The organism is Verrucomicrobiota bacterium, from assembly GCA_039192515.1.
In the GTDB taxonomy this organism is placed as follows: Bacteria; Verrucomicrobiota; Verrucomicrobiia; order Methylacidiphilales; family JBCCWR01; genus JBCCWR01.
This window is the reverse complement of record JBCCXA010000001.1, coordinates 115,344-310,953: the sequence shown is the minus strand read 5'-3', so window position 1 is coordinate 310,953 and position 195,610 is coordinate 115,344. Positions and strand designations below refer to the sequence as shown.

Annotated in this window: 185 protein-coding genes and 2 tRNA genes (1 of these 187 running past the window's edge); 74 read left to right on the top strand and 113 right to left on the bottom strand. The window is 42.7% G+C overall.

What is annotated here, in order from left to right; translation table 11 throughout:
* Both AAGA18_01420 and AAGA18_01415 read left to right on the top strand, forming a co-directional pair.
* A partial coding sequence (locus AAGA18_01420) for an outer membrane beta-barrel protein (GenBank protein ID MEM9443987.1) occupies positions 1 to 321 on the top strand: 321 nt, incomplete at its 5' end.
* Between the two features lie 71 nt (positions 322 to 392).
* The gene (locus tag AAGA18_01415) at positions 393 to 1,310 is read left to right on the top strand and encodes a metal ABC transporter substrate-binding protein (GenBank protein ID MEM9443986.1); all 918 of its coding nucleotides are present in this window, start codon (positions 393 to 395) and stop codon (positions 1,308 to 1,310) included.
* A 62-nt stretch (positions 1,311 to 1,372) separates the two neighbouring features.
* Here the strand turns inward: AAGA18_01415 and AAGA18_01410 are convergent, their stop codons facing one another.
* The gene (locus AAGA18_01410; GenBank protein ID MEM9443985.1) at positions 1,373 to 1,951 is read right to left on the bottom strand and encodes a HupE/UreJ family protein; all 579 of its coding nucleotides are present in this window, start codon (positions 1,949 to 1,951) and stop codon (positions 1,373 to 1,375) included.
* A 145-nt stretch (positions 1,952 to 2,096) separates the two neighbouring features.
* On the bottom strand, positions 2,097 to 2,987 hold the full coding sequence (locus AAGA18_01405; GenBank protein MEM9443984.1) for an EfeM/EfeO family lipoprotein: 891 nt from the start codon (positions 2,985 to 2,987) through the stop codon (positions 2,097 to 2,099).
* 405 nt (positions 2,988 to 3,392) lie between these two features.
* Here AAGA18_01405 and AAGA18_01400 point away from each other — a divergent pair, with 405 nt between their 5' ends.
* Positions 3,393 to 3,707 carry a DUF3817 domain-containing protein gene (locus tag AAGA18_01400; GenBank protein MEM9443983.1) on the top strand — a complete coding sequence of 105 codons (315 nt, stop codon included), beginning with the start codon at positions 3,393 to 3,395 and terminating at the stop codon, positions 3,705 to 3,707.
* 183 nt (positions 3,708 to 3,890) lie between these two features.
* Positions 3,891 to 5,174, top strand: coding sequence for an MFS transporter (locus AAGA18_01395; protein ID MEM9443982.1), 1,284 nt, complete (start codon positions 3,891 to 3,893; stop codon positions 5,172 to 5,174).
* Positions 5,175 to 5,228: 54 nt separating this feature from the next.
* Here AAGA18_01395 and AAGA18_01390 read toward each other — a convergent pair whose 3' ends face one another.
* Positions 5,229 to 5,600, bottom strand: a complete 372-nt coding sequence (locus tag AAGA18_01390) for a tetratricopeptide repeat protein (protein ID MEM9443981.1) — start codon at positions 5,598 to 5,600, stop codon at positions 5,229 to 5,231.
* Between the two features lie 240 nt (positions 5,601 to 5,840).
* Between AAGA18_01390 and AAGA18_01385 the strand changes: the two genes are divergently transcribed.
* The 4 genes from AAGA18_01385 (at position 5,841) to AAGA18_01370 (ending at position 12,545) form a co-directional block, all read left to right on the top strand.
* A complete protein-coding gene (locus AAGA18_01385) occupies positions 5,841 to 6,755 on the top strand; it encodes a DUF58 domain-containing protein (GenBank protein MEM9443980.1) in 915 nt (304 codons plus the stop codon).
* Positions 6,756 to 6,778: 23 nt separating this feature from the next.
* Positions 6,779 to 7,825 carry a VWA domain-containing protein gene (locus tag AAGA18_01380; GenBank protein MEM9443979.1) on the top strand — a complete coding sequence of 349 codons (1,047 nt, stop codon included), beginning with the start codon at positions 6,779 to 6,781 and terminating at the stop codon, positions 7,823 to 7,825.
* The gene (locus AAGA18_01375; protein ID MEM9443978.1) at positions 7,815 to 9,755 is read left to right on the top strand and encodes a VWA domain-containing protein; all 1,941 of its coding nucleotides are present in this window, start codon (positions 7,815 to 7,817) and stop codon (positions 9,753 to 9,755) included. The genes AAGA18_01380 and AAGA18_01375 overlap by 11 nt, the downstream gene beginning before the upstream one ends.
* A gap of 75 nt (positions 9,756 to 9,830) precedes the next feature.
* Positions 9,831 to 12,545 carry a BatD family protein gene (locus AAGA18_01370; protein MEM9443977.1) on the top strand — a complete coding sequence of 905 codons (2,715 nt, stop codon included), beginning with the start codon at positions 9,831 to 9,833 and terminating at the stop codon, positions 12,543 to 12,545.
* On the opposite strand, the gene AAGA18_01365 is transcribed toward AAGA18_01370, so the two are convergent.
* The 4 genes from AAGA18_01365 to rpsU all read right to left on the bottom strand — a co-directional run bounded on the left by AAGA18_01365 (position 12,511) and on the right by rpsU (position 16,413).
* Complete coding sequence (locus tag AAGA18_01365; protein ID MEM9443976.1) at positions 12,511 to 13,923, bottom strand: CCA tRNA nucleotidyltransferase; 1,413 nt, start codon at positions 13,921 to 13,923, stop codon at positions 12,511 to 12,513. The two genes, AAGA18_01370 and AAGA18_01365, sit on opposite strands and share 35 nt — an antisense overlap.
* Positions 13,923 to 14,999, bottom strand: a complete 1,077-nt coding sequence (locus tag AAGA18_01360; GenBank protein ID MEM9443975.1) for a lysylphosphatidylglycerol synthase transmembrane domain-containing protein — start codon at positions 14,997 to 14,999, stop codon at positions 13,923 to 13,925. The genes AAGA18_01365 and AAGA18_01360 overlap by 1 nt, the downstream gene beginning before the upstream one ends.
* A complete protein-coding gene (locus AAGA18_01355) occupies positions 14,939 to 15,889 on the bottom strand; it encodes a sugar phosphate isomerase/epimerase (GenBank protein MEM9443974.1) in 951 nt (316 codons plus the stop codon). The genes AAGA18_01360 and AAGA18_01355 overlap by 61 nt, the downstream gene beginning before the upstream one ends.
* 287 nt (positions 15,890 to 16,176) lie before the next feature.
* On the bottom strand, positions 16,177 to 16,413 hold the full coding sequence (gene rpsU / locus AAGA18_01350) for a 30S ribosomal protein S21 (GenBank protein MEM9443973.1): 237 nt from the start codon (positions 16,411 to 16,413) through the stop codon (positions 16,177 to 16,179).
* A gap of 269 nt (positions 16,414 to 16,682) precedes the next feature.
* On the opposite strand from rpsU, the gene dnaE reads away from it, so the two are divergent.
* A complete protein-coding gene (gene dnaE / locus AAGA18_01345) occupies positions 16,683 to 20,234 on the top strand; it encodes a DNA polymerase III subunit alpha (protein ID MEM9443972.1) in 3,552 nt (1,183 codons plus the stop codon).
* A 248-nt stretch (positions 20,235 to 20,482) separates the two neighbouring features.
* Positions 20,483 to 21,736, top strand: a complete 1,254-nt coding sequence (locus tag AAGA18_01340; protein MEM9443971.1) for a hypothetical protein — start codon at positions 20,483 to 20,485, stop codon at positions 21,734 to 21,736.
* A 20-nt stretch (positions 21,737 to 21,756) separates the two neighbouring features.
* Here the strand turns inward: AAGA18_01340 and AAGA18_01335 are convergent, their stop codons facing one another.
* The 8 genes from AAGA18_01335 to AAGA18_01300 all read right to left on the bottom strand — a co-directional run bounded on the left by AAGA18_01335 (position 21,757) and on the right by AAGA18_01300 (position 29,962).
* Positions 21,757 to 22,155, bottom strand: a complete 399-nt coding sequence (locus AAGA18_01335) for a phnA protein (GenBank protein MEM9443970.1) — start codon at positions 22,153 to 22,155, stop codon at positions 21,757 to 21,759.
* An 11-nt stretch (positions 22,156 to 22,166) separates the two neighbouring features.
* Positions 22,167 to 22,955 (bottom strand): hypothetical protein, encoded by a 789-nt coding sequence (locus AAGA18_01330; protein MEM9443969.1) that lies wholly within the window; start codon positions 22,953 to 22,955, stop codon positions 22,167 to 22,169.
* Positions 22,956 to 23,015: 60 nt separating this feature from the next.
* Entirely contained in the window at positions 23,016 to 24,092 is a 1,077-nt protein-coding gene (locus AAGA18_01325; protein MEM9443968.1) for a PilT/PilU family type 4a pilus ATPase, read from the bottom strand.
* Positions 24,093 to 25,460: a PilT/PilU family type 4a pilus ATPase gene (locus AAGA18_01320; protein ID MEM9443967.1), complete on the bottom strand. Its 1,368-nt coding sequence runs from the start codon at positions 25,458 to 25,460 to the stop codon at positions 24,093 to 24,095.
* Between the two features lie 11 nt (positions 25,461 to 25,471).
* Positions 25,472 to 26,836: an ABC transporter permease gene (locus AAGA18_01315; GenBank protein MEM9443966.1), complete on the bottom strand. Its 1,365-nt coding sequence runs from the start codon at positions 26,834 to 26,836 to the stop codon at positions 25,472 to 25,474.
* Positions 26,837 to 26,847: 11 nt separating this feature from the next.
* Positions 26,848 to 28,092: an ABC transporter permease gene (locus AAGA18_01310; GenBank protein ID MEM9443965.1), complete on the bottom strand. Its 1,245-nt coding sequence runs from the start codon at positions 28,090 to 28,092 to the stop codon at positions 26,848 to 26,850.
* The gene (locus AAGA18_01305; GenBank protein ID MEM9443964.1) at positions 28,089 to 28,769 is read right to left on the bottom strand and encodes an ABC transporter ATP-binding protein; all 681 of its coding nucleotides are present in this window, start codon (positions 28,767 to 28,769) and stop codon (positions 28,089 to 28,091) included. The genes AAGA18_01310 and AAGA18_01305 overlap by 4 nt, the downstream gene beginning before the upstream one ends.
* Before the next feature lie 83 nt (positions 28,770 to 28,852).
* Positions 28,853 to 29,962 (bottom strand): efflux RND transporter periplasmic adaptor subunit, encoded by a 1,110-nt coding sequence (locus AAGA18_01300; protein ID MEM9443963.1) that lies wholly within the window; start codon positions 29,960 to 29,962, stop codon positions 28,853 to 28,855.
* A gap of 63 nt (positions 29,963 to 30,025) precedes the next feature.
* Between AAGA18_01300 and polX the strand changes: the two genes are divergently transcribed.
* Complete coding sequence (gene polX / locus AAGA18_01295) at positions 30,026 to 31,768, top strand: DNA polymerase/3'-5' exonuclease PolX (protein MEM9443962.1); 1,743 nt, start codon at positions 30,026 to 30,028, stop codon at positions 31,766 to 31,768.
* A gap of 6 nt (positions 31,769 to 31,774) precedes the next feature.
* On the opposite strand, the gene AAGA18_01290 is transcribed toward polX, so the two are convergent.
* The 6 genes from AAGA18_01290 to AAGA18_01265 form a co-directional block, all read right to left on the bottom strand.
* Positions 31,775 to 32,149, bottom strand: a complete 375-nt coding sequence (locus AAGA18_01290) for a hypothetical protein (protein ID MEM9443961.1) — start codon at positions 32,147 to 32,149, stop codon at positions 31,775 to 31,777.
* 218 nt (positions 32,150 to 32,367) lie between these two features.
* Positions 32,368 to 32,793, bottom strand: coding sequence for a response regulator (locus AAGA18_01285; GenBank protein ID MEM9443960.1), 426 nt, complete (start codon positions 32,791 to 32,793; stop codon positions 32,368 to 32,370).
* Positions 32,794 to 32,838: 45 nt separating this feature from the next.
* Entirely contained in the window at positions 32,839 to 34,947 is a 2,109-nt protein-coding gene (locus tag AAGA18_01280; GenBank protein ID MEM9443959.1) for a PAS domain S-box protein, read from the bottom strand.
* Positions 34,948 to 35,055: 108 nt separating this feature from the next.
* Entirely contained in the window at positions 35,056 to 36,054 is a 999-nt protein-coding gene (locus AAGA18_01275) for an ABC transporter substrate-binding protein (GenBank protein ID MEM9443958.1), read from the bottom strand.
* Between the two features lie 331 nt (positions 36,055 to 36,385).
* Positions 36,386 to 37,303, bottom strand: coding sequence for an MBL fold metallo-hydrolase (locus AAGA18_01270; protein MEM9443957.1), 918 nt, complete (start codon positions 37,301 to 37,303; stop codon positions 36,386 to 36,388).
* Positions 37,304 to 37,342: 39 nt separating this feature from the next.
* On the bottom strand, positions 37,343 to 38,881 hold the full coding sequence (locus tag AAGA18_01265; protein ID MEM9443956.1) for a putative Na+/H+ antiporter: 1,539 nt from the start codon (positions 38,879 to 38,881) through the stop codon (positions 37,343 to 37,345).
* Between the two features lie 142 nt (positions 38,882 to 39,023).
* Between AAGA18_01265 and AAGA18_01260 the strand changes: the two genes are divergently transcribed.
* Positions 39,024 to 40,433, top strand: coding sequence for a TonB-dependent receptor (locus tag AAGA18_01260; GenBank protein ID MEM9443955.1), 1,410 nt, complete (start codon positions 39,024 to 39,026; stop codon positions 40,431 to 40,433).
* Positions 40,434 to 40,501: 68 nt separating this feature from the next.
* On the opposite strand, the gene AAGA18_01255 is transcribed toward AAGA18_01260, so the two are convergent.
* The gene (locus AAGA18_01255) at positions 40,502 to 40,891 is read right to left on the bottom strand and encodes a nuclear transport factor 2 family protein (GenBank protein MEM9443954.1); all 390 of its coding nucleotides are present in this window, start codon (positions 40,889 to 40,891) and stop codon (positions 40,502 to 40,504) included.
* A gap of 211 nt (positions 40,892 to 41,102) precedes the next feature.
* Here AAGA18_01255 and AAGA18_01250 point away from each other — a divergent pair, with 211 nt between their 5' ends.
* On the top strand, positions 41,103 to 41,264 hold the full coding sequence (locus AAGA18_01250; GenBank protein MEM9443953.1) for a hypothetical protein: 162 nt from the start codon (positions 41,103 to 41,105) through the stop codon (positions 41,262 to 41,264).
* A 179-nt stretch (positions 41,265 to 41,443) separates the two neighbouring features.
* On the opposite strand, the gene AAGA18_01245 is transcribed toward AAGA18_01250, so the two are convergent.
* The 18 genes from AAGA18_01245 to AAGA18_01160 all read right to left on the bottom strand — a co-directional run bounded on the left by AAGA18_01245 (position 41,444) and on the right by AAGA18_01160 (position 56,318).
* A complete protein-coding gene (locus tag AAGA18_01245) occupies positions 41,444 to 41,782 on the bottom strand; it encodes a hypothetical protein (protein MEM9443952.1) in 339 nt (112 codons plus the stop codon).
* Positions 41,783 to 41,833: 51 nt separating this feature from the next.
* Positions 41,834 to 42,286, bottom strand: coding sequence for a hypothetical protein (locus AAGA18_01240; GenBank protein ID MEM9443951.1), 453 nt, complete (start codon positions 42,284 to 42,286; stop codon positions 41,834 to 41,836).
* A gap of 559 nt (positions 42,287 to 42,845) precedes the next feature.
* Complete coding sequence (locus AAGA18_01235; protein MEM9443950.1) at positions 42,846 to 43,244, bottom strand: hypothetical protein; 399 nt, start codon at positions 43,242 to 43,244, stop codon at positions 42,846 to 42,848.
* Between the two features lie 147 nt (positions 43,245 to 43,391).
* The gene (locus AAGA18_01230) at positions 43,392 to 44,231 is read right to left on the bottom strand and encodes a hypothetical protein (protein MEM9443949.1); all 840 of its coding nucleotides are present in this window, start codon (positions 44,229 to 44,231) and stop codon (positions 43,392 to 43,394) included.
* A 251-nt stretch (positions 44,232 to 44,482) separates the two neighbouring features.
* Positions 44,483 to 46,981 carry a DEAD/DEAH box helicase gene (locus AAGA18_01225; protein MEM9443948.1) on the bottom strand — a complete coding sequence of 833 codons (2,499 nt, stop codon included), beginning with the start codon at positions 46,979 to 46,981 and terminating at the stop codon, positions 44,483 to 44,485.
* Between the two features lie 1,004 nt (positions 46,982 to 47,985).
* Positions 47,986 to 48,231 (bottom strand): hypothetical protein, encoded by a 246-nt coding sequence (locus AAGA18_01220; GenBank protein MEM9443947.1) that lies wholly within the window; start codon positions 48,229 to 48,231, stop codon positions 47,986 to 47,988.
* Positions 48,232 to 48,239: 8 nt separating this feature from the next.
* Positions 48,240 to 48,518 carry a hypothetical protein gene (locus tag AAGA18_01215; GenBank protein ID MEM9443946.1) on the bottom strand — a complete coding sequence of 93 codons (279 nt, stop codon included), beginning with the start codon at positions 48,516 to 48,518 and terminating at the stop codon, positions 48,240 to 48,242.
* A gap of 187 nt (positions 48,519 to 48,705) precedes the next feature.
* Positions 48,706 to 48,852, bottom strand: coding sequence for a hypothetical protein (locus AAGA18_01210; protein MEM9443945.1), 147 nt, complete (start codon positions 48,850 to 48,852; stop codon positions 48,706 to 48,708).
* A 135-nt stretch (positions 48,853 to 48,987) separates the two neighbouring features.
* Positions 48,988 to 49,566, bottom strand: coding sequence for a hypothetical protein (locus AAGA18_01205; protein ID MEM9443944.1), 579 nt, complete (start codon positions 49,564 to 49,566; stop codon positions 48,988 to 48,990).
* A 32-nt stretch (positions 49,567 to 49,598) separates the two neighbouring features.
* Positions 49,599 to 50,069 carry an OsmC family protein gene (locus tag AAGA18_01200; GenBank protein ID MEM9443943.1) on the bottom strand — a complete coding sequence of 157 codons (471 nt, stop codon included), beginning with the start codon at positions 50,067 to 50,069 and terminating at the stop codon, positions 49,599 to 49,601.
* 100 nt (positions 50,070 to 50,169) lie between these two features.
* Positions 50,170 to 50,937, bottom strand: a complete 768-nt coding sequence (locus AAGA18_01195) for a tRNA(His) guanylyltransferase Thg1 family protein (GenBank protein MEM9443942.1) — start codon at positions 50,935 to 50,937, stop codon at positions 50,170 to 50,172.
* The gene (locus AAGA18_01190; protein MEM9443941.1) at positions 50,927 to 51,373 is read right to left on the bottom strand and encodes an AAA family ATPase; all 447 of its coding nucleotides are present in this window, start codon (positions 51,371 to 51,373) and stop codon (positions 50,927 to 50,929) included. The genes AAGA18_01195 and AAGA18_01190 overlap by 11 nt, the downstream gene beginning before the upstream one ends.
* Positions 51,374 to 51,524: 151 nt before the next feature.
* Complete coding sequence (locus AAGA18_01185) at positions 51,525 to 51,788, bottom strand: hypothetical protein (protein MEM9443940.1); 264 nt, start codon at positions 51,786 to 51,788, stop codon at positions 51,525 to 51,527.
* Positions 51,789 to 51,911: 123 nt separating this feature from the next.
* Complete coding sequence (locus tag AAGA18_01180) at positions 51,912 to 52,445, bottom strand: hypothetical protein (protein MEM9443939.1); 534 nt, start codon at positions 52,443 to 52,445, stop codon at positions 51,912 to 51,914.
* Positions 52,446 to 52,547: 102 nt separating this feature from the next.
* Positions 52,548 to 52,742: a hypothetical protein gene (locus AAGA18_01175; GenBank protein MEM9443938.1), complete on the bottom strand. Its 195-nt coding sequence runs from the start codon at positions 52,740 to 52,742 to the stop codon at positions 52,548 to 52,550.
* A gap of 763 nt (positions 52,743 to 53,505) precedes the next feature.
* Entirely contained in the window at positions 53,506 to 53,898 is a 393-nt protein-coding gene (locus AAGA18_01170; protein ID MEM9443937.1) for a hypothetical protein, read from the bottom strand.
* Positions 53,899 to 54,023: 125 nt separating this feature from the next.
* Positions 54,024 to 54,428 (bottom strand): VOC family protein, encoded by a 405-nt coding sequence (locus tag AAGA18_01165; GenBank protein MEM9443936.1) that lies wholly within the window; start codon positions 54,426 to 54,428, stop codon positions 54,024 to 54,026.
* 606 nt (positions 54,429 to 55,034) lie between these two features.
* A complete protein-coding gene (locus AAGA18_01160) occupies positions 55,035 to 56,318 on the bottom strand; it encodes a hemolysin family protein (GenBank protein MEM9443935.1) in 1,284 nt (427 codons plus the stop codon).
* Positions 56,319 to 56,656: 338 nt separating this feature from the next.
* On the opposite strand from AAGA18_01160, the gene AAGA18_01155 reads away from it, so the two are divergent.
* The 12 genes from AAGA18_01155 (at position 56,657) to AAGA18_01100 (ending at position 67,139) form a co-directional block, all read left to right on the top strand.
* On the top strand, positions 56,657 to 57,391 hold the full coding sequence (locus AAGA18_01155) for a flagellar hook-basal body complex protein (protein ID MEM9443934.1): 735 nt from the start codon (positions 56,657 to 56,659) through the stop codon (positions 57,389 to 57,391).
* 19 nt (positions 57,392 to 57,410) lie between these two features.
* The gene (flgG, locus tag AAGA18_01150; GenBank protein ID MEM9443933.1) at positions 57,411 to 58,196 is read left to right on the top strand and encodes a flagellar basal-body rod protein FlgG; all 786 of its coding nucleotides are present in this window, start codon (positions 57,411 to 57,413) and stop codon (positions 58,194 to 58,196) included.
* Positions 58,196 to 59,293: a flagellar basal body P-ring formation chaperone FlgA gene (gene flgA / locus AAGA18_01145; protein ID MEM9443932.1), complete on the top strand. Its 1,098-nt coding sequence runs from the start codon at positions 58,196 to 58,198 to the stop codon at positions 59,291 to 59,293. Before flgG ends, flgA begins: the two co-directional genes overlap by 1 nt.
* Positions 59,283 to 59,951, top strand: a complete 669-nt coding sequence (locus AAGA18_01140) for a flagellar basal body L-ring protein FlgH (GenBank protein MEM9443931.1) — start codon at positions 59,283 to 59,285, stop codon at positions 59,949 to 59,951. Before flgA ends, AAGA18_01140 begins: the two co-directional genes overlap by 11 nt.
* 7 nt (positions 59,952 to 59,958) lie before the next feature.
* Positions 59,959 to 61,335, top strand: a complete 1,377-nt coding sequence (locus AAGA18_01135) for a flagellar basal body P-ring protein FlgI (GenBank protein MEM9443930.1) — start codon at positions 59,959 to 59,961, stop codon at positions 61,333 to 61,335.
* On the top strand, positions 61,332 to 61,742 hold the full coding sequence (locus AAGA18_01130) for a hypothetical protein (GenBank protein MEM9443929.1): 411 nt from the start codon (positions 61,332 to 61,334) through the stop codon (positions 61,740 to 61,742). Before AAGA18_01135 ends, AAGA18_01130 begins: the two co-directional genes overlap by 4 nt.
* A complete protein-coding gene (locus AAGA18_01125) occupies positions 61,739 to 62,188 on the top strand; it encodes a hypothetical protein (protein MEM9443928.1) in 450 nt (149 codons plus the stop codon). Before AAGA18_01130 ends, AAGA18_01125 begins: the two co-directional genes overlap by 4 nt.
* A 32-nt stretch (positions 62,189 to 62,220) precedes the next feature.
* Positions 62,221 to 63,747, top strand: a complete 1,527-nt coding sequence (gene flgK, locus AAGA18_01120; protein MEM9443927.1) for a flagellar hook-associated protein FlgK — start codon at positions 62,221 to 62,223, stop codon at positions 63,745 to 63,747.
* A gap of 56 nt (positions 63,748 to 63,803) precedes the next feature.
* On the top strand, positions 63,804 to 64,730 hold the full coding sequence (locus tag AAGA18_01115; protein MEM9443926.1) for a hypothetical protein: 927 nt from the start codon (positions 63,804 to 63,806) through the stop codon (positions 64,728 to 64,730).
* Positions 64,730 to 65,188: a flagellar assembly protein FliW gene (locus AAGA18_01110; GenBank protein ID MEM9443925.1), complete on the top strand. Its 459-nt coding sequence runs from the start codon at positions 64,730 to 64,732 to the stop codon at positions 65,186 to 65,188. The genes AAGA18_01115 and AAGA18_01110 overlap by 1 nt, the downstream gene beginning before the upstream one ends.
* Before the next feature lie 25 nt (positions 65,189 to 65,213).
* Positions 65,214 to 65,459 carry a carbon storage regulator CsrA gene (gene csrA, locus AAGA18_01105; protein ID MEM9443924.1) on the top strand — a complete coding sequence of 82 codons (246 nt, stop codon included), beginning with the start codon at positions 65,214 to 65,216 and terminating at the stop codon, positions 65,457 to 65,459.
* 384 nt (positions 65,460 to 65,843) lie between these two features.
* A complete protein-coding gene (locus AAGA18_01100; protein ID MEM9443923.1) occupies positions 65,844 to 67,139 on the top strand; it encodes a diguanylate cyclase in 1,296 nt (431 codons plus the stop codon).
* 49 nt (positions 67,140 to 67,188) lie between these two features.
* Here the strand turns inward: AAGA18_01100 and infA are convergent, their stop codons facing one another.
* The 3 genes from infA to AAGA18_01085 all read right to left on the bottom strand — a co-directional run bounded on the left by infA (position 67,189) and on the right by AAGA18_01085 (position 69,764).
* The gene (infA, locus tag AAGA18_01095; protein ID MEM9443922.1) at positions 67,189 to 67,446 is read right to left on the bottom strand and encodes a translation initiation factor IF-1; all 258 of its coding nucleotides are present in this window, start codon (positions 67,444 to 67,446) and stop codon (positions 67,189 to 67,191) included.
* A 78-nt stretch (positions 67,447 to 67,524) separates the two neighbouring features.
* Complete coding sequence (locus AAGA18_01090; protein MEM9443921.1) at positions 67,525 to 69,018, bottom strand: NAD(P)H-hydrate dehydratase; 1,494 nt, start codon at positions 69,016 to 69,018, stop codon at positions 67,525 to 67,527.
* Positions 69,019 to 69,026: 8 nt separating this feature from the next.
* A complete protein-coding gene (locus AAGA18_01085) occupies positions 69,027 to 69,764 on the bottom strand; it encodes a pyridoxine 5'-phosphate synthase (GenBank protein MEM9443920.1) in 738 nt (245 codons plus the stop codon).
* Between the two features lie 128 nt (positions 69,765 to 69,892).
* Between AAGA18_01085 and glnD the strand changes: the two genes are divergently transcribed.
* A complete protein-coding gene (gene glnD / locus AAGA18_01080; protein MEM9443919.1) occupies positions 69,893 to 72,688 on the top strand; it encodes a [protein-PII] uridylyltransferase in 2,796 nt (931 codons plus the stop codon).
* The gene (locus tag AAGA18_01075; GenBank protein ID MEM9443918.1) at positions 72,681 to 74,402 is read left to right on the top strand and encodes a GAF domain-containing protein; all 1,722 of its coding nucleotides are present in this window, start codon (positions 72,681 to 72,683) and stop codon (positions 74,400 to 74,402) included. The genes glnD and AAGA18_01075 overlap by 8 nt, the downstream gene beginning before the upstream one ends.
* Before the next feature lie 332 nt (positions 74,403 to 74,734).
* On the opposite strand, the gene moeB is transcribed toward AAGA18_01075, so the two are convergent.
* From moeB to AAGA18_01050, 5 genes are all read right to left on the bottom strand, one after another.
* Positions 74,735 to 75,922: a molybdopterin-synthase adenylyltransferase MoeB gene (gene moeB / locus AAGA18_01070; protein ID MEM9443917.1), complete on the bottom strand. Its 1,188-nt coding sequence runs from the start codon at positions 75,920 to 75,922 to the stop codon at positions 74,735 to 74,737.
* 78 nt (positions 75,923 to 76,000) lie between these two features.
* Positions 76,001 to 76,459: an NfeD family protein gene (locus tag AAGA18_01065; protein MEM9443916.1), complete on the bottom strand. Its 459-nt coding sequence runs from the start codon at positions 76,457 to 76,459 to the stop codon at positions 76,001 to 76,003.
* 24 nt (positions 76,460 to 76,483) lie between these two features.
* On the bottom strand, positions 76,484 to 77,926 hold the full coding sequence (locus tag AAGA18_01060; GenBank protein MEM9443915.1) for an NfeD family protein: 1,443 nt from the start codon (positions 77,924 to 77,926) through the stop codon (positions 76,484 to 76,486).
* Between the two features lie 55 nt (positions 77,927 to 77,981).
* Positions 77,982 to 78,056: transfer RNA gene (locus AAGA18_01055), tRNA-Val, on the bottom strand.
* 70 nt (positions 78,057 to 78,126) lie between these two features.
* Positions 78,127 to 78,594 carry an FKBP-type peptidyl-prolyl cis-trans isomerase gene (locus AAGA18_01050; protein ID MEM9443914.1) on the bottom strand — a complete coding sequence of 156 codons (468 nt, stop codon included), beginning with the start codon at positions 78,592 to 78,594 and terminating at the stop codon, positions 78,127 to 78,129.
* Positions 78,595 to 79,101: 507 nt separating this feature from the next.
* Here AAGA18_01050 and AAGA18_01045 point away from each other — a divergent pair.
* Positions 79,102 to 79,830 carry a flagellar hook basal-body protein gene (locus AAGA18_01045; GenBank protein ID MEM9443913.1) on the top strand — a complete coding sequence of 243 codons (729 nt, stop codon included), beginning with the start codon at positions 79,102 to 79,104 and terminating at the stop codon, positions 79,828 to 79,830.
* A 139-nt stretch (positions 79,831 to 79,969) separates the two neighbouring features.
* On the opposite strand, the gene AAGA18_01040 is transcribed toward AAGA18_01045, so the two are convergent.
* From AAGA18_01040 to AAGA18_01000, 9 genes are all read right to left on the bottom strand, one after another.
* Positions 79,970 to 81,328: a hypothetical protein gene (locus AAGA18_01040; GenBank protein ID MEM9443912.1), complete on the bottom strand. Its 1,359-nt coding sequence runs from the start codon at positions 81,326 to 81,328 to the stop codon at positions 79,970 to 79,972.
* Between the two features lie 64 nt (positions 81,329 to 81,392).
* The gene (locus tag AAGA18_01035; protein MEM9443911.1) at positions 81,393 to 82,379 is read right to left on the bottom strand and encodes a serine/threonine-protein kinase; all 987 of its coding nucleotides are present in this window, start codon (positions 82,377 to 82,379) and stop codon (positions 81,393 to 81,395) included.
* Positions 82,380 to 82,391: 12 nt separating this feature from the next.
* Positions 82,392 to 82,781, bottom strand: a complete 390-nt coding sequence (locus AAGA18_01030) for a Dabb family protein (GenBank protein MEM9443910.1) — start codon at positions 82,779 to 82,781, stop codon at positions 82,392 to 82,394.
* Positions 82,782 to 82,828: 47 nt separating this feature from the next.
* A tRNA-Leu gene (locus AAGA18_01025) sits at positions 82,829 to 82,912 on the bottom strand.
* 373 nt (positions 82,913 to 83,285) lie between these two features.
* The gene (locus tag AAGA18_01020) at positions 83,286 to 85,253 is read right to left on the bottom strand and encodes an SUMF1/EgtB/PvdO family nonheme iron enzyme (protein MEM9443909.1); all 1,968 of its coding nucleotides are present in this window, start codon (positions 85,251 to 85,253) and stop codon (positions 83,286 to 83,288) included.
* Between the two features lie 172 nt (positions 85,254 to 85,425).
* Entirely contained in the window at positions 85,426 to 86,499 is a 1,074-nt protein-coding gene (locus AAGA18_01015; protein ID MEM9443908.1) for a sugar phosphate nucleotidyltransferase, read from the bottom strand.
* A 43-nt stretch (positions 86,500 to 86,542) separates the two neighbouring features.
* Entirely contained in the window at positions 86,543 to 87,268 is a 726-nt protein-coding gene (gene larB / locus AAGA18_01010) for a nickel pincer cofactor biosynthesis protein LarB (protein ID MEM9443907.1), read from the bottom strand.
* A 14-nt stretch (positions 87,269 to 87,282) separates the two neighbouring features.
* Entirely contained in the window at positions 87,283 to 87,681 is a 399-nt protein-coding gene (locus tag AAGA18_01005) for a hypothetical protein (protein ID MEM9443906.1), read from the bottom strand.
* A 12-nt stretch (positions 87,682 to 87,693) separates the two neighbouring features.
* Entirely contained in the window at positions 87,694 to 89,244 is a 1,551-nt protein-coding gene (locus AAGA18_01000; GenBank protein MEM9443905.1) for a glycine--tRNA ligase, read from the bottom strand.
* Positions 89,245 to 89,386: 142 nt separating this feature from the next.
* Between AAGA18_01000 and AAGA18_00995 the strand changes: the two genes are divergently transcribed.
* On the top strand, positions 89,387 to 91,729 hold the full coding sequence (locus tag AAGA18_00995; protein ID MEM9443904.1) for an AsmA-like C-terminal region-containing protein: 2,343 nt from the start codon (positions 89,387 to 89,389) through the stop codon (positions 91,727 to 91,729).
* 175 nt (positions 91,730 to 91,904) lie between these two features.
* Here the strand turns inward: AAGA18_00995 and AAGA18_00990 are convergent, their stop codons facing one another.
* The 3 genes from AAGA18_00990 to AAGA18_00980 all read right to left on the bottom strand — a co-directional run bounded on the left by AAGA18_00990 (position 91,905) and on the right by AAGA18_00980 (position 95,523).
* Positions 91,905 to 93,983, bottom strand: coding sequence for a PHP domain-containing protein (locus AAGA18_00990; GenBank protein ID MEM9443903.1), 2,079 nt, complete (start codon positions 93,981 to 93,983; stop codon positions 91,905 to 91,907).
* A gap of 63 nt (positions 93,984 to 94,046) precedes the next feature.
* On the bottom strand, positions 94,047 to 94,439 hold the full coding sequence (locus AAGA18_00985) for a hypothetical protein (GenBank protein ID MEM9443902.1): 393 nt from the start codon (positions 94,437 to 94,439) through the stop codon (positions 94,047 to 94,049).
* Between the two features lie 28 nt (positions 94,440 to 94,467).
* Positions 94,468 to 95,523: an aldo/keto reductase gene (locus tag AAGA18_00980; GenBank protein ID MEM9443901.1), complete on the bottom strand. Its 1,056-nt coding sequence runs from the start codon at positions 95,521 to 95,523 to the stop codon at positions 94,468 to 94,470.
* Positions 95,524 to 95,588: 65 nt separating this feature from the next.
* Here AAGA18_00980 and AAGA18_00975 point away from each other — a divergent pair, with 65 nt between their 5' ends.
* The 4 genes from AAGA18_00975 to AAGA18_00960 all read left to right on the top strand — a co-directional run bounded on the left by AAGA18_00975 (position 95,589) and on the right by AAGA18_00960 (position 99,658).
* Positions 95,589 to 96,347: an RluA family pseudouridine synthase gene (locus AAGA18_00975; GenBank protein ID MEM9443900.1), complete on the top strand. Its 759-nt coding sequence runs from the start codon at positions 95,589 to 95,591 to the stop codon at positions 96,345 to 96,347.
* Between the two features lie 57 nt (positions 96,348 to 96,404).
* Entirely contained in the window at positions 96,405 to 97,181 is a 777-nt protein-coding gene (locus tag AAGA18_00970; GenBank protein MEM9443899.1) for an enoyl-ACP reductase, read from the top strand.
* A 71-nt stretch (positions 97,182 to 97,252) separates the two neighbouring features.
* Complete coding sequence (locus AAGA18_00965) at positions 97,253 to 97,657, top strand: hypothetical protein (GenBank protein MEM9443898.1); 405 nt, start codon at positions 97,253 to 97,255, stop codon at positions 97,655 to 97,657.
* A 36-nt stretch (positions 97,658 to 97,693) separates the two neighbouring features.
* The gene (locus AAGA18_00960) at positions 97,694 to 99,658 is read left to right on the top strand and encodes a hypothetical protein (GenBank protein ID MEM9443897.1); all 1,965 of its coding nucleotides are present in this window, start codon (positions 97,694 to 97,696) and stop codon (positions 99,656 to 99,658) included.
* On the opposite strand, the gene AAGA18_00955 is transcribed toward AAGA18_00960, so the two are convergent.
* Complete coding sequence (locus tag AAGA18_00955) at positions 99,647 to 99,913, bottom strand: hypothetical protein (GenBank protein MEM9443896.1); 267 nt, start codon at positions 99,911 to 99,913, stop codon at positions 99,647 to 99,649. The genes AAGA18_00960 and AAGA18_00955 overlap by 12 nt on opposite strands.
* Positions 99,914 to 99,988: 75 nt before the next feature.
* Here AAGA18_00955 and AAGA18_00950 point away from each other — a divergent pair, with 75 nt between their 5' ends.
* On the top strand, positions 99,989 to 100,795 hold the full coding sequence (locus AAGA18_00950) for an SDR family oxidoreductase (GenBank protein MEM9443895.1): 807 nt from the start codon (positions 99,989 to 99,991) through the stop codon (positions 100,793 to 100,795).
* Between the two features lie 7 nt (positions 100,796 to 100,802).
* On the opposite strand, the gene AAGA18_00945 is transcribed toward AAGA18_00950, so the two are convergent.
* A complete protein-coding gene (locus tag AAGA18_00945) occupies positions 100,803 to 101,654 on the bottom strand; it encodes an NAD-dependent epimerase/dehydratase family protein (protein ID MEM9443894.1) in 852 nt (283 codons plus the stop codon).
* Positions 101,655 to 101,881: 227 nt separating this feature from the next.
* On the opposite strand from AAGA18_00945, the gene AAGA18_00940 reads away from it, so the two are divergent.
* Complete coding sequence (locus AAGA18_00940) at positions 101,882 to 102,379, top strand: chemotaxis protein CheD (protein ID MEM9443893.1); 498 nt, start codon at positions 101,882 to 101,884, stop codon at positions 102,377 to 102,379.
* Positions 102,380 to 102,394: 15 nt separating this feature from the next.
* Complete coding sequence (locus AAGA18_00935; protein MEM9443892.1) at positions 102,395 to 103,255, top strand: HDOD domain-containing protein; 861 nt, start codon at positions 102,395 to 102,397, stop codon at positions 103,253 to 103,255.
* Positions 103,256 to 103,293: 38 nt separating this feature from the next.
* Here the strand turns inward: AAGA18_00935 and AAGA18_00930 are convergent, their stop codons facing one another.
* On the bottom strand, positions 103,294 to 103,974 hold the full coding sequence (locus tag AAGA18_00930) for an FkbM family methyltransferase (GenBank protein MEM9443891.1): 681 nt from the start codon (positions 103,972 to 103,974) through the stop codon (positions 103,294 to 103,296).
* Between the two features lie 11 nt (positions 103,975 to 103,985).
* Positions 103,986 to 104,483, bottom strand: coding sequence for a hypothetical protein (locus AAGA18_00925; protein MEM9443890.1), 498 nt, complete (start codon positions 104,481 to 104,483; stop codon positions 103,986 to 103,988).
* A gap of 163 nt (positions 104,484 to 104,646) precedes the next feature.
* Here AAGA18_00925 and AAGA18_00920 point away from each other — a divergent pair, with 163 nt between their 5' ends.
* Complete coding sequence (locus AAGA18_00920; protein MEM9443889.1) at positions 104,647 to 104,826, top strand: hypothetical protein; 180 nt, start codon at positions 104,647 to 104,649, stop codon at positions 104,824 to 104,826.
* 19 nt (positions 104,827 to 104,845) lie between these two features.
* Here the strand turns inward: AAGA18_00920 and trpD are convergent, their stop codons facing one another.
* Positions 104,846 to 105,880, bottom strand: coding sequence for an anthranilate phosphoribosyltransferase (trpD, locus tag AAGA18_00915; GenBank protein MEM9443888.1), 1,035 nt, complete (start codon positions 105,878 to 105,880; stop codon positions 104,846 to 104,848).
* A gap of 88 nt (positions 105,881 to 105,968) precedes the next feature.
* Between trpD and AAGA18_00910 the strand changes: the two genes are divergently transcribed.
* Positions 105,969 to 107,006 (top strand): hypothetical protein, encoded by a 1,038-nt coding sequence (locus AAGA18_00910; GenBank protein ID MEM9443887.1) that lies wholly within the window; start codon positions 105,969 to 105,971, stop codon positions 107,004 to 107,006.
* A 2-nt stretch (positions 107,007 to 107,008) separates the two neighbouring features.
* On the opposite strand, the gene AAGA18_00905 is transcribed toward AAGA18_00910, so the two are convergent.
* The gene (locus tag AAGA18_00905; protein MEM9443886.1) at positions 107,009 to 107,848 is read right to left on the bottom strand and encodes a hypothetical protein; all 840 of its coding nucleotides are present in this window, start codon (positions 107,846 to 107,848) and stop codon (positions 107,009 to 107,011) included.
* 189 nt (positions 107,849 to 108,037) lie between these two features.
* On the opposite strand from AAGA18_00905, the gene AAGA18_00900 reads away from it, so the two are divergent.
* Entirely contained in the window at positions 108,038 to 109,087 is a 1,050-nt protein-coding gene (locus tag AAGA18_00900) for an FAD-dependent oxidoreductase (GenBank protein MEM9443885.1), read from the top strand.
* 189 nt (positions 109,088 to 109,276) lie between these two features.
* A complete protein-coding gene (locus AAGA18_00895) occupies positions 109,277 to 111,334 on the top strand; it encodes an ATP-binding protein (protein MEM9443884.1) in 2,058 nt (685 codons plus the stop codon).
* Positions 111,335 to 111,393: 59 nt separating this feature from the next.
* Here AAGA18_00895 and AAGA18_00890 read toward each other — a convergent pair whose 3' ends face one another.
* Positions 111,394 to 112,446 (bottom strand): glutamine synthetase beta-grasp domain-containing protein, encoded by a 1,053-nt coding sequence (locus AAGA18_00890; protein ID MEM9443883.1) that lies wholly within the window; start codon positions 112,444 to 112,446, stop codon positions 111,394 to 111,396.
* Positions 112,447 to 112,667: 221 nt separating this feature from the next.
* Between AAGA18_00890 and AAGA18_00885 the strand changes: the two genes are divergently transcribed.
* From AAGA18_00885 to AAGA18_00875, 3 genes are all read left to right on the top strand, one after another.
* Entirely contained in the window at positions 112,668 to 113,093 is a 426-nt protein-coding gene (locus tag AAGA18_00885; GenBank protein MEM9443882.1) for a serine/threonine protein phosphatase, read from the top strand.
* Entirely contained in the window at positions 113,090 to 113,950 is an 861-nt protein-coding gene (locus tag AAGA18_00880; GenBank protein ID MEM9443881.1) for a protein phosphatase 2C domain-containing protein, read from the top strand. Before AAGA18_00885 ends, AAGA18_00880 begins: the two co-directional genes overlap by 4 nt.
* Before the next feature lie 485 nt (positions 113,951 to 114,435).
* Positions 114,436 to 115,896: a PhoH family protein gene (locus AAGA18_00875; protein ID MEM9443880.1), complete on the top strand. Its 1,461-nt coding sequence runs from the start codon at positions 114,436 to 114,438 to the stop codon at positions 115,894 to 115,896.
* A 25-nt stretch (positions 115,897 to 115,921) separates the two neighbouring features.
* Here the strand turns inward: AAGA18_00875 and rpoD are convergent, their stop codons facing one another.
* Both rpoD and dnaG read right to left on the bottom strand, forming a co-directional pair.
* Positions 115,922 to 117,874 (bottom strand): RNA polymerase sigma factor RpoD, encoded by a 1,953-nt coding sequence (gene rpoD / locus AAGA18_00870; GenBank protein ID MEM9443879.1) that lies wholly within the window; start codon positions 117,872 to 117,874, stop codon positions 115,922 to 115,924.
* A gap of 108 nt (positions 117,875 to 117,982) precedes the next feature.
* Positions 117,983 to 119,860, bottom strand: coding sequence for a DNA primase (gene dnaG, locus AAGA18_00865; GenBank protein ID MEM9443878.1), 1,878 nt, complete (start codon positions 119,858 to 119,860; stop codon positions 117,983 to 117,985).
* Positions 119,861 to 119,963: 103 nt separating this feature from the next.
* Between dnaG and waaF the strand changes: the two genes are divergently transcribed.
* Both waaF and murJ read left to right on the top strand, forming a co-directional pair.
* Positions 119,964 to 120,974: a lipopolysaccharide heptosyltransferase II gene (waaF, locus tag AAGA18_00860; GenBank protein MEM9443877.1), complete on the top strand. Its 1,011-nt coding sequence runs from the start codon at positions 119,964 to 119,966 to the stop codon at positions 120,972 to 120,974.
* Positions 120,975 to 121,025: 51 nt separating this feature from the next.
* Positions 121,026 to 122,639 carry a murein biosynthesis integral membrane protein MurJ gene (gene murJ / locus AAGA18_00855; protein MEM9443876.1) on the top strand — a complete coding sequence of 538 codons (1,614 nt, stop codon included), beginning with the start codon at positions 121,026 to 121,028 and terminating at the stop codon, positions 122,637 to 122,639.
* Here murJ and AAGA18_00850 read toward each other — a convergent pair whose 3' ends face one another.
* From AAGA18_00850 to AAGA18_00840, 3 genes are all read right to left on the bottom strand, one after another.
* Positions 122,640 to 123,044 (bottom strand): hypothetical protein, encoded by a 405-nt coding sequence (locus tag AAGA18_00850; protein MEM9443875.1) that lies wholly within the window; start codon positions 123,042 to 123,044, stop codon positions 122,640 to 122,642.
* Between the two features lie 91 nt (positions 123,045 to 123,135).
* Positions 123,136 to 123,894, bottom strand: coding sequence for a Nif3-like dinuclear metal center hexameric protein (locus AAGA18_00845; GenBank protein ID MEM9443874.1), 759 nt, complete (start codon positions 123,892 to 123,894; stop codon positions 123,136 to 123,138).
* Between the two features lie 6 nt (positions 123,895 to 123,900).
* On the bottom strand, positions 123,901 to 124,440 hold the full coding sequence (locus AAGA18_00840) for a hypothetical protein (GenBank protein ID MEM9443873.1): 540 nt from the start codon (positions 124,438 to 124,440) through the stop codon (positions 123,901 to 123,903).
* A gap of 132 nt (positions 124,441 to 124,572) precedes the next feature.
* Between AAGA18_00840 and AAGA18_00835 the strand changes: the two genes are divergently transcribed.
* The 7 genes from AAGA18_00835 to AAGA18_00805 all read left to right on the top strand — a co-directional run bounded on the left by AAGA18_00835 (position 124,573) and on the right by AAGA18_00805 (position 130,224).
* The gene (locus tag AAGA18_00835) at positions 124,573 to 124,845 is read left to right on the top strand and encodes an acylphosphatase (GenBank protein ID MEM9443872.1); all 273 of its coding nucleotides are present in this window, start codon (positions 124,573 to 124,575) and stop codon (positions 124,843 to 124,845) included.
* A gap of 11 nt (positions 124,846 to 124,856) precedes the next feature.
* On the top strand, positions 124,857 to 125,756 hold the full coding sequence (locus AAGA18_00830; GenBank protein MEM9443871.1) for an ABC transporter ATP-binding protein: 900 nt from the start codon (positions 124,857 to 124,859) through the stop codon (positions 125,754 to 125,756).
* Complete coding sequence (locus tag AAGA18_00825; protein ID MEM9443870.1) at positions 125,753 to 126,652, top strand: ABC transporter permease subunit; 900 nt, start codon at positions 125,753 to 125,755, stop codon at positions 126,650 to 126,652. The genes AAGA18_00830 and AAGA18_00825 overlap by 4 nt, the downstream gene beginning before the upstream one ends.
* Complete coding sequence (locus tag AAGA18_00820; protein MEM9443869.1) at positions 126,649 to 127,404, top strand: hypothetical protein; 756 nt, start codon at positions 126,649 to 126,651, stop codon at positions 127,402 to 127,404. The genes AAGA18_00825 and AAGA18_00820 overlap by 4 nt, the downstream gene beginning before the upstream one ends.
* A 60-nt stretch (positions 127,405 to 127,464) precedes the next feature.
* Positions 127,465 to 128,187 (top strand): metallophosphoesterase family protein, encoded by a 723-nt coding sequence (locus AAGA18_00815; protein MEM9443868.1) that lies wholly within the window; start codon positions 127,465 to 127,467, stop codon positions 128,185 to 128,187.
* Positions 128,188 to 128,216: 29 nt separating this feature from the next.
* Entirely contained in the window at positions 128,217 to 129,215 is a 999-nt protein-coding gene (locus tag AAGA18_00810; protein ID MEM9443867.1) for a glycosyltransferase family 9 protein, read from the top strand.
* 181 nt (positions 129,216 to 129,396) lie between these two features.
* A complete protein-coding gene (locus AAGA18_00805; GenBank protein MEM9443866.1) occupies positions 129,397 to 130,224 on the top strand; it encodes a hypothetical protein in 828 nt (275 codons plus the stop codon).
* 112 nt (positions 130,225 to 130,336) lie between these two features.
* On the opposite strand, the gene AAGA18_00800 is transcribed toward AAGA18_00805, so the two are convergent.
* On the bottom strand, positions 130,337 to 130,564 hold the full coding sequence (locus AAGA18_00800; protein MEM9443865.1) for a ferredoxin: 228 nt from the start codon (positions 130,562 to 130,564) through the stop codon (positions 130,337 to 130,339).
* Positions 130,551 to 131,813, bottom strand: a complete 1,263-nt coding sequence (locus AAGA18_00795) for a peptidase U32 family protein (protein MEM9443864.1) — start codon at positions 131,811 to 131,813, stop codon at positions 130,551 to 130,553. The genes AAGA18_00800 and AAGA18_00795 overlap by 14 nt, the downstream gene beginning before the upstream one ends.
* Positions 131,814 to 131,911: 98 nt before the next feature.
* Here AAGA18_00795 and AAGA18_00790 point away from each other — a divergent pair, with 98 nt between their 5' ends.
* From AAGA18_00790 to AAGA18_00775, 4 genes are all read left to right on the top strand, one after another.
* Positions 131,912 to 132,985, top strand: a complete 1,074-nt coding sequence (locus tag AAGA18_00790; GenBank protein MEM9443863.1) for a peptidylprolyl isomerase — start codon at positions 131,912 to 131,914, stop codon at positions 132,983 to 132,985.
* Positions 132,986 to 133,390: 405 nt separating this feature from the next.
* Positions 133,391 to 135,829, top strand: coding sequence for a sulfatase-like hydrolase/transferase (locus AAGA18_00785; GenBank protein ID MEM9443862.1), 2,439 nt, complete (start codon positions 133,391 to 133,393; stop codon positions 135,827 to 135,829).
* Positions 135,830 to 135,847: 18 nt separating this feature from the next.
* On the top strand, positions 135,848 to 136,447 hold the full coding sequence (locus AAGA18_00780) for a hypothetical protein (protein MEM9443861.1): 600 nt from the start codon (positions 135,848 to 135,850) through the stop codon (positions 136,445 to 136,447).
* Positions 136,448 to 136,587: 140 nt separating this feature from the next.
* The gene (locus AAGA18_00775; GenBank protein ID MEM9443860.1) at positions 136,588 to 137,133 is read left to right on the top strand and encodes an SCO family protein; all 546 of its coding nucleotides are present in this window, start codon (positions 136,588 to 136,590) and stop codon (positions 137,131 to 137,133) included.
* 742 nt (positions 137,134 to 137,875) lie between these two features.
* On the opposite strand, the gene AAGA18_00770 is transcribed toward AAGA18_00775, so the two are convergent.
* From AAGA18_00770 to AAGA18_00730, 9 genes are all read right to left on the bottom strand, one after another.
* Positions 137,876 to 138,433 carry an ankyrin repeat domain-containing protein gene (locus AAGA18_00770; protein MEM9443859.1) on the bottom strand — a complete coding sequence of 186 codons (558 nt, stop codon included), beginning with the start codon at positions 138,431 to 138,433 and terminating at the stop codon, positions 137,876 to 137,878.
* 222 nt (positions 138,434 to 138,655) lie between these two features.
* A complete protein-coding gene (locus AAGA18_00765; GenBank protein MEM9443858.1) occupies positions 138,656 to 140,062 on the bottom strand; it encodes a sulfatase in 1,407 nt (468 codons plus the stop codon).
* An 821-nt stretch (positions 140,063 to 140,883) separates the two neighbouring features.
* Positions 140,884 to 141,138, bottom strand: a complete 255-nt coding sequence (locus AAGA18_00760; GenBank protein ID MEM9443857.1) for a hypothetical protein — start codon at positions 141,136 to 141,138, stop codon at positions 140,884 to 140,886.
* 57 nt (positions 141,139 to 141,195) lie between these two features.
* Positions 141,196 to 141,654 carry a hypothetical protein gene (locus AAGA18_00755; protein MEM9443856.1) on the bottom strand — a complete coding sequence of 153 codons (459 nt, stop codon included), beginning with the start codon at positions 141,652 to 141,654 and terminating at the stop codon, positions 141,196 to 141,198.
* A 34-nt stretch (positions 141,655 to 141,688) separates the two neighbouring features.
* Positions 141,689 to 142,468, bottom strand: coding sequence for an abortive infection family protein (locus AAGA18_00750; GenBank protein MEM9443855.1), 780 nt, complete (start codon positions 142,466 to 142,468; stop codon positions 141,689 to 141,691).
* A 191-nt stretch (positions 142,469 to 142,659) separates the two neighbouring features.
* Positions 142,660 to 143,007 (bottom strand): DUF423 domain-containing protein, encoded by a 348-nt coding sequence (locus AAGA18_00745; GenBank protein MEM9443854.1) that lies wholly within the window; start codon positions 143,005 to 143,007, stop codon positions 142,660 to 142,662.
* Positions 143,008 to 143,144: 137 nt separating this feature from the next.
* The gene (locus AAGA18_00740; protein ID MEM9443853.1) at positions 143,145 to 143,432 is read right to left on the bottom strand and encodes a hypothetical protein; all 288 of its coding nucleotides are present in this window, start codon (positions 143,430 to 143,432) and stop codon (positions 143,145 to 143,147) included.
* A gap of 25 nt (positions 143,433 to 143,457) precedes the next feature.
* Positions 143,458 to 146,586 (bottom strand): SNF2-related protein, encoded by a 3,129-nt coding sequence (locus AAGA18_00735; protein MEM9443852.1) that lies wholly within the window; start codon positions 146,584 to 146,586, stop codon positions 143,458 to 143,460.
* 310 nt (positions 146,587 to 146,896) lie between these two features.
* Positions 146,897 to 147,376, bottom strand: coding sequence for an Rrf2 family transcriptional regulator (locus AAGA18_00730; GenBank protein ID MEM9443851.1), 480 nt, complete (start codon positions 147,374 to 147,376; stop codon positions 146,897 to 146,899).
* 202 nt (positions 147,377 to 147,578) lie between these two features.
* Between AAGA18_00730 and AAGA18_00725 the strand changes: the two genes are divergently transcribed.
* Positions 147,579 to 148,658 (top strand): protein arginine kinase, encoded by a 1,080-nt coding sequence (locus AAGA18_00725; GenBank protein MEM9443850.1) that lies wholly within the window; start codon positions 147,579 to 147,581, stop codon positions 148,656 to 148,658.
* 27 nt (positions 148,659 to 148,685) lie between these two features.
* Positions 148,686 to 151,202: an ATP-dependent Clp protease ATP-binding subunit gene (locus AAGA18_00720; GenBank protein ID MEM9443849.1), complete on the top strand. Its 2,517-nt coding sequence runs from the start codon at positions 148,686 to 148,688 to the stop codon at positions 151,200 to 151,202.
* On the opposite strand, the gene AAGA18_00715 is transcribed toward AAGA18_00720, so the two are convergent.
* The 7 genes from AAGA18_00715 to metF are packed head-to-tail and all read right to left on the bottom strand — an operon-like array spanning position 151,199 to position 155,938.
* Positions 151,199 to 151,537, bottom strand: a complete 339-nt coding sequence (locus AAGA18_00715; protein MEM9443848.1) for an MGMT family protein — start codon at positions 151,535 to 151,537, stop codon at positions 151,199 to 151,201. The two genes, AAGA18_00720 and AAGA18_00715, sit on opposite strands and share 4 nt — an antisense overlap.
* Before the next feature lie 4 nt (positions 151,538 to 151,541).
* Complete coding sequence (locus tag AAGA18_00710) at positions 151,542 to 152,015, bottom strand: cyclic nucleotide-binding domain-containing protein (protein MEM9443847.1); 474 nt, start codon at positions 152,013 to 152,015, stop codon at positions 151,542 to 151,544.
* Between the two features lie 47 nt (positions 152,016 to 152,062).
* Positions 152,063 to 152,416 carry a dihydroneopterin aldolase gene (folB, locus tag AAGA18_00705; GenBank protein ID MEM9443846.1) on the bottom strand — a complete coding sequence of 118 codons (354 nt, stop codon included), beginning with the start codon at positions 152,414 to 152,416 and terminating at the stop codon, positions 152,063 to 152,065.
* The gene (locus AAGA18_00700; GenBank protein ID MEM9443845.1) at positions 152,413 to 153,462 is read right to left on the bottom strand and encodes an HAD hydrolase-like protein; all 1,050 of its coding nucleotides are present in this window, start codon (positions 153,460 to 153,462) and stop codon (positions 152,413 to 152,415) included. The genes folB and AAGA18_00700 overlap by 4 nt, the downstream gene beginning before the upstream one ends.
* Positions 153,463 to 153,513: 51 nt before the next feature.
* Positions 153,514 to 153,972, bottom strand: coding sequence for a L,D-transpeptidase (locus AAGA18_00695; protein MEM9443844.1), 459 nt, complete (start codon positions 153,970 to 153,972; stop codon positions 153,514 to 153,516).
* A 25-nt stretch (positions 153,973 to 153,997) separates the two neighbouring features.
* On the bottom strand, positions 153,998 to 155,041 hold the full coding sequence (locus AAGA18_00690) for a TIGR00730 family Rossman fold protein (GenBank protein MEM9443843.1): 1,044 nt from the start codon (positions 155,039 to 155,041) through the stop codon (positions 153,998 to 154,000).
* Between the two features lie 21 nt (positions 155,042 to 155,062).
* Entirely contained in the window at positions 155,063 to 155,938 is an 876-nt protein-coding gene (metF, locus tag AAGA18_00685; GenBank protein ID MEM9443842.1) for a methylenetetrahydrofolate reductase [NAD(P)H], read from the bottom strand.
* An 86-nt stretch (positions 155,939 to 156,024) separates the two neighbouring features.
* Between metF and AAGA18_00680 the strand changes: the two genes are divergently transcribed.
* Positions 156,025 to 156,792: a sulfite exporter TauE/SafE family protein gene (locus tag AAGA18_00680; protein MEM9443841.1), complete on the top strand. Its 768-nt coding sequence runs from the start codon at positions 156,025 to 156,027 to the stop codon at positions 156,790 to 156,792.
* A gap of 17 nt (positions 156,793 to 156,809) precedes the next feature.
* On the opposite strand, the gene AAGA18_00675 is transcribed toward AAGA18_00680, so the two are convergent.
* Positions 156,810 to 157,493: a zinc metallopeptidase gene (locus AAGA18_00675; GenBank protein ID MEM9443840.1), complete on the bottom strand. Its 684-nt coding sequence runs from the start codon at positions 157,491 to 157,493 to the stop codon at positions 156,810 to 156,812.
* A gap of 72 nt (positions 157,494 to 157,565) precedes the next feature.
* On the bottom strand, positions 157,566 to 159,167 hold the full coding sequence (locus AAGA18_00670; protein MEM9443839.1) for a SulP family inorganic anion transporter: 1,602 nt from the start codon (positions 159,165 to 159,167) through the stop codon (positions 157,566 to 157,568).
* Positions 159,168 to 159,394: 227 nt separating this feature from the next.
* Here AAGA18_00670 and AAGA18_00665 point away from each other — a divergent pair, with 227 nt between their 5' ends.
* A complete protein-coding gene (locus AAGA18_00665; GenBank protein MEM9443838.1) occupies positions 159,395 to 161,158 on the top strand; it encodes an ABC transporter ATP-binding protein in 1,764 nt (587 codons plus the stop codon).
* Positions 161,159 to 161,299: 141 nt separating this feature from the next.
* Here the strand turns inward: AAGA18_00665 and polA are convergent, their stop codons facing one another.
* Positions 161,300 to 164,107, bottom strand: coding sequence for a DNA polymerase I (gene polA, locus AAGA18_00660; protein ID MEM9443837.1), 2,808 nt, complete (start codon positions 164,105 to 164,107; stop codon positions 161,300 to 161,302).
* Between the two features lie 88 nt (positions 164,108 to 164,195).
* Between polA and AAGA18_00655 the strand changes: the two genes are divergently transcribed.
* Both AAGA18_00655 and AAGA18_00650 read left to right on the top strand, forming a co-directional pair.
* Positions 164,196 to 165,038: an ion transporter gene (locus tag AAGA18_00655; GenBank protein MEM9443836.1), complete on the top strand. Its 843-nt coding sequence runs from the start codon at positions 164,196 to 164,198 to the stop codon at positions 165,036 to 165,038.
* Complete coding sequence (locus AAGA18_00650) at positions 165,035 to 165,724, top strand: SDR family oxidoreductase (protein ID MEM9443835.1); 690 nt, start codon at positions 165,035 to 165,037, stop codon at positions 165,722 to 165,724. The genes AAGA18_00655 and AAGA18_00650 overlap by 4 nt, the downstream gene beginning before the upstream one ends.
* Here the strand turns inward: AAGA18_00650 and AAGA18_00645 are convergent.
* The 3 genes from AAGA18_00645 to AAGA18_00635 all read right to left on the bottom strand — a co-directional run bounded on the left by AAGA18_00645 (position 165,721) and on the right by AAGA18_00635 (position 167,592).
* Positions 165,721 to 166,011, bottom strand: coding sequence for a 4a-hydroxytetrahydrobiopterin dehydratase (locus AAGA18_00645; GenBank protein MEM9443834.1), 291 nt, complete (start codon positions 166,009 to 166,011; stop codon positions 165,721 to 165,723). The genes AAGA18_00650 and AAGA18_00645 overlap by 4 nt on opposite strands.
* Positions 166,012 to 166,014: 3 nt before the next feature.
* Positions 166,015 to 167,085, bottom strand: a complete 1,071-nt coding sequence (locus AAGA18_00640) for a glycoside hydrolase family 3 N-terminal domain-containing protein (protein MEM9443833.1) — start codon at positions 167,083 to 167,085, stop codon at positions 166,015 to 166,017.
* A gap of 63 nt (positions 167,086 to 167,148) precedes the next feature.
* Positions 167,149 to 167,592, bottom strand: coding sequence for a hypothetical protein (locus tag AAGA18_00635; protein ID MEM9443832.1), 444 nt, complete (start codon positions 167,590 to 167,592; stop codon positions 167,149 to 167,151).
* A gap of 57 nt (positions 167,593 to 167,649) precedes the next feature.
* Between AAGA18_00635 and AAGA18_00630 the strand changes: the two genes are divergently transcribed.
* The 5 genes from AAGA18_00630 to AAGA18_00610 all read left to right on the top strand — a co-directional run bounded on the left by AAGA18_00630 (position 167,650) and on the right by AAGA18_00610 (position 171,569).
* Complete coding sequence (locus AAGA18_00630; GenBank protein ID MEM9443831.1) at positions 167,650 to 168,219, top strand: NUDIX hydrolase; 570 nt, start codon at positions 167,650 to 167,652, stop codon at positions 168,217 to 168,219.
* A gap of 397 nt (positions 168,220 to 168,616) precedes the next feature.
* Entirely contained in the window at positions 168,617 to 169,435 is an 819-nt protein-coding gene (locus AAGA18_00625) for an HAD family hydrolase (protein MEM9443830.1), read from the top strand.
* A 47-nt stretch (positions 169,436 to 169,482) separates the two neighbouring features.
* On the top strand, positions 169,483 to 170,682 hold the full coding sequence (gene lpxK, locus AAGA18_00620) for a tetraacyldisaccharide 4'-kinase (GenBank protein MEM9443829.1): 1,200 nt from the start codon (positions 169,483 to 169,485) through the stop codon (positions 170,680 to 170,682).
* A 100-nt stretch (positions 170,683 to 170,782) separates the two neighbouring features.
* A complete protein-coding gene (locus tag AAGA18_00615) occupies positions 170,783 to 170,977 on the top strand; it encodes a MarC family protein (protein MEM9443828.1) in 195 nt (64 codons plus the stop codon).
* 289 nt (positions 170,978 to 171,266) lie between these two features.
* A complete protein-coding gene (locus tag AAGA18_00610) occupies positions 171,267 to 171,569 on the top strand; it encodes a hypothetical protein (GenBank protein ID MEM9443827.1) in 303 nt (100 codons plus the stop codon).
* Here AAGA18_00610 and AAGA18_00605 read toward each other — a convergent pair.
* Both AAGA18_00605 and AAGA18_00600 read right to left on the bottom strand, forming a co-directional pair.
* Complete coding sequence (locus AAGA18_00605) at positions 171,553 to 171,798, bottom strand: hypothetical protein (GenBank protein ID MEM9443826.1); 246 nt, start codon at positions 171,796 to 171,798, stop codon at positions 171,553 to 171,555. The two genes, AAGA18_00610 and AAGA18_00605, sit on opposite strands and share 17 nt — an antisense overlap.
* A gap of 612 nt (positions 171,799 to 172,410) precedes the next feature.
* Positions 172,411 to 173,289: an MnmC family methyltransferase gene (locus AAGA18_00600; GenBank protein MEM9443825.1), complete on the bottom strand. Its 879-nt coding sequence runs from the start codon at positions 173,287 to 173,289 to the stop codon at positions 172,411 to 172,413.
* Positions 173,290 to 173,395: 106 nt separating this feature from the next.
* On the opposite strand from AAGA18_00600, the gene AAGA18_00595 reads away from it, so the two are divergent.
* On the top strand, positions 173,396 to 173,842 hold the full coding sequence (locus tag AAGA18_00595) for a hypothetical protein (protein ID MEM9443824.1): 447 nt from the start codon (positions 173,396 to 173,398) through the stop codon (positions 173,840 to 173,842).
* A 22-nt stretch (positions 173,843 to 173,864) separates the two neighbouring features.
* On the top strand, positions 173,865 to 174,377 hold the full coding sequence (locus tag AAGA18_00590) for a DUF5069 domain-containing protein (protein MEM9443823.1): 513 nt from the start codon (positions 173,865 to 173,867) through the stop codon (positions 174,375 to 174,377).
* Here the strand turns inward: AAGA18_00590 and AAGA18_00585 are convergent.
* The gene (locus AAGA18_00585; GenBank protein MEM9443822.1) at positions 174,374 to 175,783 is read right to left on the bottom strand and encodes an ATP-binding protein; all 1,410 of its coding nucleotides are present in this window, start codon (positions 175,781 to 175,783) and stop codon (positions 174,374 to 174,376) included. The genes AAGA18_00590 and AAGA18_00585 overlap by 4 nt on opposite strands.
* Positions 175,784 to 176,162: 379 nt before the next feature.
* On the opposite strand from AAGA18_00585, the gene AAGA18_00580 reads away from it, so the two are divergent.
* The 3 genes from AAGA18_00580 to AAGA18_00570 all read left to right on the top strand — a co-directional run bounded on the left by AAGA18_00580 (position 176,163) and on the right by AAGA18_00570 (position 178,323).
* Positions 176,163 to 176,744, top strand: a complete 582-nt coding sequence (locus AAGA18_00580) for an alpha/beta fold hydrolase (protein MEM9443821.1) — start codon at positions 176,163 to 176,165, stop codon at positions 176,742 to 176,744.
* 5 nt (positions 176,745 to 176,749) lie between these two features.
* Positions 176,750 to 177,727 carry a WYL domain-containing protein gene (locus tag AAGA18_00575; protein MEM9443820.1) on the top strand — a complete coding sequence of 326 codons (978 nt, stop codon included), beginning with the start codon at positions 176,750 to 176,752 and terminating at the stop codon, positions 177,725 to 177,727.
* A 197-nt stretch (positions 177,728 to 177,924) separates the two neighbouring features.
* Positions 177,925 to 178,323: a response regulator gene (locus AAGA18_00570; protein MEM9443819.1), complete on the top strand. Its 399-nt coding sequence runs from the start codon at positions 177,925 to 177,927 to the stop codon at positions 178,321 to 178,323.
* 24 nt (positions 178,324 to 178,347) lie between these two features.
* On the opposite strand, the gene AAGA18_00565 is transcribed toward AAGA18_00570, so the two are convergent.
* Together AAGA18_00565 and AAGA18_00560 are read right to left on the bottom strand one after the other, a co-directional pair.
* Entirely contained in the window at positions 178,348 to 178,695 is a 348-nt protein-coding gene (locus tag AAGA18_00565; protein MEM9443818.1) for a ribonuclease III domain-containing protein, read from the bottom strand.
* A gap of 75 nt (positions 178,696 to 178,770) precedes the next feature.
* A complete protein-coding gene (locus AAGA18_00560) occupies positions 178,771 to 179,154 on the bottom strand; it encodes a response regulator (protein ID MEM9443817.1) in 384 nt (127 codons plus the stop codon).
* A 317-nt stretch (positions 179,155 to 179,471) separates the two neighbouring features.
* Here AAGA18_00560 and AAGA18_00555 point away from each other — a divergent pair, with 317 nt between their 5' ends.
* Positions 179,472 to 179,798, top strand: coding sequence for a hypothetical protein (locus AAGA18_00555; protein MEM9443816.1), 327 nt, complete (start codon positions 179,472 to 179,474; stop codon positions 179,796 to 179,798).
* Between the two features lie 15 nt (positions 179,799 to 179,813).
* A complete protein-coding gene (locus AAGA18_00550) occupies positions 179,814 to 180,659 on the top strand; it encodes an HDOD domain-containing protein (GenBank protein ID MEM9443815.1) in 846 nt (281 codons plus the stop codon).
* A gap of 16 nt (positions 180,660 to 180,675) precedes the next feature.
* Here AAGA18_00550 and AAGA18_00545 read toward each other — a convergent pair whose 3' ends face one another.
* The 12 genes from AAGA18_00545 to AAGA18_00490 form a co-directional block, all read right to left on the bottom strand.
* Positions 180,676 to 183,231, bottom strand: coding sequence for a VWA domain-containing protein (locus AAGA18_00545; protein MEM9443814.1), 2,556 nt, complete (start codon positions 183,229 to 183,231; stop codon positions 180,676 to 180,678).
* On the bottom strand, positions 183,228 to 185,024 hold the full coding sequence (locus tag AAGA18_00540) for a VWA domain-containing protein (protein MEM9443813.1): 1,797 nt from the start codon (positions 185,022 to 185,024) through the stop codon (positions 183,228 to 183,230). Before AAGA18_00540 ends, AAGA18_00545 begins: the two co-directional genes overlap by 4 nt.
* A gap of 19 nt (positions 185,025 to 185,043) precedes the next feature.
* A complete protein-coding gene (locus AAGA18_00535; protein MEM9443812.1) occupies positions 185,044 to 185,928 on the bottom strand; it encodes a DUF58 domain-containing protein in 885 nt (294 codons plus the stop codon).
* 15 nt (positions 185,929 to 185,943) lie between these two features.
* Entirely contained in the window at positions 185,944 to 187,383 is a 1,440-nt protein-coding gene (locus tag AAGA18_00530) for a hypothetical protein (protein MEM9443811.1), read from the bottom strand.
* The gene (locus AAGA18_00525; protein ID MEM9443810.1) at positions 187,380 to 188,357 is read right to left on the bottom strand and encodes an ABC transporter ATP-binding protein; all 978 of its coding nucleotides are present in this window, start codon (positions 188,355 to 188,357) and stop codon (positions 187,380 to 187,382) included. The genes AAGA18_00530 and AAGA18_00525 overlap by 4 nt, the downstream gene beginning before the upstream one ends.
* Positions 188,347 to 190,152, bottom strand: a complete 1,806-nt coding sequence (locus tag AAGA18_00520) for a hypothetical protein (protein ID MEM9443809.1) — start codon at positions 190,150 to 190,152, stop codon at positions 188,347 to 188,349. Before AAGA18_00520 ends, AAGA18_00525 begins: the two co-directional genes overlap by 11 nt.
* Positions 190,152 to 191,174 (bottom strand): AAA family ATPase, encoded by a 1,023-nt coding sequence (locus AAGA18_00515; GenBank protein ID MEM9443808.1) that lies wholly within the window; start codon positions 191,172 to 191,174, stop codon positions 190,152 to 190,154. The genes AAGA18_00520 and AAGA18_00515 overlap by 1 nt, the downstream gene beginning before the upstream one ends.
* Positions 191,175 to 191,177: 3 nt before the next feature.
* Positions 191,178 to 192,299 (bottom strand): hypothetical protein, encoded by a 1,122-nt coding sequence (locus tag AAGA18_00510; GenBank protein ID MEM9443807.1) that lies wholly within the window; start codon positions 192,297 to 192,299, stop codon positions 191,178 to 191,180.
* A 1,161-nt stretch (positions 192,300 to 193,460) separates the two neighbouring features.
* A complete protein-coding gene (locus AAGA18_00505) occupies positions 193,461 to 193,658 on the bottom strand; it encodes a Flp family type IVb pilin (GenBank protein ID MEM9443806.1) in 198 nt (65 codons plus the stop codon).
* Between the two features lie 421 nt (positions 193,659 to 194,079).
* Positions 194,080 to 194,649 carry a hypothetical protein gene (locus AAGA18_00500; GenBank protein ID MEM9443805.1) on the bottom strand — a complete coding sequence of 190 codons (570 nt, stop codon included), beginning with the start codon at positions 194,647 to 194,649 and terminating at the stop codon, positions 194,080 to 194,082.
* Positions 194,650 to 194,691: 42 nt separating this feature from the next.
* Entirely contained in the window at positions 194,692 to 195,291 is a 600-nt protein-coding gene (locus tag AAGA18_00495; protein ID MEM9443804.1) for an SIS domain-containing protein, read from the bottom strand.
* A 72-nt stretch (positions 195,292 to 195,363) separates the two neighbouring features.
* On the bottom strand, positions 195,364 to 195,610 hold the 3' end of the coding sequence (locus tag AAGA18_00490; GenBank protein MEM9443803.1) for a tetratricopeptide repeat protein. It continues 1,577 nt past the right edge of the window; 247 of the gene's 1,824 nt are visible here — the last part of the coding sequence; its start codon lies beyond the right edge, outside the window; its stop codon occupies positions 195,364 to 195,366.

Sequence of the window (195,610 nt, the reverse complement as noted above, 5' to 3'; positions counted from 1 at the left end):
GATTTCAATGCAGGTAGAAGCAACGATTCTGAATACTTTGGGACAGGCCTTTATACCAAATACCTCTTAACGGACATCATCAGCATTGCTGGTCGCGCAGAATACATGCACACCGATGACCAGAACATCGTTGGCTTAACATCCAACCCCAGCGCTAATAATCTGTGGAGCCTGACCGGAACTCTGGGCTTTAATTTACTTGATAATCTTCTGCTACGTGCTGAATACCGTGTAGACATTGGAAATGACGTTGCCGTGAGCGGAACCGCATCTGATGATGTCGTGCACACCATTGCCACACAAGCCGTCTACAGCTTTTAAAATCAGTGGAGATAGATAAGCGTCTATTGGGTAATCAAAAAATTTTTACAACGAAAGGTTAGGACCAAGAAATGATCAAAAGTGCATCTAGAGAATACTGGTGGTTATCTATCCTGCTAATAGTAGGGCTGTGCTTTACATCGAGCAAGTCCATAGCGGAAAAACCGCTAAGTGTATATGTTGTCAATTACCCCTTACAATACTTTGCAGAGCGTGTAGGCGGCGACTATGTAAAAGTAACATTCCCAGCACCTGAAGATGGAGATCCAGCCTTCTGGCAGCCTGAAGCTGAAGATGTTATTGCCTACCAAAAGGCTGATATCATATTACTAAACGGTGCAACTTATGCTAAATGGATAGCTACGGCTACTTTGCCTAAAAGTAAAGTTTCTGATACGTCGGAGTCCTTTAAGGATCAGTTCATTGAGATCAAGGATAAGACTACACATAGTCACGGACCTGAAGGCGAGCATTCTCACGCAGGAATAGCTTTCACAACTTGGTTAGACTTCACTCAAGCAGTCCAACAGGCGAAGGCCATTCACAAAGCATTTACCCAAGCCTTCCCGGAAAAAGGCGGCGAGTTCGATGAAAATTTTCAAGCCCTAGAAAGAGATCTCATGGATCTCGATAAAAAGATGGCAAAGATAGCATCCGTTAGTAAAGAAGTGTCTCTAGTCGCCTCCCACCCAGTTTACCAATACTTCAAAAGACGTTATGGACTTAATTTGGTAGAGGTATTATGGGAGCCTGAGACTTATCCTGAGGAAGAGAGTTGGGAGGCATTCAAAAAATTACATGATCAAAATAAGTTTAAGTACATGATTTGGGAGGGAGAGCCTCTGAAAAAATCTGTGTCTAAGCTAGATGAAATGGGTATAAAAAGTTTAGTCTTTGATCCCTGTGGGAATAGGCCAGGAAAAGGCAAAGACTTCTTAACTGTCATGAAAGAAAATATGGCCAATCTTCAGATGATTACGGAGTCATAACTTTTCTTACAGGTGTCTTTTTTATGGAACCTTGTATTAGAGATAGTAGCTTTGCTTAGGTTTTACGCCACTATGATATGAAACCCAATTCCCGCAATTGCCGCACCCATATAGCGCAAAAGTTGAGGTCCTGCAGAAAATCTCTTTGAGACGATTCCAATAACAACGCCTGCTACGTGTATTAATGCTGTGCCGGTAATAAATCCTGAGGCATAGGGTAAAGGTGTGGCTATTTCAGGCATTTCGGTTCCATGTGCATGACCGTGGAACAGTGCGAAAAAACCAACTGCAATAATCGCCAATAAGGTGGGAAGCTTCTTCTCCGCCGCAATAGCTATGCCGAGCACTAGCACCGACACAGCGATACCCAATTCCACGGAAAATAGTGAAATGTAATTCATACCCATCACACCACCTACAAGCATAAGAACGACAAAGGCGGAAGGAACTATCCAAATGGCTTTCCCCCCCATCTGTGCACTGAGGATTCCTACGGAGATCATCGCTAGTAAATGGTCGAGTCCCAGAACAGGGTGAGTTAACCCCGGCAAGAAACCAACGCTGACACCCTCATCATGGGCTTGAGCCATGCAAGGAATTAGCAAAACCATTAAGACTATCAATTGTTTTATTTTCATCATTCTCTGCTTCATTTTATCTGAATCATTTTATTTTTCTAGAGTTTCCATACGTTATCTTAGCATCATCAGGATGAGGCTCTTTTTACTCTATATTCGAAGACTAATTTGCTGGCAGCCACCCTCGCTTTCTCTATGTCATTCGATGTTACATTATTCCAAGTTTGTCGCCTGCTGCTATGATAGAATCTCTGACAGCATTGCTTCCCGCAACAATTTCGGCTCGTTTGCTCATAGAAACCTTGCTGTAAGGAGTAAAAATACCTGACTTATAAAATTCTTCGATGCTAGAAAAGCATTTTTTGAAAGCTGACTCGATATTATCCTGCAACTTTGTATCCTTTTGCGACAGCACACCATAATAAGGTTTGATCTGGCTTTGAATACCTAACCAGTTATTCCAAAATATAAGCAGTGACTGATCGGACCAGGTTTCTTCTTCACTGGAAATTTTTTTACAAGCCACTTCATTGGAAAGTCCGATCATTCCTTCAAAGTTTTTGGCAGCCCAAAATTCCCCGCGGTTTTCGAGATCTTTTTGCAGTTGAGTACATGCTTCAATCAATTTGGTTGCATAAGGTAAGGCAGCCTCTAGGTCGCCTTCTCCGAAAATCAGCATTTCTATGCGGTGGACGCTGCGAAATTCATCCGAAGTTGTGCCCTCGTCAAATGCGTATGGGCGAGCGTCGATGTTCGCATCGGTTTCTTCAAAGGAACCAGCATAAGTTTCAATCTGTTCGTAGGGAGGGCGGCAATCGACATAGGCCTTTTTTGCTTTATCAAGGTCTCCGCTAGCAATTGCATCCTTGAGCCCTATAATTAGAGGCATCTGATCCTTGGCCAACTTTTTGAAGTAGGCGAGCCCCTCATCAATCTCTTTGGAGTAGATTTTTTTATCAGCTTGATCTGCAGCGGAGACTGTTTGGATGCCACTCGTTAAGCTGAGCCCAACAATTCCTACGCCGGCAACCGATCCTGTTTTTAAAAAATCGCGACGAGAAGTTTTGATACCGATCTGGGTTTTGGTTGATTCCATCATATGTGTTTCCTAGTGATTTGATTTTGCCTAATTGTGAAGATACCTAGAACTAGAATGATGATGAGAAACTTTTTTTAAATCAAGAGTTTGTTTTGATTTGATCTTTAGACAGGTCGCCTTTCGAGCTTCCATGCCAAGCAAAAACGCGACCGAGCCAATGAAGAAGTTTTCTTTGAAACATCCTTTAGATTCGTCGACGGGACATTCGGCATCCCCTAAGCACTTAAACTCCTAAGAAAAGTATTTTGGGTTAGATGTTTTGAAAAGGATCTAACAGCAAGCTGTATATACCCACTCGGATTTTAAGAATAGGGCACAGGTCATTAAAGAGGCTTTACGCAGATGTATCCTAAGATTAATCTCCGATACCTAACCGCTAACAAAGGCCAAAGGGATACAAATGATATGCATGAGACTAAAAGCAAGATTCAAAATGCAAAATTCCTCAAGACTCTAAGAGTGGTTGGTTTTATTGAAGGTTGTTCCACCCTGGTTCTTTTTTTTATTGCGATGCCACTCAAGTATATCTGGGGGATGCCAGATGCTGTTAGTTGGCCCGGCCGCATTCACGGTGGACTTTTTGTTTTATTGGTATTGCTAGCCTTGATTGCCATCAAGCAGGTACCCATTACATATAAATTGTCCTTTAAGATTATGGTAGCCGCGGTGATTCCCTTTGGACCATTTGTAGTCGACAAAGAACTTAAGGCGCTTTCTTGATGCACTAAGCCGCTAGTTAAAGAGAATACTCAAGAGTGGAGAAGGCACGTAGTAGGGATTGGAAAGAAGATCTCTAGTGTCTTGAGCATCTAGCCTTCTTGGTCGTGTAGATCAGACAACTGCCAGTGAATTGATTTGATGAAGAGGCTTTACCCTCTGATGCACTGAGATTATTCTGCATGCTTGAGTGCTGCCACAGAACCAGAGCAATCTCCGCATAAATCTTTTGCAAAGGTAAAAAAGTCGGAGCTTTTTGGCTGGTGTTGCTTTGATTTTGCGAACTCCGCATTTACCACAATCATTATTACCGTGGCGTTTGCCCCGTATTTTGTGGGAGTTGTGTGTAAGGGAAATGAGTTTGCCAATACTCTATGGGCGACAGCACTTATTCTATCCCAGGTTTTGGTCGTTTTGCTTTCTCCTTGGCTAGGGACGGTAGCAGACCTAACTGCTCAGAAAAAGAGGTTCCTATTATTTTCTGCTATCATCTGCTGCTTTTTTACAGCCCTTCTTGCTACCTCAGTGGAAGGGCGCATTTTATGGGTGATGTGTTTGGTTATTGGAGCCAATTTTGGTTTCTCGATGGGTGAGAATTTTTGTGCAAGTTTTTTGCCTGAAATCAGTCACAAAGGGAATGTGGGGAAAATTTCAGGTTATGGATGGAGCTTTGGATATTGTGGTGGGTTATTTAGTCTGGTTATGGGAATTATTATTCTAAATTTCTATAGTGGGCGAGAGTCTGAGGCAGTTCCTTATCTATGTGTCTTAACAGCATGTTTTTTTGCCGCTTCCTCCCTACCAACTTTTTTACTATTGAAAGAAAGGAAACTACCAGCAAAAGGTGTGACTTTAACAAGGGCGTGGAATGCTGCTTGGAGAGAGATCATACACACGTCTCGGCAGTTAGAGAAGCACAGGGAATTAAGCTACTTTCTATCCTGTTATGCCATTTATATGTCTGGCTTGTCAGCCATCTTTGCCTTCGCTGCAGTTTTTGCCACCCAAGTCCTAGGCTTCAATACTGAAGAAAACCTTATGTTATTCGCAAGTTTACAACTCAGTAGCGCATTAGGTGCTTTTGCCTTTGGTTTTTTTCAGGACCAATTTGGCTCAAAAACCATGTTGATGATTTCCTTGTTGATATGGGTAGGTGTTTGTTTTGGAGCTTTCGCAAGTATAGAGAAGTGGCATTTTTTTGTGGTAGGAAACTTTGCTGGCTTCGTTGTGGGCTCAACTCAAGCGGGTAGCCGCGCGGTTGTCTCTTTGATGAGTCCAAAAGGTGATGAAGGACAGGTGTTTGGATATTGGGGCCTGTTTGGAAAACTCGCAGCAATCATTGGGTATCTTTCTATGGGAGCCTTGGCTGATTTTATAGGTTTTCGTTGGGCGGTTTTCTGGAACTCATTATTTTTTATCATGGGCTTTCTTCTGCTTTCAAAACTCAAACTAAAGACTATAGAATCATAATACGTTTGCATGAAACTCAGATGTTTCCCATGACACCCAGTGATTTTTGACAGGTCAGTTCGTGCTCCAAGTCCAGATTACATCGAGATCGGGGTGATTTAGGATCTGTGCGGAAGGCTCATTATCAAGCATGATAGCCTTCATCAGATGGCGATTTGCCTCTGGAAAATTCGATGAACGGGCAAAGAACCTCGCTCTCAGATATTGCCATTCAGGGTCTCTTTTGCAGGTGTCAGATATTGCCGAAAGGAGTGTATCTGCCTGATCCAGAACGCCTTGCGCCAAAAGAAGCTCAATCTCTAGCTTGATAAAGGAGAGGTTTTTTCTTTCCTCTACCGGAATTTCATAGAGCTCTTCGCTAGCTTCTTGAAGCATTCCCAACCCGATATAGCCTCGAGCAGCTTCAAAAGATCTGTATCTCTGCATATTCATAACAATCCAATTTGTTAAATATTAAATCGATCCCATTTTGATTGGAAAAAGTATTGGGAAACTCTTGCATCGCAGAAGAGGAAGGAAAGACCGCGAACTGTAAGCATTGACCATTTGCATCAAAAGGAAGAGCTTTTTAGAGGTATTTAATTCCTCTTGATAAGAGCTCTAAAGCCAAAATCGGGTTGATTAAGATGAGGGCTTGATTCGTCTACACAGTTATAGATACCTTAGATGGCTATTTCTATGAGTGAAGATATCGAAAAAAAGCATGACGCGCTTGCTTTATTAAGAAAGTTAGAATGGCGTGTTAGGGACTCTGCTGATTCCGTCTTGGGAGGCGACTATCGCTCTGCATTTAGGGGCAGAGGGCGTGAGTTTGACCAGGTGGTTCGCTATGAGTGGGGCGACGATGTCCGCGATATTGATTGGAACGTAACCGCTCGCTTAGGAGAACCATACCGTAAAAAGTACATCGAAGAGCGAGAGATGACTATGGTCTTGGTAATAGAAGACGCGGTTTCTTTGCAATTTGGCTCAGGGGGTAAGACGAAGCGTGAAGCACTTCTGGAGATTGCGGGATTACTGGGTCTTCTGTGTGCAGCTAATCGTGATAGGCTTGGGATTGTGCATGCCACTCCTGAAGGGTATTCCATGCGCGAGCCCGTTCGGGGGCGAAGAGCTATTATGCATGCAATGGCGGGATTAATGGCTGGAACGAAGCCCAAACTCTTCCACGAATCACCCAGCCTTCAAGTTCCCTGGAAAGAGCTTTCTCATACCCTTCCTAAACATACCCTATTACTCTGGCTCTCGGATTTTACTCCAAAAGGTAACCCAGAAGGCTGGCAGATTCTGAAGCAGCGCTTTCAATTGTTAGGGTTCCGAGTCGATGATCCCTGGGAGAGAGAGTTGCCGCATGTTGGGACTGTAACTGCCTATGATCCCTTGTCTGCTGAACTAGTTTATTTAGATACGGAAGATAATGAGAACCGAGCCGAACACGCCGCTTGGTGCCAACATAGAGAGAATTTTTTCAAAGAATTGTTTCCTGATCCACTTAGCAGATGCGCGGTATTAACCGAAGAGTCTGTACTAGAGGCCATGTTGAATTTTTTCCGAGCTAGGATGAAACTAATTACCCATTAGAATGGATTGTAGGGGGCGCTTAAATGATAAATAACTGGATATTTGGAAACCCTGAGTGGTTTGGATTACTTCTGCTGTTACCTTTGATTTGGTGGCTGAGGTCGCGCGGTGGCTCTGAAGTACTGATCATTCCCAGCTCCGCAGAATGGCATAAACCAAGCTGGATGAAACAAACGCGTCTGCCAGTTGCCTTAATTTATATGGCTATTGTTTTTTGTGTATTGGCCTTAGCACGTCCTCAAAAGGTGGAAGAGAAAGTCGAGGTCAAACAGGAGGGTTATGATATTGTTCTGGCGATTGACCTTTCTCCCAGTATGTTAGCAGAAGATTTTCAAAAGGGAGGGGTTCGACTTAACAGGTTGAATGCCGTCAGGCCGATTATTCAAAAATTTATCCGTGAGCGGAAAGGAGACCGTATCGGTTTGGTAGTATTTGGAGGCAGGGCTTATACTATGGCGCCTCTAACCTTTGATCGTAACTGGCTAAAGAAGCAGGCGGATAGGCTAGAGACAGATCTAGTAGAACAAGGAACTGCCATTGGAGATGGATTGGCACTGGCGCTTAGCAGGCTAGAATTAAGCAGACGAGATGATAGTGCAGAACGTATTGGTGCTTTTGCGGTATTACTTACTGATGGCGCACAGACTATAGGCGCTTTGAAACCCGAGGATTCTGCCAAGGTAGCTAAAGATATGGGGATACCTGTCTATACGATAGGCGTAGGCACCCAAGGAGTGGTTCCTTTTCCTGCCTTTGATCCTAACAGTGGACAGAGAATTGGAACGGAAAGAAGACGTTTCCCTTTGGATGAAAAAACCTTAAAAATGATCGCAAAGGAAACGGGAGGGCAGTATTTTAGAGCGCGAGATACAAATGCTACGGAGCGAGCTTTTGCTGCAATTGATAAATCTCAAAAGATTGAGTTTGAAAAGCAAACACGTTTGAAGAAGCAGGAGCACTATTATTGGTTTGCCGTGCCTGGCGCTATACTAGCACTTATGAGTTTACTGACCTTTACTTCCATCAGTCTCATTTCCAATCATACTAGAAGGGCAATAAATGGAATTTGAGTATCCATGGGCTTTAGTGGGCGTCCCTTTCATTTTATTCTTCTTTGCCATTTTTATATGGTTGGTCAGAGTAAAAGAACAAGTCAAGCGTTGGCAAAATATAGAACATGCGGTAGTAGGATCCGCCAGGAAAAAAGTAGGTAAGCGAAGGTCTCTCCAGCGTTACTATTTTCTGATGTGCCTGGGCCTGATCTTACTTGTGCTGGCTTTGGCCAGGCCCAAGTGGGGCGAGGAAGAGCAAATTTCCTACCAGCCTGCGCGCGATGTCATGATTGCCATGGACTTGTCAAAAAGTATGCTAGCTCAGGATGTCACGCCAAGCCGCTTAGATAGAGCGAAGCTGATGGTTCAGGAACTATTTGGAGCTCTGCAAGGTGAGCGAGTCGGCTTACTCGTTTTTGCTGGAACGGCCTTCGTTCAAAGCCCCCTAAGTGGTGATTATGAAATCCTCAGAGAAATAGTACCCACCCTCTCTCCCAGTTTCTTGCCGGAGGGGGGAACGGATTATGAAGCGATGCTAATGGAAGCAACGCGCGGCTTTAGTGTGGATGTGCCCGCTGATCGCTACCTTATTGTCTTAAGCGATGGTGAAAATCTAAGCGATGACTGGGCCTCAGTGATGGAGACTATCAAATACTACGGCATTCGTATCATTACGTTAGGCATAGGCACATTAAAAGGAGGGGTGATTCATTTGGAAGATGGTGGCGTCCAAAAGGATGAAAGCGGACAAGTCATCTTATCTAAATTAGAGGAAAGGGTATTAATGGATATGGCAGAAGAATCTGGTGGCATTTACAAAAGAGCTGATCGATGGGTGGATATTCATGATGAGGTGAAAGCACTCATCGCTAAAGGAAAAAAATTTGCTGCTGAAGAAAAAAGAACTGCCAGTATGATAGAGAGATTTCAATACTTCCTAGCACCTGGAGTTGTGTTGCTTCTTATGAGCTTGTTGTTCGAGTTTCCCAAGTATCCAAGCAACTCCGAGAAAATGAAACGTAAATTAATGGAGAAAGATTTACAGGTTGTCACTTTAGTCGTGTTGTTGGGGTACTTGCCTGTAATAGGATTTGCTCAATTGAGTGGAGGGGGACAGCCTTTAGAGCAATTGATACCCGCAGCAAATGAGAGGCAAGCCGACCCGCAACAAGCACAAGCCTCAGAGCAATTGCGTCATGCAGTCACCCATCTATTTCAGCAAGATAAGCCATTGGGCAAAGATTGGGCGCACATGGCACAAGCTACTTTAAGCTATGGGCAAGCTATGCAGGGCGGCAACCCTGCCGTGATAGAGGATGGACTTAAAGCAGTTTCGGAAGGTCGTTCTACAGACTCTAAAGCCGCAGATTGGGATACATTAGAAAGTCAATTACGTGATCTGCTTAACCAACAAGAACAAGAGCAACAACAAAAAGACCAAAATTCCGAGCAGCAGGAAGAAAATCAATCAGAAGATAGCTCGAATGATAGTCAGAACCAACAACAAGATCCTCAACAAAACCAAGAGCAAGACCAAAATCAAGAGAGCCAAACCAATGGCGAACAACAGCAAAATCAAAATCCTGAACCGCAGAGGAACCAAGAAAATGGTGAAGAGCCAGATGAACAACAGCCGCAAGAACAAGGCGCCAGAAATGAAGAGCAAAAGCAGGAGCAAAACAAGCAGCGCCAGGCCCAAAATGAAAGTAATTCTGAGCAAAGCAATGAACAAGAGAATCGGCCCCAAATGTCTCAAAGTCAGGATGGGGATGAAACTAACCAGGATAATGAGGCTAAGGAGCAGAGGCCCATTTTGCCTGCTAACATTTCAAGGATATTAAATCGCATTCAGCAGAAAGATAAGCCAGCAGTTTTGTTCCAGAGAATGAATGAGCGCGAGGGTTTAGAGACCAAGTCTCCAGCACAAAAGAAGAAGAAGGACTGGTAGCAAAAAATCAACAGCAGTCTATAAAGCCCGGATGATACCATAGAAGCTGAACGAGATGAAAAGGAGTCATATTGGATGAAATATTTGAGGAGTCAGCAATGCATTCAGGGGGCGCACCCTAAAGCACTTCACAGGGGCACGATTCCTATAGCTCCTCATTGTGCTATGTTGCGTTGGTGTATTGAGATGAAGACGGTTTTATTGCACCAGCTATGTGAGAAACTAACATTAGCCATAACTCAGTCATCCACATTCATCGGGCCGCTTCTAAGCACAAGATTATTATGGGGGGTTAGCTTCATTGCCTGCTTATCGGTAGCAGATGCTCAAACCGTTACCTGGAAAATTCCTGATGCCGGGTTTGTTCGTGGGAATAAAGAAATTCTCCAGTTAGTTTATGATGGGTGTTCTCCCGAAGGAACCCCCACATTGCCCAACGTAGAGCATTTAGTAATTTCTGATACTCCATCTGTTAGTAGACAAACGCAAATCGTTAATTTTTCGACGGTTGTCAACAATGTAACACTTTCCTATGCAGTCATGGCCTCCAAGGCAGGTGAATATGTGTTACCAGATTTAGAAGTGATGACCAATAAGGGAGCTGTAAAGGTTCCTTCCATTAGGTTTACCGTTTCGGAAAGGCAAGCAAGGTCTAGCAAACAACAAAGTTCTATACAAGCAGAACTAGTGGCCTCTCCAGAATCTGTCTATGTGGGACAGGTCTTTGAGTTAAAGTATGAATTAACAGCCGTTCAAAATCTCGTTTCCCGCTACGGATATGTTCAATGGGAAGAAGACCGTGTCATTTCAGATCCCTGGCCGCAAGAGCCCAAAGTACAGGCTGTGGGCAATAGGCGTAGTTTATACACTTTCGGGAAGGAGGCATTATTTCCTGATACAGGAGTTTACCAGCTTCCTTGGGCACAGTTAGATGTTGAAATACGGACTAGCAGGAGAGATTTCTTCAGAAATTTTGTGAAGGATGTTGTAAGTGTTCCCACGGAACCTATCACTATGGAAGTAAGGCCCTTACCTCCTGATGACACAGGCAAGTTCTCTGGAGCTATCGGAGACTTTAGGCTGACATCTAAGGTACTCCCAAAAAATGTGAAGGAAGGAGATCCTGTTACATGGACTCTGGAATTAACAGGGAAGGGCAATTGGCCATTAGAATTTCAAAAGCCAAATCCTGGCTTGCCATCTAATGTTCGTGTGATTCGCCCTGACGACAAGGTAGAGATAGATGATACTAACCAATTTCAGGGAACATGGACTCAGGATTTTGTGATTGTGACTGAAGCAGCCGGGACTATTGAGTTACCTGCTTTGGACTATGTTTACTTTGATCCCACCATGGACCTTTATAAAACTTTAGAAGTTAAACCAGATCAGATTGTTGTAGAGAAAGGCGATTACCAACCACCTGCGACTCCAACAGTTGCCTCCGTGCCTAAGTCCAGCCAAGGAGGTGAGAGTGCCGATATCGATCCAAAAGGATTAAGCATGGAAGAAAAATCATTAGCTCCAGCAGACTTACTTCCAGCACAGCCAGCAATTGGTTCCGGCAAGGTCTTTGGTCCGGTTGATGATCGATTGTTCTATCTTATTGTAGCGCTCCCAATATTAATGCTTTTCTGTGGATGGTTTTATTTAGCGATGCACCGTGTGATTCTTCGCGATGAAAGTAAAACAAGGCGTGAAGCATTCAAGCGACTGAAGGCAAACATTAAGAAATTAAAAGTTTGCTCAGGGCAGGGCGTCAGAGAAGGACTTGTAGCGTGGCAAGAGGATGTTATGCGTTTATGGGCAGGGAAATATGTCGCGCCCTCTTGGTCGGTTCTTAAGGAGGGTTTAGTAAAAGAGGGTTATGAAAGAGAAGTAGATATTTGGTTAGGTCTCTGGCAAGAAGCTGAAAGCGGGTTGTATGCTAGGAATGAATCCGTGTCTCGCGAATGGGGGCGCCGTGCTGATGAAGTTCTTCAACGAGTTAAGCTTCCATGGGTCCCATTCTGGAGAGTTTTTTATCCCAAATATCTGTTACCCCTACTGGTAATGGGTCTTTGTCTTTCCGGGCGAGTAGATGCCTCTGCTTCAGGATTAAAGCTATATGAGAAGGGCAAGTTCGCAGATGCAGCAAGTGAGTTTGAAATATTAGTGGACCAGACACCAAAGGATTGGGTAGCGCGCCAGAACTTAGGACTTAGCCTTTATCAGCAAGACCAGCTGGCAGATGCCACCGGGCACTGGGTATCTGCATTGGTGTTAAATCCCCGCAATGATGATGTCAGATGGAATTTAACATTGGCCAACGAAAAAGAGGCTCGCTTAGACCCTCTAGTTCGAGATGTTTTAAGAGAACAAGGGCTTTGGATGCTATTTGGCAAAGCTTCTCCCTTTGAATGGCAACTAATCGTGTGGATGGGTGTAATTTGCCTCGTGATAGGATGTGCTATCTTGTTGATCCAAAAGTACCAGATTATTCAGAAAGATTTTAGCACTGGAGGTTTTATTTTGGGGCTAATAGGTATCCTAGCAACTGGCCTAGGGGGTTATGCCTTATGGGAGTATGATTTGCTAAAAGAACCTTGGGCAGTGGTGGTAAAGAATGAGAGTGGATTACTCTATTCTATTCCGAGTGATGTAGCTGATGACCAAGAAAAGAGAGAATTGCGTTTGGGCACGGTAGGCGTTGTAACAAGTGATGAACGCATTGGCTGGGTGGCCTTAAAACTATCTTCTGGAGAAAGCGGTTGGGTCAGAGAGAAGGATCTTGTTTATCTCTATCAATAAGTTCTTGGGCTTTCCTTAGCGCTTCCTCCTTAGATTGAAGGGCACCCTCAAGTTGCCCGTCCGAAATGATGCTTAATATTTGGCCAATCTGAGGCCCAGGCTTTAAGCCAAGGGCAAGCAAATCACTTCCAGTGATTAGTGGCGCTGGAGCTATTTCTTCTTGTGATAGTTCGGCTTGTTTCTCTTGGATAAATTGATAGACGCCTAAGTCCCCATGGCTGCTAAGACAGTCGATGCGGTGCAATTTTAATTCATCACTAAAATAGGGCTGCGCCAAAAACCTTTTTAAAGTAGATAATTTCATCTTTGGTGCATCCTTGAATTTCATATGTCCTGCAACTAAAGCACATGTAGCCTGAATGTCTTCATTGGAAAAACGCAATCGCTTCATGACTTTTTCCGTCATGCGGGCTCCGACATGCTCGTGCTCGTTAAAGCGAATTCTGCCGGTTTCATCAACTTTGTAGGTTTTTGGTTTGCCAATATCATGGAACAACGTCCCGAATGCTAAGGCAGTACTTGGCCGCTGATCTGTGAGCATCTCGATCATCATTCGTGTGTGAACATATACATCCCCTTCTGGATGAAATTGTGGCGGTTGCTTCACCCCTTTGAGTGCGTCAATTTCGGGCAACCACAACTTCAAAAGCCCAGACTTGTCTAATAAATCCATGGCTTTAACCGGAGTAGATCCCGTAAACATTTTAGTAATCTCAACTCGCACACGCTCAGGTGGCAGAGCTTCCTTCTTCGGGCTAGCTGTGGCACTCGACATATCCTCAAGTGCATTCCAGGTTTCTTCTTCCACTTCAAAACGAAATTCTGCGGCAAAGCGCAAAGCTCGAAATAAACGCAGCCGATCTTCCCTAAAACGCAACTTGGGGTCACCAATAGCTCGTATAACCCCTGCCTTGAGGTCTGGCAACCCATGGACATAATCGATCACTCTATGGGTGGTTGGGTCAAAAAAGAGTCCATTGATAGTGAAATCTCGTCGGAAAGCGTCTTCCTCTGGACTAGAAAAAATAATTTTCTCTGGGCGTCGACCATCTTTATAGTCCCCATCTGTTCTAAAGGCGGCAACTTCGTAAGAATGCTTATCAACTATGACACGAACAACACCAAATGACTTGCCCTGTAAATCCGTAACACGGGAAAAGAGTTTTTGGACCTGGTTTGGAGTTGCCGCAGTGGCTATATCTATGTCCTTACAAGGCAATCCTAACAAGACATCACGCACAGAACCCCCTGCGAAATAAGTGGTAAATCCAGCGTCAGACAGTTTTTCGACGATACGGAGAGCGTTTTTATAAAGCCGGCTTTTTTGAAATTTTCTTAAGGCTTGGTCTGGTATGGCTATGGTAACCGCTTTGGACATTATTTCTCTGAAGAATTGTTTGAAGAGCTTCTTTCCTTTAAATCTACAGGTACTTGCTTTTTATACAATAAGTAGAAAACACCCCCAATTAAGCTCCAAGATGTGATCACCATGAAATAAAGAAATGAAACAGCTAACGGCAGTTCACTCTCAGATTTGTCAGGAATAAGCCCGAATAGAACAAATAGAAATAAAAGCGCAGCCTCCCGCGTTCCAATACCACCTAAGCTGATTGGCAAGCCCATAACAATTACAGTAATCACAAAAATAAGAGCAACTGTGAGATAGCTGGCATCAACCCCTAGGGCAGTGGTAATAAGATAGGCGCTAGTGAAGTTGCTAGTAATAAGAGCTAAACTCAGAATAATAGCCGTAAAACTATGCTTCCAATGCTTCCCGTGGTCCTTGAAGCCAAAGTATAGTTGCTCGATGATTTCTCTTTTCGGAACTTTTATCCAGAGGCTTTGCAAGGTTTGCGGTATCCATGACAAGGGAAAGAAATAAGCGGCTATCATACCAACTACGCCGCAGGCAAGAAATGCGTAGACTGAATAAGCCATCCAAATAGTTCGTTCATCATGAGAAATGACCTCGATTTGAGTTAGCAACAGAAGGGCACCAACAATTAAAAGTATGATAAAACCAATGACTCGATCCATCAGAATAGACAAAAAGGCTCTGGCTTTTTTGTCAGGAGCATAACGCAGAATATAAACAGCCCTGACAACATCTCCACCTGTAGAACCTAGTAGAAAGGAGTTAAAAAAAATACCAATAAAGCTTAATTGTATGGCAACAAACTGGGACACGTAGATTTCCTGTATTTTTAATAGATAATACCACCTATAGGACACAAAAACCGCTACCAGGCCAAAGCAGCAAAAAGAGCCTAACAACATCCACGGATCTGCTGACGTAATGTGTCCCACCAGCTTTGCAAAGCTAAAATCTGTAAACAGAAATATAAAGGCCAGGATCCCAACGAGAATGAAAATTTTAACAAAGACTTTCCAGTCTAGAGTTTTCCTTTTGCTGTTTGAAGACTCGGGCCGTGTTGATTCCACCAGCTCAGACATTCTTGAACTCTTTCTGTTTTAATTTTAGGGGACAATTCTAGCACCATAACGGGATCTCGTGCTTTATTCAAGTAGGGCCAGAATTTTTCAAAGGGAATCGTTCCACCACCTATCGGTAAATGGTCGCGGTTTGGCGGTAGAAAGTCGTGCACATGACAGCCCAAAAGCCTAGGAGCAAGTTGTTCAAACTGATCGATTTGGTTGGAGTAGCCAAGACAGTCCTTTCGGGCTGCATGTCCGAAGTCATGCCAATAGCCAATCACACCACTATCGAAATGATTGAAAATATTTTGCCACTGGTCATCTAGGGGAATTTCCTCTGCCGATTCGCGGCATTCGATACCTAGCTGAACATTTATTGAAGATGCATAGCTCTCTAATTGACTCAGGCAATTGTGAATATAGGGCCAACGCTTCTGGTACTGCGTTTCGTGCTGCGTAACGGATTCAATCTTAAGCTTGGTATATTTTCTAGAACCGAACTTACCCTTCGCAAACAATTCTTCTAACTGACGGGTAACCGATTTTTGTCGAGTTCTACCAATATGTAAGACAACTTTCTTAGTCCCTAACTCTGCAGCATGCTGGATGGTCTCCATTGAATACTTAATTGCCAGATTACGACTATCGGGATTAAGGTCCGAAAACTCATAACAGTTAGGGTCTGCCCGCGGAACCTCCAGAGGAAGAGGACAGAAATTGTGCAGTGATGAAATTTTAATGATACCTTTGCTTACAGCTTTCAAGATTCCCGGCCACAAGCTAAAGTGAATACCGTAACTTAGCTCAACATATTCAAAGCCCAGTTGAGCAGCATGTGTAAGCATATCATAACCATCTTTATGACGTTTGGATAACCAGCTTGTGGACAATGATAGAGGTAATTTCAAATGGAGTGCCTCTCAAAAATTTAAACCGCATCATGCCATAGAGACTCAGGTGTCTACGTAAAATCTTGAGCCCAAGAAACATAGATTCTCCTAAAGGCATTACTTTTGGATACATCTCCAGCGACACTCTTTTCTTTAAGGCTCAAGGTATTACACATCTCCTTCTAATTCCATGACATCATTCGGACTTATGATTACAGTAGGTTATTTTGTTAAGAAATGCCTACAATAAAAATCCGGCATCCTTTTGGGGATGCCGGATCAAAAAAATAGAAACTTATAAAAACTTAGAGAGAAAAATTGCCCCAGTAGTTAAGCTTGGGCTCCTTCGCTTTGCGTCTTTTTTTGTCACTAGGCTTTTCATGGTTACGGCGCAAGCGTGCTTCACGAAGTGTTCCCTCGCGATCTAACTTCTTTTTCAAACGTCGTAACGCTTTTTCTACCGACTCGCCTTTCTTTAATTTGACTTCAGACACGTTATATTCACCTCGATTCCATCTATTCGTAATAGGACCTAATATCATATGGAGCAGATAGACTCTGTCAAACTCTAGTACGCTGCAAGAGACATAGAATTATAATCAAAACCGTTTAACTACTTGATAATGAACCGGTTAGAAGATTGAGCGACAAAATGACTCTATAGGTTTTTGCTTATATTATGCAAGCGTATTTTATCAAAGGTTTTCAAATGGCAGGGTGCCTCGACTTATTGCCATGCCATGTATATAAAATGTGGACAACTGGTTGTGTTGAACTTGAGCTCTGATCGCATAGGAGTACTTTCAAAAGAATGGTCCAAGATTTTGTTCATCTCCATGTTCACACACACTACTCATTATTGGACGGTGCATCCAAGGTAAAACCATTATTAGAGAGATGTAAGGAGCTGGGAATGAGCTCGCTGGCACTAACTGATCATGGAAACATGTTTGGAGCCATTGAATTTTACCAAACAGCCCATAGCCTTGGCATTAAACCAATCATTGGGTGTGAAGTTTATACAACCCCTGGTAAGATGACTGACAAGGGACTGCAAAATGGCAACAAGAAACCTGACCCGATTCATCACTTCCTCCTACTTGCCAAGAATGAGGAAGGTTATAGGAATTTAGTGAAACTAGTTTCCGCAGGTCATATAGATGGATTTTACAGGAAGCCTCGCATTGATAAGGAGCTTCTATCGCAATACTCCCAAGGACTTATAGGCACGAGCGCCTGTATAGTAAGTGAAATAGCGCGACATATTATTCACGATGAGATGCGTGAGGCCGAGCAAAGCCTAGATGATTATGTCCATATCCTAGGAAGAGATAATTTTTACCTGGAAATACAGAATCACGGGATACCTGAAGAAGCTAAAGTTCGCGAAGTGTATCGCAAATGGTCGAAAGAAAAGTGTATACCCATCATAGCCACCAATGACGTTCATTATATTTTACAGGAACACGCAAGGGCTCATGAAATTTTACTCTGCATAGGCACAGGCGCTACCATGAATGACGAAAAGCGAATACGTTATTCAGGGCCAGAATACTATCTAAAATCCAAAGAGGAAATGACTGCACTTTTTGAAGATCTTCCAGAAGCTCTGACCAATACTGTAGAGCTTGCCGAGAGATGTGACGTGGAGATTGATTTAAAATCCAACAAATACCCTGAATTTGATGCCCCTGAAGGCGGTGATAGAGCAGCTTACTTTCGCGAGCTATGTTTTAGTGGGCTAGAAGATAGGTATGGCGCCGAAAGAGCTAACCAGGACAAAGAACTGAGAAAGCGTTTGGAGTATGAGATAGGCGTCATCGAGAACATGGGCTTTGTCAGTTACTTCTTAATCACTTGGGATTTTGTTGACTATGCCAAGCGCAATGAGATACCAGTAGGGCCTGGAAGAGGTAGTGCTGCCGGTTCTATTGTAGCGTATGTGCTGAAAATTACTGATTTATGCCCACTGAGGTACGGGCTTATCTTTGAGCGATTTCTTAATCCAGAACGTGTTTCCCCCCCGGATGTTGATATTGATTTTTGTCAGAGCAGACGTGGAGAGGTAATTGAATATGTCAGAAAAAAGTATGGGGATAGATCAGTTGCCCAAATAGTAACTTTTGGGACCTTAGCTGCGAAGATGGCAGTGCGTGATACCGCTAGAGTCCTAGGTCTTGGCTTTGGCGAAGCAAGCCGGTTAGCAGATCAAATTCCTACGGAATTAAAAATGACCATTCCCAAAGCGCTTGCGCAGAATCATGAGTTAACGCGTATGATAGAGCAAGATGAGGTTTCTGCTGAGGTCATTGAAAACGCCATCAGCCTTGAGGGGTCTGTTAGGCAAACAGGTATACACGCAGCTGGCGTGGTCATTTCAGATCGCGATTTAACTGATTTTATACCACTTATCCGAGACGAAAAGAGCGGTGGCATCGTCACTCAATACTCCATGGAGCCGTTGACTACAGTAGGTATGCTGAAAATGGATTTTCTGGGCCTTAAAACACTAACCGTTATTCAAGATTGCTTAGATTTTGTAGCACAATCAAAGGGCAAAAAAATCAAGATAGAGGATATTTCTCTAAAGGATCAGAATACCTTCGATCTTCTAAACCGCGCTGAAAATATCGGCATTTTCCAGGTGGAATCTGAAGGAATGCAAAAGATTTGCAGTCAATTCGATATCAAGAGTATTGATGATATTATCGCTCTAATCGCTCTTTACCGTCCCGGACCCATGGACTTGATTCCCGATTACATTGCACGAAAAAAAGGCAAGGCTAGGTTTGAGTATGATCACCCTCTTCTAGAAGAGATTTGCTCTGACACTTACGGAATCATGATTTATCAGGAGCAAGTTATGAAAGCCGCTCAGGTCTTAGCTGGGTATTCCTTGGGAGATGCGGATTTGCTTAGAAGAGCCATGGGTAAGAAGAAAAAGGAGGTGATGGATGAGCAGAAAAAAATCTTCATCAAAGGCTGTGCCACCACGAATGAGATACCAGCGGCACAAGCAGGAAAGATTTTTGATACACTAGCTAAGTTTGCGGGCTATGGCTTTAATAAGTCTCACAGCGCTGCCTATTCGGTAGTTTCCTACCATACTGCCTTTTTAAAGGCTAATTACCCGGTGGAGTTTATGGCAGCTTTGTTATCTAATGAACTAGATAATACAGATAAAATTGCCATCTTTGTCGATGAAGCAAAGCGCATGGGTATAAGAGTCTTGCCACCATGCGTTAATGAAAGTCTTTTTTCCTTCTCAGTTGGACCGCATCAGATACGTTACGGTATGGCTGCCATCAAAAATGTGGGCGAGGCTGTCGTTAAAGCTGTTATAGAGGCTAGAGAGTCTCAGGGACCTTTTAAATCCATGTTTGATTTATGTAAACGAGTAGATTATCACGTTTTGAATAAGAAGGCCTTAGAGAGCTTAGTGAAAGCGGGAGCCTTTGATTCCATATCTGGAAACAGAGCAGAGATATACAATCAGATAGATCAAGCTTTAGCCCAGTCTGCTTCCTTAGCAAGAGATCGCGAGAGTGGCCAAGGAATGATGTTTGATATGGGGAATCTGGACAATCCGCGCAACAAGCCTCTAGGAGGTCAGAGCGAGCACCAGAATAGAATTAAAAACTGGCCCATGGGAGAACGTTTAGGCTATGAGAAGGAGCTGCTAGGCTTCTATGTTACAGGCCACCCTGTCGACGAGTTTGATTCTGATTTGAGGGCTTTCCGCACGCTTCATATAGGTTCTATCAAGAATATGAGCCAGGATACTGTAGTCCGAGTTGCAGGTGTTTTACAAAGTGTAGAGGTAAGATTGTCTCAAAAAACTGGCCGTCCCTGGGCCAGAGTTTCTATTGAAGATCGGACTGGTAAAGTAGAAATAGCACTTTTTAGCGATCAATATGAGCGTTATGGTAGTCTCCTCATCACGGGTAAACCACTTGTCATTAGCGCGAGGGTTGACCTCTCACAAGGTGAACGCGTCCAAATTAGACCTTATGAAATCTGCACACTCCAGGAGGCTTGTTCGAGAGACTTACAAGAGATTCATTTAGAGCTTAGAAGAGACAGATGCCAGCAAGACTTATTTGGCCTGCTCAAAGGTGTCTTTCATGAAAACCCTGGAAACGTCATTGTCTGCTTAATCATACCTGGCGAAAATACTGGTGCTGTCTTGATGGAGACAGGGGAAAAGTTCCGTATAAACGCACCGCTTGAGGTCATTACTCAATTCCGCGAGATCTGTGGACGTGACCAAGTTAAATTATGCGTAAGGGATCCGCAACCAGCACCTAAAAGACAAGGATTTCAAAGAAATGGATCGCGAACCAAGAATCTTCAAAACGTTTAGGCTAAAGCTCATCTAACCCGAATGATGTCATAGAGACGTAAAGATCTCTGCAAGATTTTTAACTCTCTATGCATCTCGCTGAACTTCTCTTACATCGCTCATGTTTAAATTTTTTTATTAGAGCCCGCAACTGACTCTCAAGAGTGCTTTTAGCTGTCCGATTACTCACTATTGACCTAATATACTTCAATAAAGAGTTTTCTTAAGATGATTGCTAGTTATCTTTTTTCTATAACAAGAGGTGTTAAATGTTAGCTTTTGCTACTTACTTTGAAGCCAATTTGGTAATCAGCTTCTGCCTACTGTGCTTTCTAGCGGTGCATATTATATCGCGCAATACCATGTTATTTGTTGCTTTACTAGGCCTTTTGCTTGTCCCACATGTCTTCCCAGTACCTACAGAATACAGGGGCTGGTTTAAAGATAAAATGGCCTTTGAAGTTGAAAAGGAAAAGAGTGGAAAACTAGTCGAAGAAGCTCAATCTAAAGAAAATAGATCTACTGATAGGGATCCAGATGGAGAAGTTTTTTACCAAAGGCTCTCCGAAGTGTTTGGAGTTTCTGAAGAACGGGTTAGAAGTATTCACGGCGAAACACTTGAAGGCGTGGAGATCTCCCTAGACCAAATGATGGGAGGATCCTCCAAGGAACGTATGGAGGCCGTGCTTAACCTCTATGAGAGTATGGGTGCAACTCTAGGAGTCGATGAGAAAAGAATGGAGTTAATTCAGGATTTGGTAGCCAGTAAAGCTGGAAATAACAGCTGGTTTGATCGATCTCTTACTCAAGGAGGCGAAGTTGAAAATGGCAGAACACCTCAAAAAGGAGGCTTGCCGTCCGTTATAGAAAGTATCAAAAAAGGAGAGACACAGACCATCACGATAGATAAAGATTTTAGAAAATCCTTTCTCGGTGGAGGAGAATCCAAGGAGATCAAAGTGACTCGGTTGCTCAAGGACGCCTTTCAAGATCCTGAGGCTATGTGGTTGGTGATTCGCTTTTTTTGGATAGTGGGCGGGTTTTATATTTTCATGCAGAAGCAGTCATGGGGGATTGGATTACTAAGTATGAATTTGATGCCATTTGCTTATCTGACGGAATTCATTCCCTTTGTCATGTATATAGCAGAGGAAAACCCCTCGACCCGGGTTGCTAATTATCTATTTGATAATCCTCAACAGCTCATTGCTGCTGTTATGCGCATGGATGTGAATCCCTGGTCTCTTCCTATGTTGGGGCTGGCGCTTGTTTTTGCTTTCTACATGCTTTGGCGCCTAATTATAAAATCCCAGCGCAGTAAAATGGCAGACTATCTTGACCCCAATCATTTTCAGATAATGATGTATGGAGAACTCAGAGATTTTCAAATTAGTGAGGAACAGATATGGGTAGATGGTGTCCCTATCGAGATCAACAAGATGCGGTATGACCCCAAAAACAAGAAGAAATGGTTCCTAGCTAGTGGCAGTGAAATAGAGTTTATTGAGAGAGATAGCGGCTGAATTTAATGGTGCTATCACCGTTAATCTACTTCGTTGATTGCCTCTAAAATTTCTTCCTCCAGGTAGACTTCCTCTAGGACTTCCGAGGCCCAAGGCGCTAAAGCAGAAAGTCTTTTTAGCATTCTACCTGCCATGATTTGGATAGCTGGCACTTCGCTCCATATGGTTTCGCGCAGACACTTCCAGTAACGCGGGTCAAGTTCTTTAGGCTTCTCGATTTGCCTAAGACATCCTTGGCAAATGAAAATGCATTTCTCGAAATCTGGTTCTGCAGGGACTGGTGGCACCTCATAAACGAAGAGCCGGTCAGCTTTTTGACATAGCTCGCACTTAGAGCGTGAGCGCCTTACCAGATCCTTAGCAAAGATCTGTAAGGATGATTGACTGTGTTGATGTGCTGCCCTTTTCTTAGTCATCATAAGGTTGTTCATCAGGCAATGGAGTCTGAAATAAATTTTTGAAAAGATACCCATTTCGGTTCGTCATCGTTTTCTGCTTGCACCCAATACCGGCTTCGATCTTCGGGATGTTCACCAAGAACTTTAGTGTATGACGGAATCACGACACCAGCTACACGAACTCTCATAGAAATATGGACATGAGGATTAATAAGAGAATCTCTAACAATAACGCCTGCGGCCAGGTAGGTGTATTCTCCTATAATAGACGGGCCTAGAACTTGAGAACCGTTACCAAAAAAAACGTTCTGTCCCACCTTAGGGTGTCTTCGTCCAGATTTGGCTGCCAGGTTAGATGCGCCCAAGGTCACGCTGTGATACATAAAGACTCTTGGCTCAATTTGACTTGTAGCGCCAATGACTGTGCTATGCCCATGATCCATAGCAAACGGGCTCGCAATTTTTGCTAATGGGTGGATCTCTACATTAGTGTCTTTTTGCACATGCTTAGCGATGAGCTCTATTTCATATAAGTGGTTAGGGTCCAATTCAAGAAGAGCTTGAAAGATTCTGTGTGTTGCTATAGCAGCCATACCCCGGCGCACACTGAGAACTTGAAACTCCGTATATTCATTGGAAGCCGGGTCATGCTCAATAAAGAAAGAAAGATCTTTCAGGATATTTTTTGTTATAGACTCTGACACCTCAGGCTGAAAATATCTATAGAGAAAGGAATGAAATTTCTCGGCAGTTACTTCGCCACCATCTAGTCCTAGGACATTGATCAATTCTTGTTCTAATGAAATAAAGTCAATTTTCATGGAGCTCTAATTATATTTGGGAGAGGAGGGGGATATTGGAATCATTACACTTGGTCAGACTTACCTCTGGTCTATAACATGAGCAAAACGGCTCTTGTCAATAGACTTCATATAGGCCTCGTGCCCAGATATGATTCCTTTTTTCAAAAGTTCGTCAATAGCATCGTCCATAAGTTGCATACCTTCTTGCTTTCCCGTCTTGATCGTATCCTGCAGTTTAACGGTCGAGCCCTCTCTAATGATAGCTGAAACTGCGGCATTGGCTTTCATGATTTCATTAACGGCTACTCTTCCTTTCCCATCACGAGTTCTCATAAGAAGCTGGGCGACAACCCCTCGTAATGAAGTGGAAAGCATCGTTCGCACTAGCTCCTGTTCATCTGCGGGATATGCGTCAATGATGCGGTCTATCGTTTTGCGAGCATTATTGGTGTGCAGCGTGGCAAAGACAAGGACACCTGTTTCAGCAGCAGTGAGAGCCAATGATATGGTTTCTAGATCACGCAGCTCACCAACGAGAATAACATCAGCATCTTCCCGTAGAGCTGCCTTCAGGCCATCGAAAAATGTTGTAGTGTCATTGGGCACTTCACGCTGGGTAATGATGCTATTTCTGTTGTGGTGAACAAATTCAATAGGCTCTTCAATAGTGACAATGTGCTTAGCGTAAGTTGTGTTAATGTAGTCCATGATGGCAGCCAACGTAGTTGATTTACCAGATCCTGTAGGTCCTGTCACAAGAACTAAGCCTGAGTGAATATCTCCAAAAGTCTGAATGATACCGGGTAAGTTGAGCTCTCTTAATGTCTTAATGCGGTTGGGAATGAGGCGAAATATGGCTCCGTAGCCATTTAAATGCTTATGGTAGTTACAGCGAAAACGAGAATCTTCATCCATTTCGTATGCAAAGTCTAGATCGCCGGTCTCTAAGAAATGATTCCACCTTTTAGGGAGACAAATCTCTGACAAGAGAGTATCTAACTCACTTCGAGTAAGAGGTTCTTGCCGGATAGCACTGATATCTCCATGTTTACGGATTTTAGGAGGTTGGCCTTCAGATAGATGGAGGTCTGAACCATCGTTTGATACTAAGATGTTAAATAATCCGTCTATTTTATTAGGGGAAGATAACGTCATTTAGTTTATGCCTTCTGCAGCTAAGGCGGCTGCCATGAGTTTTTTATTTTCAGCCCGATTATATGCAGCTTGCCCTGCTATGACCCCTTGCTTCGCAAGCTCTATCAGGGAATCATCCATAAGCATCATACCTTGGTTACGTCCAATTTGCATCATCCCTGGAATTTGAAAGTTTTGACCTTCGCGAATGAGGTTAGAAATTGCTGGAGTGTTCGTCATGATTTCTAAGGCTAGGATGCGTCCGGACCCATCTAGTCTGGGAACGAGTTTTTGACAGATGACCCCGCGGATAGATTCCGAGACCATGGTGCGAATTTGTGCTTGTTGATTTGAGGGAAATACATCTAACAACCTTTGCATGGTGCGTGCTGCGGTTGAGGTGTGCAAGGTAGCTAACACCAAGTGGCCCGTTTCAGATGCTGTGATGGCTAAGGATATAGTCTCTAAGTCTCTCATTTCTCCCACCATGATCACATCTGGGTCTTGCCTCAATGATCCTTTCAGTGCCGTTGCGAAAGATTCGGTGTGTTGACGAATTTCACGCTGAGTAATTTGGCAACCCGCAGGAGGAAACACATACTCTATAGGTTCCTCTAAGGTAATGATATGTTCTTTTCGCTCATGGTTAATTTGGTTTACCATAGCCGCAAGTGTGGTGGTCTTGCCACTTGAGACAGGGCCCGTGACTAAGATCAGACCATTGTGGTAACGAACCATTTCATAGCATACCGGAGGCAGGCCAATCTCTTGCATAGTCAGGATTTTTTCTGCTATAATGCGAAATACGCATTCCCAGCCTCTCCTCTGACGAATAACAGAGGCCCGTAACCTGGCAATGCCATCTGCCGTGTAACAGAAATCTATAGACCCCTCCTCTTCAACGGATTTGATTTGTTTAGGGGTTAAAAACTGTCTAGCTAAGGCTTCTGAATCATCAGGTGTTAGTTTGGAGTAATCCGGACTTAGGGGCTGCAGAGCTCCAAAGCGTCTCATAAATGGAGGGCTGTGGGGACCTATATGAAGGTCCGATGCATGATAAGAAATAGCTTGGCGAATAAACTCTAATAGGGAGTGCGTGGTTTGAGGGGCGGCGGAAGAAGTAAGCGAATGAGAAGTGCTTTCTTGGGCGGTGCCTTTTTTGTCTTCAGATGCACCATTTGACTGACTTTGGTGCTCTTGAATGAGTGTTTTGAGTCTTTCAAGTTTGCTTTTAGGAAGAATTTCTTGTTCTTCCATGAGGTCTAGGACAGGAATATTCCCCCCTAAATGAGCGACTGCTTGTGTCAACCTTTGACCTGCCTCATCGTCAATCCAGCCTGCCTCTAAACAACTGCTAATGATCCATTCGTTATATTCAATCGTACTCAATTTCTCTATTCTTATTCAAAATTCAAAGCTTCTAAGACGTTCAGAGACGAGGCTTTCACGGCTGGGTAGATACCAGCAGCGAGACCTACAATAGCCGACGACGTAAAGCTTATTATAATTGCAGACATTTCAATCATAGGTGTTGCACTGAGTGGAGCCAAGACCATAATCAATTGAAGAAGTCCCCAACCTGTGAAGACGCCTGCAACTCCACCTAATAGAGAGAGCATCGTCGATTCTAGAATAAACTGAATAAAGACATCGCCAGGCTGAGCACCTATTGCTCTGCGGATACCAATCTCGCGAATTCGGTCTACCATAGTCGCAAGCATAATATTGGTAATCCCTAAACCTCCGACCAACAGACCTATACCTGCAATAAACAGCCCATTTACTCTGGTAGAGAAAATCTGCTTCTCAATCTCGGCTACTTCGTCTTCTTTGGTTTCAAGCTCAAAATTTTCCACTCCATTGTGAGTGAATAATAAGGTCTGACGGATTATATCCTTGGCTTCATTAATTTGGTTGAAACTTGGGATGCCGACTTGCAAAGACGAAAGGGTGGGGTCTGGGCCAAGATCCTCCTTAGAGCTCGTATTACTACCTTTCTTATTCACCATGGTCGTGGAACGGAAAGTGCCAATCGCTGTGGTGAGTGGTATGGCTATAGCATTATTTTTTTTATAAAAGGGATCTTGCCATGGTCTCTTTTTTCTTCGTTTCATTCTTTGCTGGCGTTTCTCTTCGATCTTTTTGGAAAATCCGGTTTCGCGTTCACGCTTGGCTTGTTCGGTGAGATACTCCTCAAAAAGTCCTATGATTTTGAAACTCGTGCCGTTGATAAGAATGGTGGATCCTACGCTATCTCTTTCGGGTTGGTTCCATAGCTCTTTGGCAATACGGTATCCAACGACTGCCACACGGTGCTGGTTTATCATGTCAAGGTCGCTAAAAAATCTGCCCTGAGCAACAACGTGTCGATCCATTACTAGAAAATCATAAGTGCAGCCATAGAGTATGGCATTGCTTCTTCTGTCCTGATACCTGGCGTTCACTCCCATCTCAATCAAGGGACAGACCCAAGTGAAGAAGGGGTTTTGTTTTAGTGCCACGGCATCTTCATAAACAAGGCCTATATTCTGATCTGCGAGGTGCTCCTGATGAGCTGGAGGATCTGCCTTGACGACTGTAACTCTCTCCAGAGTCCCCATTTCTCGATAGCCTTCCAACATCTCGAAGGTCATACCGTTGGTGATAGCAAGCATGGCAAATAGGGATGCAACTCCTAGAATCATGCCTAACAAAGTCAAACAGGATCTAAATTTATAGGACCACAGTCCGCGCAATCCCTCCAATAAGCCAATCGAGAAATTCATCCTAGTTGCGACTATTCGTATTTGAGTGCTTCTATTGGGTTAAGCTGTGAAGCTCTAAAAGCAGGATAGATCCCTGAAACCAATCCTACGGTGACTGCGGACGCAAAGCTGAGAAGCAGTGCATAAAATCTAATAATCGACTCAGTGTCTGAGGGAGCAATGATCTGTAAAAAATGAACAGCGCCCCACCCAAGAATTAGCCCTATAGAGCCACCTATACATGAAAGCACCAAAGCTTCTATCATGATTTGAACGAATACATCCCAAGGCCTCGCACCAATAGCAAGTCGAATACCTAATTCTCTAATGCGCTGCTTGATAGATGCTAACATAATGTTGGTAATACCAACACCACCAACGATAAGACTGACCAAGGAAATAATGCCTCCACTCAGCCGTATCCCAAAGATACGATTATCCATCTTGCTAAAATACTCCTCCATCGTCACGAAACCAAAATCTTCAATTCCATGATGAGTTATCATGAGAATCTTTCGCATTTGTTCCAGGGCGTCTTCATAATAAGCTAAATCCCTAATTTCCACGCCTAGAGAATGCAGTCTATTTTGCGGTCCTTCATCTACTTCATTGACAACTTTAGCAGAAGCAAAAGTATCGAGCATGGTGCTAAACGGAATACAGACACGATCATCTTTCCAGAAAAGTCCTGTAGACGCAAAGGTGCCTATGATTTGAAATGAAATCCCATCTATCAAAATTTTCTCTCCCAAAACTTCAGGATCCTCTTGGCCAGGCCAGAGTTCTTCGATTATTCTTGGTCCTATGACTGCTACTCTATGTCGATTAACGTGATCTAAGTGAGCAAAAAAGCGCCCCTTAGCAACTCGAACATTTTCTGTTATTAAGTAGTCATTCTCCACACCCCTTGGGTCTTCGAAAGCGACATGACCTTTATAGCTAATTCGGCCTTCTATATCTGCTTTCAATTCTGGTGAAACTGCGGACAGTAAAGGTAATCCTCTAAGTGCAACTGCGTCCCTGTAGGTTCTTCCCACAGCCAGCTCCTCTAGACTTTTTTTTTCCGGTGGCAGTTCCTGGTTCATAATTCGAACTCGATTGAGCTTACCGTAGCGTAATAAACTGTTTTTGTATTCCGTGGCTATACCTTCGGTGATCGCAAACATAGCGAAAAGGGAAGACACGCCAAGCGAGATACTAAGAGTTGTCAAGAATGAGCGAAACTTATTGGCACTAGCTTCACGAATGCCCTCCATTAAATTCAGAAACAAATTCATGCTACCTGGTCCCTGCCAGAAGAGAACGAACTGCAAACACTTCGTAGATGGTCTTTGACAACTTTACCATCTAGCAGTTCGATTCTCCGAGGAGTTTCTGCAGCTATCTTGGAGTCATGGGTAACGAGAGCTACTGTATTTCCTTGTTCATGGATACTACGGAACAGTTCCAAAATAGCTTCTCCAGTTTTGGAATCCAGAGCCCCTGTAGGTTCATCAGCTAAAATGAGTTTGGGATCATTAACGAGTGCTCTTGCAATGGCTACCCGTTGATTTTGTCCACCTGATAATTGGGTGGGCCGATGCGAAACTCTTTTTTCGAGCTGCACAGCTTTCAGAGCCTCGTGAACTTTCTCACGTCGGATCTTAGCCTTGATTCCGGCATAGACTAAAGGCAACTCCACATTCTCAAAAACATTAAGCTTAGGAAGAAGATTAAAGCTCTGGAAGACAAAGCCCAGTTTTTGGTTGCGAATCTTGGCAAGAGAAGTCGCAGACGCCTTGCTAACGTCAATTCCATCCAAAGTTACAGAGCCTTTACTAGGCGTATCAAGACAGCCTAATAAATGCATCATGGTGGATTTACCTGACCCTGAAGGACCAATGATAGAGACGTATTCTCCTTTCTTTATACTGAGAGAAACATCATCCAGAGCTCGGACTTCATTGTTGCCCATCCGATAGATCCTGCTGACTTGTTTGAGTTCTAGAAGTGTTGACACGAGTTTAATTTACCGACTGCTAAAACACAGTAGGAGGTCTAGCTTCCTTTGACATGATACTCAATTTTAGGTCGAGTAAGGAGCACTGTATCTTGCTCGGAAAGTCCTGATTTAATTTCTGCATAGTTGATATTGGAAAGCCCAACTTCAACTTCTCTCTTTTCAACATGGGGTGGTTCTTGTGTGTCACGGACGTAAGCGACTTTCTTATCGTCTTCATCCTTGAAGACTGCAGCAAGGGGGACCGTTAGGACATCATTTGCAGTTTCAACGGGCACGGACACCATAGCTGTCATGCCAGGTCGGATTCTTGGATCCGGCGTATTGATGGTCATTTCAACCGTGAAGCCTTTGATGTTTCTTTTGATGCTAGCTACCGGGGATATTTCGGAAATTTTTGCATTCATAACTTTCCCAGGCATTGAATCTACGGTGAAGTTAGCTGACATATTGGACTCTAACCAAGTGACATCAACCTGCCCCACATGTGAGATGATGAGCATTTTATCAAGTTGGGCAATTTCCATAAGAACGGTTCCAGAATTGACACTGGCAGCAGCGACAACCACTTGACCCTCAATCACCGGCATGGTCAAAATGCTACCGTCCATGGGTGCGAGTATTTTCGTTTTGACAAATTTGTCTTCTACTAGGCGTAGTCTTGTTTTAGCACTTTCAAATTTATTAATGGCTATGTCTCGCTGGGTTCGAGCATCAAGAAAAATTTGTTCGGCAACTAACTCTTTTTTAAAAAGCTTTTGATTTCGGTCAAAGTCTCTTTCCGCTTTTTGCAACTCAAGTTTTGCTCCTGTGATTTCTTGCTGGCGAGCTTCTTTTTCGGTCAAAAGATCTCGAGCATCTAGCTCAATGAGTAATTCACCTTTTTTAACGGTATCGCCAACATCAAAATGAATCCTTTTGATTTTAGCGGAAACCTCAGCCTTAACTTCTACTTTTTCTGCTGGATCGATATCACCCGCCGTTTCTACGGTTCGAGTGATTGAGCGTCTTTCTACTGAGGCAATGAGATCCGGAAGGTTTTCGGATGCTGCAGAATCCTGCACTTCCTGAAGATACGGCAACCCCCAATAGCCTGCTGCGGCCACGAGTATCATGGCGAATAAAGCAAAAGTAAGTGTTCGTATCATTTCATCTTAAATTAATAATATTTTTCCAAAGACGCAAGCAAGCGTTTAATATTCACTAAAAGTATGGATACGGCAGAAGTTGCAGAAATATTAGAGGAGATTGGTGCTTTGTTGGAAATAAAGGGTGAAAATCCATTTAAATGCAGAGCTTATTATAACGGCGCAAGGATAGTCTCGACTTTGTCAGAAGACCTAAAAACACTTGTTGATGAAAACCGATTAGGTGAGATCAAGGGACTGGGCAAGGCCCTGCAAGAAAAACTGCAAACACTCGTATTAGAAGGAAGACTGGATTATTACGAGAGCCTTAAAGCAAGCATACCTCATGGAGTTATCCAGATGATGCAAGTTCCTGGTATGGGACCAAAGAAAGTGGGACAAATCTACAGAGAATTAGCCATAGCAGATATTGAGACTTTAGAGAGCGCCTGCCGAGATCATAAGCTTGCTGCTCTAAAAGGATTTGGAAAGAAAACAGAAGATAAGATCCTTCAGGGAATCGAGCAATTGCGCAGGTACAAAAATCTGCATCTATACGGTGATGTTATTGAGCTTGCTGGAGAGCTAGTGGATCAATTACGCGCGCACCCTCAAGTCAGTAGAATAAGCCTGGCCGGAAGTTTACGTCGGAAAAAAGAGGTGGTTAAGGATATAGATCTAATAGCCTCTTCTAATCAGCCTGAAACTGTGATGAAGGATTTTGTATCACTTCAGCTGATTGAAACAGTCACTAACCACGGCGTTACAAAGTCTAGTGTGATTTTAGAAGGTGGCATTCAGTGTGATTTACGCGTAGTAAATGACGAACAGTTCCCCTATGCACTTCACCACTTTACGGGCAGTAAAGAGCACAATGTGGTCATGAGACAGCGGGCTATTGAGAGAGGGATGAAACTTAGCGAGTGGGGTTTGTTTCAAAGAGATGAAAAAGGTGCGTTAGTGAGATGCAATGATGAAAAAGAACTCTTTGATCAACTTGACCTAGATGAAATTTCACCAGAGCTACGAGAAAACTTGGGCGAAATTGAAGTTGCTGATCGAGAGAGTGCCGAGACATTACCAAGACTTTTAGAATGGACGGATTTGCAGGGCACTTTTCATAACCATACAACTGCTAGCGATGGGCGAAACTCTCTAGCAGAGATGGCAGAAGCCGCTGCTAGCATGGGCCTATCCTACCTAGGAATATCAGATCATTCGAAAAGTTCTTTCCAAGCAAATGGACTCTCTGAGGAGCAACTCTTACAACAAATAAGAGAAATCCATGACTATAATAACAAGCAAGATGCGATCTATATTTTTTCAGGAGTGGAGTGTGATATTTTAAAGGATGGGTCATTAGATTATGAGGATGATATCTTAAGACAGCTCGATTATGTTATTGGCTCGGTGCATAACTCCTTTTCACTTGCGGAAAATGAAATGACCCGGAGGATCATCAAAGCAATAGAGAATCCCTACATCACCATGTTGGGTCATATGACTGGACGCATCTTGTTAAGGCGTGAAGCCTATCAAGTAAACGTGTCGAAGATCATTGATGCGGCTGCGGAAACAGGAACCTGGATTGAATTGAATGCCAGCCCGCAACGCATGGATTTAGATTGGCGTTGGTGGAAGAAAGCGCGGGACAGCGGCGTCAAATGTGCGATCACTCCAGATGCGCACCGCCGGGAACAGTTGGGTTACATTCGCTTTGGTGCAGAAATAGCGCGCAAAGGATGGCTTAGAAAGCAAGACGTCATCAACACTCTATCATTAGACAAGATAAAGAAGGAGCTAAGGAAGAAGTCTGCCGCGGCGTAATCCCCCTCAGTTAAGATTCTTCATCATACCTAAAACAAAAAACGTGAGTTTGCCAGCCATCATAAAAATAAAGAAAGCAAGCACCCCGGCAAATACTATCTCTATGGTATGGCGTATAGAAAGGAAAGCACGGTGCTTAAGGTAGAATTCGTTGACAGGGATTCTGCGCAGGTTTATTTCCACATAATCACCATTGGTGAGTTCACCGACTTCAAAATTTTTTATGATTTGGTCAATGTAGTAGCTACCAATCGTGCGCGAATTTCGATTTACGTGGTAACTGCGCAAGTGTGCTTTAAAATGCATAGCCACCTCCGTCATTAGATAAAGTAGATTTCGGTAATGCGATGTTATAAAGTGCAAACCTAATAGATTTTTCATAAGCAACCTAACCCGAGAAGGTTATTAACCGGAAAAGCAAGCTATATCATTCCGCACTTTTGGCAACTTTTTTTTGAGAAAATAGGCAATAAAATACTGTATAGAATAACCCGCAAGGTATTGGCCTACACCTTATATAAATAAGATTGAATGTAAGGAGATGCTAGAATTTGTATGTAAATTATAGATTTTACTGATATAAATAAAATAACCGGTAATTAGGGTATCTTGACGGTGCTACACCAGTAATTCTCAAATTTTTCGGTGATACCTTTCATATCAGAAAAGGTATCTGGCTTCCGAATATAGCTGCAAGCTCCTAGCTTGTATGAATTAGTGACATCGTCTTCATTGTCACTTGTTGTCAACATAACAACTGGAAGTGACATAAAATCGTCGTGCTTACTAAGATGTTCTAAAACTTCAAAGCCACCAATGACAGGCATATTGATATCAAGTAAAAGCATGTCAGGACGCTCCGCCTCAGAGTATTCGCCTATTTGTTTGAGATAATTTAACGCCTCTTGCCCATCGTTTACTGCATCAATGATGCTTAGTCTATCGCATTTTTTGAAAGCATTCTTGATCAGCAAGATGTCGTCATCACTGTCATCCACCAACAATATTCTCAGAGGTCTATCCATAACCAATATATTCATCCGATGATGTAATATACAGCTTTATAGAATTTATGATAGTGTAAAAATAAATTTAGATCCACCACCTTCGCGTGGCTCAATCCATATCTTACCCCCGTGACGCTGAATGATTTGGCTAACAATGGCAAGGCCTGCGCCGGTGCCTTCAACATTTCTTCCTACAGCTCTCTGGAATAGTGTAAAGATCTTTGCCCTGGCTATTTCGGGAACACCTATACCTCTATCAAGCACTTGTACGCCTCGCACTGTGACGTGATCTATTTTTTCCTCGTAGGGCATAATCTGAATACGTGGTGGACTATCACCAGAGAACTTTATGGCGTTATGGATTAAATTATTAAAGACCTGTTTCATCCATGTCTTATCACCCTTGAAGGGATGAAACCCATTAGAAATATCAATCTGCGCCTTTGCCCCATGTATACTGGCATCCAATGACTCAAGCGAACTTTCGATGCACTCTCTTATATCCATAGGTTCTAAAGTAAAAGATTTATTCTTTGCCCTAGATAGATCCATGATGGCATCTAGCAGTAGTCTCATACGGTCTACACCCCTACTAATTCGTTTAATATAGTCAGCCGCCTCATCATCGAATGCTTCATAGTATTCTTCTTTAAGCAGGTCAGAAAAGTTGGCGATGGTTCGCAGGGGTTCACGGAGGTCATGAGAAACGACATGAAGCATCATTTCCAAATCTTTATTTTTCGTCCTAATATCGTCTTCTGCTTTTTTGCGGTCGGTTATATCCCGTAAAAAACCGCAATACAATACCTCACCATCTACAGGTAGTTCAGACACCGAAAGCTCTAGCGGGAAAATTTCTCCATTTTTTCTTTGCGCCTCAAGAGTTCGTCCGACCCCTATGATATCTGCTATCCCAGATTTCTGATTCTCAGAAAGATATTTTTTGTATTTCAAACGATGGGATTCGGGAATCAGCCGACTAATATTTACTCCAATCATGTGTTCAGACTGATAACCAAAGATTCTTTCACACGCTGGGTTGAAACTTTGGACATTTCCGTTTTGATCGACAACCGCCAAACCATCGATCATGTTCTCTAAGATGTTCTTTAATTTTTTTTCACGATCACTTAGCGCTGTAGTTGCCATGTGTTGTTCTGTGATGTCCTTAACTAAAGCAATAACTCCTACGATATCTCCTTGATCATTGTAGTATGGTACCTTATCTGTTTCGATCCATCGCCTTCCGCCGGACTTGGGTTCAAAGCACTCTATAATTCCTAATTTAGGTTCCCCTGACTCAATGACTTCTAAATCATCTTTATGATAATCTTCCGCTACAGTTGGAAAGAACTCTCGAGCATTTTTGCCCTCCACCTCTTCAACGGTTAGCCCCATGGCCTCAGCAGCTGGCATGTTCAGTCGAATGATGTTGTTTTCAGCATCCTTATAAAAAATAAGTGCCGGCACACTATTAAGAATAATATTTAATTCTTTTTCAGACTTTTTTTGTTTATTCCAAGCATTACTTAAAGTTTTTGCCAGATCGCCAATCTCATCTTGGCGCAAAGCTGAAAGGCTATGGGATTCACCAGCAGAATGAGTACGAATACTCTCGGCTATAGCACTAAGAGGTTGGAACAGCCTTTTTTCTAAAAGCAAGTAAATGAACCCTGATAACAACAGGATGATAGAGATAAATAAAAAGGCTGTCTGCTTGAGTTGATTTTCAATATCTTTTTCTAGTCTGTGGGTATTTTTTTCAACAATGACCCAAGCCTTATCGAGCTTCCCTGGAGCATCTGGACTGTCGACGAAAAAAGGCGTAAGAAAAAAAAGGCGATGTTCATCCCTGTAATGAAGCCACAAATGTTCCATAAGCTTAGCGTTGCCTAGTTTTTGGACGGCCTCTTTGTGAATATTTGCGCCTGCCACATTCATGATATTTTTGCCCTTCCAAGCGATGCGACTAGAGGACATGACCTGGAGATTTTTCTCTAATATGACAACCACAGAACTAATATCTTGCTCTATCCCAAAGGCCATAACTGCTCGATTAAGCTTGGGTGAGAAGCCGGAGATTTCTGCAACATATTTTGTGGAGTAGGCAATGACCTCTGCCTGGACTTTGGCATCCTGAAGCAACCTGTTATTTAGGTTACGATGTTGCATCCACAAATAGAAAAAAACGGCTAAAAGAAAACTTAAGAGAATAGGTGCGATAAGACTAGTTTTTAGGGATATAAATTTTCTGCTAGAGCGAGTCATGGACTGATGAATTTAATCTGCTAGTTTAATGGCCTTTGAGAATATAAATGCTTCACTAGAGGGAAGCTCTTGGTATTGTCCCGGAGTTAGGATTATTTCTTTGATGAGTCTGATTCCGTTTTCTAACTCCACTTTCTCATCAAATAAACTTTTTTGTCTATCAATATTGAGTAGCCGTATGCCCTCTAAGGACTTCTTGAACTCATGAGGTGTAATGTTTTGACGATCTGCGGCAAATTTGTGAGCTTCCGCAGGAGACTGAGCGGCAAAATCTAGAGCCTTTTCCCAAGCTTTAATGATTTTAAGAAGATCTCCAGGTCGCTCTTTTACAACCTGACTAGTAGCAGAAACCACATCAATAATCTCACCAGGAATTTCGCTGCTATCAAAAATGATTTTGTTTGTATTATCCCGAAGAAGTTTTACCGATACGGGTGGATAGGTCATCACAGCGTCAACTTCAACACTTAGGATAGCTTGATGCATCTCCTCTTGTGCCATGGGCACCATAACTATATCATCCAAACTCAGGTTATGTTTTTGTAGAGCGCGTGCCACCATGAATTGCCCTAAGGAGGCCATTTCCAGGCCAACTCTTTTATCTTTCAAATCTTTTATGCTCTCAATGCCCTCTCTAGCTATAATCACATCAGCACCATTAGAATAATCGGTGATCATAAAAATCTTTGGGATATTGCCTGAATTTGCGGCAGCTTGTACGACCTCGATAAGACTGGTCGCCATCACGTCTACCGTGCCGCGCTCGTAGGCTCTTCTCAGGTCATCGAGACTTGCCGTCTCTACGATCTGCATGTCGACTCCTAGTTCCTTATAGTATCCCATAGACTCAGCGAGAAAGAGATACTCATAGCCTGGCCATATATTAATACCAAGGCGAATGGGGCCTAATTCTTTCTTACCAAAAAAGTAAACCCACATCATCATAATGATGACAATGGGCACCATGAGAATAACAAATTCTTTGCGCAGATTAGATAATTTTGAGTTCATATAGCATGAATAGATGACTGTTGGGCGTGGCCTATTAGATTTTAGATATCGGCAACTATTCTTTCTTACTGAAAAATAAACACTTTGCAGCATATTTTTCACCTATTTGTGCTAAACCCTGCCATGCCTCTCATCTTGAGCGAGATAGGTGTCTAATAGGCAAAAATGGTGATTAGATTAGATAAGCCAAAGCATTTCCTGGATTAAACTCGAATGATGCCACAGAGACTTATAGATCTGTGCAGGATCTTGGCCTTAAGAAACATAGAGTCTCTTGTTCTTTTGGCTCAAGCTTTTTTGCATCTCGGTCTAACTTCTCTACATCATCCAGTTAAAAAACCTGCGGCAACCCTTCGGTAAGAAAAGTTAGGTTTGGAAGAATTCCTTTAGCCGCTGCTGCCTGCATAAGGCGCTGCGGGGGTTCGTGCATGGGCTCATAGCTGAGTCTATAAGTCCCATAATGCATGGGGATCAGTCTCTTGGAATTCAGTTCTTGAAAAGCTTCTACTGCTTGCTCTGGAGTAATGTGGTGGTCTCGAAATGAAGGTGGCTCGTAGGCGCCTATCGGGAGTAAAGCGATTTCAGGAGATTCACGTCTACCAATTTCTTTGAAACCTTCAAAATAAGCAGAGTCTCCACAATGATAGATCTTACGCCCTTGATATTCAATGATGTAACCTCCATAGAGGCGATGACGGTCTAGGACCATGCGTGCACCCCAATGCTTAGCAGGTGTGAATGTAATTTTGAGATCCTCAAATTCCCATTGGTCCCACCAATTCATTTCCTGGGCTAGCTTAAATCCTAGCCTGTGAACGAGATTGCTGACTCCATTGGGAACGATTATGGGTTGTTGGGCCGCTATGGATTTGAGACTAGGTCTGTCCAGATGATCGAAATGGGCGTGTGTAATTAAAACAAGGTCAATATTAGGAAGTTGGTGCTGAAGGGCACCGGCATGCTTCAAGCGCTTAATAATAAAAAGCCACTTAGCCCAGTTGGGATCAATCAAGACATTGCGTTTGGGTGTTTGAATCAGGAAAGAAGCGTGACCTATCCAAGTTATGGCAAGCTGACCTTCTTTAAGCTTTGGGAAAAGAAGTGGTTGAGGAGCTTTCTTACCTCGACGAGGCTGAAGGAGTGAAGGGATAAGAACCTCTGAAATAAAATTGCGCTGTGTCCACTTGGGTTTGCGCGGGAACCGGGGCAAGCGAAAAGAGTGAATGTTCCGAAGGCTTCTTAAAGGCACTGCATTACTTTATCCTTCATACGCAGTGATGTGGCAAACCTAAAAACCTTCAGGAATTGGAATATGAGGCAAGAGCATAAAACAAGCTCCCGCTATAATCGTTGGGATGAGTGCACTTAAGGCTAAGTAAAATGGGCTAACAGATCGATTAGCAAAATGTTTACTGAGAATAGACTGTCCAGCAGGGTTAGGGGCATTGGCAATAACAGTTAATCCTCCTCCAGTCACAGCCCCAGCGACTACTGCATACTTCATTTCATCAGTAAATGAAGGAACCAAAGAAGCAAGGTAAGTAATAGCCGCATTATCGTTGAATGCTGTAAGAGCAGTGGAACCGATCATGAGAGGCCACGCGTTAAGCACAGAGAGCACTGGCTCGATCCACCATGTTTGGCAACCCCCATGTATCTCTAGACCTGCCAGAAAGAAACCAACCAGTAAAGCGGGCTTTAGATTGATAGAATCATTTTGATGATGTTGTGTTGCATAAGTAAAGGCGATGTAGAAAAGGAAGCCTCCAATGCAAAGTGGTGAAAAGTGAGCAAAAGATACGGTGTAGGCCATGAACAAGAGGTGAACAACAACAATCCAAAGAGGAATAGACTTGGCTCTCGCATCTTTTGAACCATCGACCTCAACAGTCTCAACTGCCATGGTTTTGAATTCCTTAGCAAAGACTACAAAATAAAGGGTGTTGGAGATAAGTATAGCGGCCAGGGCTTTCCAACCAAAGTGAGCCGCCATGAATGGAGTGCTCCAATCCCAAGCAGTAGCTACCATAAGCACGGGAGGCGCTGCAAAATTAGTCAGAGTTCCCCCTATAGAAATGTTTACAAAAAGGAGTCCAATGGTTGCGTACTTGAGTTTGTTGCTTGGGTTGAGCTCATAGAATTTCTGACTCAGAAGTAGCGCTCCAATGGAAATTGCAGCAGGCTCGGTAATGAAAGAACCTAGTAGAGGAGCAATGGTTAGAATGCTCAGCCAGTAAGCAAGAGGGGTGCCTTTACCCAGAGCCGCAATAAAGCTGATGCACTTTTCAGCAAAAAACATCACCGGTCTAGAAGCAGCGATGGTCATAATCACCACTACAAATATGGGCTCTCTGTAATTTACAGTTTCACCAATATAATGCTCCATGACACCACCACCATGCATCACAACTATGATCACTGCGAGAGGCACCACCCAGATGCCGAAGATCGCTTCAATCTCCCCTAAAAAGTGAAAAAGCGTGGCCTTGAAAGATACTTTCTCCTTGCCATCTCTATTTTTCTGTTCGGCCAGTTTCTTTTTGTGTTTATGCTCAATCTTATGAGCAATCGCCATAAACTTACTAGCCATGAAAGTGTGAAGAATAGCGCAGAGAAAAATGATGCTAGCAATAAGATTAAAAGGGGCTTTATCGATCCTACCTTTGAGTTTGGTCCAGATATTTTTGACCTCAGAATCTTTGTAGTCGCTAAGCTTGACAGGAAAATCTGCTTCAGCTCCTCTAACTGAAGCCTGGGTTAGATTTGTGAACTGGAATAAGACCAAAAAGGTCAGTGCCAGTAAACTAACATTTCTAAAGATAGCCATAGCTTTATAGTTGCTTTAACAATCGCAAATCATTAGACGAGAATGGTAAGAATTCAATCTTTTCCGAGAAATTTGCGGGAAAGTTTTATGGTATAGAACCGAAAGAGTGTTATACCAATGGACTAGGAAAGAGGATAAGGTGATGAGTCAGGAAGTTCTAACAACCTCGGAGAAGGCACTCCAGGTTAATTTAGATAATGCAAAGTACGGGACCTTTGCGGAAATTGGAGCTGGGCAAGAAACGGCTCGTTGGTTTTTCAGAGTAGGGGGTGCGGCTGGCACTATTGCAAAAAGCATGTCCGCCTATGACATGAAGTTTTCCGATGAGATCTACGGAGTGAGTGAACGCTACGTTTCTCGCAAGCGTTTGCACAAAATGCTGGATCACGAATACGAGCTCATCATGCAAAGGCTATCAGGAGAGAGAGGGGAAACATCACAATTTTTTGCCTTTGCAGATACTGTTTCCGCTCGAAATTTCCGCGGAACTAATGAGTGTCATGGATGGGTTGGCATTCGCTATCAATTGGGTCCCATGCAGGACTCTAATGACATCATTATTCATGTGCGGATGCTAGATGATACAAACTTGGAGCAACAGGAAGCGCTCGGCATCGTGGGGGTTAACTTAGTCCATAGCGCCTTTTACTTACATCATGAACCCGAATCGTTTGTTCGCTCATTATGCCAAAATGTATCCAAAGGGAGGATAGAGGTGGACATGGTGAAATTTTCCGGGCCTTCGTTTGGGCATATCGATAATAGGGTTCTAGCCTTGTATCTTGTAAAGCATGGTTTGACCGAAGCGACTATGTTTGCGCCTGATGGTGAAGTATTGCAACCAGCTGAGATGCTTTATAAACGACCCATCCTAGTTGAAAGAGGAAGGTTTCGTCCTGTAACCAAGCTCAATATTGAGATGTTAGAATCCGCACATTTTCAATTTTTCCAAGAGGACGGCAAAACGGAGCAGAAAGAAGAACTAGTTGAAATCATGGAGATCACCATGAATAACTTGATGACCAAGGGCGAAGGAGGTCTAGACCTAAAGGACTTTATTGCGAGAGTAGAAATATTGGGTGCACTCGGAAAGTCTGTTGTCATTTCTAATTACGCGGAGTTTCACCGTCTAGCAAGCTACCTTTCTCGAGCCTCTAAAGAAAAGATAGGCATTGTCTTGGGAGTACCTCTTCTAAAAGAAATTTTCAAAGAGAAGTATTACGAAGATTTAGCTGGGGGCATTCTAGAATCATTTGGACGACTATTCCGCAACCAAGTACGATTGTATGTTTACCCTGCGAGGAATCCAAAAAACGAACAGATTATTACGGCTCATAACCTTGAAGTAGAGCCTCATTTGCAACATCTGCACCGCTACTTGATAGAAAACCGCTTTATTGAGCCCATCCGTTCTGAAAACCCCGCAATGGTCAACTTCTCTTCTAGCAATGTTATTAAGAAGATAAATCTAGGAGATGCCTCCTGGCAGCAACTTGTTTCACCACGGGTTGCCAAAATCATTAAGGAACGAGGTTTTTTTGGGTTGAAGTAGTTACGCCACATCACAAAGAGACAGGCGTACGGTCTCAGTGAAGGAAAAAGGATTTGGCATCCAGAAGCTCAAGTATGCTGCTCTAATTCATGACTTCCCTTGCTCAAGTGCTCATGAATGACAACCCATGAATCACCTTCCCGCGCCAACACGGTAGTCCCCCGGCCTGAACCTGAGGCAGCTTTGCCACGAACGAGACCGGACCAATCAAAACGATAAATGCATACGGCGAGTTCTCTGGACTCCGCTAAGCATACCAAATGACTAATCTGATAGGTCTCATCCTTGATTATTTCAAAGTTATTCTTGATAGCCGCTTCCACAGCCTGCTTGCCAACATGACTTGAGCCGTCACTGAACCAATAGACCGCATACTTATCGATAAGCTTTACCATATGATCCAGTCCATGAGAACCTGTAGCGGTTTCGTAAGTGCGCATGAACTCTTTAGCTGTCATAAATCCCTAATTGGCATAAGGCAAAAGCTAAACGCTTGCCAGTGTATCACCCACATAGGCACCTTGTGGTTTGTTTACTCAATTGTGTGGTAATACGCAAACTCAATCAATCTTTCTTTCAAGTTTACCACAAATGTCTGGCAGTTCTTGATCTATTTCTTAAAATCTTTTTTTCCATTTGACCCGGATGATGTAACAGAAGTTGAATGAGATGCGTCATAGCTTGAGTGACAAGAAAAAGAGAGTCGACAAAGATATATCAAAAGGTGATGCCCCTAGGAGACTCTATGCTTCTTGCGACCAAGATGTTCCACAAATCTTTAATTCACGAGTGCATCATCCGGGTTTAATAGCCCTCATACGCTCAAGTTAGCGAGAGACTGCTATGGCCACGCTTTAAGAATTTAGCTCTGGCGGTTCTGCTCTAGCCAATTCTTTCTTAACTGCCGCTTCCACATATGTGCTTCAACATAGCACCCCACCCAACCACCGTTCTTTTTATGTCTCTGTATCATATCCGATATACCCATTCTACTATATGACTCAATAAGCTCAGCGTATGTGAACAATTTTCCTAGGATTTCTATAGAGGCCATATGTCTTGTCAAAAGTGCCTAGAAGAGAAAAATAAGCACGCCCCTCTAGAGGATTGCCAAACTTCTCAGTATAGGAACGAACAAGTAAGTCATCGGCCTCTTTGCGCCAGCAAACAAAATTCTCTCCAAGATCGAATCGATTATAACTAACGAGGGCACCTTTCTCTCTTTCGGCGAGTTTCTGAATTTCCGAATCACCTAGATCACACATATTCAGATAGGGACCATATTCGTTTTCGTAATAATGGGTGATGTAATCTAGCAGAACCACTTTGCGGATGTTTACGTTTCGCACAGGCCCCTTAGCCCCTGACCTAAAACCAATTTTATTTTGCAGTTACAAAACCTAGGGCTGCCACAACCCATGTTGAATTTCGTCCTGAATAATGATTGCCCAGGTCCCAGTTTCTCCCTGTTTTGTAGGAGGGTATGCGATTACTGCGCCGGCGGCCTCGGCCTCTTTAACCGCCTTGGTTATGTCTTCGACTGCGAAATAAACTCGAACGATGGGCTGCTCATGTTCCGCCAATGGTGCGCGAACTCCTATGAAGGTTCCGTCGCCTGTTTTCGCGATTTTGGCTCGCCCCAGATCTTCAACCTCTGTACCAAAGGATACCCCATGAACTTGCTCCAAAATGTTGCACTGTTTCTCAACCGAGGCAGAAACGAATTCAACGTAATGAGCTTTCGTTACTGGACTTCCCTTCTCACCGGTGCTTTGTTGAGACTCACAAGCCCAGAGCAGTAGAGGACTTACAGCGACAAGCAGTTTGCTAAGCCAACCCATTAAATGGGGCATCCTTTTTTCCTGTTATTAACTCTCAAATACTCAATGATACATAAAAGACTTAAAGATCTTCGTGAAATAAGTTCCAGAGTATTCTTTTGATTTTTCATTGATGTATTCTTCATTGGAAGCCAAAGCCTCATGTTCTACTTTGATATCTCATGACATATCTCATAAACAGACATATTGAAAACCCGATTGCCATAAGAATAACAATGCCTGTTACCATTGAATGAATAACCAAGAGATTTTCTGGCAAAAAGAATCCCAGTATACCTGATAGGAACAGAGGAAATCCTAACAAAGAGAATAGCATGCCTCCTACCTCGTTTAAATGATACCATGCTTTGTCTGATATAAATGTCTGGGGCAATCTAAATCCATAAATCGAATTCATTGGAATCCTATTATAAACCAGCGGCATTGCACACACTGTAATTAGAATGCCTGCTAGTAGCCACACAATACTCAGTATGATCATTTTTAGCCTTTCTTTGAATGAATCAATTACCTTAACTTTATCTATAAATAACTACAAGTCGCCATGATAATTTTTAACCCTGATGGAAAATTAAAAGACAATACGGCAAACACAAAAGATGCCCAATAGGCACAAGACAACCCCGGCAACTCTAAAACCCTTTTTCCCATAACGCCCTGCCATGGCAAGAGATTTGAGTCCGTATTTAGGAACTAATAAACAAAGGGCCACCTTTGCCATTAATGCATGCCCATAGAGTGTGATAATTATTCCAGGCCATGCCCATTGCTGATGAAAAGTCACTATTATAGCAGCCGGCCAGAGCTCCAATATGCAGGAACGCCAAATCACACCACGCTCTCCCATAGAGTGCAGTGAAACAAAAAACTCTTGCCACATATTTGGTCGCACAAGGTGCGAAAAGCCCATGATAAGAAATGGAATTGCCAGAATCGCTTCTACAGGATGTTCAAGAGTACTAAGCTGCATGCTAACAATAACCTTAAATAAGATAAATGATCATCACATTTTGGCAATAACCTTAGATCAACTAGTATTAGCCCTAAAATTCCCTAACTATTCCCAAATACTATGGGGTGACTAGCAGACTGTGTTGTGGCCCATCCTGAGGATACTTCAATTTGTCTCTATCTGGAGACTAATAAATAAAGAAGCATCCGGGCCCGGATCTATAGCGTATTTTACAGATTCCATTTCATTATCCAACACCTCGGTTTCTGTAATCTCCGCCCCTGTTTCATTCCAAGTGATTAAGTCTGGTGAAGTCAGAACTTTGTAAACGATTCCTTCGCGCTCGGCATTTCTTAGCCTTAAGTGTGAATACTCTAACATTGACCCGTTCCATACACCTAGTGAAGGTAAAAGAGCATGTATACTTTTATTCAAGGGATCACCACCGAGTCCAACCTCTATAAGGTTTGAGAGCCCATCGCCATCGAAATCTTCATCCGCACCCCCAATATCCATACCTACTTGCGACCACCATTGATCAATACCATCGATTATCCACTTTGTAGCCATCTCCTTTTGGGCTAACTCGAATTTTAAGGAAGTAAGGGATTCATCGTACATTTTTAACTCTCCAATCATTCCACTCATGTAACAGGAATTATTGGTGGGGCTTCCCAGGGTCACTGCTTCCGACAATGAAAAATCCGCCGATCTTACACTTGAACTCTCTATTGATTGATTCATGGAATCCCAAAACTCAAACAATTCTGAAGCCGGATTATAGTTAACGGCCAATACAACTGTATTACCAGCGACAAGATTTTGCCCACCCGGCGTAAGTGTCAGTCTCCCAAGGCAAGCCTTTAACTTACCACTTGATTCATACCTTATTCCAAAACCTGATGACGTAAATGCTGAAGTATTCCCAACAATGTCGTTTTTATTATTGAGGATATTCTCTGCTCTCAACGCAATGATCACTGCAAACCCATTACTCGAGCTCATGATCTAACCATGAGTCAGATTCCTCATCATCAAATAAATGGCTTCTCCTCGATCCCCTCGACTCATTACATGATAAATAGCTCCTTCATACTCTACTCGAGGTTGTCTAGGCATATCGTTACCCTAGAAATGATGATCTTGTTGTCAATAACAAGGTCTGACCCCTTTTCGGAGGCCTTCGATTTCTTGGATTTCATTTTTTTCATTCATTCAGATGAATGCTCTACTTCAAAGGTATAGGAAACCTGTTTTCACCGCTTTTTCTTTTTACTTCCAGCAACCGTATAATTATCCAGGAATAGCGAAGGAGTTAGCTTCATGTTGTCAAACAGGTCTCTGGTTTCTTCAAAAGACGGCAATTTGCCTAGCTGTCCCCAAGAGCTTCCCAGGGTATCAATAGCCTTTTTCAACTTTTGGAGGCAATCCCTATTGATAACCCTGGTTCCATCCATGAATGAACAATCATTATCAAATACTTCGCTTGGGTGAACAATTACGGGAGTCATCTTGCATGAAGCATCATACTTGTTTTGGAACCAAACAACGGATCCATTGAGCTGGTCACAATCACGTTTGCAAACCGTCTCCGTCTTTGTTCCGCTTTTGCACTCAATGACGAAATAATTCATTTCGCCGACGGCCCACAGGTTATCAGGACCAGATCCAAATTCCTTCTCAGGGCGTTGTCCTTGATATCCAAGGACAAAAGCAATCTCGCGCATGGCACGTTCGAACGGCTCGGAATCAGATTCAGGAATAAAAACTAAGTCTTCTATTAAAGACCGGAAACGAATCACCATATCATTAGAATTCCGGTAGCTCTCTTGATAGTAGGCTTGGGCGGACTCAGCCTGTGCCTTTCTTGCCGGTGCCAGACGGTGATAGGTGATTCCAGATAAAGGCCTAAGTAGGGACGCATTATGCCTAACAGACTTTTGTTGTATTTTCTGAGCTTCCACAGGATCGAAAAAATCAGTGTAAGAAGCGAGCTCCTGCATTAGTATGCCTTGTTCTTGATCTCTGTTTTCAGAATTAACAGCATTCTGCATTTCTTGAGCTGCCGCGTTGTGCTGTCCAATTTCAGATTCTTCAAAGGCTTTCCTTCTATGAACTGCCGTTTCTAACTCACTTTCCACAGGATATTCTTCAAGGCCTGCGAGAGCATTACGGCTTGCATCTTTCCATTCAGAATTTCTTTCAAGGCAAAGATCCATTAAACCGCGCAACTCAGATAATTCCAGCCCGCGGGCTTGTTTTGCCACTTCGTTCGATAACTCAAATTGTTTTCTAGTTGCCGGAGTAAATTTCTGTGTTGCTCTGGGATCGTTCAAAAAATCAATCAGCCTTGGCCCCATCGGAACCACAACACAATAATCATTATTTGCCCGGATACCCCGCCCCATGCCTTGTTCAATTTTCTGAATACGCCGGGCCATTAATTCTTCGCTGCCGTCCAAAAGCATATCTTCGTAGCGTCCAAGCATGCTTCTGGCTGTCGGCAAGTCATCAAGTACCAAAACGCGGCAGGCATCATGAGGCAGGTCCACCCCGTCGTATTTGTTAACAAGAATATAAAGGCCTGATTGCCTCTCTCTTAATGCTTGAACGCCTTCATAGATATTTTCCGCTCGCAGAATACCGTCTGCAAAAGCCGACCAAAGGCCAGCCCTCCGCTCCGAAGGAACAACCACTATAACAGTTGTGCCTTTAGATATTGCTGAAAGTTCTTGCCTCAGATCTTCATCGCCTATGTTGGGATTTAGGCTTTGGGGTATGATAATTAGCCTTTCGCCAACATCCCCAATCTGTTTTGGAACAATAGGCTTTTGAATTGCACCGGAAGGAACATTAAATGCAGAAACAAGAATACTATCATAAGTGAGAGTTGCAGATAGATAGATTCTTCTTTTTGCTCTGGCAAAACTCCGGATTATGGAGATGGGAACACAAGGCAGAGAAACACTGATTTTACTTCCGCTCACTAGACATCTTCCCAAGCGAAGCCTGTCTTTGACAAGAGGCCAAATGAACTGGCATTTGCCTTCCCAGTTGTGAAGAATGGAGAGAACTTGTTCAAAGTGCTCCCGCCAGCTCCAATAAGGAACAAGCATAATTCTCCGGGCATCTTCAGATTCTATTTCTTCATAGCCAATCTCAGACTGTTCTATAAGCGAGTGTTTAAATATCGATAAAATGGATTTATACACTTTTTGGTGCTCATTCCGCTCGATTACTAACGAAAACTGGCTTTCAACTTTTTCGAGGCATGCGTGAGCATCATCAATTATTACAGATCCCAAGGGAACTTTGATTTCATCAATTCCAAAAACGGACTTGCCGTTTACCAAACTTGCAATGTTGTCAACAAGGATAGAGCGGCCTTGAAGAAAATCAGGATCGTTTGGCTCGCTGCATGTATCAATTCCTAAATGAGCTGCCTCTTTTCTAACCTGGTTGGCGAGATAGATGTCAGGAGCAAAATAAGCTGCTGGCCCTAATTTTTCATTCAAACTGCTTTTGAGAATCATCAAGGCGACAACAGTCTTGCCGCTGCCAGTGTTCATTTTAACAACCAGATCGAATTCGGCCCTTCTCTCAAACCATTGAGACAAAACCTCTCCCTGCACATCGCGCAAATAGTTATATTCGGTCTCATCCGGTTTGGGCAGTAGAGGAAAAAGCTTTTCCGGCTCAGTAATTTGGTCAGACGGCTTTCCCGTTGTGATCTTCGTAAAATCAATTTTGGTCATGCTTTTTTAAACCTCTCTGTTCAATAAATTATCTATTTTAGAAATCTGCCTCTCAAACTTAGCATGGTCCCGGCATTGGCATTCCCATATCACATGCAGCTTCCAGCCAAGTTTTCTTAACTTTCTATCATTCTCCCGGTCCCGCTCTTTGTTTTCCCGCCTTTAAATCCGGCAAATCCTCACAAGGATCAGTTAATAACTTGCCGACCTTATGTAAGTAACTGTCCTGACTACCAGATGATGAGAATTTAGGAAGACTAAAAAAGGGTAACACTCCAAAGATAGGAAAAGGAGTGTTGAATGATTTAATGATCGATTAGAAATCTCAAATTTTACTCTAGAATTGGCTCTTTGTCTTAAATCACCAAAAGTCCTAACAAAATCACAGATTATTTGCCCTGTCCTAACAAATTGGAGAAGGCAACCTGATTTTTTGACGTCAATCGTCTTAAATCGAAAGTTCCGTCCTAATTCTACAGAAGAAAAGTGTCCTAGTTCTTTTTCTTCATGTCCTAACAACAAAACATGAATTTGAGATCAAATGCTGAAACCTACAAAAATTAGCCTCTTATCAGGAAATTGTTTGCCCAATGATTACCTTTAAAAAAGTGAAAAGGTGGGGGGATTGTTGAAAATGGGATGATGTTTCAACGCGAATTTTATGAAACCCTATGTACTATTTCTGGCAGAAATTTTGCTTATCAGATTATTACTTTAAAAAAGTATAAAGTAAGCCCTTCTTTGTTTATTCAATATTCTTTTCCGTTTATGCCTCAATGCAACGCGATGCAAAACAGTGCAAAGAAATTATAGTGTACTAAGGTCATGCCTTAGAATGACTCTAACTCACCAATCAACCTGTAATTATTTTTTAAAGGCATCTTTTTGCACCTTTTTTGAGTGATGAGAAAACGTTTGAAATCGTGAAAATCATTTTCAAGTGGGAAACACCAAGACCTATGTTATATGATTTCTATTCACAGTATCACAGTTACAGTAGTGGACTACTGATAAACAAATGACTTGGTGATATCTTTAGCCTTGTCGTATTCAAGATTTCTTGAGCCATTGGGATTTACATATGACTTTATTCTAATTTTTGAAGTTTTTTTGTTGCTAGGCAGAAAGGTCATTTCCAGTCTCGCAAACAAATCTTCGTTACGACTACGCACATAAAATTTTTGGCTTAGTCCACTAGTCCAATCTGGATCATCAGCTTTTTTCTCCTGACTCCACGTGTGAGGGGTCATGTGAGGGGTCAGACCTTGTTATTGCTAACTCTTTTATTGTATAGCAAATAGTTTACATAATTCCTGGAACCCATATGAACAAGAGTAGCTACTTCATTTATAGCAATGGTAGTCTCACGCCTTAACCTTTCTGCTATATCAATTTTTTGCTTACAGCCTTTAGGCTTCTTCTCAAGCCTTCTGCTAGTCCAACCCAACTTTTTAAGTTCTTCCTTAAGAATTCTTTTCCTTTTAAAGAGTTCTTTCTCTTGCTTGACCGATCCGCATATATTTCCTTGCGAACGCATCTCATCGTAGCGCTCTAGACTTCGTTCCTTAAAATCTTCACCACCATACTGCCAGCCACGTGAGATCTGTTTTTCATCATCTAAAGCTTTGCCCCTATAACTCTCTCATTCCGGTAACCAGATTGGCTTTCGGTGTTTCGATGACTGCATGGAAATGATTATCCATCAAGCAATAAGCATGAACGAGCTAACTACACTTCCCACAGGATTCTCCTAATGTTTTAAGAAAATTCTCTCTATCCTCATCATTCCAATAAATGGCTTCTCCTCGATCACCTCGACTCATTACATGATAAATAGCTCCTTCATACTCTATTCGAGGTTGTCTAGGCATATCGTTATCCTAGAAATGATGATCTTGTTGTCAATAACAAGGTCTGACCCCTTTTTGGTTAAAGAACACTTCGCATGCCGGTGAACCACCGCCAATCCACAGCAGAATTAAGGATTGAGGTCAAACCGCATGTTCTCATAAATTTTTAATACACTCGGTATCATGAGTAATGGCTATCAAATGACCTCCATCAAGCTTAACATCCACATCATATGGACATGGGATGACCAAGTCTTTCACACCATGGATTCTAAATAATCTACATCTATCTAAAAAACCTTTCCAAGTAAATATGGCTTTACACATGTTTCTAATAAACTGCGCGTTGGACACTGAAAACATCTCGGTTAAATCTGAAGACAACTTACCCGACAATCTTTGAATAAATTCTATAGGTGTATAATCAATGATTGGACTAAGAATCTGTAAGAAATCTGAAATCTCACTATTGTCTTTAGCGCTACCTAATAAAACTACTTTATCTAAATCTATAATATTTGAGATCTCGCAAGCAACCATGCCACCTAGAGAAGAACCCAAAACGGAATCTCTTTTATCTATCCTGTGAATGACAATCATCTCTTGAGCTAAATCTGCGATGCTATTTGCGGCGGACTGATTAGGCCAATCTAAAAATTTATAACCATTGAGTCTTTTCCACTCTGATGAATACATCCTGCTAGATGCTCCCATGCCTGGTAAAACATAATTCATTTTATCTTCGCACGTCAAAGTGTGGCGCGGCCTTAGCCGTTGCCACCACTGCCCTGTTCGATGATTGTAGTTATACTTGTGGTGACTGAATTGGCAAGGAAGCATTCGTAGTGAGACTGCTCATGCAATTCTTCAAGCTCTCCGATGGACAAATTTGTTCCTTCTCCAAATTCGACGGCGGGATATAACTCTACTCTTGTGACAACAAACTTCTCTTCATCACTTTTTTCCAGATATCCCACTGCATTATCTCTATAGCTCTCTACTGGAATTCCTTTTTTTGAACAGATCGCTAGGAAAGTAAGCATGTGACAACTTGACAGTGATGCAACAAAGGCTTCTTCAGGGTCTATTTTGTTTTCGTCACCGAGGAATTGTGATGCTGCTGATGCTTCTATCTTCAGTCCGTTCTGAAATGCCCATTCGTGGTTTCTTGAGTAGCTCTTGTAGCTAAAATCACTACCTGAACGCTTCCAAATTACTTCTGCTCTGTGCTGTGACATTTTTATATCGAACGTGGAGTTAAGCGGGGTGCTCTGCCTCTAGGGCAGATCATTACCGTTGCAACGATTTGTTAACTATTTTTTTTCTTAGGTTCAAATTCTAAGAGTGGCTATTCTTAATAATTGTTTCAATATAGTTACTATATTCGTCTTTCATTGGTAGTTCATAGTCAATTGTTATTCGGTTTCTCTCACTGTTAACAGTCTCTCCTGTTTTAGGGTTTAAGCCTTGTTTAAGGTACTTTTCCCAATACAGTCCGACTCCTCTTTTTTGCCAGTTGGGTAGCTCATTGAAGTTTATTCCCTTATTGAAAAGTATCTCGTTCTTTTGTGCAGTAGACTTTTTCTCTAACTTTTGAGTTGCTTCCTTTGAAGAGGAGCCTGCTTTTCTCAAAGCCCAATAACAATGACTTGATAATGCGTTTCTATGAGCATCTTCATTGCGCCATCTAAAGTAATCTATTACATCTGGGATAGTCGGTAGTTGGCTGATACGACAATCAAAGCTAGCTATTCGGCCAACATGATTAGTAAAGTATGCAGAAGCTTCGCCTGCTAAGATTGAATTCAGTTTTCTAAGTTTACGACTGAAGGGATTGTCATCTCTGTGTAATAGCAGAGAAATTTCATCACTCTCGGTAAAACCGTAGACTACTTTGAATCCACAATCCATAAGATGTTTAACAGTTCCGACCATGGCGTCTCTGAATCGAATATCAAATGGTGCTTCATAGTCGCAGACTTCCTTCGTAAATGTGGTGAAGTTCCGACCATCGATACGAGCCACTACATAGATTTTGGGAAGAACTGTCTGATCATAGTTAGTCTCATAAATTCTCATTCGTTTGTCTAAGTCATCAAATTTCATCGTCCCACTCCTTTTCAATGAAGCCATCATCAGTCAATTCAACAAATATCAGCTTGTCGAAACCTTCAGCTACAGTTGGAATCTCAAGTTTCTTATATGTAGATCTTACTCCTATTTCTGGAATTGGTTTTTTAAGGTTTCTTTCTGAATTTCTTTTTATAGCACCAGTGAGTTTCGAGCTAAAATAGTATCCAATTACTTCAAACTTTCCGTCTTTGGCTTTTTGAATATATTTATTCCGTTCTTCCACAGTTGGATTGGTATTGTCTATGACTACTGGTTGTTTTCCTTCGATACAGGCATTGAGTAGAACTTTTTCCCTGTGTCTGGTACGTAGCATATCCATATTTAGCCTTATATGTGTATCTACAAATTTATCTTTGTAGTAAGAAGATTTACCGGCCGCTTGAATTCCTATGAATATGATCATTTCCATAGTAGTTATGATACCATCATTGTTTCGATCATTCTAAGGTAGTGGGAACTATAAGATTGCGTTTTTTCAAATAGCTAACGTCAGCCGTGAGGGGCCGCTGACAGCGGCAAGTATGTATGAATTACCACAAGCCTGCAACCGCTGTAAGCGATTACCTCAACTGCTTGGTTCGCTTTTTGTTATTAAGTTTCTTCTTAAAGTCTATTTCAACAATATTTTCTATGAGATGAATCTGATCAATTTTATTAACAACAATCAATTCAGACTTGTCTTTGTCTAACAAAATCAAATCGCCTTTTCGTAACTCAACACCGGAATCTTGGAAAAACTTAGATAAGTCATATATAGAATCTGACAATTGTATGTTTTTGTTCTCTTCTGACGTAAGGCTGCTAGCTGCTCTGCTATCAAGCATGTAGACATAACAGTACCTAGTGAGATCAGACTCTCTAGCAAAGCTTACGCCCGATAATAATACTAAAAGTATGATTGTTCTTGTTATCATTGTATCTCCGAACCCCAACTGAATTGTTGGGTCCTAATTGTCAACTCCTATTGATATATAATATGAATCATAGGCTAATGGATCTGAAGGAGCAACAACTCTATGGATAGTATCATAATAAACAGAATTGAAATTAGGAATTCTAGAGATATAACAGCCGTATCTGGAGCCAATAAATTCTATTGCACATAACTCGTCATTAGCATCAAAGATTGCAAGGACATTGTCATAACCTGAGCCCCATTCATGTAAGCTAAATTTTCCCTTTAGATTTTTAAGAATAACTTGTTTTGGAATTAACTTAGCCTGCGAGTAGTATGAAAAGTCTGCATAAATAGGATAGTATTCAGACAACTCTGGATTACTTAAACCCTTCTCTTCAAGAGTATCATAAAAATCCTTCAATTGCTCAATTCTCTCGGGAGTGCCGAAGTCACTCATAGCAGATCGATAAAAATCAGGTGCATAGTATCTTATAATTGAATAAATACCCAATAGTATTATTGCTATAAATCCAACCAAGGATAAGAGGTCAGTAACAATTTTTTTATTTAGTTTCCAACGCAAAGCTCTCACGCGGTGGCTTGCCGACGTTGTGAGCAGCGACTTGATATGCGAATGTTCACTTTCATAAGAGTAGGGCTGATTCGCATAGCTCCATCTGTATACTTATTCTTCATACTCGATAAATTCCCATGGGATTTCATCTTTGAAGATCTGGATAAATCCTTCCATTTCTTCGAGGCTAACTTCTTGCTTGGAAATCCATATTTCTCTCGTTCGTTTCATGTCGTCCCTGAAAATTTCACAAACCATCGAATCATCGTTGTAAATCTCGACGCCGATTCCGTCACGACCGCTCACGTTGCTGGCTCTTATGATTTTGTATTTCGATCTATCGAAGCTCACTTTTAGTTCTGCATATCGTCGAAGTGAGGTAGAGTGCACTACTCACATCAAAGGCGTGCAGTAGAAACTATTACCCCTACTGCATCCATGAGAAGGTAGTCAAGAAATAGTTGACTTTCAATTCAGATTATTATTCATGGTTATAAAGATTTATGGATTGAAGTGAGTTTCGGTTCCCTTACTTAGTCTGGCTTCCATCCGCACTCTTGATGGAGTTTAGTCACTCCGGTGCATGTTAAGGTCCGGTTAATCCTCAAGGTTGCTATCTTGTTAGTAACCATACACTTCTTGATTTACAAAGACAGCATTGAACAAAATATCTGAAAAATAATTACTAGCAATATACCACTTACTATTAGTATAAGATATGCAAGACAGAAGTTACGTCTATTAACGTTTCCTGAGCTTAAAAAGATCCAATATATAAACGCAATTATATTTACGATAGGTATTGCTAAAATAATTAATGTAATAAGCCAATCAACTACACTCATATCGAGTGAACTGTGTTCTTCCCTTTTTTCTGTATAGTTATATTGGTCCATAATTTATGCTAAGGTTAGGCGTGAGTGACCGAGTGAGACGAACAGCTCCACGTAGTTGACTCAACGCGCTTGTTCGATTTTGTAGTGTTTAGCAAATTGGTCGAATAACCACTCCCGCTCTATTTCCGAAAGACCATTAGCCCAATCGTGTCTCTTTGATCCCTGATCGATTGTCAATCTGTTACCACTACCGGTTTCACGTAACCGAATAATATTAATTTCTGTGTCCGCTTTTTAAATACTTTGTTCCAGAAGTCCATTTGGTCACGTGGATCAAATGAAAATGTGAATGGAGCTAAGTCAGAATCATATGCTAGTCGAGTAGAATCGAAAATGTATCTTTCTGGCACTGCGGGCCTAAGGATGCGGTAGAGAAAAAACATCGCAAAGACGCCGCCAACCGTCCATCCCACTAACCAAAAAATCAGGAAACCGGATGCTCCGCCTTCGGTATCGAATAGACTTCCGAAGGCTGAAATCCAGCCGAATGCCCAGCCTCCAAGCCACGCAAGGAGGAAAATGGCTATTCCATATCTCATAAAACCGCCATCGCTATACGGTGCCATTATGCAAGTTTTACCAGCATCAAAACTGACCTTCATTTTGGATCCATCTGGCGGTGTCATATTCTTATATCAAACTTCAAAGTGTGGCGACGGCGGCGCTAGCCGACGTTGCCACCACCGTTTTGTTAGCTTTGATTCATTACTTGGCCGAAACCTATGTCATGACCATCTAAATCCTGTGTCCCGAATTCTTTGCATCCGTAAGGCTGTTCACAAATTCCATAGTCTATTTTGACCCCTTTTTCGACAAACTCAGCATGAAGTCTATCAACATCAGAAACCCAAAAGTATATATTCCAGAGTTTATTAGAAACTGTCCAATGCGGAATAACGCGCTTTGGATCTTCAGCCTGGCGGAGCATCACATACATCCCGTCACGATTCAAAATAACGAAATTTGGCGGCTCGCCCCAAAAGCGCTCGTAGCTAAATCCCATTGTATCACGATAGTGATTCGCTGCCGCAATGACATCCTTTACAAGAAGCACGGGCGAAGATGCAGTTAATTTTGCTTTTGGTTCCGTTTTCATTTTTTTTCTAACGTCAGACGTGAGGCAAGAAAGAGCCCAGCGAGAGAATTGCCTCTAGGCCTTTGTTCGATCTGATTTTCTCAAAAAATAGTAACCCATGGCGCCTTGGTTGGAAATTTGCTTGTCTGCCTACTTGAGCTCGCTACCCGAACTTTGAAACACTCGTCTCCAGAACCTCATGCCAGCGGTGTCCCTCCCAGTTTTGATTCTGTACACGTAGCCCAGTAGAAACTGAATCCCAATCAAGAAGACTAGCCCTGCAACTATCATCAACTCTGGTCGCCACAAAAGACCAAGGAAGAACAGACACACTGCGACAAGACAGATTCCGGCCCAAATTCTCATCTTCTTGTAGGCATTCTCAGTATCACTCGTTTTGCAGGGAAAATGGTTCACGAGCAAGCGCTCCGAGAATAACCAGAGAGGAACGGCTACCATAAAGATTGCCGCTATGGCTATGAGAATGGAAACAGCTGTCTCATTCATTTTTTTCTAACATACATTGGGTGGAGGGTTGTATCTTCTAATTCCATGTTATGAGTGAAAAGCGCTTTAAGCAATGAATAATGAGATAGCCCCTCTGGGAGACTCTATGATTTTGTGTGCTCAGTCCATTTCCCAACCACCTTGGGATTGGGTAGTGGGTTGTCTTACTTCGACAAGAACCTGGAAGATGCGTCCGCGTCTCGCTTGTTGCACAACAAATTTTATGCCGTCTTGTTCGTAGGTAACGCCAGGATAGCGGGTGTCGCCAATCTTTGCCTTAAGCCAGTTAGCTAGGGTTAATTCCTTGGCCGATGGAGGAACGTCTATGGAAAGTTGTAAGATCTTTTCTAACCGCTCTATGGAGAGATCCGCCCCGACTCGCCAAAAATTAGGACGGATACGAATGATGATGTCATTACTTTGATCAAATTCATCTTCAATCTCACCTACCAATTCTTCAATGATATCTTCGAGTGTCACGAGGCCGACGACGCGTTTCTTTTTATTGCGAACGAGAGCAATGTGGTGACGTCGAGCTGTAAGTCTTTTGAAAGCAGTATTTAAGTCTAGTTCATCTTCAAGCGCTAGTATGGGGCGTATAAATGCTTCAAGAGAGATTAGGTCATAGTTGGCATCAGGCTCTATCGCGACAAGGTCCTTATAGTTAATGTATCCATTGACATCTTGAATATTGTCGGATGAGCTTACAGGATAACGACTATGGAGGGCGTGGCGGGCGAGCTCGAGGTTATTAGCCACGGTGTCCTTTAAGTTGAGGAAGACGATCCATTCTGCAGGCAGCATCACTTCATTGATTGCGGTCATGCTGAATTTAGTAGCACTGATAATCATCTTTTCTTGTTCAAGAGCGATGACCTTTTTGTTTCTGGCCAACTGCGCCATGACTTCGATATCCAGCGCAGATAATTTGGTATTATCACCGTCCCCCTTAAAGCGACGTGAAAACTTTTCTGTAATGATGACAAGAGGCTGTAAGATGTTGACGATGGAATAGAGTATGGGGCCTAAGGTCGGTGCAAGTTTCTCACAATAGACAGCTCCTAGCACCTTAGGGCCCAACTCGGCGAAGAAGAGAATAGAAAGGGTGAGCAGAATCATAAAAACCCAAAGCCAGTCGCTACCAAAAACTTGATCGAAGAGAAAGCCAGCTAGAGTGGCCCCTCCGGTATTAGAGATGGTGTTTAGAATCAGAACAGCAGAGATGGATTTGTCGAGTTCGTCTTTGAGCTTAAGCCAAATGCTGGCATAGCGTTTACCCTCGCGCTTCAGTGCTTCAAGACGAACAGGGCTTAAGCTGAGTAAGGAAGCTTCTGCCAAAGAACAAAAGGCAGAAATAGCTACCGAAAGCACGCAAGTTAAGATCAGATAGAATAGGAGTGACATGAGAGGCTGACGCTAAGTCAATATCAAATCATAGGACATCAGAAGGGTGCCAGGTGGCTTCTAATGATCTATGGCCTTTCATAAGAGATCGTGTTATTCATATGGGCCAAAAGATACCAAAACATCTAAAATAGCAAAATAAGAATTTCTTTGCTGTGAGGGTTTTGACTATTCCAGAAGATTTTTCCCGAAGGACGGAATTTTCTCCCCTCATATTTTTTCTTTTTACAGTTGTGAACAAGTTTTTCAAGTTTGCTTCATGTTGATTATCAAGCACTTATAAATCCAGCAAATCAACCTGGCACACCGCATGCGTTATAAGGAGCGGTTGGTATTATATGAATGTTGGAATATATCAGGCAATAAATGGCATGCTCAATCAGTGGGAGCATCAAAATACCGTAAGCGCTAATCTTTCTCGCAGCGCTATTCCTGGAGCTCGTGCTGAAATTCAAACCTTTGGTTCCATGTTGAATCATAACAGTCAATTACAGGATCCTGATAAGGGAACATTAGGTCTTCACGAAAAACATTATGATTTTTCTCAGGGTCCATTACAGAAAAGTGATAGCCCTTACCATTTAGCGATCGAAGGTCGCGCATTTTTCAGTGTTCTTGAACCAGAAGGACAAACAAGCTTTACACGTAACGGACAATTCGTGCGAGGGACCGATACCTTATTACGCACAACCGACGGTGCTATGTTGCTTGATGTATTTGGAGCAACTATAAGTATTCCTGACGGCGGGGAATTTGTCGTTTCAAGAGAGGGAATGATCCAGGTAGATGGGCAAAATTACGGGCAAATAGGAACGGCATATTTTCAAGATCCCAGCCAACAACTTGCACTTAGTAAATTTGGCCGGTTCGAGGCTAAAGGAGATCAAGAGCCCGTACCGGGACTCGCCGTAGGCGACACACTTTCACAATACACACTTGAGGGTAGCAACATCAAACCCGTGGAAGAGATGATCCATATGATTCAGCTCACGAGAGCCTTTGAAGCAAATCAAAAGGTTGTGAAGGAAAGCGATAGGTTAACCGAGGAGTTGCTTCGCATAGCAAATCCATAGGTAGAAGAAAGATAAAACTATGATAAGAGCACTTTGGGCCTCAGCAAATGGCATGACAGGACAACAGACCAACGTTGACATCATTGCCAATAACTTAGCTAACGTAAACACCTCTGGCTTTAAAGCCAAGAGTCTTCAATTTGAGGACTTGATGTACCAAACGGAGCGGGCTCCGGGAGGCACTTTAGCAGATGGATCAAACACACCTACGGGGTTACAAGTAGGTTATGGGTCGCGTCCAATCGCATCCGTAACATCATTTAGTCCTGGAGATTTAAAAAGCACGGGTGCTCCTCTTGATGTTGCTATCGAGGGAAAAGGCTTCTTTCGGGTCACCTTACCGGATGGAACATTCGGTTATACACGTGACGGGCAGTTCACCTTAAATGCTGAGGGCCTAATGGTTACTACCACTGGTTATCAGCTAGATGGTGTAGGACAAATCGATACAAACGCGACAGACGTATCCATTGGCAAAAGCGGCAGTCTTTCAGTTGTGGTAGATGGGGCCATTCAAGCGCTTGCTCCTATTACACTTGCCACATTCCCTAACCCAGAAGGGCTACGTTCTGCGGGTAATAATCTGTTCCTCGAGACAGAAGCTTCCGGAGCTGCAACAACAGGCATTACTCCGGGCGAGCAGGGCACTGGCACGATAGCTCAGGGATTCCTAGAGGGGTCAAATGTACGAGTCGTGGAAGAGATGGTGCGACTGATTCAGGCACAGCGAGCCTATGAAATCAATTCCAAATCCATCCAATCCTCGGATGAGATGCTTAGTCTAGTCAACAGCTTGAAACGTTAATGAGAATCGACAACACAAAGAGTAACCAAGCAGTTAAGACCATAGATTTCAGTGTCTATGATCTACCACTACCCAATCCCTTCTGCACGTTGCTCTCGAGTCTCACTCAATTTCTTTCCGTGTGCCAAAAAGCAAAGCGAGTCGACAAGCCCTTCCTGAATATTCTATTCATTTCCATGCTACTGATAAGTCCTTTTAGAGGAACTTTGACGGGCCAAACACTCATTCTGCATGAGAAAGTTTCTGTAAAGGGTGAGGACCTACAGCTGGGCCAACTGCTCCAGCAGGCACGCGGAATAGATCCGAAAATTCTCAAGATGCGCATAGGGGAAACCCCACCAATCGGTAATAAAAGAAAATGGACACGTGGCATGGTAGATAAATTTCTTAAGAAACATTACCACGGCACTATTGCTTGGGACGGAGATGGACCCAAAGCATGCATAGTAGATCGGCCAGGGCGTTGGGTGGAGGAAAAAACGGTGCTATTGATGATTGAGAAATCACTACGTCGCCTCACCAAGGGTGAGGGGAAAGCAAGTGTCGAAGAGTTAAATCAATTCCAGTCTTTTGCTATACCAGCGGGCCCCTCAGATATTGTAGTAGACCTTCCTTCTTCAACACTCTCGAACCCATGGGCAGTAGCAACGATTCATTTTGAAGAAGATGGAGATAGAGTAATTACCAAAAATATTCGCTTTCGCTGGTCCTGGGTCAGACCAGCATGGCGGTCCAATGATTCGGCCAAATCCGGAGCCTATCTAAATGCTTCGAAGTTTGAGGCCATCATGGTAGATGTGCTCAAGGAATCCAGAGATCTTTACTTGGATGGGCAATTCCCCATAGATATGCAACTAACGCGCTCAATATCACCAGGAAGTCTTTTAACCAGGAGCCAGTTCCGCCCGCGTGTTCTTATCCGGCAAGGAGATCCGGTAGTCGTTCACTACCGCGATGGAGGTGTGAAAATCTCGATCTCTGCTGTTGCCATGAGGGATGGAGCGCGGAACGAAATCATTCCTGCCCGAAATAATAAATCCCGGAAATTATTATCTGTCCGGGTGATAGACGAAAGGAACGTTGCCTATGCCAACTAAGCCAATCATACATCACAAGCTCGGTATTGGAACTACCTTAGTCGTTGGTCTCGTGATCGTTGGGTTAACCAGCACAGGAAATGCTTCGGGCGGAATTGGCTCCTTATGGCCTTCTACCAAGACCATGTATCAGTCGATCTATGCGGATGACAAGGCATCCACAGTAGGGGATTTAATCACCATCGTCATTGACTTGAGCACGGTTGCTACCAAAGATCAAAGCACCACCACAGAAAAAGATACTTCGCTTAACGAGGGAATCACGAATCTTCTATTCCCTCCAGGCGGTGATTGGGATTGGTATACTTATGATGGAAATACCCCTACTTTTTCATGGAACTCATCTCGTTCACACGAGGGGTCTGGATCGATCGCCAACAGCGAAACTCTTCAAACAACCATCCAAGCACGCATTATTGAAATAGCCCCGAATGGCACCATGCGAATTGAAGCACGCAGAGGCTATGAGACAGGCAAAGAGCACAGTGAGTTGGTGCTTACAGGCTTTATTCGTCAGTCAGACCTTACTGCAACCAATACGATCTCCTCTGCAAACATTGCAGAAATGCAGATTTTACAAAAAGGCACAGGCACTATTTCAAGACAACAGAAAAAAGGATGGCTTACCAAGTTTTATGAGTTCCTTAGTCCATTTTAAAGGCGCTATGAAGCAAACTGCATCTGTCTCTAGCAAAGCAGTGGCAGTTGCTTTGCTATTGCTACTGCCCTTCTTTGCTTTAGGCCAATCTCGAATTAAGGATTTAGCGCATGTGCAAGGTGCGCGGGAAAATCAATTGATTGGTTATGGGTTGGTCGTTGGTCTGGATGGCAAGGGAGACTCAGACCCATTGCTTACACGCCAGACGGTTTCTAACTTACTCAAAAAATTTGGTATGACCATCACGGCACCAGATATCAAAGCCAAAAATGCTGCAGTGGTCATGATCACCGCCAATGTTTCAGCTTTTGCTCGCAATGGGTCTAAAATAGATGTGCAGGTTTCGTCGTTGGCAGATGCTAAATCTTTACAGGGGGGAACCCTTCTTCAAACACCGCTCATGGGGGCTGATGGAACGGTCTACGCCGTTGCTCAAGGCAGTGTCTCCGTGGGAGGTTTTTTAGAAGGTGTTGGGGGGCCAGGCGGAGCTACTGCTAAGAAGAATCACCCTACAAATGCACGTATACCAGGAGGCGCCATCGTAGAGCGCGAAATACCCGCAGAGCTATTTGTGGAAGGGGTGTTAGAAATCACAGTGCGTGAACCAGATTTCACCACTGCAGTGCGCATGGCCAATGCTATCAATCAGCAGATTGCGAAATTAGCCTATGCGGTGAACAGCAGCACTGTTCGAGTCTATGTGCCAAAACAATTTCAGGCGGAACACAAGCATATTGATTTTGTTGCCCGCATAGAAAACGTGATGTTTCGGCCGGATGCTCCAGCGCGTATTGTCATCAATGAAAAGACCGGAACGATTGTGGCAAACTCTAAGATTCGCATTCATAGCGTAGCGGTAGCACATGGCAATCTCACGGTTTCTATAGCCAGGACTCAAAATGTATCCCAACCCAATGCCTTCACTGGAAATGTTCTAGGTGATATTTCCGCGGGTGCCGGAGGTGCTGGTGGCACTGCCGCGCAAGGGGTTGTAGGGGCTGCTGAAACACCTTTGATTATTAATAACCGAGTTGTTTATGAAAATCAGTTCGGCCAACAGGTTCAGCTTGATCAAAACCAAATACCACCACCAGGCTTTGAAGTCAAAATGGTTCCTGGCACGAGCCAAGAAGGAGTTCCTGCCAATGGAGCAGGAGGAGGCGATGTTAACGTGACAACAGGGGCTCAAACAGTTGTAACGGATAGTACGACCACCAATGTCGTTGAGGAAAAAGCAAACTTTCTCGTCTTTGAGGATTTGCCAACCGTAGAAGAGGTTGCTACTGCACTGAATAGCCTAGGAGTAACTCCAAGAGATATGATGGCCATATTCCAATCCATGAAAACGGCAGGCGCCTTGCAAGCAGAATTAATACTCCAATGAAAATTGATCCTACAATATCTAGCATAGCCATGAATAAATCTCCCGAACAGGAGGCTATTACTCGTGATATCAAGCTAAAAGATGCGACTAAAAAATTAGAAGGTGTCTTTGCTTCTTTTATGCTTCAAGAGTTATCCAATAGCCTGGCAAAGCAAAATGGATCCATGCCAGGCGGAAGTATCTATAGCGACTTTTATAGCCAAATTCTCAGCAAGAAAATTACTGAAGGAAAAGGTTTAGGACTGGCAGAAATTCTCTACCAGTCCATGAGCGATATGAAGCGCGCTGGCGCCGGCGTTTTGCCCATTGAACCGGAAGTTAAGGTCCCATTTAGTCCAACACTCGAATCATCATCTAGAACAAACAAAGAAGAGCCCTCTATGAAGCTTGGAGACAATCTATCATGAATACAGAAACGCAAACAGAAGATCCAATCCTAGACGCATTCAATGCCCTAGAAACAACTATTGATGAACTCATAGGCTGTCAGAAAGAAGAGCAGGAATCTATCCTCTCAAGAAATCCTAATCACTTGCCTATCATTACAAGTCAAATCGACAAGCATTACATGCGTCTTGAACAGTTGCTAAGAGCAATTAACCAAGCATCTCCAGCAACGCCCGAAGCCAAAGACGACCCATATCTCCCACAAAGAAAAGCTTGTCGAAGTAAAATGGAGTTACTTCAAGAAATTGCACTGCAGAACCACCTTCTGTTGGAAAATAGTCTTCAATACTTACAAGCAATCTTTGGGGAAGTTTTAGGAAACAACGACAACATTGTTTATAACCAATTAGGAATCTCACCTTCTGGGTTTGCGCCATCTGGATCGTTACTAAATGTAGAAATTTAATAAGTGCGAAAGAATATTAATCAGGAGTAATTATGTCTGGAATGGGATTAAATGCCTCACTGCAAATGGCTGCAAACTCGCTAAGCGTGTCTCGAGTGAATATGGAAGTAACCGGGCATAACTTGGCAAATGTAAATACACCAAATGCAGCACGCCAACGCGCTCAAGTTCAACAGGATGTTTCCATTCCTTTAGGCAACGGTCAGCAAGGGATGGGCGCTTATGTTGTAGGTATTCAGGCTCTTCGATCCAGTTTTCTTGATGATATGGTAACCCGCCAAAATTCTCTTTTCCATTTATATGAGTCGAGGGAGCAGGGCGCGCTCCTTATTCAAGATGCATTAGGTGAATCGCTTTCAACTTCTGAGACAACTATAACTGAGGGGATTAGCTCTGCTACAGGACTACAGGAAAGCTTGAATAAATTTTGGGATGCTTGGCAAGACTTAGCTACAGACCCTAGTTCGACTATCAAACGCAGTGAAGTTCTTTCAAGAGCCAACAACCTAGCTTTAGATATTCAGTCTACTTACGATAGGGTGCTCGATGTCAAAGCGGGGATGTTTGAACAGGCTTCCAGCGTAACTTCCCAAATTAATAGCTACGCAACCGAAATAGCCGAGTTGAACCAACAAATCTCACGCGTTGAAATCAATACTCTATCTACAGCCAATGATTTGCGTGACCGCAGACAGGAACTTGTCGAGCGGATGGCCGATCTAGTCAATATTGATGTCACCACCAACGGCACCAATAGCGCTATGATTGATATCGAGTTGACCGACGCAAATGGCAGTGGAAACGATATTATTCTAGTTAATGGAACAGATGGGGCGGGAGCTGGCGGCACACATGCATTATCAGTGACAAACGCCTTTAGCAAGGCAACTAATACGGTGTTAGCCATAAGTGCTTTATCTGCAACCGGCACAGATTATACCCCCGTAGGAGCGGCAGAATTGCCAACCGAAGGAGAGTTAGGCGCCCTATTGATTACTGCCAATAGTGACATTGGCTCCCAAACTACGGTTCCTGGCACTCAACCCGCTAGCTCAGCGCCACTCAGCAATAAGCTACATTACCTAGCAGGGCAACTTATTTCTCTAGTTAATGCTCAGCATACAACAGGATATGATCTAGATGGAACTATAGGAGGAAACTTTTTTACGGCTGGAGGGACTGCTGCCAATATCGCCGTTGCCATTACGGATACAGATGACATAGCTGCAGCAGGAGCTTCCGGTGGCGCATCATTAGGCGTTTTAAGTGGAGATGAGGCTCAGGACATTGCGAACTTGAGGGATAATGCCACACTTGGAGAATTCTATAGGTCATCTGTAGGGGATGTCGCCATCATTGCTCAACAAGCTCAAAATAATTATTACTCTCAGGAGCTAATCTCACAACAACTTAATAATCAACGTGAGGCCATCTCAGGTATATCCATAGACGAAGAAATGACCAACCTGATTGCCTACCAGCGTTCCTTCGAAGCATCCGCACGTTTTATGTCCACCATAGATCAGATGATGTTAGCAGTTATAGGAATTGGAGCATAGTAATTAGAAGATGAGTTTAATCTTAGAATATTAAAGGATAGATTGGAGCATATACCATGCGTGTTACAAGTAACTTATACCCGGAAGTTTTTAAGAGTCAGCTAAACAATCTTAAGGAACGTCAGCTTATATTTCAGAATCAAATATCTACGGGTATTCGGGTGTTAAAACCATCGGATGATCCAGTGGATTATAGACTTTCACAGCAAATAGCAGCAGATCAAGCAACCAGGCTAGGGTATCTCAAAACAACGACGGAAGCGCGCGCCTTGGTAAACGCCAATTATCAAGCTATGACAGACTTGCAGCGAGCGCTGAGTCGTTTAAGCGAACTTTCCATTAGGGGTAATGATGCATTAGATTCATCCGCGTTACAATCAATCGGTCAAGAAGCAGCTTCCATCGTTGAGCAGGTGGTCACTATAGCGAATCGCCGACATGATGATAATTATCTATTTGGCGGCACGGGCGATGTCCCGGCAATAGATACTTCAGGTGCTCCCAATTACGTATTTAACGCAGCAGCTACTGCTAATGTAACCCAGGCAAAAATCAGTGACGGCAACCCCGTAAACACTGGGATTGTAGCTGGTGAAGCATCTAATGACAATCCACCCACTACGCTGACAACCTCTGGCTTTTTAGCAAATTCTGCGGTGAATACGATGTTTGTCATTCAGGACATTCGGGACACGCTGACTGCCGGCAACCCGGTGACGAGTGCACAGATATCAAACCTTAATGAAGCTCTTGAACTCACTTCAGAATTTGTAGGCGTGACTGCCGCACAACTCGCTACCTTGGATTTAAATGAAAGCGCTCTAGAAGAAAGTGTCCGGTCTGGAGCGGAAAGGATTAGCGAACATACCAGTGCAAATCTCACTGACGCCGCTACGGAATTAAATAGAACCCAACTTCATTATGAAGCTGCTTTACAATCTGGTGCAAGAATCCTTAATATAACATTACTAGATTTCGTATAATGATTGATGCAGACGCCAAAGCCGCCATTCCTGAGCAGGAGATACTGGATAAACAGATAGAGTTTCCCAACGGACTACCAGGTTTCCCCTCCTCTACCCGTTTCATTTTATCACAAGCGGAAGGTGAAGCACCTTTCGCCTGGATGAGGGATATCGACGATCCTGATCTTGCCTTCGCCGTTATTGAGGCTTATCACCTAGTCCCTGACTATACTATAGAAATCGACGACGAAGAATTGTCGGTGATCAATTCTCCATCAGCCAAACACTGCGCAATTATTTTGATTCTACGAATAGAAATAGATGAACCGAATCATACCCTTATTATCCATGCAAATTTACGTGCTCCGATCTTGATTAATACCATTGACCACAAGGGCTCACAGTTTATGCTACCAGAAGAATCACCTTACTCGGAGAGTACAGTGTTTAAGTTCCAAGTAGGTTCTAAAGAATAAATATTAAAAGGTAAGGAAACCGCCCGTGCTCGTACTATCTCGGAAAGCTGGAGAGTCAGTCAAAGTCGCTGATAACATAGAAATTGTAGTTGTCTCTGTTTATGGGCAACGAGTCAGGTTAGGGATTAAAGCCCCGAAGGAAGTACGCATATTAAGGGCTGAATTTGACCCTTCGACCATTAAGGCTAATAAAGATTCTGCAGTAAAGTCTACCCCGCAAAGCGAAGGTTTGTTAGCCAAAGCCGCACAAGCTACTCGATCCCCTAAATAACCCTCCATTACAGCTTCTTAGAAGAACATCATATAAGGACTACGGGCTTATTATTGGGCCCGTCATTTTTAGATCGAGAGTATGAGGGAAATGAGAATTCTTTGACTCGAATGATGTCATAGAACCTCCTAGACGTATCACCTTGTGGGTCCTGTATCCTCACAATATCAGGATTGGAACCCCGCGCACTCGTTTATATGAGTAACGTTAGGCCATATGATTGATCAGTCTTTGTCGACTCTCATTTTCTTGTAGCTGAAGCTTTTGAGCCTCTTGTTCAACTTGTTTTAGATATTTCGGGTTTTAGGGAAACTGCTTCGATTATTTGCCGATATGAGATAAGCAGAAAGATTCGCTTTGAAGCTGTAACGGTTTAAATGTGGTATGAAGGCCCTAATTATAGAACCCTCTAGTTTATTTCAACAAGTGCTGCAAGCATGCTTTGAGGAAACGAATATCCGAACAGTAGCATGCACGAATGGAAAGTCTGCACTCAATACTTTAAAGAAAGCACACTTTGATCTTATTTGCAGTGCCTATTGTCTTGATGACATGGACGGAGCAGAACTATGCAAAGAACTGCGTGAGAATCGCGTAGAGCAGACCCCCTTAATTCTGCTAACATCAGAGGATAACACTGCTAGGTTGCAAGCTTCTTTGGCTAGGGATACGGCAGAAATATTTGGTAAATCCGACCTCGGGCGTTTAAAGACTTACCTAGAAGCCGTGGCAGGGAAAACCGAAGCGCTATATTGGCAATCAGGTCAAGTACTACTCTTTCGGAAAAGCAATGATACCAAGGGCCTATCAGAAATGTTCCATTTATTAGGTTTGGAGGTTGAGCATGTGTTAGACACAGGATGCGCGCAGGAACTTTTAGAATTGAATCCCGAAAAATATAATCTGTTGATGATAGATCTTGGTTTTGGAGAAAAAGCAAATGGGCTAACGTTGATGCGTAATCTTCGTCAGCATAGGAATGCTCATCTATTTCGGCTTCCCATTCTCACCATAGCATCCCTAGATGATATGGGCTCTGCTATTGAAGCACTCAGAGAAGGAGCTAATGATTATCTACCACAGCCCTTTTATGAACGAGAAGTAATTCTTCGTGTTCGGAACCTCATAGAAAATAAAAATTTGTTGGACAAGGTCCATGCACAACAAAAGAGACTTGAAGAGCTATCCATAGTTGATCCTCTGACACAGCTCTATAATAGACACCATCTGATTTACACACTTCCTTCGATTCTAAATGAAGCACAACGCCATAAAATTCCTGTATCCCTCTTTGTCATGGATTTGGATCACTTTAAAGCAATTAACGATACGCACGGTCACGTGACTGGAGACATGGCGTTAATATCTGCAGCTCAGTTGCTAAAAGATCATATCAGGGACTGTGATATAGCTGCACGTTTTGGAGGCGAAGAATTTGTAGCAGTTCTAAAGCACTGTGAAGGTGACGACGCATTAGAAAAGGTGGAAAAAATCCGCCTATTACTTGAGGCTTTAAGGCCTGAAGACATTCTAGTGACAGCCAGCTTTGGAGTAACTTGTTTGACTCCTGGAGAAAGTGCTACATTTAATGAGCTCTTTGAAGTGGCAGACCAAGCATTATATCAGGCAAAGGAGAGTGGGAGAAACCAGGTCCGCTATTTACCCTTCTCAAGGAAATAAGATCTTCAGAAAAGCCTAAGCCATGTTCTTTTGCAAACCTGTTAGAGCTTTAGCGTCTCCTGTTATGCGGTCCGGGCTTATATGTATTAGGGGTGGTCCGGTAAATGATACGCCCCTTGCTCAAATCATAGGGGGACATTTCCATCTTCACTCGATCACCAACTCCTAAGCGGATAAAGTTTTTGCGCATTTTCCCGGAGATATGAGCTAGAATCTCATGGCCGTTCTCGAGCTCTACTCGAAAAGTTGTTCCCTTCATGACTGCCTTAACAGTACCTTCTACTTCTATCGTTTCTCCTGCCACAATATCTATAATTCCTTAATGCTTGTACTAAAAATGAGGTCGGAGGTTAACAAAAGGATAAATGAAAAGCTAATCCTTTTTTCATACCCAGATACTTTGCCAGGCCTTACCCATAGAGTCTATGACATCACTAGCTAATAAGGTTATCGATCTATTTTTTAACATGGCATGATCAGCAGAGGCTCCATGCCACCAGACACCTAATCTGGCCGCTTTACAAGGGTCATATTTTTGAGCACATAGTCCCCCTATGATCCCTGATAGCGTGTCCCCCATTCCTGCCGTAGCCATGGCAAAGTTGCCAGTCGCGTTGTAAGAAATTTCTCGACGTGGACCAATCACAAGGGTGTTAGGTCCTTTTAAAACAAGGGTTACATCCTTCATTCCTTCTAATAAATGGAGCCACTCTGGTATAGCCTGGCCTCTTTCTGTAAAATTTTTGCCTAAGAGTCGCTGCATTTCCCCCATATGCGGTGTTAAAACGACTGGCGCTTGCGCTTCTTTTAGTAGGTCAACGTTTTCTGCTAGTAAGTTTAAAGCATCCGCATCCAGCAATATGGGGCATTGGGCTTTCTTTAAGACCATCTCGAGCCAGCATAAAGCCTGAGCTGATCTACCCATGCCTGGACCACAAACAATGGCATCCATAGATAAAATACTATCAGGCAATAGTTCCCCCGAAACACCCTGTGTTATAACTTCAGGTGTCTGCACTGCTACTAGGTCTATAATCTCTTCCGGAACAAAGGCATGCACCAAACCGGAACCACTTCTTAATCCTGCTCGAGCAGCTAAAACAATTGCTCCTGACATGCCTAAGCATCCGCCGACAATTGCTAATCGCCCTTGACGGTTTTTGTAGGTGGCGGCGTGCGGAAGACTGATGATTCTACGCGTTTCTTGTTTATCAAAAAAACAGGCTTCCTCTTTCTGTGGACAGGGCGTCTGCAATGAAATGGGAATAGCGTGCAATTGTCCGACCGCCACGCGGGCATTATCCTCGAGCGCACCTTTTTTGATAGCGCCTATCATGCAAGTATGATCTGCCAAGAAGGCGGTAGGATAGACTTTCCCCTCATCAGCATCTAAGCCAGACGGAATATCTACACTGACATGGATATCTGTCGGTTTTTTTCGCTTGCTGGCCCAGCGAATGATTTCGGCGGTCACTCCCCGCGGAGCACCTTTGACTCCTAAGCCTAATAATGCATCAACAACAATCACAGGTCTATCTTGGTAGATAGCCTCCAATCCTCTTTCAGGCCAGACCATTGCCTTAGCAGCCATTGTACCAACAGGCCCTTGTTCCAGTTCAGGGAGTATAGACGAGGAATCGGCTCGAATGGCTGCTACATGCTTACCTTCTTGCTCTAGCAGCCAAGCGAGCCATAAACCATCATTCCCATTATTGCCTTTGCCACATAAAAACAACCAAGGTAAAGCATCAGGCAACCAATGATTCAGGACCTGATGCATGCCTGTAACTGCCTCTTCCATCAAGGAGGAAACCGTTGCCTCTTGAGCAAGCGCTAGCTGCTCCCACTCTTGCATAGACCTGACAGATATTACCTTCATTATAGTTGTTAAATGAGTAGATCGAGCATATCACTAACGGCAGTTTTGAAACCTACGGAAAGCGCCCTTGATACGATAGAGTGGCCAATGTTTAGAGTGTCTAAATCATGCATTGCAACGATTGGAGCGATGTTCTGGTAATTTAAACCATGCCCGGCATTCACTTGCAATCCTAGCGCTTTAGCTTGAACCGTTGCTTCTTTTAGAAGATAAAGCTGTGACTCTCGCTCATCTGCGCCAAGGGCATTTGCATAGGCGCCCGTGTGGAGTTCAATGCATTTGGCTGTTGTCTTCGCCGAGGCTTCTATCTGTGCCTGATCTGGGTCTATAAACAAACTCACTAGCATATCCTGCTCCTGGAGTTTTTTCACCGCGTTAGCGACACGGTTAAATTGCCCAAGCACATCTAACCCTCCCTCGGTTGTAACCTCCTTGCGATTTTCCGGAACTAGGCAAATCTCATGGGGCCTTATTTGGAGGGCAATGTCAACCATCTCATTCGTCACGGCCATTTCAAGGTTTAAAATGCCACTAACCTCTCTGCGTAAGGCCCAAACATCTGCATCTTGAATATGGCGACGATCCTCCCGCAAATGAGCAGTAATACTATGTGCGCCTGCCTCTAGACTTAATTTTGCGGCCTCTACTGGGCTTGGCTCCGGGACAAGACCCTTATGGTTTCCGTCTTTGTAACGCGCCTGTCTTACCGTAGCGACATGATCAATATTTACCCCTAATTTCAACATGGTATATAATTATTCCTTCAGACTTTAAGCCTTCAAGTCTAATTCTTGAAAGATATCCTCGAGAAGCTAAATCCATTTTCCGCTTCTTTCTTTTTGACCCAAAGCTCAGTCTGCTTAAGTTAACAAAAGTGGAAGCACATTTACAGAAGGTTCAAGAACACGCTAGAAAGAAGCTTAAAAAAGCAAAAGACAGCTCTCATGCAGATGCCATCGAAATTTATAAAAAATTCCTAAAAATAGAATCTCACAGGCTTCTGCTTCTACACAAACAAAGCAAGAGCGGTTTAGACGTTGCTAGAAAGCGCTCAAATCTTATGAGCATACTGCTCAAAATTATATTTGAGAACGCTATGGATAAGGCTGCTACTAAATTCGAAGTGCGTTCACAAGATATTCCCATTGCTCTTATAGCAATTGGAGGCTTTGGCCGTGGGGAATTAAATCCCTATAGCGACATCGATATCCATTTTTTATACAACCGTTTTAGGAAAAAAACCCGTATACAAAATTATATCACAGACGTGGTAGAACAAGTTCTGTATCTGCTGTGGGACATTGGTTTGAAAGTTGGTCATGCTAGTCGCACACTAGAAGAATTAGTTAACCAAGCAAATAGCGACATGCAGACGCTTACCTCACTATTAGAAGCACGGTTGTTAGCAGGGTCAGAAGTGCTCTTTCAGGAATTTGAGCGCCGTTATGAGCGCCTATGTCTTAAGGGCAAGGAGAATAAATATCTTCAGTGGAGAATTCAGGATCAAAAGGAGCGCCATGCCAAATTTGATAACACACCATTTCTTCAAGAGCCGAATACTAAAAATGGTTGTGGCGGGCTTCGCGATTATCAAAATCTACTATGGATGGCCCGAGTTAAAACCGGCACTAATTGCTCTGTCAAGGAGCTCCATAAGATGGGTTTTATAACCCTAACCGAACGTAAGACTCTGCAAGCAGCCTATGATTTTGTGATGCGTATCCGCACGCAGATTCATATTATTGAAGGCCGTGCATCGGATGTTCTCACGCTTCCATTGCAGGGTATTGTCGCCAAGAAGCTTCATTATAATGAGCGACATATTCTACGAAAAGTCGAGGCACTAATGCGTGACTACTACCAGCATACGAGAAATCTATTTTATAGTTCAAACCTCTTGGCCAGAAGACTAGCAGGTCAGCCTCCTAAAGGGATCGAGCAGGCGCTTTTATCGCTCATTCCCGGAAGTGTTCGAAAGCTAGAGGACATAGGCCCCTTCTACATAGAACAGCATGAACTCCATGCGAAGTCAGCAGACATCTTTCGTGAAGATCCTTCTAGACTTCTGCAGGCGTTTCAGATCATTCAGCATCACAATTATGAGCTAGGCGCAGAGTTGCAGCAATTGATTACAGAGCAGGCAAAACTCTTCAATCGTCGAATACTATATAAGGCAAGCACTCAAGAAACTTTTCTCAATATCCTCGGCAATAAGGGCAAGGTTGGCAGAATCCTTAAACTCATGCATAGAACTGGCATGCTCGCAAAAGTTGTTCCTGAATTTGCTCCCTTAACGTGCTTAGTTCAACATGAGTTTTACCATCTCTATACAGCTGATGAACACACCTTAGTTGCTATAGAGCAACTAGACAAAGTCATTGGAAGCGCTGACCGCCCCTTTTCAGATTATCAGTCACTTTTTGTTAAGACTGCTTACCCGAACATTCTTTACCTAGCCATTTTATTACATGATACTGGAAAAGCTTCACTTGCAAAAAATCATTCTGAGGCGAGCGCACAAAATGCTATTCGCCTAGCTCGACGCTATAAAATCAATGGCTCAACGCTTAAGACTCTCACCTTTTTAGTAGATCATCACGGAACCTTATCTGAAACAGCTCAACGGAGAAATCTAGATGATCACCAAACTATTTTGGACTTTGCACGCATAGTGCAAACTCAAGAACGACTTGATCTTTTGATGCTCCTCACCTTCTCAGACGGCATGGGTGTCCGTGGAGAGCAGGAGTGGTCGAATTGGAAGGAAACACTCGTTTGGCATTTATACAAACGAACTTCTCAAATGTTAGAGGGTGAAAATGAATTCATTGAAAAGGCTGCTCTGCATCGAGCTAAAGTTAGAACTCGTATAAGAGATCATGTGCCAAAGTCCATTAATGATGGAGAATTACTCTCCCACTTTTATCTTATACCAGATACAGCTTTAAATCACGCGAACCCGAAGACAATCGCGCGGCATATCCAGGGCGTTCACACTTTCATCGAGCGCTTTCTTAATAGTGATAAAGACTTGCTGCGGCCTGAAATTTTATGGACACCACGCCCCCACCAAGGACATACAGAAGTAATTTTGGTTGCCTGGAATACTCCAAGGCTATTTTCAAGAATTTCAGGAGCTTTAGCAATCGCAGGCCTCGATATCCTATCAGCTGATATTCTTACAAGACAGGATGAAGTAGTAATCGACACCTTTAGCGTATGCACCGACCAGAAACAAGCGGTTACGCATGCTATTGACTTTAAAAATTTTGAAGAAACCGTAACGGCTATTCTAGCTAATCCGGAGTACGCTATAGATGAACCTATTCAAAAAGCTCGCAACAAGGCAAGCTATAAGCGCCCGGACGGCTTACTCATTGCAACAAAGATTGATATTGATAACTACACTTCAGAAAAGTATTCCCTCCTAAACATACAAACACCTAACCATGTTGGCTTACTCTATGAGATAACCAAAACACTGGCAGACTATGAGCTGGATATTGAACACGCCCGCGTTATGACATATAAAGGAGCTGCGTTAGACACCTTCTACCTAACTCACAAAGGGACTAGCAAGAAAATTCTAAACTCCAAAATGAAACAAAATATCATCCAAGATTTGACGAGGAATTTAAGCCCAACAAAAGGCCCTACCATTCATGTCTAGCCACGTCGGCCCTTTAGAGCTAAAAGTCTTAGGTCAGCCTCAGAAACTCCTGGAGCTGATCGTTAAAAACGGCGTGCGCATCACAAAGGCCTCCTCTGGATCAATCATGTTGCTAAATCCCAATACAGGTTTGTTAGATATAGAAGCCTCTGTGGGCCTTTCAGAAAAAGCGCAAAGAATGAAGCTACAACAAGGCGAGGGAATAACTGGCTGGGTGGCAAATACAGGTCGTCCTTGCCTTGTCAATGATGTAAGGAAAGATAGACGTTATGTCCAAGTCAACCCCTCAGTTCGTTCGGAATTGGCAGTGCCACTAGAGCTAAGTGGGCAAGTTGTTGGCATTCTAAATATTGATAGCGACAAGCGAGATGCTTTTCATAAGGAAGATAAGAAGCATCTCATTCAATTAGCCAAAGAAGCGGCGGCCTGGCTTCAACATTCCTGGGAAGTCCATCAATTACGCATAAGAGCGCAACAGCTTGAAAGCTTGGTAGACATGAGCCAGACCATCATTTCAGAAGATGCTTTGGAAGAAACCTTAAATCGAATTGCTCAAGATGCCGCCGTATTAATGCGAGCACGACTTGCCTCTATCATGCTTATCGACGAAGATAGCGAAATGCTAGTGCTGAAGGCTTGTCATGGCGCGCCAGCCTCATATCTAGAGCGCCCTAATCTTTCTGTTAGAGATTCGCTAGTAGGCGTTGTGATTCACCACAAGAAACATCTAACTGTTCTGAATGTGCAAGACAATCAACACTATCAACATACCGAATTAGCACGCAGAGAGGGTTTAGTGTCCTTGCTATCTGTTCCCTTAGTTTTTCACGATCAAGCTTTAGGGGTATTGTCTGTCTACACTGACCACTTGCACCGCTTCTCCAACGAAGAAATTCGCCTTCTATCTGCCATGGCTGAGTTATCTGCTATAGCTATAGCAAAAGCTAAACTACTGGAAAAAATCGTAAAAGACGAAGAACAGCTTAAAGCCTCAGAGCGTCTCTCTGCGCTAGGTTGGCTAGCTGCAGAAATAGCTCACGAGATACGAAACCCACTTACGGTAATCCAGATGCTTTTTCACACTATGGTTCATGGCGGAGGTATCAGTGAAGGGTATCAAAGAGATGCTTCATTGATAGAGGGCAAAATGAAGCACATGAACAAAATTTTGGATCAAGTATTAGCTTTTGCTCGTTCATCAGAACCTGATTATGAAGCTCTCAATCCTGTCTCGATGATTGAGGATGTTGCACTCCTCGTTCGGCATAAACTTGGCGGGCAAAAAATAAAAATTAAACTTAAACTTAAGGAGACGAAACAAGATTTCTACGGGGATAGAGCACAGCTTGAGCAGGCCATATTGAATCTTGTTTTAAATGCCGCACATGCTATGCCCAAGGGGGGCACACTAACGCTCGGTGTAAAAGACAAGAAAATTGATAAGCGCCCATACATTGCCATCACTGTTAAGGATACCGGACCTGGCATTCCAAAGGAGATCCAAGAAGATCTCTTCCAACCTTTCCTGAGTCACAGGAAGGGCGGTACTGGACTAGGCCTCGCTCTAGTGCACAAGACTATACAGAATCATGGAGGCAAGATTTCTATATCCAGCAAAAAAGATAAGGGGACCATTTTTGAACTTGTGCTACCGGCAGATGTGGTTCCCGACATGGCTCAAAATCACAACTCTCCATTTAGGCCCCCTAAATAATAAATACCTATGTGAGTCATATTAGTAAGTTTATGTCTAGGTTAATGTTTGTAGCAAATATGAGTAATAAAATTTGTTCGATTGCATGCAGCAATTTATGAAACTTTTTTTGATAACACTAACCATAGTCTAGCAATTCAAGACCGTGCTGGCCTGGCAAATTAGAGCGATGATTGTCTTCTAATATGAAAGTGCACGACACTCAAAGCTCTCTTTAACCCGAATGATACCATAGAGAGTTAAAGATTGTTACATCATGCGGTTTGAACCCGGATAATGGCAACGAAACCCTACTTATTTTGATAACACGTTAGCGCATGAGGAAGACGAACCTAATAAGTAGGCATATTGGGGTCAATATCTTCAGCCCAAGCGTCTATGCCTCCTTCCAAGGCATGCAATTTTTTGAACCCTGCTTGTTGTAAAGTTCTGAATGCTTTTTCAGTACGCTGCTCTCCCTTGCAGTAAATAACTGTTTGATTGGCGGTGTCGAGTTCATGGATACGATTTTGCAACTCGCCGAGTGGAATAAGTGTGCTTTCTGGTATATGAGCAATCTCATATTCGTGTGTTTCACGTACATCTAAAACTACCAGGTTCTTATCTTCATTTTTCATTTCCACAAGTTCTTGCGGAGAAACTTCAGGGACCGCGAGGAGTTTCTGGGCTGGTGCATCTACAGGTGCAGTGCCGCAGAAAATATTGTAGTCAATCAATTCCTTAATCGTTGGATTATCCCCACAAATGGGACACTTAGGATCCTTGCGAAGCTTCATTTCACGAAACTTCATCTTTAGCGCATCAAAAACCATTAGCCTGCCAATCATGGGGTCTCCGATACCCACAATGAGTTTGATTGTTTCAATCGCTTGCAAGACTCCTATAACCCCTGGAAGAACTCCTAGAACTCCTCCTTCTGCGCAAGAAGGGACTAATCCAGGTGGAGGAGGGTCTGGATAAAGACAGCGATAACAGGGACCTTTTTCTCCCCAAAAAACAGTAACTTGTCCATCAAATCGGTAGATAGAACCATAGACATTTGGCTTACCCAGCAAGACACAGGCGTCATTAACTAAATAACGAGTTGCAAAATTATCTGTGCCATCAAGGATGACATCGTAATCCTTACCAATTTCTAACGCATTGTCTGATCTAAATGAGGTTTCATAAGGGGTAATGTTCACGTGAGGGTTGATGTCCTTCATCATTTCGATAGCTGAAGAGACCTTAGATTTCCCTACATTGGATGTTTTGTGAATAATCTGCCTTTGTAGATTGCTAGTGTCTACAACATCAAAATCGCATAAGCCAATATGCCCGACACCAGCGGCTGTGAGATAGGCTAAAAGCGGCGACCCTAGGCCACCAGTCCCAACCACTAAGACTTTAGATGCCTTAAGCTTCTTCTGTCCTTGAAGAGTCACTTCAGGCATGATGAGGTGTCTACTATATCGCTTTACCTCTTCATTAGTCAGACTCGCTTCTGTTGAGCGGGACTCGATATCTGTAATAAAACTCATATGGGGATAGATAGGGTACGGGATTTATTGTGAAGGTCAAATCCGATCTCAGATGTTCAGTATAAGAAGATGGAGAATTTAAACGGGTCGAACGATAATTCGGCTACCTTCTACCTTAATAACTTTAACATCTATGTCCTTGTCGATAAGAGAACCTTCCGTAATAACGTCGCAACGCTTACCATTGATTTGAGCCATTCCGGAGGGATGTAATGGCGTAAGGGTAATGCCGGTTAGCCCTTCTAGTATTTCGGTCTTATTAGGGCTAGCCGTTTTAGGCTGATTAGGGAGGATAAACTTTTTGCCGAAGCTCGTCTTAGGAAAATATTTGGCCCACAAGAAGAAAAAAGCAAAGCCAAAGATGATTTCACCAACCAAGATAACAGTTCCTACGGAAGGCCCATATTCTTTGTACCCTAAAATAGTTGCTATGATGAGGCAGACAACTCCACAAACCCCAGCAATCATTCCAGGCAAGAAAATCTCTACAATAATGAGGCAAACACCACAGATAATCAAGCCAACGATCAGTTCCATATTTAGTAGTCTAATCTAATATTACTAGGCCATTTCAACAACAACTTTGTTGCCCTTAATCGAAGTGATCTTAACTTTTGTTCCCGATGGGATAAAGTCACCTTCGGTAATCACATCCACAGGGCCATCTCCAAAATCCACAGTGCCACTTGGGCGCAAGTAGCTGTTGGCCGTACCTTTATTTCCAATCTCAAGCATGTTAACACTTTTCGTAATCGGCATTTCTGTAGATCCAGATAGAACCAGTGCGTTATACATTGGTGTTTTCGGCAAGATACGGGCAAAAAGCCACATGGCAATAAGTGAAAGAACCATCGATATACTGAGGTTAGTAATCGGCATTTCTAACTGAGGCATAGTAGGTATGACCGGATCACCAGGATAAGAATCAATCATCGCCCTTAACAAGGAGATGATAATAAGTCCCACTCCCGCTAGACCAAAGACTAAGCTGCCAGGAAAAACAAAGATCTCCACGGCGATTAAGGCTAGTCCTAAAGCAAATAGCACGATACCCAGAGAAAAGTCAGCCTCAATTGTGACCCCAGCTATGTAATGCCCAAAGAAAAAGACCAACGCACACAGTATGGCACTAATGCCAAAAATTCCGAAACCAGGGCTCTTAAATTCTATGTATCCTAAAATGAAGGCTGCTGTCATGAGAAACGGGGCGATCATAACAATGAAGCGGGCTACTTGCTCAAATCTTGTTGGTTCAATGGTCACAACGGTTGCCTCTGGGATGCCAATCTTTTCAATCAAAGCATCTAAAGAATCAATCTCTGTAGCAATAAGCGGTTTGCCATCATATAATTTGCTGGCCTCTTTAGTAGTAAGAGTAAGTATATCTCCCTTTGAAACTAGTTCTTCACCATTGATAACCAGTTCTTTTTCTTTATTAACCATGGCATCAAAAACCTCAACCCGATGACCATTTTTCTCTGCCGCCACTCTTACTTGAGCAGCAAAAGCACTCACAAACTTAGAAGGTAATTCTTGTGGACCTTCTTGACCCATAATAACCGGTGCTGCGGCTCCAATAATGGATCCTGGCGTCATGTAAATATGCCGGGTAGATGCAGAGATAAAGGCTCCAGCAGAAAAAGCTTCTTTGTCTACCAGGGTGTATGTTTGAGAGTCAGGATCAAATTTCTCGATAGACTCCATAATTTCCTTCATCGCTTGGCCCTCTCCACCAGGAGTTTCCATGTGTAATATGAGGGCATCTGCTTCAGCCGCTAGAGCCTCTTTGACCGCCCTTTTTACTACATAAGTCATGGCTTTCTGAATTTCATCCCGAATAGGAATTACATAGATAAGCGCAGCCTTTTCCGACACTTCGGGAGTCCCCACTGACTCACTTGGCTCCTCCGAGAAAGCGGGACGATACAAAAAGCTAAAAATGACAACGACGGCAGCAAACTGGACGAGACGTCTTGGATTAAAATAGCGATTAGGCCGATTCATTACATCTAATATCTTATGCCAGATCTCTAAGTCGGCAAGAGGTATTGATCATGAATGGTGCGCGCTGTAGGGTTTGAACCTACGACCCTCTGGGTGTAAACCAGATGCTCTACCGCTGAGCTAAGCGCGCATCTCTACAAGAGCGCAGTACGGTAATAACCTTCATCGACAAGCGCAAGTGCATTTTTTGGGCAGAGCTACTAAGGGTTAATTTTTAGTAATTCTATCTCAAATACTAGGGTAGCATTCGGTCCAATCCGCGGAGGTGAACCTAGCCCACCGTAGCCGAGTTTGTGAGGCACATAGATTTTCCACTTGTCTCCTTCCACCATTCTAGTGAGAGCTTCTTTCCAGCCTTTAATAACACCACTTAGCTTAATAATAGCCGGTCGACCAAGCGTGGTGCGGTCAAAGGTTGTGCCATCCAACAAGGTGCCACGATAGTTAATGGCGACACGATCTGATTTTCTTGGAGACTTAGTACCTTCGCCCCGATTCAGAACTTCGTATTGTAAGCCGCTGGATGTGACCTTTACTTCTTTTCGCTTAACATTTTCTTCTAAAAAATCTCTGCCTGCCATGAGGTTTTTCGTGGCCTCATTTTGAGCAAATAAATTCGAGCTAAAAAGGATGCCTGCGAAAAAGAACGCTACTAAAGATATCTTCATATACAAACGGCATAGTAGAAGATCACTAGCAGGATTCAAGTCGCATGTTTATCTTAATTTCCCGTTATTTTCCAGGTTAACAGGGTCTATTCATCAATGCTTGAAGCAAAAAAGCCGTTTGATGAAAAAATTTCATAGGAGGGGTACGAGGCAGGGCGACATCCGTTTTTCTAGAATTCGACATGCAACAGACCCGAACTTTTTTTATAGCCTTTGTGAGCTTGAAGAGACTTCCTTCCTACCTCATAGCACCTATCGCTTTCCAATTAAAAACTCCACTGGTATGTCTTTGGTTCTGGCTTTACTCCCTATTGCTCTTTTTCAGTACTGATGAATAACCCCTATCTGAGAAAGAATTTCCTTAATTGGTATAGAAATTATAAAAAGCCGCATAAAAATGAAGAGAGCGAGCAATACCTCAAGAAAAAGGGAAAGTTTATCATTTTAAACTGAAAAATGTCTCATGACATTTATCTAAAATGAGATATTACCCGATATCTTAGATGTATGATTGGCGCATTACATTCTGCAGTCAGTGGGATGCAAGTTGAACGCACACGTTTGAACGTGGCCTCCAACAATATCGCCAATGCCACGACCCCTGGCTTTAGGAGCTCTGATGTCGTATCCGGTGAAGCTGCAAGTAGCGGTTTCGGTGCTCGAATCACTGGTACTCAGAGTAACTTTAACCAAGGGCCTATGCAGATGACTGGAGTCCCTACAGACCTTGCCATTAGTGGTAGAGGATTTTTCACTGTAGAAAAAGGCGATGGAAGTGTTGCCTTTACTCGTGATGGATCTTTTAGCCCAGATGCGGAAGGCACTTTAAAAAATCAAAGCGGGGACACTTTGCTATTAGAGGGAAGAGTCGCGGGTAAATTTCCACCTGACTTAGAGGCATTTACCATTGCCTCTAATGGGCAAATCCGCGGGATCAATACTCAAGGGCAAGAAGTTGTCTTGGGCACCGTTACCCTTGCTATGTTTGCCAATGAAGAAGGCTTACAAAGAGAAGGGGAAGGTCGTTTCACAGAAACTGAGGCTTCTGGACCAGCCTCAGAAGGAGCACCATTAGAAAACGGGCGCGGCAGTCTAGTAAGCGGTGCATTGGAGATGTCCAATGTGGATTATGTCAATGAGTTGGTAGAGTCATTTACGGCTCTGAACAGCTTTGAAGCAAACGTGAAGACTGTGCAAACGGCAAGTGATATGTTGGAAAAGGTAACTTCTCTGTAAGAGGAAGTTCGTACTTGCAAACACAGACCTATGCTTTCTGCTAAGAAGCATAGAGAGGAAAGATCTCGCTGTTTTAACAGAGAGCACTATGCTTCTTATTGCACAGCAGCTTTACACAACACGAAACGGCAGAGGCATGCTAGGAACCCGAGCTATATTTGATGGTAGACTCCAGCACTTGTAGTAGTCCTATGAGCTGGCCTTGTGATTCAGAAGGCAAAGGATTCGGCCGATTGAGAATCTCAGGAGAAGATTGAGACCATTGGTTACCAAGAATAGTTTGAGTGTCTATGCCATTTGTAACGTTCATAGTTCCTTTAAGCAGACTAATCTCTACATCATCTTGATTACGAAAGATTGAAAAAATTCCCTGATTTCCAGACGCTAGAAGATCTCGCATAACAAATTTTAGAGAAGTAGCACTGGGGGTTGGGGGCTGATGCGAGGCAACAATCGAGCCTGTTTTAAGAAACAATAAGAGGTCCATGGCTTTGATTACAGAGTCTACCCCAGATTCTTTTACGATCAGTTCAGAGTTTTGCGAAACACGTATACCTGTAAAATTTGAAAATACTAAATAAGCAACGCCAGATGAACCGGTTTTTAAAGTTGCCCCAGTGGGCAGTTTCTGGCCTTCTGAAATCGGCAAAAATTTTGAGCTTCCCTCAGGCGCGATAGAGACTTCACCATGCACAATGGCCATTGTTGGTGGTGAATCCGGGTGTCTATTTTGTATAAGCGAAGAAATGTCTAATTGGGGCAGCGGAGATTTCTGTGGTTTCAGCATGGACCATTCGGGTCCTTGAATAATGTCTAACCCACTATGGGAAGGCCGTGTAGTGCCCATCTGTAGTTGGTCTATTTCCTGGGTTTTTAAAACACTAAGTCGTGGTGGCTGAGTAATCTGATTTGTCGCTAGCGTGGCAGTAGGAATATCGGTCGCGGAGGGTTGTGTTGAGTGCGGCATGGTTTGTATGCCCTGCTTCGTCTCTCCGGGAGTGGTCCTAGTTGTCTTGCGTACAAGTTCCTGCTCTCGTACTTCTTTTGTTTGGGATCTATTTTCTGACTTGTAGTCGACTTGTAATGGCTTATTCGCTAATACCTCTCCATCTATTTTAACCGTGCCTATGACTCCCGGTTTGAAGATAACCGTATGACGAACCGTGTCCAAGGTGATGGTAAGGACCGCGTCGGCAGAAAGAGAAATCTTCTTTTCTAGTAAACTCAGATCAAATGCTTGGGGACTGTTGGTATCTGAATAGAGAATAATTTTTATCCGGTTTTGGATATCTAACCCATAGCTGATCCTGAAGACTTGTCCTTCAAGAGAAACACGTTCTGAGATAGACCCTTGAGAAACAAACCTAAATTCATCCGCATTTTTAGAAATTATTTTAAGCCTAGCGTCTTCTGTTAATTCAAACTTAATTGCCGCCCAAGAGAACAGTGGTAAAAAAAAAAGCATCAAAGAGCTTACTGCGATTATTTTGCGAATCATTGGAACAAAATCAAACTAACTTATTATATCTTTACACCACCCAATGCCACTGATAGCTCTGGATTTATACAGAGCGATCATTAGATAATGTTTTAAATCGATCTTTGATGAAACTTTTTACAGAGTCGAGGCCTTTTTTAGGCGTTTCTAGTTCTTCTGCCTGAGGCATGACATTACTCGGCAAGTTGTATTCTACTTTATGGACTTCAAAGGTAGTAATAATTTTGGTCAATTCGCGCAGTGCATCTTGCGTGGATCGAGGTCGAGAGTCCGTATCTTTTTCCAGAAACCAATGAATCCAGTTACACAAATCTACGGAAACATCAGGGCATAGTTCGGCAAGGTGTTTGGGGTCTTTATGAAGTTGCGCCTGTATGACATCTTCAAAATTCCGATAAGGGAAGGCGACTCGCCCACAGAGTGCATTATAAAAGACATGACCTACTGCATAAATATCCGTTCGCTCAGATAAAGGTTCAGCGTGGAGCTGCTCAGGTGCAATGAAGTAAATAGACCCCATGATGGATCCGTCGTTTGTTCGGATAGGTGCTTGGTTTCTAATTTGAGCAAGCCCAAAGTCCAACAGCTTAACCTTAAATGGTGAGTTGGCTATGGGTTCTAGCATGATGTTTGCAGGTTTGATATCTAGATGCAGAAGCCCTCTTCGATGCGCCGCTCCTACACCCTCCAAAATTTGGGTAGCTAAGGCAATAAACTCACTAAGGGTTAGTGGGCGCTCCTTAACGATGCTAGACAGCGTTTTACCCTCTACCAGTTCCATGACAATGATGATTTTTCCCTGGTCCCAAGCTAAATCATAGATCTTCAAAATATTGGGATGGCGAAGGCTCGCTAATGTTCTGGCCTCATTAACTGTTGTGTCTGAAGAATACCCAAGTTCTTCACCAGATTGGTGAAGTCTTTTTACAGCCACACGTCTATTCTTAGCTATATCAAGGCATTCAAATACCTCACCCAGCCCTCCTGCTCCCAGCTTACGAACAACCTCGTAACGATTAGCAAGCATACTACCTGGTTCGGGTCCACTCATGCTAATGATCTTCTAGGCCCAGTCATATATAACAAAGCGCTTGGCGTAGGGTTGCACATACTCGTTGACAAATTGTATATGAAAGGGATGCGTTTGGTAGGCATCGGCCTCAACCTGATTGGTAAATGACATAGAAACTGCAACTGAGAAGGAATCGTCGACTACCGCTCTGTCGCTGGGCACGGGAGATCCATAGTCTAGGTTTTGGACCTGGGGGATCTTAGCCAATAGCTTATTTACACCCTCAAGAAGCTTTTCTCGGCCTTCAGTATCGGATTTGTTAATCCAAAAAAGTACGACATGAGTAATCATAAAAGACAAAATATAAATCAGTATTTGTAATTTCTCATCACCAAGCCGCTGTTTACACATTAAGTGCTCAGTAATAGAAAGTCTAGTCAAGGTTGTGATAATTTTTTAAGTAAAAAGTGGTTAAAAAATCAGAGTATTGCGCTCGAGAGGAGTCGAACCTCCACGGGAATAATTCCCACAGCCACCTCAAGGCTGCGCGTCTGCCATTTCGCCACGAGCGCTTCACTTGGAAGAATTTCTAAATTATCAAAGGCATGGGCCTTGGCAATGGAAAAGCAAAAGATTGCGGGCAAGAGAAACTCGAAAATCCCTCTAACCCTCGATTTTAGGACGGATTAGGATTATGAATGGAAGTTAAACCAGATTATAAAAGCTTGAGCCACAAGCAAAAGGGAGCCGACGAAGATGTGCTCCATCGCATCATCTGAGCATTCCTTTTATAAGCATGAGAGGACGAAACTAGCCAGTGCGCGAAGAGCCAGACTCTGATAGAGTAGAGGCATAGGTCTGAATTGTTGATACCTCTACTAAACTCAAGTTTCACCGAGCCAAGATCTTGCTTAGATCTTTAAGCAGCTATGTCATCATGCGGGTTCAAGGGTTATCGCTGTTAATATTACGCGCACAGCGGAAACCTAACCAATTTAGTCGATCATAGCTGTTCCTTATTTGCCGAAATTGATTCGCTTTGAGCCTATCGTCATCATAATGCCCTCCTCGCACTCCTTGCATATTATTATCATTGCTTTTTTCAGGGTGTTTGGAACTTAGGATCACCCATTCGGCAACATTGCCGGCCATCCCCTTCACTCCGTAAAAACTAACATCCTCCTGTAACTCTTCTACAGCAGCCGGCCCTCGAAATCCATCAACACCCCTCGCTTTAAACCTGCCTCGTGGATCATCATTTACATCTTTGCCTGTATTTGTTTTAGCGTAGTCATCGAGACTAGGACTGCCTTGAATATTGCGCCATGGAACAGCGTAATTGTTGGGGCCGGAAGCTGCTACTTGCCATTCAAATTCTGTCGGCAAGCGCTTTCCTGCCCATTTGGCATATGCTACAGCATCATAGAAATCAACGTTGAATACGGGAGTATTGCGAGTAATTCGCTCGCTACGGTATTTTTGTGTAGCACTGTTCACACGTCGCTGAATCAATTTCCAATCTTTCGGAACGAAAGAAGCCGTTTTGTTTTCTATACCCGGGATACCTTTTAGGAATTCGGCTGGAGGTGTTTTAGCGTGCTCTGCCAGAAATTTCTCGTACATTCCTATAGTCACCTCGTACTCATCTATGAGAAAAGCCTTAACGGGTATCTTTTCGTTTTTCCTATGAACAATGGCCTCGCCCTCCTCTATTCTCCGCATGTTCTTTGAATAGTCACTTCCAGTAGAAGGCAAGAAGTGATCGAGTAGATGGATGATGATAGCAATGCTTGCGACCGTTAAGACTAAGAGCAGACTCCCGAAGACTATCCAGGCCTTATTCTTTGCTTTTTTCACTGCTATTTGAGCTTGGATTGCTTCTTTTCTTTCAGGGGTATATGTGACAGGGGCCAATTCAACATCAAGCGCCAGTGATTGCTGATAAATACTATCTAAAGATGCATGTGGACTTTGAAGCGCATAGTAAAGCTGTGATAGCTTACTATTATTGTGTGCTTCGGGGCTAAATAACGGATAGGTCATTTCGGCTAAACGCAATAACTGTTCAGGAACACCTTCCTCACCTTGAGCTTCTTCCTCAGGGATTGCTGTATTAGCTACTTTGACTACTCCCTGAGAAGAAAAAGTAACCAGATAAGGTGTAATGGGTTGCGTGTGTATCTGGTTATAGTACAGATGCTGTAGCACTGTAGTGACTACCTTAACAATACGCACAATATAGCGACTATCTAAGGTATTGCCTTGATCTGCTAATTGAGCCAGACTTGGGTCTACTACTGGTTCAGATGCTAAAAACGGCCGACCTTCAATATCACCTTGTTCGTATACACTGTAGACAGCTGGATGACTATTTCTGGCTAGTGTGGCTGCAGTCATTCTAAAAAGCCTATTATGGTCGATATATGTAACTGGGGGTGCTACTGTCACCCATACTTCTCTAGTGATTTCCTTATGATGGGCTATATAGGTTCGTCCAAGATGATTTTGTAAGGCAAAAGCTGCGAGTTGATATTGACCGAAAATTTGTTCTCGCAGGTCTTCACCCAATGTGTACAACAAACTAATCAGTCTTTCTGGGTTGAGAATACCTGTCGCTGCCTGCATGGGGAAAAACGGTGGGAGGTGGCCAGAAATATCGCTCGGACTTATAATACCCCAGCCAAAATTAAAGTAATTGGACTGTAGCGCATGAATGTAACCTGATAGATCATTACCTTCCCATATAATATCTGACAAGACGACGCCTGACTCATGTTCGGAGATGGTGACTTGGATTAAATTAACGTCTGTAATTCTATATATGTTGGCATCAAACTGTGATGCAGCCACGGCAGCTTCCACGAAATTCGCAAAATCGTGATCCGGGGTTGCTATAAATACAGGGATAGACAATGTAAGAAACTACTCCTTTTCCTTAATTGGAAGGCAAGTATTTAGAGCGAGCAGAATAGGCGCCCAAAAATGTAACGATACATCCTCACTTATCATACTCGGTATTACTCTTTGGTTTATATTTTTTTGTAGTTAACAACTAAAAAGAATTAATAGCAACTAAACAGCGCGATCATAACACGCTATCGGGCAAGCTGGGTAGTATTTTTTTTACTTCCTGGGCTCTATCTTTAGGGCATATAAGAACTGCGTCTGGTGTTTCCACAACAATCATATTCTCTATCCCGCAGGCAGCTATAGTCCTTCCAGTAGAAAAAAGAATGTTGCCTTTAGAGTCGTGGGTAGCCGTTAACCCTCTAGAGACGTTTTCATTTTCATCCTTAGGCAAATGAGGTGTAAGTGCATTCCATGCGCCAACGTCATCCCAGTCGAAGTCAGCCTGCCCCATGATAACTTCAGAGGCTTTTTCCATGATAGCATAATCTACAGAGATTTTCGGCAAATTGGAGAAATTCTTATCAAGATAAGAGGCGACATTGTCTTGAGGAAAAGCTTTTATGAAATTTGCTAGTTCCGTTTGGTGTTCCTCTGCTATCTTTAAAAAGGACTGTGCTTTCCAAACAAAAATACCTGCATTCCATTGAAACTTTCCGGAATCAAAATACATCTCCGCTTCGGATTTATTAGGTTTCTCGACAAACCGTGAAACATTAAAGAAGGATGTGCCCTCTGGTCCTATGGGTAGAATCTCCCCTTTCTCTAAATAACCAAAGCCAGTAGACGCAAACGTTGGAGGAATCCCCAGAGTAATGAGTGCTTCTGAATTTTCAGCAATTTTTGCTGCGTCATTAATATTACTCTGAAAAGCACGGATATTTTTAATAAGTTGGTCAGCAGGTAGAAGAACAACGACTGCCTCTTTATTTTGTGCGAATGCTAGTGCCGTGGCTAAGCTGGCTGCTGGGGCTGTATCGCGTTTGGCAGGCTCACAGATGATTTGTTTTTCATCTAAACAGGAAGATAAATCTGAAACCGTATTCTCTCTTTGTGCCTCATTAATGAGAATGAAGGTTTGGTTTTTAGAGACAAGATTTTCTAGCCGAGCAACTGTTTGCTGCAGAAGGCTTTGCTCAGAAAAAAGTTTTAATAAATGCTTGGGAGTTGTTGTACGGGATAGTGGCCAGAAACGCTCTCCAGACCCACCAGCCATCACGAAGACATATAGATTGGAACGTGTTGAAGTCATCCATGCAAAATGGCACGATTTGTTATCTCTGTGAAGGTGAAACCTACTTATTTATAAGAGAGGTAATTTGGTTAGCCGCATAGGCCGCTCCGAAGCCGTTGTCTATGTTTACAACTGTTACCCCAGAGCCACAAGAATTCAGCATGCCCAACAATGCGGCAAGGCCTCCAAAATGAGTACCGTAGCCTATGCTAGTAGGCACTGCGATAACAGGTATTTTTACAAGGCCAGCTATAACGCTGGGGAGAGCACCCTCCATACCCGCAACCGCTATAATAACTTGTGCTGAACTTAGTACATCTTGCTTAGATAAAATCCGGTGAACTCCTGCTATGCCTACATCGTAGACACGCGTTACTTCATTTCCATAAAAAGCTGCAGTCACTGCCGCCTCCTCGGCAACTGGAAGGTCCGAAGTACCAGCAGCAGCAATACAAATAATCGGCTTTAATGAGTTTGATGTGTTCGCTGCTGATTTCTTAGAAGTCTGAATTGTTATGCAACGAGCAGCTTCATGAAACACTGCTTTGGGGCATTTCTTAATGAGAGATTTGTAAGTATCTTTACCTACACGGGTGATCAAGACTGGCTGGTTCGCTTCTAAAAGCTTTTTAGAAATAGCGGCAATATGTTTAGAACTTTTACCTTGCCCAAAAATAACCTCTGGCGAACCACATCTCTTAGCTCTCTCTAAGTCGACTGTGGCAAAGGGAATTTCGTTTGCTGATTTTGGTACAGTCTCTTTATTCTCGGTTCCCTCGGGTTTCATGTAGTGCTAAATGGCTAAGGTGCCTGGCGGATGAAGTACACTTGGTACACTTGGCCACTGGCGGGTTGCGTATAGGAGCCTATCAGACGGTCAGTATCCGCCAGGTATTGTAAGGTATAAGTAGAACCGGGATAACCTCGGTCCTGTAGCACTACCGTAACTGAAAGATTACCAATTTCATTCATAGAGATTTCTGCACTCTCTACATTGATAGGCCCTCCAGGATTGAAATATTTCGCTGTGGTTTTTTTGTCCTTATCGACTTCACCTATTTCAAGGATGTAACCACCATCTGGCCTTAGCCATTTCCCTGTTAAAAGGGTATGGTCTGCGACTTTCTCAGATTTATTGCATGCGGTGATAGAAAAAGCGAAAATAGCTACAAAATAAGTGAGTGGTTTCAGATTAATCATATCCTAAGTCCTTTACTGAAGTTGAGGAAGAAGCTTTTCTACAAGGGCATCTATTGGCAGCCGCTCCTGTTTCATGCTATCACGATGCCTTAAGGTAATGGTATTCTTTGGGCCTTCCAGTTTACCTTCTTCTTCCAAGCCTTCAAGGGTTTCAAAATCGATGGTTACACAAAAAGGAGTGCCTATTTCGTCTTGCCTTCTGTATCTTCTGCCTATTGCCCCACTCTCGTCATAAAAGGTGCTCATATGAGGTCTAAGAAGCTTTTCTACTTCTTTGGCCTTGGCTACTAGTTCGGGTTTATTTTTTAGGAGGGGGAAAACGCCTACTTTAATTGGAGCGATACTTGGAGTGAGTCGAAGAACCGTGCGAACTTCGGTTTTACCTTTTTCGTCGGTTATTTGTTCTTCGGTATAGGCTTCGCAAATAACCGCAAGTGCAGTTCTGTCAACGCCAGCACTTGGCTCTACTACATGAGCAATATACTTTTCTTTGGTTTCTTCGTCGAAATACTCTAGTGGTTTGCCAGAAGATTTTTGGTGACAGGAGAGGTCATAATCTGTGCGATATGCAATACCTTCTAATTCTTGTATACCAAAAGGAAATTCATACTCCAGGTCATAAGTTTTCTTAGAATAAAATGCTCTCTCATTATCAGGCACATCTAATATGTGTATTTTGCTGCGTGGTATGCCAATACTCTCATACCACTTTAAGCGTTCTTCTAGCCAGTGTTCGCACCACTCAAGTCCACTTCCTGGCTTGACAAAGAATTCTATTTCCATCTGTTCGAATTCTCTTGAACGGAAGGTAAAATTGCGCGGATTGATTTCATTGCGAAATGCTTTTCCGATTTGGGCAATACCAAAGGGAAGTTTCTTACGAGAGGTGTCTAGAACATTTTTAAATTGCACAAACATTGACTGAGCCGTTTCAGGGCGCAAGTAAGTGAGGCTAGAATTGTCATCCGTTGGCCCTATAAATGTTTTGAACATGAGATTGAACTCACGAGGCTCCGTCAGCAAACTGCCGTTTTCGGGATTGTATTGAGTGCTGTCCTTAACTTCTTCCTTAGTTTCACCAAGTAGCTCGATAGATTTGAAATTGTTGGGGTCTTTAAGGTCTTTGGCATAGAACTTTTTAGCGGTTTTGCGTGCTTTATTAGCATCTTCACCCGTTTTCACTAGAACAGAGTACTTCATTTTCTTTTCAAGACTAAGTTCATCTGACTTTGCGCCAGTAAAGGAATAGACTGTGCCAGATTGAGGGTCTATCTGGTCAGCACGCATGCGCTGATTGGTCAGCAAGCAGTCCACCATAGGGTCGGAAAAGGTAGATTCGTGACCCGTAGCTTGCCAGACAGCTCGATTCATGAGGATAGAACCATCCATGCCCAGAATATCATCCCTCAGTTGTGTGTGCGTTTTCCACCAATGATCTTTAATGTTCTTCTTGAGCTGCGCGCCAAGAGGGCCATAATCCCAGGCTCCGTTTAGACCCCCATAGATTTCGGAAGATTGAAAGATAAAGCCTCTTCTCTTACAAAGAGCTACAATATTGTCCATGAGTGTGTTATTGGCCATAGTATAAATCAGTGAATTTTGTTATAAGCTATAAAGTGCGAACCATAGCTGGATTAGGCCTGGTTGCCTATTGAAAATTTAAATTTATGAAACTTCTATTCCACAGGCTCACTAGGAGCAGTACATGATAGATATGCGGCGTTTTGGCCTACAGTTGTTGATAGGATCCTCGACCTTGCTGCTTTTAGGAGTCGGAGCAACCTTTATCTGGTTTAGGTTTTTTGGACTTCCAGAAAGGGTTGAGGCCGCTCTACGCGATGAGCTCGCTGCGCGTGGAGTATCTATCAATGCCGAGGAACTTTATCTTACTGTTTTTGGAAACATTGCTGCGGAGGATATCAATATTGAATATGCAGGCGATCAAGCTACACATCAATTAAGCGTTGGCCGCCTATTCTTTGATTTTAACTGGATCTCCTGGTGGAGAGGGGAACCTTTCCTAAATTCTGCGCGTTTATCTGGAGCTAAACTAAAAGTTCCTTTAGAAGAAGGCGCTAGCATAGAAATAGAGGATCTAGATACAAACGTCTATTTGCGAAGCACCTCACTTCTTATAAAAAAGGCTAGTTGGCGCTGCTTGGGAATAAATTTTGAAGTACGGGGTGAGGTCAATTGGGAAGGCTATGAAATTCCAAAATCATCTACTTCGAAAGCCCGAGGCCCGTCATCAGGCTCGGTATGGCGAGCGGTAGAGAAAATTATGGCGCAATTGGAATCAGAGGCTTCTCCTAAGGTAACTATCATGCTTCAGGGCTCTGCAACAGATTTATCCAACCTGAGTGCAGATATTCATATTGAAAGTGAAGAAATAAGATATCAAGGCTTAGCGTTTGATGGCCTAGATATCAAAGCAGATTTATATAATCAGAGAGTTCATGTTTTGGGCACCATGCGTATGTCCCGCGGAGAGATTACATTAGAGGGAGGATGGCGACTCAAGGATACAGAGGCAAAATTAGATTATCGCTCAAATTTAGATCTATCTTTGATGCGTCAAGCCTTCCCTGAGGGAGTGAACGATTTTTTGGAGGAAATAGAATTTCGTGTCCTACCTGTTAACGAAGGTATATTAGAGTTAAAATGGGGAGATGCTCAGGGTTTTAATTTTCTTTTAAGGTCACGATCCTTATGGAGAAATTTTAGCATTAATGGAAGTCAGCTAGATTATCTGGACCTTAATGTTTCGTATGATGGCAAAAGGCTTTTCATACAAGATGCCTTATTGAAAAAAGCATCTACTGAATGTCGCTTTTCATTCTTGTTAGATGGCCAAGGCAAAATCAAAGGCAAATTAGAGAGTGATATAGATCCTACGCAACTTAAAGGCCTCTTTGGTCCAGGTGCACAGCCCTTTTTTAACAGTTTAGATTTTTCAGATGGAACCCTACGACTTAGCTGCACAGCTGAAGGAGACTCATTAAAACTAGAGGACATAAAAGTTGAAGGAGATATAGTGGCTAAGAATTTTTCCTACAAAAAGATTAAGATAAGGAACCTTAAAACTCCCTTCCTTTTTGAAAAAGGAAGCCAACTTAGAGCTGTGTCTTTGTTTATACAAAGGCCTGAGGGTCAAGCCACTGGCGAGGTTTGGCACGATTTTAAGACCAAGCGGGTTCGTATTAGTAACGGGCGCAGCAATTTAAAGGTGCGCGAAGTAGCGCCTATGTTTGGAAATAAGATGGTGGAATATGTAAAACCCTACCGTTTCTATGCTAACCCTTCTCTGAAAATAGAGGGCACATTAGATTTAGGACCCACGAATGAAAAAACGAACTTAGAGATCCTAGTAAAATCTGAGGAAGGCATGGATTATGACTTTCTAGGAAGAACCTTAAGCCTCTCACAAATCGATTCACAAATGCTTTTCAAAGGGAAGAAGCTTTACCTTAAAACACTCCAGCCTACGACTTTATTTCAAGGAACCATAGACGGCACTTTTGAGCTAGATATGAACACTAAAAAGGCTCGGTTTATTAGTAGAGCCAGGTTCGAAAAACAAAATTTTGGCGACCTTATGCTGACATTTTTTGATAACAAGGATGTTTCTGGAACGCTTGATGGAGATTTAACACTCAATGGTGAGCTAGGCGATTTAAGCTCGCTAAACGGGCAGGGTAATATGACGATTCTTGAAGGGATTCTATACCCCATTCCTATTTTTGGCAGCTTTTCAGAAATTCTGAATTCACTTATTCCTAAATTGGGCTATGCCAAAGCCAGTAAAGCCTTCTCTGAATTCAAGATACGTGATGGAGTCTGGGAAACAGAGAAGATTGATATTTCTTCCACTGCGTTTGCTTTAATTGGCAAAGGAAACTACGACTTGGTTAAGGACGATGTAAATCTTTTCATGAGAGTTAATATACGAGGTGTGCTGGGGATACCCCTATTCTTAGTGAGTAAATTTTTTGAATATGAAGGCAACGGCACCTTGCAAGATACCACGTGGAAACCGAAAAACATATAGCGCTCATTCTCATGTAGCAACTCCTAGGATGTTTTAGTTTTTATGCTCAAAGTTTTGCATCAATCTAACTGCCTCGCTTTATCCCAATTACCGATAGCCCAAGAAACCCTCTCTCAACCTCCACTATCAGAGGCATTGTTCCTTCGTTCTTCCAAACTCAGCAAACACTAGACCGTCAGTGTGCAGCTACTTGATTGAGCGAGGCAGTTGCTATAGCGACTTGAGACTTGGCCCAATCGTTTATTTTCATGACCCCTTGATGCATACCTATTCCAGAACTTACGTTGATATCGCCAAATAAATGGTCGCGATAAAGCGTTACCGCAACATCTCTGTTCACTCGTATACACTGCTTAATGGCCTCGGGCTCCTTTTCGCAAAATAGCATGGTCTTCCAAGATCGGATGTGCTTAGGCTTATGAAAATCACTGGATGCAATAAAAGGCATTTTTTTGAGTCCCACTGGATTGAAGAAATCATCACGATTCCCTACCTCCCAAGCGTCAATCAAAGGCATAAATTCCTCCTGATTATCCCATAGGAATAGGGTATCTTTGCCCCATACTGATTTCATTCTATGAGGGTGAGCGGCAATAGCAAGTCCACCCTGTAGGTGTATTTCGGCTATAATCTGCTTAATAGAAAGTGAAGGATCAATAGGCTTCTTCAAATCTACACCTAATAAGTGTGCGGAAGTTTTAGGACGAAGCCCATCTTTGTTGAATTCAAGTCCTGTCATGACAATCATCGAGTATTTTTTCCAAGCACGCTCCTTTTCTTTCGCTATTTTTTCGAAATACTCATCCACTTGTTCATAAGGCAAAACCAAACCTGTCCAATCACAAATCTTGCCAAAAACTTTTTTATAATCACATATGTGGTCTGTTATGGCCATGACATCGAAACCACGTTGACCATAAAAATCAACAACCTCTCTCAATGGAAGCTTCCCATCCGAAAAAGTAGTATGACTATGCAGGTCGCACATTAATAACTGCTTCTGGTTATCATCAATTGAGACATTCTTCTTTACTGGATGTGTAGAGGCAGCCTTACCCTTAGGCTTTTTGTTGGATATGGAAGATGGGGGCAAGTTATCCGGAACAGCCTGCTCGAGGACAAATTCAGCCATTTTTATTTGTGAATCAGGACGACTAATAACGCTTAAATGTCTCTTCCAGGTTCGCCATATTTTCGCATTATCAGCAAACGCCTTTGCGACAATATCAGCAACCTCAGAGGGTTTACTTGCCAATGTACCGCAGTCGTTTCTTCTGAGAAGCTCATAATTACCCTCCTCTTGGCCAGGGACAATCTGGTTAACAATCATTGGACACTCGGCTGCTATAGATTCCTGGACAGTGGCCCCACCGGCTTTGCTAATAACGAGGTGATGAGACATCAAAAGCTCAGGCATTTTATCTGTCCAACCTATGACATTAGCGCGCTCTTCTGCATCTTTACCCATAGAATTAATCAATTTCACAATCTCATGACGCAGCTTTTTGTCGCGTCCGACGCATACAGTCACTTCAATTTTTTTATTTGTCAGAAGTTTTGAAAGTAATTTAGGAGCCTTCTTTTTTGCTGAATTAATAATATAGAGAATTTTTGCGCGAGTCTTTTCACTATTATACTCTTCTTCCTTTATATGATTCGGCTCCGTTATAAACTCTAGCTGCACAGGAAAACCAAATACACGCGTGCGTTGAGAATCTATTCCTTCACTTACCAAAACATCTGCCGTTTCTTGGTTCGGAACTAAGTAATAGTCACTTGGTGTTTTGTACCAGATTGAATTGACGGAGATGGAATCGGTAACAATAGTGATTTGAGAAAAGTTTCTAGGTCTTGCTCCTTCAGGATCTTGATAAATTTCATTAAGCAGATAATTGTAAACCGGGTAGGTAGAGCAAACTGCATCTGGCTCGAGTTCATGAATAAGTGACTTAAGACTTTCTCTCATGCGCGAGAGTGTCATAAGATTACTCTGCATAACATCCGTATTATCTAAGATGTTATAAAAGCCCTGCCACAGCCTCGGACTTTTATTAATAGCCGTGATATACATGGAGCGAAAAAAGTCGTTCACGCGTCCATAGCATTCATCAAATAGATCTAAGACTTCAACATGAGCATCTGCTCCACTAACGTGCTCTATAGCGTCCCTAACATTGCGTGCAGCTGTGTTGTGCCCCTCGCCAAACCCTGCGGTAAAGATTAAGATCTTCTTTTGCACTTCAAAGCCTGTCATTAACTTGTTAGCAAGCTAGAAGCAAGCTTATTCTTACCCCATTTATTGAATTTAAGCTCGCTTCTAAAGAACGAGGCCTTCTCTTTCAAGCTCACCAATACGCTTTTCATCAAATTGATCTACTACCTCATGTAAATCAGGCAGATCCAGCAAGCTCTCTAGAGGCATAACATTATCCTCAACTGGTAGCCCCGATGTTTCTACTACGGGTTTATCCATAGATAGGTAAATCCATGAAAAATCCTCTCCAGCGGTAACTCGGAACTGGGGAGCTTTATCCTCAAGGATATCTTCTGATTTTTTAATATGGATCGTGAGAATGCCTGATTGCTTGCCTGGCACAACCTGTTCAACCTGATCAAACTTATCTAACCAAATCTCGGCGAAAACTTTCAGCCTGCTACGGTCCAGAACGCAATCAAAGATCCCTATATAACCTTTTGAATCTGCTAGCATGAGGTCTATTTAAAGTCATAAGAGAGCGCTACGTAAGCGCTGCTTCTTTTTCAGAATCTAGTTCACCCAAAGTCATGGTACCTTTAAAGTTACAAGGCTCTTCCTCAACGCCGAAATTTGTTTTCCATAATTCTGCAAGTTGAGAGAGTTCACCTTCTGTAATGGTGGGCACCTCAGTAGTAGAAGCAAACTCCTTGATTTGCTCCTCATTGTAAATATTTGGCAAACAACAAGCTATACGATTATCCGTCAACAACCACTGCAGTGCAGCCTGGCCCATAGTCCTGCCTTCGCATTCCATAATAGAACGAATCTTTTCTACTTTCTTTACTCCATTAATCAACCACGATTTGGGGCGATGGCGGCGATGGTCGTTTTCATCAAAGACGGTATCTTCTGTATAGTGACCCTCTAACATACCGGATGAATGCGTGACACGGATTAAGTAGCGGGTAGGGTCCGTTTCCGTGCTAGCGTTCATTATGTCTCGCCCAGGATACTGTTCGAATAAATTATAAATATGCTGCATAACATGAGGTTTATGCTTTTTGACCGCATCATAACCCTCCTTCAACCAGCCGATAGCGGGACCTAACGCTCCTCCATAGGCCAGAATTTTACCCTCCTTCTTTAGATCGCCCATCAGATCCCACAAACTCTGGTCAGCGACTTGCTCCAACTTGATGTTGTGTAGCTGTAAAATATCAATCCGATCTGTCTTTAGCCTCTTTAAGGCCTTGTCCACTGCATCACGTATAAAAGACGCCGAAAAATCCTGGGGAATTTCTCTTTGGCCTTTTCTGCCATCGCCATGATCGTAAAAATTGTAACCCACCTTGGTGGCAATTACGATCTCATCACGCGCATCAAGAAACGCTTTAGCCAATAATTCTTCGCTTCTGCCATTACCATAGGTGTCAGCAGCGTCATAAAGATTTATGCCGTAGTCTCTTGCTTTCCGCATCAATGCTACAGCTTCTTCATCCGTATAAGTGCCCCACCAGCCCGTAGATACTGTCCAAAGACCAAATCCAACAGCACTTACTGGCTGCACCTCTGTTTCCGGTAACTCACGGTATTGCATAAAAGAGAAGCTACACACAATCCTTTCCCTTGGCAACTTTGCGCTCTTATGCATCTATAGAAAAAGTGTCCGAGGAGGTTGAAATTATCCGCGAGCGCCAGGAATGGATGGTTGTCCATAAACCAGTTCCGCTCCTTGTGCATCCCACAAGGCCAGACGGGGCCGACACTTTAATTGGCAGGCTAGAGAGACAATTCCCAGGAAAATTCTTTGCTGCTGCCAACCGTCTAGATAGAGAAACCAGCGGTCTAGTGCTCATAGCAAAGTCCCGCGAGACTGCTTCCTCATTAGGAAAACAAATGATGGCAAGGGGAATGAAAAAGAAGTACCACGCTATCGTTTGGGGTCGCCCCAAGGAGCCCTTGGGCATTATTAATGCCCCTTTGGCTCGGATTTGCTCGATTCGTGACTACCCGATCTATGTCAAACAGGGCATTTTTGCAAAGCATGAGGGAGGACAACCTGCTACCACCCGCTACCAACTGCAGCAAACACGATACGATACAAAAGGCAATCCATACTCCTTACTCAATTTAGAGTTAGATACCGGACGCCTTCACCAAATCAGAGCCCACCTTGGACACATAGGATTGCCCATCGTCGGCGATAAACTCTACGGACCGGATGATCAATGCTATTTAGATTATATTGAGACGGGCTGGACGCCAGAATTAGCCAAGAAACTTATCTTGCCAAGGCAAGCACTACATGCCTCGCATCTCTTTTTCTCATGGGAAGAAGAGGGCATTCATACAGAATGCTCACTACCCCATGACCTAGTGGCCTTCTGGGATTCACTAAACGCCTCACCCCATGAGTCTTGATAAGGAATCTAGAAAGTATTTTACTTTTTCAAATCCTTCTTGCATCTTGCACTGCCTATGAGTGCACAACCTTTAGAAGGGAAAACTGGAGTTGTTTTTGGAGTGGCTAACCGCCGAAGTATTGCCTGGGGAATAGCCCAAGCCTGGGCAGAAGCGGGAGCAAAACTAATCTTTAATTATCAAGGTGAACGTTTAAAAGATAATGTCGAAGACCTTGCTTCTACGTTTGGCGAGGACGTAACCATTGCGCCTTGTGATGTTACAAAGGACGAAGAAATTGATTCCTTTTTTAGCTTTGTCAAAAGTAAAACAGATAAGGTAGATCTCCTACTTCACTCTATCGCTTTTGCTCCTAAAGAAGCGCTCGAGGGTGAGTTTATTAATACGACTCGCGAGGCTTTTTCCACAGCACATGATATTAGCGCGTACTCACTGGTAGCCCTTAGCCGTGCTTGCCTGCCTTTAATGACTGAGGGCGGCAGTATTCTATGCATGAGCTACTACGGATCCGAGAAAGTCATCCCTCATTATAATGTTATGGGCGTCGCAAAAGCCTCTTTAGAGGCTTCGACACGTTATTTAGCCTCTGATCTAGGAGACAAAAATATTAGTGTAAACGCCATAAGTGCTGGCCCAGTAAACACCCTGGCCGCTCGCGGAATCGCTGGTTTTACCAGTATGCTGAAACACTATGAGGCCCATGCTCCGCTAAAACGAAACGTGGAAATCAAAGAACTTGGTTCAACAGGCGTCTTCTTAGCCAGCGACGCTGGTCGAGCGATTACCGGCCAGACCATTTATGTGGATTGTGGATATTCCATTATGGGGATGTAGTGCGGACTCTCCAATAAGAGAAATTTCTTTTTAAGATTGCTAAGCTTTAAGTCGAATTCAATACTTAAAATATGGGCCGCCGTGCTAATTCCAAGCCAACATATCTATGGATACTCCCAGTCGCCATTCTAATAATTGCTGCGCTGGCAGGTGGTTTTTTTGTCTTTCAGAAGTCTGACGACCCTTACAGGACTATACCCGCTCTAGATGTCCAAGCGTATTTAGATAACGCTAATAGCCTCAGAGGTAACGTATATAAAATCGAAGGCAGTATCCAAGAATCTCTTAGATGGACAGCATCTAATGGTCGAATTTTCTCCGTAGAAGTTGGAGAGCCTGGAGGTGCTAAGCCACTAGCGATAGTAGTTCCACCAAAGTTTAATGACATCAATATCCAAAAAGGACAAAAATTTTCTATCAAAATTCAAATAGTAAAGGATGGAGTAATCGAGGTCATCGACCTCAGCAAAAGCTAATAGAACAAGGTACCCATTTATGATACTATAATGTATATGAAGAATCTAATCGCATTACTCTTCACTATTATTTCTGCTCCCTACTTATTGAAAGCGCAAGCTCCGGGGAGCTTATCCCCTCAGAATAATTCAGTTCAAACTCCGACGTTAGATAGAGCACCCACTTCAAAACAAAAACCCTCATCTGCCGAAATGATGGAGGGTAACTCCAATTTTCTAGGCAAAGATATCCCCTTACTTGACTTTGGGACAGATATGGTCACATGGGATGGGAAAACATGGAATGTTAACAATCAAAGAGTCTTTCGAGCGCGCTTTGAAAAGTATCTGAACGCGCCTGAGCAGACATCTGAAGACCAATTATCTTATCAAACCATTTTAAGAAAAATCTATGAGATACTTTCCCCTGGAAATCTTCGCAAGGACAGCGTTAATGAGGCCTTTGAGCTCCTTCCCCAAGCATCTAGTTACCGAACAGACGCCAACTTGTGTGATTCGCTTGCTGGGGCCATTTATAGCGTCTGGGTGGCCAGAAAAAACAACCATAGACTCGAGCTAGCAGATGCTGCTCTTAAAAAAGAAGATGAGCGACTACGCTGGAATGCATCACTGGTTATTAACGAGGGCGGCCTTTCATCTAGACCTAGTGCTAACGATAAGGTTGCCCTAGAGCAGTGGAAAAAGGATAGAGAGATGAAACGAGATCTTAACATGCAGCCCTATTTAAGCCGCCTTTCAGAAATTGAAGCATTGAAAAAAACCAATTTCGCTAAAAGAGAAGCCTCAAAACTTCAGAAGAAAATTGAATTCCAAGGATTACTAGTACAATACTTTATCCAACGCCGTTTTCAGCATGTTCAAATAGGAACGCGTTTTTATCGAACTATTTTCGGAGAAGGAGATACCACTCTTCAGCTCGATCAGAATAGCGCCGCAGCCAAATCATATAATGACTATGTCGGCATGCCCCCCACAATTGATGTGCTTGAGTCCATGGCACATGAAGCGATACGCGACATTGAAGACGGAGTCGATGCATTTAAATTCCTTCTAGAAAAGGAAGAGTTACATAGCGCCACCGAGCGTCTAGGGGAAATCTTTTTGATAGGTGAATTCATGCCACCTGTCCGCCATTTAGCCAGAAACGAGAAAAGGAAAGCGCTTGCTTATGCACAGCTTGGAAACCGTTTGCTTGCTGCTATGGAGGTTAAAGATTATGCAGCAGCCGAAAAGCTTATTGCAGAAATGGAGAATACAGCGAAAGACTTTGATTCATCTAAACCGATGGCCAAAATTGAGACTGCTAGAACACTTAGCCGCATGCACTTAAACAAAGCTAAGACAGCCGCTGTTTCCGGTATGATGGAAGTTGTTGAGGAGGAATTGCGCCAGGCTACTGAGATTTGGCCTCGTAACCCCGAACTGGCTAAGGTTAGCGCCAAGCTATTTGAAGGAGCTGACGTGCAGCAACAAGCTCTCAAGGATCTTGACCGCCTTGTTTCACAAAAGAATTACCGGCAGATCTTTGAAGATAAAGTCAAGTTTATAGCAGCTACAGCGCTTTACCCTGATAAACAGGATGTCTTGAAGGATATCATAGATCGAGTTACCAAGATAGAAGCCGCCATCATTAGAGCCGAAGAAGTAGCCAATCGTGGCGACCATGCAGGTGCTTGGGAAAGTGTAGAACGCGTCTATATTGAAAATAAAGCTGCGGACGTAGCAGACAGTAAACTCAGTGAGGTGCGAGCCAATATGACAACTCATGCACCCGAATTTGTCCAAAGTTTGCGGAAAGCTCAAGCCTTGGAAGAAAAAGACCAAGTAGGCTCTAGCTTGGCATGGTATCTACAGGCAAGGCGCCTCTACCCTATGAGTGATTTTGCTAAAGAGGGGATACGCAAGATGGTAGATAAAATCCTTCCAGATGACGTTGGCATGGAAGAATTTAGCAGCTCTGAGGAAATTAACACTTCAGCAGATACCACTTCATTGAACTGATTTTTTGAGGCTCAAATCTCTATGCTTGCTAGCTAGCTCTACATCCTTAATTGATGCTCTCCTTCTGTTATATCGTGCCTCTATTTTCTTAACTAGATTATCCCAATCTTCTGTAGTAGGTAAGGTATTATAATCCCAATTTAGACTACCTTTGTATTTAAACTGCCATTTGAACTGACGTGCAAATAGGGTAACCCTCACCTCGCGACTTTCACCGTCTTGGGTCTTCTCTTTCCATCGTATCTGACGTTGCATACAGCCATATCTAAGCTAACCTAACTTCTGCTGTCAAAAAGTGATATAACCATGACAGAATATCTCTACTAGATTATGAAGCTATTTGATTTAGATAATGATTTGGCAGTCATCATAGGTGCCACCGGAGTCTTAGGAGGTGCTTTAGCCGAGGGGCTGGCTATGGCTGGCGCTCAAGTCATTATTGCTGGAAGGAATAGCGAAAGGGGATTAGCCCGAGTAAATTCCATCAAAAGCAAAGGCGGCGAAGCCGCATTTATAGAAATGCACGCGAACAGTAAGGAGAGTCTTGAATCAGGGCTCAAGCAAATTCTAAAAGATTATAAGACTCCAACCATTTTAGTTAACGCGGCAGGAGGCAATAGCCCTGATGTTACCGTGACGGATCAACTGGCCTTTGAGGATATTGAAGAATCGGCCTGGCATGCAAATTTTGATATGAATTTAGTTGGTGGCGCACTGCTGCCTTGTCAAGTATTTGGCGGGGCTATGATCAATGCTGGAGAGGGCAGCATAATCAATATTGCCAGCGTCTCAGCACATCTACCTTTATCTAGAGTTGTGAGCTATTCTGCCTCGAAGGCTGCTGTCTTAAACCTAACCACTTTTTTAGCTCGTGAGTGGGCTACTAGAGGAGTTCGGGTTAATTCCATTACTCCAGGCTTTTTCCCGGCAGAACAGAATAAGAAATTGTTATTTAAAGAAGATGGTGCTCCTACTGCAAGGGCTCAGCAAATTCTTGGGCATACCAGTATGCAACGCTTTGGCCAGCCAGAGGAGTTGGTAGGTGCAGCGATTTTTTTAGCTAGTTCCATGGCAAGCAGTTTTGTAACAGGTGCAGACATTCGAGTAGACGGCGGCTTTCTAAGCCAGACTATCTAGACAATCACTAAAGCAGCGTTGGGGCCACCTCGAGATAGCCTGTTCTATAGGAAGGATGCACGGGAATGTATCCCGTATCTAAAAGCTTTCTATTTGATACTCTTTTGTTACTTATGCCCCTTCGCTTTGAGCGCTGCTGGGTTGTCTTTTCTGGCATAGGTTTAGAGAAATTCTCACTAAGCCATTTATAAAGGGTTCCATACTGCACAGGAGTCGAATCCGTAAGATTATAAATTTCACCCTCTGCGGAATTGATTTGAGATAAATGTATCAGGCCATTTGCCACATCTTCACGATGAATTTGATTCACCCATTTTTCACCTCTCGACTCCATGATTGCTTCCCCCTTTAAAAACTTTTTTAAAAGAAATGCTCTGCCGGGACCATAAATCCCTCCTATTCTAGCCACCGTGCCACCTTTAATGAGAATCTCTTGCTCAGCTTCAATTAGAATCTTTGAGGTTTCGCTAGATGGTGCAGATACTGATAATTCATCCACCTCAGTCCCATCATTTTGCCCATAAACAGAAGTCGAAGAACAATAAACCAAACGAATTTTAGGATGTATAAGATGCTCCATGGCCAACCTCAGGGCTTTATTATGTATGCGTCTGTAAGCCTGTGAATCACCTCCTGAGGTAGATAGACAGAAAAAGACGTAGTCATATTTGTCATCTGGAGATGGCCAGCTCGAGGCTAATGAAGCATCAGAGAAGATAACTCGGTTTGCGCTATTTCTCAAAGAGTTGGCCGAGTCTTCATGCAGAGTCCAAGCTGTCGTGTCGTGCTGCCTTCCCTGTAATATTTCAAGAATTCTAGAACCAACGTAGCCCGAACCCAAAACTAGTGACTTCGACATACAAATAACTTATACAGAAGTAGTTACTACTGTAAATCTCCGCAAATAGCAGTCAATTTATGCACTTTATCGGAATACAGTTAAGGAAAAGACATTCAGGTCGATTGAGTATGAGTGGAATAATCACATATGTCATTATCTCGACCGCTCTGTCTGAGCGCCAAGTGTACGGGCAGAAAACAGTGTGTTGTTACGCATAGATATTGAATGAAATTATTTTAGTAGAGATGAGTTCAGCTACAGCGCAACAAAAAGACTTAGTCGTAGGCGTCGCAGACGGCAAGTTTACAAACCAAAAAGATGGCACCATCACTACCTATGCCTTGGGATCTTGTTTAGGCATCACGCTTTATGACCGTGCGAGGTTATTAGGGGGGTTAATCCATATCATGCTACCAACACCAAAAGAAGGAGCATCAACTGCCAAAGTCTTCATGTACCTAGAGAAAGGCCTACCTATAGCATTACAAAAATTTCAATCGGCAGGCTCTAGGGTATCACAATTGGAGTGCAAAGTTTTCGGTGGGGCAAGGGTAATGCAAGCAGACAATTACTTTAGTATAGGTGATAAAAATATCGAAAAATGCCGTCAGATGTCCCAACAAACAGGCTTAAAAGTTAGCGTATGGGAAGTAGGCGGGCAACTCAATCGAACAATCAAATTTCAAATGAGTGATGGAAAAGTAAAAGTGCGCACCCCTGGTAAACCAGAATTTTACATGTAAAGGAGAACTTAGATCATGGAACCATTACCTATAGAAAAGGTTTGTGAATTAGCTCGAACTATCCCATGTGCTCCATCTGTATTGCCATTGGTTCTGGATGTCCTAAACAAAGAAGAGAGTAATGTTCAGGACGTCCAGGAGGTTATAGAGAAAGATCCAGGTTTAGCCGGCAGTATTTTACGCATGGCCAATTCAGCATATTTTTCCGGAGGCAGACCGTGCGATACCCTAGATGCTGCGGTTGTTCGGTTGGGAAGAAAAGAAATATACAGAATTACGGCGAGTTCTATAGCAGGAAAGTGGTTAGTCCAGGAAGTCTCTGGCTACGGCTGGGAACCAGGAGACCTATGTAAGCACTCTCTATGTGTCGGAGTAGCAGCAGAACTTATCTGCAGTCAAAGGCAGAATATTAATCCTGAACTAGCTTATACGGCTGGACTGCTACATGATGTTGGTAAATTGGGATTGGCTTATGCTTGTAGCGATCATTTTAATGAAATATTTGAATACCAAAATGAGCATCAATGCTCATGGCGTCATGCTGAAAAAGAGATGTTGGGATATGATCATTGTGTCGTCGGTGGTGAATTACTTAAAAGTTGGTCATTCCCAGAGAATCTAGTCCAAATAGCAAGCTACTATGCTCAACCTGATTTAGCGGAACCTGAGCACTTAGAGCTGGCATTAGTTGTGCACGCAGCCAAACATCTGGCATTAATATTAGGCTTTGGGGTCGGAGAGGAGGGATTCACAACAGAATTAAACCAAGAGCTCTTGACCGAACACCATTTTGATGCAGAAGAACTACAGCTTCTACTACCGGACTTATTAGAAAAAAGCGAGAAGCTAATCGAAGCATCAGAAGAACTCCCATAGTCTAAAAAACTATACTTATCCTAACAGATCTAGTTTCATTATTTTCCTGGCTTGGCTAAAAGGTATACCGTTTTTTCTTTCTTGGCAGTGTCATAAAAGTTCGCACTTATACTTTTACCATCGTCAAGACGAATCATACGGTAGTTTATTGAGTCAAGCCAAGACACAGCTTCGCGAAATCCAGCATCCCAAGACCATTCCCAAAACTCCATAATAATATATGGTCTGTGTTGAGATATCATTTCTTTCCCTCCAAATATAACCAGAGGCTCTGCGCCCTCTACGTCTATCTTAAGAATTCCAGGAGGGCGATATTTCTTACAATGGCTATCTAGGGAAATAGTAGAAACAAACCTTTTTTTCATTTGCCTCTTTTCGGGGTCAGGTAAGTCAAATAAAGATGAATAGACCCCTGTTACTTGGCCTTTCTCCTCGTGCATATCCACGTAAAAGGGCATTTCATCAAGATCTGTATTTGATACTGCACATGAATGGATATGGACATTTGGATAAGAAGCAAATTTCTTATTCAATCGCTCTATATTAAAAGTAGTGGGCTCAAAGGCATGAACCTCTCCCGTATCTCCAACAAGTTCGATAAATATTTCAGTAAAAACACCTACATTTGCACCAACATCATAGGCTATAAAACCTTTACGGGTAAGACGCGTGATCGCTTTTATGACGTGAGGTTCATATGAACTAGATGAAACATTCATCTTTAGTCAGACTAAACACCATGCTCTTGCCAAAAGTCTTCTTCTTCATTCGTCATATTGGGAATCCAAAACCCCTGCCCTAGCTCTGCCCCTCCTTCTTTCCACTTTTCATAGAACCTATTGACTGTTTGCAGTGGAATGGAAAAACCGTAGTCACTCGGATTTACAAGGAGGTGCTCGCATCCGTGCACTTGGAGATTCAGAGCATATTCTATAGCATAGCCAGGTTTGAGAGAAATAATCCCCAAAGGCTCCCCTGGCTTTCTATCGCCCCTATCTAATGAAAACGTATCCGCTTTGTCTGTATCAGTAAAGATAAGCAGATGAATGAGGTCATCCATCTCCACAAAATGTGGTGTAGGCTGATCTTGAGACCCTTTATTAATCAAATGCCAATCTGCTAGGACAAGCATCCCACCTAATACAAGGTCTATCTGTCTCTCTGGTGTTACCCCTTTTTCCTTTGCTCTACGAACCAGAAGATCAAAGCGATCTGGCAATGAAGGCATATTTTCATAATCGACTAACAATCAATAAGATCAACATAAAAATAGCTTAAAACACGTAAATACCTAAACTATATTTCCGGAAAATTATTCATTCATTGAATTCTTCATTGAAAAATCTAAAGCCCACTGAGTGACTACCGATCTTTTTAGCTATAAGATAAATATGATCATATTACTCATGTTATTCTGTATTTGGGTGGTAAGTTTAATAGGCTTCATTGGACTTGCGCTATCTGCTCCAGAAGGTTATGAAAATGAAGAGGGTTTCCATTACCAAGCTGGTCATGAGCCAAAGCAATTAGAGCATACAACCCACCTTATCAATCAGCCCATTATTCGATAATTGTCTAAATGGCTAAAAGCTAAATGGATTGCCACTTTTTTAGTCGATTGAAAGCTTCGCCATTCTCTAATGACTCTGTAGCTTGCTCAATTCCCTCCTCCAAGCTTTCAGCATTGCCCTGAGCCCATAGACCAGCCGCTGCATTAAGAATAAGCATTTCCCTCAAAAGTCCATTCTCGCGCCGTTCTAGAACCGCCACAATCCTCTTAGCACTCTCCTCTGCGGAACTTATGAGCAAGCTATTTAGACTTCCTTGCGTTCTTGCGGTATCAAAACGCATGCTGCTATGCTCTCCTGCCAATTTTCCACTCAAGCAATTTGAACCATACGCTGAAAGCTCTCCCAAGGAGCTGCCTTCATGGCTTACACCATGAAGAACCAGGTAGCGTGCGCACTGAGTGATTGATAATGCCTGATAAAATAATTCGAGGTACTGCTCTTTAAAAACTCCTATAATCTGTGCCTCCGGCTCAACAGGATTTAGGAGAGGACCCAAAAGATTAAAAATAGTGCGATGACCTTTAGCAGCTAAGCTCTGGCGAATAGGAGCAAGATGCTTAAAAGCAGGATGAAATGCAGGAGCAAAGATAAAGGTCATGCCAGTGCGCTCAAGTGCTATTTCCAAATCATCTGGGGTCGCCTGAATTTTAATACCTAAAGCTTCCAAAACATTTGAGCTGCCAGACTTTTTAGTAACACCCTTATTGCCATGCTTTGCAACTGGCACTCCAGCCGCTGCAATTAAAAACATGGAACCAGTTGAAATATTTACCATATCAAGGCCACCACCACCAGTGCCACAGCAATCCAAAAGGCTTTTGCCTTGCCAAGAGCCTTTGACCTTGAGCTCAACCGCTTTGGGCAAAATAGCTTTGGCAAATGCCGCTAACTCTTCAGAACTTTCACCTTTCTCTGTTTGTAATTTAAGAAAATTTTCTTTTTTCTCTGCTTCTATTTCAGGATCAAGTAAGTCATCAATAAGGCTACTTACAAGGCCTAGATCATATTGAGCAGAGGGCTGTTGAATTTGTTCTAGTGCAAGATCAAGACTCATAATTATCTACTATTTGGATGTTCTAAAGAAACCAGGTCTGTGGACGATTTCAAGATTATTGCTATATCTAGAGACATAATTCATCAAAATGAGTATTTGTGGATTTACAATAGCTATTGGAGATCAAACCTTAGCTCAAGCATATCAACTCAGAAAGAGTTTTAAACATCACCACCCTGAAATTCCCTTTTTCATACTCGACAGCAAGGCATTCTACTTTCTTACCGACCAGATATGTCCTGGACGCATTTGTGAAATTATTGGTATCAGAGCAGTTGCAGGTTGGTTTCTATCAAAATTCTTTGAACGAGTTATCTACTTGGACTCGGATATTGTTATCTTTTCTAGACTAGAAGCGCTCTTAGATTCAGATAGCCAAGCATTACTTACCCATGATGTACATAACTGTTTTCTGGGCCCAAAAGGTGCTGCCAGAATCAATTCTGGTGTGTTGATGGCTCAAACAGAAATTTTTTGGATCAAATGGGTAGAGCAAATTTACTGCTATTTAACCCCAATCATTAACTCTATTATAGATCAACAAGCTCTTAGAGTCATACACCAACATAAATTAGTAGAGGCTGATGTGCTTGATGAAGACACACACAAAGTATCTTATAATAATAGGGTCTTAAGTCTGCCAGGTCATTATTTTTTGGAGGGCCAAAAAGTTTTTAAAGGGGATATCGAGCTCAAGTTATTTCACTGGGCAGGCTGCAAGGTAAGGGATATGTCTTATTTTCCCAATGAAATACAAAACCTTGTAGAGAGCTATAAAGACTCTGAGTTACTCAGTGAAAAAGATCAAAAAGATTGGCAAGCATTATGTGACAGCAGCCCAAAATTTGTAGGCGAGGTTATGCGGTTGGTCAAAAACATTTCCCTCAAATTCTATGAAGACAAGTTCTTAGAAAAATACTACGACGCATGCCCTGGCATCTACTGGACATTCCTGCCTCGTAGGCTTGAGGTTTGCAGAAAAATAAGTAGAGACGATATCGCTCGCGTTCCAAACGATGGAAACGATTATTTTTTATATATAGACAAAAAAATCCATAGCGGATTCAACGAAAGCACCATGAGGCACTTATCCTCCATGTTCGAAACAGCCTCTGCATTTAGCTAATATTACTTAGAGCTTTTTTTAGGGAAAAGACTCGAATACATAATCTCGAATGCCTCCTTGGAAGCATAGGCATAATTGCTACCAATAAAGGTCCCTGCGACTAAGCGTCCGTCGTGATAGTAAACAGTTTGTCCAATCGCCATCTTGGCATGTTTGATGTCATCAACATCCGCAATTTTCTGCCACAAGTCTCCAGGAAACATAAAGCTAGTGTCACCTTTACTTATCGAAATACGATTATAAGCACCTCCAATAATAGGTCTCTCATAGTTTGCTAAGGCCAATGAGTGAATACTTGCTGCAAACTGATGGGGATCCGATGGTTTGCCATCTACTGTTATACTAAGTGCTGTAGGGTTCACAAAATTATCCAGCATCAGATTGTAGGTCACTTTAGCCATACTGTTAGCCTCGGGCGTTGTGGTGGGTAAAAGAACAAGATTTATGTAAGTAATAGAAGCTAAGAAAGTTAATATAGGGCTAAAGAGCAGAAGATAGATAAATAATGGATTACTTGATGTTGACCGCTTCACAGACTTTGTTCGGTAGTCCACGCGAATATTACTTTGATGGGTGAGAGGCTTAGCGTTATTACTAGGTTGTCGTTGTTGCTGTGAGGCAACTCCCAAGCCTTTAGTTAGTTGTCGTAATTGCAAGCTTGCTGTTTGCTTAAGATTTGAAAAAAAATCGGTAATAGTTTTCCATGCCTGGTCTTCATCACTCCATACGAGCCTATCTCCCGAGAGCTTTCCGCTCTTCCAATCTTTATGGAGCTCTGACTTTGGCTTTGGCTCGTATGATCTGCCACTTACTGATGCCAGTAGTAATTCTTTTTCCCTCATATAAACTAGGAACTCCCTAAGTATTTCTCCGTATTAGCTAGCAATCACTATAATTCATTATGTGTTAAATGCTCCAATTTGCAAATAAAGATTGTTCTCTGCAACAAAAATGTAACTTTCTTATCCATGCTCGCTATTGAAAAAATATTCTATTATAGTAATTGTTAATAACATTATTTTGCTAAGAGTTTGAAAGTAGATTATTTAATCGTCGGGGGAGGATTTGCTGGCTGCGTTTTAGCTTGGAATCTTTTAAAAATAGGCAAAAAGGTATTCATACTTAGCAACCCTTATTCCAACAACGCATCTACAGTAGCAGCAGGAATTATAAATCCCATAACTGGTCAAAGATTTGTAAAAAGCTGGCGTTGGGAACAATTCTTTGCTCAAGCCAATGAATTCTATAAGGATGCTTCTCGCGAAGTTGGCCAAGAATTATTTAAACCAAAGAAAATTATCCGCTTCTTTAAGAATGAACATGAACTTTCTAAATGGGATAAAAAGAAAACTCAAGAGGATATAAGCTTGTTTGTCACCAGGGAATGGAGAGGACAATCAAGTTACAGCGGAGTAAAAAACAATCTAGGAGGGGTGTGCATAGATGGGGGAGGCTGGGCTAACATAAAAAAATTTATCAAGCACTGTCATAACATACTGGCCCAGCAAGATGCCATACGCTACGAACACGCTCTATCTGAAGATTTCAAATTCACTTTGGGTCAAGCTGTTTGGAAAGACCAAATCTCATGCAATCAGGTAGTTTGTTGCACGGGCTATCAAAACAAATCACCCTGGTTTCAGGACTTAAGGTGGAAACCTGCAAAAGGAGAGCTATTAACTTTACGTATGAATGAAATGCCTGTTTCCAATATTTACAGCCAGGGCATTTTTATTTTACCTGTGGGAAATGGGATTGTGAAAGTAGGAGCTACCTATTCCTGGGATCAACTTGATGCCATTACGACAGACTACGCAAGAAGCCATCTAGAGGGAGAATTAAATCGCATGTTCGATTTTGCTTACAAAATCCTAAACCACGAAGCTGCCGTTCGCCCTATCTTACAAGACACAAGGCCCGTGGTAGGTAAACACCCAGAGATTCCTTCTCTCTATCTATTGAATGGCTTGGGAAGCAAAGGCGGTCTTTGGGGGCCCCTTTTAGCCCGGCAATTAATCAACTTTATCGAGCATGATGTGCCACTTGACCCAGCATTAGACCTATTAAGAAATTCTGTTTAAGAATTAATCTATTTAACCTGGCTTTTTTGGGCCCTGAAAAAGTAACCCTAAACATAGTCGGGAAACATGCCGATTTGCAGGATAGTGCCCAGGACTCTTTTATTAAAGTTTATCATGACTACCCTCCCATACACGGCTGGATGAAGCTTGGGACTAGGACCATTTTAAGAGGTGAAAATTTAGACTCCTATGAAGCCCAATCCTAAGCAGGTAGATAGTATAATTAGGGGGTTAGTAGAAACTAGCGGTAAATTATTTATTGTTCTAGATGACAAAGGCCGTATTCAATGGACTAATAGAGCATTTTCTAGACAAGTGGGCTTAACTGAAGAAGAAATTAGCTCGCTAGCATTCAAAGACCTAATCCTAGAAAACTCTATGTCAGAGTCTGATTATCAGACGATTGAACAGGGATTAAATGGTGGAGATGGTTTTTATTTAGAGTTAGTGCTTAAAAGTAAAGGAAATGAGGCATTTTATGCAGAGGCTGAGTTTATTGCACTTGTTACAAAGAATGAGACAGTTGGCTATGCTGGCATTATTTCCAATATCACCGAGAGGCAAAATAGACTAGAACAGCTTACTCAAACTTACCAGGAAAGCGAATCCTCGAGGATTCAACTCCAAGCCACTGTTGAGCAGCTTAAGCTTGCAGCAGAAAACGCCACCAGCGCTAACGAGGCTAAAAGTAATTTCCTAGCAGCTATGAGCCACGAAATTCGCACGCCTATGAACGGTGTCATAGGCATGACAAGCATCTTACTGGATACAAAATTAACTCCAGAACAAAGAGACCTTGTTTATACGATTCGAAATAGTGGGGATGCCCTATTGACGATAATAAATGATATTCTGGATTTATCTAAAATTGAAGCCAATAAACTTGAGTTAGAAGAATCTGCTTTCGATATCAGAGAATGCATTGAACAAGCCATGGACTTACAGTCTGCCCGAGCCTCGGAAAAGGGTATAGAGCTCCTTTACTTTGTAGATCAAAGAATACCTGTGCAAATTGTAGGTGATGTTACACGCCTAAGACAGATCGTTACTAACTTACTAGGCAATGCTATTAAATTTACCGAGCAGGGCGAAGTTTCTGTGGAACTCAAATTGCGTGACGAGCAAGATGGCCATTATGAAATAGTTGTTGAAGTGACAGACACAGGCATTGGCATACCTGCAGACAAAATTAACACCCTTTTTAAAGCCTTTACGCAAGTAGACTCTTCCACAACAAGAAAATATGGAGGCACCGGTTTAGGCTTAATGATTAGCAAGAAACTCAGTCAGCTTATGGGAGGTGACATGTGGGTAGAGAGTGTTGAGGGCCAAGGCTCTACCTTTACCTTTATGGTTCGTGCACAGGCTATAGATGCTGAAGTTCCTATTTACCTCACCCCTAACCCCTCAGAACTAACTGGCAAACATCTATTTATTCTATGTGGAAACCAAGCTCTAGCAAAAAATCTTGAATCAGTTCTTGGATTTTGGGGTATAGAAACGGTCATCGTTTTTTCCTCACTGGATGCTGTGAAATGGATGATGAGCGACGCCTCCATTGATGCAGCTATCATAGATGCAAATTTGCCAGATGGTGATGCTAGCTCAATGGCCGAGATGATTAGAAAATACCGGGATAAGATCACGCTTCCCACCATTCTCTTAGCCCCTTCAAATGAGGCTATTGCCCTACCTCAAGAGCTTGACCCTTATAATGCTAGAATGGCCAAACCGTTAAAATACGGCCCTTTATTTAGTGTGCTAACCGAGCTGGTAGAGGGTAGGCAAATTTCTCAAACTGCGAGGGTAGGCAAGAAAATAACTGGAATCTTAGACGGCGCCAAACTTAAGCCTCCGAAAGTATTAGTTGCTGAAGATAATCCAGTAAATCAAAAGGTTAGTAAATTGATGCTAGATAAAATCGGCTGCCCTGTAACCCTCGTTTGCAATGGCCAAGAGGCCGTAGAAGCCATCAAAACAGAGTCATTCGATGTTATATTGATGGATCTGCAAATGCCAGTAATGGGTGGAATAGAAGCTACCAAAGAAATTTTTAAAATAATGCCGGAGGATAAAAGGACTCCTATTGTCGCACTTACTGCGAACGCTATGGCAGATAGTAGAGAAGAATGCCTTGCTGCCGGCATGAGCGATTTTCTCAGTAAGCCTTTTAAACCACGAGACCTTAGACTCGTAATTGAGAAGGTGACTGGGCACTTAAACGGGGTGGATGAAAGCGAATGTTAGAGTAGCGGCGCTTGTTTAAACGCCACTACTACACAACCAAATAAAAATCTATCTAATTACTAGGCTTCAGCCATCGCTTTAGCGCTAGCACTTGCTGAAGTTGGAACTTCAGAGATTGTCTTAAGGATGCGGCTAGCAATGGCATATGGATCACCCTGGGAATTAGGACGACGATCTTCAAGATAGCCCTTGTATCCATTATTCACAAATGAGTGTGGAATACGGATAGATGCACCACGGTCAGCTAGCCCGTAAGTAAACTTATCTATGGACTGCGTTTCATGAAGGCCAGTCAGGCGCATGTGATTATCTGGCCCATAAACAGCGATATGTTCATCCATATTCTTTTCAAATTGAGCCATTAATTTCTCGAAATATTCTTTGCCGCCGACTTCACGCAAATACTTTGTGGAGAAATTAGAGTGCATGCCAGAACCATTCCAATCTCCGCGGATTGGTTTGCAGTGGAACTCTACATCGACACCATACTCCTCACAGAGGCGTATCAGGATGTAACGAGCTATCCACATTTCATCCGCCGCTTTTGCAGAACCTTTACCAAAGATTTGGAATTCCCACTGACCTTTCGCAACTTCAGCGTTGATACCTTCATGATTAATGCCGGCATCTAAACAAATGTCTAAATGACGTTCAACAATCTCACGTGCTACCGATCCCACATTCTTATAACCAACTCCCGTGTAGTACTCACCTTGTGGGCCAGGGAAGCCATCCTGGGGAAACCCTAAAGGCTTGCCATCTTCGAATAGGAAATATTCTTGCTCAAAACCAAACCAAGCATCTGGATCATCCAAGATTGTAGCGCGGCTATTTGAAGGGTGAGGTGTTGTTCCATCAGGAAGCATGACTTCGCACATGACAAGGCCACCGTTTTTACGAGTGCTATCTGGGAAAATCGCAACTGGCTTAAGTAAGCAATCAGAGTTTCCGCCGTCCGCCTGCAGCGTAGAACTTCCATCAAACCCCCAGTTTGGAAGCTGTTCCAATGTAGGAAAGCTGTCGAATTCTTTGAGCATAGTTTTACCTCGAAGGTTAGGTACCGGGGTGTAGCCATCGAGCCAGATGTATTCCAATTTATATTTTGTAGCCATAAGAGTTATTTAATGTTGTTTATTTAATTTTAATTAAGTACTTAGTTAATTCGAGCGATAATTCATCCTGGAATTACCTTTTGTTTCTACCAAATCTCCATTTTGATCAGCTAAACTAACGAGCACGATCTATACCAAGCTAGCACAGATTTCCAAAACGCAAAACGCATCTGCCTATTTCTCTTTAATGACTGAGAGAAATATGTTTCGCTGGAGCTTTCATGAATCCTATTAAAGATACCAGACGCGCGCTCGTGCGCATTTCGTATTTAGGAGAGGTTTATAAGACTTTCCGGGGCCACGAGGCCAAAGAACGCTTTGAAAACGAGGTGAAGGTTTTGAAATACCTTGAGAATAGAGGATGTGCTTTTGTTCCAAGATTACTCGAAGTAAGCGCAGAGGAATTAACTATTGTCACAAATAGCTGCGGAAAGATTGTTGAACAGCTAAGTGAGCTCAAGAGAAAAAGCCTATTTGATGAACTCGAGTCCTATGGTGTGAGGCACGAAGATGCCGTGATGAGAAATGTGACGTACCGACAGCAGGATGGCAGATTCTGCATCATAGATTTTGAATTCGCTACTATCTTAGATGACCCTGAACATAAGTCCCCTGTGGCGTGGCCCCATCACAAGGAGGAGTCTTGAATCCGTATCGAGGAGATCGTGAAAAGATTGATTTTGAGAGGCACACCGTTAAGTGGAACGCAATAACACATCCAGGACATAGCCGTGAAAATAACGAGGATGCCTTTCTTGCACTAACTTTTAACTCTAAACGTTTTCATTATCTTGGGAAATATGGGCAAGCACCAATCGGTAAAGATGATTTAGTTTTTGCTGTTAGTGACGGCATGGGCGGTGCTTGTGCGGGTGAATATGCTAGTAAAATTGCCGTTGAGAAAATTTCCAAACTCCTACCCAAGGGTTTTCGTTCTAGACTGCTTGGTATGCAAACGGGATTTGATGACATATTCCAAGAGCTATACGGCGAAATTCACAAGGCATTGAGCTATATTGGCGCCAGCTACGAAGAATGCGCAGGCATGGGCTCTACACTTAGCATGTGCTGGATTGTTCCAGAATGGATGTTTTTTGCTCATATTGGAGATACCCGCATTTATTATCTGCCCGAGTCCGCTCACAATGAAATCAGACAGTTGAGCGATGATCATACCCATGTCGGCTGGCTATTTCGAAATGGTAAAATTTCTGAGCGCGAAGCTAGGTCACATCCCAGAAAAAACGCTCTGCAGAAAGCCCTGGGTGCAGGAAATCAATTTGTTGAACCACAAATAGGCGCGGTAGAAATCGTAGAAGGTGATAAATTTGTTTTATGTAGCGATGGGGTCATTGATGGCTTATGGAATCGACAAATACTGCAGCTTATCCGCTCGCCCACAGTAGCCGAAACCACCAAGAGCCCGGCACACCGGCTTGTCGATGCTGCCTTGGAACGATCTGGAAAAGATAATTTAACTGCGGTAGTATTAGAGATTAGCTAAATCAAAATACTTAAACGAAAATTACCGTTTTAACCTGGATGATATCATAGAAATTTAACAAGATACGTAACTGCTTGAGCCACAAGAAAAAGAGAGTCGACAGGGGTGCATCAATCATATCCTCTGACCATAGCCTTATAAGCAAAGGTAGGAGAAGCTATCAAGTAAGTATGCGGAACGCTAATCCCGTTAAAGTAGAGTAAGGACATGTGTCTCGAAAAGAAGATATCTATCTGAGACTCTATGGAATCATTTGGGGTTGAATACGAAGGATGAATTGTCAAATACTCAAATAGTTAGCTTAACGGGTGTTGAATACTATACAAAATGTTGCTTTTTTTACAATAATATCGCAAAGAGGATCCAGTTTCAGCATGCAAATTTAAGCTGTCGACCACATTCTCATGTACAATCGATGAACTTTATCTCATCATAAATAGATGGCACGAATGCTTGAAGCAGGATACTCGAAAAAGGAAACTAGGGTGAACGAGAAGAGCGAACGCAGAGCGAAATCCAATTCCGGATCTAAATTCAAAAACTTTGTTCTAGATACTAATGTACTAATACATGATCCGTGGAGTATGGATAATTTTGAGGATAATAATGTATTTATTCCCTCAGAGGTTGTGGAAGAGCTAGATCGCTTTAAAGTCGAAACAACTACTAGGGGGCACCATGCACGTATGGTTCACCGGCAGCTCGATGGTATCTTTCCGAACCAAACGGCACTTAAAAAAGGCTGTGCTAAGCAACAGGGGGGGCTGATCAGAGTAGTAATCAACGACTACCTCCAAAAAGGCTCTTACGCCAAGAGCCCAGGAATGAAGAAATTAATGTATCTCTTCCCAGACATGTCTAAGCCAGATAACCGCATCCTAGCCGCAGCAGTTTTTGTTGCTGAAAAGTATCCAGCTCGCAAGACAGTACTCGTGACCAAAGATGTCAATATGCGCTTAAAGGCTAGATTACTGGGCTTACAAGCTGACGACTATCTCAATGATAAAGCCCACGACCTGAATATCGATCCAATTGACTATGACACCGTCTTAGTGACTGGCAATGAGCTACAAAGACTGTGTTCAAAAAAAATGTTATTACTCCCGGCTAAACGTGTTCAAGGACTAAGCATAGGTTATTACCTTATGGAAAATGAACAATCTGGTGGAACAAAGCCAGCCAAGTATCTTGGAGACGGAAAATTCAGAACCCTTAATTTTCCAGATTCCATGGTTATACAACAAGGGCAAGCTATGAAACCGCGTAACCTGGGTCAACAATTTCTATTAGATGCTATTTTTGATGAAACCGTGAACTTGGTAACCGTTTGCGGAAAAGCAGGAACCGGTAAAACCATTTTGTCAGTAGCTGCTGGCCTCTATTTAGTGCAAAAAGGGTTTTATGAAAAAATTCTTGTGACTCGCTCTGTAATTCCTATGGGTAGGGATATCGGATTTCTGCCAGGCACCATGGAAGAAAAAATGCGCCCCTGGGTTCAACCCATCTACGATGCCGTTGAAGCTATCACCAGCCGTCCTAAGGGCGAACAGTTCATGGACAAGCCACAGAAGCGCAAAAGGAATAGCACAGACTCCTCTGCTGACAAGCAGCGGAGCTATGAACGCCTAGTCGAATCAGGTATTTTGGAAGTTGAAGCTCTGGCACAAATAAGAGGACGTTCTATACCCAAAAGCTTTTTCATATTAGATGAAGCTCAAAATATTACACCCCATGAGGCCAAAACAATAGCAACTCGCATGAGCGAGCGCAGCAAATTGGTCATGATTGGCGACCCTTCCCAAATTGATAACCCATATGTCGACAGATGGTCTAACGGCCTTGTATATACTCGGAATAAGCTCAATGCTCAGGACCTCGTTGCACACGTTAACTTGATTAAGGGCGAGCGTAGTGAAGTTGCCGAACTAGCAGCAAATCTAATGTAATAGCAACCTGGGAAGCATCCATCTGCTAGACCTTAGACTCGTTTTCTAAGAACCCACGCAAATGGCGAATACGTGTTGGGTGACGCATTTTTCTAAGGGCCTTGGCCTCAATTTGACGGATCCGCTCACGAGTCACTTTAAACTGCCGTCCTACTTCTTCTAGTGTCCTAGAATAACCATCTACTAGACCAAAACGCTGCTCAAGAACCGCTCTTTCACGTTCTGTCAAAGTGTCTAGAACATCTTTAATTTTCTCCTTAAGGAGAGAGTAAGCCGTCATATCCGAAGGATTTTCAGCACTCTTATCCTCAATAAAATCTCCGAAAGTTGTGTCGTCACTATCGCCCACCTGCGCTTGCAACGAGATAGGCTGCTGAGCCATTTTTAAAACGGCACGCACACGCTCTACAGGCATACCTGTCTCTTCAGCAACTTCTTCTGGCGTAGGCTCGCGACCGAATTCTTGCACGAGTTGCTTCTGCACACGCATCAATTTATTGATAGTCTCAATCATGTGAACAGGAATACGAATAGTCCTAGCTTGATCTGCGATACTACGAGTTATGGCCTGGCGAATCCACCAGGTAGCATAAGTAGAAAATTTATATCCTCTGCGGTACTCAAATTTCTCAACCGCCTTCATCAACCCCATATTGCCTTCTTGAATAAGATCCAAGAATGAAAGCCCGCGGTTTGTATACTTCTTGGCAATTGAAATAACTAATCTAAGATTTGCTTCAACCATCTCGGTCTTGGCCTTCAACGCCTTACGCAACCAAGACTTTAGCTCTCTGTGATCCGCCTTTAATTGATCAAATGGCATGCGCGCTCTGACCTCAAGCTCATCTAGTTGCTGGCGGTAGTGGCGGAGGTCATCTTGCTTCGACTTCTTACGACTTTTCTCTTTTTCGAGATCCAAAATCTGCTTACGAACGCCTAGCATCTGTCGGTAATAATTGTCACAAATGCCTACAAATTCTTCTGTTACTTTCTGTTTGTAGAAAAATTTGGGATATAATTTGAGCAGCGCTTGCTGCGCCTTGTCTAAGTTTTTCTTGAGGCGAGTTAGACTAGAAGCATTACTAGCTTTAAGAACTTTTTCATAAGCTTCCTGCACTTTCTTGTCAGCAGTATTTACATTTCGCACCAGAATCTTAAGTGACTTCATATATTTTTCGCGACCATCAATTTTTTTATCTTGAATCACGCGATCGAAACGCTCTCTGCCCTGCTCCAATTTCTCTGCTAGGTTAATGTATTCTGATGGCATGAAACCGAAGCGATGCAAAAAACTCTGTACTGTATTCTCCGCATCCTCGATTCTTTTGGAAATCTCAACCTCTTGTTCTCGGGTAAGCAGAGGGACTTGCCCCATTTGCTTGAGATACATACGAACGGGGTCGTCTAGTATATCTAGTTTATTATCCGCAGGCTTTTCGTCTTCCTCATCATCCTTACCGCCAGGTGTTTGTTTATAACGATCAACATCAGAAGAATCGATAACGTCAATTTCTAACGTACGCAGGAAACCCAAAATAGCTTCAATATGGTCAGGGTTATTAACAGATCCTGGAAGCGCTTCTTCTAAGTCGTCATAGGTAAGATAACCTTGCTCACGAGCCATCTTAATTAACTCTTTGATTCGATTCTGCCACTCCGGATTATCAGACCAGACGGATGCAATCAGCTCTTTTTCAGAAAATTGGCTTGCGTTTCCGCTGGCAGCACCCTTAATGGCTTCTAGCATTTTAGCAGAAAGAGCTTCCGTAATAGCCGATCCATTTGAAGTTTGTGTATTAGCAAGTGCTTCCACAACGGAAGCTGATTTGCTCTTTGAGGACTTTGAAGCTGATGCTTTCTTTTTGCTAGCGGCTTTCTTGGGGGCTTTTCTAGCAGTCTTTTTAACTGCAGATTTTGTAGTCGACCTAACAGCTTTTTGAACCAATGAAGATGAGGACGGAGATTTTGCTTTTTTCACGTAGATTTTTACTTATGTTTATAACACCCAATTACTAAAATTAAACCCTATGTTTCCTAGAGAGACAAAAAAGGGAGCTCATCAAATTAGATTCGAGTATAGTCAGTGTCAAAATGTTTTTTGACTGTTTATGAATTCTTGGTGTTTTTTTAATAATTCTTCTTGTTTTTTAGCCAACAGCACTTGCTCTTCTAGTAATTGATTTTCCTTCTCAGAATTTATCTCTAAATGCTTGCGGCTTTCACTATTTAGTTTTAACTGACCACTTAGATACTCTAACTCTAAACGATAGCAGGCCCCTCGAAGTTGCTGTAAGCACGTTTCATCATCTATATCCAGGTGATCAAGTGAGTTTAAATTAAGATTTTTTAGATAAATTTGGTGACTCCGAGAGACAGTGGCAATAAAGGAGTCTATGCCATCCCATGCATCATGAGAATACAACTCCATCATCTTGACCAATAGATCTCCTCCCGGTTTATCCATGATCCATTCTGGAAATAGAATGCGCTGAAGATCTGGTATAAGCTGCTGCCTAGTTAGGAGCAACTGAAGCATCTCATGAATAATAGGATTCGGACTAAATGTAGGGGTTCTATCCTCTATACTACCCTCCTCTATATTCACTTTCGCGTCATCATGCATTCTCTGTCGACCTGCTTTTAGCCTATTCATCTCCGCATGAAAAAGATCTGGAGAGACATTCAAACGATATGCAGCCCGAGAGATGTTTTGCTCGCGGAGAGTTAGTGTAGGCAGTTGCTGTATAAGCTTAGATACCTCTTCAATAATAGAGCGCCGGGCGGCCATAATACTGGAGTCTGGGTGTTTCGATTTTTGAAGCTCAATAAAAAAATCGATCAACTCTGAGGGACTGTTAATGAGATCAAGAAACGCATCTGCACCACTCGAACGAATGATAGAGTCCGGATCATGGCCACTAGGCAAAGTTGCAACACGAACGCTCAGGTCCGCTTGACGCGAAAGCGATGGACCTTGCTGTGGCTGCAAGAAAAGGCGTGCTGTTCTATCCGTGGCGTTCTGACCTGCAGAGTCCGAGTCTAAACATAAGATCACATTGGAGGTAAGTCGACGAATAGCCCGAGCGTGGTCTGGAGTAAAAGACGTTCCTAAGGGCGCCGTGACATTCTTAATCCCAACAGAATGACAACGTAAAACATCTATTTGCCCTTCACATATAACTGCGCAATCTTCGTCTAGAATTGGCCTCTTAGCCTGATGAAAAGCGAATAGCACCCTACTTTTTGTGAAGATAGAAGTTTCTGGAGAATTCACATACTTAGCTGTTTTAGCATCTGGATCTAAAATACGCCCTGAGAATGCTATGGTTCTCCCACCATCATTTTGAATAGGGAATAGCAAGCGGCCTCGGAAGCGGTCATAGACTTTACCACGCTCATTCCTCACAACTAGACCAGATTCTACTAGATCAGGCTCAGCATAGCCTCTCTTCTTGCACCATTCTAACATGTCCTGCCAGCCATCCGGCGCATAGCCAAGACCGTAAATTTCAGCCCATTCTAATGGCATCTCTCGATGCTTCATGTAGTCGCGAGCCATCTGTGCTCTTGGGTCATGGAGCAAAATATCTGACCAGTAACGCTGGACTGTATCATGAATTTGCAACAGATTTTCTATCTTCTCACGCTCGTCTTTATCAATACCAGCTCCAGTTTCTTGCAGTCGTATTCCTGCACGCTCCGCAAGACGTTTCACCGCTTCTGGAAACTCAAGATTTTCATAAAGTACTATAAAATCAAATACATCACCCGATTCCCCAGAAGCGTAGCATTTAAAAAACTGCTTTTGAGGATGAACCGAAAAAGAAGGAGTCTTCTCTTGCTTAAAGGGGCTAAGTGCCCAGAAGTAAGCTCCGCGTTTTTTTAGAGGCACATAGCTATCAATGACATCGACAATATCAACAGCCTGTTTCACTTGGTCTATCTGTTCTTTGCTATATGCCATTCTTCTTACTGCCTAATTACTTCTTAAATCTTACACCTCTAAATAAATTTCTGTAGCAAAAAAGAGGTTGGCCCACTTGAAGCCCTAGGGCAAGCTGAGGACTATGCCTTCAGAAGTTGCCATAGAGGAGCTCGGCCACAATCTGCTATTGCGTAGCCCCAACTGGCTTGGTGATGCAGTGATGACCTTGCCAGCAGTCCAGCAACTCATTTCAAGCGCTTCAAAATCTACTAGAATTTCTGTTTTAGCTCCTCCTAAGTTATGTGATTTCTGGGCTTGTATTGGAAGTTTAGATCAAGTAATTCCAGTGGATAAGAACCCTTTTATCACAGGCTATCAGCTAAGGAGCCATCAATTTACATCAGCACTTATATTCCCTAACTCTCCTAGAACTGCCCTAGAACCCTTTTTTGCTTGCATACCCAAACGTTATGGATTTCATGGCAGCTCTCGCAAGATGATCATGACGAAATCTTGGAGCAAGGATCTACCAGCTAGGGGACTACGCCACCAGATGTTTGATTATTTGCAACTGGTCAAGCATCTCGGAGCAACTGTCGAAAATAACGGAAATTTACCCTCACTTAGCAAGCCTCAAAACCCCATGCCTGAGCATGACTACATCACCATCTGCCCTGGTGCAGAGTATGGCCCCACTAAACGCTGGAAGGCCGATAGGTTTTCAGAAGTGTCAGATCATTTTGCAAAACACTATAATCTAAAGGTAGTGCTCTTAGGCGCTGAAATAGATGAAGAGGCAGCCCATCATGTGAGAAGACATATGTCTGATAAAGAATCCATTTTAGATCTCACCGGAAAAACGAGCATGTCGGATTTTGTGGCCTGGATTGCTCACTCCACATTTATTGTCTGTAATGATAGTGGGGCCATGCATATCGCTGCTGCCTTTCAAAGACCGGGAGTTGCTATCTTTGGTTCAACCGAACCGAGGCTGACAGGCCCTATAGCTAATAGCATACGCGTCATTAGAAATCATGTTCCTTGTAGCCCCTGTTTCTTAAGAGAATGCCCCTTAGATTTCCGGTGCATGGAACGCTTATATTCAGATGAGGTCATAAAAATTGCTGAGGAACATTTTGCTTCCTTCAACTAACTGGCTAACCTGCACAGAGTGCTTCATGAATTAGAGCATGCCTTACATTCTATGAGTAACAAAGATAAGGACACTCCAGGCTTGGCCGATTCTGAGCAAGCTAGAGTACAGAGCTCGGCAGCAAAAGTTTCTCTTGCTGTTTTTGGTTCGAGAATACTCGGCCTAATTCGCGAAGTAGTGTTCATGGGAATTTTTGGACCTGGCTTCATCATGGATGCTTATTATGCTGCCTACAGAATCCCGAACCTGCTTCGTGATCTCTTAGCAGAAGGAGCTCTTTCTACTGCTTTTGTCACAACTTTTTCTAAGAAATTGAAAGCGGAAGGTCAGACAGCAGCATTTCAACTGGCTAATCTCGTTCTTACCGCTTTAGCCATCATCATGGCTTGGATTACACTAATCGGAATTATTGGAGCTCCAGGGCTTATGGTTCTAAATATGGGGTTCTATGAAGTTGAAGGCAAAATTCCTCTAACTATTGAACTGACTCGTATTCTATTTCCATTCATTGGAGTAGTGTCATTAGCGGCTATATTCATGGGACTATTAAATAGTCTAGGTAGTTTCGGGATTCCTGCGTGCGCTGGGATAGCATTTAATTTAGTCTCTATTACGACCGGCTATGCTCTCGGCTATTTGCTCGACCCAGAATTAGGCTCGAAGGCTATATATGGGTTTGCTGTAGGAACTGTACTTGGTGGTATTGCCCAGCTAATCCTTCAATTACCTAAAGCATGGAGCTTGGGATACCGACCAAAGTTTATCCTAAAACTCAATGACCCTGACCTCAGAAAAGTTCTGAAACTCATGCTACCTGCTGTAATAGGGGGTGCAGCAGTTCAAATAAATGTGATGGTTAACGGATGGTTTGCCTCCTTCTTAGAAGAAGGGTCCGTCTCATGGCTCTATAATGCATTTCGTCTCATGCAGTTACCTATAGGCATGTTTGGCGTTGCCTTTGCCACGGTAACACTCCCTTCTATTTCAAAAAGTGCTCAAGAAGCAGATCGCTCTGATTTTTATAACAAACTGAATTTAGGGTTAGGTAACACATTCTTTCTCGCACTACCTGCATCAGTTGGATTAGCCGTACTTGCTGAGCCCATCATAGGTCTTGTTTACCAAAGAGGAGAATTTACTGCTTATGATTCGCTACAAGCTGGCCTAGTCTTACAGGGATATGCTGCTGGTCTTGCGGCCTACGCCGGAATAAAGGTCATAGGCCCAGCTTTTTATGCTTTAGACAAACCTAGTATTCCAGTAAAAGTCAGCCTCCTGGGTATAGGGCTGAATATTATTTTTAATATTCTTTTTGTATTCGTCTTAGAAAAAGGTGCTTTTGGACTGGCTCTATCGACCTCTCTTGTAGCACTAATCAATCTTTTCCAACTCATTTTGTATATGAACCGTGTTTTAGGGGGCATGGCTATAACTAAATTTCTAAAAGATGTGGCAACCATTATCTTTATGGCCTCCATCATGGGAGTATGCATCTACTATCTAAATCAACTACTCTTCGCTAGCGAGGCACAGTTCTTCTATCAGCTTATAAAAATCTTCATCTTGATAGGGTGTGGGGCAACTATTTACTTCGGACTAGGCTATGCTTTACGAATACCCTATCTGGAGGTCGTTCGTAACTTCATGAAGAGGCTAGGCCATTAATCAAGGAACGATAAAGATTTTACCCGTGTAAGGACACTTAACTTGTGACCCTGGCGAAAATCCATTCACATCTACTAATCCCGCGTATGGAGCATATGGGCTCTTGACATACCCAGGTCTACCGGGAATTTTCTCTCCAGAGGGATATGCTTTGGAATTTCCAGAAGCAGTAGCCGGAGGCGTTTGACTCCATGGTTCCGGTTGAGAAGATGCTGGAGGAGTGATGGTGCTAGAGGTAGTTGGCGGGCTTTGAGTCGTTTGCGAGTAGGTTTGCTGTTGCTGTCCAGAAATAGAAGGATCCGTGTAAGCGGGGTCATAATAAACTGAATTGGAGTGTGACCTATTGTTACAAGCTTGTAAAGAGAGTGCTAGTAAACAGACAAAGACTAAACTTAGTGTTCTCATTTTCATAAACGTCACTATGTAATAAGCAAAATAATTGCTGCGGGCAAGCTTGCAACGCCTAGATCTTAAATTTTTTTCAAATGAAGCACTGCTAAAGTCCCGATGGACATGAAATAAAAGTGCAGGGAAGACGAAACTTTTTGCTTAATTTATCCGCTAAAGCTTGTACTCCAAATACTTCTGTAGCATAGTGACCGCCGTATATCACATTAATGCCATGGTCCATGGCAGCGCCGAAGGTCCAATGTGAGCCTTCTCCGGATATAAAGGTATCTAGCCCATCTTCTGCGGCCTCAATCAGATCATTTCCTGCTCCACCGCTTACAACTCCAATCTGTTTGATATTCTCTGGGCCACCGGCTAAGAGCGTTGGTTTATGCCCAAGTATCTCGGCAAGTTTCGTAACCAATGCAGAGCGAGTAAGGGAGAGAGTACCACGAAAGCCTATGGTCTGGCCCTTGGCTTGACCAAACCGACTCTTTGATTTCAACCCTAATTTGCGTGCTATAATGGCATTATTTCCAATAGTGGGGTGCAGATCCAGAGGCAAATGAGAACTGAAAAGTGCGACATTATGATCCAGTAGCAATTTTAACTTCAGGTAACTTGTATCTACAATAGGCGTGATATCGTTCCAGAAAAGTCCGTGATGCACGATTAGAAAATCAACCTGCTCTTCAATTGCTTTCTCGATGGTCATGGTATGAACATCAACAGCTGCACCGATTTTCGTGATTACTCCATTGTTGGCTACTTGAAGGCCGTTTTTCGCTCCGGACCAGTCGACAATATTTTTATGATCTAGCAGAGACTCAGCATCTGAGACAATGTCATCTAATGCTACCGACATAGTCCATTAACCAAGTGACCTCTTAATCTCTTCAATCTCGATATTTTTCTTTTCGATTTCATCCTCCATCTTCTTTCTATAAGAATCGAATTCTTCCTGTAATACTTTCATTTTTTCTTCCAGCTCTTCTTGAAGCGCTTTTAGATTTTCTTTTTCAGTATTTAGATCTTCCTTAGCTGCGCTTGCTAGCTTTTTTTGATGATCGATCATTCTTTGCTTCTCATCCAATTGATCAACTAAATCTTTATACTTACGCTTAGTTTGTGATTCTGAGGTAGCTAATTCGCGGCTCTTCTCATCACTGGCATTTAAATCTTCCTTTAGTTTGGTTACTTCTGCTTTTAATTCACCGATTTCAGACTCTTGGCGTGATATCTTACTTTGCTTGAGTGAGGCACTTGTAAAAAACCACGCCGTCAATATAAGTAAAATAACCCCACCCGCTATTATACCGTAAAGCTTCATCGTCTCGATCCTGTAAGCTTGCTCTCGAGCTTCATATGGTGTTTTAGCTGACGGAGGAATATCAGAAGGTTGGTAATTCATGCTATATGTATAAAATAGTCAGTTTAGTTCACTATACAAGTGAGTTTTGATATAAACCGACCAATCTAAAAGGTGCATAATGCCTCAACTCACAGATTGATTCTCCATGAATAAATAGGGTAAAAAGATCTCATGGTAGCAGCGCAGATTTTTTACACGGGACACGTTCAGGGTGTGGGCTTTAGATATTCGGTTAAGCAAATAGCTTCCGGATTTGAGGTTAGCGGTTATGTTAGAAATTTGATGGATGGTCGAGTCGAATGCCTAATACAAGGAGATAACGCTGAGGTCAAGGCCATGAAGCTAGATATTCAAAATAGCCATTTAAATGGGTTCATTAAAAAAGTGGAAGAGCATCAGACAGATTTTGATATGAGCATACGTGGCTTTGAAATTGCCAAATAAGTTCGCACCCTATGACAAAGTCTAACCAGTCCTCAAAAGCTACAAATGAAAAGAGCCCTCTGGCTGCTCAGCTCGTTGGTGTTAGAAAGTTATTCAAGCTGAGATGGAAAAGAGCAGGAAGACAAGTGGTAGCACTAGAAAATCTAGACCTTCAAATCAGGCAAGGTGAGGTACTAGGCCTCCTAGGTCCCAATGGATCTGGAAAAAGCACCACCATGAAACTCCTTTTAGGACTAACTAAGGCGACTGAAGGGGAGGTTAGAGTTTGGGGTCATCCTGCCGGCTCTGTGGCCGCTAAGATAGAAATCGGCTTTTTACCTGAAAACCCCTACTTCCCAAACTTTCTAACAGGAGAAGAGTTGTTGCAATACTATGGAAAGCTTGGCGGCTTACATGGAAAGCATCTCAATCAAAAGATAAACTATTTATTAGCACTTATTGAACTAGAATATGCTGCCAAGCGAGTTGTAAAAAATTATTCTAAAGGCATGCTCCAAAGAATCGGCATAGCCCAAGCGCTACTTCATGATCCGAAATTATTACTCCTAGACGAACCAACGGCCGGGGTAGACCCAATCGGCGCTAAACGAATCCGCGACTTGATCCTCAGACTTAAAGAAGATGGGAAGACAATCATATTCTCTTCCCATATACTTGAGCAAGTAGAGGATGTAGCCGACCATGTCGTCATTCTTGAACGTGGAAAAAAACTTGCAGAAGGTAGTCTAGCAGAAATGCTAGAAGACCGAAATCAACATCAAATAACCTTTCAAGGTCTTGATGCCGATGCCATAAAGCAAATAACTCACACCTTAGAGAACAAGGGGGCAAAAAATATTACTATTTCTAGGACACGACAAAACCTAGAAGATCTCTTTGTTGATCTGGTAAAGAAAGACTCCAAGTCATGAGTAGCAGCTTTCTGCGCATCATGACGATAGCGGAAAATACCCTGACAGAATCACTCCGCCAGAGGGTTTTACATTTAATTTTGCTTGTGGGAATAGTCTTTATATTCAGTTCACTATTTATCTCCGACCTAAGTGTCCAAATGGATCGCTTTAAATTGTTAAAAGATATCGGGTATGCTGGACTGAGTTTAACCGGTCTGGTTATTTCTCTTCTGTCCACGGCTCAACTGATCCCTGGCGAAATTGAAAAAAAGACTATTTACACAACTCTAAGTAAGCCTATTTGGCGGTTTGAGTATGTGATTGGAAAATATCTTGGATTGGTATGCTTGATTACGCTAGTCACTGTTTCACTAGCAGTCATTATATATCTGGTCTTGCTCAGCCAGGAAGCTATGGAACTCTGTTTCAGACAACAAATTGGTTTTTTCACTTGGTTAACCGGCTCCTACTCGGACTTTCCTGAACCCATGCGTGATTACATCCATTCAATTCAATCAGAGAGTAGAGACTCGGGATTATTCTTAGCACTCTTACTGGTTTGGGCAAAGCTGTGTGTGATCACAGTTATCGCAGTTTTTTTCTCTACTTTTGCTACATCCACAGCATTTATAGTTTGGAATACACTTTTAATTATGTTTATCGGCCACCTGCAATACTTGGCCAAAATGCACTGGCTCTACAATGACTTAACCAGCAATGCTTTGAAACTGCTATTTATTGCTGTCGTTGGGTGGATTATCCCTGATTTTGAGATCTATAACTTAATTGACGATGTGATTTTAGGAAAGTATCTACCTTGGAAAGCCTGTTTCGATGTCTTATGGTATTCTGCTTTATATATTTCTATTATGCTCGTTCTCTCCGCACTAATTTTTGAGGAAAGAGAATTATGAATCGAAGAAAACTCACTGCCCTTGTTGTCATTGTATTCCTATTTCTTTATTCGATTTTGAAATTCTATTACGAGAAAGTAATAACAGGTGAGCATCAACTTCTAAGACACGGCGCTACTGCTGAGATCAAGTACTCCATGCGGGACGCATTAGGACAAGGCTTACTCCTGACAGCTCTTAGCGGCTTCAGAGGAGTTGCCGCTAATTTAATCTGGCTAGAAGTTACTGAGGCTTGGATGGAGCGCAATTGGATTAAACTCAAAAAGAATGTGGAGATCGCAGTCCTGCTACAACCTCGCAACGAATTCTATTGGGAGCAAGGTGCGTGGCACCTAGCTTTCAATGCTAGCCTCAATTCCTCAACAGATTTAGGCAATATCCACACAAATTTCCGTGAGAAACAGGAGGAGTCTCTACAATGGATTAATCAAGGCATTAACTTGCTTGAACGAGGCATTGCCTTTAATCCTGATAGTTCTCAATTACACGAACGTTTAGCCGATTTGTATTACAGGCGACTAAAAGACTATCACCGAGCTGCTAAGTACTATGAAATGGCATCGCAATTACCTGGCGCTAAACAGTATGTATTAAGGTTACCTGGTTATATGTATGAAAAAGCGGGGGATGAACAGGCTGAGCATGAGTACTGGGAAAAAGTGCTAAGTAGAATTTCAGAAAATGAGCTAGCAAGCCCTCAATGGCAACGTCCTCGCCAAAGAATCTTGGAATTAGAGGAGAAAATGGATTGAGTAACAAAAAAGAATCTATAAACCTGTAACAAATACTAAGTAAAAATAAGTAAGACTGCAGTGCGAATAGGAATTTTCGGAGACATTCATAGTAACCTAGAAGCTTTGGAAGGCGTATTAGAAGATATGCAATCCAAGGATGTTACTCAGTTTGTGTGTATTGGGGATATTGTTGGTTATAACGCTAATCCATCTGAGTGCCTAGAAACCGTACGGGCACTAGGATGCCCGATTGTAAAGGGAAACCATGATGAAGAAGCCTCTGAGGACAGAGACATTTCTCATTTCAATGAATTGGCTTACATGTCTATGAAGTATTCCCGCGACCAGTTATCTGACGAGCAAAAGACTTTCCTACGCTCTATCCCCATGCAGCGCCCCGTCTTTAACTTTACGGTAGTTCATGCAACCTTGGATGGTCCTGCTAGATGGGGTTATGTTTTCTCGGCGTTAGAGGCCGAAAGTAGCTTTACCTACCAAAGAACCCAAATTTGCTTCTTTGGTCATACTCACGTGCCGCACGTTTTTATTCGAGATACCAAAGTCCATGAATTTTTCTACCGTAAAATAGATATAAAAACCGACAAACGTTACTTCGTCAATGTAGGCTCAGTAGGTCAACCCAGAGATGGTGATTGGCGCTCCGCTTATGCTCTATACGATACGGAAGAGAATACCATTGAACTGAGGCGCGTTCCCTATGATATAGCCAAGTCCCAACAGAAAATTGTAAAAGCTGGCTTACCGGAGCGTCTTGCCGAACGCTTGGCAAATGCCGTTTAGCCTTTCTTAGCCCTTGTACACTAAGTGTCGTGAAAGCCCTCATCATCAAGCCCACCGCACTTGGAGATGTCGCTCAAGCACTATTAGTCATACCAACGCTTAAAGAACGTTCATACTGTGATCATCTCGCATGGATCGTAGATGAAGATTATGTTCCTCTACTTGAATCCTGCCCTCTCATAGACCAAATCATCTCCTTCCCTAGAAAACGATGGCAAAAATCATTACCCCTCGGTGAGATACTAGACTGGTCCAGAAAACTTCGGACTTATCAGTTTGATCTCGTTTTAGATCTTCAGGGCCTAGCTAGAAGTGGTTTAATGACTTGGGCTACTGGAGCAAAAAAGCGCTTGGGGCTGGCCTCCGCAAGAGAACTCTCCCATTTAGCTTATCATGAAACCATACAGGATACGCAGAAACACGCTATTAACCGTTATCATGGAGCCATCAGACATCTTATGGGGAGCAAAACCCCACTCAAGAGACATCATTTAAAACCTCCTGCGATCAAGCAAAGCAAATTATCCGAGCTTGATGGTTACATTGTGATTCACCCGTACTCCAACTGGCAGACAAAATTATGGCCTTGGAGAAATTACGAACAAGTAGTTCGAGCATTTCCTAAAGAGAATTTTATTCTCATCGGAAAGGGCTCTTTCTTTCCATGTAAGGCTGACAACATCCAGGACTTGAGAGGACGCACCAGTATTTGTGAGCTTATTGAAATTCTGGCAAATGCTAAACTCGTATTGAGCACAGATTCTGGCCCAACACACATTGCAGCCTTATACAATCGACCCATTATAACTTTATTCGGAGCGACAGATGCCCACAAAACCTCACCATCCGCAACTAAAACGAGATGTTTATCAGCTCAATTAAAATGCCAACCTTGTTTGAATCGATCTTGTAAAGAGCATCGTCCAATGGCCTGTATGGAAAATATTGACATTAGAGATGTAACTACACTCATATCGCAATTCGTTGAAATACCGGAAAACAGTCCTACTTCAACACAAATGTCGTAATTTTTTGCATTTTAGGCGTACAAATCGCTTGCAAAATCTATAATGCTGGTAATATATTTCTAAGTATCAAAAAAATTAATATATGAATTTTAAATCAGAGCTCATTATTATAAGAATCATATTTTAAGCGATAGAGGATTTTCAAAAGGATAAAACATAAAACTAAAACAGGAGAAGAAAGATGAAATTAAGAGGACGACAAAATCTAAAATGGTCCAGGCAGACCGTCATAGACAAGATCAAGGAGTGGAAAGAAGAAGGAAAGCCTCTCTATTCACACCACGTTCGCAAGAACTTCCAAGAGCTATTAGCAGCAGGTATTCGTTACTATGGTAGTTGGAGGAAAGCAGTAGAGGCTGCTGGTTTCACCTACGATGATGTAAGAAGATACCGCAACTGGTCGAAGGACCTAATTATTAAGACGATCCAAGAACTCTATGAGCAAGGTGCAGATCTATCTTTCCGTTCCATGATGCTTAGTAAGTATAATTCTATGGTTTATGCTGCCATCAGACCTAACCATTTCGGTTCATGGAAAAATGCATTAGAAGCAGCGGGGCTTGCTGCAGAAGAAGTGTACCGTTACCGCTCTTGGGACGAAGACTCCATTCTCGAAGAGATCCGTAAGTTAAAAGCATTAGGCGCAGACCTTAGCTCTAAGGTTATGGACGAAATGGCCAACCCTCTTATTGCAACTGCAAGACGTCGCTTCGGAAATTGGGGAAATGCCGTTGAAAAGGCGGGTATTGATTACTCTGAGATCCGTCGCCGTCGTCGCTGGACCAAGGAAGAAATTGTGGATGGCATCATTGAACTTAAAGAAAAGGGCATCATGCTACGCAGTGGAGCGGTTCGTAAAGAAGCACCTGCTTTATTTGCTGCAGCTTGCAAGCCTCGTTTCTTCGGTTCATGGTCACAAGCTCTGAAAGCTGCTCAGGAGAAGGACCAAAATGCGGGAAACGCTGAAACCGTCAGCACAAATGAGGTTTCTGAATTAGTGGCTGAGTAAGCAATTTTCCATACTATAACTTTAAAAGGCGGACTACCTAGTCCGCCTTTTCTTTTACGACTGACTCGGTAGCTATATGGCTTGAACATCAACGCATGAGGAATACAACAACTCAAGAAGTACTGATCTTGATAATATCAACTGGACAGGCGTCCTCAGCCGCTTTCAAAGACTGCTCATCATCATGGAATCCCATGGCAAATTCGAACTGCCCATAATCCTTAGTTTTATCTAGCAATTTGGCCATACCTTCATCATCAAGCTGCCAATAATTGGGAGCAATCTCGACGCATTGAGCACAGCCGATACACTCAATCGCTTTATGCCTAATTTCCAGCATGAACGACCTCCTCAATGGGTCTTAATAGATATAGCTGATCTCCCACTCTAACTTTATCCTCGACTTTCAGGCTGAAAATAGTTTGCGAGCCATTGACTTTTTCAACTGGGGTATCATCAACACGAATCTCTATGACTTCACCTTTGATGACACCCGTTGTATGACCTATGATGGTGTAGGCATCCCCAACAGCCAACTCAGTTGCGGCGCCCCGAACCTCTATCACTCCAAGCTTGCTGAGATACTTGCTGATTTTTCCAATAAACATCTTTCTGTGTGTTGCCTTAGATCCATATGCTGCAGACCAACCTTGCTCACGTCCGAGATAATAACCTGAAGAAAGCCCTCTATTGTAGACACTTTGCAAATCCTTATGGAGCTCCTCTACAAAAGCCTTACTATATTTACCATCTTCTATGGCTTGCAATGCACGACGGTATGCCGTAATCACAGTGTAAACATATTCCGGAGCTCTTCCCCTGCCTTCAATCTTCAGCACATTGATACCTGCCTCAACCACCTCATCTAGAAAATCAATCGTAGAGATATCATTAGGAGACATAATAAAATTATTATCAACTTTTAGCCGTTTACCCGTTTCTGCGTCTGTAACCACATATTCTTTTCGGCAATTTTGCTCGCAAGCACCGCGATTAGCCGAAGCGTTAGAGGTGAAAAGAGACATCCCACATCTCCCGGACATTGCAATGCATAATGCTCCGTGAGCAAAAGCTTCGATCTCCATCAATCGTCCAGAAGGCCCTCTTAAATCCTCTGCCTCTATCTGATCACTGATCTTTTTAATCATTGGCAAGCTTAACTCCCTGGCCAAAACAATGCGATCACTGAACTTTGAATAAAACTTAAAAGACTGATAGTTTGAAATGGATAACTGAGTAGAGATATGAACTTCTAAATCCAATTCATTGGCTATTTGAATGGCTGCCATATCAGAGACAATAACTCCATCGACCCCATGAGCGGCTGCGTCTTCGAGCATTTTGCGAGCCATGACTAAATCATGCTCATATAAAATCGTATTCAACGTGAGGTACCCACGAATACCTCGACCCCTACACCTCTTAAGAATCTCTTCCTGGTCGGCTTTTTGAAATGACCGACGGGCTCTAGAGCGCATATTGAGCTGAGCTAGACCATAATAGATCGCATCCGCTCCCGCATCAATTGCAGCTTTGAGCGAAGGATAGCATCCCGCTGGGGCAAGTAACTCTACTCGTTTAACTCTCATGAACCCTCAATAATAGATAATTTTTCAAAAAAAGATAGTTCTTTAGCGCACCCATTATCTCCTTGATATGATCATCAATCCTGTCACAGTCGGGCACTATGCCTAAACCCTTCCGATGCATTGTTTTTCCTACTGCTATAATACCCCTATTAGCTTTCTTAGTGCTTGCTAATTGTTCACCGACAGATTCCACGACCGCCACTGAGCGAAAAATAGATGCGGAGCAATCCGAGCCCTACTCTATTGTTGCCAAAGTTCATGACACAGACATTACTCGTGAAGCATTGGATGCTGAAATTGAAAAACACTCCAAGCGCAGACCTCCCTCTCATCCCGCACTAGATGCTGCTCAGCAAAAGGAATTTGAATGGAATGTATTGGATGACATGGTAACGCGCAAGCTCATTGACAAAGCTGCCAGCGACCTCTCGCAAGAGGATATTCACAAGAAGGCAGAAACTATGATCAGCGATTTTAGAGCACGCTTTCAGGATGAAGCACAGTTTCAAGCCAACCTTGAAGGCAACGGACTCACTGTAGAAGAATTTAATAATGAAGCCTATTTCCGCTCTAAGTTTCTAACTCTAATAGAAACTGCTAATAGTGAAAGTTTAGAAGTTACCGAGCAACAAGCTGAAATTTTTTACGCAGAAAATAAACAACGTTTTCTTAAGCCAGAGATGGTAAGTGCTCGACATATCCTAATAAAGAATACACCCGATGCCACCGACGAAGCTAGAGCATCTAGTAAAAAGAAAATTGAGGCAGCTCGCTCTCGTATTACCCAGGGCGAAGACTTTGCCAAAGTTGCCGCTGAAGTTTCGGAGGATCCCGGCTCAAAAGAGAAGGGGGGTGAACTCGGCACATTCCCCAAAGGTCGCATGGTGCCCGAGTTTGAAGAACTAGCCTTCACTCTAGACGTTGGAAAACTTAGCCATGTATTTGAAACAAACTTTGGGTACCACTTTTTGGAAGTTACAGGTAAGACCAAGCCTGAAACCATACCCTTTGCTCAAGTAAAGCAACAGATCATTGGTTCTCTTACGCAAGAAAAACGCAGGAACGCTTCTCAAACACTGATTACCTCTCTACGCGAAAGTGGTAATCACGAAATCTTTCTGCCTCACCCTAGCATGTACTCCACCGAAGACGAAACAGCAGAAACTCCGTAAGAAGAGCCGCTTACTTTAGCTCTGAAGTAGCGAATATTATTCGAAAGATTTCGAGTCTATGAAGGTTTTTATCTACCCCGACACGTCATTATTAACTTGATCTATGGATCCCGGGTTATGACAAAAAAGTTTAATTAAAATTAATCTCCATACTCTTCATCCCGCCAGCACATGGAGATGGGCGTTAGCTAAAATGGATTATTCGCTTGAAGATATCTAACACAATATTTAAATTATAAGGAAACTTTTTGAGCTCAGTCTGGTTTAATAGGATTGGATTACTTTATGATATCTCTAAGCACAATTAAATCCCATCTGTATCAATACCTTTCGATTCGACAGAAGAGGCCTTTTCCTAGAGACTTTTTTCTTTTAGGAGCTTCGGTCACTATTTTTATTTTACCCATGTGTCTCCATGCAAATCTGCTCCCTCAAGGAGACTATAACGTCATATTTATATTTGTAGATGACCTAAAACCGAAGATCGGAGCCTTTGGAGACAATCAAACGCATACGCCAAATCTTGACTCCTTTGCGTCGACTGCAGTGCGCTTCACTAATGCTCACTGTCAGCAAGCTGTTTGTGGCCCTTCTCGAAATGCTATACTTACCGGGCTCAGACCTGACACTAGCAATATTTGGACAAATAATAATGCAAATGAGTTTCGCACCATTTTAGGAAGAGATTTTATTACCCTTCCCCAACATTTTTCTGAGAATGGATACACAACCTATGGTATCTCTAAGATCTTTCACAGTAATAGAGTTAGCAATACAGAGACCGGCTTATCATGGAATGACGGCTATGAATCAGCTAATGCTCCACACATCTATTATGAGGGAACCACGAACTCTGGGAAATGGCTCTTAGAAGATAACGGAACTAGACAAGTCTCTGTCACAGACAAAGGAGAATTTAATTATCGTGAGAGCCCACCTCGCGCCGTTACAGATGAAGATTATCATGATGGGCTAGCCGCGCAGGCGGCCCTGGCCAAGCTTGGTGAATACAGCCAAGATTACCTCAACAACAACAAACTTTTCTATCTCCATGTTGGTTTTAAAAAACCTCACCTACCTTTTGCAGCGCCTAAAGCCTATTGGGATCTATACGATCCAGACAGCATCGACCTCAGTTACTATGATGGATCTGTATCTCTACCAGAGGGTGGCGAGGCATTTACTGCTCCTATAGCGGGTGAAGTTTCAGGCTATGAGGACGTCGATAGAGTTCCCACACTTGAAAAAGCGCGCGAGCTCATCCACGGCTACATGGCTTGCGTTTCCTTTATTGACGCTCAAATTGGAAAAGTTCTTAATGCTTTGCATGAGCTTGACCCTACTGGCAATTTAGCAAGTAATACGGTCGTCCTAATTTCTGGTGACCATGGGTGGCATTTAGGGGATCACGGAAACTTCTGGACCAAACAAACAGTTTTTGAACAAGCTACTAGAACTCCACTTTTAATCCGTTCTCCAGGGATGTCAGAGCTTGGCACGGCTGGTCGGGAGTGCTCTGCACCAGTTGAGCTTATTAATATTTACCCGACTCTTGTTGATCTGGCAGGTTTACAACAACCGCAACAGCCTAATGGCCTAAATTTTGAAGGCCATAGCTTAAGACCACTCTTAGAAAATCCGCAAGCAAAGTGGAGTCGTCCAGCATTTAGCCAATTTCACAAGAGAATCTCTATAGGAGATATTAATAATGAATGGGGCATGGGATACAGTCTCCGCAATGAGCGCTATCGTTACACAGAATGGTATGTAACCGATGCCGAAACTCGCGATCAAAAACAAAGTTCCGAGCCAGTTTTTAGTGAGCTATATGATTATTTAAATGATCCAGATGAAACCACCAACTTAGCTGTTAACAGCACACACCAAGACCTTAAAGAGTTCCTTTCCCTACAGCTTAATGGAGGAAACGGCTGGAAGGATAACTTTATAAATACTGAAGCCAAACACCATCTAGCGTTACTAAAAATCTACCAAGAGAATTTGTTACTTCAATTTCACACATCTTCATTGAATTACAGCTGGCAATTGCAGGCGTCTGAAGACCTTAAAACCTGGTCACCTATTGAAGCCTATAATCCATTGTCTATAGACCTTAATGGATTCGCTTCTGCTAGAGTTCCCTTACTTAGTAAGGACAGAATGTTTATTAGAGCCTTCGGAGCAGAAAGCACGGAACCTCTCCTCCCCGGTTTCTATGAACTTTTTAATGAATCACTCCAAATTTACCTAGATGGTGATTTTGTGGTAATAGAAAGCAATGGTGTCCCTGACCACCGCAGCCCCTACTTCAACACGGACGACCCGCGGCATGAAGCCTACAATGGACCGAACCCGGATTTTCGCTTGAACCCGAACCGGATCTCTGAAAGTAAATTAGTATTTAGGATTCCCTTGGACCCAGCTCCTGCCAACAATAATCAAACCACACGCTTAGGGCCCTTCGGCATTGCTCGAAACGGTGTTGCTCTTTTTAACCAATATGCCGGACCTAATGAACCTCTAACGCGTGAAATCAACACGTTTGATCAACACAACGGACATCCTACGGGAGCCGATCTTTATCACTATCATGTGGAGCCTTTGTACCTCACCGAGAAATATGGCAAAGAAGCCTTTATAGGAGTCCTTTTAGATGGCTATCCGGTATATGGGCCCGAAGAGAATGGCAAATCTGTGACAAACAATGATCTGGATGAGTTTCATGGCCACTTCGGGCCAACGCCAGATTTCCCTGAGGGTATTTATCATTACCACATCACACTTGAAGCACCTTATATTAACGGTGGTGAATACTATGGAACCCCAGGCACGCAGACCAACTAAGTTACCTCAAAATCCGTTATGAAGAGCAACAGTCCAAGACTTGGTGCAGCTTTGATCGTCCCCATCGTACTGTTCACGGTCGTTGGATTAGCAACTAATAGTTGGCTTAAAAAACCTGGGCCAGAACATATGAGGTCATCCTCAAAAATCCTTTTCTCTGAGGACCCTTATCTTAAGCGACAAGAAGGTAAGATGTACTACCATGATCTTCCTTTCACCGGCACCATTTCTGAGAACTATCCCAAGGGATCTCTCAAGCAACGAACGCTTTGGCAAGATGGTATGCGTGAAGGCATTCAGGAAAGTTGGTATACCGATGGGAGCAAGAAAGAATTGCGCTATTACAAAAAAAATCGTAAGCACGGCTTGCATAAAGGGTGGTATCGAGACGGCAATCAAAAATTTCTCTTACGCTTTACCAATGGCAATTACCACGGACTTTGCCAAGAATGGCATGCCAATGGGCAACTCTACAGCCAACGTCACTTTGAAGATGGAAAAGAAATCGGTTCTCATAAAACCTGGACTCCGGATGGAAAAATTTTGGCCAACTACGTCATTAAAAACGGAAGACAATTCGGTCTCGTAGGCTCCAAGCTATGCAATACCACTCCTTAAAATACAAGCAAATATACTCTACATTCTTACTGTGCCTCTTATGGTTCTTTTCTCTCCATAACTCCAAGGCAGAAAAGCATTCTCTAGACTCATTACCCTTTTACAATGGCCCCGATTTTACCCCCATGTGGATCTCCCCGATGAGTGAAGAATATGAACAAATTCATACCATTATTTCCTTTTCATTTACGAACCAAGAAAATCAAATCATAAGTTCCAAAACCCTAGATGGTAAGATTTACGTGGCGAATTTTATTTACACTTCTTGTGGTGGTCTTTGCCCGAAAATGACTCAAAATATGGCTCTAGTTCAGAAAGCATTTAAAGATGATTCTGAAGTTGTTTTACTCTCTCATACAGTCACGCCAGATATCGATACAAGTTCCATTCTTAAAAGCTATGCCATAAGCTATGGAGCCATGCCCGAGAAGTGGCATTTTCTCCGAGGATCTAAGAAAGAAATCTATCAGATTGCGCGCACCTCTTACTTTGCCGACAAAGACATTGGTTTTAAGAGAGATGAAAATGATTTTCTACACACCGAGAATTTTATTTTGGTAGACCACCGAAGAAGAATCCGAGGCGTTTATAATGGAAGCCTCACACTAGACATGAAACGCCTCGTGCAAGATATAGAGACTTTAAAAGAGGAGTCTTCTTTAAAATCTATCTCACATAAGAGATAAGATTCTGCTTACTTTAGACCCCCTAGTAGCACTGTTATGATGCTCTCTTCTTCTACTGATTTTAGTTTCATTATTCCTTTTATTTACAAATTATCAACAGACATGATTAGTAATGCTCGAATAAATTCGATGTATTTAGATAACTAGTCATGTACATTTAATGAAAGATGAGAAGGCTTCAAGAATCCTCAAGGCAAGTATGGAACTCTTTATCAGGTTTTTCCAGGCAAAGAGGTTATCTTTCAAACCCTGAAACGAACCGAACAGATATATTTTAAATGCAATTAATTCGCGTAGAGACCCTCATGCGTCTTTGCATGAACAATTAGCTCTGGCATGCGAGCATTTGGCGTGTCGAGCCATATGAGCTGTTCCCATGCTCTCCGAAATCAGAGGAGTTACAAGATTTTGGATTTCTACACGCTCGAAAAGCAGTAGAATTAAGCTATCAGAAGTGAAGCGATTATCTTAGCCATTCTCAGATCCTGTCATTCGATTAGCTCTTCCAAACCAAAAAGCACGCACCTACTTGCCAGTTCAATATGCGGCTTAAGACATATGCTAATGATCTAGCGGACCTAAGGGCTCTTGTTTCGGCCATGCTCAAAATCATTATGTAATAATTTTCCCAGTACCGTTTCTGGCTGAGAACCAACCTCTTACTAAGTTCGTTTAGAATGTCCAGGTAGCCCTTAGCTAAGAGCCCTCAGGGAGAGGAGCGCTATTCGCAAGAAGCTTTGTTCTAACCCTCTTCTTCTCTGATTTCTTTATAATGTTTAGCTCCCTTACAACGCATATAGTCATAGATTTCTTTGTTGTTACTGGCAGCGTCTAATGGAGTTGATAGGTGCTCTTTACCTTCCATTACATTAATATTCGCTCCCGATTCCAACAATAGTTTAACACTATCAAAGTGTCCCCATGCACAAGCATAGCCTAATGCTACTTCGCCGTCCTCGTTTCTTCCTTCGATGTTTGCCCCATACTTTAATCCAAGACGGATTGCTTCCGGATCGGAATAAACTAAACATAAAAAACTTTGACGTCCCGAATCGGGATGCAAGCCCAGTTCGAAAGCAGTTTCTAAAAACTCAGGAAAATGGCACACGATTTCAGAAGTGATAGACATAGACTTATCATGATGAAAATCAGGGAAAGCACGAATGATAGTTTTTAAAACGCTCACCTTTCTTTTCGATAATGCATTTAAAAAAATCTTATTGAGTTTTTTGAGACCCATATTGCTAGGAATCGTGTCAAATCCATATCTTCGTTTTAACCATGATTTTCGCTCTGTCATATTTTGTCTCGAATAATATCATATATGAGAAGTTGAACAAGATGCCTAAAAGCTTGGGCCTCGAGGAAAAGAGAGTCGGCGAAAGTGTATTCCATCAATCGTCTCTGCATAGCTCCAATAGTCAAGCTAGGGCGAGCCTTTCAAGCGCACGGAACTTCAATCCGGATAGAGCAAGGACAAGATTTTAGACAGATCTTTAAATCACTACTTCATAAACTAAGTTTAATTCTTCTTGGTTGCCTTTGTTTCCGTCTCAACAGGATCCGCATCACCATTTGCCTCCAGAAATGCGAACAAGGCTCCTTTCAACCGATTGAAGGTTTTCTGGTGCTCTGGACTAGAACTCAAATCGTTGAGTTCATACTGGTCTTTTTCCAAATCATAGAGTGCAAATTCCGGTCGGTGGTGCAGTTTACGAACCAGAGGATGATCCGCACCCTCTGCCAGAACCCAGGACAGCGTCGGTTCGATTATTTTTTTACTTTCTCTCGATTTCCCAACCGTCGCGTCACCTTCCAAGAGCCTGAGCGCTCTGGTCAGCGTGACATTCGACGTCTTCTCAGCACTCTTCGGTGAGTAGATTAGGCTATAGCGACCGTCGCGGACACTGCGAATCGGATAGACTCTGTCCCTGTTATCGATGATTCCCTTGTTGCTGAAAGCGCCAAAAACGTAGTTATGAAGGCGGGTTGGGGTGCCAATTAAGTTCGCCAACTGGCTTCTGCCGTCAAAATCAGTTGCCTCGAATTCGCCACCCGCCATTTCGACGATCGTGGGGGCGATGTCACACATCCAAAGCAGCTCTTCGGAAACATGACCTCTCTTGATACGGCCCGGAGCATAGGCAACGAGGCCTGTACGAAGGCCATTGTCAAAGCAAGTCCACTTGGCAAAGGGAAACTGACTGCCTTGTTCGGTGCAGGCGAAAAGCACCGTCTCTTTAGCAAGATCCGACTCGTCCAAATAGCGACGCACTTTCCCAACTAAAGCATCAAAATGAGTCACCTCAGCTAGATATCCGGGCAATGAAGCGCGGAGCTCAGGAGTGTCAATCCAATAGGGCGGAATGTTGAGAGTGGACGGGTCGTAGGCACTGGCATCCCCATTAGTGAACTTGGCGTGTGCGTCGTGCGAGGCGATGACGAGGCAGAACGGTTTTTTCTCCACAAGGCAGGCCTTGATGAATTCCTTCGCCTTGGCTAGGAAGACTTGGTTGTCATCTGTATTACCCAGTCTTTCAAATGGATAAGCTTGCTCAGGGCCAATGTGCCCTTTCCCCAGCAGAGCCACTCTGTATCCCAAGGGCTCTAAATAGTGAGGGAGGCTTTTGGTATCTGCTGTTGACTTCGAGTGATTCAAAAACGTTTTTGTGCGCCATGGAGTCCTGCCGCTGTAGAGCTCTTGACGAAACGGGGCACACATGGCAACTGAGGTATAGGCTTTGGCAAACCTCACACCGTCGGCAGCTAGTTTATCAATGTGGGGCGTGTTACATCGCACTCCACCACCATAGCAGCCGAGGTTGTCACAGTTAATATCGTCACCTAATAAGAAGACGAAATTGGGCCGTTCCGCCCGGAGAAAGGTCACGGCGACGAGGAAGAATATAGATAGGAGAATGAATTTCATGTGGGTTATTCTATTGCGCGAAGGTCAAACGGCCAGCGTATTAAGACCCTCAACTGCGATGCTCTGTCTTTTTCCTTTTCTCAAATTCGCTTTTAACTAACTCAACTAGATCATCAAAATGGATAGCTAAGGACTTTGCTACAATCTGCACAGGTGACCCGTACATTTTGTAATTGGCCCTAAGCACGATTCTAGAGAAGCAATTAGACCGGTCGATAAACTGATTTGGATCCCTTGTAAGGAGCATCAAAATTTTCTGACAAGCAACTTCTACCATGGTTATCTGCCAATTTCCGACCACTCTACCAGTCCAAGACTCAACGGACTGGACTGGTATGTTATGCCTCGATCATCAATCATTAGGCCTGGCTTTGCCTTAAATAATTTTATAGTAGCCATGACAAAGCATAGGCCAAAAAACAAAACAGATAGCCCCCGATAATAGCTATGGGTATGGAATTTCTATACATTGGTGATACTGAACCCCTAGGAGCAATCAGCATAACACCGCCAAAGAGCACAAACACTAGGCCACCAGGCCATAGCAGTGCTATCCTGCTTTCATTTAGTGGTATAGTGATTTTTTCACTCATCTATATAAAAGAGATCGTCAACAGTCCGGTTCAACCTTGATCTTAGTGTGTGCACTATTTACTTTAGTAGAGAACCAGTCTGGGACCTCTTTTTCATCCAAAGGCTTATCCAGAAACGTGTGCTGTAACCGTTCAAGAAAATAATAAAAGATCTCTGGCTTTCGGCCAGAGCAAAAAGTATGCATTTACTCTAGATGAAGAAACTCAACTGGTCTGTTAAGTTCCAGCCTATGTTGAAATTTCGTCATCGAGTAGTTTGACAGTCACTTCTAGTGAGTCAGGATGAACATAAAAATGGACTTTAGCACCCAAGCCAAATGTGCCACCTATGCTTGCTTGGCATGGAGTCATATTTTTAATCTCAGAGTCATCCATCTCTACTTCGTAATCTATCTTATTCTTTTCAAGTAGGCTTGAAATATACTCGGCCTCGTATACTGGAAACGTTCCTGCAGGCAAATACTCGACGTTTTCTGACATCATAAACTATATTCAATCCACTAACATCAAAATGATCCAAAGCGAGCACGGTTAGCGCATTCAGTCCACTACTTTGTTCTGTAAAGTTTTCTTTATGTTCAAACCAAAATACCAGTAAAAAAGTATGTAAAAAATTAGAAGTAAAATAAAGTCTATTGGGTTTCCAGACTCTGTATCAATATCTAGTGATTGAGCTATGAGATATGTAGGAACTGCAATAACAATGAAAATTAGGATAGCCCTCAATGCCACGGGTAGTCCTATAATAAAATACTTATTAAGAAATTGATTGCCATTTGCTCCATTGTTCAATCTGTATAGATACAGAGTGCCAAATACCACTGCTATGACATCTAGGCCAACTTCTAGCCAACCCCAAATAGTTGTGACTTCATACGTCATGTAAGTTCCTAAAGCAACTAGTAGTGAATAAGTAATAAAATAGGGTAGCACTAATCTGTCATTAATCGTGTCCTCCTTAAATAAAGCCACTGCTTTTGATGTGCTCCAAATAATCATCTTTCTACAGAATGTCCGAGTGACCCGCGAGCGTTTAACGAGTTGGGTCTACTGACTGGTTATGCTGTTCTTTTTTGTATGTCTCTGCAAAAAATAATGCCATAGAGCCAGAAAGGTTCACTGCTAGCTTGGCATGTCTTTCTGATGGTCTAACTCTCTTGGCACTCTTTCCATGAGCATCACCTAGTCTGTTTCTAAGTGCCCCAAGGCCTGTTACTACACCTGAGCACCCTCCTAAAATCTGTTTAAATATGGGCTCTCGGTGTAATTCAGGAGCCAAATTTAATTCTTTTGATATTTTCTTATATAAATCTGGTAACTCAATCTTGTCATGATCATACTCTATCTTTCTTGCATCTAAAATATGCTTAAAAACGGTCTCTAATAAATTTCTAGATGCTGTAATGGCACCTTCAGGGTCATTTTTGAATCTCTCCAACATTCTTTTCCATGATCTTGTGATTTCTTCAGAATTAAATAGTTGAAGTCCTGCTAGAATATCCTCTTCAACAGGAGATGAAGAGCCTGTTTCAAGGTGTAAGAGTAGAGGTTCAAATTCAGACCAAAGAAATTCTCTTCTCTCTACGTAGTGATGGAACTTCATCTTGATGAAGTTCCAAAACTGATTAAGTGATCGTTTACTTCTAAACCATGCAGGAAGGTATCTTTCTAGCTCAGAATTTTTTATGAAATAGTCTCTTAGATATTGAAAGTCGTCATCATACACACTCTCACCAGTAGCACGCCCAATAAGCAAATTTACTAATGCGTCAGCAGCTTCGTAGTCGTTTCTTATTTCATGTGCAATAGCCATAATTTATCTGTATAATGTACATTAGGTGGGGGGTGTTTTGTATTTTTATATTATGGGTGAAAAGCTGTCTAAGCAATGAAGAAGCCTTCGCTTCACGGGGATATGGAAGGAATAGATAGATCTACGAAATACAGAAATAGATTTTGATTTGTATCGTCCGGGTTACATCGCCCAGCTCATGAATGGCTCAATTATTTATGGAGGATAATGAGAAGCCAGCCTAGCAAGAGGCAAATGCCGCCTATAGGTGTAATGGCACCTAGCCATTTGATTCCAGTTACGCAGAGAATGTAGAGGCTCCCGCTGAAGATGATAATCCCAATGGCAAAGAATCCAAAGGCCCAACTTTTTTGAGGCGCCCAAGTCGCCAAAACAAAAAGAACTACCGCATGAACGAGGTGGTAAAAGGTTGCGGTCTTCCAATGATCTGTCGTTTGGTTTTGCTCTAGAATTTCTTTGAGCCCATGGGCACCAAAGGCTCCTAGAGTAACTCCTAAAAATCCAAAAACTGCTGCTATTCTTATGAGCCAAATTTCCATATTCAGAGTGCTTCTATCCAGATAAGTTCCTTTACATTCCAAATCCTTATGTCATCGACAAGCCTCATCATTATCCTTGATAGCGAGATTTGCTTCTTCCTTGAACTCTGAAATTTTCGCTTTGTTTCTCTCATAAGCTAGTTTGTAGAGAGCGCCCGCACAATGTTTTCCCATTCCTGATCTAGCGAGCAGGAAGGTTTTGTTTTACTAGATCGATTATACCAATAGCTGGCGTTTCCTTGGTCGCCCTCTTTACGGTGAAGATAGGCATGCACCCAATCCGCCTCTTGACCACCGGGCTGGGTGGCATCGTGTGCCTTCCCCCAATCACCTTTTTTATCCCACCAAAGAGCAAGAAGCCCCGGGCTAAGATCGGAAGGTGGCTGATTCTTTTCTAAACTGTCCATGTATGCTTGATAAACCATGAGTCAATATCATTCGTGAAGTAAGCTAGTCCAATAGGCCTTGAAGATCTTCCCAGCTTAGATTTTGCACAAAAGCTTCTTCGCTGACCAAGGTGTTGGCTGCTAGATCTTTCTTCTTTTGTTGTAGGTTGATAATTTTTTCTTCCACAGTGCCACGGGCAATGAGTTTGTAAGAGCTTACTATTTTGTTTTGTCCAATTCTGTGTGCTCGAGCAGTCGCTTGGTCTTCGGTAGCAGGATTCCACCAAGGGTCAAAGTGAATCACGGTATCGGCGGCTGTGAGATTCATACCTGTTCCTCCGGCTTTTAGGCTGATAAGGAAGACTGGTATAGAATCATCTTGTTGGAATGTCTGCACGACTTCTTGTCGTGCGATGGTGCTTCCATCGAGATAACAGTATTTGATCTCTTTTTGCTTTAATTCTTGTTCCGCTAATTTCAGTAGGCGCACAAATTGGCTGAATACGAGAACTCGGTGATTACCATCTATGGCTTGCTGCAGAAGTCCCAGGAAGTAATCCATTTTAGAGGATGGTTCCGTCCACTCTTTGGTTTCCAGGTGTGGTAATAGCCCCAGGTGACAGCTAATCTGGCGAAGACGAGTGAGTGCTGTAAGGACCGCCATTTTGCCTTTACCATTCTGGCCCATTCTCTCAAAGACCTCACGCCGGCTTTGGTCTAAAATAGAGTTATAGACACTCTTTTGTTCGTTCGTCAGATCGCAGAAGGTGATGTGTTCCAGACGCTCTGGAAGATCCTTCGCTACTTCCATTTTGGTGCGTCGTAAAATGAACGGGCGAAGTCTTTGTTGGAGACGGCGGTGAGCTTTCTCATCATTCATTTTGCCAATGGGCACTTCGTAACGGTCCTTAAAATCTGTAGCATTACCCAAATAGCCAGGCATGAGGAAGTCAAAGATAGACCATAGATCAAATAAGGAATTCTCGATGGGGGTGCCGGTAAGCACAAGGCGATAGTGTGTTTTAAGAGACTTCACGCACTTAGCATTTTGACTGGAGCGGTTCTTGATAAATTGTGCTTCATCCAAGATAACACATTTAAAGTCCATTTTCTTGTAGTACTCTATATCTCTTCTCAATAGAGCATAGGAGGTAATGATAATTTCATGCTCGCCAATCTTCTCGAAAAGATTCTTACGTTTGGGACCATGAATGACCAAGGTCTTGAGCCATGGCACAAACTTACTCGCTTCATTGGCCCAGTTATAAACCAAGCTCGTAGGACAGATGACTAAACAGGGCTGACCTTGCCCTGGCGATAACCCATTCTGCCAGCTAGAGATAAAGGCCAGAGTTTGCAGGGTCTTTCCTAATCCCATTTCATCTGCCAAGACACCAGACATTTTGTGGCGCGCCAGGTGATGAATCCAGTATACCCCTTTATTCTGGTAAGGTCTTAGAAGCTTCTGAATCTCATTGGGAATCGCCACAGGATCCGGGTTGCTAAAATTTTTTAGGGTTTCCCATTCATCACGACAGATGACTTCCCAGTTTTGAGATTTGATAGCTTCTTCAAGGTAGCAGGCATAGCGCTTTTCTAGCTTGATGACTCCACTATCTTGCTGAACATCACAGTCTCGAATGACTTCCTCAAACTGTCCCACAGACTCTGTAGGAAGCAGTGCAATACGTCCGGAAGCGAGACGGTGGTGACTAAGCCCAGTCTGGAGCAGCTTTTGTACTTCTGACGGGGTTAGATTGCTCCCAGAGTTCTTTTCTTTATAATCAATTCTAACAGAAAGCCATTCTTCCCCACTAGATTCGATCATGATTTCGGGCTGAATCAAATCACAACGATCTAAGAAATTGGTCAAACGGCCAGAGTATTCTATCTGCCATTTATTTTGCCAAATGGGTAGAATATTACCCAAGAATTGACCCACTCTATTTTCTGAGGATAGGGTATAGAATTCAGGTTGCCTCTTACCTGGCTCAAACCCAGCAGCAATAATTTCTTTTTGAATTCTGCGTTCTTTATTCTTATCTCTTACAAAATAGCGGTAAGGATTGTTAGGGTCCGGCGTCCAATCGTCTACAGCTTTGCCAGGCCTTTCTTTTTTACCAGGGAGCCCCTGCAGCAAATACTCTTTGCCCCCGTATTTTACTTCCGCTCTGCAGCTAATACCAGAGAGCAAGCCATCCAATTTCATATGCACTTCTGGACTTATGGTTTCGAACTCTAATTTTTTACATGTCTCACTCAGTGAGACATCTGCTTGGCGCTCCAGAAATGGAAGCTCTGTTTGAAAAAATTGAGACAGCTTTTCCCGAGGAATGGTGACGTCCTTTTCTTCAAGAACTTGGTAAACGGGATTTAACTCATTAAGCCGAAGAAGCTGATCCTCATAGTAGTGCCATAAACCTCTGCTTGTATGTAATAGCGAACCGCCTTGCGGATGATCTTCCTCCAGGTGAAGGTGTAGTTCTCCTTGCTCTGTAATATCCAAGTAGAGTTTTGGTTTCTGGGGAGAAACCAAAACCTGCAGTCTGGATTTTTTACCAAGCCAAATACGTGGATGCCCCACAATGCTGTTAAAAAAGTTAAAGAGATCTTTGCCTTGCAACAGCCAGATACCTGGAACTGTTCCGCCATTGAGTTGCTCACTGGTTTGGAGATAGCGATAGTCAGCATCGCTGACAGTATATGGTTCAAGCTGCTTACGAGGCACGAAATCCAGAGGCTTCATTGGTTGACCCTTTGCACTTGCCTCAGTAATAACCCGCATTTCTCCTGCCTTCCAAGCTTCTTCTAAGTTGGTAGGTAATAAGATGTTAAGTTCTAAGGGAATAAAGGAGGTTGAAGCTTCATCGACGGAAGTAAAATGTAACTTTGGCAAATCAGGAGCCGCCGATTTGGTTGCCGTCCTGCTTGGTTTTGGACTAGAGTTAATTGCTTCCTGCTGTTCTTGAGCGATATAGGCTAACCCTACCGCTATGACATGCGGGCAAATAGTGCCGTATTCACGAGCCTGTCTGCAGCTGCACATATTCTCTACATCAGATAGCCTATATCCAAGATGCAGTCTTGCATTAACCGTGCTCGTGCCCGTTTGAACCACCCCTGTCAACATAGGGGGTTCGTAAGAAACTGCCTTGACTTTCCCGCTCTCAAAGAGAGATCTACCCTCTTTCATAGCTCTCCATCCTCCTATCTCTAGGAGCAACTCCTTCGTGATCCTAAGCGGTTCGGATTTTTTCCGAGAATAAGGCATCCTTTCGATTATTCCGGATGAAAAAAGAAGATCAAGTCTACATGTACAGAATCTATAGAGTTAATGATATAAACCCGAATGATGCCATAGAGCCTTAAAGGTCTGTGCAAGATCCTGGCTTCACGGACCATAGAGTCCCTAGGGTCATTACCCTATCGATAGATTTTGGTCGATTGTCTTTTTCTCAGGGCTCAAGCTTTTACCCATCTCGCTCAACCTCTACTCGTTCGGTTTAAATTTGGTACTCAATATTAGTTTGGTGTTCTCGTCTGAGGCGCTCAACCTGATCTGCTAAAGAAGATAACTTCTTGTTATTAAGAACGTTTTTAGAAGCCTCCGCAGCCTCAGAGGTTACTAGGTTTAAACTCGAGGAGATTGGGTCATCGGAGTCTGCGCCAGAAGAATTAGGCGAAAGGTCCCCTTCAAGCAGACAGAAAATCTCATATAGTGAAATGTCCTTGGTATCGACATCCAGTGCATAACCGCCGTCGATACCACGCTTGCTTTTTAGAACACCGCCCTTTTTCAGAGTTAAGAGTATTTGCTCAAGATACTTTTCCGGTATACCAGAACGCTCCGCTATTTGAGAAGTTTGCCGCCATTCTTTGCCAGCCCTTGCTTGCAAAGTCATTTCAATTAGAGCACAAACGCCATACTCGCTTTTCTTAGAAATTTTCATACCCAGGCCATGTTGTCTGACAACACCTGCCAAAGTCAATATTCTATACGCTGAGGAAGAAAGTAGAAGCGAGGGGACCGAAGCAAAAAATTCGGAGGGTTAGTCGCACTCTTCTAAGGCGAGCAGATAGAGAACCAAACAGCTGCATTTTCTGATAAATATTAGGTTAAGGATAAAGTACAAGTTTGGGACTTCCTGTTGCATTTTAGCGTAGCGAGGTTTACCTTATTATAAGATGGCTGAATCCAAAGACAAAAATAATGGGGGTAAAAATTCACCTGTACCTGGCTTGGGCATTGTTATGAGCAGTCGTGTAAGGCTGGCTCGGAATGTCAGTAATCATGCTTTTCCGGGATGGCTCAAGAAAGATAACCGAGAAAAACTTTTACATGAAATTCACCCCTCTGTCGCCGCCCTCACACAAATGAAGCATGCCAGAATCAATGACAGGATGGATAAATTTACTCCCCTAGAAAAACAGTTATTGGTCGAGCAACATCTTATCAGCAGAGAACATGCTGCCAAGAATGCAGGCAGTGGTCTTATTGTAAGTCAGAACAGTAACTTAAGTGTTATGGTGAATGAAGAAGATCATCTAAGACTTCAAGCCATACTACTGGGCCCTCAGTTGAAGGAGGCATGGAACGAAGTGGATTCCGCAGACAGCCAATTAGAAAGTAAATTGGATTACGCCTTTTCGCCCTCACTGGGCTACTTGACTGCTTGCCCAACCAATGTCGGAACTGGCATGCGAGCTTCTGTGATGCTTCATTTGCCGGGGCTTGTTCTGAGCGAGCAAATCAACCAGGTGATCAAGTCCATCAACCAGATTGGTCTTGCGGTAAGAGGTTTATATGGCGAAGGAACTGAAGCTTTAGGAAATCTTTTTCAAGTATCTAATCAAATGACTCTTGGGGAAAGTGAAGAGCAAATCGTTGAGCGAATCCTTAAAGTCACAAATAATTTGATAGAACATGAGCAAAATGCACGTCAAAAGCTTTTGCAAGAGAAAGGACGCATGATTGCAGATCAGATGGGTAGAGCTTACGGAGTTATGAGTTATGCTTACTCAATTTCATCCAAAGAGGCCCTAAATCTGCTCTCCATGTTACGATTAGGCGTAGATCTTGGAATCTTGCCTAATAATTTGCGCTCAAAGATCGATGATCTATTTATAACCACGCAACCTGCTCATTTGCAAAAGGCTGCTGACAAGAAGCTCAATGCAGAAGAAAGGGATGCTTTCCGGGCAGACTTACTGAGGGGTAAGCTGAAGGAAATAGCAGAACCTTCTATAAAGAAGTTAAGCTTTTGAAATGATAGTTTGAGAGGATAGGAAAATATGAACAATTTTACACCGCGAGCTCAGCAAGTTCTAGCACTTGCTCGAAAAGAAGCAGATCGGTTCAATCACAACTACGTTGGGACAGAGCATTTATTACTCGGCCTAATTAAACTTGGACAGGGAGTTGCTGTGAATGTCCTACAGAAGATGGGCTTGGATTTAGAAACGGTCCGGATGGAAGTTGAAAAGCAGGTGGGTTCTGGCCCTGACACAAAAATGTCTGGCAATATTCCCTACACACCTCGCGTTAAAAAAGTTTTGGCCCTGGCGGGTAAGGAAGCCAAAGCTCTACATCACAGCTACGTCGGAACAGAGCATATTTTATTAGGCCTTTTACGTGAAGGAGATGGCGTAGCTGCTCGTGTCCTCAAGAGTCTTGATATTGATATCGAACGCGCCCGTAATGAGGTTCTTAAAGAACTAGACCCTAACTTTGAAGGATCTGAAGGGGAAGATGATTTTGGAACTGCCTCCGCAGGTGGGGAACCTGGTATGAGTGGTCAGAAGAAAGATGTCAAGACACCGGCACTAAAAGCTTTTGGTAGAGACTTAACAGAGCTCGCTCAAAAAACTGAACTTGATCCCGTTATAGGACGCAAAGAAGAAATAGAGCGTGTCATTCAGATCTTATGCCGACGCACCAAAAATAACCCTGTTCTCATTGGAGAGGCAGGAGTTGGTAAAACCGCTATCGTCGAAGGACTCGCTCAAGAAATCAGTGATGGTAATGTCCCTGAAATTTTACGAGACAAAAAGGTCGTCACACTTGATCTGGCACTCATGGTTGCCGGCACAAAGTATAGAGGACAGTTTGAAGAGCGCATTAAGGCCGTTATGGAAGAGATTCGCAAGTCAAAGAACGTTATCTTATTCATAGATGAAATGCATACAATCGTTGGCGCGGGCTCTGCCGAGGGCGCTATGGATGCCTCTAACATCATAAAGCCAGCACTTTCACGTGGTGAGCTTCAGTGCATTGGAGCTACGACCCTCAACGAATATCGCAAATACATCGAGAAGGATTCTGCACTAGAGCGCCGCTTCCAAAATGTCAAAGTGGATGCGCCAAGCGTGGACGAAGCCGTTGAAATTCTTAAAGGCCTGCGCCCTAAATATGAGCAGCACCATAAAGCTAAAATCACAGATGATGCGCTAGTTGCTGCCGTACGTCTTAGTGACCGCTACCTAACTAATCGCTTCTTACCGGATAAAGCCATTGATATCATGGATGAAGCAGGCGCCAGAGCCCGAATTGGGGCCACCATGTTGCCAAAGGACCTCAAAGACAAAGAAGGTGGTATCGACAAGATCAAGGAAGATAAGGAGGCGGCAATCAAGGACCAGGACTTTGAAAAAGCGGCATCTCTCCGAGATCAAGAAAAAGCGGCGAAGGAAGATTTGGAAAAGTCTCTTGAAGAATGGCGCAAAAAGCGAGATGAACAGGAAGTGCTCGTCACAGATGACGACATTATGCACATTGTTTCTAAATGGACCGGTGTTCCTCTCACACGCATGGAAGAGAAAGAGATGTCTCAGCTGTTGAGTATTGCTGACGAACTTCATAGCAAGGTAGTGGGGCAAGATGAAGCAGTTGAGGCTTTAGCAAAAGCACTTCGTCGTTCCAGAGCAGATCTTAAAGATCCTAAGCGCCCTATTGGTTCGTTTATATTCCTTGGACCTACCGGTGTGGGTAAAACACATCTAGCCAAGTGTTTAGCCAAGCATGTCTTTGGAGAAGAAGATGCGCTAATCCAATTAGACATGAGTGAATATATGGAGAAATTCAATGTTTCTCGATTGATCGGTTCCCCTCCTGGGTATGTTGGATATGAAGAAGGTGGCCAACTGACAGAGAAAGTTCGCCGCCGTCCATACAGTGTAGTGCTATTTGACGAAATCGAAAAGGCTCACCCCGATGTGTGGAATGTTCTTCTGCAGATTTTAGAGGACGGGCAAGTAACTGACAGCCTTTCTCGCAAAATTGATTTCCGTAACACGATAATTATTATGACCTCAAATGTTGGTGCCGAATTAATTAAGAAGGGTAACTCAATGGGTTTTGGCATGCAGTCTGAAGAGGAAGACTATGAGGCAATCAAATCCAAGTTATTAGAAGAGGCCAAGAAAGTCTTCAAACCTGAATTCCTGAACCGCTTAAATGATATTATCGTATTCCACTCCTTGAACAAAGAGCACCTCAGTAAGATCGTCAATATTGAAGTTGCAAGAGTTGTAGACCGATTAGAAGGTAGAGAGATTGAGCTCGTTTTGACAAATGAGGCCATCAATTTCCTCATTGATAAGGGGCATGATCCCGCTTACGGGGCACGTCCATTACGCCGGGCGATAGAACGCCATTTAGAGGACCCCATAGCGGAAGAGATTATACGCGCCGAAATCAAAGCGGGAGATAAAGTTGAAGCGAAGGTAAAAGATGATGTCATCATCTTCAAAGTGAAAAAGCCTACGAAAAAGGCTTCCAACGCTACGGCCTCCAAGTCAACACCGCATTAATGCATAGTTGGGGTCCACAAATCCTGAGGATTTATTCGGTTCTTTTCTATAAATCGAACACCTTCTAGCGCTAGAAGGTGTTTCTTTTTTTTCAACTCTGGACTGGGGCTTTCCTGGCCCATATATCCTCCAAGCGAAAGATCTGTTTTGACAACTCTGTGACAAGGCACTTCGGGGGCAAAAGGATTAAGACGAAGCGCCTGACCAATAGCGCGTGGGCTTCTACAGCCCACCATCTGCCCTAGCAATTTGTAGGTGGTTACACTTCCTTTAGGGATGAGACTTGTGGCATCGTAAACACTCTTTTGAAATGGAGTAATCTCTCTTGACTGCATGAGGCTAAGCTTGAGGCTGTGCTTGCGGCTGGTTGATCTGACTCATTAATGTCTCCTTACTAGCTCGAAAGCGCTTCACAATGGTGGTTGCCAATTGGAATGTAAAGTCTGCGGCTAGCTCAGGCCTATTAGAAATAAATGAGCGAAACTTTGTGTTGGTGATTTCAAGAGTCTTCACCGGTGTAAGAGTGGCTACACTTGCTGTTGCCTCACCGGGATCAAAGAGATTCATCTCACCAAAAAACTGGCCGGCGGATAGAACTGCTAAAGAAACTCTTTTGTCATCAACCTCCTGATAGACCTCGACTTCACCCGCTATCATTATAAAAAATCTATCTTGTGGCTCGCCACTTTGTACAAGCACCATGTCTGATTCATAGTTTCGCTCAAAGAAAAAGAGGTCAAGCATCTTGACGAAATTCGGATCGAAGCCACGAAAAAGAGTCATCCTACTGATTTCACTGAATGTGATGGACATGGCGACAATTTATACTAAAAACGGGCGTTGACAATCTTCTTGATCATTCATGGTCTCTGAATTTTTATGCTCACCCACTTAGTGCCCTTTAAAATAAATTTCCGCACCTCCACCTCTATCCCGTTCAGTGAGAATTCTTTACGTAGTTTTACAGCCATTTCCTCGGCCAAAGTTTCGATGAGTTTCCTTGGTTTTTCAGAAGCGATCTTCTTGATACTTTCACTGACGGAAAAGTAGTCCACACTTTTAGTCAAGCAGTCCAGACGTGCAGCTTCACGAGCATTGCCCACAGGAAACTCCACGGAGATTTCCAGGCGTTGCTTTTCGGCTCGCTCTTCGTCTGGAACACCTATGTGACACCAAACCTCTTGGCCTTCAATTTTAATTAAATCTTCCTTCATTGTTTTAACTTATTCTCTGCTTCTTCAAGCAATACTTTCGTAGGCACATTTAAATCAAGCTCATAGACTTCGTCCCAAGTAGTCCATTTGTACTCTTCAGCCTCTTCATTAATCATCACATTTGTTTCATCCGTATGGGCTATATAATTGAGTAAAAGAAAATGTGCAGGCTTATAAAATTCGACGGAGCTAATACAATCCTGCACGGTAACAAATTCGATATCTCGAATATTTAACCCTGTTTCCTCTTTCACTTCTCGATGAAGTGCATCGATAGCTGTCTCATTCGTTTTTATTTTACCACCAGGAATCCCCCAGCGATTGCTCCATTTCTGGGTTCTAAACATGAGCAATCGCCCATCAGGGCCTACGATGAGAGCACCGACTGTTGCAATCGGATAATAGCTAGGCTCAGATCGATGCCTTTCAAGATAGCCTTTTACTTCAGACAAATTACGAAAAATCAAATCAGGACCTACCAACTTGAGTTTGTCAAAGGAATCGTAGCCAGTTAAAACCGCACCGCTTTGCACGCCTCCGGCATGAGCTGTCTCAATATCATGTTGCATATCTCCAATAAACAATGTCTCTTCGGCCTTAAGTTCATTTTCTATTAAAATCTCCTGAATCTTTTTTCGTTTATCCATGATACCCACATAAGCCTTTTTAAAGTACTGATCGACTTGTAGACGAGGAGCCTGCTCACGAAAGTGGTCCGGGTGAATGGTGCTGAGTACGAATAAGGATAATTTTTCATTGCGACAGTAATCCAACAAGTCTTTAGCGCCCGACAACAGGGTAATGTCGCCCTGCAACGTTTTGAAAGTTTCATGATAGACACGATTTATCTCTTCCATAGATACATCTGAAAGATATTTCTTATAGAATTCAGGAAAGGGTAGAAAAAACTTTTCTTTAAACTCATCACGTGACCAAGACCGCTTTTGGTAGGATTCAAAAATTTTATTTGTAGCTTCAATGACGGGCGACAAATCATCTACCACCGTTCCAGACCAATCTAATATGACGTGACGTATGATTGCCATAGCTAATGAGGCTAAGCCCAAAGTTGAAAATGAAAAGGGTTCAATGCGAAGCTAGGCAATTATCTCAACTATATCTCCCACCTCAACGTAGCTAAAAAGCTTTAGCATATCTTTATTTGTCAATCGTACACACCCATGGCTGGCAGGTGTTCCAATTAGATGCTCTTGATTCGTCCCGTGAAAATAGATGTAGCGTTCTTTAGTGTTTTCGTTTTTTTGTTCCTTTCCCTCTAACCAAAGGATCCTCGTTAAGATTAAGTCTCCCTCACGTGACCCAGCGTTAGCATCCCATAGGCCCACAGGTTGACGCCCCTTAAAAATAGTAAAGATTGGTTGACCCTCTCCTATTTTCTCTGAAACAGTGAAATAGCCTAGAGGCGTTTTGTAACTCCCGGCCTCCATTCCTAAACCAAACTTGGATGTTGAGCACGCAGCTTCCCAAGAGACTTCACCATCTTCCAACAAAAAAACTTTTAGATCTTTTACTTGCACAATGACTTTGCGGGACATAAGCCGAAGCTAGCGAATTTTGTTATTAAAACAAATTGATACGATCAATAAGCATCCGTAAACGCCCATAGGACCTTCTATCAAATGGAAATACTAGCCTTGGCAAGTCTGCAATAGCCACTTCATTTAGCTCCTCTGGTAGCGCTTTAGAGATCTTCATACGCCCCCCCTCCACTATGATATCATTGAAGTCATCTTCTATACGTTTTAGTGCTCCCTCAGTTATAGGCCTCTGCATTCGAATAGAAAGCAATTCATTCACATCTCGGTAGGAATGAAAATTATAGTAGAAATTGAGAATCTCTTTGCGCGCTTCCTCTGGATCATCCGTCACTTTGAATAGATTAAAATCCTGCTCGGAGATCAGTCCAGCTCTCAGCAAATGTTCCCTCAAGTAGTTTTCAAACGTCTTCCAATATTTTCCCTTAGGTGCATCCACCATGACAACTGGTAAAACCGGAGCTTTTCCTGTTTGCATAAGAGTCATTGCTTCAAAGCCCTCGTCCATGGTGCCAAAACCTCCGGGGAAAAGTGTAATGGCGTCGGCATTTTTGACAAAATGCAGCTTACGAGTAAAAAAATATTTGAAAGTAAATAGTTTCGGGTCTCCCTCTATAGTAGCATTAGCTGATTGCTCGAAAGGTAGCTGAATATTAAGAGCAAAGCCTCTATCGCGACCTGCACCCGCCTGAGCTGCACCCATAATACCATCGCCTCCCCCGGTAATGATCATGAAGCCAGACTCTTTCATAATCTTACCAAAATCTTTGGCTGCTATGTATTCCGGCGCCTCCGGCTCTGTCCTTGCAGATCCAAAAACGGCCACTTTTTTAATGCCCTTGTAGGGTTGAAAGATGGTATTTACCCGACAGAGTTCTTTCAGCGCTTTATTGACAAGGCGTATATCTGCAGGATTCGGATTATCCTGAGCAAATTTCATGACTGTTACTAAAATTTCTTGGAAGAATTCAGGATCACATGAAATTCTGGCATTTGTTACCAGGTCCTTGAGTTGCAGGTCGATTTCTTTATTCCCTGTAGAGAGCCAGGGTTTCTTTCTTTCTGACATATCTATTCTAAATTACGATATTTAAGTGGGAATCACACTCAACGTCTCGTAAATCTGGCGCGTCGCTTTAGCTTTATTGAGCGTATAAAAGTGTATTCCTCTACTCTTATTATCGACTAAATCTCTGACTTGTTCAGTGGCCCAATGCACACCTACTTTTTCTACCGCTTGATCGGTTTCTGCTCGGGCGACTGCTTTGAATAAGCGAGCTGGAATTCTGGCGCCAGCAGCTAATTCTGCCATTCGAATCATGCCCGAGCGGCTCGTAACTGGCATGATACCGGCTATAATGGGAATGTTAATCCCTACTAGCTCGCAGCGCTCACAGAAATCATAAAAATCGCGATTATCAAAAAATAGCTGTGTCACTATATAGTCAGCCCCCGCGTCGACTTTAGACTTTAAGTAGTCCAACTCTTGCAGCCGATTGGGTGTCTGAGGATGCCCTTCGGGAAAACCCGCTACGCCTATACCCATCTCTGGAAAATTTTTCTTAATAAAGGCTACCAGTTCAGAGGCATAAACAAATCCATCCGGATGCGCCTGCCAATCTCTCTGGCCTTTGGGTGGGTCGCCTCTCAAGGCAAGGATATTATTGATGTCACTCTGTTGGTAGGTTTCTAGAATTTCCTTAATTTCATCTTTGCTAGCCCCAACACAAGTAAGGTGCGAAACAACTGTCAGATCTGTCTCACTTTGTATTCTCTTAATAAGCTTATGGGTGCGATCGCGGGTCGTTCCACCAGCACCGTATGTAACGCTGACGCTGGATGGCTTTAAAGGAACCAAATCTCGGATTGTGTGGAAAAGCGCCTCAGAATCCGCATCCTTCTTGGGAGGGAAAAACTCGAAACTAAAAGCCGGATTAGCCTTTTCTAAAATCTCTTTTACCAGCATATGTTATAAACTTCTTTTCTTCATTAGCCGAATGCATCAGGCTAATTGACTTTTCTATACAAACAAGTACGTAAATTTTTTCTAAAATGCCAACTTTGTCACAAGAACAATGGATATTTGCCATCATTGGAGCAATCTGTGTAGGCCTTGGCAAAGGAGGGATACCTGGCATAGGAAATTTAACCGTTGCCATTTACGCCCAAATATTCAGTCCTAAGGAGTCCGTAGGCATTCTATTACCTGTTCTCATCTTTGCTGATGTTGTTGCAATTGTTATATATCGGCAGCACGCAGAATGGAAAATGATAGCCAAGCTATTCCCTATTAGTGCGGCAGGTGTGATTCTGGCAACTTTTCTCTTTAACACTATCCCTGCGGATCTTTTCCAAGTCATTATTGGCAGCATCCTTTTAATCATGACAGGCCTGCACTTTCTGAAAAAGCAGCTAGACCTACGGAGGCCGACTGCGATCAAGAACGGGCTCCCCTACGAAAAGAGTAAGTGGTTTGTCATCTGCACGGGCTTACTGGGGGGTGTCGCCACCATGTTGGCAAATGCTGCTGGACCTATAGCCGCATTTTACCTCATGGCTATGAAGTTGCCGAAATATGCCTTTATCAGCACCAGTGCTTGGTTCTTCTTTCTAATAAACGTTTTCAAAATTCCTTTTCAAGCTTCCTTGGATAACATCAGCTTTACATCTCTCCAGTTAAGCATTGCACTAGGCTTAGTTGCAGCTGTGAGCGCAGGCATAGCGCCTCAGATTGTCAAATACATCCCTCAGAAGCAGTTCTCGACATTGATTTGGATGCTTATAATTATATCAGGACTAAAAATGGTCATTCATGTTTAGAAAACAAACGGCAACCTCTAGTCACGTCTCAACAAAAGCGGTAGTAAATAATAGAGCATGTAAAGTAGTGAAGTAACAAATGCAGCTACGTAGGTCAAAGCCGCTGCTCCAAGCACTTTCCGCATAGCAGTATTTTCTTCATCTGTTTGAATGAAATTCATTTTATTGAGAATCACAGCTGCACGCTTCGAAGCATCAAACTCCACAGGTAAAGTAATTAGGTTAAAAGCCATGATAACCCCCCAGCCTATTGCCATGATTAGAAAATAAGTAGGAGGAGTAAATAGCCCAAGAAATAAACCTACTAGAGGTAACCATGTGACCACTTGATTAGCATAGTTGGTGACGCCAACGGAAGCCATACGCCATTGTAGAGGTCCGTATGCTGCTTTATGTTGGATAGCGTGACCACATTCGTGAGCTGCAACTCCTAAGGCCGCTGGAGAGTCTCCATGGTAATTTTCTGAGGATAGCACCAAGCGTTTATTGATGGGATCATAGTGATCTCCTAAAAAAGACTGGTGTTCTATGACATCAACATCACGAATGCCGGCTGCTGAGAGAATACGATCTGCCACTTGCGCGCCTGAGTAGCCCGAACGGGTCCTCATCCGGCTGTATTTCCTGTAAGTATTTTTCACATTCCATGATGCAAGGAGTGAAATAATTAATGTGAAACCAAATATTAATAACAAGAGCATAATTAATCCTTTTGACGTAAGTGTATATTAAATTATTCGAACCGCAAGTTCCACAATTTAGCTATCTTTGCATTAACTTGCAGTCTGGGCTTGTTCTCGAAGCTTATTGTATTCACTGATGGCAACATAGTAGTTGGGATCCTCAAGGACATTTACGTCACAAATTTTTTCAGCTTTTTTAATTAGCTTCACACAATCAGGGCTCAAATGACGTAGGTGGATAGTCTTGCGCTGCTTAGCATATTTCTCCGCCAGCTTATTGATCGATTCAATAGCGGACTGATCCATTACTCTGGATCCCGCGAAATCTATGATAACTTCTTGCGGATCATCCTTTACCGTAAATAACCTATTAAAAGTTGTCGTGGATCCAAAGAAGAGTGGCCCATCAATCTCATAGTGTTTAATACCATGATCATCAATGTACTTCTCAGCGTGAATACGCATGGCATGGCTCCAAGCAAAAACCAATGCCGAAATAACCACACCAATAATTACCGCTATGGCTAGATCAAAGATGACAGTCAATGCCGTGACGACTACTATGACAAAGACATCTGCCATAGGAACCTTGTTGAGTATTTTAAAAGTGCTCCAAGCAAAGGTTCCTACAACAACCATGAACATGACCCCCGTCAGTGCTGCAATAGGAATCATTTCAATGTAAGTGGCAGCAAAAAGAATAAAAGCTAGTAGAGCAAGCGCCGCTACTATACCAGATAGGCGACCTCTTCCACCTGATTTAATATTAATAATGCTTTGCCCTATCATGGCACAGCCACCCATACCCCCAAAAAAACCACTGAGCAGATTACCAGTGCCCTGAGCTATGCATTCACGGCTGCCACTACCACGAGTCTCTGTAAGCTCGTCAATAAGGGTCAAGGTCATTAATGATTCAATCAGGCCGATCGCTGAAAGTATAAAAGCATATGGTGCAATAAATGCCAAAGTGTCCAAGTTCAAAGGAATCATAGGGATCGCAAAACTAGGCAAGCCCGCTTGAATACCGCTGCCTCCACCCGACTCGATAAATGATTTCACCGTGGCAGTTTCTACTCCCAAAAAGATGACCATTAGACTAACAACAATAATGGCCACTAAGGCTGCGGGAACTTTTTTAGTGAGCTTTGGCAACCCAACCATGATTGCCATGGTAAGGAACACGAGTCCAAGCATAGTCCATAATGGACCTCCAGATAGCCACTTATCATCCACCTTGAACATCTGCAATTGGGAGAGGAAGATGACAATTGCTAGGCCATTGACAAAACCCATCATCACGGAATGGGGGATCATACGAGCAAATTTACCCAACTTCAAAACTCCAGCTAAGATTTGCAAGGCTCCTGTAAGCAATAAAGTGGCGAATAAATACTGCACGCCGAAACCGGATTCTATCTCGTTGCCCTCGTAAACGAGATGAACCATCACGACAGCCATCGCACCCGTTGCACCAGAAATCATACCCGGCCTGCCTCCTATAAGCGCGGTGACAAGCCCCATGAAAAATGCCCCATACAAACCGACAACCGGTGCAACTCCCGCAACAAAGGCAAATGCCACTGCTTCTGGGACAAGCGCTAGAGCAACCGTCAAACCCGAGAGGACATCAGACCTAATAGAACCTTGAGCCCTGTCGATAAACTGATAATTTTTAACAAAGTTTCTCATTACGGTTTGGCGACAAGATAGGTTGTAATGTTTGTTAGGCAAGTAATGACTTCTTTCATTTAAATTTTTAAAACACAGACGCTTTATTTACGCACTCTTGCAACAGTTTATTGCTGCAAAGCCGTAAGAAAATAACCTCCTGCGGTTACTGCCGAGTTCTTGAAGCTAGGAAGTGTTTTTCATGGTAGCCTTTCTTTTTTCAGCAATACGGGTATGGTGATCTCTTTATGAGTATGATACTACGAGTCGCGAAGTATTGTGTGCCTTATAAGTTTTTAGCTTTAGGGACCTTTATCTGCGCGGTCCTCTCTACACTCTTTGGCTTAGTTTACCCAAAAGTCACAGGACATGTTGTAGATACCGTATTAGTGGAGAAGGGAGATTACACAGCACTTTTTTGGGGAGTAGGTATTGTTTTAACCTCTTTTTTCCTACGCGATGTCTTGAACAGCCTGCGTATTCATCTCAATAATTTTTTCGAGCAAAATGTTATCTTCGATATGAGAAACGAACTCTATGAAGTGATGCAACGACTTCCTTTGAAATGGTTTGATAATCGCGCTACAGGCGACCTCATGACGCGGGTTACAGAAGATGTCATGGCCATGGAACGGGTCCTTATTGATGGAATAGAGCAAGGATTTGTAGCCATTTTGCAAATCGTCGGGGTCAGTATTTTTCTATTTCTCACTGATTTGGAATTAGCTTTTTGGTCCATGGCACCTATTCCTCTTTTAATGTTGGGGGCCTGGTTGTATACCTCAACTGCGCTTGTGCGTTACAAAATTCAACGCAAAGCAGCTTCGGCGATGAATGCACTGCTGCTCGATAATTTGCAAGGCGTACGACAAATCAAATCTTACTCCCGGGAAAAACAAGAGTCCGAGCATTTTTCTGAGAAAGCCGACGGTGTTCGTGAAGGAACGCTGACCGTCATGAAAGCATGGGCTCGTTATTCTCCGAGCATGGAATTTATTAGCTCCCTAGGCTACGTGTTGGTACTGCTCATTGGCGGGCAAAAAGTCCTCTCTGGAGAAATGAGTAAGGGTGAGCTTACTACATTCTTCTTGTATGTTCTCATGTATTACGAGCCATTCCGACGGCTTCATCAACTCAACCAACTTGTGCAAGCGGGAAGGGCTGCTGCTGATCGCGTCTTCTCCATTTTAGATACAAAACAAGAAAAGTACGAACCCCAAGGCAATCAAACTCTCCCACATTTGATGGGAACTGGTAGATCAGTTTCTTTCGAGCGTATTTCTTTCTCATATGATGATGAAAGCACTGTTCTTCATGACATATCTCTCGAAGCAAAAGCTGGTAAGACTATTGCCTTGGTAGGACCGACAGGCGCAGGGAAAAGCACACTAGTTAACCTAATCACTCGTTTCTATGAATATAGTCAGGGCTTACTTAAAATTGATGGTGTTGACGTTAAGGAGTTGTCACTACCGACACTACGGAAAGAAATCGGCGTCGTGACTCAAGAAGCATTTTTATTCAATGACACAATTCGTTATAACTTGCAAATCGGATATCCCGAAGCAAGTGAGAGCGATATCTGGAGGGCATTAACTGCAGCTAATGCGCAGGAGTTCGTGAGAGAGATGCCTCAAGGGCTGGACACTTTGGTAGGGGAGCGTGGAGTCAAGCTTAGTGTTGGAGAAAAACAAAGATTATCGATAGCTAGAGCACTCCTCAAGGATCCTCCTGTTCTGATATTGGATGAAGCCACCGCAAGTGTTGACACCGCCACGGAAAAATTGATCCAAGAGGCCCTTGATCGATTACTGAAAGATCGCACGTCCTTTGTTATTGCTCATAGACTTTCCACCGTCAGGCATGCGGATCTCATATGCGTCCTTGAACATGGAAAAATCATCGAAAAAGGAAGCCACGAAACCCTACTAAAAGAGGACAGGCTTTATGCCAGGCTTTGCCGTGCTCAAACGCTCTATCACACCATTGAAGACACACTGGCTTATCTATGATCTGGCAAGGAAATGGGACCAGGTTTTTCAAGGCCTATTCCATGAGATTCATGCCAGGATCGCTTACTTAGACTCTAATTTTAAATCCTCTACTCCATTAGCTTGCTAACGGGATGCCATAAGACTTAGATTATAAACACCCTAATGAGCCACTAACCAATTCTCACCTTTTCCAGTTTCAACGAGAATAGGCACTTTCAGGGAAACTGCATTTTGCATTGATTCAACTATCAGAGGAACCACCATATCCTCTTCCTCATCTTTCATCTCGAAAACAAGTTCGTCATGCACTTGTAAAAGCATTTTCGTTTGAAAGTGTCCCTCGGTGAGTTTTTGGTCGATCTTCACCATGGCTAATTTAATCATGTCTGCAGCGCTGCCTTGGATAGGCATGTTAATGGCGGTTCGTTCAACTGCTTGGCGAATCATAGCATTTTTGGAATTGATATCTCTTAAATAACGACGCCTACCGGTAATGGTTTCGACATACTCCTTCTCCTTGGCTGAAGCAATGGTTTCCTGCATGTAACTTTGTACACCGGGGTATTGTTTAAAGTATTCCTCAATCAAATCGGCCGCTTCGTTACGAGGTATGCCTAAACGTTGTGAAAGTCCAAATGCTGAGATGCCATAGATAATACCAAAGTTCACCATCTTGGCATTTCGGCGCATATCACTGGTGACATCCTTTTCAGCGACTCCATAGACGCGCGCAGAAGTGGCGGTATGAATATCTATTCCCGAGGCAAAAGCTTCTTGCATCCCTTTATCGCCACTAATTTCTGCCATAATACGAAGTTCTATCTGCGAATAATCCGCTGCTAGCAGTATAACACCCTCACCTTGAGGAACGAATGCCTTACGGATTTCTTTGCCTTGATCGGAGCGAATGGGAATGTTTTGAAGGTTAGGGTCAATGGAAGCCATACGGCCCGTAGCTGTTACCGCTTGTTGGTAGGTGGTATGAACGCGTTGTGTCTCTTCCTGAGCATAGCCCGGTAACGCATCTACATAGGTTGATTTGAGCTTTGTCGCCTTGCGGTATTCTAAAATTAAAGAAGCTATTTCGAAACGGTGGGAAAGAGATTCTAGGACTTGCTCGTTGGTTACATATTGTCCTGTCTTGGTTTTCTTGGGCTTAGCTAAAAGCTGCATTTCTTCAAACAAGACAACCCCTAGTTGCTTGGGGGAGTTCAGATTAAATTCGTGCCCTGCTATCTCGTAGATACGTGAACGCTTCGTGTCTATCTTTGCTTCAAGCTCTGAAGATATTTCCTCTAAAGCTGTAATGTCTATGGCTATCCCCGCATGTTCCATTTTGACAAGAACGGGTAACAGAGGGCTCTCAATATCATAGAAAAGTTTCTCTTGTTCTTTTTCTTTCAGCATAGGCTGGAAGATTTCCTTGAGCTGAAGAGTAATATCCGCGTCCTCTGATGCATATTCAGCAACCTTGGGGAGGTCTTCTCTTTGGACTTCTTCCATGTTTTTTTGATCCTTGCCTTTGGGTCCAATCAATGAGGTAATCGTAATTGGTTCGTAGCCTAGATACATTTCTGCTAAAAAATCCATGCTATGCCTCTGATCAGGCTCTACTAGGGAATGTGCCAACATTGTGTCAAAGAAGGGGCCTGCAACAGTAATATTTTTCCAGGCCAGTACCCCAAGATCGTATTTAAGATTGTGTCCAATTTTCTCGATCTCAGGGTTAGTTAAAACATCTTCAAGTTCTTTGAGAATACTCGCCTCTTCTTCAGCTTTGGGAATCGGCAGATAGTAGGCTGAAAATGGCTCCACAGAAAAAGCCAGTCCGATAACTCGAGCCCTTTTTACATCTAAGGAGGTCGTTTCTAAATCAAAGCAAAAGGACTTTGCGTCACTCAATTGCTTGATAAGTCTCTTACGCTCATCCTTCGTTATGAGAATTTTATAGCTACGTTCGACATCGGAAATAGTTTTGAGCTTGGCAAAAAGCATTCCCTGATCATTTTGATCTGGTCCACCAGTCAGCTGAGATGCGTATGGAGATTTATCTTTTGTCTCCGTGCCAAATCCGCGTCCGGCTTTGAAGCTGTCACCAAAAAGTCGCTTTCCCATATTATTAAATTCGAACTCTACGAAAAGACTTTTCAATGCGGGCTCGTCCAAGGGTTTTAGAGCGACATCTGCGAAATCTATGTCAACAGGAGCATCTAAGATTATTGTGGCGAGTCGTTTTGACATGAGTGCCTGCTCTTTTCCGGCCTCTACTTTCTCTTTTTGTTTACCCTTTAGCTTGTTTGTCGATTCAAGAAGATTTTCTACGGAACCAAATTCCGCTAGAAGCTTTGCTGCTGTTTTCTCTCCAATACCAGGAATACCGGGAATGTTGTCGGAGGCGTCGCCCATAAGTCCGAGCATATCAACAACCTGATCTACCCGTTTTATTCCCCATTTTTCACAAACTTCAGCGACTCCCCAGATCTCCGCATCTTTGCCTTGCCGGCCTGGGCGATACATTTTGATCTTATCTGTCACAAGCTGCCCGAAATCTTTGTCTGGGGTTACCATAAAGATTTCATCAAATCCCTTAGCTTGAGCCTGCTTGGCAAGTGTTCCAATAATGTCATCTGCTTCATAACCATCTACTTCCAAGATGGGAATTTGAAAGGCTTCTAACATTTGCCGGATCTGCGGAAGTGCAGCACTAAGGTCCTCAGGCATTTCGTCGCGCTGGGCCTTGTACTCAGAGTATTCTGAATGCCTGGAAGTAGGAGCAAAGGTATCGAATGCGACTGCCATGTGTGTTGGCTCATGCTTCTTGAGAAGGTCTAGCAGTGTGTTGGTAAATCCGTAGAGCGCAGAGGTATTGATTTTCTTAGAATTAAAAATAGGATTCCTTATAAGAGCGAAATAAGCACGATAGGCCAGTGCCATACCATCGAGTAAAAAAAGACGCTTTGCCGACATGATTCATATTTAGGGCCTGAAAGTAAATTCTGGAAGAAGAATTCTTTCCCGCTTTTATGATTGATCCCGAGGTATTAAGTTAGAGTCTATGACTTTTAGAGAAAAAACGCGCAGGGTGATTTTTGGATCAGAGACGACATTAGGTAAATTATTTGATGTCATACTCATTATCCTCATCTTAGATAGCGTTATTGCAGTCATGTTAGCAAGTGTTGGGGACCTACAGGAAGAGTATGGCGAAGCACTTCGGATCGCCGAATGGGTTTTCACAGGCATTTTCACCCTAGAGTATTTTGTTCGAATTTGGTGTTCAGAAGATCGCAGAAAATATCTCACTAGCTTCTTTGGCATCGTGGATTTACTAGCCATAGTTCCTACTTACTTAAGTCTTTTTATAGGAGGAGCAGAGTTTCTCATTGTCATTCGCATTCTTAGAGCAGTTCGGCTATTTCGCATTCTCAAATTGATCAAATACATCCAGGGCGAGAATGTTATCATGCGTGCGTTTAAGGCCAGCCGTTATAAAATCACCGTCTTCATTGTCTCCGTCATCAGCATTGTAACGATTATTGGGGCCATCATGCATCTAGTGGAAGGTCCGGAAAATGGTTTTGTGAATATTCCCATTTCCGTTTACTGGGCTATTGTTACACTAACAACCGTGGGCTATGGAGACATACACCCTCAGACTCCCGCAGGACAAATTATTGCATCTTTTGTGATGCTTCTGGGATTTGCTATCATTGCAGTGCCCACCGGTATTGTTACGGCAGAAATTGCTAAAACTGAATTACAAATGACTTCGCAAAAATCACCTCCTTCCGAAGAAAGATTATCTGTAAAATGCAATCAGTGCTCTGCAGACAATCACGCCAACGACGCTAAATATTGCCGTGTCTGTGGAAGCCTATTAGAACGTAGACTTTTATGAAAAAAATTGTGATTACTGGTGTTACCAAAGGCCTTGGATTGGCCATGGCTAAGTATTTTGCTGATCAAGGTCATTGGATTTTTGGTTGCGGCAGATCTGCTGACCAAATCACCAAGCTTCATGAGAATTTTGGCTCTCCTCATGACTTTCGCCAACTAGATGTATCTTCCGACCCTGTTGTAAAAACATGGGTCCATGATCTATTAGACAAATATGGGCCGCCTGATCTTCTTATTAACAATGCCGCCCTCATCAATCAGACCACTAATCTGTGGGAAGTGACGCAAGACGACTTTGACCGTGTGATTGATGTCAATATCAAGGGAGTAGCAAATATGCTTCGTCATTTTATACCTGCTATGCTTGCTAATGGAACCAAGGGCCATGGAGTGATTGTGAATTTGAGTTCAGGGTGGGGACGCTCAACTTCGCCAGAGGTAGCGCCTTATTGTGCGACTAAGTGGGCTATTGAGGGATTGACTCTAGCGCTCGCCCAAGAGTTGCCCCAAGGTATGGCCGCCGTTCCTCTAAATCCAGGGATCATCGACACGGAAATGTTAAGAGATTGTTTTGGAGAGGGTGCAGGTAGTTACCCAAACGCCAACCAATGGGTAAAAAGAGCAGGGCCTTTTATTTTAGATTTGGGGCCAAAGGATAACGGGGCGTCTCTAACAGTTCCCATTTAATTTGAGAGCTTATCGATTTTCTTAGCCAAGGCAATGTCTAGCTCGGTGATACCATTAGCCTCGTGTGTTGCTAGATCGATTTTAACTGTAGCCCATACATTAAACCACTCTGGGTGGTGGTTCATTTTTTCAGCAACGATGGCTACTGCTGTCATAAAAGCAAAAGCCTCGACAAAATTATCAAATTTACACTCACGCTGTAATTTACCATCTACAAGTTTCCATTTGGGCAATTCCTTAAGGAATTCTTTTATTTGCTCGTCATCTAATTTTTCTTTGGTGGCCATTTTTTAATTAAGCAATTCTGGTTCGAGTTGTTTTCTTAATTCTCCTGTAGCTTTTGATATACTTTCCAAAGCGTCTAAGTCAAGCGAGCTAGGAACGGAAATCAACCTTTCTTTAAAGCGAATGATTCTGTCCACAGCAGGTTTGACCAGCTCCTCAGGTAATTCGCAGAGCGTATCCCAACTGATTTCGACACATGCCGGATTGTGGCAAAAGAGTAGAATGTCTTGGCCCGCCTCAAGTGCTAGCCGGGAAACTTCTTTTGCGGGATATCTCTCCCCGATAGCCCCCATCTCGAGATCATCCGTCATGACGAGCCCATCATATTTCATCTCTTCTCTTAAAAAATCGTTCACAATCATTTTTGAAATAGAAGCCGGATAGGGAGATTTATGCCATGCAGGGAAATAACCATGCCCCACCATAAATGCCGGCGCTCTAGTCGCAAAATGTCGAAATACTTTGAGCTCATTTTTCTCCATCTCTTCAAGCGTTCGATTTATCTTAGGCAAGTCGCCGTGAGGATCTAAGCCACAATAGGTATAGCCAGGGTAATGTTTTGCCGTGCTAAGTGGGCCTTCTTTTTCCATACCCTCAAGGAAGGCATCCGCCATGACCATTACTTCATCAGGACTACAACCCAAACAACGGCCACGCAGTGAATTATCTGCGCCCTCATCCTGCGAATAGTCCACAACGGGGCAAAGGTTAAGATTAAATCCAAATAAACTTAGAAGCTGACCGGTAAGGGAGCCATGCCTACGAGCCAATGCTGGATCCTTACTCAAGGCAAGGGCATAGCCACTAACGGGTCTTTCACTAATCGTGCTGAGCCTTGCCACGCGGCCACCCTCTTGATCTATGGTCATGATCGGTATGCGCTCGCAAATATCGTAAAGCTCTGAAATAAGGTCAAATACTTGGGCTGGATGTTCAAGATTTCTGTTAAATAAGATAAAGCCGCCTGGCTGCACCCGCTTGATGAGATCACGTTGGCTCTGGTTTATTGTGGGGCCAGGAATGCCCATAACGATAGGTTGTCCCCTATCTGTTTCTGAAAGCGAAGTTGATACCATGTCATCAAGCTAGAAAGATGCTGCTTTGAGATCAAGCTACCTATTTTTAATTTAACACAACTATCACAAAGACTTCGTTTTCTGCATGATCTGACCATCTATCACCTCGCCATACACTAAAATCCAATCAGAGATACCAGATTGCCTTTTAAAAATAAAATTCCTTACAGGGCGATCTAGAAAAAGCCCGAAGCCCTCTCTTCGCTCTCTTGCTTGAATCATGGCCAAAAGATAGCCTTTTTGCTCTACTCGTTGTCTAAAGTAGTGCTGCCAAATGGAAATGACTTCTTTCTCTACGGCACTGACATTTGCCCAATCCTCTAATCGATACGGACAGCTATAACTAAGCTTCCACATAGGACCCTCCTCATAAGAGATCTCCTCTTCCTCTACTAACTGAAATTGTAAATTTTCTGTAAGCGGCATAGGCTTGCCATCGGAGATTTCCGGCCTAAACCAAATAATCGCAGTAATTGCAATAATGAGGCTGATCAATAAATATTTCACTTTCTTAAGATCAAAGAGTTACTGACTTGGATCCCGACTTGCAATACCTTTCATTTTATGTCACGGGATTTATCTGCAAAACCTTGGGATATCATTAGCTCAAAGCCTCTTATCCATAGTCGCTGGTTCTCCCTCCGCGAGGATGTCTGCCAAAGGCATGATGGTGTCACTATAAGCCCCTATTACGTGGCAGAGTGCCCTCACTGGGTGCATGTTGCACTCTTTAATAAAGATCACGAGATTCTTGTCATTAGACAGTATCGCCACGGTATTAAAAAGTTCGTGCTCGAACTGCCTGGAGGAATGATGGAATTAAAGGAAAAACCTCTAGACGCAGCTAAGCGAGAATTAGCAGAGGAAACCGGATATCAAGCACGCCATTTCCATTCACTTCCTACGGTCTCACCTGATCCAGCTCGCCTTACCAATTTTATCCACAGCTATATAGCCACTGAAATTATTACTAGTTCTACACAGAAATTAGATCCTTCTGAAGAGATTGAATTAGCATTCTTACCCGTTGATACTATTATCAATGAGATTTGTAAGGGATCTTTTTTAAACGCCTGTCATATCGGCATTTTTTATTTGGCTCTTTCACATTTAAATCAATGTTCAACAAAATAGCAGGCTAACTCGGACCATTAATGTACGCGCATAAGGGTGTCAATTTTAAGGCTGGATGATCTCATAGTAGTTTAATGAGATGCGAAAAAGCTTAAACCGGAGGAGTAAGTGCGTTGATGAAGATGTATCCATCAAATCGTCCAAGCATAGCTTTCATAAGCAAGCAAGGCGGAGATTCAAGCGCGCGGAGATCCATCCGGATAGAGTGGGAACATGCACCTCAAAAAGGTGATACCTCTAGCAGGCTCTATGTTTTTTGGAGCCAAGCCCTTGCTGGGATTTTTAACTCTGTATGACATCATTCGAGTTAAATTTGTACCTATTCGTACTAGACTCTGCACCTAGCTGAAGACATATTGTAATTGCCCCTAACAAAAGAATTAATAGGAGATGCGTGATGGCTAGTGCTAAAGATCTAAGATTTCTTTTTTTTGATTTAGACGACACTTTGATCGATCACAGCGGGGCTGTTCGACTCGCAACCAATCTCTACTTACATGATTACAGAGAATACCTACCGCATAGTCCGGAAGGCTTTTTCCAGGAATGGTGCGGTCTTATCGAAACATATTATTACGCCTACCTTAGAGGGGAAATAAACTACGAGCAACAAAGGATCTACCGCATGCAAGAGTTGTATCGCAGACAAAACCTGTATCTCCCTGATAACGATGCCTATGCGCACTACCAAAGATATCTGTTTCATTATTCTAACAACTGGATACTTTTTGATGATGTTACGCCATTCTTAGAGAAGCTAGAACTGCCATTTGGCATCATTACCAACGGTAATGCCGAACAACAGCGCCTAAAGATTGAGCTGACGAAACTCAAAGAGCGTGCAGAGCCAGTTATCATTTCGGAAGAAATTGGGGCGGGTAAGCCCGATAAATTTATATTTCATGAAGCCTGCCGCCAGGCCGGAGTAGCTCCAGAGCATACTCTTTACATTGGAGATCGTTTCGAAGCAGATGTGCTTGGTGGTAAAAAAGCAGGCCTTAGCACCGTTTGGCTTAGGCGCTACATAGGCCAAAACACAAACGGTTCGGTTCCATTTATACGATCCCTAAGCGAGCTCAACCTAAATAACATATCCTCCCAGCGTTTTAATACCCAACATTACAAGTATGCTGCAAAAATTAAGCACGAGGGAAAGCAGCCTCTCGCTACAAGACGTATATCCTTGAAACCTGTTATTCGCAACCTTAGGAAGTAGCTGATCTCCGTGCTTTATTTTAACTGTAATTTAGTTAGAATATATCTTTGAAGCCATTAGAACGCTTAGAACAATTTGCCGTTGATGTCATACTGCTTCGTCGTTATGGCAAGCGGGCAGCTTTGCTGAGATTATTTCTTTTCCTGCTTTCTTTTGTTTACAGTGGAATCGTAAGAGTAAGAATTTGGCTTTACGAAAATCGTTTTTGCCAGTGGCACTCCGTAGGCTGCCAAGTTATTAGCATAGGAAACCTAACGGTAGGCGGAACTGGAAAGACTCCAGTTGTGGAAAAGTGTGCTAAAGTCTTGCGTGACTCTGGTAGACGCGTTGCTATCCTTAGCAGAGGCTATAAAAGTGTGCCTCGCCCATTATACCAACGAATATGGAGACGCCTTACTTTTCAAACAGATTCTCAGCTGCCTAGGATCGTTACCGATGGAAAGACACTCCTTCTCGATTCAGAAAAGGCTGGAGATGAGCCCTGCATGTTGGCAACCAATTTAGATGATGTAATCGTGCTGGTAGACAAGGACCGCGTTAAAAGTGCATTGTACGCCGTTAATAAAATGGGGATTGACACTATTCTACTAGATGATGGTTATCAATTTCTGCCACTCAAAGAAAGAATAAACATTTGCCTCATAGACCGACAGGCCCCTTTCGGGAACCGCTTTCTTTTACCTCGTGGAACGCTGCGCGAACCTAAATCTCATCTCAGAAGAAGTGATGCTATTTTCATTACCAAATGTGATGGGAGCGATATCCATGATATTAGAGAAGAAATAAGACAATATAACAAGCATGCTCCTATTATTGAGTGCACCCATAAGCCAACGCACCTCCAAGATCTTGCTACAGGAGAGAAAATACCACTCGATTACCTCATAAAAAGGAAAGTTGGAGCAGTCAGTGGCATTGCTGTGCCGGAGAGTTTTGAACAAGGACTTGAGCAGCTCGGTGCTAACATTATCTACTCTAGACACTATGCAGACCATCACCGCTACTCATTGGATGAAATTACAAATGCTATGAACCGAACTCGAGCTCGTGGAGGACATGCACTCATTATCACAGAAAAAGACGCTATCCGCTTTCCTAGAGTAGATAAACGAGCGCTACCGGTTTATTTCCTAAGAGTAGAAATCACCTTACTTGACGCAAAATTAAATTTTGATGAATGTCTTTTAAAGATATGCGGAATTAAATCCCAACTTACAAAAGAGCGCGTTAGTTTTTCGCAATATTGACGCAAGAATTAGATACTCATTTTAATTAGATGAACGAAACCGTGCCACTTAGCATTAATCACTGTATCATCACTCCTGCCCATCACTAACCCGCTCGGTAATGCAGCCATCTTTCTGTCTATATGTAAATTATCCTTTCTATATGCCCCTTTGCCGGATCACTTTGCGAGAATCTGAAAAGCTGATGAAATTTCTCGGTGTCAATGGGGCTAATGCTCTCACGAAGATTATGGGCTTTATCTTACTGTGTATAGGCATGCAACTGGCGATTGATAGAATTAAAAATCTCTTATAAAATGTAGTTCTCTGTTATAGAGATTTCTTGCCTGCGCGCTAATTTTTAATCTGGAGCTTGAGTTGTTCGAAACGACCTATCTGTTGCCATCTCTAGATTTTTACTCTTGAGAAAGACTTTATTATCCCACCTCCTACCAGAAAAGCCCTTAGCCTCACTGCCGTGAGAATTATCATTCGTTGACCCATCATTTCGAATTTCTTACCTAGAGGACCGTCTTATGGCCTTGCAAATCTTGCCATTTACTCTAAGAGGGCCATAGTAAAGACATTAGTTTACATTAAGGATTATGGCTAAACGGACAAAAGGATATAGAACACCAGCCGAATGTCCTGTGTGCGGAGCAGCAATACCACCAAAATCTTTAGCATGCCCTGAATGCGGTGCCGATGAACGGTCTGGATGGAATGAAGATCAAACATCTTATGATGCTTTAGATCTTCCAGATGATTCTTTTGATTACCATGAATTTTTAGAAAATGAAGGCTTAGGGCCTCGAACAAAGCCTGAGGGGTTGCCCACCATTTGGAAGATTGTGGCAGGAGTCTGTCTAGTTTTCTTCATATTGCTGATTTTTAGGGGCTATCTTTAGGATGAAGAGCACTCCAACCATAATCAGTGTAATCCCAAGTCGGAGAACCCTCTTCCCAATTTATCAAACCAAATCCTTCTGCTGTTCCTTGATTTGACCCATTCCACCAACTCCCGGATATTGCTCCTCCCATAATGAAAGTCGTTTTATTCCATTTGACCACTTCATTAACATGAAGGTGCCCTTGTAAAACCAAGCAAAGGTCATGTCCTTTAAAGAAGTTACCCATCTCTAGCGCATTTTCGACTACGAGATTGGATAACAGCCCTTTAGTAGAATCATATAGATGTTGCTGAAGGTAGCTCTAAATGGAATGTGAGAACAAAGGACTATGGGTATATCAGACGACACATTATCTAAATCTGCTTTAAGCCATTCTATTTGTTCACTACCTATCATCTCAATAGAATCCAGCAGGATAAAGTGTGGGCCATCAAAATCAAATGACCTGTAGGTTTTTGTATACTTAATTTAATACGAGAAAGGTCATGCCCATGATTTTTAGTGAGCTTACCTCTGTCACCAAGTGCTTCAACGATGTCATGATTGCCCATTACATGTTCTACTGGCACATCGAGCTTTTTGATAAAATGCAGATAGATTTCGTAACGTCTCTCCGCAACGCTCAGCTCCGAGAAATATCCTTCATGTATAAGTCCCCGCCGCCTGTAATGAGATCAGGTTTTAGATTGCTCATTAATTTTGCTACCCAACTTTCAATAGCATGAACACCCGTAAATAGACAAAGTTTTGTCCAGGAGCTTTTGACAATGCAGTGTAAAAAAGGTAAGCCCTATGCCACACTGAGAAGCTATTTTCAATTCATCAAACTCACTATAAATTATAGCAATTGTGGATGGAGGCACAACATTTCCCAATATTTCTTTTCTATTTTTTTCTGATAGTATTTTTTATCTAGAAACGGCTGTGATGACGATGAACGCTTCACTCGCTTAAGCCACTCTAGATCTAGCGGGTTCTTTATAAGCTCCAATCGATTGCTAGCTATGGTCGTCTCCTCTTTATTGCCAATAGCTACACCCCTGCCTACAAAGAATCCGGCCAACAGGAGGGTAACTCGGACTGCCGTTGATCTTGTATGAAAAATAACTTCACCGGGATCTTCTTTACTTAAGATTTTCCTTAACCTCTTCCAATGTTTCATTTGCCACAAAGAGCAATCTTGAGGAGGTGAGTAAAGGTCGTACATGATTAGTCTTGGGCTACTTAATATTGGGTCATTCCTTTCTGTTTGCCATTCAACCCATTTAGCAAAATCGCCTTTTTTAATCACCCAATTGAAATTGCCCCATGGACTCTTAAAACTGTATAGCCCCGACTCAATGAATTCATTCCAGACAATGTCTTTCGTCGACATAGGTCCACTTAAATAACCAAAATTGATCGGGTTTTTTTTGTGCTCTGAAACTGCTAATTTGAGAGGTTCTAGATCATTGTCAAAACTCAAGAGATTGAGATGACCCTTTTTTGAATCCTCCCAGGCAGCAACAACTGCTAGGGCATTGCCAGCTGCACCCAAACCTACATCCCAGGCGGTTATTTGCTGATCATGCATAAATTTATGCCTAAGATTTGTTTGTCTAATGTACAATAATTCCGCCTCTTTTTCTGCACCTAAGACTGGGTGAAAGACTTCATTAACCTCACGAGAATAAAGAGTCATCACCCCATTGGCCAAAAACGTTGTAGAGTAATTCATAGAACAGTTAGTCTGCATGGCACCTTTTTGATGAGATCTTCCGATTTACACACTTGCTTTTCACATATAAAACGTTCATATTATAAATAGAATAAATTACAGGATTATGTATATCTCTAAGTTGTATTTACCTCTGATACTTTTAGCATTCGCTACGCCTGTATGCTTAAATGCATACGAAATAAGCCTTAAGAAATCTATAGTGACTCCGCCTGCTCATGAGAATGAACTGTATATGGAGACATTTGTGCGCTATAAAAACGATATTAACAATGCGGTGGCTAAAACTTGGCGAGAGGAGGTTACAAAGCATCGTGGAAGCTTAAAGCCCGGCGTTGTGGCCTTTCGCTATTTTATTAATCCTTATGGTAGGATTTCACTTATCGAGCAAGATAGGGGTGATAAGGACTCTCTTCTGACACTTCTTTCTTACCGCTCTATTGTTTTATTAGATAAAACACCCCTTACTTTCCCAGAGAATATGCGTAAGGAACTGCCGGGAGGATTTTTCCATTCCGTTGCCTTCCGTATCGACCCGTTTGACGCCAGATAATATTATATTCTAATCTAAGGCTATGGTAGCTTATACATGGGCGCAAGACTTCAAACAATTGTATGATAAAGCCTTAGGTCTTTATACAAATGGGAATAGGGATTGCACCACATACTTCAATGAGAAAGAAATTTCTTTTTTAAATGATATTGGTTGTAACGCCCAAGAATTATATGATTTTGTAGAGGATTGGTGTTGTTACAGCGAACCGGATTATGGCACCACTCTCTTGATAACATCTATACGCAGATCCTACTTTCGTAAGATCTTATGTGGCAAATTGTCCTCTAAAGTAGCAGATATTTCTAAACTTCCCTCTAAAACCGAGGCTTATGGTGGTGTAGTATGGTTACCAAGAGTTATTGAAAAAGCTAGGATCAAACTAGAGGGTGAAATGCATCCGGATCTCATGTATGGATGCGGCGGTGATCGAAAATTTTTCAAAGATAACCATATAGATCCAGCCGATTTCCTTCAGTTGGTCTGGGACACCAATGGAGACAAAGACCTAATCCTCAAGTCCATCAAGCATTAGTTCTTCAATGCACTCAGTGCTTTAAGAGTAGGCTTGGCAATCGGTGGTAGCTTAAGATTGCTAGTGCTCTTCAGAGACGCTTTTATAGAACCGCCGTCCGCTTTTTCAAACAATCTCTGCATGGACTCCATACTAAATGGCTTGCTAAAGAAATTGATGTGTGGATATTCTTCAATGAGTTCCGCTTTTTCCTCTACTTGCATTCCGCTTAGGATTACAACTCCCATCTTTTTGATCTCTTGCTCATCATGCCCTGCCATGGAGAAAATTCTTCTTAAAGTCTCAACGCCGTTCATTCCTGGCATCGAATAATCGATAAAAATCCATTCGGGTAGCGTTTTATCCTCTGAGATACGCATAATAAGTTCTTCTCCACTAGGCAAATAAATCACTTCATTCTGAGCCCTCTTAAGCCTTTGGATCATTCTGGAAATCGCTACCCCAACGATTCGCTCATCATCCACCACATAAATATTACGAGAGTTACGAATGCCCGCATGCCTTTGTAGACGATTGGCTTCTTCAACTATATCATGTTGCGTAACAGCACGCATTGCTCTCTCGTTCTGATTAGCAGGTATTGCTTTGCCCGGTCTTTTGATTTGACCGATCGGGGCTGTCACTTCACCAATCTGTTGAATTGGAAGTGTAATGGTCATGGTAGTCCCTTGACCCCATTTAGAAATAGCTCTTATCTCACCACCTGCATCACGAACTAGGTTCCTAGCACCTGCCAATCCTAGTCCCGAGCCGAGTTGCTTCTTATTCTTTGTTGTAAAGCGCGGAACAAAGATTTGTTCCATATCCTCATCTCGGATACCTGCACCACGATCCGCAACGTAGAGATGGACCCATTTTCTACCCTCTACTTCTACATGGTCTAAATGAATGCGGACGGGGTCAAGGCGGTTTGTCTCTAGAGTGGCCTCTACCGCGTTTTTTATGAGGTTCATGACAGTGTGAGTCATCGCTGAATAACCCATCTCAATGAGAATCTTACTTGAGAGAACAGAGGGCCCGACTAAAATTTCAGGGGCTACGCCTCCGCCTTCAAAACCTTTACGGCACATCCGAACGCATTCAACTACCACGTCGCGCACGTTTAATTCTACCTTCTCCTCTTTGCCAACACCCGTATAGGCTATAAGTCTTCTAGTTAATTCTGCGCCACTTTGACATGCTAGTAAAGCAGTCGAGAGCATTTCCTTTTCTTCGTCATCAAGGAAATCTTGCAATCTCTCTGATGAGTTTAAGAGCTGTAAATTTGCCTGAATAACGGCTAGTGTATTGTTATAATCATGGGCAACACTCGCCATTAGCATCTCGTAGTTTACTGTAGAGGATGCATCCTCATCCAGTCCTAGATGCCTGTTGTTGGCGCACGCTTCGTAGTCTTTAGCGCTCATATTATATGAAGTAGAGTAAGCCAATTCTCCTATGTACAATTTAAGCTATCTTCCACCATAATGATAGTAAAATTACATCTCCGAGCATACTATGCTAATCGTTAAAATCTAATAACTTTAGTCATTATTATCTTAGGTATATCTAACGCTCAATATTTTTAGTAAAAAGAATAAACGGTCGACAATTTGGCAAGAAACTGAGCGTCTTTACCTATACATACAGGCTTTACTGTCTTTGCATCCTTAGGTCCTTGTTCTTTATCCCGTTAGATTTTTATTAATCATGCTTATCTAACTAAACACTCTAATATACTAATCCTTATCCACACTTCAACTGATTAGAATAAACTGGATTGAATCTTTCTAGTGAGCACTTAGGATTTTCTCTATAAATAAAGATATACTGCTTATTCATGGAATAGATGATACCTCTCGCGTATTTCGGAGGATGAGGCTACATCTCGAGGAACATGGCTGGAAAACCCATGCCTTTGATTTAGCGCCACCAGATGGCTCCTTAGGCCTTGAGGAATTAGCCTTACAAGTAGACCGATATGCCAATACGAATCTACCGTCAAAATATCAATTAATTTCGTTCAGCATGGGTGGCCTTGTAAGTAGATATTATTTACAGAGGCTAGGAGGCCTTAAGCGTGTAGATAAATTTATTACCCTAGCAACGCCTCATTACGGAACAATTACAGCTTATGCCCGTTTTAATGAAGCAGCGCGCCAAATGCGTCCAAATAGTCCATTCTTACAAGACTTAAACAGGGATATCACTCAATTACAAGAAATCTCCTTTAGTTCCATTTGGACACCCTTCGATCTTATGATTATCCCAGCGAATAGTAGTCATGTTGCTAGCGCAAATAATTTGCAAGTGCCTGTGTTAATGCATCCATGGATGCTTATCTCCCCCAATTGCTGGAAAGCTATCCATAAAATTTTAAGCTCTTAGTTACCATGCCTAGGAAAGCATCTAGACCACCCTTAGCTCGCATGCTAAGAATCCATGAACAACTGCAAAAAAACATTCACCCGAACTGCCGTAAATTAGGAGCTCTTCTCGAAGTGGCTGCTAAGACAATCCAGAGAGACATCGACTTTATGAGGGACCAGCTGTGTCTTCCCATAGAATATAATCAAAAGAAATTTGGCTATTATTACACGGAGGCTGTAACAAGCTTTCCGACCGTTCAAGTCTCCGAAGGTGAACTTGTAGCCCTCTATGTAGCTCAAAAAGCTATGGCACAATATAGAGGCACCGTATTTGAAAAACCACTGCAGGCTGCATTTCATAAGCTAACAGATGGTTTAAGAGATCAGGTATCTTTTGAACTAGGCCACTGGGATTCTTTTTTCTCATTTCATTCACTTGGAACAACTGTAGCAGACTTGGAGTTATTTGAGCGTCTCAGTACAGCAGTTACTCAGTCAAGAGAGATCTCATTTTTATACAAAAAACTATCCGCTCAGGAGAACGAGTTGCGCCATGTACAGCCATACCACCTGGCTTCTATTGATAATCAGTGGTATCTCTTTGCTTTCGATTTAGATCGATCCGAAATCCGAACTTTCGCATTACCGAGAATCGAGTCTGTTGAATTAGGCTCTCAAACATTTACTATAGCAGAGGATTTCTCGATATCTGAGATGCTCAAGAATAGCTTTGGTGTTTTTTCTGGCCAGCAAACTTACGAAGTTCGCATAGCTTTCGATTCATGGGCTTCCAGATTGATTCAAGAAAGGCTTTGGCATCCCTCCCAAAATATAATTTCTCTAGCTGACAACAGCCTTGAATTAACTCTTACTATCAATAGCTTGCCCGAGATAGAGCGCTGGATTCTAAGTTGGGGTCCTCATGCCAAAGTCCTAGAGCCAAAGGAGCTAAAAGACTCTATCCTAAAGAGCCTATCTAACATGCAGAATCTTTACCCTTGAGTCGCTTACTTTAGAAATCACCATCTGCCAAGCAGTTCGTATCTTGTATAATATACAGATTGTGATTGATCCTGTATTGATTTTTTGTCTTTCCTTTTTTGCGAAGCTAAAAGTGAATTGAGTCCCTTTTATGAATTATTACAATGTGTCAATCCGTAACAATCCATCTCTCTATTAGAACATATTAGACTAGAAAAATTCTCTATACAGATGATGCGATGTCTTGCCAAAGAGCCATAACTAAGTTGAGGGGGCAGTATGGTGCCTATGTCACAGCATCTAGTTCAGGAACTTCCGCTCTAGAGCTCCTTAAAGGTAATTCCTACAATTTGATTATCTCAGACATTGTGATGGAGGACATGAATGGCTGGGAGCTATATGCGATTTTACGTCAGGATTTAGGCATTATCGAAGCACCTATTTTATTCTATTCGGCACTAGTAGATGAACTACAAGCTAGCTTTCTCGATGATGGGCCTGAGGAGAATAGCATGATCGTCTCCCAAAAATCTGGTGCCCTAATCATACTGGATAATTCAACAAAACCACCAGAGCGTTGTAGCACATCGGGGCCAAATTGCTCGGTCGAACTGTAAGCGTTTGAAGTAGTTCGCTTATAACTAAACAAGGTCTGCTAGTTTTTTACCTGGATTACTCTTTCTAAGATTAGCCAACTGACTATTAACAAGGGGGACTACCGATCCTTCTAGATAACTAAAAGCTGACTCTAGCCCTTCTCGTTCATATACCAAGCCAATCTCCGCCTCAACTTTTGTAGGTTCCCCTAGGGATGACAGGAACCGATTTGAGGTCATGCGAATAAAAATTTTATTTCTAAGCTCCTGGTGCTTGAAATCTTTATGCTCCAACAACCAGATTCTAGAAAAGAGAGCTAAAACGGCATCTCCAATCCAAGCCTTTTCGCGCATTCTGGCTTCATCCAAAGCACCTAAATCTGATTTTGACACACCAAATCTTTAGCAAACTAGTGCCTCTATGCAGAGTGAAAAAGATCTAAAGGAGTTGGATATTTTGATAAATGCTTAGGCTTGCTCAGCTCTCGGTGCTAGCGGAATAAGAGACATGACTGAATTAATAAATACATCATCTTCAAAAGGTTTTACTAGATACATCCATGTACCGGCTTCAAAGGCCCTTTCTTGACTTTTAGCACCTTCTTCTGAAGTCATCATGATCACCGGAATAGCTGCCGTCTCAGAGGTTTGCTTTAGTTTTTCTAGCGTTTCATAGCCATTCATTATGGGCATATTAACATCTAGAACAATGAGATCGGGGATCTCTTGTCTAGCTTTAATAAAGCCCTCCATTCCGTTCGGCGCAGTCAACACTTCGACATCAAAATTCTTTAGCGCTTTGGTGACTACCCTGTGCACAATTTTTGAGTCATCTATACTAAGAACTTTCATATTTAGCTACGGAGTGCTTCAGTTTTGAAATCGGCCTTGATCAAAAAAACTTTATATCTGGCTCCATATTTTATTGAAAAGTCGACTGAATGGCTAGGATGCAACTTGGCGATATGAACCCATGCTGGGTAAGTTGAGTTAAAGATCCCATAAGAACCTTCATAACCTTTTGTAAATCAAGGGGTTAACATCTAACAAGGGATAAGCATTATCTAAGTATTTACAGATTTTTTGAAGAAAAATCTGAGAAAGTATTAAGATCATAGGAAGATACGTCGATTTTAACTATGACTTTGGTCAATCTGAGGTTAGAAATTATGTCTAAGGCAAGCGTTAAAGATCTTAAACCTGGGATGAAATTAGCCAAAGAAGTTCGCGATGCTTCTGACGCATTATTGATACCTGATGGCGCTGAGCTAACGGAAAAACACATAGAAGTATTAATTAATCGCGACATTTCTGCTGTTGAGATTGAAGGAGGTCTTGCGAATATCAGGGATCAGTGTGAACCGGAGCTCATAACAAAAGTTGAGCAGGAGTTGATAACGAATTTAATAGGAAACTTAGAAGACGATACCACGCTTAAAACAATCGTTGATAAATGCGTGGATCAAACACTCAAAAAACGAATCCAAGATAATTAGAACCTTCCTATCACCATGAGTGAACAAGTAAGCCCGCTAGAAAAATTAGCGGAAACCGTCCCCTCGCTGCCAGACGTGGTTACAGTGCTAGATCGTGAGCTCAAGAAACCAGACTGCTCTCCATCATCAGTGGAATGTGTTATTAACACAGATGGTGCACTCTCCGCGCGTTTATTAAAAATTGCCAACAGTTCCTTCTATGGATTTGCCTCACGCATTGAAACTATCTCGCAGGCTCTAACTATGATTGGCTTAGCACAACTTCGTGATTTAGTAGTAAGTGCTTCCGTCATGCGTATTTTTCAAGGTATCAATATAAAGGGATTTAGCATGGAGTCATACTGGAGGCACAGTGTTGCCACCGGTATATGTGCACGTCAGATTGCTACTCAGCGAGGTGAAACGAATCTTGAACCTTATTTTGTTACTGGCCTCCTACATGATATAGGTAGACTTGTAGTCTTTAAAAACCTACCTGCAAAGTCAGACCAAGCTATCAAGCTAGCTGAGACAAAGAGGATATCTGTAATAGAAGCTGAAAATGAAATTTTTCGCTTCAATCATGCAGATCTTGCTTGTCGGATCATGAAAAACTGGAAACTGCCGCCAAGAATTTATGACGTCGTAGAAAACCACCATAAACCTACGCAAACTTCTGGGTTCTACACTGAAACTATCATTCTCCACGTAGCTGATCTCATTACCAATTTAATGAAGATTGGTGACAGCGGTGAGGTTATTATCAATGCTGCCATACCTAAAGATGCAGTGATTTTTAAAGACTTGGACTTTGAGCTAACGCAGTTGATAGAAGAAGTGGAGCACCTAAGCCGCGAAGCTTGCGACAATTTTCTCATTTAGTTTATTCGGTTTTAGACTAAGCTTTAAATCTCTTTATCTGAGTTTTAGCCAGTGCTACTAGGTCCAGGTCCATTCTCGTAATCCAAGCTTCTAATAAGAGGAGTATTAATACCACAGACAAAAGAAAAATAGTCAGGTCTTTATCAACCATTCTGCCCTCTCTTTTCCAAGCATCCGAAAGATCCAGCCTCATCTGCCCTCCGCTTAATCTTGAAATCTCTTCCAATTCCTGCAAGCGACTTTTGTTTCGTGCCCATTCTGCATTTTCTCCATTTGTGATAGGACCAAAGGGAATTTGAATCTCATTCATTTGCACCACTCCTCTAAGTCGCTCTCCCGCAGAAATTTTTTTCCTAGCTTGATAATGACCGGGCTTCATTTTCTCCCATAGCAATTTCTCCACAGTCTTCGTAGAGCCTAAGGAAATAAGAATTTGAGGTGTATTTTCTGCTAGGGTTTCAGTCCAATTATTTGAATGGTAAAAATTAATCTCTAGTTCGTTGCCAAACAGTTGAGTATCAACAAAAAGACCAGATGGAATATCTGCCCCTTTTAACCACCTTATTGTGGTGCGAATAAAATCGGCATAGCCACTCCACTGCCTGACTTCCTCGGAATACTCCCCACCCAAAGGGAAAGTAACAGCTGCCACTTTTCCTGCACCACGTTGCCAAAATGCTATCAGGGGTGCTCGATATGAATCGCCACTCACCACTGCGGCAGTAGCATCCGATTTAAGATAACTTAAGTTATAACCATTCACTTGCTCTGGCCCATCAAGGTTACTGCTTGCTATTTGAGACCAGCCTGGAGTTGCTAGCCAAGGCACTTCTTGATCTATGAATGCTGACCTAGCCACTGTTACGGTCTCTTGTGCGAATAAGGCAGGTAAGTCTACCGGATTTTCGTTAAAGAAAATTCTACCACCACTTCGTTTCGCGATGTCTTTTAAAAATTCAGCATCTCTATCTGTTTCCTTACCTAGTCCGATCACGCTTATCTTTGCCCCTTCCATTTTCATTTCTGTTAACAGGGATTTGTATTCAGCTCGTTGTTCAGCATCTTGGGCATCTGCAAAAAGAATCATATGTCTTTGGCCTACTTCCGCTTTCTTAAGCTGTTCCCAGCCTGCCTTGATACCATTATAGACGTAGATCCCACCGCCGCCCGGGTTAATTTTACGCACAGTCTGGATAAGCTTCTCTTTTTGACCTAGTAAAGGCATTTGCCTAATGATTTCATGAGGCTTTTGATCAACCGCCAAAACGGAAATACTATCTAAATCTCCTAGTAACCCAATGGTCCTTGCTGCACCCTCATTGGCCAAGCCCATCTTTGTAGTCTGTTCAGAACCAGATGCGACAGAAGCAGACATACTTCCAGAACGGTCCAAAACTAGAGACATGGCCACAGCCAGTTGGCGATGTTCTTTACGCAACTCCATTGAAACAGGTATCAGTCCATCAATTTTTGATGAAAAGTATCCCCCTGAACCGAAACTATACTTGCCGCCACCCATCATTAGTCCCCCACCTTGAGATTTTACAAAGAAGTTTAGTCCTTCCATAAATTCACTTGATACCCTGTTGACTGCTACATTATTTATAACAACAACCTTAACTCCAGATAATGCACTAACATCCAAAATTTCTGGTCTAGTGACCACCCTAACATTGAAACCTTTCGCCTTTAGTATCTTAGCCAAAGGGTCATTCTCATAACTTGTCAAAAGTAATACCGAGTACTCGCCTCCAACCTCCACCCACTGTTCCGCACGATTGTTTTCGCTAAGCGCATCTCCTTCACTATCTAGCTCTATTGTATACTTGTACGCTCCTGTGTTGGCTAACCTATCTGTTAATCGTATCCTACCGACACCCTCCTCTACAGTGGTTTGCCCTTCGTATACTATCTGTTCACCTAATCTTACTTGAAATTTACGCTCTCCATTAGGCATTCCCATCACCTTGGCTTCTAACATGAAAGCTTGCCCAGGCTGAACTCTTGCGGGCAAACGAAACGCACCCACCTGATAATCCATCCAAGTATCCGTCTCTATGAGACGGTAATCTAAAGCAATTCGCTGTTGCTTTAGATTCTGTAGCACCCCGACCATCTGCTCAGTTGTATAACCGTCTGTGAGCAACAACAATCGGTTGAAACGCCTTTCATCTACCCGAGATAACACCGTTTGAATTGCCAGGCCCGTTCTCGTTTCCGTGCTATTATTATTGAAGGGTTCTGTTTCTTGTTCTAAAAACCGGACATCAGCAGCATAATCTACAAAATGTAAGCGGTCTCCCACTTTTTGTTGATCACTAAGAATAGCTTTCCACTCTTTAAAACTTTCTTGAACCGTAGCTTTTACCGAATCAGAACGGTCTATCAAAACCCATAAATCCATATCATCCGATTTAGAACCAAAACGGAGCTCTCCCAATGACAGGATACCTAATAGAAGGATAGCAGCACGCAGTGGACTATGCAGCTTAAGAAAAGGCCAACGCCATGCCGCAAGCATGCAAATCAATATTAAAATTAACCACTGTGGTTCACCTAAATAAGGCTTCATAAATTCTTATTTGCCTTACTTAAGCTATAGCTAGATTGGAAATACCAACTTAAAACTAATCCTGCCAGTATGATAACGATCCACCAGGCTTCCCAGGGATCCGGTTTGGAGCTACTTTTTTGCAAAGCTCTCATTTCATTTTCTAGATCCGAATATGACTCTGCTTTTCTTAAGTCGGCTTCCAATGGTTCCTCAAATTGCACGGCTGCACGCAATATTTCTTGCCCTTCTAGTTCAATACTCAGCCTTGAGGGCTTGCCGGAAGCCGCCATTTGCCGTGCCTGCCTCGTAGTTAGAACTTTATGGCTAACGTTTTCTGCAAACTCGGTTTTCGCCACTATCGAACTTCCGTCCGGTATCTCTTCTAGCGAGAGGATTTCATTGGTTTTAAGAATACGGCGATGATACGCTACTTTCCCTTCCGCAACCTCTAGAAAGTATCTATGTAATAGTATTAAGAAGGCAGGTAATCTATCCGCATTAGAGTGTTCAAAATCGAAATTAAACATCAGTTGAGGTTTTCCTTTTTTGCTTCCAAGAAAAATCAAGGGCTTATCTTTTTGCCATAGAAGCACTTGATCTTCTTCCCCCATTTGAAAGCTCATAGGCCCAGAGCTCAGTAGTCCTTGCCAACTCACTCCCCTTGTAAATGGATGTGTCTCCTGGATAATAGGGGCCGGCTCCCTCGAGCCGGCTTTATTGCGCGGTGTTCTAAAGATAATATTAGCCCGGGGTTCTTTACCATCCATGCCCAAGACAAAGCCAGTCAAGCTAGTGGCTAGAATAACATCCGCCTCATTCTCATTAGCAACAAGCTGAAGGTAACTATTACTAGTGATAAGCTTATCGAGAACTCTCTTCATTTTTCCTTTTACATCAATATATAGATTCAAAGTTTTATCCAAAGGTCTCAATATTGGCATGGTATTATCTAGTGGAAAGTCATCCTCAGCCAAGTGAATCGTCCATTCCGTAATGTCTTTGGGCACTAGACCTTTCAAAACAACCGCTTGATTAGGCTCTAGCTGTAATAAATTTTCATCTTTGGTCTCTAAGTCACTTTCTATCCACCATATTCTTTCTGCGGGCATAGTGCCCCAATTCTTAACAAGCGCTGTCCACTCTGTAGAATTTATATTTTTTCTTATGTTTGAGCCCACAAAACCAACTTGATTGATTGGGCTGCCGACACCCACCCCAACAACACCCGCAGGCAAGGTCGCTCTATGGTCTGTAAAAAATATGACTACTCCATTATCTCCTTTTCTCTGTAGAGCAATTTCGAGAGCTTTTGAAGAATCATGCATCCCCCATATTGGTTCCCACTCTTGCAGTAAATTCAAGAGTTCTGATTGATTTTGCCCTCTATACAAAAGACCCCGTTGACTGGCACTTTCCATCAGTAACCAATTTGTGGAAGCACTTACCGATTGAAAAAAATCTGCTATCCCACTAACTTGTTTCAGGAGTTTTTGCTTATATGGCCACATAGATGCACTACTATCCAAGACAATAATAACATCTGACTCGCTTCGCTTTTGCACCCATCTAGGTTCTAGTAATAACCATGTAAGTAGTAATACTGCTAAAAGCTGCAGCCAGAGTGGCCAAGAATTTCTCAATTGCTCAATGACACTTCCTCTAAAACTTTGAGGGGGTGTGTGTTCAAATAGAAACAAAGTGCTCGTGATCACTCTTTTTGTAGGTTGCTGTAAAAAATGAATCAAGACGACCAACGGCAACCCTAATAGGCCCAGCCACCCCCATGGATTAGAAAAGAGTAGAGAAGTCATCAATGATGTATGCTACTATTTATAAAGCTAAGTCTAGACAGCCTTCCGTGAGAGCTTCATCCCTCAAGGCACTCTGCAAAGTCCCTTTTGCAGACACACGCGCCATCCTTATATTACGTTTACTACATGCCTCTCTCCAGAGACCAAAATGCTTATAATACCTTTGCTTATAACCTTCTATCGTTTGTTTCTGAATTCTTTGTTTCTTTAGCACCCCTGTTTCACAATTCTCAAATTCTATATTCCCAGTCCATTTAGGAAATACTTCATCCACGGAAAATGGAACCAACACTAGGCCAAGACTATTAGAGCTAAAAACAGGAAGGCGGCCTAAATGCCCAGTGCCTTGCATCTGATAAAGTAAATCTGAGACCAGCACTCTAAATCCACTTTTGTTCCAAGTAATAGCCTTTACTTCTATTTTACTCTCGTTTTCTCTGAACCAATTAAATGACCATTGGTGTGTTGAAAGTGATTTCAAGTCTACCTCCTCTAACTTGGCAGACCTCAGTATGCGCAAACGTACACTTGCACCCGCCTTCCAAGCGTTTTCTAGACAGAAATAAAGAAGTTCTATGCTCCTCCTCTCCTTCTCTTTATCAATGGCCATTGATGCAGATCCATCGAAAACAATATCTACCTGTGGTCTGATTTCCTGCTCATAGACTTTCATGACATAGTCACCCGTCCGACCATATATCTGCCAATTTATATGCCTGGGGTCATCTCCTGGTGAATATACATGGTGATCTCTAAAGTCTATGGAGCTGCCAGCTTCATTTCCTTTCCACATGCCACCTAATCCCCTCCATATAAATTGGCCAAAGGGAAGCTCCATAGCACTCACCGCCTGTCTAGCCGATTGATGGCAAGCTATAAGTAAGTCCTTGGATAAAGTGGCCATTCGGTTACGTCGTTATTATGATTTTCTAAAAACAATATTTTCCTCTTTATCGAGTCTACGGAGATATCGCCTCGCACCCCATACAAGCACCCATATGACAACGAATCCATAGGCAATAGATGCGGGAAAGAAAATATCCACTAGGTCGCTGCTATTGTTCTGTAACAAAGCTAACGCGGCCGAAGAGGGCATAAAGACCAAAGGGTACAGTGCCTGATTGTCTTTTGTGATAGCAGTAATTGCCGCAACAAACGAAAAGAGCAAAATCCCGCTAATATGGAAACCTATATGCCAAAGTAGCGGGCGCTGAGGTTTCCAACGAGCTATGGTTGTTAGCGCCTTGGGTAACAATAATGCTACAGCAAAAAAAAGGAGTGCACTTGTTGCTAGCATATTATCACGAAGGCCCTTGGAGCTATCATCATATAAAAAAATAATTCCAATAAATGGTATCAGCGAGATCACGACATATAGCACACAACTCGGCCATACCGGGTACAAAACCTTACCTAGCAACTTACCAAACAGACCCATCTTCTTAAAATCTCTCACTTGGGCATGTACAATTTTTTCACTTTTAGTCATTCCCTCAATTACCACATATCCCCATAACGCTAAACATAGTGTCATCTGAGTTACGAGCGCCTCCTTTGCCATGCCTGTCGATACTATCATTATTGTTGGCAACAAAGCCCCTAGGACGACTATACGTTTCCATTTTGTATAGTTTTCCGCTGAAGCGGATATTGTCTCACATCCGACCAATAAACCGAATATAACGAGTAAAGACCAGTCCCATAGACATAAAGATAGAATAGATATCCACTCTCCTGTAGTCATCACAATACTGCCTCTCAGAAGAGTAAATAGAGAGCTAGAGCTAGTCGAAAATATCAATATAGAAAAAACTCCTAAGCCTTTAACCCATGTAGGGAAATTAGATAAGGCAATACCTGCAGCACTTAGTAACAAAGAGCCCAGAAATAGCATAAAAACGCTCCATAGATCCTCTAAAAGATTAACATCACCCAGAAAATACCTTATCACCCCATAAGGGATAACGGAGATAATCACTAAAAGAATTTGCCCTACAATTGAGGACCACTTACCCAAAACAATTCTCCATGTTCCCAAGTTGCTAAGTTGCATCAATTCAAGTGTGTTAGCTTTTCTTTCCGAGCTAAGAGAGTTGATTGCCTTAAGAGGCATGACCAACATCAAATGCATACCCAAAAGAAACCAAAAGAAGCCATCCGTATCCTTAATTTGAAACTCTTCAGGATCACTAGCATATTCTAGAGATGCCAAAATAATAGATCCCGCCATGAACAGCTGTAGTAACAAGAAACCAACAATGAACCATCTAGCCCTCAAGGCCTGCCTTAATTCTTTGACGACAATAGGGCTTAATATGTCAGGAAAGTCATGATCTACATCTAGCCAGGCTTTTATCACGACTCCTTATCCTCAGCCATGGTAGATCTTTTTAAAATATCAACGAAAGCATCTTCCAGTCTTCTCTCTACAATTTTTAATTCATATACCCGTATGCCTTCATTCACCATTCTTCTCAGCTCGCCTGCTAAGTCATGGTCGTCTTGCGATTCATAAGATGCTCTTACTCGGTTTTTGCTTTCCCCTAATTTCTTCCAGCCCTTGTTTACTTGTAGCCATTCTGACAATTTTTTGGCTTCATTGGTAGTCGCTATTTCTACCTCAATATTTGTTTCATTATTACGTTTTAACGACTCCGCTGATCCATGGTGCACAATTTCACCCTTTTCAATAAAGAGCATCTCATCACACATTTCTCCTAGCTCGGATAGTATATGAGAACTGATAAATATCGTTTTGTTTTGATCTGCCAATAAGCGGACTAGATTTTTAAATTCAATCCTAGCTTTAGGGTCTAAGCCTGCTGCAGGCTCATCTAAAATTAAAACTTGTGGATCATGAATAAGTGTTCGGCCTAGGCATAAACGTTGGCCCATGCCTTTAGAGAGGCCATTCATGGGCCTTTCCGCAAGACCAGTTAAATCAGCAAATTGCATGACCTCATCTATTCTCTTTCTTCTCTCACATCCGTTATATCCATGCGCTCTAGCATGAAAATCTAGATAATCGAGCACAGTTGTATGCTCATATACACCAAATGCATCAGGCATCCATCCTAGCAATCTTCTTATTTCTTGCGGGTCATCTGTAACATTATAGCCTGCTATTTTTACAACCCCGCTATCTGGCATATCTAAGGTGGCCATTACACGCATGGTTGTAGTCTTACCAGCCCCGTTAGCACCTATAAATCCTACCACTTGTCCTGCTTTTATAGAGAATGAAATTTCGTTTACTGCTAACACTTCTTCGAAGGACCGCACAAGGCTTGCTACTTCAATGATAGAACCCTTTGTCCCACTGTCACAATTCATCTTCTACCCATTCTCCCAGATAAATTATCCTGTCATCTTGCCAGTCTATAGAATCAAGCGTTGACAATGGGATCTCTTCATTAGCTTTAGCAAGTGCGTAAAAGTAGCCCTTTTTATGTCGTACACCATTCAAGTAAGCACGCATTCTCAGGCTGGCATCATCAATAGCATCTGCCCACCAATTTTGATAAGCTACCGCATCCTGCTTCTCTAACTCTACCCACTGTCCTCTTGATAATTTCTTACAGTGCCAATATTCGTCATCCTCATCAATAATCCATACATCCTCTAGTTCTAGATCTAACCTGGAAATTACCTCTCTAATCTCTAACTCAGCGTACTTTTTGGAACGTGTAGATAATCTAGCTCTTGTTGGTTGAAATTGTTGGATAATATGTCTTTGAGTCTTCCTGCTGGAAAACCAATCACCCTCTAAGAATTGAGCAGATCTTTGGTAAAAGTCCTGATCCGATTTCCAATATTTTTTCTTTAGTGCCATCATCTGCGTTTCTGGATCCACCTCAAATGATCTACTCAGTAGCAATGAAGTTCGACTAACTTGCTCTTGGACAATCCAGTGTAAAGGCCTATCGGGCAACAAAGCAACCAGCGTAAAACGCCTACCAAATCCCCCTGTGCCTTCAGAAATAAGTATAACTAGTGTTATAATTAACCCTCCAGCTAAGGAGATCAAAGGAATGGTTAGAAAGAGCCTTACACGTCTCCTATTTGGTGCAATCACCCATATATTAAATGGTCCTATCAGCAAACCAAATAAAACAACAAATGCAACGACAAACCAAATCGATATGCCAGGAGCTCGAACCAAATCTAGCAAATTCCAACCTTCATGATAATCGTCTGCGACTGGCACATAAACTTCTGAGTCCATGTCGAGTATGGCATCCTTTATCCAGTTTGCTTTATTTACTAATTCAACTTCAACTAACCTAATCTCGCCGAAACCTACACCTTTACGGTCCTCTACCGGTCCAACCCCATCTAAGTATAATTCTTTCGTATTTATTTCTACATAGGCTATCCCACCTGTCCAAACCCAGTCTAAAATGGTGCTTCTTTGTGCATTAGATAACTTCATCCAATCGCTTTGGTAAAGCCATAAACTCTGGACTCCCATCCATATTCTAGGATCAGCAGGTAATTGTTCGAGGTCCACCACTTGTGCATCAAGCCATCTTTTCTTGCCTTTAAATAAAGTTTTTCTAGGGGGTATAGGTTCGTAGTCTTCGTGATAAGAATATGTCTCAGAGTTACTCTTAATCGCTTCCTCTACTTGGCTATGATACAGGCTACCAAACTTTCTGGACATGAGTAAAAATTGTGTTCTCTCATCTGAATGGTAGGTAATATTTAACTCTCCATCAGGTATATAAGCCCTGTTGATTACTCCATAACCACTGACCCTGTATTCTAGCCTAGCATTATTGTCTCTATTGAGTGTCGCTAAAGGCACATATGCGTAGCGCTGTCTTATCTTAGATGCCTCAACATTGACATTAATCAAATAGTCACTACGACCTTGCGAACTAGAGCTCGTAAAATGAAATAACCAATCTCGTGCCCTATCACTTTTGTTTTCTAAGATTATTCGTATAGGCAAAAAACCTACACGAGGCACCTGATCATAGGCACTCTCAACACGAATGCTAATACCACTCCCCTTTCTTATATCAGGTGACGTGAAGGCATAATCAAAGCCATAAACATTAGCTACCTCATAAAACAGTGCCAAGAGCGCGCCTGCCAGAGACATTCTGGACAAGATCCTAATCACTATTTTACCTTTGCGGATTCAAGTGTATTGGGTAACTCTGCGTCAAGCACATCAATATCTTTTATGATTTGATTAATTATCGCATGGGATGTATAGCCTTCTAATTTGGCTGTATAGTCTAGCAGCACCCTGTGCCCAAGCACAGGCAGAGCCATCGCTCTGACATCTTCAAAACTAGCGTTCATACGACCTTTTATCAAAGCCCTAGCTTTAGATGTAGCAGCTAGAGCTATAGCAGCTCGCGGACTAGCTCCGTACTGAATTTTAGTAGAGGCTTCACACTCTCCTGAATGAGTCGCATTAACTATTTTGGCCATATAATTTGCTACAACATCGGGTAAGTAGATCTCATGACAAAGATTTATGAGTCCTTCTAGTTCTTGCTTTGTCAGGACAGAATTAATTTTCGGATCCGTCCCTATTTCTCGGTTCAAAATTATTTTCTGTAAAACATCAACTGAATTTCTTTGCACCTCAATCTTTATCAAAAACCTATCTAGTTGTGCTTCAGGCAGAGGGTAGGTACCCTCAAGTTCAATCGGATTTTGCGTTGCCAAAACAAAAAAAGGTTTAGGCAACGCATGCGTTTCCCCCAAGACTGTGACAAAACTTTCTTGCATCGCCTCGAGCAAGGCAGCCTGTGTTTTAGGCGAAGCTCGGTTTATCTCATCTGCAAGCACCAAGTTGGTAAATAGGGGACCAGGCTGAAAAACAAAATGCCTCTCTCCTTTAGACTCTTTTAAAATTGGATTACCTGTGATATCCCCTGGCAACAAATCCGGTGTAAATTGAATTCTCCTAGAATCTAAGTCTACACATTTTGCTAGCGCCTTAACTAGTGCTGTTTTTCCTAAACCAGGAAGTCCTTCCAATAGAAGATGTCCTCTTGCTAGGATGCCTATGATCACCATTTCAATGAGTGTTTGTTGGCCATAGAGCACTTCATTTAACTCTTTCTTTAGCCTGTTCAGCTTTTCCGTGGCCCCCTGCAGATCTTCTTCTGTTAGATTATTACTTGCCATTTTTTATTGAAAGTAACCCTTAACCAAGGCCTGCTCCTTCGGCTTTAGCCTGTCGATCCAAACAGACTCTCCCCCTCCACCTACATTATTGACTTCACCACCCAATGCTGCAGTTTTTCCTTGCTCCTTTACGTCATGAGCGTCTTTAGAAGTTCCTAGCATTCTGCCCATGGCAGCCCTTTTGGCATCCTTATTCGATATAGATTCAATACCTTGACTACCCAAGTCACTTTGACGCGGATTTAAAGTTAAAGGAACACTTCCCGGTCCACGATTTATACCTCCCTGTGTTTCCTCTAAACCCATACTTTGATTCTTAGCCGTTTGGAAATGATTAACACCATTTTGAGAGGATTGACACTTTTGACAGGCTTGGCTCATATGATGCAATTGCTTCTGCAAGTCGTCCATTTCCTGCTGTGTTAATGAATCTAATCCTTCCTGACTCATGTTTTTAAGTTTTTCCATTAGGCTTCGATTTAGAGGTAAGTCCCCTTGGTCGAGCCCATCGATAGCACTTTGTAGCTGGTTATTTAAACTTGATTCGCCTTCTCTACTGCCGTACCCGGCTCTCTGACCTTTGAGAATATTCTGAAGTTTCGAAAAATTTTTTTGTATCTCGGAAATCGAACTGGCCAATTCCCCTTCTAGCTTATCCACAGCCTCCAAAGACCCGTGCCGATACCATTCCTCGGAATCCTTATTAGACAGTGTTCCGATTTGCTTCTTTAGACGCTCCATGGCTGTTTCTTCAACTACCTCGGCCTTTTCTAATATCTCTGACCACTTTTCTATATGCTCTAGTTCCGGAGGCTTACCGACAATTTTTCCCCCTTTAGCTTCCGCACTGTGTATAGGAACCCAGCAACTCAGCACCAGTATAAGACCTGCTCCAAGTGCGTAAGGAATTATGTTTATCCACTTCCATCTGTAGAGCTGGCTAAAGCTTTCATCACCTAGAGGCTCAGGCCAATTACCCACCCCTCTACTAGCACATGTCATTTGATTATTAAGACCTAATCTATCTTCTAAAAAAATAGTTGTCTGATCTTTATTATAGAATTTTTTATATGCTACTGCAAAGCTACCCAGTAGCCCTAATAACAGAAGACTGCAGACACTCACATAGACTATTTGCCCATCAATTCCGTGGTTTCTTAATAATAAGATTATAGGGCAAAAGACTATAGAGCTTATAAAGAGAATCCAAAGCGATTCTTGTAGAAAAAAACCAAAGTTAACTTTCCACATCATTTGCCTTACAAGGCGTGCCCAATAAAACTCACTCATTCAAAACCATATTTACATAGATTGTGCAATAATGCGATTCATTATTCTCAGGCAGTGGCCCTAGATCACTTTATAGAATACTTATTTAAATTTGCTATTGGCCAGGTATGCTAAGTACCTGATTATTTGTTTTATGAGGAGAGCAGTTTCTTTAAAGACTGAAGCATTTGGTCCGGACCTGTAGATTTGGATAATATCTTAGATCTTTCATCAGGGCCCTTATTAAGGTAGTTTGCCTGGGCTTGCGTTACTAGGCCCGTTACAAAAAGCACTGGGATGTCTTCTGTATCTCTCTCTCTGGACGTAAATGATTCAATACATCCCATCCGTCTATATCCAGCATCATGACATCAGGTAATTAGATCAAAATTGTGTTCTCTGGCCATACGAAGGCTCAGCACGCCATTTTTTGCCGTATCCACTTTTGCACCAAATCGGATCAACGCTTGCTTAAGACCTCCTCTGACGAGAGGTTCGTCATCTACTACTAACAGGAATTTACCTCATAGGAATGAAATCTTAGCTGGCTTTCATGTGCTGGTTTGCTTTAATTGCCATGGTTTCCGTATGTCATCCGTCAATTATGGGCCTGCGCAAGATTCTGTAAAACGAGCATGCACCCAATCGTCCTACTTTTAGTTTCCAATTACAAAAATACATTTTTTTCTCTGGGCGTAAGTACTGATGGAAGACGGGTCGGCTCAAAATGCTATTGTGGATCGGTTTATTAAGATTTTTATGTAGTGGATATGACATCAAATCTTTGGGCGATTAGGCAATAATGCGCTTTATTTTCTAATGCCAAATTCTGGTTACTACATCACAATAAATAAACTTCCCGCGAGCTTGCACTACATCCCTGTGCTTACGCACGGGGTATTATCCGCGAATAAAAATGGGCGCCCCATCAAGGAACGCCCACTTTGCGACTTGAGATAAATTCAATTATAGAGAATTTTTAGACTCCAGCAGGTGAGCTAATTAACGTGCTGGTTATTAGCTTGTAGCTGCACTTAGACTATTCGTAATTTCATTGAATATGCTTTCTATTTGACCACCTAAGAGTGTTAGCACGGCAATTACTACAATAGACACAAGTGCCAAAATCAAGGCATACTCTACCAGGGTTTGGCCTTTCTTAGACCTTAGAGTGGTTAAATCAGCCACAATTTTAGAATAGATTTTTGTTAGCATCGTTATCATTCCTTTCGCTTTGTTATTTGGGGTTTAGATTCCTTCATTTAGGAAATTTTTAAGTATTTTGGGAAGCATTAGATAGAGTGTTTATAATTGTGTTTAATACGTTTGCGATCGAGTCGCTAAGTAGAGTCAGTGCACCAATAACTGCTATTGATATGAATGCGATAACCAAAGTATACTCTACTAGAGTCTGTCCAGCTCTCAACTTTCTTACTTTGCTCTTGTCGATCCATCTTTGCTTATTTAGGACATACTTTTTTTCTAGCTTATTTCGCTTCTCATAGCAGATCACATTGATAATTTAGCTCAATGCATGCCAAATAGCGCTTGCAAGCCGTCTTAAGGAGTAAAGTATTAGGAATATCAGGTAAGTTGATTCTTTAGCTTGCCACTAGTGGGTAATTTTTGCCTTTCGCTAGGTAGTTTGTGCTTCCTCTAGTTCAGGCTCGCCGTCTTTTTTTACTCTAGATACTTGAAATGAGAGCAATGCTTCATGCTTTAATTCTTCCAAATGATTTAAATGGAGCTTCATAGCCTTGACCATAAAAATCTCTTGCGTCTCGGTATGTTCATATACGGTAAATGAATCTGTCTCGATCTCTTGTTTTTTTATGTTCTTGAGGATTCTTTTACGCTCCAGAAATGCTGCAAGAATGTATGCGGCTCTAAGATCGGCCGGCAATTCACTCTTGATTAATTTCCTCAACTGATCCTCCGCATTTCTGCTTTGCACAGGCTCATCTTTACTTTCATCCTTATTATTCTTAAAGCAGGACTTCCAAAAAGATATAACTTCCAACTTCGAATCTAATTGCCCCCAAGCCCTGCCTGAGAGATCTCTCCTCTCGATGCCATCGTCTTCGGTTTTAATTAGCAAAGTATAAAAGACCTCTCCATCATCAAATGGTTCTTGAGTCGCTTGGCAACACGATGATCGAGGTTTAATTTTCCATTCCATCTTTAGAGCATCCAAGTTTCTAGGCAAATAACAACCCAAAACTGCTGAAGTTTTAGTTCATTAAGTCCTCTAATTTGGAAGATTATCCACGCGAGCACGCCGACCCAAATAACCACCATGATGCCTTAGCCCATAGTCTTCCTTTGTGATACCCTTTAATTCCATTAAAGTTAGAGCTATAGCATCACTTATTGCTAACATAACGGCAATACTAGCGCTCGGTGCTAAGCCCAAAGGGCAAGGCTCCTGGATGATACCCATATCTAGAACAATATCACTGAGTTCTCTTAGTTTAGAGTCGGGGTGAGATGTTATTCCTATTATGCCGTTCAGCCCTAAGTGCTTGGACAACTCTAACATCTCGATTACCTCTTGAGATTTCCCACTAGTAGAGAAGGCAATCATCACATCTTTATCTTCTACTAATCCCAGATCCCCATGAACCGCTTCACTTGGATGCAAAAAAGTTGCTGGTGTCCCTGTTGAGCATAAAGTAGCCGCAAGCTTTTGAGCGGCAAGTCCTGCCTTACCGATTCCTGTGGTTAAGACCTTGCTCTTGCAGTCCATTAAGAGTCTCACCGAATCCTCAAATGCAGCAGTGACATTAATAGCCTCTATAGCTTTTGCTTCTGCTTGAAGGATTTGCTTTATTCTCGATTGGATATCCATTCCATAACATAGGGAGCATATTGGCGAATTAGGCTTACGGCAGGCTTTATATATTAACCCATGGGAATAAAATTATTGTAGGAGCTTTTCCAACTCATCATCACGCGGAACACCTAGTTCAAGTGCTCGCTGATAGTGCCTTCTAGATAATTCTCTTGAAGGTGGCCTCTGCGTTGCATATATAACGGCTAAATTAAAGTGCGCATCGCCATATTTATCATCCAGTTCAATAGCCTTGCGACATTCCTGTTCTGCAGCTTCTTGCCATCCTTTTTGAGATGCTGCAATACCAAGATAATTATGAGACTTAGGATCGTTA

Excerpts from the sequence above, each read along its gene's own strand:
- AAGA18_01415 (MEM9443986.1), top strand. The coding sequence starts at position 393 with ATGATCAAAAGTGCATCTAGAGAATACTGGTGGTTATCTATCCTGCTA.
- AAGA18_01410 (MEM9443985.1), bottom strand. The coding sequence starts at position 1,951 with ATGATGAAAATAAAACAATTGATAGTCTTAATGGTTTTGCTAATTCCT.
- AAGA18_01405 (MEM9443984.1), bottom strand. The coding sequence starts at position 2,987 with ATGATGGAATCAACCAAAACCCAGATCGGTATCAAAACTTCTCGTCGC.
- AAGA18_01400 (MEM9443983.1), top strand. The coding sequence starts at position 3,393 with ATGCATGAGACTAAAAGCAAGATTCAAAATGCAAAATTCCTCAAGACT.
- AAGA18_01390 (MEM9443981.1), bottom strand. The coding sequence starts at position 5,600 with ATGCAGAGATACAGATCTTTTGAAGCTGCTCGAGGCTATATCGGGTTG.
- AAGA18_01385 (MEM9443980.1), top strand. The coding sequence starts at position 5,841 with ATGGCTATTTCTATGAGTGAAGATATCGAAAAAAAGCATGACGCGCTT.
- AAGA18_01380 (MEM9443979.1), top strand. The coding sequence starts at position 6,779 with ATGATAAATAACTGGATATTTGGAAACCCTGAGTGGTTTGGATTACTT.
- AAGA18_01375 (MEM9443978.1), top strand. The coding sequence starts at position 7,815 with ATGGAATTTGAGTATCCATGGGCTTTAGTGGGCGTCCCTTTCATTTTA.
- AAGA18_01370 (MEM9443977.1), top strand. The coding sequence starts at position 9,831 with ATGAAATATTTGAGGAGTCAGCAATGCATTCAGGGGGCGCACCCTAAA.
- AAGA18_01365 (MEM9443976.1), bottom strand. The coding sequence starts at position 13,923 with ATGTCCAAAGCGGTTACCATAGCCATACCAGACCAAGCCTTAAGAAAA.
- AAGA18_01360 (MEM9443975.1), bottom strand. The coding sequence starts at position 14,999 with ATGTCTGAGCTGGTGGAATCAACACGGCCCGAGTCTTCAAACAGCAAA.
- rpsU (MEM9443973.1), bottom strand. The coding sequence starts at position 16,413 with ATGATATTAGGTCCTATTACGAATAGATGGAATCGAGGTGAATATAAC.
- dnaE (MEM9443972.1), top strand. The coding sequence starts at position 16,683 with ATGGTCCAAGATTTTGTTCATCTCCATGTTCACACACACTACTCATTA.
- AAGA18_01340 (MEM9443971.1), top strand. The coding sequence starts at position 20,483 with ATGTTAGCTTTTGCTACTTACTTTGAAGCCAATTTGGTAATCAGCTTC.
- AAGA18_01335 (MEM9443970.1), bottom strand. The coding sequence starts at position 22,155 with ATGATGACTAAGAAAAGGGCAGCACATCAACACAGTCAATCATCCTTA.
- AAGA18_01330 (MEM9443969.1), bottom strand. The coding sequence starts at position 22,955 with ATGAAAATTGACTTTATTTCATTAGAACAAGAATTGATCAATGTCCTA.
- AAGA18_01325 (MEM9443968.1), bottom strand. The coding sequence starts at position 24,092 with ATGACGTTATCTTCCCCTAATAAAATAGACGGATTATTTAACATCTTA.
- AAGA18_01315 (MEM9443966.1), bottom strand. The coding sequence starts at position 26,836 with ATGAATTTCTCGATTGGCTTATTGGAGGGATTGCGCGGACTGTGGTCC.
- AAGA18_01310 (MEM9443965.1), bottom strand. The coding sequence starts at position 28,092 with ATGAATTTGTTTCTGAATTTAATGGAGGGCATTCGTGAAGCTAGTGCC.
- AAGA18_01305 (MEM9443964.1), bottom strand. The coding sequence starts at position 28,769 with ATGGGCAACAATGAAGTCCGAGCTCTGGATGATGTTTCTCTCAGTATA.
- AAGA18_01300 (MEM9443963.1), bottom strand. The coding sequence starts at position 29,962 with ATGATACGAACACTTACTTTTGCTTTATTCGCCATGATACTCGTGGCC.
- polX (MEM9443962.1), top strand. The coding sequence starts at position 30,026 with ATGGATACGGCAGAAGTTGCAGAAATATTAGAGGAGATTGGTGCTTTG.
- AAGA18_01290 (MEM9443961.1), bottom strand. The coding sequence starts at position 32,149 with ATGAAAAATCTATTAGGTTTGCACTTTATAACATCGCATTACCGAAAT.
- AAGA18_01285 (MEM9443960.1), bottom strand. The coding sequence starts at position 32,793 with ATGGATAGACCTCTGAGAATATTGTTGGTGGATGACAGTGATGACGAC.
- AAGA18_01280 (MEM9443959.1), bottom strand. The coding sequence starts at position 34,947 with ATGCAACATCGTAACCTAAATAACAGGTTGCTTCAGGATGCCAAAGTC.
- AAGA18_01275 (MEM9443958.1), bottom strand. The coding sequence starts at position 36,054 with ATGAACTCAAAATTATCTAATCTGCGCAAAGAATTTGTTATTCTCATG.
- AAGA18_01265 (MEM9443956.1), bottom strand. The coding sequence starts at position 38,881 with ATGGCTATCTTTAGAAATGTTAGTTTACTGGCACTGACCTTTTTGGTC.
- AAGA18_01260 (MEM9443955.1), top strand. The coding sequence starts at position 39,024 with ATGAGTCAGGAAGTTCTAACAACCTCGGAGAAGGCACTCCAGGTTAAT.
- AAGA18_01255 (MEM9443954.1), bottom strand. The coding sequence starts at position 40,891 with ATGACAGCTAAAGAGTTCATGCGCACTTACGAAACCGCTACAGGTTCT.
- AAGA18_01250 (MEM9443953.1), top strand. The coding sequence starts at position 41,103 with ATGCGTCATAGCTTGAGTGACAAGAAAAAGAGAGTCGACAAAGATATA.
- AAGA18_01240 (MEM9443951.1), bottom strand. The coding sequence starts at position 42,286 with ATGCCCCATTTAATGGGTTGGCTTAGCAAACTGCTTGTCGCTGTAAGT.
- AAGA18_01235 (MEM9443950.1), bottom strand. The coding sequence starts at position 43,244 with ATGCAGCTTAGTACTCTTGAACATCCTGTAGAAGCGATTCTGGCAATT.
- AAGA18_01230 (MEM9443949.1), bottom strand. The coding sequence starts at position 44,231 with ATGAGCTCGAGTAATGGGTTTGCAGTGATCATTGCGTTGAGAGCAGAG.
- AAGA18_01225 (MEM9443948.1), bottom strand. The coding sequence starts at position 46,981 with ATGACCAAAATTGATTTTACGAAGATCACAACGGGAAAGCCGTCTGAC.
- AAGA18_01220 (MEM9443947.1), bottom strand. The coding sequence starts at position 48,231 with ATGACCCCTCACACGTGGAGTCAGGAGAAAAAAGCTGATGATCCAGAT.
- AAGA18_01215 (MEM9443946.1), bottom strand. The coding sequence starts at position 48,518 with ATGCGTTCGCAAGGAAATATATGCGGATCGGTCAAGCAAGAGAAAGAA.
- AAGA18_01210 (MEM9443945.1), bottom strand. The coding sequence starts at position 48,852 with ATGCCTAGACAACCTCGAATAGAGTATGAAGGAGCTATTTATCATGTA.
- AAGA18_01205 (MEM9443944.1), bottom strand. The coding sequence starts at position 49,566 with ATGAATTATGTTTTACCAGGCATGGGAGCATCTAGCAGGATGTATTCA.
- AAGA18_01200 (MEM9443943.1), bottom strand. The coding sequence starts at position 50,069 with ATGTCACAGCACAGAGCAGAAGTAATTTGGAAGCGTTCAGGTAGTGAT.
- AAGA18_01195 (MEM9443942.1), bottom strand. The coding sequence starts at position 50,937 with ATGAAATTTGATGACTTAGACAAACGAATGAGAATTTATGAGACTAAC.
- AAGA18_01190 (MEM9443941.1), bottom strand. The coding sequence starts at position 51,373 with ATGGAAATGATCATATTCATAGGAATTCAAGCGGCCGGTAAATCTTCT.
- AAGA18_01185 (MEM9443940.1), bottom strand. The coding sequence starts at position 51,788 with ATGCTTGATAGCAGAGCAGCTAGCAGCCTTACGTCAGAAGAGAACAAA.
- AAGA18_01170 (MEM9443937.1), bottom strand. The coding sequence starts at position 53,898 with ATGGCACCGTATAGCGATGGCGGTTTTATGAGATATGGAATAGCCATT.
- AAGA18_01165 (MEM9443936.1), bottom strand. The coding sequence starts at position 54,428 with ATGAAAACGGAACCAAAAGCAAAATTAACTGCATCTTCGCCCGTGCTT.
- AAGA18_01160 (MEM9443935.1), bottom strand. The coding sequence starts at position 56,318 with ATGTCACTCCTATTCTATCTGATCTTAACTTGCGTGCTTTCGGTAGCT.
- AAGA18_01155 (MEM9443934.1), top strand. The coding sequence starts at position 56,657 with ATGAATGTTGGAATATATCAGGCAATAAATGGCATGCTCAATCAGTGG.
- flgG (MEM9443933.1), top strand. The coding sequence starts at position 57,411 with ATGATAAGAGCACTTTGGGCCTCAGCAAATGGCATGACAGGACAACAG.
- flgA (MEM9443932.1), top strand. The coding sequence starts at position 58,196 with ATGAGAATCGACAACACAAAGAGTAACCAAGCAGTTAAGACCATAGAT.
- AAGA18_01140 (MEM9443931.1), top strand. The coding sequence starts at position 59,283 with ATGCCAACTAAGCCAATCATACATCACAAGCTCGGTATTGGAACTACC.
- AAGA18_01135 (MEM9443930.1), top strand. The coding sequence starts at position 59,959 with ATGAAGCAAACTGCATCTGTCTCTAGCAAAGCAGTGGCAGTTGCTTTG.
- AAGA18_01130 (MEM9443929.1), top strand. The coding sequence starts at position 61,332 with ATGAAAATTGATCCTACAATATCTAGCATAGCCATGAATAAATCTCCC.
- AAGA18_01125 (MEM9443928.1), top strand. The coding sequence starts at position 61,739 with ATGAATACAGAAACGCAAACAGAAGATCCAATCCTAGACGCATTCAAT.
- flgK (MEM9443927.1), top strand. The coding sequence starts at position 62,221 with ATGTCTGGAATGGGATTAAATGCCTCACTGCAAATGGCTGCAAACTCG.
- AAGA18_01115 (MEM9443926.1), top strand. The coding sequence starts at position 63,804 with ATGCGTGTTACAAGTAACTTATACCCGGAAGTTTTTAAGAGTCAGCTA.
- AAGA18_01110 (MEM9443925.1), top strand. The coding sequence starts at position 64,730 with ATGATTGATGCAGACGCCAAAGCCGCCATTCCTGAGCAGGAGATACTG.
- AAGA18_01100 (MEM9443923.1), top strand. The coding sequence starts at position 65,844 with ATGAAGGCCCTAATTATAGAACCCTCTAGTTTATTTCAACAAGTGCTG.
- AAGA18_01090 (MEM9443921.1), bottom strand. The coding sequence starts at position 69,018 with ATGAAGGTAATATCTGTCAGGTCTATGCAAGAGTGGGAGCAGCTAGCG.
- AAGA18_01085 (MEM9443920.1), bottom strand. The coding sequence starts at position 69,764 with ATGTTGAAATTAGGGGTAAATATTGATCATGTCGCTACGGTAAGACAG.
- AAGA18_01075 (MEM9443918.1), top strand. The coding sequence starts at position 72,681 with ATGTCTAGCCACGTCGGCCCTTTAGAGCTAAAAGTCTTAGGTCAGCCT.
- moeB (MEM9443917.1), bottom strand. The coding sequence starts at position 75,922 with ATGAGTTTTATTACAGATATCGAGTCCCGCTCAACAGAAGCGAGTCTG.
- AAGA18_01065 (MEM9443916.1), bottom strand. The coding sequence starts at position 76,459 with ATGGAACTGATCGTTGGCTTGATTATCTGTGGTGTTTGCCTCATTATT.
- AAGA18_01060 (MEM9443915.1), bottom strand. The coding sequence starts at position 77,926 with ATGAATCGGCCTAATCGCTATTTTAATCCAAGACGTCTCGTCCAGTTT.
- AAGA18_01050 (MEM9443914.1), bottom strand. The coding sequence starts at position 78,594 with ATGAAGATATCTTTAGTAGCGTTCTTTTTCGCAGGCATCCTTTTTAGC.
- AAGA18_01045 (MEM9443913.1), top strand. The coding sequence starts at position 79,102 with ATGATTGGCGCATTACATTCTGCAGTCAGTGGGATGCAAGTTGAACGC.
- AAGA18_01040 (MEM9443912.1), bottom strand. The coding sequence starts at position 81,328 with ATGATTCGCAAAATAATCGCAGTAAGCTCTTTGATGCTTTTTTTTTTA.
- AAGA18_01035 (MEM9443911.1), bottom strand. The coding sequence starts at position 82,379 with ATGAGTGGACCCGAACCAGGTAGTATGCTTGCTAATCGTTACGAGGTT.
- AAGA18_01015 (MEM9443908.1), bottom strand. The coding sequence starts at position 86,499 with ATGACTTCAACACGTTCCAATCTATATGTCTTCGTGATGGCTGGTGGG.
- larB (MEM9443907.1), bottom strand. The coding sequence starts at position 87,268 with ATGAAACCCGAGGGAACCGAGAATAAAGAGACTGTACCAAAATCAGCA.
- AAGA18_01005 (MEM9443906.1), bottom strand. The coding sequence starts at position 87,681 with ATGATTAATCTGAAACCACTCACTTATTTTGTAGCTATTTTCGCTTTT.
- AAGA18_01000 (MEM9443905.1), bottom strand. The coding sequence starts at position 89,244 with ATGGACAATATTGTAGCTCTTTGTAAGAGAAGAGGCTTTATCTTTCAA.
- AAGA18_00995 (MEM9443904.1), top strand. The coding sequence starts at position 89,387 with ATGATAGATATGCGGCGTTTTGGCCTACAGTTGTTGATAGGATCCTCG.
- AAGA18_00990 (MEM9443903.1), bottom strand. The coding sequence starts at position 93,983 with ATGACAGGCTTTGAAGTGCAAAAGAAGATCTTAATCTTTACCGCAGGG.
- AAGA18_00985 (MEM9443902.1), bottom strand. The coding sequence starts at position 94,439 with ATGCTAGCAGATTCAAAAGGTTATATAGGGATCTTTGATTGCGTTCTG.
- AAGA18_00980 (MEM9443901.1), bottom strand. The coding sequence starts at position 95,523 with ATGCAATACCGTGAGTTACCGGAAACAGAGGTGCAGCCAGTAAGTGCT.
- AAGA18_00970 (MEM9443899.1), top strand. The coding sequence starts at position 96,405 with ATGAGTGCACAACCTTTAGAAGGGAAAACTGGAGTTGTTTTTGGAGTG.
- AAGA18_00965 (MEM9443898.1), top strand. The coding sequence starts at position 97,253 with ATGGGCCGCCGTGCTAATTCCAAGCCAACATATCTATGGATACTCCCA.
- AAGA18_00960 (MEM9443897.1), top strand. The coding sequence starts at position 97,694 with ATGAAGAATCTAATCGCATTACTCTTCACTATTATTTCTGCTCCCTAC.
- AAGA18_00955 (MEM9443896.1), bottom strand. The coding sequence starts at position 99,913 with ATGCAACGTCAGATACGATGGAAAGAGAAGACCCAAGACGGTGAAAGT.
- AAGA18_00950 (MEM9443895.1), top strand. The coding sequence starts at position 99,989 with ATGAAGCTATTTGATTTAGATAATGATTTGGCAGTCATCATAGGTGCC.
- AAGA18_00945 (MEM9443894.1), bottom strand. The coding sequence starts at position 101,654 with ATGTCGAAGTCACTAGTTTTGGGTTCGGGCTACGTTGGTTCTAGAATT.
- AAGA18_00940 (MEM9443893.1), top strand. The coding sequence starts at position 101,882 with ATGAGTTCAGCTACAGCGCAACAAAAAGACTTAGTCGTAGGCGTCGCA.
- AAGA18_00935 (MEM9443892.1), top strand. The coding sequence starts at position 102,395 with ATGGAACCATTACCTATAGAAAAGGTTTGTGAATTAGCTCGAACTATC.
- AAGA18_00930 (MEM9443891.1), bottom strand. The coding sequence starts at position 103,974 with ATGAATGTTTCATCTAGTTCATATGAACCTCACGTCATAAAAGCGATC.
- AAGA18_00925 (MEM9443890.1), bottom strand. The coding sequence starts at position 104,483 with ATGCCTTCATTGCCAGATCGCTTTGATCTTCTGGTTCGTAGAGCAAAG.
- AAGA18_00920 (MEM9443889.1), top strand. The coding sequence starts at position 104,647 with ATGATCATATTACTCATGTTATTCTGTATTTGGGTGGTAAGTTTAATA.
- trpD (MEM9443888.1), bottom strand. The coding sequence starts at position 105,880 with ATGAGTCTTGATCTTGCACTAGAACAAATTCAACAGCCCTCTGCTCAA.
- AAGA18_00910 (MEM9443887.1), top strand. The coding sequence starts at position 105,969 with ATGAGTATTTGTGGATTTACAATAGCTATTGGAGATCAAACCTTAGCT.
- AAGA18_00905 (MEM9443886.1), bottom strand. The coding sequence starts at position 107,848 with ATGAGGGAAAAAGAATTACTACTGGCATCAGTAAGTGGCAGATCATAC.
- AAGA18_00895 (MEM9443884.1), top strand. The coding sequence starts at position 109,277 with ATGAAGCCCAATCCTAAGCAGGTAGATAGTATAATTAGGGGGTTAGTA.
- AAGA18_00890 (MEM9443883.1), bottom strand. The coding sequence starts at position 112,446 with ATGGCTACAAAATATAAATTGGAATACATCTGGCTCGATGGCTACACC.
- AAGA18_00885 (MEM9443882.1), top strand. The coding sequence starts at position 112,668 with ATGAATCCTATTAAAGATACCAGACGCGCGCTCGTGCGCATTTCGTAT.
- dnaG (MEM9443878.1), bottom strand. The coding sequence starts at position 119,860 with ATGGCATATAGCAAAGAACAGATAGACCAAGTGAAACAGGCTGTTGAT.
- waaF (MEM9443877.1), top strand. The coding sequence starts at position 119,964 with ATGCCTTCAGAAGTTGCCATAGAGGAGCTCGGCCACAATCTGCTATTG.
- murJ (MEM9443876.1), top strand. The coding sequence starts at position 121,026 with ATGAGTAACAAAGATAAGGACACTCCAGGCTTGGCCGATTCTGAGCAA.
- AAGA18_00850 (MEM9443875.1), bottom strand. The coding sequence starts at position 123,044 with ATGAGAACACTAAGTTTAGTCTTTGTCTGTTTACTAGCACTCTCTTTA.
- AAGA18_00845 (MEM9443874.1), bottom strand. The coding sequence starts at position 123,894 with ATGTCGGTAGCATTAGATGACATTGTCTCAGATGCTGAGTCTCTGCTA.
- AAGA18_00840 (MEM9443873.1), bottom strand. The coding sequence starts at position 124,440 with ATGAATTACCAACCTTCTGATATTCCTCCGTCAGCTAAAACACCATAT.
- AAGA18_00835 (MEM9443872.1), top strand. The coding sequence starts at position 124,573 with ATGGTAGCAGCGCAGATTTTTTACACGGGACACGTTCAGGGTGTGGGC.
- AAGA18_00830 (MEM9443871.1), top strand. The coding sequence starts at position 124,857 with ATGACAAAGTCTAACCAGTCCTCAAAAGCTACAAATGAAAAGAGCCCT.
- AAGA18_00825 (MEM9443870.1), top strand. The coding sequence starts at position 125,753 with ATGAGTAGCAGCTTTCTGCGCATCATGACGATAGCGGAAAATACCCTG.
- AAGA18_00820 (MEM9443869.1), top strand. The coding sequence starts at position 126,649 with ATGAATCGAAGAAAACTCACTGCCCTTGTTGTCATTGTATTCCTATTT.
- AAGA18_00805 (MEM9443866.1), top strand. The coding sequence starts at position 129,397 with ATGAAATTAAGAGGACGACAAAATCTAAAATGGTCCAGGCAGACCGTC.
- AAGA18_00800 (MEM9443865.1), bottom strand. The coding sequence starts at position 130,564 with ATGCTGGAAATTAGGCATAAAGCGATTGAGTGTATCGGCTGTGCTCAA.
- AAGA18_00795 (MEM9443864.1), bottom strand. The coding sequence starts at position 131,813 with ATGAGAGTTAAACGAGTAGAGTTACTTGCCCCAGCGGGATGCTATCCT.
- AAGA18_00790 (MEM9443863.1), top strand. The coding sequence starts at position 131,912 with ATGCCTAAACCCTTCCGATGCATTGTTTTTCCTACTGCTATAATACCC.
- AAGA18_00785 (MEM9443862.1), top strand. The coding sequence starts at position 133,391 with ATGTGTCTCCATGCAAATCTGCTCCCTCAAGGAGACTATAACGTCATA.
- AAGA18_00780 (MEM9443861.1), top strand. The coding sequence starts at position 135,848 with ATGAAGAGCAACAGTCCAAGACTTGGTGCAGCTTTGATCGTCCCCATC.
- AAGA18_00775 (MEM9443860.1), top strand. The coding sequence starts at position 136,588 with ATGAGTGAAGAATATGAACAAATTCATACCATTATTTCCTTTTCATTT.
- AAGA18_00770 (MEM9443859.1), bottom strand. The coding sequence starts at position 138,433 with ATGACAGAGCGAAAATCATGGTTAAAACGAAGATATGGATTTGACACG.
- AAGA18_00765 (MEM9443858.1), bottom strand. The coding sequence starts at position 140,062 with ATGAAATTCATTCTCCTATCTATATTCTTCCTCGTCGCCGTGACCTTT.
- AAGA18_00760 (MEM9443857.1), bottom strand. The coding sequence starts at position 141,138 with ATGATGTCAGAAAACGTCGAGTATTTGCCTGCAGGAACGTTTCCAGTA.
- AAGA18_00755 (MEM9443856.1), bottom strand. The coding sequence starts at position 141,654 with ATGATTATTTGGAGCACATCAAAAGCAGTGGCTTTATTTAAGGAGGAC.
- AAGA18_00750 (MEM9443855.1), bottom strand. The coding sequence starts at position 142,468 with ATGGCTATTGCACATGAAATAAGAAACGACTACGAAGCTGCTGACGCA.
- AAGA18_00745 (MEM9443854.1), bottom strand. The coding sequence starts at position 143,007 with ATGGAAATTTGGCTCATAAGAATAGCAGCAGTTTTTGGATTTTTAGGA.
- AAGA18_00740 (MEM9443853.1), bottom strand. The coding sequence starts at position 143,432 with ATGGTTTATCAAGCATACATGGACAGTTTAGAAAAGAATCAGCCACCT.
- AAGA18_00735 (MEM9443852.1), bottom strand. The coding sequence starts at position 146,586 with ATGAAAGAGGGTAGATCTCTCTTTGAGAGCGGGAAAGTCAAGGCAGTT.
- AAGA18_00725 (MEM9443850.1), top strand. The coding sequence starts at position 147,579 with ATGGCTGAATCCAAAGACAAAAATAATGGGGGTAAAAATTCACCTGTA.
- AAGA18_00720 (MEM9443849.1), top strand. The coding sequence starts at position 148,686 with ATGAACAATTTTACACCGCGAGCTCAGCAAGTTCTAGCACTTGCTCGA.
- AAGA18_00715 (MEM9443848.1), bottom strand. The coding sequence starts at position 151,537 with ATGCAGTCAAGAGAGATTACTCCATTTCAAAAGAGTGTTTACGATGCC.
- AAGA18_00710 (MEM9443847.1), bottom strand. The coding sequence starts at position 152,015 with ATGTCCATCACATTCAGTGAAATCAGTAGGATGACTCTTTTTCGTGGC.
- folB (MEM9443846.1), bottom strand. The coding sequence starts at position 152,416 with ATGAAGGAAGATTTAATTAAAATTGAAGGCCAAGAGGTTTGGTGTCAC.
- AAGA18_00700 (MEM9443845.1), bottom strand. The coding sequence starts at position 153,462 with ATGGCAATCATACGTCACGTCATATTAGATTGGTCTGGAACGGTGGTA.
- AAGA18_00695 (MEM9443844.1), bottom strand. The coding sequence starts at position 153,972 with ATGTCCCGCAAAGTCATTGTGCAAGTAAAAGATCTAAAAGTTTTTTTG.
- AAGA18_00690 (MEM9443843.1), bottom strand. The coding sequence starts at position 155,041 with ATGTCAGAAAGAAAGAAACCCTGGCTCTCTACAGGGAATAAAGAAATC.
- metF (MEM9443842.1), bottom strand. The coding sequence starts at position 155,938 with ATGCTGGTAAAAGAGATTTTAGAAAAGGCTAATCCGGCTTTTAGTTTC.
- AAGA18_00680 (MEM9443841.1), top strand. The coding sequence starts at position 156,025 with ATGCCAACTTTGTCACAAGAACAATGGATATTTGCCATCATTGGAGCA.
- AAGA18_00675 (MEM9443840.1), bottom strand. The coding sequence starts at position 157,493 with ATGCTCTTGTTATTAATATTTGGTTTCACATTAATTATTTCACTCCTT.
- AAGA18_00670 (MEM9443839.1), bottom strand. The coding sequence starts at position 159,167 with ATGAGAAACTTTGTTAAAAATTATCAGTTTATCGACAGGGCTCAAGGT.
- AAGA18_00665 (MEM9443838.1), top strand. The coding sequence starts at position 159,395 with ATGAGTATGATACTACGAGTCGCGAAGTATTGTGTGCCTTATAAGTTT.
- polA (MEM9443837.1), bottom strand. The coding sequence starts at position 164,107 with ATGTCGGCAAAGCGTCTTTTTTTACTCGATGGTATGGCACTGGCCTAT.
- AAGA18_00655 (MEM9443836.1), top strand. The coding sequence starts at position 164,196 with ATGACTTTTAGAGAAAAAACGCGCAGGGTGATTTTTGGATCAGAGACG.
- AAGA18_00650 (MEM9443835.1), top strand. The coding sequence starts at position 165,035 with ATGAAAAAAATTGTGATTACTGGTGTTACCAAAGGCCTTGGATTGGCC.
- AAGA18_00645 (MEM9443834.1), bottom strand. The coding sequence starts at position 166,011 with ATGGCCACCAAAGAAAAATTAGATGACGAGCAAATAAAAGAATTCCTT.
- AAGA18_00640 (MEM9443833.1), bottom strand. The coding sequence starts at position 167,085 with ATGGTATCAACTTCGCTTTCAGAAACAGATAGGGGACAACCTATCGTT.
- AAGA18_00630 (MEM9443831.1), top strand. The coding sequence starts at position 167,650 with ATGTCACGGGATTTATCTGCAAAACCTTGGGATATCATTAGCTCAAAG.
- AAGA18_00625 (MEM9443830.1), top strand. The coding sequence starts at position 168,617 with ATGGCTAGTGCTAAAGATCTAAGATTTCTTTTTTTTGATTTAGACGAC.
- AAGA18_00615 (MEM9443828.1), top strand. The coding sequence starts at position 170,783 with ATGCAGCCATCTTTCTGTCTATATGTAAATTATCCTTTCTATATGCCC.
- AAGA18_00610 (MEM9443827.1), top strand. The coding sequence starts at position 171,267 with ATGGCTAAACGGACAAAAGGATATAGAACACCAGCCGAATGTCCTGTG.
- AAGA18_00605 (MEM9443826.1), bottom strand. The coding sequence starts at position 171,798 with ATGGGTAACTTCTTTAAAGGACATGACCTTTGCTTGGTTTTACAAGGG.
- AAGA18_00600 (MEM9443825.1), bottom strand. The coding sequence starts at position 173,289 with ATGAATTACTCTACAACGTTTTTGGCCAATGGGGTGATGACTCTTTAT.
- AAGA18_00595 (MEM9443824.1), top strand. The coding sequence starts at position 173,396 with ATGTATATCTCTAAGTTGTATTTACCTCTGATACTTTTAGCATTCGCT.
- AAGA18_00590 (MEM9443823.1), top strand. The coding sequence starts at position 173,865 with ATGGTAGCTTATACATGGGCGCAAGACTTCAAACAATTGTATGATAAA.
- AAGA18_00585 (MEM9443822.1), bottom strand. The coding sequence starts at position 175,783 with ATGAGCGCTAAAGACTACGAAGCGTGCGCCAACAACAGGCATCTAGGA.
- AAGA18_00575 (MEM9443820.1), top strand. The coding sequence starts at position 176,750 with ATGCCTAGGAAAGCATCTAGACCACCCTTAGCTCGCATGCTAAGAATC.
- AAGA18_00560 (MEM9443817.1), bottom strand. The coding sequence starts at position 179,154 with ATGAAAGTTCTTAGTATAGATGACTCAAAAATTGTGCACAGGGTAGTC.
- AAGA18_00555 (MEM9443816.1), top strand. The coding sequence starts at position 179,472 with ATGTCTAAGGCAAGCGTTAAAGATCTTAAACCTGGGATGAAATTAGCC.
- AAGA18_00550 (MEM9443815.1), top strand. The coding sequence starts at position 179,814 with ATGAGTGAACAAGTAAGCCCGCTAGAAAAATTAGCGGAAACCGTCCCC.
- AAGA18_00545 (MEM9443814.1), bottom strand. The coding sequence starts at position 183,231 with ATGAAGCCTTATTTAGGTGAACCACAGTGGTTAATTTTAATATTGATT.
- AAGA18_00540 (MEM9443813.1), bottom strand. The coding sequence starts at position 185,024 with ATGACTTCTCTACTCTTTTCTAATCCATGGGGGTGGCTGGGCCTATTA.
- AAGA18_00535 (MEM9443812.1), bottom strand. The coding sequence starts at position 185,928 with ATGGCCACTTTATCCAAGGACTTACTTATAGCTTGCCATCAATCGGCT.
- AAGA18_00525 (MEM9443810.1), bottom strand. The coding sequence starts at position 188,357 with ATGAATTGTGACAGTGGGACAAAGGGTTCTATCATTGAAGTAGCAAGC.
- AAGA18_00515 (MEM9443808.1), bottom strand. The coding sequence starts at position 191,174 with ATGGCAAGTAATAATCTAACAGAAGAAGATCTGCAGGGGGCCACGGAA.
- AAGA18_00505 (MEM9443806.1), bottom strand. The coding sequence starts at position 193,658 with ATGCTAACAAAAATCTATTCTAAAATTGTGGCTGATTTAACCACTCTA.
- AAGA18_00495 (MEM9443804.1), bottom strand. The coding sequence starts at position 195,291 with ATGGATATCCAATCGAGAATAAAGCAAATCCTTCAAGCAGAAGCAAAA.